The following is a 198,788-nucleotide window of genomic DNA, read 5'->3' on the forward strand; positions in this document are numbered from 1 at the left end:
GCCCGATGGCAAGGCGCAGCGCCCGGGCGATATCGTGACCTCGATGAGCGGCCAGACGATCGAGGTGCTCAACACCGATGCCGAAGGGCGGCTGGTGCTGTGCGATGCGCTGACCTGGACCCAGCGCGAATTCTCGCCCTCATTGATCGTCGATCTGGCCACGTTGACCGGAGCCATGATCATCTCGCTCGGTCATGAGCATGGCGGCATGTTCGCCAATGATGACGATCTGGCTGACGACCTGCTCGAAGCGGGCAAGGGCGTGGGCGACAAGCTATGGCGGATGCCGCTGGGCGCGGCCTATGACAAGCTGATCGATTCGCCGATTTCGGACATGAAGAACATCGGCCCGCGCGAAGCGGGTTCGATCACTGCGGCACAATTTCTCAAGCGTTTCATCGAGAATGGCACCCCTTGGGCGCATCTCGATATTGCGGGCATGGTGTGGGCCGACAAGCCGGGCCGCACCTGGGACAAGGGCGCAACCGGATATGGCGTGCGCCTGCTTGACCGCTTTGTCCGCAATGCGCTGAAGGGTTAGGCCGCGGTGCGCCTGCTCTTGAAGTGCGCAGGGGCAAGGCGGGCGTGACGACGCGCGTCGATTTCTACCAGCTTAGCCGCGATCCGGTCGAACGGGTCGCGGTGATGCTAGCACGCAAGGTGATACAAGCGGGCCAGCGCCTGTTGGTGGTGAGCGAGGATCCGGGCCAGCGCGCGGTGATCGGGCGTGAATTGTGGCGCGCCGGGCCGGAAGAATTCCTCGCCAATGGCGAAGCCGATGGCGCGCACGCCGAACGCCAGCCGATCCTGCTTTCCGACCGGGCTGAGGCAGCCAATGGTGCCCGCATGGTGCTGCTCGCCGACGGGAAGTGGCGCCCCGAAGCGCTGCAATTCGACCGCGCGCTGCTGCTGTTCGGTGCAGCGGAAACCGGGGCAGCGCGCGCGCTGTGGCGCGAGCTTGACGATGCCGAGGGCGTGACGCGCGAGATCCACAAGCAGGATGAAGGCGGGCGCTGGCGGGCTGGCGGTTGACCCGTTCGCTGCGCACAGGGCTTGCAGTGGCTGCAGCACGGCGCTAGTGGCGCGCGCAACTCCAGAACAGCCCCCAAATCGCAAGGAACACGAACAATGGCGGTTACCCGCACCTTTTCGATCATCAAGCCCGATGCCACGCGCCGCAACCTGACCGGCGCGATCACCAGGATGCTGGAAGAAGCCGGCCTGCGTGTTGTCGCTTCCAAGCGGATCCACATGACCCGCGAACAGGCCGAAGGCTTCTACGCGGTGCACAAGGAGCGCCCCTTCTTCGGCGAGCTGGTCGATTTCATGATCAGCGGCCCGGTGGTGGTGCAGGTGCTCGAAGGCGAAGACGCGGTGAAGCGCAACCGTGACATCATGGGCGCCACCAATCCGGCCGATGCTGCCGAAGGCACCATCCGCAAGACTCATGCGGAATCGATCGAGGCCAATTCGGTCCACGGTTCGGACAGCGACGAGAACGCCGCGATCGAGATCGCGTTCTTCTTCAAGCCCGAAGAAATCGTCGGCTGAAACCCGGCCGTATCAAGCTTTTCAAGGGGCCGCTCCGTTTGGGGCGGCCCTTTTTGATTCGGCTGCATGAGCCGGTGATTCGCAATGCGGGCGTACAAATGGTACCTTGATCCGAGGGTCGCTGGTTCCACTCGGGGAGGAGTTATGGGACGAGTGATTGTCATGGCGGCGGCGCTGATCTGCTACGCCGCGTTTTTCGCAAGCTTTGTTTATCTGGTCGGCTGGGTAGGCGGATTCGAATTCATGCCGACGCATGTCGACAAGGGGCTGGCTGCACCGCCCCTGACCGCTGCGCTGATCGATACCGGGTTGATCGCGCTGTTTGGCATCCAGCACTCCGTAATGGCACGCAAGGGGTTCAAGGCGGGCTTGACAAAACTGATACCCGCTGCGTCAGAACGCAGCATCTATTGCCTTGTGACCGCACTGGTGCTGGCGATGATCTTCAGTTTCTGGCATCCGATCGAAGGATTTATCTGGTCGGTTGGAAATGACACCGCCCGCATGGCGATCTGGGGGTTGTTCTGGCTGGGCTGGACCATCCTGTTCATCTCTACCTGGCTGCTCAACCATTTCGAGCTGTTTGGATTGCAGCAGGCCTGGCACCATCTCACCGGCAAGACCGCCGCACCTTCCCGAATGCGCACCCCGTTTTTCTACAAGCTGGTGCGTCACCCGATCTACACCGGGTTCTTCATCGCCTTCTGGGCAGCGCCGGATATGAGCTATGGCCACCTGCTCGCGGCGACGGGCTTCACCATCTATATCATGATCGGCATTGCCTACGAGGAACGGGACTTGCAGGCGGTATTTGGCGAACAATATGCCGAGTATCGCAAGCGGGTGGGGGCGTTCATCCCGGGGATCGGCAAGGCCTCCTAGCCCCCGGCCCGCGAAACATAGGCGGCCAGGGCGCGCGGATAGAGCTGGTGTTCGGCCAGCTTGACCCGCTCGGCCAGGGCTTCGGGCGTGTCATCGGGCAGGATCGCTACCCTGACCTGATCAAGGATCGCACCCGAATCGAGTTCGGGCGTGACGAGGTGGACTGTCGCGCCGCCATGGCTGTCACCTGCGGCAATTGCGCGGGCATGGGTGTCCAGCCCCTTGTATCTGGGCAGCAGGGAGGGGTGGATGTTGAGCATTCGCCCTTCCCAGCGAGTGACAAACTCATCTGACAGGATCCGCATATAGCCTGCCAGTGCGATATATTGCGCGCCTGCTGCGCGCACTGCGCCTTCCATCGCCGCGTCATGTTCGGCACGCGTCATGCCCTTGTGGCTCAGCGCGAAAGTGGTGATCCCTTCGGCCCGGGCCAAGGTCAGACCGGCGGCTTGGGGATTGTTGCTCGCGACCAGCACAATCTCGTAGGGGCAGCCGTCGAGGCGGCTGGCATCGAGCAGCGCGGCCATATTGGTCCCGCTACCGGAGATGAAAATCGCAACTTTTGCGTTTTCAGGCCCCGTTTCAGGCCCGGTTTCAGGCATTATGCGTGGCGCTCCATTCGGCCTTGGCGCTCCACGTGCCCTGTGTGCCGCGCACGGTGCAGCCGCGCTCGCCTGCTTCGATCGCGCCAATCATGAAGGCGGTCTCACTCGCTGCGCCGAGCCGCTCGAGCACTGCTTCGACCTTGTCCGGCGCCACTGCCAGTACCATTCCCATGCCGCAATTGAAGGTGCGCGCCATCTCGCCCGGCTCGATATTGCCCTGCGCCTGCAGGAAGGCCATCAGCCGCGGCTGCTCCCAGCTATCGGCATTGACTACGGCATGTGCGCCCTGGGGCAGGATGCGCGGGATATTCTCGAGCAATCCGCCACCGGTGATATGCGCCAAGGCGTCCACCAGCCCGTCGCGGATCAGCGGCAACAAGCTGGAGACATAGATTTTCGTCGGCTCGATCAGCACATCGATCAGCAAACGGTCCGCATCGAACAGGGCGGGGCGGTCAAGCTTCCAGCCCTTGTCGGCGGCAAGGCGGCGAACCAGCGAATAGCCGTTCGAATGGACGCCCGAGGATGCAAGGCCGATCAGCACGTGGCCCGGTGCCACCTTCTCGCCGGTCAGCTGCTCGCCCCGCTCGACCGCACCAACGCAGAAACCCGCCAGGTCGTAGTCGCCCGCACTGTACATGCCGGGCATTTCCGCCGTCTCGCCGCCGATCAGTGCGCAGCCCGCCTGTTTGCAGCCCTCGGCGATCCCCGCGATGACCCGTTCGGCCACGCCGTTGTCAAGCTTGCCGGTGGCGAAATAGTCGAGAAAGAACAGCGGTTCTGCGCCCTGCACGATCAGATCATTGGCGCACATGGCGACAAGGTCGATGCCGACTGTGTCATGGCGGCCGGAATCGATCGCCAGCTTGAGCTTGGTTCCCACGCCATCATTGGCAGCGACCAGCAATGGATCACGGTATCCGGCTGCCCTGGGATCGAAGAACCCGCCGAAACCGCCGATCTCGGCATCTGCGCCCGGGCGCCTGGTTGCCTTGACCAACGGCCCGATCGCCTTGACCAGGCGGTTACCCGCGTCGATCGAGACTCCGGCGTCTTCATAGGTGTAATTTGCGGGCGGCTTGTCGCTGATTGCCATAATGTGCATCGCTTTAGCCTTTCGCGCTTGGAATTCCACTCGCCTTTGGGCAAAAGGCGTCAGCTTTTCCCCGATGACTGCATTCCTTTCCCTTTTGCGCCTGACGCCAACGCTTTCCAGCCGCCACTTTGTGCGTGCCGGGCTGGGACTAGGCTTGTTCCTCACACTGGCGCTGGGCTTTGCGGCCCTGGTGGCGCAGGTGGCGGGCGACCGCGGCATTCCCCCGGTTGCAGCCAGCAGCGACATCGAAGTCAGCGGGATCGAGGTGGATGTGAGCGCCGACAGTGCAGAGGAAGCGCGCGAGCGCGGCTGGAGTGAGGCGCAGCGCAAGGCGTGGAAGCAAATCAATGGCCCCGACTTGCCGCAGCGCGATATAGAAGCGATGGTTTCGGCAGTGGTGATCGAGCGAGAGTTGATCGGTCCCCGCCGCTATCAGGCGAAGCTGGGGGTGATCTTTGATCGCACCCGCGCTGCGCAATATCTGGGCGGCGGAGAGGGCGGGCGGCCTTCGGCACCCATGCTGCTGCTGCCGGTGGTCGCCAGTGCGGGCACATTCACCATGTACGAAGTGCGCAACCCGTGGCAGCGCGCCTGGGCCGAATTCAATCCGGGCACAAGCCGGGTCAATTACCTCCGCCCGGCCGGGGCAGGGGGAGATTCGCTGCTGCTCAACCATGGGCAAACCATGCGCCGCAGCCGCGCGTGGTGGCGGGTTGTGCTGGACCAGTTCGGTGCAGCCGATGTACTGATGCCGGTCGCCATGCTCGAATACAGCTATCCCGGTGGGCCCGTGAATGGCACCTTCACCGCACGATATGGGCCCGACAATCGCTATCTCGACAGTTTCCGCATGAGCGCCGATTCTCCTGCGGAATTGCCGGATATGCTGGGACAGGCAGTGCGGCGGTTTGACCGGCTGTTCGAGGATGCGCTCGATCGCGGGGTGCTGAGGCCGGATCCTACGCTAAATGACGACACAGCGATGATCGTCGATCCCGCGATCGCCCGGCTGATCGAGATTGGCCGCGCTATCGAGGCTCGCGAGGCCGCGATGGAGGCGGAGGCAATGCGCACTGGGCCCGCCGCCGGGCCAAGCGAGGCTCCGGCAACTGCGGTTGTGGGTGCCTATGTCGTGCAATTCGCAAGCCCCGATGCGGCATCGATCGATGCCACGCTGGCAGCCGTCCGCGGCGTTCCCGGTGTGCGCGGGGCGGCCACCACCAGCCTTGCCTTTGGCGGAACCTCGGTAATGACGGTGAGCTATGCCGGCTCGCTTGGCCAACTTGCTGCGGCGCTGCGCGCGCGCGGCTACACAGTGCAGCAGGGCTCTGACGCGCTTGCTATCAGCCGTTGAGCGGATGTGGCCGTGCCGTCCCAAATTGCACTTCCCCTGACGCTTCCCGGCAGCGGCAAGCCCAGCCGCGTAATGATCGGCAATGCCAACCAGTCCGCCTATGAAGCGCTGGCCAAGCCCGCAGGCTGGCCCTTCAACAGCGCCGTTCTCACCGGCCCGCCGCGTTCCGGCAAATCGCTGCTGGGCCAATGGGCCGCAGGGCAGGGTATAGCGGTAATCGACGATGCCGAGCGCAGGGACGAGGCAGAGCTGTTCCACCGCTGGAACCGCGCGCAGGCCAGCGATGAGCCGCTGCTGATTATCTCGAACAAACAGCCGTGGGAAATTGCGCTGCCCGATCTGCGGTCGCGGCTGGGCGGTTCGCTGCAGCTCGAAATCGGCGTTCCCGATGATGATATGGTGGCCCGGCTGATCGAGGCGATTGCGCAGCAGCGCGGGCTCGCGCTGGCCGATGGCGCGCTCGAATATCTCGTGCCCCGCGCCGAACGCAGCTTTGCCGATATCGAGAGACTTGTTGCCGCAATCGACCGCCTCAGCCTTGAACGCAAATCACCTGCCACCATGTCTCTGTGGCGTGATGCATTGGAGGCCATACAGGGGCCGGAGCAGGCACGCTTGCTTTGAAGCGCGTTTGGTGGGAGTATTTGACCATGTTTGACCGGCTCAAAGCCTATCTTGACTCTGTCCACGCGCGCGATCCGGCACCGCGATCGCGGTGGGAAATCCTCTTTTATCCAGGTGTTTGGGCGCTGTTCTTCCACCGGATTGCGCACTGGCTGTTTGAGGCAAAGCTGTTCTTCCTGGCACGATTGGTGAACCACTTCTCACGTTTCCTCACGGCGATTGACATCCATCCAGGCGCACAGATCGGGCGAAATTTCTTTATCGACCATGGCTTCACGGTGATCGGCGAAACTGCGGAGATCGGTGATAATGTGACGATTTACCAATGCGTCACCCTGGGCGGCACAAATCCGGCCAATGGCAAGGGCGGTAAGCGCCACCCCACCATTTGCGACAATGTCATTATCGGTTCGGGTGCGCAGATTATCGGCCCGATCACTGTAGGTGAACGGGCGCGAATAGGCGCCAATGCGGTGGTGACAGACGAGGTGCCTGAAGGGGCGACGATGATCGGCCTAAAGGCGCGGTCAACCCTGGTATCGGCAGAAGAATGGGTGCGTGAGTTTATCCCCTATGGTACGCCGTGTGACGATCCGTGCGCGGAAACGGGCAAGTTAGGCCGCGATTGCGTGGAGAAGCTTGAAAGCGAGATCGCCATGCTAAAGGCGGAAATCGCGGCAATCAGGGAAGCTGTATCTCCACCGGCCTTATCGTCACGCAGCGGGACTGACGATTGATGAATTCGGGTATGCGATCCGGCCAGCCCGGCTCGGTCGTTGCCTTTCCTCCTCGTGTGGCAGGCCAGATCGGCTTCGATCGTGCCGAGTTGCAGCGTATCCTTGACCTTTATGGCCGCATGGTCGCCGCTGGTGAGTGGCGCGACTATGCGATGGACTTTACCCGCGATGTAGCGGTGTTTGCCGCTTTCCGCCGTACTGCCGAACATCCACAGGCACGGCTCGAGAAGCGACCGGCATTGCGCAATCGGCAGGGGATATGGACGCTGTTCGGCGAGCATGGCCAGGTGCTCAAGCGCGGTCACGAACTTGCGGGCGTATTGGCGCCGGTAGAGCGGCGGTTGATGAAAGCGGTCGAGGGCTAGCAAAAATGAAAAGGGCCCACGCCGCCGCGCGAGCCCCCTTCGGTTGATTGCGAAACCTGATCTCAGGCAGCAGCGGCAGTTGCCGGCAGGCGCGCCTGCAAGTCTTGCGGCAGCGGCTGCACTACGGCGCGGCGGATCGGCGTCCAGAAGGCCGAGAGCGTCAGCAATGCCGATCCGATTACCAGCGCGGTAAGCGCGACGTTGAGCTCCACCGCCCCGAAGCGGTCGAACAGGAAGGTGAGCGCGGCGAGTACATAGGCCAGCGCTGAGACCAGCAGTGCGCGGCGATCGATCGCCAGGGCAACCACGCCCATCGCGACATAGACCACCAGCACGCCAATTGCCGCGCCCAGTCCGATATTTTCGCCACCGGTCACGCCCAGCCAGTGGAACAGCGGGTGCGCAATCATCGGTGCGGCGAGCAGGTGCAGCCAGAAGGCCACGTCGCTGCGCCGCGTTTGGCGCTCGCGATCACTCGTATCCCAACGCATGGCGACGAGGAAAATTGCCACCCCGGCAACGAAGACTAGCGGCAGCAGGATTGTTTCGTTGACCAGTGCAGGGCCGATGGCGGTCACGATCAGGCCGATGGCGGTCACAGCCAGCGCGGCAGCGCCCGCTGCAACGGTGATCGGCACCATGAAGCGGCGCCAGTGCATCCAGGCGGCCCCGGCTGTCACCAGCGCTGCACCGGAAATCAGCAATCCCGGCAAAACCTTGTTCGCCCCGAAATCATCGCCGCCGAAGACCAGCAGGATCAGCCCCAGCAAGGTTACGAAAGTACCACCGACAAAGGCCAGCAGCAAAACGATGCTGGGCAGCGCCATGTGGCGTTGCCGCGTGAAATATTCGGCCATACCCCAGGCTGCGCCCGCGATCAGCAGGCCTGCAAGCGGGGGCGGGCCGTCGCCCACCGGCATCAGCGCCTGGCCGATGCCGCCCATCGCCACCAGCAGCAGCACGGCGGCGATGGTGACGAAAATGTCGTTGAAGCTGTTGATCAGGCGGAAATGTTCTTCATCAGTGGCGGGCGCATCGCGCATCTGGCGCACCGAGTTTCGCAATGCATCTGCCGCGGCAGCGCTGATCGCGCCGCTCGCGACTGCCTGGCGCAGATCGTCTTCTGTATACATGAGGCGTACCTCTCCATGTTGATGGGGGAGAGATACGCCTAGTGTATTACTGTGTCAATACAGCAGCCATCACCCACGCGCGCTGGCCGGGCCGGTGCCTGTCACCTTCTGCATTGCCTTCAGGATATTGGCGCTCTGTTCGCTGCCGCTCTGCGGGGCGGTGAGGTTGGTGAAGGAGGAGATCTTTTCCCAGTTCTCGGCAAAACCTTCGACCGTGCGCTGGCCTTCGGGCAGCCATACGGCATCGTTCATCACCACCCACGAAGAGTGATAGCCGCCCGCACCAGCGCCCACGATCGCATTGGTCGGGGCGTCTTCGCTGACGAGGAACAGCGCGGCCGGAACCACGTTGACCGGATCGAACAGTTTGAAGGCTTCTTCAGGAAACAGGTCTTCGGTCATGCGCGTACCCGCGACGGGCGAGAGCGAGTTGACCTTGATGTTGTATTTCGCGCCTTCAAGCTGCAGCGTCTTGGTCAGGCCAGCCAGGCCCAGCTTCGCCGCGCCGTAATTGGCCTGGCCGAAATTGCCGAACAGGCCGGTTGAGGATGCGGTCATCAGGATGCGGCCATAGGCCTGCTCGCGGAAGGTTTCCCAGCACGCCTTGGTGACGAAGGCCGAACCGGTCAGGTGCACCTTGAGCACGAATTCGAAATCTTCGGGGCTCATCTTGGCGAAGGTCTTGTCGCGCAGCACGCCGGCATTGTTGATCAGCACATGCACGCCGCCCCACTTCTGCTTGGCGTCGGCAACCATCTTTTCCATCTGCTCGTATTCGGTGACCGAGCCGCCGTTCGACATCGCCTCGCCGCCCATGGCCTCGATTTCCTCGACCACTTTGAGCGCCATGTCCGAATGGCCGGTGCCATCGCGCGAGCCGCCGAGATCGTTGACCACGACCTTTGCGCCGCGGCGCGCCAGCTCCAGCGCGTATTCACGGCCCAGCCCGCCGCCAGCGCCGGTGACGATCGCAACCTTGTCCTTGAAATCGATGCTCATGGGGGTTTCTCCTGCTTCCAGCCAGTATCTGGCCTTACGTTTGCGTCAATCTGTGCGGCGGGTTGGCAGTTTCGTGCCATTCTTGCAACCGCACAATGGCCAAAGAGCTATGCCGTAGGGTCAATTTGCCCGATTCAGAGCCGTTCCAGCGCGGGAATCAGCTCGCTGAGCGAATCGATTACAGCATCGGCGCCCAGCTCGTGCGGGGCGCGGTCGCAATAGCCGTATCCTGCCGCAATCACTGGCACATTTGCCCCGCGCGCGGCGCGCACATCATAGGTCGAATCGCCGACAAACACGAACCTTTCCGCGTTGCAGCGCCGCTGTGCCTCGATGACCGGATCGGGCGCCGGCTTGGCGAGATAGCTGCCATCTGGCCCGCGGCCCATCGAATCGCCGCCGATGATGGCCACGAAATGATCCGCCAGGCCCAGTTCGGTCAGCACCTTGATGGCAAATCCTTCAAACTTGTTGGTCACCACTGCCATCTGCACCCCGCGCCTGGCGAGCTCGCTCAGCACCTGCTCCGCGTGCGGATAGGGGCGGGTGTAGACAGCGTTGTGTTCGGCATAATAGGCCAGCATGGCCTTGTAGAGCGCGCGGAAATCATCCTCTGGCATGCCGCCCTGCGCATCGACAGCCCTGGCCAGCATGATCTTGGCACCGCCGCCGATCAGGTCCTTGGACGATCCGACCGGCACCGGATCCAATCCGCCCAGCTCAAGCGCATGGTTCACCGCCGCGCCAAGATCGCGAAAGGTATCGAGCAGCGTGCCGTCGAGATCGAAGCCCACGCCCTGGAAGGGAAAATCAGCCATGGGTGCTGCGGTGGCGGATGGTTCTTCAAACCGCAAGCGTTTGGTGCCATGAAGCGCGGATGAGAGATTTAGCCGCAATCGTTCTTGCCGCAGGCAAGGGTACCCGCATGAAGAGCGACCTGCACAAGGTGCTGCACCCGATCGCGGGGCGCCCCATGCTCGATCACCTGCTTGCTTCGCTGGGAGAGCTGACCCCCAGGCAGACTGTGGTGGTGGTGGGCGACAAGGCGCAGCAGATCGAAGCGGCTATGGCGGGGCGTGCGCTGACGGTGAAGCAGGAGCCGCAACTGGGCACCGGGCATGCAGTGCAGCAGGCCGAGGCCGCGCTGGCCGGTTTCAGCGGCGATGTGCTGGTGCTTTATGGCGATGTGCCCTTTGTGCGCGCCGATACCATGCGCATGATGCTGGCGCGGCTGCACGGCGAAGGTGATCCGGCTGCGGTGGTGCTGGGCTTCGAGCCTGCGGATGCGAGGCATTACGGGCGCGTGATTGCGGATCAGGCCGGCACGATTTCGAAGATGGTGGAATTCAAGGATGCGAGCGAGGTGGAGCGCAATTGCAGCCTGTGCAATTCGGGCCTGCTCGCGGCGCGCAGTACCGATCTGTTCACGCTGCTGGAGCGGGTCGGCAATGACAATGCGCAGGGCGAGTATTACCTGCCCGATGTAGTCAATATCGCGATTGCCGACGGGCGAACCTGCGCGGTGGTCATTTGCGATGATCCGGGCGAAGTGACCGGCATAAACAGCCGCGCCGAACTCGCCGCCGCCGAGGCGCAGTGGCAGGCCGCGCGCCGCGAGGCTGCGATGGCCGATGGGGCAAGCCTGCGCGCGCCTGAAACGGTGTTCTTCTCGCATGATACGCAGCTTGGCCGCGATGTAACGATCGAGCCCAATGTCGTGTTCGGCCCCGGTGTCAGCGTTGCTGACGGGGCGACGATCCACGCCTTCAGCCATCTCGAGGGTGCCAGCGTGGGCGAAGGCTGCTCGGTCGGGCCCTTTGCCCGCCTCAGGCCCGGCGCGGTGATGGAGCAGGGCAGCAAGGTGGGCAATTTCGTCGAGATGAAGGCCGCGACGCTGGGGGTGGGGGCGAAAGCAAACCACCTCACCTATCTCGGCGATGCGACGGTGGGCGAATATGCCAATATCGGCGCGGGTACCATCACCTGCAATTATGACGGCTATTTCAAATACCGCACGGAGATTGGCCCGCGCGCTTTTATCGGTTCGAACAGCGCGCTGATCGCGCCGGTGCGGATCGGCGCGGACGCGATTGTTGCGGCGGGCAGCGCAGTCAGCAGCGATGTGGGCGACGGTGATTTGCGGATGGTGCGCGGCGAGCAGATTGTGAAACCGGGCTGGGCAGACCGATTCCACGATACGATGAAAAAGAAAAAAGCCGCACAGCAGAAGAAGGATTGAAACGCCGGTGTGCGGTGATGACCAGCTTGCTTGTTGGCTGTGCGATCGGCCTTTCGGAACCTTGATCCAATGGCATCATCCGGTGCCCAGGGCGAAGAAGGGCCGGATCAAGGTGCCTGTGCACGCGATCTGCCACCAGGCCATTCATACCAACTTCACCAATGCGCAGCTCGGCCGGATGGGGGATGATCTGGCGGCGATCCGCGCGCATCCCGAGATCGCGAAATTCGTTAAATGGGTAAGCACCAGGCCGCCCGACTTTCACGCACCAACCAGGATTAGGTGAGCAAAAGCGGGCGGCTGGCCAGGGTCGCCGGTACTCAGGCCTTTTCAAGCGGCTGGCAGTCGCGCTGGCGCGCTTCGGGAGGCTTTTTTGGTTGTGCGGCGTCGCCATGGCGCGGGCCGAGTTGCCGTTCCCACTGGCGAAATTCGCTGTGACTGAGCAGATAGCGCCAGCGCGCTTCGTCAAAGCTTATCAGCTTGTCACGCACCGCCCGAACAACCTCGGCCTTGCGCGCCTCAGTCCAGTTGATGTCATGCGATTTGGGCAGGCCGGCGCGCCTGATTGCGTCAGCTACGGTCTCGTGCGGGGCATAGGGCATGGTACTTCTCCGTTATGGCCCCCCTATTGCCCGTAAATCATCGGTTTCGTGGGTTAATTTCAGCCTATCAGCATTGGTTTAGGGCGCATTAGCCATCCCAATCGTGCCTGCGTTGCGGTGGATCGTTGGTGCACGACGCAAAAGGGGCGAGCCGCTTTGGCCCGCCCCCCTTAATACTGCGCCGACGAGCGGGCCTTACTTCGCCGCAGGTTCATCCATCAGCCGCTGCATCAGATAGACATATTGCAGTGCCTGGAGCTGCGCGCGCTGCTCATTGTCAACTCCGCCCGAATGGCCGCCGGTCGTTTCCTCATAGTAATAATATGGCTGGCCCAGTGCCTTGAGCTTGGCCGCGCCCTTGCGTGCATGGGCAGGATGGGTGCGGTCATCCGCGGTCGAGGCCCACAGGAACGGTGCGGGGTAATCGACGTCATCCACGATCTTCTGATAGGGCGAATAGCCCTCGATCCAGGCGCGCTGTTCGGGAATGCGCGGATCGCCATATTCGCCGATCCACGAAGCCCCGCGCCCGATCAGGTGATAGCGCAGCATGTCGAACAGTGGGATCTGAACGATTGCTGCGCCAAACAGGTCCGGCCGCTGGGTAAAGGCCGTGCCGACCAGCAGGCCGCCCTGGCTACCGCCCTGAATGCCAAGATGCTCAGGGCTGGTGAAGCCCTTCGCCACCAGGTCCTCGGCAATGGCGATGAAGTCATCCCAGGTGCGCTGCTTGTTCTCGCGGATCGCGCTCTGGTGCCAGTTCGGCCCGAACTCGCCCCCGCCTCGCATATTGCCCAGCACATAGGCGCCGCCATTTTCGAGCCATAGCTTGCCGGTAGAGCCGAGATAACCGGGCAGGCGCGGCACCTGGAACCCGCCATAGCCGGTCAGCAGCGTGGCGGTGGAACCGTCCATTTCCATGCCCCTGGGCTTGACGATGAAATAGGGAATCCTGGTGCCATCAGCCGATGTGGCCTCGTGCTGCTCTACCTCCATGCCGGCGGGATCGAAATAGGAGGGCGAGGTCTTGATGGGGGCAGGGGTGCCTCCATCCGCATAATATAGCGTAGTCGGATGGAGGAAGTCGGTTGCCGTGAACATGATCTGGTCCGTCTCATCCGACGAAGCGGCAATTCCCAGCGTCGCATTGTCGGGCAGTTCGACCGGCGAGAGCACCCATTGGCCATCCTCGAAATCGAACCGCACAACCTTGCCCACCACATTGTCGAGCATGCTGACGAACAGCGAGTTGCGGGTAATCGATCCGCCCTGCCTGGTCTGGCGTTCACCCGGTGCCCATACCAGCGTCTTTTTCGCGCCGTTGGGATCAGCCTTCCATTCCTCCAGATTGACCGCGACCAGCGAGTCCGCCGGGAATACCTGACCCTGCGTTTCCCAATCGACATCGGTCGAGAACAGGATGTGCCCGTCGACAATGCCATAGGGCGATGCCTTGAGCGGGATTTCGAGCCGCAACCATTCACCGTCCTTCTGGAAATAGTGTTCGGTTTCATGGAAGCTCACCGCGCGGAAGGCAGTCATGCCATGGATCACCGCCTTGCCATCGCGCAGCAGACTGGCGCCCGACCACACGTCTTTCGGCGAGCCGCGGAAGATTTCCGGTGCCTCATCGATGCTTGTGCCGCGCTTCCATTCGCGAGTGGTATAGGGATATTCGCTTTCGGTTTTCAGCTCGTTGCTGAAGTTACGCGTGACGAGGAGTGTATCCCGGTCAACCCACTGGATGTTACCCTGGCTTTCGGGCAATTCGAACCCGCCCCCAGAATCGGCAGACACAAAGCTTTTGGTGTGGGTGTCGAATTCGCGCAGCACGGTGGCATCCTTGCCGCCATCGGATAGTGCAATCATGCAGTGGCGCTGATCGGGCGGCAGGCAGGTCGAACCCTGGTATACCCATTCGCGCCCTTCTGCCTTGGCCAGCGCGTCCACATCCAGCACCACTTCCCATTGCGGCTCTTCGGTCCGGTAGCTTTCCAGTGTGGTGCGGCGCAGCAGCCCCTTGGGATTGGCCTTGTCCTGCCAGAAATTATAGAGCCCATCGGGGCGAAAGCTGACAAAAGGAATGCGGTCATTGCTGTCGAAGATCGCCAGCGCTTCGGCCTTCAGCTTCTCGAAGCGCGGATCACCGGTGAAAGCTTCCAGTGTGCGGGTGTTTTCGTTCTCGACCCATTCAAGCGCCTTGGGATCGCGCGCTTCCTCGAGCCAGATATGGGGATCCTGCTCGGCGCCGGGGATGCCCGTCTCGTCGATGTGATTGTCGGCTGACGCGGTTGCGGTTGTCATGGCAAGCGCACCTGCCAAAGCAAGTTTGGAAACAAGTTTCAAAAATCCTCTCCACGGGAAAGCGACCAGAGCCCGCATTGGGGCTGCAATGCGGATAATCCTACTACCTTGTATCGGTTCCGCAAATGAAAAGGGCGACCCGTGGCCGCCCCTTTGCATTCGGGTTTTCAAAGCAGCGATCAGCCTTCGACGTGCTCCGCCAGTACAGTCAAGCCAGCGTCGCCGACTTCGGCAAAGCCGCCGCGCACTTCGATCAGCTCGGGCTGCGCGCCGTCGGTCTTGTAGACCTGCACAGCGCCATCGCGGATAGTCGACATGAAGGGCGCGTGGCCTTCCAATACGCCGAACTCGCCTTCCGCGCCGGGGACGACCACCATGTAGACGTCCTCGCTGCGGACAAGCCGTGCCGGCGTTACGAGTTCGAAGTGCAGTGCCATCGCGTTTACGCGTCCTCAGCCAGTTTCTTGGCTTTTTCGACCGCCTGGTCGATGCCGCCAACCATGTAGAAGGCCGCTTCGGGCAGGTGATCGTATTCACCTTCAACCACGGCCTTGAATGACTTGATCGTGTCTTCCAGCTGCACGAACACGCCCGGAATGTTGGTGAACACCTCGGCAACGTGGAACGGCTGCGAAAGGAAACGCTGGATCTTGCGGGCACGGGCCACGGTCAGCTTGTCCTCTTCGCTCAGCTCGTCCATGCCCAGAATGGCGATGATGTCCTGCAGGCTCTTGTACTTCTGCAGCGTTTCCTGGACCTTACGGGCGGTTTCGTAATGCTCCTGGCCCACAACCCGCGGTTCGAGAACGCGGCTGGTCGAATCCAGCGGGTCAACCGCCGGATAGATGCCGAGTTCGGAGATTGCACGGCTCAGCGTGGTGGTCGCGTCCAAGTGCGCGAACGAGGTTGCCGGGGCCGGGTCGGTAAGGTCATCGGCGGGAACATAGATAGCCTGCACCGAGGTGATGGAGCCCTTGGTGGTCGAGGTAATGCGCTCCTGCAAATTGCCCATGTCGGTGGCCAGTGTGGGCTGATAGCCCACCGCCGAAGGAATACGGCCGAGCAGCGCCGACACTTCCGAACCCGCCTGCGTGAAGCGGAAGATGTTGTCCACGAAGAACAACACGTCCTGGCCTTCCTCATCGCGGAAATATTCCGCCATGGTCAGGCCCGACAGCGCCACTCGTGCGCGCGCGCCCGGCGGCTCGTTCATCTGGCCGAACACCAGCGCCACCTTCGATCCTTCGCTGGTGGCATTGCCATCCGCGTCCTTGGCGATAACGCCCGCGTCAAGGAATTCGTGATAGAGGTCGTTACCTTCACGGGTGCGTTCACCCACGCCCGCAAACACGCTGACGCCGCCATGGCCTTTGGCGATGTTGTTGATCAGCTCCTGAATCAGCACGGTCTTGCCCACGCCAGCGCCGCCGAACAGGCCGATCTTGCCGCCGCGCGCATAGGGGGCGAGCAGGTCGATCACCTTGATGCCAGTAACCAGGATCGCCGCTTCGGTTGACTGGTCGACGAACAGCGGAGCCTCGGCATGGATCGGGGCAGTCTTTTCCGCACCGATCGGGCCGCGTTCGTCGATCGGCTGGCCGATAACGTTCATGATCCGGCCCAGTGTCTTGGGGCCGACAGGCACAGAGATCTGCGAGCCGGTATTCACCACTTCCTGGCCGCGGGTAAGGCCTTCGGTCGCGTCCATCGCGATGGTGCGTACCGTGTTTTCGCCAAGGTGCTGCGCAACTTCGAGAACCAGCGTATTTTCGCCGTTCTTCGTTTCAAGCGCGGTCAAGATAGCGGGCAGTTCGGCGGGGAACTGCACGTCGACGACGGCGCCGATGACCTGGCTGATCGTGCCGTTGGTGGTCTGGTTCAATGCGGGTGCGGTGGCCATTTTCTGTGTCCTGCCTTGCAGTTTATCAGGCGCCTTGGGCGCAAACGGTTTCAGTGTCGACAACGGTCCATTCACCGTCGCCAGGGGTCAGAGTGGCCGAATGGCGAAGATATTCGTCTTCACCCAGGCCGTAGTTGCAAATAACGTCAGAGGAGCCGAAGCCCGCGCGCTTGCACACGGAAGTGCTGACCGGCTTGGCCGAAGGGCATGCCTTGGCGATGGTTGCGGCAAACACGCCCTCGTCGGGCGCGGGCAGGGCGGGCACTTCCGGCTCTGCCACGGCGGTTTCGGTCGGCTGCGGCGCAGGAGCTGGCTCTTCGCCGCAAGCGGCAAGTGCGAGAACGGGCAAGAGGGCAAGGGCAATCTTTTTCACAATTACTATCCGTTTCTAAAGCGCTTCTGCGCCGGCAATGATTTCGATCAGTTCGGTAGTAATCGCGGCCTGGCGACTGCGGTTGTACTGGATCGTCAGCTTGTTGATCAGGTCGCCCGCGTTGCGCGTGGCGTTATCCATTGCGGTCATCGAGGCGCCCTGTTCGGAAGCCTCGCGTTCGAGCAGGGCACCAAACAGCTGTGTCTTCACATAGCGTGGCAGCAGCTCTTCCAGGATTTCCTCTTCGCCCGGTTCATATTCGACCACGGCATCACCTGCGACAACGGTTTCGGGCGAGGGAACCGGGATCAATTGCACGGTGGTCGGATCCTGTGCCAGCGCCGACTGGAAGGTCGGGTAGATCAGGTGCGCAACATCGAACTGATCGTTGTCAAACATGACGACCAGTTCCTTGGCGATATCGTCGGCCTCTTCGAAACCGGGGGTGCGCACGCCGGAAGTATCGAAAAACTTGGCGATCCGCTCTGCATGGTCGCGCTTGATTGGCGCACGGCCCTTTTTGCCGACGAGGTAAAACTGCACGTCCTTGCCCGCGGCGATCAACGCCTGCGCCTGCTTCTTGGCCTCTTTCACGATATTAGCGTTGAGGCCGCCGCACAGACCCTTGTCGGTGTTGACCACAACCAGCAGGTGGCGCTGGTTGCTACCGGTGCCGGCCAGCAGCTTGGGCGCGCTGTCTCCGCTGACCTTTGCTGCCAACGAAGCCATCACCGCGCTCAGGCGTTCGGCATAGGGGCGCGCCGCTTCGGCAGCCGCCTGCGCACGGCGCAGCTTGGCGGCTGCGACCATCTGTTTGGCCTTGGTGATCTTCTGGGTCGACTTGACCGAGTTGATCCGACCTTTGAGTTCTTTCAGCGAGGCCATGTTGGCTCTCCTAGTGTGCTCTCAGGTTCAGGCGAACTGCTTGGCGAAAGCTTGCAGCGCGGCTTTGGTCTTGTCCGCAGTTTCGCCTTCGAACTTGGTGGTTTCGCGGATTTCCTTGAGGATATCGGCGTGCTCGGCCCGCATATAGGCCAGCATCTGCTCCTCATACTCGGTCACCCGGTCAACCGCGATCGCATCGAGATAGCCATTGGTGCCGGCATAGATCGACACGGTTTGCTCTTCGAAGGGCAGCGGCGAGAACTGCGGCTGCTTGAGCAGCTCGGTAAGGCGTGCACCGCGGTTGAGCAGCTTCTGCGTGGCGGCATCGAGGTCCGAGCCGAACTGCGCGAAAGCCGCCATCTCACGGTACTGCGCCAGCTCGAGCTTGATCGAGCCGGACACCTTCTTCATCGCCTTGGTCTGCGCGGCGCCGCCCACACGGCTGACCGACAGGCCAACGTTAATTGCCGGGCGGATACCCTGATAGAACAGGTCCGTCTCAAGGAAGATCTGGCCGTCGGTGATCGAGATCACATTGGTCGGAATATAGGCCGATACGTCGCCCGCCTGCGTTTCAATGATCGGCAGCGCGGTGAGCGAACCGCCGCCATTGGCTTTGCTCATCTTTGCCGCACGCTCGAGCAGGCGGCTGTGGAGATAGAACACGTCGCCGGGGTAAGCTTCGCGGCCCGGCGGGCGGCGCAGCAGCAGCGACATTTGGCGGTAAGCCACAGCCTGCTTCGAAAGGTCGTCATAAACGATCACGGCGTGCATGCCGTTGTCGCGGAAGAATTCGCCCATCGCGCAGCCGGTGTAGGGAGCGAGATACTGCAGCGGAGCGGGTTCCGAAGCGGTTGCAGCGACGACGATCGTATATTCCATCGCGCCATTTTCTTCGAGCTGGCGCACGATCTGCGCCACGGTCGAGCGCTTCTGGCCCACCGCGACATAGATGCAGTAGAGCTTCTTCGATTCGTCGTTCGACGCGTTGGCACCCTTCTGGTTGATGAAGGTGTCGATCGCGACGGCGGTCTTGCCGGTCTGGCGGTCACCGATGATCAATTCGCGCTGGCCGCGGCCGACGGGCACGAGCGCGTCGATCGCCTTGAGGCCGGTCTGCACCGGCTCCGAAACGGATTCGCGCGGGATGATGCCCGGCGCCTTCACTTCGACGCGGCTGCGCTTTTCAGCCACAATCGGGCCCTTGCCGTCAATCGGATTGCCCAAGGCATCGACCACGCGGCCCAAGAGGCCCTTACCCACCGGCACGTCAACGATAGTGCCGGTACGCTTGACGACATCGCCTTCCTTGATCTCGGCGTCAGAGCCGAAGATCACGACGCCGACATTGTCGGCCTCGAGATTCAGCGCCATGCCCTGAACGCCGTTGGCAAATTCCACCATTTCACCGGCCTGAACCTTGTCGAGGCCGTGGATGCGGGCGATGCCGTCACCCACCGAAAGGACGGAGCCGACTTCGCTCACTTCGGCCTCTGTGCCGAAATTGGCGATCTGGTCCTTGATGACCTTGGAGATTTCTGCGGCGCGGATTTCCATTTTCAGCCTTTCATCGAATCTTCGGGCATACGGGCTTTCAGCCCTTCATCGCCTTGGCGAGGGTATTCAGACGGGTGCGGATCGAGCCGTCGATGCGCTGCGATCCGATAGTGACAACGAGGCCGCCCAGCAGATCCGGGTCGACGCTCGACTTGAGTTTTACAGTGCGGCCCTGGCTGGCAGTGAGCCTGTCCTTGAGCTGCGCAAGCTGCTCGTCGCTGAGCGCATGCGCGCTGGCAACTTCAGCGGAGACTTCACCGCGCTGCGCGGCGGCGATGGCGCTGAAGGCGCGGATCATGTTGCCGAGCGCGGAAAGGCGGCGATTGCTGGCCAGCACGCCGAGGAAATTTGCCGTCAGATCCGACAGGCCGAGGTGAGCGGCAACTGCGGCGATTGCTTCGCCTTGTGCCTTGCGGCTCAACTGGGGATTGCTGGCGACTTCGCGCAGTTCCGCCGATTCGGCGAGCGCTGCGTCGAGCGTTTCAAGGTCCGATTCGACGGACGTAACAATGCCGCCCTCGGCCGCGAGCTCGAACAGGGCCGAGGCGTAACGCCCAGCAAGGCTAGCCTGTATACCGGCGGAAATATCCACGCGTCTTACGTCCTTCAGGATCTGCGAAAATAACGTTGCACCGCTTTAACCGTTCCGGGCACGTAAGGGGGCGCCCCGGCAAAGCTGGCGCGCGACTAGCAAAGGGTCCGGCATTAAGCAACCCGGCTTTCACGCCTTTTGCAATGGTGCGGCTTGGCCTAGTCGCCCCAGACCTGCCTGAGCCTCGCGTCGCGGCCGCAACCCTGGCGGTAGAATCTGTAGCGTAGCGGATTCTTCCTGGCGTAGTCCTGATGGTATCCTTCAGCCCTGTAGAAAGCGCTCTTGGCGATAATCTGTACCGCTACAGGCTTTCCCAATCGCCGCTCCACCCGGGCCTTCGAGGTTTCGGCGAGCTTACGCTGCGCCGCATTCACCGGGAAGATCGCGGCGCGATACGATTCGCCTTTGTCGCAGAATTGGCCAGCGGGATCGAATGGGTCCACATTCTTCCAGAACACGTCGAGCAGCTGCGAATATTTGACCTTGCGGGGATCGTAGATGACGCGCACTGCCTCGAAGTGACCGGTCCCCCCGGCGCTGACCTGCGCATAAGTTGGATTGCGTGTGGTGCCGCCGGTATAGCCTGACACCGCCTCGATTACACCCGGCACCGCTTCCATGTCATGCTCGGCGCACCAGAAGCAGCCCATGGCGAAATAGGCTTCGGCACGCGCAGGCAGCGGCGTGTCCTTCGCCTGCGTGAATGCCGACAATAGCGCTGCGGCGAATATCGCGAGGATCAGCCTCATGACGATTTGGGCATGCGCTTGGCGGGTACAAACTCCATCGCATCGCCGTTGATGCAGTGGCGCTTGCCGGTGGGTGGAGGTCCATCGTCAAACACGTGCCCCAGATGCCCCCCGCAGCGGCGGCAGTGCACTTCGGTCCGCACACTGAACCAGCTCCTGTCGATGCTGGTTCCGACATTGCCCTTGATCGCGCGAACGAAACTCGGCCAGCCGGTGCCGCTGTCGAACTTGTCGGACGAGCGATAGACAGGCAGCGCGCAGCCCGCGCAGGTATAAAGGCCAGGGCGCTTTTCCTTCAGCAGCGCGCTGGTGAACTGCCGCTCGGTCCCCTGTTCGCGAAGAATGTAATATTGTCGCGCAGTGAGCCTGCGCTTCCACTCGGCATCGCTGTAAGCGACCTCAAATTTGCGCGCGGGCTTGGCATTGGCGAATTGAGTGCGCGCGACCAAACCCGCGAACAGTCCGGCACCAGCGATCATTATATTGCGCCTGTTCATAGCCTGCACCTCGCTGCCGAATACGATTGTAACCGCCATTTGGTTCCGCTTGGGCTATTCCTGTCCCGATGAACTGATCCTTGCTTTGGGCTCGCACTTATAGACCAGCCGCTCGTTTGGGCGCGGCGGCAGCATGCCAATCACGCTTTGCTGCTGTTCGCCCAGGGTGGCTGCGGCATTGGTGCTGCCGCATTGTGGCGCATCATAGGCGCTGCGCGCTTCACGGGCCAGGGCCATCGCATCACGGCCCAGTAGGTAGTGCTCGCTCAGAAAGGTGCGCGTTTCCGGATCGTAACGGTTGATGGCCACCAATTCCTCGTCATCGGATACCAGCACGCGCGTCCATTCGCCATTGTTGAGGCCGTATTGCGTACGTGAGTTGACACAGCCATCGGCCGCCCAGTCGAACTCGACATCGTCGGTGCGCGCGCTGGTAACGCGGCTGCGTTCGGGTACGAAGGTGCACAGCATAGTCCCTTCGCGCGCTTGCGAGACGGGTTGGTCGGTCTGCTCGCCTATCTTCGCCTTCATTACCGCTTCGACCCGCCTGTCGATCTCGTCGATGCCGGGACGCGAAACCCATAGTGCCACAGCTGCTACCAGCGCCGTGAAGGCAATTCCACCGGCGATGGCCATGCGCCGCTCGCGGCCTTCCTGTTTGCGGGCCTGTTCAGCAAGATAGCCCGCAGCGATCGCCACGAGCAGCAGGATCAGCGCCAAAGCCATGGCGTTCTCACGCTCTTGCTGCACTTCCAACTGAGCTTCGAACTGGGCACGGTCGCGGCGCTGGGCCAGTTCGATTTCGCGCGCATCAATCCGTTCGCGTGCTTCGGCGCGCTGCTGTTCCAGCCGCGTGCGCTCAGCGGCTTCAAGATCGTCAATGCTGCGGCAGGGCAGCGCATTGACGCTGACATCAACTTCGTTGCTGCGCAGGAAAGGGAGTATCTCGCGAACCGAAACGGCGAAGTAGAACTCGGCGTCCGAACCGTCCGAATCCGCGCCGAAGCTGTTGACGCCGAGCACGCGCCCGCATCCGTCAAGCAGCGGCCCGCCCGAATTGCCGCGCCCGATCGGCGCTGTATGCAGGATAGTGTCGAACTGGCGGCTGGGGCGTGCACCCGACAGGAATCCACGGCTTTTCACCGGCGGCTGGGCGCGGAAAATATCACCGATATCAAGCCCCTGCGCACGGTCGACATTCATCGGGTAACCAACCGCAGAAACCTCTCCCATGTCTCCCGCAATGTTGCCCGAAAGCGTCAGTGGCGGCAGGCGCAGGCTGCCCTCGGTAATCTCTATCAGTGCCAGATCGTTGCGCGGGCTGACCGAAAGCGGGCGGGCATAGGCTGCTTCTTCGCCCTGCGAGGGCACCACGCCGATGCGCAAGGTATCATCCTGCAGCGCCTCGCGGATGACATGTGCGCTGGTGATGATCTGTGTGGGCGAAACGGCAAAACCCGATCCGTGGCTGACCGGATAAACTTCGCGCCCGTCCGTGCCGATGATCACCACGCGCACCACGCCGCGCGCCGCCGCTTCGATATCGGCCGGATCGGCCTGCGCCGTATGCGGCACGGACAGTGCGAACAAGCAGGCAAGAAATGTCAACAAGCGGCCCATGGCACCGCTGTTTGACGCCCAAATGCTTTGACCGCAAGCTTCGGGATGCAGTGAGCGGTGCTTTAACCTATCAAGGGCAACATGAGCAGTGAGACAATCCATCAGGATGAAGCCTGGGCCGCGGTGTTGCGGCGCGACCGCAGTTTTGACGGACGCTTTGTCACCGGGGTGCTGAGCACGGGCATCTATTGCCGCCCGTCCTGCGCGGCGCGGCACCCGGCGCGTGGCAATGTGCGTTTCTTTGCGACCGGATCCGAAGCTCGCGCTGCCGGGCTGCGCGCCTGCAAGCGTTGCCTGCCCGATGATGTGGCGCGCGACGAAGCAGCGGTTCTGGCGGCAATCGATGCGGTCAAGGCAGGCGAAACGGCTTCGCTGGAGGAGCTGGCTACCATCACCGGCTATTCACCAACCCATTTCCAACGGGTGTTCAAGCGCGCAACCGGGCTTTCTCCGGCCGCTTATGCTCGCGCGCTGCGCGAAGAGCGCGCCCGCGACAAGCTGGGAAATGCAGAGCGCGTGACCGATGCGATTTACGACGCTGGGTTCGAGGCACCGAGCCGCTTCTACGAAGGGATGAAAGGCAAGATGGGCATGACGCCAAGCGACTGGAAGAACGGCGGCGAGGGCAGGGTGATTAACTGGGCGGTGGTAAAGACCACGATTGCGCCGATGCTGGTCGCCGCAACAGAGAAAGGCGTGTGCTGCCTTGCCTTCAACGAGGGCGAGGCGGAACTGCAAGCCCGTTTTCCCAAGGCCCGGCTGGTGCATGGCAGCGAGGAATTCCGCGAGCTGTTCGCTGCAGTGACGCAGGCGGTCGAGCGGCCCGGTACCGGCGCCGGGATCCCGCTCGACGTCAAAGGCACGGCATTCCAGCAGCGCGTGTGGCAGGAACTGCGCCGTATCCCGCCCGGCGAAACGCGCAGTTATGGCGAACTCGCCGCCGCACTCGGCAAGCCCACGGCCAGCCGCGCCGTGGGAGGCGCGAACGGAGCCAACAATATCGCAGTGTTGATTCCGTGCCACCGGGTGATCCAGGCGGACGGTTCGCTGGGCGGCTATGCCTATGGCACCGATATCAAGCGCGAATTGCTCAAGAGGGAGGCGGGCGGGAACTGATCCAGTTTGGCCGGCACGCCCCCGGCTGCGCCTTGGTTAGCGCGCGCCGATAGGCGCGGTGCGCTCACGCATTGCGGGCCATCAGCCCGCCATCGACCGGGATCGCCGCGCCGGTGATATAGCTTGCGGCGGGTAGTACCAGCGACAGCGTGATATGCGCGACCTCTTCAGGTTCGCCGTAGCGTTTGAGCGCGGTACGGCGCTTGGCGAAGATTACCTTGTGTTCATCGGGGACCTTGTCGGTCATCGCGGTGCGGATCGGGCCGGGGCAGATGCAATTGACCGTGATCCCTTCAGGGCCAAGGTCGACCGCAAGCCCGCGGGTGAGGCCGATCACCCCCGTTTTTGCCGCGACATAGGGCGTGTCGCCCGGCGTTGCGCCCAGCCCCTCGGTCGATGCGATGTTGACGATGCGTGCGGCGTCACTCTGCCGCAGATAGGGCAGGGCGGCACGCACCATGCGCTGCTGCCCGGTCAGCATAACCGCAATCGCGCGGTGCCAGACATCCTCGTAAGCCTCATCATCAAGCGCACAAAAGCTTGAGATACCAGCGTTGTTGACGAGGATGTCGATCGCGCCGAAATCTTCCGCCACCTGCGCCACCACGCGCTTGATCGCTTCACCATCGGACACGTCAAGCGCATAGGGCCGCGCGTTCAGCCCGCATTCGCGCGCCACCGCTTCGCATGCTGCCAGGTCAAGATCGGTAACCGCCACCTTTGCGCCTTCGTTGGCGAAAAGCTTTGCCGTGGCGCGGCCCATGCCGCTCGCAGCGCCGGTAACGATGGCTACCCGGCCCGCGATCGAGCGCGAAAGGCCTGGGCCCTCGCTCACCTGAACGGCGGTTCATTGAAGGCGCGCAGCTTGCGGCTGTGCAGCCGATCGCCTTCATTGCGCAGCCGCGCGCATGCCTTGATGCCCATTTGCAAATGCGCCGCGATGGCCTCTTCGTAAAAGCTGTTGGCCTGGCCCGGCAGCTTGATCTCGCCATGCAACGGCTTGTCGCTGACGCACAGTAATGTGCCATAAGGAACGCGGAAACGGTAACCCTGCGCGGCGATGGTGGCGCTTTCCATCTCGATCGCGATCGCGCGGCTTTGCGAAAAGCGCTTGGCGCTGCGCGAATAGAGCAGTTCCCAATTGCGGTCATCGGTGGTGACCACGGTTCCGGTGCGCATGCGCTGTTTGAGGTTGGCGCCCTGAACGCCCGAAACTTCTTCAGCAGCGCCGGCGAGCGCAAGCTGCACTTCGGCGATCGGCGGGATCGGGATTTCGGGCGGCAGCACGCTGTCGAGCACATGGTCGTCACGCAGATAGGCATGCGCGAGCACGAAATCGCCGATCTTCTGGCTTGAGCGCAAGCCGCCGCAGTGGCCGATCATCAGCCAGCTGTGCGGGCGCAACACCGCGAGATGATCGCAGATCGTCTTGGCGTTGGAGGGACCGACCCCGATATTGACCAAAGTGATGCCGCGTTTATCTTCACGGATCAGGTGATAGGCCGGCATCTGGTGCTTGCGCCAAGCGGTGTCTGACAATTGGTCGCGCGCGCTGTCCGTACGCTCATGAATATTGAGTCCGCCGGCTCCAGTCAGTGTGGTGTAGCCTTCGCTGCCGATTTGCTGGCCGGCCCAGTCAACGAATTCATCGACATAGCGGTGATAGTTGGTGAACAGGATAAAGTGCTGGAAATCTTCCGTGCTGGTTCCTGTGTAATGCGCGAGCCTGGCCAGCGAGTAATCGGTGCGCAGCCCGTCAAACAGCGACAGCGGCATGGCAAAATCGGGCTCTGCCACTTCGTGCCCGTCGGCCAGTTCGTCGCCGATCAGCGCCAGATCGGTTGAGGGAAAGTGCTTGGCCAGTTCCTGCGGTGCGATCCCGGCCATTGCCGCGCCTGCTTCGCCGTCAAGTACATATGGAAAGGGGATTTCCTGGCGCGAACGGGCGACTTCAAAACGCACATCGTAATCCGCCTCGATCAGCGAAAGCTGTTCCTGAAGATATCCGGCAAACAGTGTCGGGCGCGTGATCGTTGTCGCATAGGTGCCCTGTTGCTCCAGCCGGCCAAAAGCACGGGAGCGGTCGGATGGCGCGCCATCGCCAGAAAAATGCACCCGCAATTCGGGATAGGCATAGCTGCCGTCTTCGCGTTTGCGCTGTGGCGGAACAGCGCCTGACCGCGCATATTCGATCACATCCTCGCGCAGCGCGGCAACCGCCGCGTCAAAGTGTTCATTGAGTTGCTGGAGGATATGTTCGATATTGTTCATACGGCGGGATTACTCCTCTTGTTCTGATTTTCAATGACAGTCCTGCAGCGCGATAGTGCGGCTGTTACAAAAAGGGCGCGGCCTCTCGGCCACGCCCCTTGCTGGTTCGGAAAGATAGAACGCCGGATCAGGCTTCGTCTTCCTCAACCGTTTCTTCGAGCATGTCGGCCGGAATTTCGCCCGGCTCAAGGTTCGGGGCGATGCGGTTCGCTTCGGCCTGTTCCTCGATTTCCTTCTGTTCGTCTTCGAAAATCTGCGCGAGAACGTCGATACCCTTGCTCTGCAGTTCGGCTTCGTCGTCCGAGCGGGCGACATTGGCCTTCACCGTCACATGCACTTCCGGGTGCAGCGCAACGGTGACGTCATGCATGCCGATCATCTTGATGGGGTGGCCCATCACGACCTGCTTCTTGTCAACATTGTGGCCCTGTGCCTCGAGCCCGGCGACGATGTCGCGCACGTTTACCGAACCATACAGCTGGCCGGCATTCGAAGAGGCGCGGATCAGCACGATCTCGGCACCGGCAACCTTTGCACCCAGCTTTTCGGCTTCGCCGCGCTTCTCGGCATTTTCCTTTTCCAGGCGCTCGCGGTTCGCTTCGAAAACCTTCTTGTTGGCTTCGTTGGCGCGCAGGGCCTTCTTCTGCGGGAGCAGGAAGTTGCGGGCGAAACCGTCCTTCACGGTCACAACGTCGCCGATAGAACCCAGCTTCTCGATCCGTTCGAGGAGGATGATATCCATGTTCGTTCTCCTCTTACTTTACGATGTAGGGCAGCAGGCCGATGTGGCGAGCGCGCTTGATCGCCTTGGCGAGTTCGCGCTGCTTCTTGGCCGAAACGGCGGTGATGCGCGACGGAACGATCTTGCCACGCTCGGACATGAAGCCCTGCAGCAGGCGCACGTCCTTGAAATCGATCTTCGGTGCGTTCTTGGCAGCGAAGGGGCAGGATTTACGGCGGCGGAAAAACGGGCGGGCCATCAGTCGCGCTCCTCACGGTCTGTGCGGCGCTTGCGCTCGCGGTCCTGTTTGCGCATCATTACCGAAGGGCCTTCTTCATGCTCGTCCACGCGGACGGTCATGTAGCGGATCACATCTTCGTTGATACGGGTCTGACGCTCAAGCTCGGCGACGACCGAACCCGGTGCGTCAATGTTGAGCATCACGAAATGCGCCTTGCGATTGCGCTCGATCTTGTAGGCGAGCGATTTGAGGCCCCAGGTTTCGGTTTTGGTGACCTTGCCTTCATTCTGTTCGACGATTTCGGTCGCCGCAGCCGCCAGCGCATCGACTTGAGCCTGGCTCAAGTCCTGACGCGCGAGAAAGATATGCTCATAGAGAGCCATCTCGCTTCCTTTCACTTCCTGCCGATCGCTGGCCGTTCCGCGCGGTTCGCGGGCGCCCCTCCGGCTTTCTTCACAAACACCCGCAAGCCGCAGTCCGGCCCAAGGGATGCGCGCACATAGCGGGTTTGCCGGCGAATGCAAGCCTTGCGCAGTCGGCGCGCTGCGGGCAGTGCGGCTTCAGCGAAGCTTTCAGGAGGTGTGCGGTGCCCGGTGGTTTGATGGCCCTGCTTGATGACGTATCGATCATCGCACGGGCAGCGGCGGCATCGATTGACGATGTCAGCGTGGCAGCAGGCAAGGCCGGCACCAAGGCGGCAGGCGTGGTGATCGACGATGCGGCGGTGACGCCGGGCTATGTCACAGGCCTTTCGCCTGCGCGCGAGTTGCCGATTATCTGGAACATCACCAAGGGCAGCCTCAAGAACAAGCTGCTGATCCTGCTGCCTGGCGCGCTGCTGCTGAGCTGGCTGCTGCCACAGGCGATCATCTACCTGCTGATGCTGGGCGGGGGCTACCTTTGTTATGAAGGCGCTGAAAAGGTGATGGAGAAGCTTGGCGGCAGACATCACGGCGAGACGCTGGAAGATCCGATCGAGGATTTGGCGGAGTTCGAAAAGAATCGCATCAATGGGGCGATCCGTACCGATCTGATCCTGTCGGCGGAGATCATGGCGATTTCACTCAACGAGATTGCGACGATATCGGACAGTTTCTGGATCAGGGCCATGGCCCTGGCGCTGGTTGGCATTGCCATCACCCTGCTTGTTTATGGCGCGGTCGCGCTGATCGTGAAGATGGACGATGTCGGCCTGCATCTGGTTCAGCGTGAGAACGGCTTCGCGAAAAAGATCGGGAAGTTTCTGCTCCACGCCATGCCCAAATTGTTGACTCTGCTCTCGGTGGTCGGGACGATCGCGATGCTGTGGGTCGGCGGCGGGATCGTCCTGCATGGGTTGGAAGAAATCGGCCTCAACGCGCCCGCCGATTGGGCGCACGGCGTGCAGCACGCGGTGGAAGGGTTCACGGGTGCGCTGTCGGGCGTGCTGGGCTGGGCCAGCTATGCGGGTGTTTCAGCGCTGTTCGGGCTGGTGCTGGGCGCATTCATCGCGCTGGTCCTGCACAAAATGGTGGGTGCAGGAGCCGGTGAAGCGCATTAGGACTGCAATATGAGAAAGCCAGTTCTCTACACTTGCGCCGGATCGCGTGGGCTTCGCGCCAACTGGGCCGCCGAGGAAGCCGGAGTCGATATTGACCTCAGGCTGCTGCCATTCCCGCCGCGCTATCTTGCGCCCGAATATCTCGAACTCAACCCGCTGGGCACTGTGCCGCTGCTGGTCGACGGGGATGCGCGCATGACCGAAAGCTGCGCCATTGCGCATTACCTTGCCAGCAAGGACGGTCCATCGCCGCTGGTCGTGGCGCCGGGCGAGCCGGACTACGCCGCCTATTGCGATTTCACCTACCACGCCGACGCCACGATCACTTTCCCGCAGACGGTCTATATGCGGTTCGCGGTCTTCGAGAAGGAGAAGGGCTGGGCCGAGGCGGGTGAAGCCTATGCCAAGTGGTTCTGGAAACGGCTGGTGAAGCTGGAACAGCGGCTGAAGGGCCGCGAATATCTGTGCGCCGATCGCTTTACCGTGGCCGATATCTGCTGCGGCTATGCGCTGATTCTGGCCCAAAGAGTGGGGCTGGATGAAGGCGTGCCTGAAAGCCTCAAGGCCTATCGCGAGAGCTTGACCGCGCGCGAAGCATATCAGCGTGCCGTGGCCCGCGAGAGCGCAGGTCCTGCTGCGATTTAGCCTAGTGCGGAGAGGATCGAACGCGCAAATTCGGTAAGCGTGTCGTCGCGCGCGCCCATCACCACGATCCGGTCGCCCGGCTGCGCCAGTTCCACGATCCGCGCGCCGCAATCCTCGCGGGCAGGGATATGCTCGGCCTTTCCGCCCGCTTCCCCGATCAAGGCAACGATCCGTTCAGTCCCCTCGCTGCGATCGACCGTGCCGCCGAAATAGACCGGGTCGCACATGATGGTGATGTCTTCCGGCCCAAGCTCGCGCGCGAAGGTTTCGGCCAGTTCGCGGCCCATCTGGCGCAGCGGGCCATAGCCATGCGGCTGGAAGAAGGCGATCACGCGCCCGGGATGCGCCTTGAGCGTGCGCAGGGTGGCGGCGCATTTCTCCGGATTGTGCCCGAAATCGTCGATCACGGTGATCCCGCTGGCACTGGTGCCGATAATGTCGAACCGGCGCGCCAGCCCGGCGAAGCTCGACAGCGCCTCCACTGCGATGCCCACCGGCACACCGGCGCAGGCGGCCCCGGCAATCGCGGCTAGCGCGTTGGAAAGATTGTGCCGCCCCGGCATGTGCAGCACCAGTGGATGGGTGCTGCCATCGTGCCGGTCCACCACCACCGCTGCCTGCCGCACAGGCCCATCGGCAATGCTGCCGGGCACCACACCGATCTGCGCCTTCTCCTGCTCGATCCCGAAGGTGACCACCTCCTTCGCATGCGGTAGCAGTGCCAGCGCCTCGGCATCGTCGGCATTGATTGCGGCGATCCGGCTGCGGGCGAGATATTCGGTGAACAGAATGCGCAGCTCGTCCATAGTCTTGTGGTCGAGGCTGACATTGGTCAGCACACCCACCGCCGGGCGATAGAGCGCGATCGAACCGTCGCTTTCATCGACTTCGCTGACATAGATGCTGCGCCCGCCAACAACTGCGCTGGCGATGGGGCGATCGGGCGTGACGAAATTCTTCATCACTGCGCCGTTCATGATCGTGGGGTCGCGCCCGGCGACCTGCATGATCCACCCCAGCATACCGGTGACGGTCGATTTTCCGCTGGTCCCGGCAATCGCGATCCCCGCGCCGCTGGTATTGAACAGGATCGAATTGAGCTCCGCGCGGGTCAGCTTGAGGCAGCCAAGTTCCTTTGCGCGCACCATTTCGGGCACCGTATCTTCGATCGCGGCGGAAGCGACGAGGATCTGCTCTTTCGAGGTGATGCCACTGCCGTCTTGCGGGAACAGGGCGAAGCCCTGGCGTTCGAGCGCAGCGAATTTTTCCGGCGTGCGGCCCTGGTCGCGGCTGCGGTCCGATCCGCTTACGCTCGCACCACGCCCGGCCAGGATCTGCGCCAGCGGCAGCATGCCCGATCCGCCGATCCCGCAGAAGAAGAAGGGGCGCGCCAGCAGCTCGTCATAGGTGGGGAATTCGGCCATGCCCGGACCGGTATTGAGTTGTGCGGGGCAAGACAAGCGGGCAGAGTGGCGCCATGACCAGAATTGCCGTCTGCGCCCCTGCCACGCCGATCACGCGCGAACACGCCGAAGCTGCCGAGCTTCTGGTGGCAGATGAGTTCCCGCAGCATTCGATTCACTTCCACGAGCAGTGCTTCACAAGCGCGGGGCATTTTGCGGGCAGCGATCTCGAGCGGCTTGAGGCGCTGGTCGAACTCGCCAATGATCCGGCCTATGATGCCGTTTGGTTTGCCAAGGGCGGCTATGGCTCAAACCGCATTGCCGAGGCGGCAGTGGCGCGCATGAACGCGGCTGCACGGTCCAAGACTTATGTCGGTTTTTCCGACATGGGCTATTTGCTGGCGGCATTCTATCGCCACGGGATCGGACAACAGGTGCATGGTTCGATGCCGGTCAGCGCGCGTAGCGATACCGGGAGAGAGGCAGTGCGGCGGGTGCTGCGCTGGTTTTCGGGGGATGGCAGCGGTCTTGAGCCAAGCCTTGACGGGCAGACCCCGGCGGTTGCCTTCAACCTCATCACTCTGGCGATGCTCATCGGCACCCCGCTGATGCCCAGGCTCGACGGGCATGTGGTTATGGTGGAGGAAGTGAGCGAGCACCTCTATTCGGTTGACCGGCTTTTTTTCCACATTGTCAACGCCTTGCCGCGGATTGCCGGACTGCGGCTTGGCGCAGTGACTGACGTGCCGGAAAACCATGTTGAATTCGGCCAGTCGCCGGAGGAGATTGCGCAATTCTGGTGTGCGCGGGCGGGCATCCCCTATCTTGGGCGCGCAGAGATTGGACACACAGCGTTTAACCGGATCGTGCCCTTCGGCCTTGCGAGTCCGCCTACCGCTGGCTAACCGCGCGGAGTAAGTTTGAAGAGCATTTCCACCCGCTCCCTCCACCCTTCCACCCGGAGTCTGCCGGGATAACATCCGGGTGGAAGGGTGGAGGGAGCGGGTGGCCAGGCCAATAAAAACAAGGATATTCAATGCGGGCATTCATATTTCCAGGGCAAGGCAGCCAAAAGGTCGGCATGGGAGCCGATCTGGCCGGGGCAAGCGCGGCCGCACGCGAAGTGTTGGAAGAGGTTGACGAGGCGCTGTCGCAGAAGCTTTCCGCGATCATGCGCGATGGGCCGGAAGACCAGCTGACGCTGACCGAAAATGCCCAGCCTGCGATCATGGCCAACGCCATCGCCACGCTACGGGTGCTTGAGCGCGACTTCGGCGTTTCGCTGGCAGAAAAGGGCGCCTGCGTCGCTGGCCACTCTCTGGGCGAATATTCAGCACTGTGCGCGGTCGGGGCATTTTCGCTGGCCGACACTGCGCGGCTGCTCAAGCTGCGCGGCCAGGCGATGCAGGCGGCGGTACCGGTGGGCCAGGGCGCGATGGCGGCGCTGCTCGGTGCCGATATTGACAAGGCGAGTGCGCTGGCCGCTGCTGCCGCGCAGGGTGAAGTGTGCGAAGTTGCCAATGACAACGATCCGACTCAGGTGGTGATCAGCGGTCACAGGGGCGCCATCGAGCGCGCCATCGAACTGACCAAGGATCACGGCATCAAGCGTGGTATCCTGCTTCCGGTTTCGGCGCCGTTCCACTGCTCGCTGATGCAGCCTGCGGCGGACCGGATGGCCGAAGCGCTCGAAGCGACGCCGCCGGGGCCGTTCAGCCTGCCCGTCTATGCCAATGTCACGGCGGCGAAGATTACCGACCCGGCCGAGGAGCAGCGCCTGCTGGTAGAGCAGGTTACGGGCCGCGTGCGCTGGCGCGAAAGCGTGTTGGCGATGCGCGCGAGCGGCATCGAACAGTTCGTCGAACTGGGCGGCAAGGTGCTCGGCCCGATGGTTGGCCGGATCGACAGGGAGGCGGCAACCGCCAGCCTTGTGACGATGGAAGATATCGAGAATTTCGCGAAGGAGCTCGGCTGATGTTTTCACTCAAGGGAAAGAATGCGTTGGTTACGGGTGCCAGTGGCGGCATCGGCTCGGCGATCTGCTGTGCCCTGGCCCGCCAGGGCGCCCGCCTCGCAATTTCGGGTTCGAACGCAAGCAAGCTGCGTGCCTTCCGCGAACAGCTCAACGATGAATACGAGCACGACAATGGCGATCATGTTGAAATCACCTGCAATTTGTCCGACACCGTGCAGGTCGAAGAGTTGATTCCGGCCACGGTCGATACGCTCGGCAGCATCGATATTCTGGTCAACAATGCCGGCATCACGCGTGACAACCTCGCGCTGCGGATGAAGGATGAGGAATGGGATGATGTGATCCGCATCAACCTTGAATCGACCTTCCGGCTGATGCGCGCCGCTGCCCGCCCGATGATGAAGAACCGCTTTGGCCGCATCATCTCGATCACCAGCGTGGTGGGCGCGACCGGCAATCCGGGCCAGATGAACTATGCCGCGGCCAAGGCGGGCATCGTGGGCATGACCAAGAGCTTCGCGCAGGAAGTGGCGAGCCGCGGGATCACCGCCAATTGCGTGGCGCCTGGCTTCATCCGCACCGCCATGACCGCTCAGTTGCCCGATGCGCAGAAGGAGGCGCTTAACGCCCGTATCCCGATGGGCCGCATGGGCGAGGGCGAGGATATTGGCGCTGCAGTGGCCTTCCTTGCGAGCCGCGAGGCAGGCTATATCACGGGCCAAACGCTGCATGTGAACGGCGGCATGGCGATGCTGAGCTAGGGTTTGCGGAATTTTCGCAAGAAATTTGCGTCTTTTCCCCAAGGAATCGGGCAAGCGAAAGCCGCGAACTTGCCGCATTTGCCGCTTGCGCTAAGGTCAAAGCAGATTTTCCGGCGCTGTGGGGCGATTCCGGCCTAGGGCGCGCATCAAGGGGTTGAGAAGGACCTATGAAGGCCACAATCGAACGCGCGACGCTGCTGCGCTGCCTGTCACACGTTCAGTCGGTGGTGGAGCGGCGCAACACCATCCCGATCCTGTCCAACGTTTTGCTCGATGCCAGCGATGGCGGCACGCTGAAGGTAATGGCGACCGACCTTGACCTGCAAGTGGTCGAGAACATGGCCGCAGCCTCGGTCGAGGCGCCGGGCGCGATCACCGTTTCCGCGCACCTGCTGTTCGACATTGCGCGCAAGCTGCCTGAAGGCAGCCAGGTCAGCTTCGAAACCTCGGACAACCGGATGGATGTCAAGGCCGGGCGCAGCCGCTTCAAGCTGCCCACTTTGCCGCGTGACGATTTCCCTGTGATTGTCGAGGGCGAACTGCCAACCAGTTTCGAAATCCCCGCCAAGCAGCTTGCTGAGCTGATCGACCGCACCCGTTTCGCGATCTCGACCGAGGAAACCCGCTATTACCTCAATGGCATCTTCCTGCATGTGACCGATGACGACACGCCGGTGCTGAAGGCTGCCGCCACTGACGGCCACCGGCTCGCGCGCTTTACCCTGCCTCGCCCCGATGGCGCAGAGGGCATGCCTGACGTGATCGTGCCGCGCAAAGCCGTGGCCGAGCTGCGCAAGCTGCTGGAAGAATCGATGGACGGCAATGTCCAGATCGACCTTTCGGCCAGCAAGATCCGCTTCACCCTGGGCGGTGAGGGCGGCGTGGTGCTGACCAGCAAGCTGATCGACGGGACTTTCCCCGATTACAGCCGCGTTATCCCGACCGGGAATGACAAGCTGCTCAAGCTCGATCCCAAGAGTTTCTACGAGGGTGTTGACCGCGTGGCCACCATCGCCACGGAAAAGACCCGCGCAGTCAAGATGAGCCTTGAGAACGACAAGGTCACACTTTCGGTCACTTCGCCCGACAATGGCACCGCCGCAGAAGAGCTGGCGGCGGATTACAATTCGGGCGACCTCGAGATCGGGTTCAACGCCAATTACCTCAAGGATATATTGAGCCAGATCGACAGCGACACGGTGGAGCTTCACCTGGCCGATGCTGGTGCGCCGACGCTGATCCGCAAGGACGAGAAGAGCCCGGCGCTCTATGTATTGATGCCAATGCGGGTTTAGTCCGGGGTGGCGGCCGAAGTCCGCATCTTCGGCACGGTCATTTCGACCTATACGCGGATTATCGAGATCACCGCCGAAGAGGCGGGCCTGAGCCACGAGACCATCGCCACAGCCGCCAATTCGCCAGCGAACCGGCACCCTTTCGGCAAGGTGCCGGTGGTCGAGGTGGACGGGCTCGAGCTCTATGAGAGCGTGAGCATCGCGCAATATATCGACAATGCGCATAATGGCGGCGCGCTGCAGCCGCGCGATCCCGCCGCGCGCGCGGTGATGGACCGCTGGATTGCGATCGCCAACAATTACCTCTTCCCCTTGTTCGAACATGGCCTGCTGATGCCGTGGATCATGCATCGCTATGCCGGGCTGCCGCTTGACGAACAGAAGATCGCGCGCAGTTTGCCCAATATCTCGCGCGCGCTGGCATTCTGCGACGCGGAGATCGCCCATGACGGCGCCTGGAGCGCAGGCGCATTCGATCTGGCGGACGTGTTCCTCTATCCGATGCTGCGCGGCGTGCAGCTGACCCCTCAGGGCAGGGCAGGGATTGCCCAATGCCCCTATCTGTCGGCCTGGATGGCAGTGACAGAGCAGCGGGGCAGCATCCGCGCAACCCGCTGGGAAAGCGAACCGGACTAGGCTAGGCAGGCCCAAACAGGAGACCAGCCGATGACCGCACAACAAGTCCATGTCCGCCGCGACGATCTGAGCAATGCCAGCCTGGCCGAAATCGGGCAGGGTGAGCTGGCCGATGGCGCGGTGCGGTTGGAGATCGAGAGCTTCTCGGTCACTTCCAACAACGTCACCTATGCAGTGGTGGGCGAGCAGGTCGGCTACTGGAATTTCTTTCCAGCCCCCGAAGGCTGGGGCATTGTGCCGATGTGGGGCCATGCGAAGGTGATCGAAAGCAAGTGCCCCGATATCGCGGTGGGCGAACGGGTCTACGGTTATCTGCCGATGGCGACGCATCTCGATGTGATCCCGGGCAAGGTCTCGGCCAGCGGCTTCACCGACATGACCCATTATCGCCAGCCGATGAGCCCGATCTACAACCAGTATGCGCGGCTCGCGGCAGACCCCGAGCACGATCCTGCGCACGAAGCCGAGCGGATGATCTTCGGCCCACTGTTCAAGACCGGCTTCCTGATCGAATATTTCATGCGCGCCAATGACTGGTTCGGGGCCGAGGCGGTGATCCTCACCAGCGCTTCGTCAAAGACCGCGCTAGGCCTCGCCAGCGTGGCGAAACAGAACTCGCCGGGCATCAGGCGTGTCGGCTTGACCTCGGCGGGCAATGTCGAATTCGTCAAGGGCACCGGGCTCTATGACGAGGTGGTCGCCTATGGCGATGTCGGTTCGCTTGAGCAGTTGCCAAGCGTTTCGGTCGACTTTGCCGGAAATGGCGTGTTGCTGGCGCAAATCCACCAGCATTTCGGCGAAAGCCTCAAATATTCCTGCCTTGTCGGCGTGACGCATATTGACGAGCGCCGCGGGCCGGTGGGCTCGGCTTCGGGGCTGCCCGGGCCAACACCCACGCTGTTTTTCGCGCCCGATCATGCAGTGGCGCTGTTCAAGGAACTGGGGCCCCAGGAAGCGGGCAAGAGCATGGCAGCGGCCTGGCACAGCTTCCTGCAAGCCGTGGAAGGCTCGGTCGAGATCGAGCGCCATCAGGGACTGGAGGCTGCGCGCCAGACCTATCTCGCAATGGTCGGCGGCACGGTTGATCCGGCCAAAGGAATCGTGATCGAGCCCTGACCCAGGCGCTCAGATATCGACGGCGATCTTGCCGAAGTGCTTATTCGCCGCCTGATGGCGGAAAGCATCGGCCAGATCTTCGAGCGGGAAATGGTCCGAGATCACCGGCTTGATGCCGTTGGCCTCGATCCCCGCGATCATGGCAAGCTGCTGCGCCCGGCTGCCCACGGTGAGCCCCTGCACGCGCAGGTTCTTCGCCATCAGCAGCGCGGTCTGCACCGGCCCTGCAAAGCCTGTCAGCACGCCGATCAGCGCGACATGGCCACCGACGCGCGTTGCCACCATCGACTGGTCGAGCGTGCCCGCACCGCCGATCTCTACCACGCAATCCACGCCGCGCCCGCCAGTGATCTCTAGCGCCTTGGCGCCCCAGGCCTGGACTTCCTTGTAATTGATCCGGTGATCCGCCCCAAGCGCCTGCAACCGTTCGAGCTTCTCGCCCGATGAGCTGGTCGCGATCACATTCGCCCCGGCCGCCTTGGCGAATTGCAGCGCGAAGATCGACACACCGCCGCTGCCCTGCACCAGCACGGTATCGCCCGGCTTGATCGTATTGTCGACGAACAGCGCTCGCCATGCCGTCAGCCCGGCGCAGGTGAGCGTAGCGGCCTCGGCATGGTTGTAGCCTTGCGGCACGCGGGTGAACCAGTGGGTGGGGGCAGTGATCGCCTGGCGCGCATAGCCATCGATCCCGTCGCCCGGCACGCGGGTAAAGGCGGTCTGCGGCGGCGCGCCGTCTATCCAGTTGGGAAAGAAGGTGCTGACCACCGCGTCGCCCACGGCAAATTCGCTCACACCTTCGCCCACTGCGGTCACTTCACCCGCGCCGTCCGACATCGGGATACGGCCCTGCGCGGCAGGGATCATGCCCATCACCACGGCATAGTCGTGATAGTTGAGCGAGCTGGCCCGGATGCGAACGGTGATTTCGCCGGGGCCGGGGGCGAGGGCATCTTCGATCTCGACCAGTTCGAGCGCTTCCAGGGTGGAGGGTGCGCTGCCCGTGCGGATGGCTTTCATTATTCCGCCGCCTCGGCCAGTTCCGTCCTCTGCGGCCCGCGGATCAGCCCGCCGGGCGCTGCGCCGGTCCATTTGCCGTCACGGAAAGTAACGGTGCCGTTCTTGATCGTGGCGACATAGCCTTCGGCCTTTTGCAACAGCCGCTTGCCGCCTGCGGGCAAGTCAAACGCCAGCCACGGCTTGCCCAGCTTGAGCCGCTCCATGTCGATGATGTTCAGATCTGCCAGATAGCCGGGGGCCAGGATGCCCCGATCCTCCAGTCCGTAAAGCCGCGCGGTGTCCCGGCACTGCCGCTTGATCGCGTTTTCCAGGCTGATGCGCGCGCCTCGCTTGCGATCGCGCACCCAGTGCTCGAGCATGAAGGTGGGGCTGGCCGCATCGCAGATGGTGCCGCAATGCGCCCCGCCATCGGAAAGCGAATTCACCGTATCATCGCTATGCTGCAACGGCAGGAGAAACTCGAGATCGCCATCGGCATAGTTGAGGATCGGGAAGTAGATGAAGCCCTTGCCGCCATCCCGGCATAGCATGTCATAGGCATATTCCTGCGGATCGATCCCGGCGGCGGTGCCGCGCGCCTGCACTGTGGCATCCTGCGGCGGTTCGTAATCGAAATCCTCGTCCATCTCGAACATCAGGCCCCAGCCATTGGTCAGTGCGAAGACCACTTCCCTGGTGTCCTCTGCTACCTCCGAATAATCGTTGGGTTCGGCCAGCAGCCTGGCCTTGAAGGCGGGATCGAGCAGCTTCGCCTTCTGTTCCGCCCAAGGCAGTTCCTTGATCGCCTGCCAGCTCGGGCGGAGCACAAAGGGGTGCACAGTGCCCTGCCACGCCATTATGATGCCGTTGCCGCGCAAGGCGATCTGGGCAACGATATTGGCGCCATTGTCATTTTGCGCGCGCATATTGGCGATCTGTTCATCCAGCGGCTGTTCCTTGGCGATCGATTGCAGTGCGGCGAAGGTGACGGGCAGGCCGGTTTCGCGGCTCAAATCGCCCATCCACTCGAACTCGTTCCATTCGCGGCGCAAATCGCTCGCCATTTCGAACACGCCATGGCCCGCACGGCCCATAGCGCGCCCCAGCTCCACCAGTTCTTCGGCAGTGGCTGTGGTACCGGGCACCAGCACGCCGTTAACGTCCTTGTGCAGCACGGTGCGGCTGGTGGAAAAGCCAAGTGCACCGGCGCGCACCCCGTCCTCCACGATCTTCGCCATCTGTGCGATGTCCTGTTCGGTGGGCACGGCACCAGGCTGTTCGCGCGCACCCAGTACATAGGCGCGCACCGCGCCATGCGGCACATGGGTGCCCACATCGACCGCGCGCGGGAGCTTTTCCAACGCGTCGAGATATTCGGGGAAGGTTTCCCATTCCCATGTGATCCCTTCGGCAAGGGCAGTGCCGGGAATATCCTCTACCCCCTCCATCAACTGGATCAGCCAATCATGCTTGTCAGGCTTGGCAGGGGCGAAGCCGACCCCGCAATTGCCCATAACCACGGTAGTAACGCCGTGCCAGCTTGAAGGGGCCATCTCCTGGTCCCAGGTCGCCTGGCCGTCATAATGGGTGTGGATGTCGACAAAACCGGGGGTCACGATCAGGCCGCTGGCATCGATTTCTTCCTCGGCATCCCCGGTCACCTGACCGACTTGCGCGATCAATCCACCCTTGATCGCGACATCGCCGGTGAAGCGCTCCGCTCCGGTGCCATCGACGATAGTACCGCCGCGGATAACAAGATCAAACATCGCCATTGGAGCTCTCCCATTTCTATTTGCAACCGACATAGCACAATCGATTGTGCGATGCTAAGTTCACAGAATGGATAGACAGGCGAGCTGGGCCCCTGCGCCCGGGAGCGGGATTTCGATCAACTGGATCGAAGCCAACGGGCTGAAATTCGAAGTCGCGGAGGCCGGGCAGGGCGACAGGCTGGCGTTGTGCCTGCACGGCTTCCCGGAACTGCATTACAGCTGGCGCCACCAGATGCCGCTGCTGGCGCAGCTGGGCTACCGCGTATGGGCTCCCAACATGCGCGGCTATGGTGGCACTACGCGGCCGCCCCGCATGCAGGATTATCGGCTCGAGACGCTGGCCGCCGATGTTGCTGCGCTGATCGATGCCAGCGGGGCCAAAGACGTGACGCTGCTGGCGCATGACTGGGGAGCGATCATCGCCTGGTACTTCGCGATCAGGCAACTGCGCCCGCTCTCGCGGCTGGTGATCATGAACGTGCCGCATCCGATGTGCGCGCGGCGCGAGCTGAAGAAATGGCGCCAGTTGCGCAAAAGCTGGTACATGTTCTTCTTCCAGATACCCGAATTGCCCGAACGCATGCTGGGCCGGGACAATGCCGCCCCGATTGCCCGGATCTTTCGCGATTCCGCCGTCAACAAGGATCGCTTCACCCGCGAAGAGGCAGAACCCTATCGCGCCGCGGCGGCCCGGCCTGGCGCTCTGACCGCCATGCTCAATTATTACCGCGCTCTGTTCCAGACGCGAGATGCCCTGCAAATCGGTGACGGCATGGTGCATGTGCCCACGCTGGTGATCTGGGGCGAGCAGGATGTGGCGATCGACATCCATGTGCTCGATGGGATGGAGCAATATGTGCCCGAGCTCACCCTGCGCCGCTTTCCTGATGCCTCGCACTGGGTGCAGCAGGATATCCCCGACGAAGTGAACGCAGCGCTTAAGGCGTGGTTGCCTGCCACTTAGGGTCAGGACCCTAATTGGCGGCGCGGATCATCGCTGCAATGTCGACGAATTTCTCGCGCGGGGCGCCCGCGCGGGCGGCGGCCTCTTCGGCTTCCTCGATCTTCTTCCAGTCGCGGAAGGTCACGATGTCGAGCCCGCGCGCGCTCGCCAGTTCGTCAAACCCCGCGCGCCCGCGCTTGTCTGCGCGGCCCAGCGCACCGCTGGCCGTATCCTCCTCGATCTTGTCGACCACGCCGTAACCATCGGGCCGATTGGTGCCGATTGTGCCCGATGGCCCCCGGCGCGCCCAGCCCACGCAATATATGCCGGGAAGTATGCGGCCCTCGTCATTGGCAAAGCGGCCCGCGCGCTCGTCAAACGGCACGTCGGGGATGTGCGCGGAGTGATAACCGATGCAGCTCACCACCAGATCGGCGGGCACATCATAGAATTCGCCCGTGCCGCTTGCCCGGCCGGCCTCGACTGTGGTGCGTTCCACATTGATATGAGTGACGCGACCGTCATGGCCCTTGAAGGCGACCGGGCTGGCGAAGAAATCGATCTCGATCTCGATCGGCTTTTCGGCATGGATCGCCTCGGGGATCGCGGCAAAGCTGCGCAAATGCGTAACCGATTTGCGCAGGCCCGGCTCAAGCAGCGCATCTTCGGCTTCATCGGGCAGATCGGCCCTGTCGACCCGCGGGCTGGCGCGATCGAGCGCGGCAAGTTCGCCCAGTTCCTTGGGCGTCATCATGATCTGGTGCGGCCCGCGCCGGCCCAGGATGGTAATTTTCTGCAACTTGCTTTTCCGCAGCCGGTCGAGCGCATGGGCAACTATGTCTGCGCCGCCGAATTCTTCCTCGGTCTTGGCCAGGATGCGCGCAACATCAAGCGCGACATTGCCCATGCCGATCACTACGGCGTGCTTGCCCGAAAGATCGGGATCGAGCGCGGCGAAATCGGGATGGCCGTTGTACCAGCCGACAAATGCGGCGCTGCCGAAGATATTGCCCAGTTCCTCGCCCGCGATGCCCAGTTTGCGGTCATGCGGTGCGCCGGTAGCAATCACGATCGCGTCGTAGAATTGCTGCAGTTCTGGAATAGTTACGTGCTGGCCGACCTTCACATTGCCGACAAAGCTGACATTCTCGCTCAGCGCGACCTTTTCATAGCGGCGCGAGACGCCCTTGATTGACTGGTGATCGGGCGCGACCCCGGTGCGGATCAGGCCATATGGCACGGGCAGCATGTCGAACACATCGATCCGCGCATCGTCTCCCCAGCGCTTTTGCGCTGCCTCGGCGGTATAATAACCCGCCGGTCCGGATCCGATCACTGCGATATGCCGCATGGAATCTCTCTCCCGCCTTGCGCGGCCAGCCTTGGCTCAGGCCGCTTCCGCCTCCGGTTCCGCATCCGGTTCATCCAGGAAGCGATGGATCGCCGCAATACACTCATCGCTGTGGCTGAGCAGGAACAAGTGGCCGCCGCCTCGCAGCACCAGCAATTCGCCATTGGGAATCAGCTTTTCCAGCAGCCAGCCATTGGTCAGCGGCACAATGTGATCTTCATCGCCCATCATGATCAGCGTTTTCTTGCGCATGAAGGGCAGAGCGGGCGCACTGGTCCAGCCAAGCATGGCGAGCAATTGGTAGAAATAGCCACGCGGCGAGGGCGGCTTGAGCCGGTGGATATGCTCCATCTTGTTGAGCGCCTTGCCCAGCGCGCCGCCATACAGCGTCTGGAAGTGCTCTTCCATGAAGGCGGCATCGATATAGCGCCGCGGATCGGCCATCTTGCTGAGCGAAGAGACATTGCCCGGGATCATCAGCATGCCCGCGCTGGTGGCTGCCAGGATCAGCCGGTGGGTGCGACCGGGATGCTGGATCGCGAAATGCTGCGCCATCGCGCCGCCCCAGCTGACACCCATCACATCGACCTGGCCGACACCCAATTTGTCGAGCAATTGCGTGGTCGTCCACGCCATGGTCCAGGCATTGTAGGGCACCACCGGTTGGGGTGACCCGCCGATGCCGGGCATGTCGAACATGATGAACCCGCGATCGGTCAATGCCTCGGCCAGCGGGGCCACCGCTTCGATATTCGCACCGATGCCGTTGAAAAACAGGATCGGCAGATGGTCGCTGGGCTGGTCAAGCCGCCACGTGGCCACCCGCAGCTTGCGCCCGCCGACGGTTTCCATGCTGATGCGCGCATCGCGCATAGCTTCGTCGAGGGCTTCATCGAGGGCTTCGTCAAGCACCTCCTCGCGTTTATCGGTCAACCGCGTTGTCCTGTCCTGCGGCCCCTTGTACGGGGTCTCACTATCTTTCTTCCACTACGTAGAGACCGGGGGCCGGGTCCAGTGGCCGGTAGTCATCATTCCCCAGTTCCGTTGGTGCCGCCTTCTTCTTGCCGGAGCGTTTCTGCACCCATTCCATCCAGAATGGCCACCAGCTGCCGGCTACTTCCTCGGTGCCTTCGAGCCATTTCTCCGCCGTTGCAGGCAGTTTGCCCTTCTTCTTCTGGAGATAATATTTCGCCTTCGGGTTTCCCGGCGGGTTGAGGATCGCCTGCATATGGCCCGATTGCGACAGGACATAAGTGATGTCCTTCGACCCGAACAGCTGGGTCGAGCGATAGGTTGCCTTCCATGGAGTGATATGGTCGGTCACGCCGCCCAGGATGAACAGGTCGGAAGTCACCTTGCTCAGGTCGATCTTGTGCCCTGCCATTTCAACCTCGCCCTGCTTGGTGAAGGCAAGCGTTTCGAACAGCGTCAGGAAATCCCCCATCAGGCTGGCGGAAAGATTGGTGGCGTCTGCGTTCCAGAACAGCACGTCGAACGCGGGTGGATCGGCGCCGAGCAGGTAATTGTTTATCACGTAATTCCAGATCAGATCATTGGGCCTGAGCCAGGCAAAGCCGCGCGCGAGATCGTCCGCCTTGATGATCCCGGCCTTTTCGGCGCGCTTGCGGGCCAGCTTCATCCCGTTCTCGGAGATGAGCGAGCCGGCTTCGATATCGAGCTGCTTGGGGTGGAGCACGCACACCATCAGCGTGAGCGTGCCTAGCAGGTCACTCTTCTCGGCAGCTAGGCGCGAGGCCATCACGCTGGCGGTCTGCCCGCCCGAGCACCCGGCCGAGACATTGACCTTCTTCGAGCCGGTAATATTGCTGACCGCTTCCATCGCTTCGAGGCAGGAGGCGATGTATTCGTCCATCCCCCACACGCCCTGTTCCTTCGACGGGTTGCGCCACGAGATGACGAAGGCCTGGATGCCGTTGTCGAGCTGGTATTTCACCACCGATTTCTCGGGGCTGAGATCGTTGATGTACATCTTGTTGATCTGCGGCGGGATGGTGAGCTGCGGTACTTCGTAGACCTGGTCGGTTGTCGGCGCGTAATGGATCAGTTCCATCATCTCGGTGCGCAGCACGATGGAGCCTTTTGACGTCGCGATATTCTCGCCCAGCTTGAACGGCCGCTTGTCGACCTGGCTGACCATTCCCTTGTTCTCGGTGATGTCCTTGTAGGCGTTCTGCAGTCCCTTGATCAGCGACAAGCCGCCACTGTCGATCACGCGCTTCTGCGCGGTTGGATTTCCTGCCAGCGTGTTGGTGGGGGCCAGGCTGTCGATGATGATGTTGGAGATGAAATTGGCGCGGTCGCGCTCAAGATCGTCAAGCTCCAGTTCCTGCAGCCAGTTGTGCATGCCCTTCTGGACGGCGAGGTAATATTGCGCGCCGGCGCGGAAGAAGGGATTGTATTGCCACGCCGGATCCATGAAGCGCTTATCCTTCGGATCGGGCTTCAATTCAGATTTGCCGGTCATGATCTTGACCATGTCCTCGCCCATCGACTGGGCGTGCTTCATTAGCCGCCTGGGATCAGATGCGCTTTCGCGCAGCAGCAGGGCAACCGCGCCCACAAAATCCTCGCGCGCAACGCCGATCAGCGGCCCGAGTGCGGAAGTGTGCTGCGCCGCTTCGTTTTCTAGCTTGGTGCCTTTGGCCATGGATGCCCCTCTTGGTCCGGCAGATGACTGATTTGATACAAGGATGCCGCTGTTGGACCCGCTTGGCAAGCAGTCTGAGCGAACGGCCAGATGGACTGGTTGCCCGGCCAGGGCAACGGCAGCGAAGCAAGCGCTATTGCTGGCAAGTGGTGGTTATTTGTTCGGTAAGTATTTTCCCGTATTTCAACTTCGTGCGACTTTGGATCGCACACGTTGAATTTATGGGGCCACCTCGATGAAGGGATTGCTTACACGGATTGACGCCGCGCGCAAAAGCGGACCTAATTTGCGCGCAAAGCAAGGCAATCTTGCCCCGATTGCCGAAGATGATGTCAAGCGCAGGATCGAGCTGCTCGACAGTTTCGAACAGGCGGGGCTCGGCTGGTTCTGGGCCAGCGATGCGCAGGGGCGGCTGATTTATCTTTCGGCGAATGCCATGGCGCGGCTGGGCCGCGAGCCAGGTGAGCTTATCGGGACGCTACTGAGCGACCTGTTCGTGTCGGAACAGGATCGCGAAGCCGAAAGTACGGAACGCCCATTCGCATTCTTGCTGGGCGCGCGCAATTCGATCTCCCAGCTTCCGGTCAAGGTGATCGCCAGTGAGCGAAAGCCGTGGTGGGAAATCGCCGGCAAGCCACATTTTGACAAGAATGGCGAATTCACTGGTTACCGCGGCAGCGCCAAGGACATTTCTGCCGTGCGCGAAAACCAGCGTGATGCAGCGCGGCTTGCGCAATATGATCCGCTGACCGGCCTGGCCAACCGCCACCGCATGCATAAGCGGCTCGACAAGATACTGACCGCCTATCGCAATTCCAAGCGTTCCTGTGCACTGATCATGCTCGATCTTGATCGCTTCAAGCAGGTTAATGACACCTTGGGCCATCCGGCGGGCGACGATTTGCTGAAACAGGTTGCGGCACGGCTTGGCCGGTTGTTCGACGATGATGTCGAAATCGGCCGGCTGGGCGGTGACGAATTCCAGATCATCCTGCCCGATTTGGACGACCGGGGCGAGCTGGGCGAACTCGCGCAGCGCATCATCCAGATGGTGTCGCAGCCCTATTCGCTCAACGGCTCGCGTGCGATTATCGGCACCTCGGTGGGGATCGCGGTGGCGCCTTATGACGGGATCGATACCGAAGAACTGGTCAAGGCAGCGGACCTCGCGCTTTATGCCGCCAAGGGTGGGGGCAGGGCGCAATATCGCTTCTTTTCCAGTGAGCTCAAGGACGGTGCCAGGCTGCGTCGGCAAATCGAGGAAGATTTGCGCGATGCGATCATGCGCAGCGAATTACGGATGGAATACCAGCCGATTGTTGATGCCAGGACGCACAAGGTGGCGTGCCTTGAGGCCCTGGTGCGATGGCCGCATCCTGAACGCGGGCGGATCTCTCCCGCGGCGTTCATCCCGGTTGCCGAAGATAGTGGGTTGATCAAGGAACTGGGCGAGTGGGTGCTGCGGGAATCCTGCCGCCAGGCGGTTGAATGGCCGGTTGAACTGCGGGTGGCGATCAATGTCTCCGCGATCCAGTTTGCCCGGGCCGATTTTCCCGAGACAGTCAAGCGCGTAATCAAGCAAACAGGGATTGCGCCAGAACGGGTCGAACTGGAAATCACCGAGAGTGTGTTCATGGGCGATCCCGAAGAAGTCCAGCGTATTTTCAAGCGCTTGAAGGCAGTAGGTGTGCGCCTGGCGCTGGACGATTTCGGAACCGGTTACAGCTCGCTCAGCTATCTGCGCAAGGCGCCTTTCGACAAGATCAAGATTGATCAGAGCTTTGTGCGCGGTTCGCCCGAAAAGGGTAACAACAATTCCGCCATCATCGCGGCGATTGTCAGCCTGGCTGAAGCACTCGACATGGAAACCGTTGCCGAAGGGATCGAGACCAAGGATGAGTTGCAACTGGTAAAGCAGCGCCGGGCCACGCACCTCCAGGGCCGTATCTTCTCACTTTCTTTAGGCCAGGAAGAGCTGATCGAACGGCTCCAAACCGGTGAGCTGGTTTACGAACCGCGCGGCCCGGAGAAATACCGTTCCGAGCGCCGCACCGAATTCCGCCGCATCGGTCTTATCCACGATGACTATCGTTACCATGTGGTGTTGCGCAATCTTTCCAAGACCGGTGCGCTGATCGACGGGTTGCTCGATGTTCCCACAGGCACGCAAGTGGTGCTTGACCTTGGCGGCGGGCAGCTCGCTGTCGCTACCGTGACTCGCTCTGAAGGGTACAGCCAGGGGCTGGAGTTCGAAACCCCGCTGATCCGCGACGGGGCAGACGGGCTGTGCACAAGGCACCGTGTCTCGCCGTACCAGATTGAAGCTGCGGGTCGCCCGCTCGCAGCGCTGCCGCACGATGCCTATTCCGCCATGACCGGACTGTCTAAAGGCGGCGCTGGCCCGAAGGCGTTTATCGAGGCCGATATCACTTATCGCGATGTGGCTGCCTGAAGGCTGCAAGCGACCTATCGGTTCAGCCCATTAGGACAAAAATAACCAACCGGCTTTACAGCTTCGTAGGTGGCCAATCCGGCCAGTTTGCAGTGATGAAAGGAGAGCGGCTGCGTGGCCTTGAAGGGTCTCCTGTCGATTAGGAAAAACGGTGTTCTCGCCGCGATGGGTCTTGGCGGCAAGGATGCTCCCTCCATTGCGTCGGGCCATACTGGCTCGATTGCGCTCGGCGATACCGAGAAGCTCACCATGCTGGTCGAACTCGAACGTTCCGGCCTCGGCTGGTTCTGGTCGACCGATGCAGCAGGAAACCTGACCTACGTCAGCGAGGCAATTGCCGAACGGATCGGATTGCCGCTTGAGGAATTTATCGGCCAACCGCTTGTATCGGTATTCGAATCCAAGGATGGCGACGGGCGTACCCAGTCGCTGTCGCTCAAGATGGGTGCACGCAAGCCCTTCTCCGGCTTTGCGGTCGCGCCGTCCGATGGCAATCGTGAGGTCGTCATCCGGTTGTCGGGACGTCCGGCAAGTTCCGATTCGGGTGTTTTCCTCGGCTTCCGGGGCACCGGCGCTGATATTACAGAAGAATACCACCGTGAGGAAGAAACCGCACGTCTGGCCCGCTTCGATTCGCTAACCGGCCTGTCGAATCGCCACCGCATGTCGCATTCGATCGAGACGACACTTACCGCGTTTCGCGCTGCCAAGCGCAATTGTGCCATCATGATGATGGACCTCGACCGCTTCAAGCAGGTCAATGACACTTTGGGCCATGCGGCGGGCGACGAATTGCTGAGGCAGGTCGCAAGCCGGCTCAAAAGAGCGGTCGACAGGGATTGCGAGATCGGCCGGTTGGGCGGTGACGAGTTTCAGATCATGCTGCCCGACATGGATGACCGCGGCGAGCTGGGCGAAATCGCCTCGAAGATCATTGCCATGCTCACGCAGCCATATTCGCTCGACGAAGGGCGCTGTGTCATCGGTGCCTCCATTGGCGTCGCGGTTGCTCCGCATGACGGGGTGACCCGTGAAGAGATCAATCGTTCTGCCGATCTTGCGCTTTACGCCGCCAAAAACGGCGGCCGCGGGCAATTCCGCTTCTATTCGGGCGACCTCGCCAATGAAGCGATCTTCCGCCGCCGGCTTGAGGGTGACCTGCTCGAAGCGGTGCGTGAAGGCCAGCTGTTCATGCAGTATCAGCCGATTCTGTCGGTCGAGACCCACAAGGTTGTCGGGCTGGAAGCACAGGTTTGCTGGAGCCATTCGCAACGCGGCGAGATCGATGCGGAAGAATTCCAGTCGATCGTGGAAAACTCCCCTCAGCTGATCGAGGTAGGCGAATGGGCGATTGCACGCGCCTGCGCCGAAGCAAGCGAGTGGCCCGCAACTTTGCGAGTAACGGTGAATGTGCCGGTAAAGCAATTCATGTCGAGTGGCTTTGTGGAGAGCATTCGCGATGCGCTGACAAAATCGGATCTCGATCCCTCGCGGCTCGAACTCGAAGTGAATGAATCGGTTTTCTTTGGTGACACCAATGTGGTGGACAAGACGCTGGGGCAGCTGTTCAAGCTCGGCGTGCGCTTGACGCTTGATGAATTCGGCACCGGATATTCTTCGCTCAGCTACCTGCGCCGCGCGCCGTTTGACAGTATCAAGATCGGCGAAGCAATCTGTACCCCCGGTCTCGAACGTGGCAGCCGCGAACACGGGCTGATGGTTGCCGTGGCCGCACTTGCCCGTGCGCTCAACATGACGACGATCGCTTGCGGCGTTGAAACCCTGGCGCAGCACAACGCGCTGAAGGATAGCGGCGTGGGCTGTGTCCAGGGGCCGCTCTATTCCGAAGCTGTCCGCATCGACGATGTGCACAAGCAATTGGCGAGCGGCGGGGCATGGTCCATCGAGCCGAGCGCAGACCATCTGGCGCGCGCGCGCCGCCGCACCGTGCTGCGCAAGATCCAGGTCATCCATGAAGACTATTCCTACGAAGTAACGCTGCGCAATCTCTCGCGTTCGGGCGCGTTGATCCAGGGCTTGGCCGATGTGCCGAATGGCACGCAGTTTGTGGTTGACCTGGGCGGGGGGCAGTTGGCCGTGGCCACAGTCGTGCGCAGCGCGGGGGATACCCAGGGGCTGGAATTCGAGAACCCGCTGGTGGATGACGGTGCGGGCGGCCTGTGCACGCGGTATCGTGTCTCGCCCTACGAGCTCGCCGCTGCCGGTGCGCCGCTTTCTGCGCTGGCGCCCGGCGATTACAAGACCATGCAGGGCGGCGGGCTCAATTCGCCAACCAGCATTCCCAAATTCAGCTATGCGCCAGTGGGGTATTCCGACGCGGCCTGATAGGCGGGATGGCGTGACCGCGCCGGATTGATGCGCGATTATAGTGGCTGACAGTCACCACGCTTGCCGCTAAGGGCGCGGGAAATGACTGACCTTTCAAAAATCCGCAATTTTTCGATTATTGCGCATATCGATCATGGCAAATCGACCCTGGCTGACCGGCTGATCCAGTTCACCGGCGGGCTGACCGCGCGCGAGATGAGCGAGCAGGTGCTCGACAACATGGATATCGAGCGCGAACGCGGCATCACCATCAAGGCGCAGACCGTGCGCCTCAACTACACCGCGAAGGATGGCGAGACCTACGAGCTCAACCTCATGGACACGCCCGGCCACGTCGACTTCGCCTATGAAGTCAGCCGCAGCCTTGCCGCCTGCGAGGGCGCGCTCCTCGTCGTCGATGCCGCACAGGGGGTGGAGGCGCAGACGCTCGCCAATGTCTATCAGTCGATCGAGCATGACCACGAGATCGTGCCTGTCATCAACAAGATCGACCTGCCCGCCGCCGAGCCTGACAAGGTCCGCGCCGAGATCGAGGACATCATCGGCCTTGACGCCAGCAACGCCGTGCTCACCAGCGCCAAGTCCGGCATCGGCATCGAGGATGTGCTGGAGGCGATCGTCACCCGCATCCCGCCGCCCACGGGCGATCGCGACGCACCGCTCAAGGCCAGCCTGGTTGACAGCTGGTACGATCCGTACCTGGGCGTGGTGATCCTGGTGCGCGTGATTGACGGGGTGCTGAGGAAGGGCCTGCAGGTCAAATTCATGCAGGGCGGCACGCAGCACCTGGTTGACCGGGTCGGCTGCTTCACCCCCAAGCGCACCGATCTGGGCGAGCTTGGCCCGGGCGAGATCGGCTTCATCACCGCGCAGATCAAGGAGGTGGAGCAGGCCCGCGTGGGCGACACCATCACCACGGTCAAGAACGGCGCGGCCCAGCCGCTCAAGGGCTATAAGGAAGTGCAGCCGGTGGTGTTCTGCGGGCTGTTTCCCGTCGACGCGGCGGATTTCGAGAAGCTGCGCGAAAGCATCGGCAAGCTGCGCCTCAACGATGCCAGCTTCAGCTACGAGATGGAAAGCTCCGCCGCGCTGGGCTTTGGCTTTCGCTGCGGCTTCCTGGGCCTGCTGCACCTCGAGATCATCCAGGAACGGCTAAGCCGCGAATACGATCTTGACCTCATCACCACCGCGCCCAGCGTGGTTTACCGGCTCCAGCTCGCGCATACGAAGAACGAGAATGCCAAGACGATCGAGATCCACAATCCGGCGGACTGGCCCGATGTCAACCGGATCGATGTGATCGAAGAGCCGTGGATCAAGGCGGTGATCTACACGCCGGATGAATATCTCGGCGCGATCCTGAAGCTGTGCCAGGACCGGCGCGGCATCCAGACCGACCTGACATATGTGGGCGGGCGCGCGCAGGTGACCTACGAGCTGCCGCTGAACGAGGTAGTGTTCGATTTCTATGACCGGTTGAAGAGCATCTCCAGAGGCTATGCCAGCTTCGATTACGAGCAGATCGGCATGCGCGAGGGCGACCTGGTGAAGATGAACATCCTGGTCAATAACGAGCCGGTCGACGCGCTGAGCCTGATCGTGCACGCGGGCGTGGCGGAAGAGCGCGGGCGCGGCATGTGCGAGCGGCTGAAAGACCTGATCCCGCGGCACCTGTTCAAGATCCCGATCCAGGCCGCGATCGGCGGCAAGATCATCGCCCGCGAAACCATCGCCGCGCTGCGCAAGGACGTGACCGCGAAATGCTATGGCGGCGACATCACCCGCAAGAAAAAGCTGCTGGAAAAGCAGAAACGCGGGAAAGCTAGAATGAGAGAATACGGTAACGTATCTATTCCACAGGAAGCCTTTATAGCTGCCTTGAGAATGGGCGAGGAATAGCTTTCCCTCATCAAAGCAGAATGAGGGTAATGTGGGAGGATTAGAAAACAGTCCGGGGGACTGTTTTCCCGACCACACGGATGCGGGAATATGGCAATGTGTCGATCCCGCAAGAAGCATTCATTGCTGCGCTGAGGATGGGGGAGGAATAATTGAGCGAACAATTCACTCAAGCGATGGAACGGTTTTTTGGTGCGAGCAGGGGTGCATACTCGGTTGTAACCAACGACGAATACAACAAGTCGCAGATCACATTCGTTGGGCCGGAGCAGGATCTTGTAGAAGACTTTCTGGGATCAGAGCTAGATAAGCGACACGGCAGCATCGCAGCAATCGAAGCGCTCGGGATTGACCCCAATCTCGAATATCGACTCTTCCCGTCAGGAAAGTCCATTTTTCTAACCACTTCATACAAGACTAATAAACCAAGAGAGCTCCGGCTCTACTTGCGAGTCGATCAATTCAAGCCCGATCCCGGCTGGTACTGGGGTGTCTTCGAAAGGGGAGAAAGTTTGTGGCTTTGTGAAATGAGTCCTGACCTACTTGATAAGATAAACTCTAACACGCTCGATCTCGAAGAACGGAATAACAATCTTGAGCCCGAAGAGGACGACTTTCAGTCAGATTTGAACGACAGCACAGTTCCAGAGAAGCAGAAAAGCGAAGTCTATCAATACGGCCGAAACCGAAAGTTCTCACTGGAAGCGATAGAAAGGGCCGACTTTAAATGCGAGTTATTTCCAGAATATCCAGCCTTTATTTCACGAACTTCCGGACGGAATTTTATGGAAGCGCACCATTTGATCCCGATGAAGCTGCAGGACAGCTTCAATGTCTCGCTTGACGTTCCTGAAAACATCTGCTGCCTTAATCCTCTTTCTCACAGACTGGTTCACTACGGGCAGTTTGAATCATTTGAAAACCGGCTGGCGAATCTAGTGAAACTGCGGTCGGATTTCATTAGGTCGGTAGGCTGGATCGAGGACGACGTTCTGGCACTTTACGCAATCTAACTACCTCTAATCTTTTGGATATCCTGATTCATATTCTTGAGTGTTCCGTCCAGAGCGCTTGCTAGGTCTTCCGGAGCGAGAGCCCTTTGTCCTTTCGTGGCACATTCCCATACTTCGATTATTCGCCATCCCATTTGCGAGTAAGCGTCCCGAACTTTTGTATCTCGTCGCTTGTTGGCGGAAATTTTTTCCGCCCAGAATTCTGTTCGGCTATTGGGTAAACGAAATAGCGGGCAGTTTTCATGGCCATGCCAGAAACAGCCATGAACAAAGATCACGGCGTTCCATTTTGGCAGGACTATGTCGGGCTTGCCTGGAAGGTCCTTCCGGTGCAGTCGAAACCGATAGCCAAGCCGGTGAAGAATTCTTCTGACAGCCAGTTCGGGCTTTGTATTCTTTGCCCCGATGCCCGCCATCATTTGCGAGCGCTTTCTCGGATCTACGATATCAACCAACGGCGGCCTTTAGCTTGGCCGTTTCCAATTCGCCAGACAACTCGATCATCGCATTGGCAATAGAGCGGATGACCGGTACTGAGACCGAGTTTCCGAACTGCTTATATAACTGCGTATCTGAGCAGGCGGACAGATCGAACCATTCAGGAAACCCCTGTATGCGAGCGCATTCTCTTGGTGTGAGGCGACGAGGATTTAATCCGAGATGTGATTGATCGATCAGTATTTCGCGACCGTCCTTGTAGTATCGCGATGTTATCGTGTTGCAGTAGCGATCATAATAGCCAAAAACCTTGTGGCCAAAGCCGTTACCCTTGGCTTCGTGCCGCGCCATGCGACGTATCAAACCATCCCAAAGCCGGTCAGAAATAGTGTACCGGGCCAGGCTATTTGCCCCTTCGGCTTCCAACGCTTCACCCAGGCGGGTTTTACTACATTTCCCTTTTAGCCGTGCAAAAACGTCCTTGGCATCAACATCGCTGAAATAGTCGCGATCAAACCCCACGATGTAGACACGCTCCCTGCGTTGAGGCACGCCAAAATCGATGGCGGAAAGAACCTGAAAATCGACCGAATAGTTGAGTTTTTTCGACAAAGATCGTCGCGCTTCGAGCGACATCGGAATGTCGTCGGGAATGGGTGGGCTGCGCCCTTCTAGGATAGAGATAATTGTCTGTAGAGTTCGGCCTTTTTCGTGCCCGCGTAGCTGCTTCACGTTCTCCAGAAGAAACATTTTCGGACGCCACTCCGCTAGGATTCGCTGTATTTCAAAGAACATTGTACCGCGGGTATCGAAAAAACCGCGCTTCAGACCCGCATTCGAGAATGTCTGGCAAGGAAAGCCACCAAGCAGGATATCGTGCTTTCCGACATCTCTCGCCGCAATCTTTGTTATGTCACCTGCGGGCCGATGCCCGAAATTCAGTTCATAGGTGTCCTGGGCGAATTTGTCCCATTCAGACGAAAAAACGCATCTTCCGCCGAGCTCGTCGAAAGGAATGCGCATTCCTCCAATTCCGGCAAAGAGATCGATAAATGTGAATTCCGGTTGCTCGGCCGGTTCTGGCTTGTCGATCTTTAAGGCTTCTTGAAGGAGCATAACGACCTCGCTGCGCATGAATAGTCGGACACGTTATGTTCCGTACCGGTCTCTTGCAACACTTTGCGATCGATTCACATCCGTTTCGGTTGTTTTTCCACGTTGGTGTGTGGTCACTCCCTCTCGCTCGCGGAACTCAGGAACTCCGGGGCCAGTAGATATTGATTCTGGGGATAGAAATTCCGGGCAAGAATTCCGGGGCCAGTTTACTCAATAAGTAAGGCTCCACCCCCACCCCCCCTTGTAGGAGAGGGTTAGGGCGAGGGGGCGCCGCTTCGCGGCGAATTCTTGTTGGCCCCCTCACCTTCCGCGCCTGCGGCGCTCCTTCCTCTCCCACGAGGGGAGAGGAAAATGGTCACTCCCACCCCTCATCCTTGAGCCGCCTGATCCCGTCCCATGGCTCGGGCGGGGGCTTCGGCGCGGGCGGTTTGGAATATTCGATATATTCGCGATTTTGTTTGTCTGGCCCCTCAAGCGCCGGGCGCGAGCCATCCGGCTCGCTTGGCTGCGCGCCATAAGGCGCGACGGGCGGTCGCCCTTTGGCAGCCTGCGGCTGCGTATCAGCACTTCCGGGCAGGCCCAGCGCGCGCAAATCCCTTTCCCGCAGCCGCTCATATTCCGCATGCGCGGCCCTGGCCTCGCCTGACAGAAGTTCCCACTCGCGCGCCCTCTGCGCGAGGACGGTTTGGCGCAATCGCTCCAGTTTCTCGGCGATGGACTTGCGGGCCTGCGCTGCATCCTCCACCTGCCGCTGCGGCAGCTGGGCCTCCCACTCCTTGCGCCACTGTTTCTTCAGCCGTTTGAGCTGTGCGCGGTCGAGCGCGTTCATGACCTTGGCCCGCCCATCCGCAAAGCGATCCGGCGCGCGGTTCCTGAGCATGAACATCAGCAGCCGGTCATTATAGCTGGTGCGCATGCCGACGAGCTTGCCATAGGAATAGACCGGCACATCGACGCCGTTGAGCGCGCGCTCCATCGCCACGTCCTCGATCCGCTGCACGCCCAGCTGCAGCGCGGCCTCCCACGCGGCGCGAAAGCTTTCCGCACCGGGCTGGCGGCGCAGGTAATAGGCGCCGACGGTGCTCATGTTCACCGCCTTGCAGGCGGCGGCGACCGAGCCGGTATCGGCCAGCGCCTCGATAAAGGCGCGCTGGCGCGCTTCGGTCCAGCCGTCATGGCGGCTCGTCTGGCGCGGGACAGGGGCAAATGGGGGCAGCTCGCCGGTGGGCACGGGCAAGCGGGCGGCGCGGGGATCGGCACGTCTCGTCATTCGCGAGCGTGGAGCACAAATTCGCCAAGTAGGAAAATGCGCGGGCGTGGGCGCGGCCAGGCGGCTCGTCTGGCGCGGGGGCGGGCTGGTCAGACCGTGTTGCTGGACGCCATCGTGTCGCTGACCGTGGTCATCGTGGCCGAGATCTCGTTGCCGGTGGTTTCCAGCGCCACGATGATCGCAACCGCAATCAGCGCCGCGATCAGGCCGTATTCGATCGCGGTGGCACCCGTGTCGTCATTCCAGATTGCGTGCAGCATCGCTCCACTCCAGTTGCATTAACGTCCGATGCGACCCGGACGCAGGGCTCTTGTTGCAACCATCATGGCGAGGGGCGGTTAACACGCGATGTTGCGAGGCTGGTTAACCTGATCGAAGGCATAAACCGGCGGGCAGGGGCCAAGGCTGCGGAATATGCGCAGAACTTCACTTGGCGTTCAGCCGGGTGCTGGCTATAGGCTCTTCCCATGACGAGGATTTCGCGCGTGATCGCCTTCACTCCCAAGCCCATTATCGCAGCCGCGATGGCCGCTACCACCCTGCTGACCGCCGGATGCGGGGGCGGGGCGGGCTCTGCAAACGAAGATGTGGCCTATGTCGCGCGGGATGTGGAATCGCTTTACTGGGAGGCCAAGCGGCGCCTTGATCGCGGCAATACCAAGCTTGCGGCGGCGCTGTTTGACGAGGTGGAGCGCCAGCACCCCTATTCGCCCTGGGCGCGCCGGGCGCAGCTGATGAGCGCGTTCAGCTATTACGTCGCGCAGGATTACAACGCCGCGATCCAGAGCGCGCAGCGCTTCCTGTCGATCCACCCGGGCAACAAGGACGCGCCCTATGCCTATTATCTGGTGGCGCTGAGCTATTACGAACAGATCAGCGATGTGCAGCGCGACCAGAAGATTACCGAGCAGGCGCGCACCGCGCTGCGCGAGGTCGACCGGCGCTTTCCCACCACGCAATATGCCGCCGATGCGCGGCTCAAGCTTGACCTGGTGAACGATCACCTGGCCGGCAAGGAAATGGAGATCGGGCGCTTATACCAGAAATCGGGCCTGATGCTGGCGGCGCAACTGCGCTTTCAGAATGTGATCGAGGAATTCGACACCACCAGCCATACGCCCGAAGCGCTGTTTCGCCTGACGGAAAGCAGCCTGGCGCTGGGCGTGCCTAACGAAGCGGTGAAATATGCCGCTGTGCTGGGGGCGAATTATCCCGGCAGCAAATGGTATGAAAAGGCCTACAAGCTGATCGGCAAGCACGCCCCTGGTGTCACGGCCAGCTGAGCCGCGCATTACACGCCGCCTGCGCTCGGCGCACAATTCCACATCTAAGCTTTGCCATGGGCGGTGACTGGCGCTGCGCCATGCGCTAACACCAGCTGTGATGCTGACCCGGCTTTCGATCCGCAACATCGTGCTTATCGAAGCGCTTGACCTGGATTTCGGGCGCGGGCTGGGCGTGCTTACGGGTGAGACAGGCGCGGGCAAGTCGATCTTGCTCGATGCGCTGGGGCTCGTGCTGGGCGACCGGGCCGACAGCGCGCTGGTGCGCGGCGGTGAAAGCAAGGCGAGCGTCAGCGCCAGTTTCGAGTTCGCCAAATTGCCTGGCCCGGTGGCCGACACGCTTGAAGATGCCGATATCGAGATCGAGACAGGCGAGCCGCTGATCATCCGGCGCCAGCTCAAGGCAGATGGCGGCAGCAAGGCATTCATTAACGACCAGCCGGTGGGCGTGGCGCTGCTGCGCGAGATTTCGGGTGCGCTGGTTGAACTGCACGGCCAGCATGACGATCGGGGGCTGGTCAACCCGCGCGGCCATCGGGCGCTGCTCGATCGTTATGCCGGCACCGATACGGAAGGGCTGGGCAGTGCCTGGCGAGACTGGCGTGCAGCTGAAGACCGGCTGGCAGAGGCGCGCGCGGAAGTGGAGCAGGCCAAGGCCGATCAGGACCTGTTGATCGCCCACCTTGCCGAACTGACCGCGCTTGAACCGCAAGCGGGCGAGGAAGCGCGCCTCGCTGAAACCCGCTCAGCGATGCAGAAGGGCGAAAGGCTTAGCGGCGACCTGGAAGAGCTGCGCCACATCTGGGACGGATCGGATTCGCCGCTGGCCAGCTTGCGGGTCGCGGCGCGGCGGCTTGACCGGATTGCGGGCGAACACCCGCTGCTGGCCGAGGCGCTTGCGGCGCTTGACCGCGCATTGGTGGAGGCGGGCGAGGCCGAAGACAAGCTTGGCGCCGCTGCCGAGGCGCTGGTGCATGATCCCGCCGCGCTCGATGCTGCCGAAACGCGGCTGTTCGAGCTGCGCGCGCTGGCACGCAAGCATCGCTGCGAGGTCGATGAACTGCCGCACAAGATGCGCGAGATGCGCCGCGCGCTCGACGCGATCGAAGGCGGCGAGGCAGAGCTTGACGCGCTGGAGATGTCCGCGCGCGAAGCAGGTGAGGCCTATCGCACGCTCGCCCAAGCGGTGCACGAGGCGCGGATCAAGGCGGCCAAGGCGCTTGACAAGGCAGTGGCAGCGGAGCTTGCGCCGCTCAAGCTTGACGCGGCGCGCTTCCTCACTTCGATCGGCAAGCTGCCACAGGACAAATGGGGCGCATCGGGGATCGACAGCGTCGAATTCCTCATTTCCACCAATCCGGGGGCCGATTTCGCGCCCTTGAACAAGATCGCCTCAGGCGGCGAGCTGTCGCGCTTCATCCTGGCGCTGAAAGTGGCATTGGCTGAACAGGGCGGCGCGGCGACGGTGATCTTCGACGAGATTGACCGCGGCGTGGGCGGCGCGGTGGCGAGTGCGATTGGAGAGCGGCTGGCGCGGCTGGCAGCTGGTGGGCAATTGCTCGCGGTGACGCACAGTCCGCAAGTCGCGGCGCGCGGAAATACGCATTACCTGATCGCCAAGTCATCCAGCGGCACGGTGACGAAGACCAGTGTGGCGCTGCTCGACAGTGCCGAGCGTCAGGAAGAGATCGCGCGGATGCTCAGCGGCGCAGAGGTCACGCCCGAGGCGCGCGCACAGGCGGACCGGCTGCTGGAGGGTGTTTAGGCACTGAATGTTGGCAATCGATCCAATTGTGGACATTTCGGTTGAGCTTCGATTTTTAGTCAGGCTCCGTTGGGGTATCGCACCACCTCTTCCCAATCAGTGGCCTTCGCATTCGAAGGTGGGTTATAGATCCCCTCGCCCGTTGCGCATGACGTATCGTCTCTTCCATTTTCTTGCGCGCGATTGGAACAGGTTACGACGCGCCAATCGATCTTTGCATCTTCGCCGAAAAATTTTGCCACGTGGTCAAGGTTAAATGGACCAAATTTGTGATGACCTAGCGCAAAAGAACTTGGAGGAATCATTCTGGTGCAGAGACGAGCGCCAGGGCGGAACCAGCATCTATTAGCAATACATTGACCAGACGAGCCGTTGAATGAAGCGGCGTCGTAACTTGGATTTCCCAAGTTCGCTTCATGAAACTCAGCAAACGCCTTGGTGCATTGGGAGTTGTTTGTGCAGGAAAGCTCAGGCGCCCCTACCGCAGCCAAGTCAGCATAGATGCATGCTCCACCTGACCCAAATGATCTTTCCTCCAGCGGTCGAGCATCCGTGCCTCTACTCACGCTAAAGGAGCCAGTGAGTTGGAAATTATCCGGTCCCGTTGGTATTACAGGGCCAGGCTTTAAAACCTTAAATTCCGGAGGGACCACTGTTTGTGCGGCTACAGAAATAGATAGCGCAAAGACCGTGAACAGTGTTGCCAGAGCAAAGCGAGATACGAGCATGCCGACCCCCCAAACGTCAAGATACCCAGAGCATCAATTCGGAACATCGACCCACTAATCGGTGGCTGATTGCTCTTCTTTTTTTCGTTTTGCAATCGCAAATGTTTGATGCGGAAATGAAGGTTGGCTTGGCAAGATGAATAGCCCAACGTCAGCTTTCCACCCATTTTCGGACCTAGTCCTCGCGCATACTCAGATAAATCAGCGTCATCATGGCCATTGCGCCATATATCCATGAGCCATCGAACGGGCCCTGGCCCAATGGCATTTGCCATAGTTGATATCCGGCGATGGCCACACCCTGAAACAGTCCCCACCAGTTCACCACCGCGGCGCCCATGGCGATCTTCGCCCATTTCTTGCCTGCCTCGAAATCGGCGGCATCGGCCGCTCGCAGCGACCACAGCTTCCATGCGCCGAACAGGCCGCCAATTCCTGCCACCAGCTCCAGCGAGAATACCAAGACCATAGCTATCACGATCAGGAATTTTGGCGGAACCGGCAACAGTGTGACCGGATAGGCTTCCTGATCGGCGTGGCTGGTGGTGTAGATGAAGAAGTCGAAGGCCTGCTGCAAATTTGCGAAATTGTGCGCAACATAGAGCAGCGCCATCAAGGCAACGCTTGCGGTGATTACGGATTTCAGAACGCGGTCGATCATCGGTATCCCCCTCAAAAGCCAAATGACCCGGTGCGACCCGATGGCGCGGGCTTTTCCCCGCGCAACGTCTCATGCATAGCGTAATCCATGGGAATCGAGCAAATCTCCGAAGCTGAAGCCGCGAACGAGCTGATGCGGCTGGCCAAGGCAATCGCGCATCACGACCGCCTATATCACGCCGAAGATTCCCCCGAGATCAGCGACCCGGAATATGATGCGCTGGTGCGCCGCAATGCCGAGCTGGAGGCGGCGTTCCCGCATCTGGTGCGGGAGGATTCGCCGTCCCGGAAGGTTGGCCATGCGGTGGCCTCTTCGCCCTTGAGCAAGGTGACGCACGAGGTTCGCATGATGAGCCTCGACAATGCCTTCGCCGCTGATGAAGTGCGCGATTGGGTGGCGCGGGTGCGGCGGTTCCTGTCGCTGCCCGAAAGCGAGCCGGTGGCGATTACTGCCGAAGACAAGATTGACGGCCTGTCCTGTTCGCTGCGCTATGAGCGCGGAAAGCTGGTGCGCGCGGCGACGCGCGGTGACGGGCAGGTGGGCGAGGATGTGACCGCCAATGTGCGGCATATCGCCGACATTCCGCAGCAATTGGCGGGCGAAGGTGTGCCTGATGTGTTCGAGGTGCGCGGCGAAGTTTACATGTCCAAACAGGACTTTGCTGCGCTAAATGCTGCACAGCAGGAGGCGGGCGGCAAGTTGTTCGCCAATCCCCGCAACGCGGCGGCGGGATCGCTGCGGCAGAAGGATGCCGGTGTCACCGCTCAGCGGCCCTTGCGCTTCTGGGCCTATGGCTGGGGCGCCGCCTCGCAAGTGCCCGGCAAGACGCAGCACGAGGTGATGCGGCGCATCGAGAGCTGGGGCTTTCCCGTCTCGCCCTTCCTGGCGGTGGTCAGTGAAGTCGATGCCATGCTGGCGCATTATGCGGAGATTGGCCGCAAGCGGCCCGATCTGCCCTATGAAATTGACGGCGTGGTCTACAAGGTTGACCGGCTCGACTGGCAGGCGCGGCTCGGCTTCGTGGCCAAGGCGCCGCGCTGGGCACTGGCGCATAAATTCCCCGCCGAACAGGCTGAAACCACGCTGGAAGCCATCGATATCCAGGTGGGGCGAACCGGCAAGCTTACCCCCGTCGGGCGGCTCGCCCCGGTGATGGTGGGCGGGGTTACGGTGACCAATGTCACGCTCCACAATCGCGACGAGATCGCGCGACTGGTCGTGCGCCCCGGCGACCGGGTGCTGGTCCAGCGCGCGGGCGACGTCATCCCGCAGGTAGTGCGCAACCTTACCCCGGATGCAGAGCGTGCGCCCTTCCTGTTCCCCGATCACTGCCCCGAATGCGGCAGCGAGGCGGTGGCGGAAGAGGGCGAGGTTGACGTGCGCTGCACCGGCGGGCTGATCTGCCCGGCGCAGCGGACCGAGCGGCTCAAGCATTTCGTCAGCCGTAAGGCGCTGGACATCGAGGGGTTGGGCGAGAAAACCATCGACCAGTTCTTCCACAAAGGCTGGCTTGAGAGCCCGGCCGATATCTTCCGGTTGAAGGACCGCCGCGAGGAGATCCTTGCGCTGGAGGGCTGGCAGGACAAGTCTGTGGATAATCTGTTGGCTTCTGTGGATAACAAGCGCGAACCCGATGCTGCGCGGCTGCTGTTCGGGCTGGGCATCCGCCACGTCGGCGAAGTGACCGCGCGCGATCTGATGAAGAATTTCCACGAGCTGCCCGCGTTGCGTGCCGCCGCGGAAAGTGCGCGCGAGGGTGACGATGAAGCGCTGGCCGAGATCACCTCGATCGATGGTGTCGGCGGCGCGGTAGTCGAGGCGCTGGGCGATTTCTTCCATGAGCCGCACAATGTCGCGGTGTGGGAAGACCTGCTGCGCCTTGTCAGTCCGCCGCCCTATGTCGTGGAAACGCTCGATTCTCCCGTGGCGGGGAAGACCGTGGTGTTCACCGGCAAGCTCGAAACCATGAGCCGCGACGAGGCCAAGGCGCAGGCCGAACGGCTTGGCGCGAAGGCAGCGGGATCGGTCAGCGCCAAAACCGATCTGGTGGTGGCCGGGCCGGGGGCGGGCAGCAAGCTCAAGAAGGCGGCCGAACTGGGGATCGAAGTGATCGACGAGGCGGGCTGGGCGCAAATCGTGGCGCAGGCGGGGTAGGGCGATCGCATCGCCAACATGCAGGCCTTTACCCGCGCGGCGCTGAGCCTGCTGGAGAACGCGCTTTCAGCCTAGCGCCGGGGTACCCACTTCATCACGCCCCCTGCCATCGGCGTCCACCAGCCGGTTCTGATCCCAGCAGCCGCCAGCGTGTCGCTGGTCCACTGGTTGCAGGTCTTGCCCAGATGATAGCTGCCCGGCGCATCGTAGAATATGTCGTAATCTTCATAGCCGGGATGGCTTGTGCGCTCGCCGCGTGGCAGCACCAGCTGCTCGATCTGCGCCACCAGCAGCGCATATTCCGCATGGCTGATGGTCAGCTCGCGGTGATCGGGCGAGGGTGCCGGGCGGACATAATGCGCCACATGCAGCAGGCCATCGCCGCCGCTTGCCGCGCTCCACACCGTGCCCAGCGAAAGATCCCACCAACTCGGTGTGTTGAGGAACACTTCGCGCTCGCCCCAGCTCACCGAGACATGGGTGTAGGGGCGGCGCGGCGTTAGCACGTCATCAACCGGGAATTCCTCGCGCCAATCCTTTTGCGGCGTGACCACCGGCATCACGATCGCTGTGTGCACGCCATTGGTCTCTACCATGATGGTGACGCCGCGGGCGGGCTCCTGCCAATTGCCGTTGCGGGGGATGGACGAACCGATCCATGCCGAAAGCAGGAACAGCGCGGCAAGCGCCAGCAGCATGGCCAGCGGCCAAACCAGCAGGCGCCTGATCCAGCGCTTCACTGCCGCTTGCGCAGCCACAGGATCGACCAGTCACCATTGACCATGCGCTCGGCCAGGCGGAATCCTGCCGTGCGATAGGCGCGGCGTACGCGCGCTTCCTGCGTTTCGAGCAGACCCGCCAGCAGCACATGCCCGCCCGGCACAACGGCTGCGGCAAAATCGGGCGCCAGCTCGACCAGCGGCCCGGCAAGGATATTGGCGATCAGCAGGTCATAGGGGCCGCGCGCTTCGAGTAGCGGGTGCTGGATCCCATCGGCGATCACCATGGTCAGTTCGCCCGCTCGCGCGCCTAGCTTCACGCCGTTGAGATCGGCATTGTCGGCTACTACGCCCGTGCACACCTCATCGATATCCGATGCCGTCGCCAGCGCGCGCGGCCACAGATGCATGGCCGCAAAGGCCAGCAGGCCGGTGCCTGTGCCGATGTCAGCCAGATTGCGCGCCATCACGCCGCGGCGTTTCATTGCATCAAGCATGGCGAGGCAACCGGCCGTGGTTTCGTGCTGGCCGGTGCCGAAGGCCTGGTTGGCGGGAATAACGAAATTGACCCCGTCATTCGCGGGCGCATGCTCAGGCGTATGGACATGGAACCGGCCCGCGCGGATCGGCTCGACGCCCTGCTGGCTCAGGGTAAGCCAGTCTTCATCAGGCAATTGCTCGGCAGTGATTTTGGGCGCTTTGCCTGTAAACAATTCAGCAACGGCACGTTTTTGCGCAGGGCCCGGCTTGTGGGGATACCATGCCTCCAGCACCCAGTCGTCCGGGCGATCTTGCGCCACTTCGCTGCCTGAAATGACCAGTTCGGGATCCCAGTCCCACACCTCGTCATGCGCGAGCAGCGCGGCCTGGACGACCTGCTTTGGCGCAAAGGCGAAGAGTTTCCAGCTGGTCACTTGGCGTCCGCTTCCTGCGCGAGGCGTCCGTCGAGCCGGGCGGTGACCGAGGCGGCATAAGCCTGGCAGGCACCGGGATCGATCCATGGCGCCTCGCCCTTCAGTCGCGCGGGCATATTGCTGGCGGATGGGTGCGGCGTCAGCAGCAGGTCGCAATCGAGTGCGGCCAGCCGCGCGATGCCGCGGCGAAACATTGAAACATATTCAGGATGGTCGGTGAAGCGATACTCGTCGCTGCTGACTGCGGTAAGGCTGTCGCCAAACACTATGGTGACACATTCGGCACTGTCGCAGCTTTGCCATTGCCAACTCATCGCTCCAAGTGTGTGGCCGGGCGTAGCGACAGCTGTAATAGTGACGCCAGCCAGTGTGATTTCTTCGCTATCACGGACAGTGCGGATTTCACCAGCCACCGGAGCCATCGGGTCATGCAAGCCTGCTTGCGGATCGCGCGGGTTGTCCATGCCGCTGCGCAGGACGGGGGCGGCGTCGGCGCTGGTATAGACCGGCGCTCCGCTCAATTGCTGCAAGCGCGCGAGGCCGCCGACATGGTCATAATGCTCATGGCTGGTGAGCAGGGCCTTCACTTCGGCGATCGAGTGGCCAAGCGCGGCGATATTGGTTTCCACGACTTGCGATCCCGGTTCGGTCCCGCTGTCGATCAGCACGATCCCCGCATCGCCGACAATCAGGATCGCAGCAATGCCGCAGGTGCCCACGTAATAGACATTGCCGTGGATCTGGTATGGCGGGGCGGGCTTGTCCCATTCGTCCCAATCGGTGCAGGTAGCGGCCCAAGCAGCGCGGTTTTGTTCCGGGGCAAGCGGTGCCGAGGCATTTGCGTGGGCGCAGCCTGCACAAACCAGTGCGATCAACGGTGCAGCTTTGGGGATTATCTTATCGAACATAGCTTGCTCCATTGGCGTCGATCACGGCGCCGGTCATGCTTTCGGGCGCGTCGAGCGCGCAGAACTCGATAATCCGCGCTATCTCATCGGGAGAGGCCACCCTCCCGAGCGGAATATCGCGCAGCAATTCCGGCCCGCCGCGGCTGGCAAGATAGTCGCCCGCCATGGCGGTGTCGGTAAAGCCCGGCGTTATGGCGAAGCTGACGATCCGCTGGGCGCCGTAACCGCGGGCGATTGTCTTGTGCATCGCCAGCATCCCGCCCTTTGCCGCAGCATAGTGCCAGTGCGCGGGCGAATCTCCGCGATATCCGGCGCGGCTGGCAACATGCACGATGCGGCCCGGCACACCGCGTTCCAGCCAGTGCATCACCGCTAAACGACTGAGCTGTGCGGCGGAGGTAAGGTTGATCCGCAAGGTTTCTTCCCAGCTATCCAGCCATTCGATGTCGGACGAATCAAGCGCTGCCGCCTTGAACAGTCCAGCGTTGTTAATGAGTATATCGATCGTCCCGCCTGCGCGCTCGAGCGCCGATTCCCACAGCAGCTGAGGCGCCGAAGGCTGGGTAAAGTCGGCCGCTACGGTCATCGCGTCTGCGGCACTGCTGGTATGGCCGATCACTTTTGCGCCGCGCGACTCGAGCGCGTCTCGCGCCGCCGCGCCGATTCCCCGGCTCGATCCGGTGAGTAAAATGCATTTCATGCACTGGCCTATCCGAAACTTTGCAAGCAGAGTCGAGCGGAACTCACTGAAACGCGGGTTGTCACACGCGCCACGCACGCTAAGTGGGGTGCCAACCGCGACAATCGGATATTTGACCATGCCCAACAGACCATTATCGCCGCACCTCCTCGATGGAGCCAGGCTGCACTGGAAATGGGGGCCGCACATGCTGGTCTCTATCCTGCACCGGGCAACCGGTGACGGGATGGCGCTGGTGGGCCTGTTCGTGCTGGTGTGGTGGCTGGGCGCTCTCGCCAGCGGCGCGGAATATTACGCCGCTTTCACGGATATGATGGCTTCGCCAGTTGGCATGGTGGTGCTGGTGGGCCTTAGCTGGGCCTTCTTCACTCACATGATGAGCGGCCTCAGGCACTTCGTGCTCGATATCGGTGCGGGGTATGAGCTGGGCACCAATCGCTTCTGGTCAATTGCATCGCCAATCATCGCCATTCTGCTGACAGCGGGCTTCTGGGCCCTGCTGCTGCGCTAAGGACATTCGCAATGGGTAATGGAACATCTCTCGGTAAGGTGCGCGGGCTTGGCTCCGCGCATCAAGGCGCGCATCACTGGCTCCTGCAACGCTTTACCGCGATCGGCAATCTGGTGCTGATGATCTGGCTTGCGGGCAGCATTTTGTGGCTGCCCGATCTTGGCCATGCCACCGTCAGTGAATGGCTGGCCCAGCCGGTTTCCGCCACGGCCATGATCCTGCTGGTGATCAGCACTTTCTGGCACGCCCGGCTTGGCCTGCAGGTGCTGATCGAGGATTATGTCCACAATGCCGGCAGCAAATTTGCCTGCATTGCCGCGCTCAACCTTGCCGTGATCGGCGGCGGGGCCTTCGCCATTTTCTCTGTTGCCAGCCTTGCCTTTGGAGGAGCCGCCTGATGGCCGACACCTCAGCCTACAAGATCATCGACCACACTTATGACGTGGTGGTCGTCGGCGCGGGCGGTTCGGGCCTGCGCGCCACCATGGGCGCAGCCGAGGCCGGGCTCAAGACCGCGAATATCACCAAGGTCTTCCCCACAAGGTCGCACACGGTCGCCGCACAGGGCGGTATTGCCGCTTCGCTGTGCAACAACACGCCCGATCACTGGCAGTGGCATATGTTCGACACCGTCAAGGGGTCTGACTGGCTGGGCGATCAGGACGCGATCGAATATATGGTGCGCGAGGCGCCCGCAGCGGTTTACGAGCTTGAACATGCCGGCGTGCCATTCAGCCGCAATGAGGATGGCACGATCTACCAACGCCCGTTCGGTGGGCACATGCAGAATATGGGCGAAGGGCCGCCGGTGCAGCGCACCTGTGCTGCGGCTGACCGCACTGGCCACGCCATGCTTCATGCGCTCTATCAGCAGAGCCTCAAATATGATGCGGATTTCTTCATCGAGTATTTCGCCATTGACCTGATCATGGCGGGCGAGGGGGCTGATCGCAGGTGCGTGGGCGTGATGGCGATGTGCCTTGACGATGGCACGATCCACCGCTTCCAGGCCAAGGCCGTGGTCCTGGCAACCGGCGGCTTCGGGCGCACCTATTTCACTTGTACCAGCGCGCATACCTGCACCGGCGATGGCGGCGGCATGGTGCTGCGCGCAGGGCTGCCGCTGCAGGACATGGAATTCGTCCAGTTTCACCCCACCGGCATCTATGGCGCGGGCGTGCTCATCACCGAGGGTGCTCGCGGCGAAGGCGGCTACCTGACCAATAGCGAGGGGGAGCGTTTCATGGAACGCTATGCGCCTTCTGCGAAGGATCTTGCCAGCCGCGACGTGGTATCACGCTCGATGGCGCTCGAAATGCGCGAAGGGCGCGGCGTTGGCGATCATGGCGACTATATTTACCTGCATCTCGATCATATCGATCCCAAGGTGCTGGCCGAGCGGCTGCCGGGCATCACCGAAAGTGGCAAGATATTCGCCGGTGTCGACCTGACACGCGAACCTTTGCCAGTGTGCCCCACGGTTCACTACAATATGGGCGGCATTCCCACGAACTACATGGGCGAAGTGCTCAATCCCACAGCGGAAAGCGCCGATGCCACTGTGCCCGGCCTGTTTGCCGTGGGCGAGGCTGCCTGCGTTTCGGTTCATGGCGCGAACCGCCTTGGATCGAATTCATTGATTGATCTGGTGGTGTTCGGCCGTGCCGCAGGCCACCGGCTGAAAGAGACTGTCAGGCCGGGCACGGCGCATGCCGCGCTGCCGGCGGATTCGGCCGATCAGGCGCTGGGGCGGCTCGACCATTTCCGCCACGCCAATGGCGGATCGCCCACGGCCGAAGTGCGCACTGAAATGCAGCGGACGATGCAGGCGCATGCGGCGGTGTTCCGCACCGATGAACTGATGGCGGAGGGCAAGGTCAAGCTGGCCAATGCCTATGAGCGGATGCAGGACATCAAGGTGACGGATCGCAGCCTGATCTGGAATTCGGACCTGATCGAGACGCTTGAGCTGGACAATCTGATCAGCCAGGCATCGGTCACGCTGCACGGTGCCCATGCCCGCAAGGAAAGCCGCGGCGCGCACGCGCATGAGGATTTCCCGGATCGCGATGATGCCAACTGGATGAAGCACACGCTCAGCCATTTCGATGGCTGGGGCGGCAATGGTGGCAAGGTGACGCTGAGTTATCGTGACGTCCACAACTACACACTCACTGACGATATCGAATACATCAAGCCGAAGAAGCGGGTGTATTGAGCGCGCGGGATCGGTCTGCTTCGGGCACGATGCAGGCGATTTGACCTTGTCTGACCGTTTCGCCCTGGCCTGATCGCAGGCCGGGCTGCGCGGCGTGAACCGGCCCGGCTGTTCAGGCGATAGCCAGTTTCTCCAACAGGTTTTGGCGCCTGTTGTTGAGCAGGTCTTCAAGCGTGAAGCCGTCAAGATGCGAAAGGAACGCATCAAGCGCGCCTGCCAGCGCTGGCTTCAGGCGGCAGGCTCCGTCGATCGAACATTCGGCATCGCCCCCCATGCATGACACGAAACCTTCGAACCGTTCGAGCCGCCGCACAACGGCACCCAGGTTGATCTCGCGTGGATCGCGCGCCAGGCGCAGGCCGCCGCCGCGCCCGCGCGTGGTTTCGATCAACCCTTCGGCCTGAAGCGCTTGCACCACCTTGGCGAGGTGGTTGCGCGATATTCGGTAACGATCGGCAATCTCGTCAATTGTCGCTTGTCGCTCGGTCGCGCCCAGCATCAGCATAATGCGCAGGGCGTAGTCTGTTTTGAGGCTCAGCTGCATAAAAGGGGTATATGAAGTATTGCTTTTATCCGCAAGGCGATTAAGCAGGTAATTGAAATACCTCTTTACGAGTCGATGGATCATGAACACCTCCGCCACGCAAGAACGCACCCGCGATCAGGTCGCCCGCATCCGTGCAGCAAAGCGCGCCAAGGCTGTTGCCGTCGGAGTGGATGAGGCCTTCGTTTCGCAGCTGGTCGACAGATTCTACGCGGCGGTGCGGGATGATGACCTGCTTGGCCCGATCTTCGATCAGCGCATCGCTGACTGGCCGCAGCACCTTGATCGGATGAAGCGTTTCTGGCGCTCGATCCTGTTCAACAGCGGCGAATTCTCGGGCAATCCGATGCTCAAGCACATGGCAATTCCGGGCCTTGAAGAGCGCCACTTCGCCCGCTGGCTGGAGCTGTTCTATGCGCAGCTGCGCACGCTCGAATCCACTCCCGGTGCGGCCCCGCTTGTTGGCCGGAGCGCCCGGATGATTGCCGACAGTCTGCTAACCGGAATTGCCACTCGCCGCAGCGGGTTGGCGGGATCTCGCGCAGGAGGAAACCTTCCCCATGTTTGATTTCAATCTTCATCAGGCCGAACAGGTCGAACACGAAGTTCTGGCCCAGGAGGTCGCGTGCAGTGAGGTGGGTGTTTCGCCCCGACCTGAGGCCAAGCCGGGCTTTCAGTTCCCGCCGCGTGTGTGGGGTCTGATGCTGGCATCCTATGCCGTTTTCTTCGTGGCAATTTTCGCTGCCACTGGCGGAAGCGGCCACGCACGCTTCGCGATTGTCATTTCCGTGCTCTACACAGCGATGTTCTTCGGGGTTGCGCGGATCGGAGCGGGTATTGGCGGGCCGGAACGGCTTTCACCTCTGGATCGCGGGCAGCCGCTTCAGACATGGACGGGGCCGATGGATTCACGCTCGGCCTATGCACAGGTGCTGGTGGTTCCCATGGTGATCGCGCTGTTCGGAATCGGCATCGCCGCCATCATCGCCGTCATTGACTTCACGGCTTAGGGATCGACCCGCCGCACGTCCAATATCTTGACCGGCTGCGCCAGCATTTGCCCTTTGAGGAAGCCTTCGCCCTCATTCGGGGCGATTGGCTGGGCATGGATCGCATGGACCACCTCCATCCCTTCCACCACATAACCGAACACCGCAAATCCGGGCCGCAGCGCAGGATCTTCGGCATCGGGCCGGGCGTCGAGCCCGCGCTGGTCGCGTATCATGATCGAAAAATCGCCCGTCGCCGTTCCGGGTTCGAAGCGCGCCATCGACAGCGCGCCATCGGTATGGCTCAGCCCGGTTACATTGGTCGGCTCATGCGCAATGCCCGGCAGGATGCGATCGGGATGGTTCTGCGCCCCGCATTGCAGGAATCCCGCAGGCTGCTCGCCGCCCGCAACCCGCATCGCGCGGTAGCATTGCGTGCCGTCGAAGCGGTCTTCGTCGACATAGCGCAGGATATTGGCCGCGGTGATCGGCGCGCGCTCAGTCTCGAGCGCGACGGTAAACTCGCCCAGGGTGGTTTCGATCACGACATTGACGGTTTCGAACACCGGATCGGGCACGCCGGGCGTGGCCGCCGCCCGCGCGCTGACTTCAAATTTCATGATCAAGGTGCGCTGGTTGGCCGAGAAGTTGTTGTCCGAAGCAAGATAGAGATAGGTGCCGCCACTATCCTCGCGAACGGCAATGCCCTCGAAATTGTCGATCGTGAGCGGCGATGCCCAGGTTGCTAGTGTTTCGCGCTGGCCATCCGGCCCGATCGCGACAATCGCAGCGGCATTGCCGAATTTGCGCGAATAGCTGCGGAACAGCACATAGCACACGCCATTGCTGGCGCAGTCGGCCGCGGTTGGCGCGCCGGATCTTTCGTCAAGCGGGGACGGCGCGGCAATTTCCAGGCTGGTGGCGGTTGCGCCCGTTTGACGCAGGCAATTGGGCGTTTCGGTGCCAGCCCATTCGCCGCAAACCAGCCACCCATCTGGAGTTGCGGCCAACGCCTCTAGCCCTTTGTTGGATCCCGCCACGGAAACGAACGGCGCAACACCCGCTTCGGCTGGCGTGGCCGGCCCATTCAGCGCGTCATAGCGCCAGATGCGGTGATCGCGTTCGAAGCTGATGAACCATTCGCCCGATGGAGCGAGCGCGATGTCCTCCGCATCGCCGTCTTGCTTGCGCCGCAGCTTCTTGCCATCGATATCGAGCAGCGGGCCGGAAGTGATCGCAACAATGTCAATTAGCCGGTCGCCAAGCTCGTCGGGGGTCATGATCAGCCAGCGCCCGTCATCCATCACGCCATAAAGCTGGCCGCCGTGCCATTCGAGGCCCGAAATGCCGCCGATTTCCGCCTCGCCCGGTTCAAGCTCAAGCCCGCCGCGATAGGAGAGTTCACCGAGGGTTTCATTGTCCGGCTTGCCGGGATCGAGCGCGACAGGCGCCGTGAAGGGCATGATCTCGTCATTGGCAGCGGCGCTGGCGGAAAGGGAGGCCAGAACCGCTGCGATCGCGGCAGCCAGAGCGGAGTTCCATGTCATTCGTCCATCGTGATATGTCACCGGTCGAGAAGCAAGCACCTTGGGCGCAAGTTTATGCAGACACGATGTTTACAGATGTAGTCACAACGACTACATGCGTAATCGTAACGTGAGTGAAGCGTGCCAGGAGTATTGCATTGGCGAATAGTGAAGACCGCAAGCCTGACAGGATCAGCGAAGCCGAACTTGCGGTAATGGAAGCGCTGTGGGCGAAAAGCCCGCTCACCGCAGCGGAAGTTTGCGACGAGATTTGCACTGCGCGTGGGTGGAGCCAGGCCACCGTCAAGACCTTGCTCGGGCGGCTGGTGCAGAAACAGGCGCTTTTCGCCGCGCCTGACGGCCGCCGTTTTCTCTATTCTCCGCTCATCGCCCGCGCCGATTACATTGGCGGCGAGAGCAAACGGCTGGTCGACCGGCTGTTTGGCGGAAAGGCTGCCTCGCTGGTGGCTCATCTGGCCGAACAGGAAGCGCTCACCGAAAATGACCTGAATGAGATCGAAGCCCTGCTGAAGGAGCTCAAGCAATGATGGATTGGCTGCTTGATACCCTTGTCTGGACTGCTGCGCTGATTGCGCTGGTCCTGCTCATCCGCCGCCCGGTGGCACGCTGGTTCGGGCCGCAGTTCGCATATGCGCTGTGGGCACTGCCGCTGCTGAGGCTGTTAATGCCCCCGTTGACCTTGCCCGCCTGGCTGGCCCCGGTTGAGCCCGCGACAACTACAGCGCCTGCGAGCGATTCAACCGGATTTATGCTGGTCGAGTTCGCGCCTGCGCCATTCGTAGAGCCTGCCGCTCCGCAACTGCTGCCTTATTCGCTTCAGGAAATCGCGCTGGCGGCCTGGCTGACCGGGGCCGCGATATTCCTGTACCTGCGCTTCCGCTCCTATCACCGGATGCGGCAGGATCTGCTGGCCGAAGCACGCGAGGTTGGCCGCGCGGGCAAGGTGCGCCTGGTCGAAACCCCTTTGACCGGTGCGCCTCTTGCCTTTGGCGTGATCGACAAGGTGGTGGCGCTGCCCAAAGGTTTCCTTGCCGATTGGGACCGTGAAGCGCGCGATCTGGCGCTGGCACATGAGCTGGCACATCACCAGGGGCAGGATCTGCTGATCAATATGGCTGCGCAGCCGCTGTTCGCGCTGCACTGGTTCAACCCGCTCGGCCATCTGGGTTGGCTGGCCATGCGGCGCGACCAGGAGGCGGCTTGCGACGCCCGTGTTCTCGCAGCTTGCGGTCCCGCAAAGCGCGCCGCCTATGCCAAGGTTATCGCGAGTTTCGCGGCCGGCCCCAATGTGGCGCTGGCCGCCCCCATGGCCTGCCCGGTGCTGGGCGATAAATCGATCATACAACGACTAAGGAGCATAAAAATGAACAACCACTCCAATAGCCAGCGCTGGCTTGGTCGCGGCGTGCTGGCGGCGGCGCTGCTTGCGATGCCGCTCTCGGCCACCATCAGCTATGCCGAACCTGCCCCTGCGCCCGAAGTCGCGCCAATTGCCCCGCTTCCGCCGACACCGCCGGTACCGCCTGTGCCACCGGCACCCATGGCGATGCAGGCAGCAGCGGAGGCACCAATCGCTCCGGATGGTCAGACAGCTATGATTGAACGCGTGATTTCCGATGGCGTGGAACAGGGCGCCGACGGGAAGGACGTGAAGAAAGTCCGCAAGATCCGTATGATCAAGCATGGCGAGGACATCTCCGAAGAGCAGATGCGCGAAATCATGTTCGAGGTTCGCGAGGGGCTGGCCGAAGCCGACCGCGAGTTGACTGAAGCGATGAAGCAGCACCGCCTCACCATGGTCACGATGCGCGATGCCGAAGGCAAGATGCCGCATGTGAATGTCTCTTGTGATCAGGACAATGCTCAGGAATGGGTCAGCAAGGAGGGCGAGGGCACCAAGGTCGTGAAGTTCTGCTCTGCCGAAATCATGGCAAGCGCGATCAGCGGTCTTGAAACGGCGCGGAACTCAATCGCCATTGACGAGAACATCCCGGCTGATGTGCGCGAGGAAGTGCTGCGCGAACTCGAACGGCAGATCAAGCGCTGGAAAGAGAAGAACAGCTGACCTGCTGCAAAGGACCAGCTTAATGAACAGCGCCGGGGCGATCTATGTGGTCGCCCCGGCTTTTCATTGCCCTATGCGAAATAGCGATCGCACACGGCATCGTCGGCGCTTTCCAGCCCCGCATTGAGCGCTTCCATACGCTGTGCGCTGCTGCCGTGCGTAAAGCCTTCGGGGTTGATCCGCTGGCCGGCGCTACGCTGAAGCGTGTCGTCGCCAATCGCGCTTGCCGCGCGCATACCCTCCTGCAAGTCACCGGGCTCGATCAGCGAACGGTTTTTGCCCGCCCAAACGCCTGCATAACAATCCGCCTGCAGCTCCATCCGCACCTGCAACTCGTTCGCGGAGGCGGGATTCTGCTGCTGAGCGCTGCGAACCTGCTCTGCCAGTCCGGTGAGGTTCTGGATGTGGTGCCCGTATTCATGCGCAATCACATAGAGCCGGGCGAAATCGCCGGCCTCGCCGGTCATCTGCGCGAGTTGATCGTAAAATCCGGTGTCGATATAGATACCCATATCCGCCGGGCAGTAGAACGGGCCTGCTGCGGATGTGGCACTGCCGCAACCCTGAGTGCTGACCTGACCGCCGCGAAACAGATCAAGCACCGGTTGTTCGAACCGCATACCCGCGCGGGCGAATTCCGGTTGCCAGGTTTCGTTGAGTGATTGCAGCGCGTTGCATGCTTCCACGGCATAGGGCCCCTGGTTGCAGACCTGTTCTTCGCTGAGCTGGTCCTGTTGCGCTTGCCCGGGTGCGGTTTGCTGGCCGCCCTCAATCGCGGTGATCGTCTGCATCGGGTCTGCACCGAAAACGAAATAGGCGATCGCGGCCAGGACCAGCGTCCCGATACCAATGCCGCCGGGCCCGCCAGGGATACGCGATTTGCCATCGCTTGAGCGGACCTTGATCTTGCTGGTGTCGAACCTGCGCAGTTTCATCGAATCATGCCTCCTCGTCGCCATTATTGTTGGCCAACCAGGCTATAAATGCACCCAGCTCGGATGCGGGCGTTCAATTGCCGGGATCGGTCTCTTGTTCGTCGCCGTCTTCCTGCGCGGCGACGATGGCGGCAGCTGCCGCACGCGTTTGCGGGTCAACCGGGCGGGCGGGATAGGGGCAATCCATGGTTTCACCCATTCCTTTCAGATAACCGCGCCGTACCGCACCAGCCATCACCGCCTCCTCAAACTCGCGCTGGTTCTTGGCTGCACCGCTGAGTTCGCGCACAATACCGCGGAAAGGCAAGAGCGAGCCGACCGCGCTTTTCGCCAGTCGACCGGCGCTGACCCGGCGCTGCTCGCCTGAATATTCATCGAAATCGAGGCCCAGAACGCTGTCGAGTTCTGTGATTTGGGCGGAAATCTGGCTGCAGGATTCGATTGCGTCGCGACTATAGGCGTCGGCCACCGCCCGTTGCAGCACTTCTGGAATATCCTCGGTCGACAAGTTCAGGTCATCGGCGGGCGTCGACGCTATATTGCCGACGTCGGGATCGCGTTTGCCCACCGGCCTTTCATCCTGTGACCCGGCGCCGCCCACACAGGCAGCAACGGGCAGGGCGCATGCAAAGGCCAGAGCCAGGCGTGCGGGCATTGCAATTTGTCTGATCGGCATAGCGGCAGTCTCCACCAACAGTCGAACCGGGTAGGGCGCAACACGATACAGCTTCCGGGTTCGCATCCGCAACCCCGGCGCGCAATCGCTTTGCGCTGGACAGTGATGCGTGAAGGCGAATACTGCGCCTGCCACGAATCCAGCCACAGGGTAATTAGATGTTTCTTGAAGGCAAACGCGCGCTCATCACCGGCTCCACTTCAGGTATCGGGCTCGCTATTGCGCGGGCTCTGAAGGCCGAAGGTGCTGAAATCATCCTCAACGGCTTCGGCGACGAAGCGATTATCGCGGCGCTTTGCGAAGAGCTGGGTGCATCGCATTCCGCCGCAAACCTGCTCGATGTGGGTGAGATCGAGGCGATGATGGCGGAAGCCGGTGCGATCGATATTCTCGTCAACAATGCCGGGATGCAGCATGTCGCCCCCGTGGATGAATTTCCCGTCGACAAGTGGAATGCGATCATCGGGCTCAATCTCACCGCCGCGTTTCACACCACAAGGCTGGCCGTTCCGGGCATGAAGCAGAAGGGCTGGGGGCGGATCATCAACACCGCCTCGGCGCATTCCAAGACAGCTTCGCCATTCAAGAGCGCCTATAACGCCTCGAAGCACGGGATCGACGGTTTCACCAAGACTATTGCGCTGGAGCTGGCGCAGACGGGGGTTACCGCCAATTGCATCAGCCCCGGCTATGTCTGGACGCCGCTGATCGAAGGGCAGATCCCTGACACGATGAAGGCGCGCGGGCTCACCCGCGATCAGGTTATCAACGATGTGTTGCTCGCAAAGCAGCCGACCAAGAAATTCGTACAGCCCGATGAAGTGGGCGCGCTTGCCGTGTTCCTCTGCCGCGAAGAAGCAGGTAATGTCACCGGTGCAAACTGGAGCATCGACGGAGGCTGGACGGCTGAATGAAAGGACAGGGGGCAGTGGGGGTAGCAAGGCGGCTTTGCGCGCTTGCGCTTGTGCTGGTTCTATCGGCATGCGCCAGCTCGGCCGGTATCCGCGTCAAGCAGTCGGAATTTGTCGCGCTTGAAAACTCCATGGCGCGTCATGTCGATGTGCTGGCCAGCGTGGAGTTTGCCGGCCGCAGGCCCGGAACGCCCGGCGAAACCAGGACGCTGGAATACATGCGCGGAGAGATGGAGCGCGCGGGCTATGTTTCCGGCACCAATGATCCGGCCAATCCCTGGAATGCGCCGGTCCGCCTTGTCAGTGTAACCGGCGGTGAAAGCCGCATCGAAATCGTCAATGGCAAGCGCCGGGTTACGCTCGATCCGGCGACTGCAACCGGCTTTACCGATCGCCGCCGGGGCCTGGTCGAAGGCGGCGAAATGGTGTTTGTCGGCCATGAGTCAGAGAATGTCCCGCCTGATTTGGTGCGCGGACGGGTGGTGGTGATGCTCAGCGAGCCGGGCGTTAGCCCGTCGCGCCGCGCGCAATTGCTCGAAGCTGGCCCTGCCGCAGTGATCACTGTGGTTGAGGAGGCTGAGACAGTCGAGCAAATGCGCCAGCTTCGCTCCCGCGAGCGGCTCGTCCTGGCCAGTGAAGGCGCTGACGATCTGCTGGTTTTTGTCACTGACGATGCGATGGGCGATGCGCTGGGCGGGTCTGTGTGGCAGAAGCTGCGTGATGCCGCGACCGAAGGGCATGCTGCAGGCGGCTTTGCCCCGAAGCTGCTCGACGCCCGGATCAATATCGACACGCGCTCGACCCGGCGCGAGGTCATGTCGCACAATTTCATCGCCCGCCTGCCCGGCACAAACAGCAACGCGGGTGCGATCCTGCTGCTCGCGCATTGGGACCATTTTGGCGAATGCGGCCCGCCCGATGCCGAAGACCGGCTGTGCAATGGGGCAGTCGACAATGCCAGCGGGATTGCGCTGATGATCGAGCTGGCGCAGCGGTTGGCGAAGGGCAAGCCGTTGGCGCGCGATATCTATGTGCTGGGCACGACGGCGGAGGAATGGGGATTGCTTGGCGCGCGCGCTTTCGCCGAAGAGCCGCCGGTGCCGCTCGAAAGCTTCGTAGCCGCATTCAATTTCGACACGGTGGCGATCGCGCCGCGCGGCAGCGCGGTGGGCTATATCGGCGAGGGCATGACTCCGCTTGACCCGCTGGTGTTCGAAGCGGTCAAAAAAGCCAGGCGTGAACTTGCCCCGCGCGAACTGACCGAACCCTTCCTCCAGCGGCAGGATGGCTGGGCGCTTTTGCAACGCGATGTTCCAACGGTGCTGCTGTCCAACGCGTTTGGTGATGAAGAGAAGATGATGGCCTTCCTGGCGACCAAATATCACCAGGCAACGGATGAGCCGGGCGCGCTCGAATTGGGCGGAGCGGTGGATGATCTGCTGCTGCACGAATATCTGATCCGCCGCATCGCGGACCCGGCCAAATATCCCTGAGTGGCAAAGCCGTATAAAAAAGCGCGCTCCCCCCTCTAGCCCCTGCGGCAACATGCGGTTACATGGGCCGCCACGAATCTCCCCCTGCGATGAAAGTGGCGACTATGGATATCCCGCTCGGTCTTACCTTCGATGACGTGTTGCTGCGTCCGGCCGAAAGCGATGTCTTGCCGGGCATGGCCAACACAGCAACGCGGCTGACGCGCGACATTGTGCTCAACATTCCGGTGATTTCGGCTGCAATGGACACTGTGACCGAGGCGGACATGGCGATCGCCATGGCGCAGATGGGCGGCATCGGCGTACTTCATCGTAATCTCGAGATCGATCAGCAGTGTGCGGCAGTGCGCCAGGTCAAGCGCTTCGAGAGCGGCATGGTGGTCAACCCGATCACGATCAGCCCCGATGCAACGCTGGGCGATGCCCAGGCATTGATGCTGCAACATCGCATCAGCGGCATCCCGGTAACTGACCGCGACGGCAAGTTGGTGGGAATCCTGACCAATCGCGACGTGCGCTTTGCCGAAAACCCGATGCAGCCCGTGCGCGAACTGATGACAACCGATAACCTGGCGGTCGTGCCGCTTGGCACCGGGCAGGAAGAGGCGCGCCGCATGTTGCATCAGCGGCGGATCGAAAAGCTGTTGGTGGTTGACGAGAATTACCGCTGCATCGGACTGATCACGGTCAAGGACATGGAAAAGGCCGTGACCTACCCTGATGCGACCAAGGATGCCGCCGGGCGTTTGCGCGTTGCGGCGGCCACCACTGTGGGCGACAAGGGCTTTGCCCGGACTGAAGCGCTGGTTGACGCCGAGGTTGACGTGGTGGTGATCGACACCGCGCATGGACATAACAAGGACGTGGCGCGCGCGGTCGAGCGGGCCAAGCGGCTGTCCAATTCGGTGCAGGTTATTGCCGGTAATGTCGCCACTGCCGAGGCAACCCGCGCGCTGATTGACGCCGGGGCGGACGCGATCAAGGTGGGCATCGGGCCAGGCTCAATCTGCACCACGCGTGTGGTGGCCGGCGTGGGCGTGCCACAGCTGACCGCGATCATGGATTGCGCGGCCGAGGCCGCCAAATCTGGCGTGCCGGTGATCGCTGATGGGGGGCTTCGTACCAGCGGCGATGCAGCCAAGGCGCTGGCCGCCGGGGCTTCAACCATCATGGTCGGCTCGATGCTCGCGGGAACTGCGGAAAGCCCGGGCGAAACCTTTCTTTACCAGGGGCGCAGCTACAAGTCCTATCGCGGCATGGGCAGCGTGGGCGCGATGGCGCGCGGCAGTGCGGACCGCTATTTCCAGGCCGATGTTTCTGCCATGAAACTGGTGCCTGAGGGGATCGAAGGCCAGGTGCCGTTCAAGGGCCCCGCAGCAATTGTGGTTCACCAGCTTGTGGGCGGGATCAAGGCGGCGATGGGCTATACCGGATCGGCAACGATCGAAGAACTGCAGGCGCGGGCGCAATTCGTGCGGATTACCAATGCCGGGCTATCGGAAAGCCATGTCCATGACGTGGCGATCACGCGTGAGGCACCGAATTATCCGACGCGCTAGGGCCTTGAGGGACCGTGCGTTCCTGCGGAAGCAGGAACCCGTTGCGACACATGGGTGCTTGTGTGCGCTGGACTCCGGCTTTCGCCGGAGATCGCGGGATTTACAGTGACCCCCGCTGCACGAGTCCAGGCGGCGATCGAGCTGCTTGATGCGATTATCGATGCCGCAAAGCGAGAAGGCGCGCCGGCCGACCGGCTGATTTCGGACTGGGCGCGCGGCAATCGCTATGCCGGATCCAAGGATCGCCGTGCCGTGCGCGAGTTGGTCTATGCTGCGATCCGCGCTTGCGGGCCGGTGCCTGAAAATGGCCGCGCGGCTGTGCTGCGATTGGCCGAGGGAGATACGGCACTTCGCGCGTGCTTCGATGGCTCCAATTATGGCCCGGCGCCGATTGGCGAAAGTGATGAGCCGGCACAAGGCGGGATTGCGCCAGACTGGCTGATGGAGCGCCTTGCCGCCTCAGGCATTTCGGCAGGCGAGGCAGCAGCACTGATGGATCGCGCACCGCTCGATATTCGCGTCAACACGCTGAAGGCGGATCGTGCGGTTCTGGAGCTGCCTGAGGCAGGCGAATGGCTCGCGGCGCCGCAAGCGCTTCGTTTTGACGGCGGCACGCAGGTAGAGCAGTGGGCGCAGTATAAGGACGGCCAGATCGAGGTGCAGGATCACGGCAGCCAGATCGTCTGCCTCGCCTGCGATGCGAAACCGGGCGAAACCGTGATTGACCTGTGCGCCGGGGCGGGCGGAAAGACGCTGGCGCTCGCCGCGGCGATGCAGAATCAGGGGCGCCTGCTCGCCTGCGACATCGATCGGGGCCGCCTTTCGCGCCTTGCCCCGCGCGCCGGGCGGGCCGGTGCAGGCATGATCGAGACGCTGCTGCTCGATCCAGGGCATGAGCTTGACCGCCTGGCAGAATTTCACGCGGGGGCTGATCTCGTCCTGATTGACGCGCCGTGTTCGGGCACAGGCACCTGGCGGCGCAAGCCCGAGGCGAAATGGCGGCTCACTCCAGAGCGGTTGCAACGTTTTATGGAGACGCAAGACCGGTTGCTGGAGATAGCTGCGCGGCTAGTGAGGCCGGGTGGACGGATCGGTTTCGTTACATGCTCGCTGCTCGACGCCGAAGGCAAGGATCGGATCAGCGCATTTCTGGATCGGCATAAGGATTTCAAGCCGCTCGAATTAACCATGCCGCACGGCGGCCGCCAACATGGTGAAGGCGTCCGGCTGACGCCGTATCAAGACGGCACGGATGGATTTTTTGTCGCCTTGCTGGGTTTAGCATGTTAGCCAAATCGATTATGGCTGAACCTTCGGTCTTGAAGCACGCTGCCTTGAAGGAGCTGATCATGCGTTTCGCGCCCGCCGCCGCTGCCTTGTCACTTGCATTCGCGATCACCGCGAGCATGAGCCATGCCGGAGAGCGCGTGCCCGATCCGCGCGCTGCCGCCATGGTCGAACAGGGGCGGGCGGCATTGGCGCAAGGCGATGCGCAAGCGGCGATTGACGCGTTCGAGGCGGCATTGGCGCTCGATCCGGGCCATACGCCGATATTCCTTGAGTTGGCGCAAGTCGCGCGGACCGAGGAAATGCAGGGCAAGGCGATCCGCTATTACCGCGAAGCGCTTGCCCGCGATCCCGGCAATCTCGCCGCGCTTTCGGGCGAGGGCGAAGCTCTGGTGGAAAAGGGCGCGCTGGAGAAGGCCAAGCGCAAACTCGCCCAGCTTGAAAGCATCTGCGGCGAGAGCTGCCCCGAAGCGGTTGAGCTTGCCAGCGTGATTTCGCGCGGCGTCCCGCAGCCGCGCATGGCCGCCAGCGAAGCCGAGGGCGGCACGCCCAACTAACCTTTCGCGTCAGTCCAGCTGCGTTAGATGAGCGCGGCGAATTCCCGCACCACCGCACGGTAAACGTCGCGTTTGAACGGCACGATCATATCGGGGAGCTGCTGCGGCTCGATCCATTGCCAGGTCGCGAATTCGGGCGGGTTGTGCGCTTCCAGGTCCACATCCTCGTCATTGCCCTTGAACCGGCCCAGGAACCAATGCTGTTCCTGCCCGCGATACTTGCCGCCCCACAGCTTGCCGATCAGATCTTCGGGCAGGTCATAGCGCAGCGGCTCTTTGGTCCGGGCGATAATATCGACCAGATGTTCGCCGATCCCGGTTTCCTCCGCTAGTTCGCGCAGCGCGGCCATTGCCGTATCCTCGCCTGGATCGATCCCTCCCTGCGGCATTTGCCAGGCGCCAAGATGCTGCGAATCGATCCGCTGGCCAACAAACACCTTCCCCTGCCGATTGGCGAGCATGAAGCCAGCACAGGGCCGGTATGGCAGCAGGCTCATTCCTGTGCCGCCAGCATCAGCTTCATTGCAGCGAATACGCGTTCGAGATCCTTTTGGTAGCTGGGCACGGCCTGGCGCAGATTGGTGAAGCTGTGCGTTCCGCCTTTGACCTCGATGAATACGTGATCGACCCCTGCATTGCTCAATGCGGCGCCATAATCGCGGCCCGAATCGCGGATCGGGTCGAGGCTGGCGGTAACCAGCACCGTTGGCGGCGCGCATGAGTGATCGCCCAGGATCGGCATGGCGCGCGGATCGCCGCGATCGGGGGCATAGGCAGCGTCGAAATATTCGATCGATGCCTTTGTCAGGACAAATCCGTCGGCAAATTGCTCAAAACTCGCCGAACCGAAGGCATCACTGGCGAGCGGGAAAATCGGTACTTGCAGGAGCACCGGCACCGCGGCGGACTTTGCACCGAGCAATTGCGACACCACGATCGCGGCATTGCCACCCGCGCTATCGCCAATCGGCACGATACCGGTCGCCCCGCGTCCAAGCGCCTCAGGCGAACCGGCAATCCAGCGGGCAGCGGCCTCGCAATCCTCGATCGCGGCGGGGAAGGGGTGTTCGGGCGCGCGGCGATAGTGAGTCGCCACCACCGGCAAATCCATCTGGTGTGCAATCTCGGTGCACAAATTGTGGTGTGTATCAAGATCGCCGATCACGAATCCGCCGCCGTGGAAGAAGCAGATTACCGGGCCAGGCGCGCGGTTTTCGCGGCTGTCATAAAGCCGCAGGGCAATCTCGCCCGCCGGACCAGGGCATGAAAGCTCGCGAATCACCGCCAGATCGCGGGGCGGCGCATCGGCCATTGCGTGCAGCGCGACATAGCTCTGGCGCGCCTCCTCGAGCGACATTTCAGCGAGTGTAGGCCCGCCAATTCCGGCAAGAGCCTCGATAAAGGCTTTCACATCAGGGCGGACAAATGGTGTTTTAGTCGGTTTTTCAGCGGCCATCCGGTGCGCTCTCCAGTTGTTCTTTTCGACAGGTTAGTGGCGTGTGCGGTGCATTTCTACTCGACATTTGTCATACGAAGAGAAAAACTTCATTGCGGGAGAAGGAACCGAGGAATAGGTGGCCTTTAGCAATGCACAAGCGCCCGCAATCGGGCGCGCGACAAGGAATGCACATGGCGACCCAGGCCGCTCATACGCCGCCCGAAGCGGCACTTCACCAACAACCTGATGCCGTGGTGGTCCGCTTTGCGGGCGATAGCGGCGACGGGATGCAGTTGACCGGCGGGCAATTTACGCTTTCGACCGCGCTGGCAGGCAATGATCTCGCCACTTTTCCCGATTTTCCGGCGGAGATCCGCGCGCCGCAAGGCACGCTGTTCGGCGTATCCGCATTCCAGATCAATTTCGGCAGCCGCGAGATCGACACTGCGGGCGATGCCCCCGATGTGCTGGTGGCGATGAACCCGGCGGCGCTGAAAACCAATCTTTCCGCGCTGAAGCCGGGCGGGCTGATCATTGCCGACACCGGCGAATTCACCAAGCGCAATCTCGACAAGGCGAAATACAAGGCCAACCCGCTGGAAGACGGGAGCCTGGCCAAGTATGATTTGCTGGCGTTCGATATCAGCGCGCTGACGATCGAAGCGGTCAAGCCGTTTGGGCTGGGCAACAAGGATGCGCTGCGCAGCAAGAACATGTGGACGCTGGGCTTGGCGCTGTGGATGTTCGACCGTTCGCGGGAGCCTATCCACGAGTGGCTGCGGGCAAAGTTCAAGTCCAAGCCGGATATTGCAGACGCCAATATCGCCGCGCTCGACGCCGGCCATGCCTATGGCGAGACGGCTGAGCTGTCCGGCCCGCTCAAGCAGCTGCATTTGCCGCCGGTGCCGACGGAGGCCGGGCTCTATCGCACCATAACGGGGGCGGAATCGGTTTCGCTGGGCCTCGTCGCAGGGGCACAGCTGGCCGGCCTGCCGATGTTCTTCGGCGGCTATCCGATCACGCCTGCCAGCGCGATCCTGCACCATCTTGCCCGGCTCAAGGAATACAACGTCACCACCTTCCAGGCGGAAGACGAGATCGCCGCGATCTGCGCCGCGATCGGCGCCAGCTATGCCGGCAGCCTTGGCGTAACCAGCTCATCGGGCCCCGGCATTGCGCTGAAGGGTGAGGCAATGGGCCTTGCCATCATGACCGAGCTGCCGCTGGTGATCGTCAATTCGCAGCGCGGCGGGCCGTCCACCGGTCTTCCGACCAAGACCGAGCAGAGCGATCTCTACCAGGCCGTCTATGGCCGCAATGGCGATGCGCCGATGCCGGTGATTGCTGCGTGCAGCCCCAGCGATGCGTTCGAATGTGCGATCGAGGCCTGCCGCATAGCGACCCAGTACATGACGCCGGTGATGCTGCTGACCGATGGCTATATCGCCAATGCTGCCGAGCCGTGGAAAGTGCCCGATCCGGCCAGTTTCGAGCCGTTCCCCGCCAACTTCCTGGCGGAGAAGAACGGGCCTGCCAATGAGAGTGGGGATGCCACTCTGCTGCCCTACAAGCGCGACAGCAAGGGCGCGCGGCCCTGGATCAAGCCCGGCACGCCAGGCCTGATGCACCGCATTGGCGGGATCGAGAAGCAGGTCGACACCGGCCATCTCGATTATTCGCCTGACAACCACCAGGCGATGACCGATGCGCGCCAGGCGAAAGTGCTGAACATTTCGGTGCCCGATCAGGCGGTGAGCCTGGGCGAAGCGGGTGGCAAGCTGGCGGTGGTCGGCTGGGGCAGCACTTATGGGCCGATCCATCAGGCGGTGCGCCGGGCGAGGGCCAAGGGGCTGGACGTCAGCCATATCCATGTGCGCCATATCTGGCCGCTTCCCGGCAATCTGGGTGAGCTGCTCAAGAGCTATGAAAAGGTGCTGGTGCCTGAAATGAACACCGGCCAGTTCAAAACCGTGCTGCGCGACCAGTATCTGGTCGATGCACAGCCGCTCAATAAAACGAGCGGGCAACCATTCTATATCCACGAGTTAGAAGAAGCGATCGAGGAGGCTTTGGCATGAACGCTCCAACCAAGATCGAGACCACGCTCAAGGATTGGGAAACCGACCAGGAAGTGCGCTGGTGCCCCGGCTGCGGCGACTACGCCATCCTGAAGGCGGTGCAGCGCACGCTGCCGCAATTGGGCGCTGACCCTTCCAACACCTGCTTCATCAGCGGGATCGGCTGTTCCAGCCGCTTTCCCTATTACATGGAGACTTACGGTTTCCACACCATCCATGGCCGCGCACCTGCGGTTGCCACGGGGGTGAAGCTGGCCAATCCCGATCTCGACGTGTGGCTGGTGACGGGCGACGGCGACGGGCTGTCGATCGGCGGCAACCACATGCTGCATGTGCTGCGCCGCAATGTGAACATGCAGATAATGCTGTTCAACAATGAGATCTACGGTCTCACCAAGGGGCAGTATTCGCCCACCAGCCGTATCGGCACGCGCAGCCCCTCGACCCCGATTGGATCGGTGGACCGGCCCGCCAATCCTTGCGCCTTTGCACTGGGTGCGGGCGCGCGCTTTGTCGGGCGCGGGTTCGACGTATCGAAGAACCTGCCCGATGTGCTCAAGGCCGCGCATGCCCACCAGGGCGCCGCTTTCATCGAGATCTTCCAGAACTGCATCGTCTACAACAAGGATGTGTTCAACGATTTTGCCGCGCCCAAGGGGGCGGAGGATCGCCAGCTCTGGCTCGAGAACGGGCAGCCGATGCTGTTCGACGGCGGCACCAAGGGAATTGCGCTCGACAAGGACAATCTCTGCCTCAAGGTAGTGGATGTGGCAGACGGCAATTGGGAAGCGGCGGGCGTGATCGTGCACGATGTCACCAACCGTTCGATCGCGCATATGCTGGTCGAGCTGCCGTTCGGCCCGTTCCCGATGGCGCTGGGCGTGCTCTATGACGATCCGCGCCCGACCTTCGAGATGGGCGTGGCCGGAGAACGCGAGCGTGCGACATCCGGCAAACAGGCGAACCTCGCCAAGCTGCTTGGCTCTGGCCAGACCTGGACGGTTCACGGCGAGGATGGACATCCGGCTTGATTTTTATCTCACGCAAAGGCGCAAAGGCGCTAAGAGGTTTGCGTGGATATTGAAGAACTTGCCAAACAAGCGGTTGATTGCGGATTCAAGCTTCACAAGGAGCTTGGGCCCGGGATGCTTGAGTCCGTTTATGAAGTCCTGATGGCAGAGGTATTGCGAGAGCGTGGCATCAGGGTGCAGCGTCAAGTGGTGGTCCCGATCAAGTATAAAGGCGTTGTCATTGACAACGCCTTTCGCATCGACCTGCTGGTTGAAGAGCGCCTTGTGATCGAGCTCAAGTCGACTGAGCGCGACAGCGCTCTCTATCCCAAGCAACTCCTGACATACCTGCGATTAATGGAACTACCGCTCGGTTTGCTGATGAATTTTGGTCAGGAAACCTTCAAGCAGGGGATCAAACGTATCGTCAACAACCATCGCGAAGCAGTGTTGCCCCCTTCTTAGCGCCTTTGCGCCTTTGCGTGAGAAACTGAATCGTCATCAAGTAGCGGTTGCGAAGCACAGCCGAAGGGTTAACCGATAGGACAAACAAAACCGCATGGACAATATCACCCATAGCCTTGTCGGCGCGCTGATCGGGCAGGCCGGGCTCAAGCGCAAGACGGGGCTGGCTATGCCTGCGCTGATCGTGGGCGCGAACCTGCCCGATGTCGATGCGGCGTGTTTCTTCTGGCTGGAGGGGGTGGAGCACCTCGGCTTCCGCCGTGGGATTACGCACGGCCCGCCCGCGCTGGTGCTGCTGCCGCTGATCCTGGCGGGGCTGCTGTATGGTTTCGACCGCTGGCAGGCAAAGCGAGGTACGCGGCCAAAGGGGCGGCTGCCGGTGCATTTCGGCTGGCTTTACGGCCTTGCCTTCATCGGCTGCCTGACCCACCCGGCGCTCGACTGGCTCAACGTCTACGGCATTCGCTTGTTGGAGCCGTTTTCCAGCCAGTGGTTCTATGGCGATACGCTGTTCATCATTGATGTGTGGCTGTGGGCACTGATGGGCTTCGCCACGTGGTTTTCGCTCCGGCGGGAGAAGCGGGGTGGGGAGTGGATGCGGCCTGCGCGGATCGCAATGGTAGTGGCGCTGGGGTATATTGGGTTGAATTGGGCGATAACGTCCTCGGCAGAGCACAACGCTAGAAATGAAATGTTGGGATTTGGGGTTGAGCCTGAAACGATTATAGCCAGCCCGCTGCCCCTCGCTTTTTGGGAGCGAGAGTTGCTGCTCGGCGGCAACGGTTATTGGGGCGAGTTTGATGGTCAAGCGGGCACCCACTCGGGTGTCAAAATTTCCGATCTAACCGACGAATTTTGTGACCTTGAAAAGGCCATCGAAAAGGCCATCGACGGAGCAAGCGAAACTAAGGAGCTTACCGCCTTCCTCTTCTGGTCGCGGGCACCCTTTGCCGAACGCGCGGGGGACGGCTCCGTCATCCTCCGCGATGCCCGCTTCTACGATCCCCGCGCGCGGGACCGGTTCTCGGTCGCGCTGCCGGATGTGAAGTGTGAGGAACTTTCCGCCAATTGAGCCGTCATTGCGAGCGAAGCGAAGCAATCCAGAGCGTCTCGCACTCCGCTCTGGATTGCCGCGGCGACTGCGTCGCCTCGCAATGACGTAAGGGGGGATTGCGAGATATGAGACCATGACCAACCCCCAGATCGTTTGGCTGCGGCGCGATTTGCGCCTGGCCGATAACCCCGCGCTATATCATGCTGCCAAGGCTGGGCCGGTGATCGCGGTCTACGTGCTCGACGACGCGCGGGCCAAGGGGCATGCCTATGGTGGTGCCTCGCGTTGGTGGCTGCACCATTCGCTTGAGAGCCTTGGGCGCGCGCTGGCAGAGCGGGGCAGCCGCCTGATCCTGCGGCGCGGCGATGCGGTGGAGGAACTGGTCAAGCTTGCGTTGGAAGTGGGCGTGACCACGGTCCACGCCAACCGCCATTACGAACCGTGGTGGCGCAAGGCGCAGGGCGAGCTGGCGGAGCGGCTCGACCTCCAGCTCCACGACGCGAACTACCTGCTCCCGCCCGGTGCAGTGACCACCGGATCGGGCACACCGTACAAGATCTACACCCCGTTTGCGAAGGCGACGCTGGAACTGCTCCCCCCGCGCGACGCATTGCCTGCGCCGGATACGCTTACCACTCCTGCCAAATGGTCCGCCAGCGATGTGCTGGAGGACTGGAACCTGCTCCCGACGCGCCCCGACTGGGCGGGTGGGATGCGCAATTTCTGGCAGGTGGGCGAGGCTGCGGCGCACGCACGGCTCGAATGGTGGGCCGATCACGTTGCCGACTACGACGAAGGCCGGAACTTTCCCTCGGTCGACAAGACCAGTCAGCTTTCGCCGCACCTGCACTTCGGCGAGATCAGCCCGGTGCAGGTGTGGCATGCGCTTGCCTCAAAGCGCTCCAACGGGTGGAAGACCTTCGAGAAGGAGCTGATCTGGCGCGACTATGCCCAGAACGTGATCTGCCAGTTCCCCGCCTACGCCACGCAGAGCTATCGCGACGAATTCGACAAGCTCGCATGGCGCGATCCAGCCACCGATCCGCAGGCCGCCGCCGATCTCAAGGCGTGGCGGCAGGGCATGACCGGCTATCCCATCGTCGATGCCGGGATGCGCCAGCTGTGGAAGACCGGCTGGATGCACAACCGCGTGCGCATGATCGCAGCCAGCTTCCTCATCAAGCACCTGCTGATCGACTGGCGCGCGGGCGAAAAGTGGTTCTGGGACACGCTGGTCGATGCCGATTACGCCAGCAACGCCGCCAACTGGCAGTGGGTGGCGGGCACGGGAGTCGATTCCAACATGTTCGTGCGGATCATGGCCCCGCTCAGCCAGAGCGAGAAGTTCGATGCGGCGGGCTATATCCGCACCTATGTGCCCGAGCTGGGCGGGCTGAATGAACCCTTCATCCATGACCCGCCCGACGATATGCGCGGACGCTATCCGGCGAAGATCATCGGCCACAGGGAGGGGCGCGAACGCGCACTGGGGGCATACCGCAAAATGAAGGATTGCTAGGCTTGCCTGCCATGGGTTCGCCCAATAGGGTCGGGCCGAAAATGCATTAGGGGAGAGAAGAATGCGGGTTTGGGTAAGCAGCGCCGCCATCGCGCTGGCATTGGCGGGGTGTACGGCAAGCTATGTGGGCGAGGCAGGGCAGGCAGCACCCGCTGCCGATGCGGTCACCCTGGTGAGCCCGCCGCCGCGTGATCCCTCTGAATTGCAGGTGCTGTTCTGGAACGACGAGCAGCGCTCCAAACGTTTTCGCGCGATGGAGGAATGGTTCCCCGGCCACGAAATTGTGCCCGCGCCAGAGCCGCGCGTTCTGCCCGATGGCCCGCCGCTTAGTCCGGGTATCGCGGGCGACATCCGCGCCTTCATGCAAAGAACCGATGCTGCGGGCGTGATGGTCCTGCAGGACGGGAAGAAGCGCTTTGAGGCCTATCGCCTTGGCTTTGGCCCCAAACAACGCTGGACGAGCTTCTCCGTCGCCAAGAGCTTCACCTCGACATTGCTCGGGGCAGCGGTGCGGGACGGCTTTGTTGCGAGCATGGACGACCCGGTGACGCGCTATATCCCCGCGCTCAAAGGCTCGGGCTATGACGGCGTGACGGTGGAGCAGCTTGCCACCATGACCTCGGGCGTGAAGTGGAACGAGGATTACGCCGATCCAAACAGCGACGTCGCGCAAATGAACCGTTTTGTGCTCGAGTACGGGCCCGATGCGATCGTGGCGCAGATGCGCGAGCTGGAGCGCGAGGCTCCGGCCGGCGAAAAATGGGTCTACAAGACCGGCGAGACGAACCTGCTTGGAATGCTGGTTGAGAACGCCGTGGGATTGCCGATGGCCGATTACGCCAAGGACAAGATCGTTGATCCGGCGGGGTTTGCAGGCGGCATGTTCTGGATGACCGACCCGCGTGGGGGCAACATCGGCGGTTGCTGCATATCATTGCGGCTGGCCGATTATGCCCGGATGGGGCAGTTCGCGCTCGAGGGCGGCAATGGCGTGGTGCCCGAAGGATGGTTCACGAGTGCAGGAAGCGCTCTGGTAGATTTCGGCAATGGCGGTTTTGGCTATGGCTATCAGTGGTGGGCCTATCCAGGGGCGGATTATGGCGCGCAGGGGATCTTTGGCCAGGCGATAACCATTCTGCCCGAAGAGCGAATGGTGCTCGCGGTTGTCAGCAATTGGCCTGTCGCCAGCAATCCGCCGTACCGCGCAGAATGGCTGGCGCTGACAAGGAAAATCGCCGCAGCCGACTAGGTGTCAGCGGCGGCGATTATTTTAGGCGATAATCTGGCGGCACCGGCCTAGCTGGCGCTGCGGTACATGCCCGTGTTCGCGTAACGTTGCATGATGTTGTCATGCACGATCGGGCTCAGCAGTTCGCTAAATGCGCAGCCGACAATGCAATTGTCCCACCAGACGACCTGTGCCTGAAGCGATTCGAGCCCGGGCAGGGTCAGCCAGCAAATCTGGCCTTCGTGCATGCGGTTGATCGAAGCGGCCGAAAAGCCGGATATCGAAAGGTCATGCACCACACTCTGAAAGGCGCGGCCACCCGACGCGCGCAGCGTTGCGGGAATGGTGAGTTTGGTGCGGGGCGCGCAGCGATCTTCCTGCGCTGCGAGATGGTAGCGATCTTGCGTCGTTTGCATCACGAAATTCCTCAATCAGCGTATCTGACCTGACCCCGGCAGAATGCAACGAACCCGCACCTTGCGGCGCATTCCTGGCGTCAGGCTTCACACACGTTGACCGATCGCGGTTACCAAGCCGTTTCGGGGCATGGTTACCGGGCCTTTAACACCTGGTTTTTCAGTAATTTCAGTGCTCTATGCGTTCACGATGCGCGGTCGGGAAGTCGCTTTGCAGCAATGACAGCAGATGCGCCGCGACGTCTTCCGGCGGCTTGACCGTTTCGGGATCTTCACCCGGATAAGCCTTGGCGCGCATGGCAGTTCGAGTGGCGCCTGGATCAATGATAGCGATACGGATTTTCGAAATCTTTTCAACTTCCTGTGCGTAACAGCTCAGAAGATTATCGAACGCTGCCTTGGTCGATCCATAAGCGCCCCAATAAGCCCGGGGCGCGGCGCCAACGCTGCTGGTAAGGCCAATGACACGCGCGGCATCTGCGCGTTTCAGCATCGGGTCGAATGCCGCCAGCAGCGCCTGGGTCGCCAGGACATTGAGGTTGAGTGCCTGGTTGAACTGCTTGGCGTCAATCTGCGTCATCGGCGTCAGGGTGGGCAGATAGGCAGCGGCAAGCACCATGATATCAAGCTTGTCCCACCGCCCGGAGATGGCAGAGGCAAGGCGTCCGATCGAATCGGGTTCGGTCAGGTCAAGCGGGGCAATGGTTGATGTGCCGCCATCCTCATGGATCGCATCCTCAACCTCTTCCAGCGCTTTGACGTCACGCCCGACCAGAACGACATGCGCGCCTTGCGCGGCCAGCCCCCTGGCCACAGCAGCGCCGATACCCTTGCTTGCGCCGGTGACAAGCGCAAGCTTGCCGTCGAAAACCTTGCTGGTTGCCATCGGTCAAGCCGCCTTGTGATCTGGGAACGAGAGCTGCGCCGCTTCACTTTCGCTGGCGGCCCGGTCGGTCAGCGAAGTGGGGTAATCACCGGTGAAGCAGGCGTCGCAGAATTGCGGACAACCATTGTCGCGGCGCTTCGCGCCCACTGCCCGGTAAAGCCCATCGATCGAAACGAAGGCGAGGCTGTCCGCCTTGATGAATTCGCGCATTGGCTCGAGGTCCATCCGCGCCGCCAGCAACTTGCTGCGCTCGGGGGTATCGACACCATAGAAACAGCTGTGGGCAGTGGGCGGGCTGGCCACCCGGAAATGCACCTCGCTTGCGCCAGCCTCGCGCATCATCTCGACAATTTTCATCGAGGTGGTTCCGCGCACGATCGAATCGTCAATCAGGACAATCCGCTTGCCCTGCACAAGACCGCGATTGGCATTATGCTTTCGCTTGACGCCTGAATGCCGTGCGCCGTCGGATGGCTGGATGAAAGTGCGCCCGACATAATGCGAGCGGATTATGCCAAGCTCGAACGGTACGCCCGATTGCTGGGCATATCCAATCGCTGCGGGAACTCCGCTGTCGGGCACAGGAACCACGAAATCGGCCTCTACCGGGCTTTCGATTGCAAGCTGTTTGCCGATCGCCTTGCGGGCTTCGTAGACCGTATGGCCTGCGAATATCGAATCGGGCCTGCTGAAATAAACGTGCTCGAAAATGCAGGGGCGCGGGCTGTGCCGCCCGAACGGATGCAGCGAGTGGATCGCGCCATCAAGATCCACCCGGATCAGCTCGCCCGCCTCAACCTCGCGCACGAACTCTGCGCCTACCACGTCAAACGCAACTGTTTCGCTGGCGAACACGACTGCATCGCCCATCCGGCCCATCACCAAGGGGCGAATGCCCAGCGGATCGCGGCACGCCATCATGCCCTCTGGCGTCATCACCACCAGCGCATAGGCACCCTCCACCAGTCTCAGCGCATCGATCAGGCGATCGACCATCGTCGGATAACGGCTGGTGGCGACGAGGTGGATGATCACTTCCGTGTCGGAGGTCGACTGGAAGATTGCGCCGTTCTGTACCAGTTCGCTGCGCAGCTTCTGCGCGTTGGAGATATTGCCATTGTGCGATACCGCAAAGCCGCCGCTGGCAAGATCGGCATAGAGCGGCTGTACATTGCGCAGCCCGGCACCCCCTGTTGTCGAATAACGCACATGACCGGCCGCCATCGAGCCAGGCAATTCGGCGATCGCTCCGGGCGAGGAGAAATTCTCCGCCACATGGCCAAGGCCGCGGCGGGAATAGAATTCCCTGCCATCGAAGCTTGTGATTCCGGCGGCTTCCTGCCCGCGGTGCTGCAATGCGTGCAGCCCCAGCGCGGTTAGCGCAGCCGCATCCGTCGCGTTGATCGCGCCAAAGACGCCGCATTCCTCACGCAGCTTGTCTCCATCTACGTCGAGGAAAGGGTGAGTCCAATTCATCGCCCTGGTCATCTTAAACGCCTGCCTGCTGAAGCGTGCCCTGTCTGTGGGCGGGTCAATGGCGATGTTACGGCCCGATTACAAGCCCGATCTCCGGTACGCAGCCTGCCCCGCCACAAGCTTTTGCTAGGGAAAGTACGGTCCCGCTCCATTGCGTGCTGCGCGCCATGCCCCTAAATCCCCCATTCATCGCTTCTGACACAATGATCGGGCCATCGTGATCCTGTCTCCCTTTGAACGCATGATTGCCAAACGCTACCTCTTGCCGGGCAAGGGGGAGGCGTTCATCGCGCTCGTTGCCGGGATCGGTGTGGGCGTGGTGATGCTCAGCGTCGCCATGTTGCTCGTGGTGATGAGCGTGATGAACGGATTTCGCGCCGAACTGCTCGACAAGATTGTGGGCATCAACGGCCATGCAATCGTGCAGGCATACGGCGGGCGGCTCGACAATTGGGAAGAGGTGCTTTCCGATGTGAAGTCGACGCCCGGGGTCGTCGATGCCTCTCCGCTGATCGAACAGCCGCTGCTGGTCACATTCAACGGACGGGTCGAGGGCATATTCGTGCGCGGCCAGACCCAGAAAGACCTTGCGGGCCTGGCAGACCGCGTGCTGCTGGGCAATATGTCCGAATTGCAGCCCGATGCGGGCAATGTGGCGATTGGATCACGCCTGGCGCAGAATATCGGGGCGCGGGTGGGCGACACGATTACCATCATCAACCCGCAAGGCAGGGCGACGCCGTTCGGCACGTCGATGCGCCAGGTCGGCTATCAGGTTTCAGCGATCTTCGAGGTCGGTATCTACGACTATGACGCGAAATTCGTGATGATGCCGATGAGCGATGCACAAACCCTGCTGTTGATGGGCGATTCGGTTGGCATGATCGAAGTGACTGTGGACGATCCTGACAAAGTGGGTGAAATTCTGTCTCCGGTTCAGGAAAAGCTTGCCGGGCGGGCGGTGATAGCAGACTGGAAGACCATGAACGCAACCCTGTTCGAAGCCTTGCAAGTCGAACGAGTGGCAATGTTTTTTGCATTGAGTTTCATGGTATTGGTTGCGGCTTTTAATATCCTTTCAAGTCTGGTCATGCTGGTTCGCGCCAAGACGCGCGATATTGCGATCATGCGCACCATGGGGGCGACGCGGCGCAGCCTGACCAAGATTTTCGTGACCACCGGCTTCACCGTTGGCGCGCTTGGCACCGTATCAGGCCTCGTGCTGGGATTCGTGGTGCTTTACTTCCGCGAAAACATTGTGACTTTCATTGCCTGGGCGACGGGGCAGGAGATCTGGAATCCCGAAGTACGGTTCCTTTCCACCTTGCCATCGCGCACCGATCCACTCGAAGTTGCCGGCATCATTGCACTGGCGCTGGTGCTGAGCTTCCTTGCTACGCTTTATCCCGCGATCAAGGCTGCCAGCACCGATCCGGTCGAGGTGTTGCGTTATGAATGAAACTTCGACCCGCCCGGTAGTGCGGTTGCGCGGGCTGAAACGCAGCTTTCAGCAGGGCGATGTGACCATCGAAGTGCTGCGCGGGGTTGATCTCGATGTTATGCCGGGTGAAATTGTCGCGCTGCTTGGTCCGTCAGGAACCGGCAAATCCACCATGCTCCAAGCGGTTGGCTTGCTGGAGGGCGGCTTCGAGGGCTCGATCGAAATCGCGGGCGAGGATGCGGGCAGCATGCCTACCGACGAGCGTACGCGGGTGCGGCGCGAACGCCTGGGGTTTGTGTATCAGTTCCATCACCTGCTCCCCGATTTCAGCGCGCGCGAGAATGTCGTGATGCCGCAGATGATTGCCGGCGTGCCGCGTGCCGATGCCAATGCCCGCGCCGAGCATCTGCTTGTCGCGTTGGGCTTAGGCCACCGGATGGATCACCGCCCGAGCCAGCTTTCGGGCGGCGAGCAGCAGCGGGTGGCGGTGGCACGGGCGCTGGCCAACCGCCCGATGCTGGTGCTGGCTGACGAACCGACCGGCAATCTTGACGAACACACGTCCGAACGGGTTCTTGCGCAATTCCTTGAGCTGGTGCGCGGTGAGGGCAGCGCGGCTTTGGTGGCGACCCACAACGAAAGGCTGGCCGCCAAGATGGACCGCGTGGTGCAATTGCATGAGGGTGTGCTGGAATAGAGACGCTTCGCAGAACGCCGTGCCCCGTTGATGGATGCGAGTTTGACGGCCGGCTCTCCGCGTAGTTCCTGACCGGGGACATTGGGGGAGAAATGCGATGATAGTCTTTCTGGGCGCACTTGCGCTGTTACAGGCCGATCCTGCCGGCGCGCCGCCAGCCCCAGCTCCTGCTCAGCCAGCCTGTGACAGCCAGCAGCACGCCGCTTTCGACTTCTGGGTGGGCGAGTGGGACGTATATCCCAACCGTGACGGCGCAGACAAAGTTGCCGACAGCAGGATCGAACGGCTCTATGCTGGCTGCGCGGTGCGGGAGAACTGGATGCCGCTGAACGGAATGGGCGGCGGCAGTCTCAACGCCTACGATCCCTTGACCGGCCAGTGGCACCAGTTCTGGATCGGGTCATCGCCGGGCCGGGTCGAGTTCGTGGGCGGGCCTGCGGACGGCGCGATGGTGCTGACCGGCTATTGGCGCAATTTCGGTGGGCCGGGCAGGCATGCGCTGGTACGGCAGACTTTCACCGCAATCGACAGCAATACGGTTCGCCAGCATGGTGAGGCCTCGACGGATCAGGGTCTGACGTGGCAGACACGCTATGACTTCATCTATCGCCGCAAGGAAGGACCGGACCAATGACCAGCATCGCCGATTTCACCGTTACCACCAATCGCGGCGAAGAACTGAACCTGGCCGAAAAGAAGGGCAAGGTGCTGCTGGTGGTCAACACCGCCAGCAAATGCGGCTTTACCCCGCAATATGACGGGCTGGAAAAGGTGTTCCAGAAATACAAGGATCAGGGCTTCGAGGTGCTGGGGTTCCCCTGCAACCAGTTCGGCAATCAGGAGCCGGGCGATGCCGATGAAATCCAGGAGTTCTGCAAGCTCAATTTCGGGGTGACATTCCCGCTGATGCAGAAAATCGACGTCAATGGGCCAGATGCATCGCCGCTTTATGGCTGGATGAAGGGCGAAGCGAAGGGCTTGCTGGGCTCGACCGCGATCAAGTGGAACTTCACCAAATTCCTGATCGATCGTGAAGGCAATGTGGTGCGGCGTTATGCGCCGACCGATACGCCCGATCGAATTGCCAAGGATATCGAGAAGCTGCTGTGACGGCGCTTCGTCATTGCGAGAGTAGCGAAGCAACCCAGTTTTGAATTTGGATTGCCGCGTCGGCCTATTGGCCTCCTCGCAATGACGATTAGGGGATAGGCTACCTTCGAAGCTTGGCGAATCCGGCCGGGGTACGCATAGTACCCCCATGGCCTTTGCTCCCTTTGTCCCGCTGCGTGTCCAGTCTTCCTATTCGATGCTCGAGGGGGCGATCGATCCCAAGGCGATTGCCAAGCTTGCCAGGGAACGCGGCTTTCCCGCCATCGCGATTTGCGACCGCAACGGGCTTTATGGCGCGGTGGCTTTTGGCAGCGCATGCCTGGGTGAGGGTGTGCAGCCGATCATTGGCACATTGCTTGGCGTGGCGCGGGACGAAGAAGGCCGACAGGTCGATTTCCTGCCGCTCTACGCGCAGGACGAAGCTGGCTATGACAATCTCTGCCACCTTGTCTCCAGGGCTCACCTCAACCGTCCGCTGGAATTCGAACCACATGTCCAGCTGGCTGACCTTGAGGGACATACTGCGGGGCTGATCGCGCTCACCGGTGCGGGTGAGGGCACATTGACACGCCTGTTGGCTGAAGGGCAGCAGAGCCATGCCGAGGCGCTGATCGACCGGTTGGAAGCCCTGTTTCCGCAGCGGCTCTATATCGAGCTGGCGCGGCATGGCGATCCGGTCTGCGCTGCGGCGGAGGAAGCGCTGATCGATCTGGCTTATGCCCGAAACCTGCCGCTGGTTGCGACCAACCCGGCGCAATATGCCGAGCCGCATTTCCACAAGGCGCACGATGCCATGCTGTGCATCGCCAATTCGAGCCATATCGATGCCGAGGATCGCCCGCATACCAATCGCGATGCCTGGGTCAAATCGGCTCCGATGATGGAGGAATTGTTCGCCGACCTGCCCGAGGCGACCGCCAATACGCTGGTCATCGCGCAGCGCTGCGCCGTTTTGCCGCCCGATCGCAAGCCGATCCTGCCCAGCCTTGCGGGCGATCTTGAAGGCGAAGCGAGAATGCTGGCCGAGGATGCGCGCAAGGGGCTGGAGGCCCGGCTCGAGCCCTATGGCGAACTGTCTGATGCGGAGCGCAAGACCTATTTCGACCGGCTGGACTATGAAGTCGATATTATCGTCAACATGGGTTTCCCCGGGTATTTCCTGATCGTTGCCGACTTCATCAAATGGGCCAAGGACAACGGGATTCCGGTGGGGCCGGGGCGCGGATCGGGCGCAGGCTCGCTGGTCGCATGGGCGCTGACCATCACCGATCTCGATCCGATCCGGCTGGGGTTGCTGTTCGAGCGCTTTCTCAACCCCGAACGCGTCTCAATGCCGGATTTCGATATCGATTTCTGCGAAACGCGGCGCGGCGAAGTGATCCGCTACGTGCAGGAACGCTATGGTCATGACAGGGTCGCGCAGATCATCACCTTCGGCAAGATGAAAGCGCGTGCGGTTCTGCGCGATTGCGGGCGCATCCTGCAGATGAGCTATGGCCATGTCGACCGGCTGTGCAAGATGGTGCCCAACCACCCGACCGATCCATGGACCTTGCCGCGCGCGCTTAACGGCGCGGCTGATTTTCGCCGCGAATACGACAATGACGGTGAGGTAAAGACGCTGGTCGATCTTGCGCTGCAGCTCGAAGGGCTGCCGCGTAACAGCTCAACCCATGCTGCCGGTGTGGTGATTGGCGACCGGCCGCTGTCGCAGCTGGTGCCGCTTTACCGCGATCCACGTTCTGACATGCCGGTGACGCAGCTTGACATGAAATATGTCGAAAGCTCGGGCCTGGTGAAGTTCGATTTCCTCGGTCTCAAGACTCTCTCGGTACTTCGCAAGGCAGTGGACCTGCTGGCCAAACGCGGGGTCGAGATCGACATTGGGGCGCTCGAATGGGATGATCCAGCGGTCTACGGCCTGCTGCAATCGGGCAATACCGTGGGTGTGTTCCAGTTGGAATCGGAGGGTATGCGGCGCACGCTGACAGCGGTGAAGCCGACCAAGTTCGAAGACATCATCGCGCTCGTCTCGCTCTATCGCCCCGGCCCGATGGACAACATCCCGCTGTTCGGCAAGCGCAAGTCGGGCGAAGTGCCGATTGAATATCCGCATCCGAGCCTCAAGGGCATTCTCGAAGAGACTTACGGCATTTTCGTCTATCAGGAACAGGTGATGCAGGCGGCGCAGATCCTGGCGGGCTACTCGCTAGGCGAAGCGGACCTGCTGCGCCGCGCGATGGGCAAGAAAGTGCAGGCCGAAATGGACGCGCAGCGCCAGCGCTTCATCGACGGCTGCGCCACGGTTTCGAGCATACCGGCGGGCGAAGCAAACACGCTGTTTGACTTGATCGACAAATTCGCGGGTTATGGCTTCAACAAGTCACACGCCGCCGCCTATGCGCTGCTCGCCTACCAGACCGCCTGGCTCAAGGCGCATTACCCCGAAGAATTCTACGCAGCCTCGATGTGTTTCGACATGCACCAGTCGGAAAAGCTCGCCGTATTTGTCGACGATGCGCGGCGCTATCCCGGCGCGCATGGCGGTGTGGAGGTGCTGCCTCCTTGTATCAACCACTCGGAATCGCGCTTCACGGTGGAACAGACCGATCGCGGCTACGGCGTGCGCTATGCGCTGGCCGGCATCCGCAATGTCGGCGACAAGGCGATGGAAGCCGTGGTGGCCGAGCGTGAGAATGCAGGCCCGTTTACCAGCCTCAAGGACCTGTTCGAACGCATGCCCAAGGGGGCGATGAATTCGCGTCAGCTCGAAGGGCTGATCTGCGCGGGAGCGCTCGATTGCCTGGATGACAACCGTGCGAAATTATTCGCAAATGCCGATATGCTGCTGGCGGTGGCGGATGCGGCGGAGCGCGAGCGATCCAGCGGGCAGGCCGCATTGTTCGGCGGCGAAGATGCCTCGGAAGAGAGCCTGCACCTTGTGGATACCCCGCGATGGTCGCGCATCGAGCTGATGGCGAAGGAGCGCGAAAATTTCGGCTTCTATTTCGCCGCCCATCCGGTGCAGCAATATTGGCACCTTGCCTCGGCTAACGGTGCGCGCAGTTATCAAAGCATCATGGAAGCCGGTGCGCCCGCTGGGGGCCGCGCACCTGCGGTTATGGCGGCGATGGTTGTAGGTTTCAGCAAGGGCCGCACCAAGCGCGGGGCAGAATTCATCCGCGGGGATTTCTCCGATGCGTCGGGCCAGTTTTCAGCGGCCTGCTTCGAAGAGAGCCTGGTGCCCCAGTTCGAGCGTTGGGCGGCTGAGGCCACCTGCCTGCTGCTGCAGGTAGAGCTGGATTCTCCCAATCCCAGCGAGCCGCCGCGCATTACCGTGCGAGCGGCCCGCCCGCTTGACGAGGTGAAGGGCGGTACGCGGATGATGCTGACGCTTGACGTGCTCAGCCGCGAGGCGCTGGCCGATCTGCGGCTTGAACTGGCGCCGGGGGATGAGGGGCAGGGCGAGGCCATTGCAAGGCTGCTGATTAGCCAGGAAGAATTTGCCAGTGTCCGGCTGGGGCATCACTTTGCGCTGGATGGCGAACTGGCAGAGCGGCTCACGGCGATCGAGGGCATCGAAAACGTCCAGCTACAGCCGGTACGTAGCCGTGCGAACCTGCGGCTGGTCGCATGATAAGCGAACAGATCGCCGATCTTACCGACAAGGAGAAGGAAGTGCTGCGCCTGCTTTTGGCAGGCCACGATGCCAAGTCGAGTGCAATCGAGCTCGATATTTCGGTCCATACTGTCAATGACCGCCTGCGCAATGCACGCCGCAAATTGGGTGTGTCGAGCAGCCGTGAGGCCGCAAGAATTTTGGGAGATGCTGAGGAAGCGACCCCGCAATATCCTGCACACACATCTTTCGGGATACCCATATCGGGTGCTGAGACAGATGATGCAGACCTCACCAATCAACTGCCGCGTGGACCATTTGGCCTCACGTGGTTTGCAGGAGGAATGCTTATCATGTCTGTTTTGATCGCAGCCGCCATTGTCGGCGTCGTTTACCTTGGGGATGGCGGCACGACTGCGTCGCATCCACCGGCCCAAGCGGGCAGCGAAACGGCTGCAAAAGCCAGCGCGGATGATCCCGTTGCGCTTGGCCGCGCGGAAGAATTCCTGAAATATGTCGATGCCGGCGATTGGCAAGGTAGCTGGGAAACTGCGGGAGCTTACTTCCAGTCACAGGCCAGCGCCGAGGAATGGGCCAGCGTTGTCGATCCGGTGCGCACACCGCTGGGCAAGGTGGTTGAACGACGGCTCACCACGGTCCAGCGCGCGAGCACAGTGCCCGGCGCACCTGAAGGTGATTACCAGTTCCTGCAATTCCAGACCGAGTTTACCGGTCGCGAAGGGATTGTAGTGGAAACGGTGGTGATGTTGTGGGGGCAAGATGGCTGGGAGGTCGTCGGATATTTCGTCAACAGCCATGCAGACTCGCCGCAATAAGCAACCACAAGTCTATGGACTTGGGGGCGGAGCGATCTGCCCCCTTTTTCAGTTTGCCAGCCGCATTTTTGAGTGATTGCCAAGCGCGGCAACCCTCGGCATGAGGGGGAAATATAGATCGGTAGGAGGAGAGAAAACCGATGCTCGGAGCCATGCAGGATTGGACCATGCGCATTACCCACGTGATCGATCACGCGGCGCGCGAAGCGGGTACACGCGAGATCGTGACCCGGTGGGCCGATGGCAGCGAGACGCGCACGAACTGGGCCGGCATCCGGCGTGACGCGCTCAAGATGGCTCAGGCGCTCCAGGCGATGGGTATCAAAAAGGGCGATCGCGTCGCCAGCCTGGCAATGAACCATTCGCGGCATCTGGTCAGCTGGTATGGCGTTGCGGGCATGGGCGGGGTGCTCCACACGGTGAACCCGCGCCTGTTCGACGATCAGCTCGAATATATCGTCAACCACGCCGAAGACCGGGTGCTGTGCTATGACGCGGCATTCCAGCCTATCGTTGACCGGATGCGGTCCCGCTGGACCACGGTAGAGCACTATATCTGTTACGATTCGGGCGAACATTCGCCCGATTTCGAAGACTGGATCGGCGAGCAGGACGGCGGTTTCGAGTGGGTTACGGGCGCAGAAACCGATCCCTGCATGATCTGCTATACCTCGGGAACCACCGGCAATCCCAAGGGTGTGCAGTACGAACATCGTTCAACCATGATGCACGCCATGGCGGGGTTGCAGCCCGCCGCGTTCAACTTCAGCAGTTCCTCGGTAATGCTGCCGGTGGTGCCGATGTTCCACGCTGCGAGCTGGGGCCTGCCCTATGCCGGCGCGATGGCGGGGATCAAGTTCGTATTTTCCGCAGTCAACGATCCGGCGGTGCTGCATGAGCTGATGATCCGCGAAGGTGTGACCGAGAGCGCGGGCGTGCCCACAGTCTGGCTGGCGCATTTCCAGTATTGCGACAGGGAAGGGATTGACCTGCCTCCGCTCAAGGCGGCGACCATCGGGGGCTCGGCTTGCCCGAAGTTCATGATCGAGCGACTGATGAAGAACGGCACGCGCGTGCAGCACGCATGGGGCATGACCGAAACTTCGCCGATTGGCACGGTTGGCGGGCCAACCTGGGATTGGGACGAGCTCAGCTTCGAAGAGAAAGTCGCAAAGACCGCGATGCAGGGACGCCCGGTCTTCGGTGTAGAGCTGCGCACGGTGGATCTTGACGACATGCTGACCGAGCTGCCGCGCGATGGCAAATCGTCAGGCGCGCTGCAAATCCGCGGGCCGTGGATCATCAAGCGCTATTTCAAGGCCGAGAAGGACGCGGCGAGCAACGAAGGCTGGTTTGACACGGGTGACGTGGGCATCCTTCACCCGGATGGCACGTTGCAACTCACCGACCGGACCAAGGACGTGATCAAATCCGGCGGCGAATGGATCAGCTCGGTCGAGCTCGAAAACGCGGCAATGGGCCATCCCGATATTGCGGAGGCGGCCGCGGTAGGCATGTACCACCCGAAGTGGGACGAGCGCCCGGTGCTGTTCGTGGTCAAGAAGGAGGGTGCCGATTTGACCGCTCAGGATGTGCTCGATTTCCTCACTGACAAGATCGCCAAATGGTGGTTGCCCGATGCGGTCGAATTCATCGACGAGATCCCGCACACCGCAACCGGCAAGATCAGCAAGAAGAATTTGCGGGACCAGTTCGCGGACTACAAGCTGGAGGTATAAGCGTGAGCGAAATCTATATCGATCCTTCGCCAGCCAATTTCGCAGCGTTCAAGGCCCTGCCGCGCGATGAACCGATCCACATGCTCAACCTGCTGCTTTATCGCGAGCTTGCCGAATATCCCGAAGGGCATGAGCACCACGGCAATGGCTGGAGCGGGCGGCGGGCCTATGAGGAATATGGCAAGACCAGCGGCCCGATCTTCCGCCGGGTGGGCGGCAGCATCGTGTGGCGCGGCGCGTTCCAGACGATGGTGACCGGGCCGACCGACAAGCAATGGCACGATGGCTTTATCGCGCAATATCCCCATGCCGGGGCTTTTTTCGAAATGATCAAGGACCCTGAATACCAGCTCGCCGTCGTAAACCGCACCGCTGCCTTGGTCGATAGCCGCCTGATCCGTTTCAAGCCGGGAGAAGCGGGCGGGGGGTTTGGTTAAAGCAGCCGCAACTGCCCGCCGACTTCCGGCAGTGTGAACTGCGAACAATCGAGCTCTAACTCGGGATTGTCGATGCCGTAACGCAACCGCGCCTTGTGAAAGCGGGCGCGGAACAGTTCGGCCCACACCCCATGCGGCTTCATCCGTTCGAAGAAGCGTCCGTCATTGTCCTTCCCGCCGCGCATCGACTGGACAATGTGCATCACCTTGCCCGCGCGATCCGGGTAGTGCACTTCGAGCCATTCGCGAAACAGCGGGGCGACCTCATGCGGCAGGCGCAACATGATCCAGCTGGCCGAGCGCACGCCGCGCGCTGCCGCTTCCTCCAAAATGCGCTCCATGAACTCATCGGTGATCGCCGGGATGATCGGCGCGACCGAAACATGCGCCGGGACGCCCGCTTCGACCAGTTTTTCCAATGCTGCAAGCCGCTTGGCAGGTGAAGCCGCGCGTGGTTCGAGCTTGCCCGATAGCTTAGCATCAAGGCTGGTCACCGAGATTGCCACCGCCACCAGCTTGTGCCGCGCCATCTCTGCCAGAAGGTCCAGATCATCCAGCACGCGGTCAGACTTGGTAGTGATTGTGACCGGATGGCGTGTTTCCAGGCACACTTCCAGCACCTGCCGCGTGATCCGGTAGCGCCGCTCGATCGGTTGGTAGGGATCGGTATTGGTGCCCATGGCGATCGGGGCGGGGCGGTATCTGGGTTTCGCCAGCGTTTCGCGCAGCAATTCCGCCGCATCAGGCTTGGCAAACAGCCGCGTCTCGAAGTCCAGCCCCGGCGAAAGGTCATGAAAGGCATGTGTCGGGCGGGCATAGCAATAGACGCAGCCATGCTCGCACCCGCGATAGGCGTTGATCGAGCGGTCAAACGGAATGTCCGGCGAGCGATTGAAGCTGAGAATAGTCCTGGGGTGTTCCTCGGCCACCGTGGTGCGCAGTTTCACCGGCTGGCCATCGACATTTTCCATCGCGTCACGCCAGTCGGCGTCCACCTCACGTTCGGCGAGGCCAAAACGCGTGGGAATCGAGCCAGACTGCGCCCCGCGACCACGCGCTATCTTTCTGTTCTCGGCCAACATGGTCCAGAACATATATAGAACAAAGTCGTTGTGGAAGCGTTTATTGCGCTTTAAGTCGAGGCGCCAGCTTGATCGGCTTGCATCGCCTAGTTCGAACGGGTCAGCCGCACCCCGCTGGGGCCGCCGCTTTCAGGGAACGCCGGCCACATGCCTTGCGCGAGCGCCAGGCGGCTTGCCGAAGGGGCGCCCGATTGCCGCTCATACATCCAGTAATTGCGCATTACGATGTTCACATATTCGCGCGTTTCCCAATAGGGGATGCTCTCCATATAAAGCAGCGGATCGCCCTGGTCGCGGACTTCGCTGTTCCAGCGTGTGACCGGCGTGAGACCTGCGTTGTAGGCGGCCATGATCTTGGGCAGCAGCCCTTGGGTTGCGCGGCTGTCGCGCAGCATCTCGAGATTGCGTTGGCCGAAAGCCAGGTTGACCTCGGGATCATTGAGATTGACGTAGCTGGCGTTCATTTCCAGCCGCGGCGCGTGCTGCTGCACGGTAATCGGCGTGATCTGCATGAGACCGCGGGCGTTGGCCGGGCTTACCGCCTTGGTTTGGAAATTCGATTCCTGCAGCGCATGGGCGAAGGCAAGCGCCGGATCCACCTGCCAACCCTTGGTGGGCAGCCAGCGTGCGGTGGGATAGCGAAGCGCGGGCAGCGGCTGCGCCCCGCGCGGCGCATTGTGTGCCATCCACAATTGGGTCTGTGGCAGGCCAAGCTCGCGGGCGAGGCGGGAAAGCGCAACGAATTCGGCTGGGTTGCCTATTCTTGCCTGATGCCGCAGCACCTCGTCGGCAAGATCGTCCCGTCCGATCTCCAACAAGCCCACGGCCACACGCACGTTGTTTATGCCGCGCAGCTGCTGCCATTCGGACGGAGCAAAGTCAGCATCGGCATAGGCGGCGGGTACATCCTGGCCCAGCTGCTCCAGCGCCAGCATACCGTAAAGCGTTTCGTCCTGGCGAGAAGCGGCGCGAAGATGATCGCCAGCTTGCGCAGGTTGACGGCACCGAGTCAGCGCCCGCGCGGCCCAGAAATGAGCAGCCGTGGTCAACTCGGCATTGGTCGAGATTTCCGCAGCGCGGGCAAAGCCACGCGCGGAAGTGGTGCAATCGCCAAGCCGCCATGCGGCCAGGCCTACCACCCACTCACCCTCTGCAACCCAGGCGCCGCTGCCTTCAGCGACGGTTTGCGCGATAGCAAGCGCCGCCGCGTCGCGGTTTTCAATGTAATAGCTCCAGGCAACCCGCTGCCGCCACTCGGCGCGGGCAGCGGGGCTAAGCATGGCATCGATTCCGTCAAGCAGCAGGCGTGCACCATCGGGATCGTCATTGACGATGCGCTGGAGGATCTCTTTGGAGATGTCCTCTGGCATGGTGCCATCGTCAACGCTGCGGGGGCGCAAGCGCTTCGAGGCATAGGGCTGGCGCACGAAGGTCTGCTCTTGCGGCAGAGGAGGCATGAATTCGAGCCCGCGCTTGAGGCCAAGGCGGCCGAGTTGTTCAGCCTGCGGCAGGTTTGTGCCCAACCCGAACCAGGCCGTAATCTGTTCGGCAGATACGCGCGGGCTGTTGGCATGGGTGTAATATTCGGCCAGCGCTACCTGATGCAGCAGGCCGGGTTCACGGTCGTCGAGCAGATCATCGACCTTGGTCCAGTTCTCTTGCGCGATCGCGGTAAAGATATCGCGGTAATATTGCTGGTCAGGCTCGCTCAGGACTTGCGGTACGTTCTTGCTTTGGGCGCGGGCGCGGAAATATTCCGCTGCGCTGTTGGCGTTGGCGGAGGCTGGCACAGCACTTAGCACGGCTAAGCCGCTCACGATGGAGATTCCCAGTGCTATCAGCTTTGTGGCTTTCATTACGCCGGTCTGCCTGTCCAATCGAGCCATCTGCGCCAGAAGCGGGCCTTTAGCTGGGGCATTGCCATCATGGCATCGAGCCCTTCTGCCGCCAGCATCGGCACGCTGAAGCCTTCATGGTTAATATTTTGTAAAGAGGCAGGCTCTTGCGCTGCATTGTGCCCCAAAAGCGGCAGGGTGTTGGTGCCGAGCGCGAGAACGGCCTGCGGTGCAGCCAGCTTGATATGGTGTTGTAATACTTTACTGAATCCCTGCAAGGCCAACGCTGGGCCATCTGCCATCGGAGTATGCCGGGGCAGCACGGAGGCGAGGTAAACCTCATCTGCGCGCAACTGCATCGCCTCCAGCATCTTGGCCAGCAGGTTTCCGTGTGTTCCCGACAGCAGGGTTTCGCTGTCCCCTTGTTCGGGATCCATCACCAGCACCATCAGCCGCGCACCCGCGGAACCGCGCGGCGGCACGCGGCCGCGTGGGCCGATCGTGTCGAGCATTGGCTCGCTGAGCCACCAATCGCGGAAACTCGCGAGATCGGAAGGCGGATTAGTGCCCAGTAAATCGCTTTCCTGAATCGCCAGTGGCGGGGCGGCACGCGGCTCTGGCGACATTGGCGGGGGAGCAGGCTTTTCGGCCTCCAATACCGCTGCAGCTGCCAACCAGTCCGTAGCGTCAGCGGCATAGTCGCAATCAACGCCGGCTTCGCGCCACCAGTCAAGGGCAGCAGCGATTGCGCGCGGTTCAAGGCATCCTGCCTGGGTCATACTATCCAATGCGGTCTTGACCTTCCCCGGCGCAGCAATCAAGGCTTGCCGGCAGTTTGGTCACGGAATTTTCGAAGGATGAGCCCCTCATGAGCGCCGAAGCTGTTGAACGCGAATCTATGCCCTGCGACGTGGTGATTGTAGGCGGCGGGCCTGCTGGCCTTGCGGCGGCGATCCGATTGAAGCAGATCAATGATAGCCTCGAGGTCGTGGTGCTCGAAAAGGGTTCCGAAATCGGCGCGCATATCCTGTCGGGCGCGGTGGTCGATCCCAAGGCGCTCAGCGAGCTGTTTCCCGACTGGCGCGACATGAATTGCCCGATGGCTGAAACACCGGTGACGGACAATTGGCACTGGGTGCTCTCGAAGACGGGCAAGACCTCTCTGCCGCATCTCATGATGCCGCCCCTGATGAGCAATCATGGCTGCTACACCGGCTCGCTCGGCAATTTGTGCCGCTGGCTGGCCGAGCAGGCCGAGGGGCTGGGGGTGATGGTGTTCCCCGGCTTCCCCGCGGCCGAGGTGATGTTCGACGATGCGGGCGCCGTCATCGGCGTGGTGACGCAGGACATGGGCGTTGCCGCCGATGGCAGCCATAAGGGTGATTACCAGCCGGGCATGGAGATCCACGCCAAATATACGCTGTTGGCAGAGGGGGCCCGCGGCAATTTGACCAAGCAGATGAAGGCCAAACTCGACCTCGAGAAAGACTGCCAACCGCAGGTCTATGGCCTGGGCATCAAGGAATTGTGGGATATCGACCCGGACAAGCATGTGCCGGGCCGCGTAATCCACACTCAGGGCTGGCCGCTCAGCGAAAGCGATAGCTGGGGCGGCGGCTTCCTCTACCACCAGGCCAGTGGCCAGGTGGCATTGGGCTTTGTTACCGCGCTTGATTACAAGAACCCCTGGGTCTCGCCCTATCAGGAATTCCAGCGCTGGAAACAGCATCCGGCGATCCGCGAATATCTCGAAGGCGGCAAGCGCGTGGCCTATGGCGCACGCGCTATCAACGAGGGCGGGTGGCAGAGCGTGCCCAAGCTGGCATTCCCGGGCGGCGCGCTGATCGGCTGCGCGGCAGGCTTCGTCAACGTGCCGCGTATCAAGGGCAGCCACACCGCCATGAAAAGCGGGATGCTGGCAGCTGAAAGCATCGCTGCGGCGATCGGCGCGGGCCAGGAGCATACCGAACTGGCCGATTATGACGCGGCAGTGCGCAGCAGCTGGATCGCCGACGAGCTCAAGCTGGTGCAGAATGCTCAGCCGGCGGTTGCCAAATACGGGTCCGACATCGGCACCTTGCTGGCTGGAGCGGACATGTGGATGCGCACGCTCAAGATCGGACTGCCGGTCTCGATGAAGCACGATCCAGATTACACCAAGACGGGCAGGGCAGACCTATATCCGAAGATCGACTATCCCAAGCCCGACGGAGTGATCACCTTCGATAAGCTGACCAACGTCGCCTACAGCTACACCAACCACGCCGAGGACCAGCCGTGTCATTTGCAGGTTGGCGACCTCGCGCTGCAGAAAGAAAGCGAACTCAAGGTGTTCGGAGGCCCATCGGCGCGTTATTGCCCGGCAGGCGTCTATGAATGGCTTGAGGACGAAGCGACGGGCGAGATGAAGTTCCAGATCAACAGCCAGAACTGCGTCCACTGCAAGACCTGCGACATCAAGGACCCGAACCAGAACATCAACTGGGTCACGCCGGAGGGCGGCGGCGGCCCGAACTATCCGAATATGTAGGAGCTCGTCATTGCGAGCGTAGCGAAGCAATCCAGCTTCGAACGTTTCGCTTTGGTCAGGCGCCGGAAACTGGATTGCCGCGTCGCCTTCGGCTCCTCGCAATGACGAAAGTCTGAAGTTTGAGCCTCACCGAAACCGCTTACGCCAAGATCAACCTTGCGCTGCATGTTCTGCGGCGGCGAGAGGATGGCTATCACGATCTGGAAACCCTGTTCGCATTCGTTGACCAAGGCGATGTGCTGACTGCTCAATCGGCGGAGCAGGATGAAGTTCGATGCTTTGGCGAGTTTGCCTCGCAACTTTCTGATCCCTTTGACAATCTCGTCGCCAAGGCACTCTCAAGCCTGCCGCGTCCCGGCGGGCTGGCGATCGAGCTCGAAAAGAACCTGCCGGTCGCAGCCGGGCTGGGCGGTGGTTCGGCCGATGCGGGCGCGGTGTTCGGGCTGGTCGAGCGCCTCCACGGTCTGCCCGATGACTGGCAGGATCGTGCCACGAAGCTGGGCGCGGACGTGCCCGCCTGCGTACGTAGCGAAATGGCTATAGGGCGCGGTATTGGCATCGAGCTTGAGCCGGTCGAGAACGACCTAGTCGGAACCCCGGTGCTGCTGGTCAATCCGCGCGTGCCGCTCTCCACCGGCCCGGTGTTCAAGGAATGGGACGGCACGGATCGCGGGGCGCTTCCCGTTGGCCCGGCCTCACGGATCGCCCGCGAAGGGCGCAACGACCTCGAAGCACCCGCCATCGCGCTGTGCCCGGTGATCGCCGATGTGCTTGCTGCGTTGCGCGCGACCGATCCATGGCTTGCCCGCATGTCCGGCTCCGGCGCCACCTGCTTTGCGCTTTATGACAGCGCAGCGCAGCGCGACGGCGCACAAGCCGCAATGCCCGGCGATTGGTGGACCATGGCGGGTGCGCTGCGATGAGCGAAGCCTTCCGCATCCTTGGGACTCCGCGCGCAGGCGGCGTGCTTATCGTCTCCGATCACGCCAGCAATCGAGTTCCGCAAGATATCGACCTTGGCATCGATCCGGCATTGCTGAATGAACACATCGCAGTTGATATAGGCGTCGCGCAGGTCGCTGAAATCATGGTGAGCCAAGCGGGTTTTGCTGCGTTTCAGGGCAATGTCAGCCGCCTTGTGTGTGACTTCAACCGCGATGAGCACCAGCCCGCGACCATCCCCATCGCCAGCGATGGGCATGCGATACCCGGCAACGCTATCGACCATGCCGGTCACGAGGCGAGGCTGGCGCGGTTCTTTCGCCCCTATCACCACGCGCTGGAAGAGCTGCTCGATGCAGCCCCACCCGCGCTGATCCTCTCGCTGCACAGCTTCACCCCGCGCCTTGCCAGCAGCGACGAGCAACGCCCATGGCAGGTGGGCGTATTGTACAATCAGGATGACCGCGCCGCGTGCATCGCCATTCCGCTGCTCGAGGCAGAGGGGTTGATAGTCGGCGACCAGCAGCCCTATTCGGGCAAGCTCCTAAACGCCACGATGAACCGCCATGCCGAGGCGCATGGGCGGCCCTATTTCGGCATCGAGATCCGCCAGGACCAGATCACCGGTGCGGCGGGGCAAAGCGAGTGGGCGCAGTGGTTGGTCAAAATCTGCAATGAAGTGGCGTTGAAGCTGGCCGAATAGCCGTGTAGGGGCACTGCAAGCGCGGCATTCGCGCAATTTTCTTCCGGAGCCCACCATGCCTACCTATCGTTCCCGCACCACAACCCATGGCCGCAACATGGCCGGCGCGCGCGGGTTGTGGCGCGCCACCGGCATGAAGGATGACGATTTCGGGAAGCCGATCATCGCAGTGGTCAACAGCTTCACCCAGTTCGTGCCGGGGCACGTGCATCTCAAGGACCTCGGCCAGCTTGTGGCACGCGAGATCGAGGCTGCGGGCGGCGTCGCCAAGGAATTCAACACCATCGCGGTCGATGACGGGATCGCGATGGGGCATGACGGCATGCTTTATTCGCTGCCCAGCCGTGATCTGATCGCCGACAGCGTCGAATACATGGTCAACGCGCACTGCGCCGACGCGATGGTGTGCATTTCCAATTGCGACAAGATCACTCCCGGCATGCTGATGGCGGCGCTGCGGATCAATGTTCCGGTGGTCTTTGTTAGTGGCGGGCCGATGGAAGCGGGCAAGGTGGTGCTGAACGGCAAGACCCAGGCGCTCGACCTGGTCGATGCCATGGTCGCCGCCGCAGATGAGCGCTACACGGACGAAGAAGTGGCTGAGATTGAGCGTAGCGCTTGCCCGACTTGCGGATCATGCAGCGGAATGTTCACCGCCAATTCGATGAACTGCCTCACCGAAGCCCTTGGGTTGTCACTGCCTGGCAACGGCTCCGTACTTGCGACCCATGCCGACCGTGAAGGACTTTTCCGCCGCGCCGGGAGGCTGATAGTCACACTCGCGCGCCGCCATTACGAGGAAGACGATGCCAGCGTGCTGCCGCGCAGCATCGCCAGCTTCGAAGCTTTTGAGAATGCCATGTCGCTCGATATCGCGATGGGCGGCTCGACCAACACCGTGCTCCACCTGCTCGCCGCCGCTTACGAGGCTGAGGTCGATTTCACCATGGAAGATATCGACCGACTCAGCCGCCGCGTGCCATGCCTAAGCAAGGTTGCCCCGGCGAAGAGCGACGTCCACATGGAAGATGTCCACCGCGCGGGCGGGATCATGGCGATCCTGGGTCAACTTGATCGGGCCGGCCTGCTTCACACCGCGCTGCCCACCGTCCACAGCCCGACACTGGGCGATGCGCTGGACGATTGGGACATCAGCCGCACGCAGAACAACAAGGTGCACGAATTCTATTCAGCAGCGCCGGGCGGTGTGCCGACCCAGACCGCTTTCAGCCAGTCGCGCCGCTGGGACGCGCTTGATCTCGACCGCGAGAATGGCGTGATCCGCAGCGCCGAACACGCCTTTAGCCAGGATGGCGGGCTGGCGGTGCTTTATGGCAATATCGCGCGCGATGGCTGCATCGTAAAAACTGCTGGGGTTGACGAAAGCATCCTCACCTTCTCCGGCCCTGCCAAGGTTTATGAGAGCCAGGATGCCGCAGTCGAAGCAATCCTGGGAGACAAGGTGCAAGAAGGCGATGTGGTGGTGATCCGCTATGAAGGGCCCAAGGGCGGCCCCGGCATGCAGGAGATGCTCTATCCCACCAGCTACCTCAAATCCAAGGGGCTGGGTGCGGCCTGCGCACTTTTGACCGACGGACGTTTTTCGGGCGGAACTTCGGGCCTTTCGATCGGCCATGTAAGCCCCGAGGCGGCTGAAGGCGGCGAAATCGGGCTGGTCGAAGAAGGCGACATCATCGCAATTGATATTCCGAACCGTTCGATCTCGCTTGAGGTTGACGAGGACGTGCTCGAGCAGCGCCGTGCCGCGCAAGAGGTGAAGGGCTGGCAGCCCGCGCACGAACGCCCGCGCAAGGTTTCCACCGCACTCAAGGCTTACGCTGCCATGGCGACCAGCGCAGCACGCGGGGCCATACGGGATATTTCGCAGCTTGATCGGAACCAGGGGGAACCTTGAATCAGGTTCTCACAATTGCCCAGATGCAGGCCGCCGAAAAGGCGCTGATCGATGGCTGGACCAGCGCCGATGCCTTGATGGCGGTAGCCGGCCAGGGTTCGGCCGAGTGGGTCTGGCGCCTGGCAGCAGGCAGACCGGTGACCGTGCTCTGCGGGCCCGGCAATAATGGCGGCGATGGCTATGTGATAGCCGAGAGCCTGCGCGCGCGGGGCTTGCCGGTGCAAGTGGTGGCCCCGATCGCACCAAAGACAGACACGGCAAGCAATGCCCGCCGCTCCTACAGGGGTGTTCTGCTTGGTTCCGGCAAGCAGGCGAAGGGGTATGTGCTGGTCGATTGCCTGTTCGGTTCCGGGCTTACCCGCCCGCTAAGTGCCGAACATGCATTGCTGCTGCGCGATCTGGCCGAACGCCACCCGGTGCGCATTGCGATTGACCTGCCTTCGGGAGTCGAGAGTGACAACGGTGCGCTGCTCAACGATAAATTGCCCGAATACCGGCTGACGATTGCGCTTGGCGCGTGGAAGTTCGCTCATCACCGCTTGCCCGCCCGTGCGATGATGGGCGATCTGAAGCTCGTCCCGATCGGGGTCGGGGCAGTCAGGGGCGCTGCGCAATTGATCCGCAAACCGCGCATCTCAAGGCCCGCGCAAGATGCGCACAAATACACCCGCGGGCTATGCGCCATCGTGGCTGGGGCGATGCCCGGCGCGGCGCTTCTCGCCAGCCAGGCTGCGATGCGCGCAGGGGCTGGCTACGTGAAATTGCTGGCGCACCATGTTCCCATCGCTGCGCCGCCGGGCCTGGTGATTGATCAATCCCCACTTGATGAAGCCACAGGGGACAGGCGGATCACGGCATTGCTGGTTGGTCCGGGGCTGGGGAGGGACCGCGAGGCGGAAGAACGCCTGCAAGGGGCACTTGCTTGCGGCAAACCCGCGCTGCTGGATGCGGATGCGCTGGTGTTGTTAAAACCGCAGATGCTGCCTGAAGCAGTGCCGTTGCTGGCAACGCCGCATGAAGGCGAGCTTGAAGCTCTCTGCCACAGCTTTGCGGTGGTTGCATCGGGCCGACAGGCGCGCGCGCTGGCCCTTGCCAGGGCGAGCGGCATGGTGATCCTGGCCAAGGGGCCTGATACGCTGATTGCCTCGCCCGATGGGCGGCTTGCCGTGGCGCCGCCTGCACCAAGCTGGCTGTCAGTCGCGGGATCGGGCGACGTACTGGCCGGGATCGCGATCAGCCGCATGGCGACCGGCGCTGATCCGTTCGAGGCCGCGAGCCAGGCAGTGTGGTTGCATGGCGAGGCGGCGCGGAAGTGCGGTGCAGCTTTCACAGCGGATGATCTTGCGCTGGCCGTTTCCGGCGCTATCGCCGCAGCCTGTGACTGAGCCTGACCAGATTATTCGTATCGCCTCGCAGGGCGACGGCGTAACCGCTGATGGAAGGCACGCGCCGGGCGGCGTTCCGGGCGACATGTTGCGCGCCAATGGCTCGCTGGAGCATGGCCCGCATCATGTAGAGCCGCCATGCCGACACTACGCCAACTGCGGCGGATGCCAGTTGCAACACGCCAACGAGCAGGCACTATCGCAATTCGTTACCGAGCGTGTGACCTTCGCTGCCAGGAAGCAGGGCATCGAAATCGGTGAGCTTCTGCCGACGCATCTCTCGCCGCCGCACAGCCGCCGCCGCGCGACGCTGCACGCCTTGCGCGCTGCAAATGGCGCGGTGATCGGGTTTCGCGAAGCAAGCTCGCACCGGATCGTCGACCTCCATGAGTGCCTCGTTCTGCGGCCAGAGCTGGCGCAGGTCTTGCCTGCGCTGCGCAGCTTCATTGCGTCCCACGCGGACAAGCGCCCGATCGATATAGAGCTTACACTGGCTGATCAGGGCGTTGATTGCAGTTTTAAGCACCTGACGCTCGAGGGGCTCGCCGCGACAGAGGCCGCGCTGGAGCTGGCGCAGGCATGTGGTCTGGCACGGTTGTCGCTCGACCAGGGTTATGGCGCTGAAATCATGTGGGAGCCGCAGCCGGTCACTATTACGCTTTCGGGCCGACCGGTCGGGTTTCCGCCGGGCAGTTTCCTGCAAGCCACGCAGGACGGCGAGGACAGGCTGGCCGCCGATGCAAAAGACTGGATCGGGGATGCGACCAGTGTGGCTGACCTGTTCGCTGGGCTGGGTACATTCGCTTTTGCGCTTGCCGGGCCTGCGAAGGTGCTGGCGGCGGAGGCTGCGCGCGATGCCCATCTGGCTTGCAAAGCAGCGGCGGGAGCCGCTGGCCTGCCAATTGCTGCAATGCACCGCGACCTGTTCCGCAATCCGCTCCAACCCGAAGAATTGAACCGCTTTGAGGCAGTGCTGCTGGACCCTCCGCGCGCGGGGGCCAAAGAACAGGTAGCGCAGATTGCCGACAGCAGCATCAACCGCGTCGTCTATATCAGCTGCAATCCGGTCAGCTGGTCGCGTGACATCGCGCGGCTCATCGAAGCAGGATTCAGGCTGGAGAAATTGCGTCCGGTTGGCCAGTTCAGGTGGTCAACGCATGTCGAGCTCGCGAGCTATTTTACCCGCTAGCGCAGGAGGGCTTAGCCCTCGATGACCTTCATTTCAGCAAAAGCGAGCAGCCCGCCGTAGGTTTCGAGCATTTCGGCATCGACATCATCGTCATCGATCAGGATTTCAAAGCGGTCCTCTATCTCCGTGAAGAGCCCCGCGACAGCCATGGAATCGAGTTCCGGCAAGTGGCCGAACAGGCCCGAATCTCCCTCGAAAGCCGCAACGACATCGGGGGCGAGCCCTAGAACATCGACCAATATGGCCTTGAGCATGCGATCAATTTCGACACGGCTCCGGCCAAGGCCTGATTGCTGTTCCTGTTCGTCTGACATGCTGTTGGCGGCCATCCTTTGGCGGTCCCTCGCAATCGCGTAAAACGGGCGCTCCCATTAGCGGCGGGGGCAAGCTGGTGCAAGATAGCGAAAATGTGGCGAATCCGTGATTGACCGCGCACCGATCCTTGGGTTTGGTGCGCCACAATGAGCGCTGCGCTGGACCTTGCCCCGAAGCCGATCGACCATATCGCGGAATGCGGGGCCGATAGCGATCCTGCACTTGTGCTGCGCGACAAGACCCTGAGCCATGCCGATTTGCGTGTGCAGGTGGGGCGGCTTGCCGCATGGCTGGCGCATGAAGTGCCGGAGAAGGGCGCACGGGTGGCAAGCTGGGCCGCCAAAGACGAACTTACCTGCCTGATGCCCCTGGCGGCAGCGCGGGCGGGGCTGGTGCATGTGCCGGTAAATCCGCTGCTCAAACATTTGCAGGTGGCGCACATATTGGCCGACAGCGGCGCAAAACTGCTGATCGGCACGCCCGCGCGGCTCAAATCGCTGGGTGAGGGCGATGTCCCTGCCCAATGCCGCCTGATGGATGAGCAGGCCGCACTCGATGCCGCCGCTGAACTGGGCGGGCACTTGCCGCCTTCTACAGCTGGTCCAGATACGCTGGCGTCGATCCTTTATACCAGTGGTTCGACCGGCAGGCCCAAAGGGGTGATGCTGAGCCACGCCAACATGTGGCTCGGGGCGGTCAGCGTGGCCCATTATCTCGGCATGGCGGCAGATGATGTGACCTTGGCGCTACTGCCGCTGTCGTTCGATTATGGCCAGAACCAGCTGCTTAGCACCTGGTATGCAGGCGGATCGGTGGTGCCGCTCGAATATCTGTTCGCGCGCGACGTTATAAAGGCTTGCGCAAGGCATAACATCACCACTCTGGCAGCGGTTCCGCCGCTCTGGGTTCAGCTGACCGAGCTCGAATGGAGCGATGAGGCGGTGGCACCGATGCGGCGGCTGACCAATAGCGGAGGCGCGCTGACAACCGATCTTGTCCGCAATCTGCGCCGGATATTTCCCGATGCGCGGCTTTTCCCGATGTACGGGCTGACGGAAGCATTCCGTTCGACCTATCTTGATCCCTCACTGGTCGAGAGCCATCCCACTTCGATGGGCCGGGCGATTCCCTTTGCCGAAATCCTGATCATGAACGATGCGGGCGAGCTCGCCGCGCCGGGAGAGGAAGGCGAACTGGTCCATTGCGGCCCGCTGGTGGCGCAAGGCTATTGGCAGGATCCCGAACGAACGGCGGAGCGGTTCAAACCTGCGCCAGCCACGTCGAAATATGGCGGAATCGCGGTCTGGTCGGGCGACAGGGTCCGGCGAGACGAAGACGGTTTGCTGTATTTCGCCGGGCGGCGAGATGCGATGATCAAGAGCCAGGGCAATCGCATCAGCCCGCAGGAGATCGAGGAAGCTGCGCTCGCCACAGGTCTCGTCGCGGAAGCTGTCGCTTTGGGAATTGCCGATCAGCGGCTAGGGCAGGCGGTGCATCTGGTGGTGCGGGCAGAACTTGGTGCGGAGGATCCGCAGGCGCGCCTGCCCAAGCTGCTGGCAAGGGAGCTGCCCAATTTCATGCAACCGCAATTTATACATTGGCGCGACGCGATGCCGCTCAACCCCAACGGCAAGATCGATCGCACGGCACTGACCAAGGAGCTTGGCGCGTGAAGCCGCTTGGTCCGATCCCTGCGGGATACGAAGCGCTTCGCGGCGAGCTGGCGATTGGCGGCAAGACGGCAAGCGAGCTGGTGACGGAGGCGGGAGGAACGCCGTGCTTCGTCTATTCCCGGTCACATATCGACCGCCGGGTTGCGGACCTGCGTGCGGCAATGCCCGCGCGGCTCGGGATCAATTATGCGGTGAAGGCAAATCCGTTTCCACCGGTCATCGCGCATATGGCCGGTTTGGTAGACGGGTTTGACATCGCTTCGGCGGGCGAATTGGCGCTGGTTCAGGCTGCGGGGATTGATCCCGCGCGCGTCAGCTTTGCCGGGCCGGGTAAGCGCGACGAGGAGATCGAAGCGGCGATCGGCGCCGGGGTAACGCTCAATTGCGAAAGCGAGGGCGAGGCGCGCCGCGCGCTCGCAATTGGCGAGCGACTGGGTGTGGCGCCGCTTATCGCGATCCGGGTCAATCCCGATTTCGAGCTTAAGGGTTCCGGCATGAAAATGGGCGGCGGTGCCAAGCCCTTTGGCGTGGACGCCGAGCGCGTACCGGCACTCGCGCGCGAAGTGATCGGGGCTGGTGCGCTATGGCGCGGCCTCCATATTTTCACCGGCAGCCAGGCTTTGAGCGCAGATGCCATCATTGAAGCGCAGGCCAATGTCTTGGCGCTCGCCGATCGGCTTGCGACCGGGATTGGCAGGTCATTGCCCAAGCTCAACATGGGCGGGGGGTTCGGAATTCCCTATTTCCATGGTGACGAGCCGCTTGATGTTGCTGTGATCGGATCTGCACTGGAGGAAAAATTTTCTTCGCTGCCTGACAATCTGGATGGCACCGATTTGTGCATCGAACTGGGTCGTTACCTTGTTGGCGAGGCAGGGGTCTATCTCACGCGGATAGTCGATCGTAAGCAAAGCCATGGTGTGACCTATCTCGTCACCGATGGCGGGCTGCATCACCAGCTTGCGGCATCAGGCAATTTCGGCACGGTGGTGCGGCGAAACTATCCGCTCGCCATTGCATCCCGCTACGAAGCAAGGCCTGATGAAGAGGTCAATGTGGTCGGATGCCTGTGCACCCCGCTTGACCGGTTGGCCGACCAGGCGCACTTGCCATATGCGGACGTGGGCGATCTGGTCGCGGTATTCTGTGCCGGAGCCTATGGCGCCAGCGCCTCTCCCGCCAGTTTCCTTGGCCATGGGCCAGCCGCGGAATTGCTGGTCTGATAGCCTAAACCGATTGTTCACCAAATCTGCCTAGCATTCCACCCATAGGGAGCATCAGGCATGAGTGAACACGTCTATCTTGACCCGGCGAGCGCCGAACCGGCACCGTTCATCAATCAGGCGATGGCCGAGATCGAGCGCCAGCTGACCGCACGCGATGCGAAGATAGTTGCGCTTGAAAGGCGACTTGATGAGCAGGAATATTCCGTGCGCCGTGTGCTCGATATGTTGATCGAATGGCTCGAAGAAGAGCCTCACTCGGGAATACGCACGGGCACCCATCAAGACTGAGCCGCTTGCCCGCAGTTTACGGTTTGAAAACCATATTGAAATCCATGTGTGGCCTTTAGGCCGCAGTCATGCCGCGAGCCCAGCGAAACTGCGGCTTAGACTTGCGCGGCCAACGGCGCGCATGGTGCTGGCAGGTCTCGCCTGATCAGATTTGCGAGTCCGTTCGCCTCATCGTTGAAATTTTCCGTTTGCCAAGCGAGTCCGGTGTCGCTTAGATTCCATTTGGGTTCGGGGTTTTACTGGAAACAATGTAATTGTTTTGCAGTAAATACGCTGTTCGGGGGGACAAGAGGGCGCGTAATTATGGATAGTGGTGTTTCGCGAGTCATATCCTTGTCCGATGACGAGGAACTGTTTGCCGAAAGCGCAATCCACCAGTCGATTCCGGTCGATCTGCTCGCACTCGAACAGCTTGATATCCTGTATGACGATCGGTCTGCTGCGCTGTGGACCTTCATGAACCCTGATGGGCGGCCCAGTTTCACCCCGCCGATGCTGCATGATTTCGAGCGTTGGCAGGAACTTATCGCAGAGGGATTTGGCGAAGGAAAGGTTCCCTTGCGTTATCTGATCCTTGGCAGCCGCGCACCCGATGTGTTCTGCTTTGGCGGCGATCTCGCATTGTTCGAGCAGCTCATTCGCAACCGTGATCGCGAAGGGCTGGTGGCATACGGGCACCGCTGCTGCGCTATCCTTGATCGCAATATCCGTTGTCTTGACTTGGAGATGTTGACTATTGGGCTGGTGCAAGGAGCTGCCTTGGGTGGCGGTTTCGAAGCTTTGCTGTCTTTTGACTTCATCGTTGCAGAGAAGACGGCAACTTTTGGCCTTCCTGAAATCATGTTCGGCCTGTTTCCCGGTATGGGGGCCCATGCATTGCTTAGCCGCAAGCTGGGAAGCGCCATGGCCGAACGGATCATCCTCTCGAACGAAACTTTCACGGCCGAACAGATGTATGAATTGGGCCTGGTGCACGAATTGGCGGAACCGGGTGACGGGATCGGCGCCTGCAAGCAGTTCATCAAGAAATCCGAACGGCGCCATGCCGGGCTGGTCGGATCGCGCCGGGCGATGAAACAGGCATGGAAACTCGATCTGCAAGAGCTCAACCGGATTACCGAAATCTGGGCCGATACTGCGCTTGAGCTGCGCGAGCAGGACCTGAAGGTCATGAACCGGCTCGTCGCTGCACAGGCCCGCCTCGCGGAGCGGATCGCGGCCGCTTGATCCCTATTCCTTGCTGCCGTGACCTTGCGCCATGTAATCGGCGCTTTGCATTTCCTTGAGTCGGCTGACCGTGCGTTCGAATTCGAATGCGCCATCGCCCGAATCATATAGCTCGTCCGGGGCGGCAGCGGCGGTTGCAAACAGTTTCACGCGATGTTCGTATAAAGCATCGATCAACGTTACGAAACGCGCCGCCTCGTTGCGCATTTCCGGCCCCATCTGCGGGATTCCGACAATGATCACAGTGTGATAGGCGCGCGCAATCGCCAGGTAGTCGGGCGCGCCGCGCGCCTCGCCGCACAGCCGCTTGAAGCTGAACACACCAACGCCTTTTAGGCTCTTGGGGACATGCAGCACCCGCCCGCCGCCAAGGTCGAGCGATCCGCTGGGCACATGTTCGGCGTCTTCGGGTTTGTAGTCTGTCAGGCGGAAGAATACCTCGCGTACCTGCGCCGTCGCCTCATCGCCAAGCGGCGTGTGCCAGCTGGCGATCCCCGCCAGCCGGTCAAGCCGGTAATCGACCGGGCCGTTAAGCGGCAAAACGTCGAGCCGGTCATGGATCAGGTCGATGAAAGGCAGAAAGTGCTCGCGGTTGAGCCCGTCCTTGTAGAGACCGCGCGGCGGGCGATTGCTGGTGGTGACGATGGCAACCGCCTCATCCACGATCAGCGCGCGGAAGAGCCGGCTCATGATCATGGCATCGGCGGAATTGTTCACCACCATCTCGTCAAAGGCGAGGCAGCGAATGTCTTCTGCCAGCGCCTTGGCCACAAGGGGGATCGGATCGCCGCTCTTGCCTTTGCGGGCATCGCGCAGCAGCGCGTGGACTTCCTGCATGAAGGCGTGGAAATGCACGCGGCGCTTGCGGTTTATGTCCAGCGTTTCGATGAAAAGGTCCATCAGCATGGATTTACCGCGGCCCACACCGCCCCACATATAGACGCCCTGCGGTGCCTCAGGCTTGCGGTTGAGCGCCCGCCACAGCACCGAACCTCGCTTCGGAACGGATTCTAGCTCGGCCTGCAACCGCGCCAGCCGCTTGGCAGCCGCCCGCTGATCGGGGTCAGGCTGCAATTCACCGGCCGCAATCAGCGCTTCATAGCGGGCAAGAACGCCGCTCATTGAATTCAATCCCGCGGCACGAACTTGCGAATGATCCCGCTGAAGGCGGCGATACGGTCATCTTCCTGCACAACTTCGCCGCGCACGAACACCAGCTTGCCCGTCTCGCGCATGATCTCGGTCACCGCGTCGAGCGGGCGTGACGGATCACCGCCGCCGATGAACTGGGTCGAGAGTTCCAGCGTCACGGACGGGCCGGCATTGCCGCTGCCCAACACATGCATGGTGGTGAACAGCGAAATATCGATCAGGGACAGCGTGATCGCCCCATGAATGATCCCTTGAAGGTTTTCATGTTTGCGCTCTGGGAACATACGCAGGCGGCACTTGTCGCCTTCCTGACGGGTGATGAGCTTGCCCATCACCGCCCCGTTGAACAGCGTGTCGTCCTTGAGGTTCCAGTTATACCAGCCCGGGTTTTCCGGATCGGGCCGGTGATCGAATACGTCGTCCTTCAAAGCCACCGGATCAGATCGCGCGCTCAGCCATCATCTTCTTGGTTTCTGCGATTGCCTTGGCCGGGCTGAGGCCTTTGGGGCAAACGTTGGCGCAGTTCATGATGGTGTGGCAGCGATAGAGGCGGAACGGATCTTCGAGCTGGTCGAGCCGTTCGCCGGTCATCTCGTCGCGGCTGTCTGCCAGCCAGCGATAGGCTTGCAGCAGGATGGCCGGGCCCAGGAACTTGTCCGAATTCCACCAGTAGCTGGGGCAGGCAGTTGAGCAGCAGGCGCACAGGATGCACTCGTAAAGACCATCGAGCTTTTCGCGCTGTTCGGGCGATTGCAGCCGTTCCTTGCCGCTTGGCGTGGGAGTGACGGTCTGGAGCCATGGGCGGATGGAGGCATATTGCGCGTAGAAATGCGTGAAATCGGGCACCAGATCCTTGATCACTTCCATGTGCGGCAGCGGAGTGATGCGGATTTCGCCCGGCAGATCTTCGATTGCGGTGGTGCAGGCAAGGCCGTTGCTGCCGTTCAGGTTCATCGCGCATGAGCCGCAAATGCCCTCGCGGCAGGACCGGCGAAAGGTTAGCGTGGGATCGACCTCATTCTTGATCTTGATCAGCGCGTCGAGCACCATCGGCCCGCACTGGTCCAGATCGAGCTCGAACCTGTCATAACGCGGGTTCTCGCCGCTGTCGGGATCATAGCGGTAGACCTTGAAACTCTTCACCCGCTTGCCGCCATCGGCCTTGTGGGTTTTCCCCTTGCCGGTGATCTTCGAGTTCTTGGGGAGGGTGAAGGTCGCCATGAGATGATAATCCTGTTGCTTTGCGCCCCCTATCTAGCGGCTTCACCGCTGAGGGCAAGCGGGGGCATGTTGAGACTTTTGACAGGGCGATTGAGCGAATTCGAACTGCAGATGATGGCTCGGGGCTTCAGCAGGATGGAACACATGGAACACAGTCCTGGAACAAGAAAATTCCCGGGGGATCGCGCGCAGTCAAATGCGGGAAGGGAGGGAACCTTGCAGCCATGCCGCGCGTCTACACGCCATGGGTAATGTAGGACAGCAAGGCGGTCACTGGCCGCAAGCTGCGGCGGTGTTCGGCGCGTCGGGCGGGATTGGCAGCGCGCTTTGCAAGGCATTGCAGGAACGCGGGGCAGGGCGAATCTATGCCGGTTCGCGCAGCGGCAAGGTGCCGCAAGGCGCCGCGATAACGCCTTTCAGCTTCGATCTCGAGCAGGAGGGTAGCATCGCCGATGCAGTCAGCCTGATGCGCGGCGAACCGCCCGATCTGGTGATCGTCGCCACCGGCGCTCTGAGCCTGGGCACCGGAACCGGCCCTGAGAAGAGCTACAGAAAACTTGACCCCGGGGCCATGGCGCAAGTGTTTGCGCTGAACACGATTGGCCCTGCGCTGGTCGCCAAGCACGTGCTGCCATTGATGCCACGTGACCGGCGAAGCGTGTTTGCTGTGCTTTCCGCCCGCGTCGGATCAATCGGCGACAACCGTCTTGGCGGTTGGCACAGCTACCGCGCCAGCAAGGCCGCGCTCAACATGCTGCTGAAGAACTTCGCGATCGAGCTGGGCCGCACTCATGGCCAGGCAGTAGTCGTTGGGCTGCATCCAGGTACGGTGGCCACCGCACTGTCGCAGCCGTTCCAGTCAAACCTGCCGGAAGGCCAGCTTACCGCCCCGAAACAAGCGGCAATCAACTTGCTTGGCGTGCTGGACACACTTGGCCCGGCGCAGTCGGGAAAGGTATTCGACTGGAAGGGCGAGGAAATAGCGGCTTAGGATCAGCCTTGCCCGTGCCGGTGCAGGATGCATTTGACGAAAGAATGTTCGTTCAAACAGGCACGCGCTTCAATGAAAGGCTTCTTGCCATCCAAGGTGATGCGTCATAGCCTTTGCATCCAATGTGAATAACGAGGCCCGGTTCGATGTCATTCAAGCAATGGTATGATGCGCATCTCATGCCGCGCCTCGTCACATTTGCTTGCGGGCAGGGCCAGGTGATGAAGCGGCGTTCGCAGCTGGTGCCCCTCGCAAGCGGTGACGTGTTCGAGCTTGGCTGCGGCGGCGGTCTGAACCAGGAATTCTACCAAACCAGCTTGATTTCCAGCTTTAGCGGGATTGATCCGCACGCCAGCTTGCTGGATGCGGCACGGGAAAGAGCGCGAGCCAGGGGATGGGATGGCAATATTCGCGAAGGCGTGGGCGAAGACATCCCGTTCCGTGACGCCAGTTTTGACACGGTGGTGTGCACTTTCACCTTGTGCTCGGTCGACGATCCGCAACAGGTAATGTCGGAAATGCGCCGAATTTTACGGCCGGGCGGGCGGCTGCTTTTCCTCGAGCATGGCCGCGCGCCCGATCCAGATGTCGCGCGGTGGCAGGACCGGATCGAGCCGGTGTGGAAAAAGATCGCGGGCAATTGTCACCTTACGCGGCCGATTGGCGCAGCGCTGCGGGGGGCGGGCTTCGAGGTTGAGCCACTGGGGCAGGGCTATCTGCCCAAAGCGCCCCGTTTTGCCGCATGGAACGAGTGGGGCGTCGCGCGTAGAACCGGACTCTGACCCGGCGGTTTCGAACTAGATCTGAGCCCTGACGCCTGACCTTTGACGGCAAACGGCGGCACGGCCTGAGCCGCACCGCCGCGCCAGATTTGCAGATTTGCCTTTTATTCGCCGAATGTGCGCTGCCACCAACCGCGTTTGGTATCACCGCTGTCAGCGCCATTGTCCTGTGCGGGCGCAGCTTCAGCGGATGCCGTCTCAGCGGCATCTTCGCTAGCCTTTGCCTTTCGCGGTGCGCGCTTGCGCTTGGGCTTTTCTGCGGGTTCGGCTTCAGCTTCCGGAGCGGTGTCAGCAGGAGCTTCTGTTGCCTTTGCTTCGCTCGCCTTGTTCTTGCGCGGAGCGCGCTTGCGCTTGGGCTTTTCTTCAACCTTGGCCTCTGGCTCGGTTTCCGGCGCGGCTTCGGTTTCCGCCTCTGCCGCAGCCACCGCTTCGCTGGCCTTGCTCTTGCGCGGAGCGCGCTTGCGTTTGGGCTTCTCTTTCGCTGCGGGTTCTGGTTCGGCTTCCTGCTCGTCTGAAACCGCGACGTCTCCTGAAACCTGCTCGCTGGATTCGCCGCGTTCTGCCGGCGCTTCTTCGGTTACTCCGGCTTCATCGCCATCGCCCCGTTCTTTCCGGCGGCGACCGCGCCCACCGCGACGCCGACGTTTCTTGGGTTTCTCATCTTCCTCGTCCTTGCGAGAAGGGGTTTCTTCGCGATCTTCGCGATCTTCGCCATTCTCGCCCGCGTCAGAATCATCCTCGTCATGCTCATCACGCTCATCGCGCTCGTCATGGTGCTTCTTGTTGCGGCCGCGCCCGCCTCGGCGGCGGCGGCGCTTCTTCTTAGATGAACCACCATCGTCATCTTCGTTTTCGCGATCTTCCTCGTCGAACTCTTCGTCCGTCAACTCGTCGTCGTCATCATCCTCGACGTGGATCGGTTCGAACTTCGGTGCTTGTGTGGGGCGTGGGCCGGCGCTGGACACACTCATCTTGGCGCCTTCATCCTCGCCTTCGGGGACCACTTCCACAGTCACGCCATAGCGGGATTCGATCTCTGCCAGATCGGCACGCTTGGCATTCAGCAGGTAGATAGCGGCTTCGGTGCTTGCACCAAGGCGGATCAGCGCGCCTTTGCCCTTGGCGGCTTCGTCTTCAATCAGGCGGAGCGCCGAAAGTCCGGCCGAGGATGCGGTACGCACCAGGCCGGTGCCGTCGCAATGCGGGCAATCACGGGTGGTCGCTTCGAGCACACCGGTGCGCAGGCGCTGGCGGCTCATTTCCATCAGGCCGAAACCCGAAATGCGGCCTACCTGGATGCGCGCACGATCGTTCTTGAGCGCATCCTTCATCGCCTTTTCGACTTTGCGGATGTTGGAATTGTATTCCATGTCGATGAAGTCGATCACGACCAGGCCGGCCATGTCACGCAGGCGCAATTGCCGGGCAATTTCCTTGGCCGCTTCGAGATTGGTCGAAAGCGCAGTCTGCTCGATCCCGTGCTCCTTGGTCGAGCGGCCCGAGTTGATGTCGATCGAAACCAGCGCTTCGGTGGGGTTGATTACCAGGTAGCCGCCCGATTTGAGCTGCACCACCGGATCATACATCGCGCGCAGCTGGTCTTCAGCGCCATAACGCTGGAACAGCGGAACCGGATCGGAATATGCCTTCACCCGGCGCGCATGGCTGGGCATTAGCAGCTTCATGAAAGCGCGCGCGGATTTGTATCCTTCCTCGCCTTCGACAACGACTTCCTCGATTTCCTTGTTGTAGATGTCGCGGATTGCGCGCTTGATGAGATCCGAATCCGAATGGATCAACGCGGGCGCCGTCGAGGATAGCGTTTTTTCACGGATCTCGTCCCACAGGCGGGCGAGGTAGTCAAAGTCACGCTTGATTTCGGTCTTCGTGCGGCTGAGCCCGGCAGTACGCACGATCAGCCCCATCGACTTGGGCAGCTCCAGATCGGAGACGACTGTCTTGAGCCGCTTGCGGTCATTGGCCGAGCTGATCTTGCGGCTGATCCCGCCTCCATGCGATGAATTGGGCATCAGCACGGTGTAGCGCCCCGCAAGGCTGAGATAGGTGGTTAGCGCAGCGCCCTTGTTGCCGCGTTCTTCCTTGACGACCTGCACCAGCAGGACCTGGCGGCGCTGGATGACGTCCTGAATCTTGTAGCGGCGGCGCAAGGCCTGGCGGCGCGCGCGCACTTCGTCGACTTCCTTGGCGCGGCTCTTGCCGCCTCCCTGGCGGCGGCGGCCACGGCGGCCGCGATCATGTCCGGATTTCCTGCCGTCATTCTCGGCGTCGTCGGCTGAATCGTCTTCATCCGCTCCATCGTCCGAATACTCGCCGTCATCATCGTCGCCATTGCCATCGACCTGGCCATCTTCGATCGTGGAAACCTTGTCCTTGTCACCGGTGTAGATTTCCTCGACCCCGTCTTCGGCCAGGTCTTCGGCCAGCGCTTCGGCTGATTCGTCGTCCTCGGCGTCATATTCGTCGCCGGGGATTTCGCCGCGATCTTCCTCTTCTGCGCGCAGGCGAGCCTCTTCTTCGGCTGCCTCTGCTTCCTCGGCAAGCAAGGCTTCGCGGTCGGACTGCGGGATCTGATAATAGTCCGGGTGGATTTCGCTGAAGGCGAGAAAGCCGTGCCGGTTGCCACCGAAATCGACGAACGCTGCCTGCAGCGACGGTTCGACCCTGGTTACCTTGGCGAGGTAGATATTACCCTTGATTTGCTTGTGTTCGGCAGATTCGAAATCAAATTCTTCGATCCGGTTGCCTTTGAGCACCGCCACCCGCGTTTCTTCCGGGTGGCGCGCGTCGATGAGCATGCGCGTTGACATTGTAAATTCTCCGGGCGCGGGGGCAGGGTGGCCTGAAAAGGGCCTGCGCGCGCCGATGTGTGTGTGAAGATATATATGTGCTGCGGGCCATATCTGGCCGCGCAGCGGGATGTGTTCTGCCCGCGCCGCTAAGCGTGACGAGCGGAAAAACCAAATGCGTGTCTGCGAGTGCGAGATTGCAGCATTCTGCTGCGGCCCGGCCGGCAAACTCCGTCGCGCGCACCTGGCGCGGCGTCCGGAATTGCTGGGTGGGCTGTCTAGTCACTGCATCAACCTGTTGTGAAGTCCGGGAAAGATTTTCGCCAGACAGCGGCTTTATCCGGCCAGGCCTTGCCCCACTAAAGGGCTTTCGGCCAACTGGCACCGCCACCAGCGCTGCTAGCACCGTGGGTTTCAGGCCGCAACCATATTGCGCTTTGCCGCATCAACGCCGTAACAATGCTTCGCAATGAGCTGGCGTGCCCACATTGCTGCAATCGTACTGATTCCGCTGGCCGTGATCGGCGGGCTGGTGGGCGCGGGAATCCAGGTCCCTGTCCCGCAATGGGGCCGCGAATACGTGCTACGCTTCCTGATGCCGGAGATCGCCGAAGCAGTCACGCTGCCGCCGATCTATGGTCCGCAAGACCCAACCCTGCCGCTGGTTGTGATCGATGCGGGGCACGGGGGGCGCGATCCGGGTGCGATGGGCGCGGATGTGCTTGAGAAGGATATCACGCTTGGCCTTGCACTGGCCCTGCGGGACGACCTGGTGCAGCAAGGCGGTATTCGTGTTGCCCTCACTCGCGAAGATGATCGATTGCTGGCGCTGGCAGAGCGACCGGATATCGCGCGGCGGATGAATGCCGACCTTTTCCTGTCAATCCATGCTGATTCGGCAGGCGAAAAAAGTGCGATCAGCGGAGCGAGCCTCTACACGCTTTCGAAACGCGCTTCGAGTGCAGCTGCAGCCCGTTTTGCACGCGCGGAGAACGATGCCGACCGCCTCAACGGCATTTCGATCGAAGACCAGAGTGACGAAGTAAGCGCCATCCTTGTCGATCTTTCGCAGCGCCGGTCACAGGTTGCTTCAACCGAATTCGCCAATCTCGTGATCCGGGAAGGCGAGGGCAAGCTGGCGTTCCACCCCCAGGCCCAGCGAGCCGCGGACCTTGTCGTGCTGCGTACACCTGATTTGCCATCGGTGCTGTTCGAAGCAGGATTTGTTACCAACGAAGCGGATTCGGCGCGGCTCACATCGTCTGACTGGCAAGAGGAGTTTGCGACAATCATGGCGCGCGCGATCCGGATTTATTTTGTTCGTCGCAGCTCGCCCTGACACATTGCACCTTCATTCGTCGATTAGCGCCTAGCCTATCCCGAAATTCCCATGCTATTGCCTAATACGAATGAACGATCCCGCCATGACTGACACCGCCCGCATCGACCTCGCCTATGTTAAGGCACGCCTGAAGGGCGACAGCGCGATGGCGCTGGCCTGGTTCCGTGCCAATTGGCAGGCGCATCGTCTCTTCCGCTGGGGCGTGGCGGGAGTGGGCGCCTTTGCATTGCTGATGGTGGCGGTGTGGATATTGCTCGCGCGTGATTTGCCCGATGCGGAAAGCCTGCTCGATTACGAAACCCCGCTGCCCACGGTGGTGCGCGGGGCGGATGGCGGGATCGTCTATTCCTATGCCCGCGAACGCCGTGTGCAGTTGCAGTATGCCGATTTCCCACAACAATTGATCGAGTCTTACCTGTCAGCCGAGGACAAGACTTTCTTCAGTCACGGCGGAGTCGACATCACCGGCACACTCAATGCGGTGTTCGATTACGCCCGCAAATTCGGCTCTGGCGAGCGAGCGGTTGGCGGTTCGACGATTACCCAGCAAGTGGCCAAGAACCTGCTTCTGGGGGATGAATATTCGGTCACCCGCAAGCTCAAGGAGATGATTCTCGCGCGCCGTATCGAAGGCGTGCTGACCAAGCAGGAAATCCTTGAGCTTTACCTTAACGAGATTCCGCTCGGGCGACGCAGTTTCGGCGTGCAGGCGGCAGCTCAAGCCTATTTCGACAAGGATGTTGACCAGCTCGATCTCAACGAAATGGCCTTTCTTGCGATCCTGCCCAAGGCGCCGGAACGTTACGGACGCTCTCGCTATGCCGATCTGGCGATCGAGCGCCGCAATTTCGTGCTCAGCCAGATGGAGCGCAACGGATATATCAGTGCTGAGGAAATGCGCGCGGCGCAGGCCCGGCCATTGGGGGTTGTCAGCCTGCGTCGCGAACGATCGGTAGATGCCGGTTATTTCATGGAAGAAGTCCGGCGCCAGTTGCTCGATCAGTTCGGCGAAAATGCCGAGGACGGCCCCAACAGCGTCTATGCCGGTGGTTTGTGGGTCCGCACTTCGCTTGATCCCGAGTTGCAGGATGCGGCGCGCAATGCCCTGCGCGCAGGCTTGCTGCGCTATCACGGAAATCGCGGGTGGGCTGGACCGATCGCCACCATTGACGTCAGCAAAGGCAATTGGGCGAGCCAGTTGCAAAGCTCATTCCTGTCGATCCGGTATCAGGACTGGCGCATCGCAGTTGTTACGGCACGTTCCGGGGATAGCGCGCGGGTCGGCTTTTCCGATGGTAAAGAGGCGCCGCTCGTCAATCCGCCGAGCTCACTCAAGGCGGGCGATGTTATTGCGATAGACCCCTCATCGTCTGGCTTTCGCGTGGCCATTATCCCCGAGGTATCAGGCGGCTTCCTGGCGCAGTCAGCGCAAACCGGCCGAGTGCTGGCGATGCAGGGCGGGTTCGATTTTCGCCTGAGCGATTTCAACCGGGCAACGCAGGCCGAACGTCAACCCGGATCGACTATCAAGCCATTCGTATATGCAAGCGGGCTGGATCACGGGATGACCCCGGCCACCGAAGTGCCAGACCAGACATACTGCGTTTACCAGGGCGCCAATCTGGGCGAAAAATGTTTCCGTAACTTCGGCGGGGAATCGGGCGGGGTGCACACCATGCGCTGGGGGCTGGAGCAGTCGCGCAATCTGATGACCGTGCATGTTGCGATGGAAACCGGCATGCCCGAAGTGGTCGAAACCTTTCAGCGGGTGGGGATCGGTTCTTATGAACCCTATCCCGCATTCGCATTGGGCGCCGGTGACACCACTGTGATGAAGATGGTCGGCGCTTATGCCGCGCTGGCCAATCACGGCCGCCGCAATGAACCCAGCGTGATCGACTATGTTCAGGACCGGCACGGCAAGGTTATCTGGCGTGCGGACAAGCGCCGCTGTGACAAGTGCAACATGTCCCAATGGGATGGCCAGCCGATGCCGCGCTTCGGGGTCAAAGGTCAGGAAGTGATGGACCCGCGCACCGCCTATCAGGTGGTGCACATGCTCGAGGGCGTGGTCAAGCGCGGAACTGCGGTGCGCCTGCGTGATCTCGATTTGCCGCTGTTCGGAAAAACCGGCACCACCAACGGGCCCACCAATGCCTGGTTTGTGGGCGGTTCGCCTGAAATCATTGCCGGTGTTTATGTCGGATATGACCAGCCGCGCAACCTGGGCGGCTGGGTACAGGGGGGCAATACGGCGGCGCCGATCTTCAAGGAATTTGTCCAGGCGACGCGGGACCGCTGGAGCGATCGGCCTGCGGTTGCCCCTGCCGGAATCCGCATGGTGCGGATCGACCGGCGCAGTGGCAAGCGTGTGTTCGACCAATGGCCGACTGACGATCCGCTTTCGGCGGTAATCTGGGAAGCGTTCAAGCCTGATACCGAACCTCCGCGCGCCACCCGCCAGGACCGGATTACGGCCTTGCGCGATGAATTGCTCGCATTGATCCGCCGCGCTAGGGAGGGCCGCGGGGCGACCAGCGACGGTCAACCAAGCAATTTTGTCGAGGAACAGGGCGGAATCTATTGATTTGCTCTGCTCCCGCGGAACCTGCCTTTGGGCGGTTACGCCCAATCGCGGTTGCGCCCGGGGCCAGCATCTGCGTGCCCTGGCCGCTTTACAATCACATGCGGTCCGCTAAGCGCGTCTGCTCATTTTGACGAAGGAAGAATTATGCGTGCCGAGGGGCAGGCTCACATCGACCGCATTGAAGCAGCGCTTGATCTTGTGCGTCAGTCGCTCGACTGGGATCGTGCGCTGCGCCGCCTCGATGAACTGGACGCCCGTGTACAGGATCCCAAACTGTGGGACGATCCCAAGCAGGCCCAGGCCATAACCCGCGAGCAGAAACTGCTCCAGAACGCCATCAATACTGTAAGGCATATCTCCGCCGAGATGGCTGACGCGGTCGAATTCGTCGAGATGGGCGAGGCCGAGGGCGAAGGCGCCATTGTCGAGGAAGGACTGCAAAGCCTGGCCAGGCTGGCCGAGCGTGCTGACGCAGACAAGGTCAACGCGCTGCTTTCAGGCGAGGCTGACGGCAATGACACCTACCTGGAAATCCATGCCGGCGCAGGTGGCACTGAAAGCCAGGATTGGGCCGAGATGCTGTTTCGCATGTATGCGCGCTGGGCCGAGCGGCGCGGCTTCAAGGTTGAAACCGTTGAATATCAGGCGGGCGATCAAGCCGGGATCAAGTCGGCCACGCTGCTGATCAAGGGTGAGAACGCCTATGGCTATGCCAAAACCGAAAGCGGGGTCCACCGCCTGGTTCGCATCAGCCCCTATGACAGTAGTGCCCGCCGCCATACTTCGTTCAGTTCGGTCTGGGTCTATCCGGTGATCGATGACGATATCGAGATCGAGATCAACGAGAGCGATCTCAAGATCGATACCTATCGCGCGTCTGGCGCGGGCGGACAGCATGTCAACACCACCGATTCTGCCGTGCGGATAACCCACCAGCCGACCGGGATAGTTGTCGCCAGCCAGAACGACCGCAGCCAGCACAAGAACCGCGCCACTGCGATGAGTATGCTGAAGGCGCGGTTGTTCGAGCGTGAGATGGCCGAACGCGAAGCTGCGGCCAGTGGCGAATATCAGGAAAAGAGCGATATCGGATGGGGCCACCAGATCCGGTCCTATGTGTTGCAACCTTATCAGATGGTGAAGGATTTGCGCACCGGCGTGATCTCGACCAATCCCGATGCGGTGCTTGACGGTGCGATCGATGATTTCATTTCCGCCGCGCTGGCGCAGCGCGTCACCGGCGAGAAGGTTGAGGTGGACGACGTCGAATGATGCGCACAGCATTCCTTTCGCTCGCGGTACTGGCGGGATTGGCCGGCTGCGAACCGCTGGGCCAGGGTGACGAGCGACCCGAGACGTCTCGCGAATTCCCGCAGGCCGATCGGCCGGTTTCCGGTGTCACCGCCAACCAGTTCTCGACCGAAGACGCTCGCGATGAGCGAGGCGAAGCCCAAGAGGTGATGGATCTGGCCGGAATCACCAATGGCATGACCGTGGCGGATATTGGCGCTGGCGAGGGCTATTATACTATTCGCCTGGCAGAACGCGTGGGCGAGGACGGGCGAGTGCTGGCGCAGGATATCGACCGCGAAGCGCTTGACCGGCTTGGCCAGCGGGTTGAACGCGAGCGGCTGGATAATGTGTCGATCAAGCTGGGGCGGGAAGACGATCCGCAACTACCGGCAGACAGTTTTGACCGCATTTTCCTGGTCCATATGTACCACGAGGTAACAGAACCCTATGCCTTCCTGTGGCGGCTGTGGCCGGCGTTGGCAGAAGGCGGGCAAGTCATAGTGGTCGATTCCGATCGCCCGACCGATAAGCACGGGATTCCGCCGCTGCTTTTGTCATGCGAGTTCAAGGCTGTGGGTTTTCGTTTGGTCGAGTTTATCGAGAAGCCTGACCTTCGCGGTTATTTTGCCCGCTTCGAGCGAGCTGAAAAACGCCCTGAACCGTCAGAAATCCGCCCTTGTTCAATGCGGCCATAGCGGGTTGAGGGTGCTTGCGCAGCGGATGGTCAGAAACAACTAAACATACGGGCCGTTAATGGTCTAAGACCGGAAAAACTTATGGTGCGCGAAAGACCGCGCGGCTCGAGGGGAGCAATTCATTGTTTAAGGGATTAAGCCCAATTATTTATGGTGGGCGCGAAGTTTGGCCGCTGGTGGAAGGCGGCAAAGGTGTATCGGCAACCAATCACGCCAGTTCGGGCGCATGGGCTGCTGCGGGCGGAATTGGCACGGTCAGTGCAGTCAATGCCGACAGCTATGACGATGACGGTAATCCGATCCCGCAGGTTTATCCGCAGGCGACCCGTAAAGAACGTTTCGAGCAGCTCGTCCGTTACGCCATCGACGGCGCGACCGCACAGGTGAAACGCGCTCATGAAATCGCCGACGGCAAAGGCGCAATCAATATCAATGTGCTTTGGGAAATGGGCGGTGCCCAGCAGGTCCTCGAGGGCGTGCTGGAGAACTGCAAAGGCCTGATCACCGGCGTTACATGCGGTGCGGGCATGCCTTACAAGCTGGCCGAAATCGCGGCTCGGTATAACGTCAACTACTTGCCGATCATCAGCTCTGCCCGCGCCTTCCGCGCGCTGTGGAAGCGCAGCTATTCCAAAGTGCCCGAACTCATGGCTGCGGTGGTTTATGAAGACCCATGGCTGGCGGGCGGCCATAACGGTCTCTCCAATGCCGAGGATCCGACGAAACCGGAAGATCCCTATCCGCGCGTCAAGGCCCTGCGCGAAACCATGCGCGCCGAGGGTGTTAGCGAGGACACTGCGATCGTCATGGCCGGCGGCGTGTGGTTCCTGCGCGAATGGAACGACTGGATCGATAATCCCGAGCTCGGCAAGATCGTGTTCCAGTTCGGCACGCGGCCTTTGCTGACCAAGGAAAGCCCGATCCCGCAGGTGTGGAAAGACATGCTGCGTACGGTCGAACCGGGCGATGTGCTGCTGCACAAGTTCAGCCCCACCGGCTTCTATTCCAGCGCGGTGAAGACGCCATTTCTCTACGATCTGATGCATCGTAGCGATCGCCAGATCCCAATCTTCAAGCGAGACGAGGAGGGTGGCACCGTCCCGCTGCTCGATCACGGCAAGGCCAAATATTTCTGGGTCCACCCGGGCGACCAACGTAAGGCGCTGGCCTGGATCGCCGAAGGCTTCAGCGAACCGCTCAAGACGCCCGACAACACCGTGGTTTTCGTCACTCCGCAAAGTGCCGAGCAGATCCGTGCCGACCAGCAGGGCTGCATGGGTTGCCTCAGCCACTGCCAGTTCAGCAGCTGGAAGGACCATGACGATCACACCACCGGAAGGCTGGCCGATCCGCGAAGCTTCTGCATCCAGAAGACGCTGCAGGATATCGCGCATGGCGGCGACCCGGACAACAATCTCGCCTTTGCGGGGCACTCAGCCTATCGCTTCAAGCAGGATCCGTTCTATTCGAACAATTTCACCCCCACGGTGAAGGAACTGGTTGACCGGATACTGACCGGGGATTGAAGCCTAGACCAAAGCTTCGAGCACCTGGTCAGGTGGACGATGGCCATCCATCCAGAAACGGATATTGGCGATCACCTTTTCGCCGGAGGCTTCGCGCCCTTCGGCTGTGGCGCTGCCGATGTGCGGCAGGGTCATCACATTGGGAATCTTCAGCAGCCGCTTGTCGACATGGGGCTCGTCTGGATAGACGTCGAGCCCGGCACCGGCAAGGTGCCCGCTCTCGAGCGCAGCGATCAGCGCTTCCTGGTCGATCAGTTCGCCGCGCGCAGTGTTGATGATCGAGGAACCGGGTTTCATCAGGGCAATACGCCGCGCATTGATCAGCCCGCGCGTTTCCTCCGTAAGCGGACAATGCAGGGTCAGAATATCTGCTTCGGCAACCAGGCTATCCACATCGGGAACGAAGCGCGCGCCCAGCATCCGCTCAATCGCTTCGGGCAAAGGTTTGCGGTTGGTATAGGCAATCTCCAGCCCAAATGCGCGCGCGCGATGCGCAACAGCCTGCCCGATCCGCCCCATGCCGATAATGCCCAGCACTTTACCGCCAAGCCTGCGGCCAAGCATTCCCGACGGCGCCCAGCCGGTCCATTTTCCGCTGCGCACTAGCCCCACGCCTTCGCGGATGCGGCGCGGCACGCCGATGATCCCGCACATGGCGAGATCGGCGGTGTCGTCGGTAAATACGCCCGGCGTATTGGTGACGATAATCTTGCGTTTGGCGGCTGCCCCAAGATCGATATGCTCGATTCCCGAACCGAAGCTTGCAATCAGCCTGAGCTGGTCGCCCGCCAGCGCGATCATTTCGGCATCGATGCGGTCGGTCACTGTTGGAACCAGCACATCGGCCTCCTGCATCGCAGCGATGAGCTGGTCACGCGTAAATGGCACGTCGCCTTCATTCAGCTTCACATCGAACAGCTCGCGCATGCGATGTTCGACCGAGGGCATCAGGTGACGGGTCACAATCACCTTTGGAGCATGGTCGATCGGTTTGCGCGGGGATGCCGTGTCTTGAGCCATGTTTGCGGGCTAGGACGGCAAAGGCGGGGCGGTCAAGCGCTTGTGCGAAACTAACCCAAAGCGTGCTTGAAGCGGGGCATGGTCACGCTGTATGCGGTTGCTCATGCGCATTGCCATAATAGCCTTGTTTGCGACGCTTTTTCTCGCCACGCCGGGGGTAGTTGAAGCCCAGACGCGCGATGTCCCTTACTGGGCATCGATCCGTGCCGAAGAGGTCAACATGCGGGTTGGCCCAAGCCAGGACTATCCGATTGAGTGGATCTACAAGCGGCAGGGGCTGCCAGTTAAGGTAATCCGGGTCCAGGAAGGCTGGCGGCTCGTCAGCGATCCGGACGGGGCGCAGGGATGGATCGTGGCGCGGTTGCTCGATCCCGCTCGCTCCGCATTGGTAATCGGTGAAGGCCTCGCTGCCATCCGCGAAGCGCCGCAAGCCGGGGCAAAGCTCAAATGGAATGCCAAGCCCGGTGTAGTCGGCAGGCTAGGCAAGTGCGAAGCGGGCTGGTGCATGATTGACGTCGGGGGGCGTGAGGGCTGGATCCGCGAGGATCGGCTATGGGGCGTGGGGGAACCCTGAGTTGGGGATGTGAAATGGGCGACCCCGCAGGACCGCCCACTTCAGTTCCTTGACGGTGAGGCTTATTCAGCCGCGCGCGTGACCGTTGATGTGGCACCATCAGGATCAGTGGATGTCCATGTGCCACCCTCAGCGATCGCCTGTGTGTAGCAGATTGCGGCCGCATCTTCGCCATCGGGATCGGCGCAGAACACGTCGTTTTCGGATGTGTATGTGCCCGTGACCGGGTCGACCCCTTCGGCGGTCAAAGTAAAGGTCCCGTCCTCGGCCAGAATCCAGACTGAGGCAGCCCCGTCTGGCCCAACGACGTTATAAGTGGCAGCAAGCGGGCCACCATCAATGGCGGTTGGCGCCATCGCGGCTTCTTCGGTAGGTTCAGGTGCTGGAGCCTCCGCTTCCGAGCAGGCCGCCAGCGCGAGGACGCTGGCAAGTGTCAAGAGTTTTCGCATCGAAAATTCCTTTCCTAGTTATCGCGGGAACCTGCAATCAGGCCGAGGGTGCGGGCCGTACGGTTACGGTTTCGCCGTCGTCTGAAGTAGAAGTCCAGCTACCGTCTTCGCCCACTTCGCTGTTTGTCCAGCAGCGTGTCGGCTGTTCGGGGTCGTCGCCTTCAGGGTCGAAGCAGAGCTTGCCGTCTTGCTCGGTGACAGTTCCGCTGCCCGTTTCATCGCCAAGGATGGCGGTAAAGGTGCCTTCTTCGGTTGTAGTGACAGTACCTACCGAACCATCGGCATAGGTTACTTCAAAGGTGCCCGGCCCTTCATTGGCGGCAGGCGCAGTTGTCTCTTCAGCAACCGGCGTAGCCTCTTCGGTTGCCGGTTCCGCACAAGCGGCCAGCGCCAATACGGCAGTGGCGACGATGAGTTTCTTCATTGCGTGAATCTCCCTAATCACGCGACCCGCGCGCGGAGATACCACACAAATTCGAGACAGAGAAATGCGACGTTAGGAAACCAGTTCCACTGCAACCGCAGTCGCTTCGCCGCCGCCGATGCACAGCGATGCCACGCCGCGGGTCTTGCCCTGCCGCTTGAGCGCATTGAGCAGCGTCACGATGATGCGGGTGCCGCTCGCACCGATCGGGTGGCCCAGCGCGGTCGCGCCGCCATTGATGTTGATCTTCTCGTGCAGGATGCCGATGTCGCGCATCGCGAACATCGCCACGCAGGCAAAGGCTTCGTTCACTTCCCACAGGTCGACATCGTCGGTCGTCCAGCCTGCGCGATCGAGCACTTTCTGGATCGCGCCCACCGGGGCAACGGTGAAGTCCTTGGGTTCCTGCGCATGCGCCGCCAGGGCAACGATCTTCGCTACCGGTTTCTGCCCATTTTCCTTCGCCATGCTTTCGCGGGTGAGCACAACCGCTGCCGCTCCGTCCGAGATCGAGCTCGAGGTTGCAGCCGTAATCGTGCCGTCCTTGGCAAAGGCAGGGCGCAGTGTCGGGATCTTGTCGGGCTTGCCCTTGCCGGGCTGCTCGTCGGTATCGACGGTTACTTCACCGGCACGAGTGGCGAAGCTGACCGGCACGACTTCATCGGCAAAGGCGCCGCTGGCGATAGCTTCGTTCGCGCGGCGAAGCGATTCGATCGAATAACCGTCCATGTCTTCGCGCGTGAGCTGATAGGCGTTGGCGGTGTCCTGCGCAAAGGTGCCCATCGCGCGGCCTTCCTCATAGGCATCCTCCAGCCCGTCAAGGAACATGTGATCATAGGCGGTGTCATGTCCGATGCGCGCGCCCGAGCGGTGCTTCTTGAGCAGGTAGGGTGCGTTGGTCATGCTTTCCATGCCGCCGGCAATGACATAGTCGATCGTACCGCTGGCGAGCGCCTCTGCGCCCATGATCACGGTTTGCATGCCGCTGCCGCATACCTTGTTGACGGTGGTCGCCTGGACCGACTTGGGCAGCCCTGCCTTTAGCGCAGCCTGGCGCGCCGGGGCCTGGCCCAGGCCGGCGGGCAGGACGCAGCCCATATAGGCGCGGTCGAATTTCTCGCCCGGAACACCAGAACGCTCGACAGCGGCCCTCACCGCAGTCGCGCCAAGATCGGTGGCCGAAACATCGGCCAGTGCACCCTGCATGCCGCCCATCGGCGTGCGCGCATAAGACAGGATTACGATCGGATCGGCGGCAGAAAACTGGGTCATGGCTTTGTCCTCGGGTGGAAGAGGGGGGAAGATTCGCTTTGCGATCTAATGCTGCGATGCGGCAAAGGCAAACGCACGAACGCATCGGCATACGTATTAGCTTGTCATGCAGGCGCGGTTGCGCAAGAACCGATGGCAAATCGCAACCCAGATGCGTGCAATTTTACAGGAGAGAACAATGGCTGACGATCGCCGCGAGGAAATGGAACGTATCCTGAAGCTACAGCGCGCAGCTTTCACCGCTTCACGGCCCGAGCCTATGAGCATGCGCAAGGACCGCATCAAGCGGGCGATGGCAATGGTCAAGGATCACGGCGAGAATCTGGCCAAGGCGATGAGCGCGGATTTCGGCAATCGCAGCATGCACCAGTCGATGCTGACCGATATCGCCGCAACGGTAAGCGCAGGCAAGGATGCGCTCAAGCATATGGACCAATGGGCCAGGACCAGCAAACGCAAGGTGCAGTTTCCCCTGGGCCTGCTCGGCGCCAGGGCTGAAGTGCGTTATGAACCCAAGGGGGTCATCGGGATCCTTTCGCCGTGGAATTTCCCCGTGCAGCTGGCGCTTGGACCGTTGATGCAGGTTTTGGCTGCGGGCAACAGGGCGATGATCAAGCCAAGCGAATTTACCGAGCGCACTTCCCTGCTGATGAAGGAACTGGTCAGCGAATATTTCACTCCTGATGAAGTGGCGGTGATCACCGGCAGCCCGGAAGTAGCGGCGGCATTCTCGTCGCTGCCTTTCGATCATCTGGTCTTTACCGGATCGACCGCTACCGGGCGCCGCGTGATGGAGGCTGCCGCGGCCAATCTGGTGCCGGTCACGCTTGAACTGGGCGGCAAGAGCCCGGTCGTCATGGGTCGCAGCGCGGATTTCGCCAAGGCGGGCGAACGCATCGCGCTGGGCAAGATGATGAATGCCGGGCAAATCTGCCTGGCGCCTGACTATATGTATGTACCGCAGGACATGGAGGATGCAGCGATTGCCGGGGTCAGCCAGGGCGTGCGCAACATGTATCCCGCGCTGCTGGAGAATGACGATTATGCTTCGATCGTAAGTGACCGCCATTTCGAGCGGCTCCAGGGCCTGGTCGAGGATGCGCGCGAGAAAGGCGCTGAAGTGATCGAGGTAAACCCCGGCGGTGAGGATTTCTCCAATGCCAACATACGCAAGATGCCGCTCAACATCCTGCGCAATGTCACTGACGAGATGAAGGTGATGCAGGAAGAGATATTTGGCCCTGTGCTGCCGGTGAAAACCTACAGCCAGATCGATGAGGCGCTCGATTATGTGAACGAGCATGATCGCCCGCTGGGCCTATACTATTTCGGCGAGGACAAGGCCGAGCAGGAGCGCGTGCTGACCAGGACCATCTCCGGCGGAGTGACCACCAATGACGTGATCTTCCACGTTTCGATGGAAGATCTGCCGTTTGGCGGGGTCGGCCCCTCGGGCATGGGCAGCTACCATTCGATCGAGGGTTTCCGCGAATTCAGCCACGCCCGCGCGGTCTATCACCAGCCGAAGATCGACATCGCCAAGCTGGGCGGGTTCAAGCCGCCCTATGGAAAGGCAACCGAAAAGGCCGCCGCGACAATGATGAAATAGGCTGGTGGCCGATCCATAACGCCGTGCGTGCTTACATTTGTCCAAGCAAGGCGCTGCGTGCGGTTGATCGCACCAAACGACATGCGCATGCTATGAATTACACGATTCGTGCCCTTGCGCTGATGAAATGAGCAGCCTAGAGGCGCGGCCAGACTATGCCCGCTAGGATTCCTTTGTGGTTGATCTGAGCCAATATCTTCCGATCCTGATCTTTCTGTTCATCGCAGGGGGATTGTCGGCGCTGTTCGTGTTCCTGCCGATGGGCGTGGCGCGGCTGACCGGGGCGCACCAGCCCGATGCCGAGAAGCTGAGCGAATATGAATGCGGCTTTCCCGCCTTTGATGATGCGCGCAGCCAGTTCGACGTGCGATTTTACCTGGTCGCGATCAGCTTCATCATCTTCGATCTTGAGGCGGCCTTCCTGTTTCCATGGGCCGTGAGCCTGGGTGAAACGGGTTGGGCAGGCTGGATCGGCATGATGGTGTTCTTGAGCATTCTGGCCATCGGGCTCGCCTATGAGTGGAAGAAGGGGGCGCTGGACTGGGAATGAGCACTATCATCACTCCACCGAACACGCTTCCGCTGGCTGCCAAGGGCGGCGAGGTCCGCCAGCCCGATGCTGATTATTTCCATGCTTTGCAGACCGAGGTGAACGACAAGGGTTTCCTTGTCACCAGCACAGAGGATCTGTTCCAGTGGGCGCGCACTGGCAGCCTGTGGTGGATGACGTTTGGCCTGGCCTGCTGCGCGGTCGAGATGATCCACGTCAATATGCCGCGTTATGATATGGAGCGCTTCGGCGTTGCCCCGCGCGCCAGCCCGCGCCAGTCGGACGTGATGATCGTGGCGGGCACGCTGTGCAACAAGATGGCCCCGGCGCTGCGCAAGGTCTATGACCAGATGTCGGAACCCAGATATGTGATCAGTATGGGCAGCTGCGCCAATGGCGGCGGCTATTACCATTACAGCTATTCGGTGGTGCGCGGGTGTGACCGGATCGTGCCGGTCGACATCTACGTGCCCGGCTGCCCGCCCACGGCCGAGGCCCTGCTCTATGGCGTGATGCAACTCCAGCGCAAGATCCGCCGGATCGGGACGATAGAGCGGTGAGCATCCTCCATTCCGCCCCGAAATTCGCCACCAACGAAGGTGTGCGCGACGCGCTGGTCGCAGTGCTCGGTGACATGGCTGTGTCCGCCAGCGAAGAGCATGGCGAGATCGTTATTAACGTGAAGCGCGCGGCAATCGAAGACGTGCTGCGGTTGCTGCGTGACGAGCACCAATACCAGCAGTTGATGGAGATTGCCGGGGTCGATTTCCCTGACCGCGCCGAACGCTTCGAAGTCGTTTACATGCTGCTTTCGCTCACGAAGAACCACCGCGTGATGGTGAAGCTCTCGACTGACGAGGCTACGCCGGTGCCCACGGTCACTACGCTGTGGCCCAATGCCGGCTGGCTCGAGCGCGAAGTGTTCGACCTTTACGGCGTCAAGTTTGCGGGCAACCCCGATCTGCGCCGCATCCTCACCGATTACGGCTTCGAAGGGCACCCCTTCCGCAAGGACTTCCCGCTCACCGGTTATGTCGAGCTGCGCTATTCCGAAGAGGAAAAGCGCGTCGTCTATGAACCGGTCGAGCTGGCGCAGGACCTCAGGCAATTCGACTTCATGAGCCCGTGGGAGGGCGCAGAATACGTGCTGCCCGGCGATGAGAAGGCTGAGGAGGGCAAGGCATGAGCATCCAGCTCGAGGAATCGCCCACCACCGGCGATGAAGTCATCACCAATTACACGATCAATTTCGGGCCGCAGCATCCCGCCGCACACGGCGTGCTGCGCATGGTGATGGAGCTTGACGGCGAGGTGATCGAACGGATCGATCCGCATGTCGGCCTGCTCCACCGCGGCACCGAAAAACTGATCGAGCACAAGACCTACCTTCAGGCGCTACCTTATTTCGACCGGCTCGATTACGTTTCTCCGCTGTGCCAGGAACATTCCTATGTGCTGGCGATCGAGAAGCTGCTCAATCTCGAAGTGCCGATCCGCGCGCAATATCTGCGCGTGCTGTTCGCCGAACTGACGCGCATTTCCAACCACATGCTCAACATCGGTGCGCATGTGATGGATGTCGGCGCGATGACGCCCAATCTGTGGGTGTTCGAGCTGCGCGAAGACTGCATGAACTTCTTCGAGCGGGCCAGCGGCGCGCGCATGCACAGCGCCTGGTTCCGCCCCGGCGGCGTGCATCAGGACGTGCCCGAAAAGCTGCTGGTCGATATCGGCCACTGGGTCGACACGCGCCTGCCCGAACTGTTCGGCGATGCGATGAGCCTGGTGATCGACAACCGTATCTTCAAGCAGCGCAATGTCGATATCGCGGTGGTTGGCCGCGACGATGCGATTGCCTGGGGCTTTTCCGGCCCGATGATCCGCGCTGCTGGCGTTCCTTGGGACCTGCGCAAGAGCCAGCCTTACGATGTCTATGACCGGATGGAGTTCGACGTTCCAGTCGGCACCAATTCGGACTGCTATGACCGCTTCATGGTGCGCGTGAAGGAAGTTTACGAGAGCGCGAAAATCATCAAGCAGTGCCTTGCGGAAATGCCGCAGGGCCCCATCGCCAACACTGACGGCAAAGTCTCGCCGCCTAACCGCGCCGAGATGAAGCAGAGCATGGAAGCGCTGATCCACCACTTCAAGCTCTATACCGAGGGCTTCCATGTGCCTGCGGGCGAAGTTTACGTGGCGACCGAAAGCCCCAAGGGCGAGTTTGGCGTCTATCTGGTCAGCGACGGCAGCAACAAGCCCTATCGCTGCAAGATCCGCCCCACTGCCTTCTCGCACCTGCAAGCGATGGACTTCATGTGCAAGGGCCACATGTTGCCCGACGCGACCGCCATCCTCGGCGCAATCGACGTGGTGTTCGGGGAGTGTGACCGGTGAGCTTGGAAGGAGCTTTTTGGCGGTTTGCTCACAAGCGGTATCAAACCCGCAAGCCGTCGAGGCTTTTTGAAGCGGCTTGCCTTATGTGGGGATTGTTCTGGACAACTGTGTTCGTAACCAGCGTAGTCTGGGCCTCAGTCGCCTTGATCGGTTTCCTAATGATGTTGGTTTTCGCAGCCGGTCCAATTGCATTGGCCCTTCTACACAGGCGCATTCGCCTCGTTCGGGAAAACGGTTCTGACGCGCTCTATCGGAAGAGGCTTGCTACCAATGGCTGACCGTTCCCCCGCACCCGTAATTGCGAGCGTAGCGAAGCAATCCAGAGTCCGACCTTGGATTGCCGCGCCTCGCTTTGCGAGGCTCGCAATGACGAAACGCTTCGGGGAGTGTGACCGGTGAGGCATGTATTCCATCCCGTCATTCCGGCGAAGGCCGGAATCCAGTGCGAAAAAGGGCTAGCGGTAACGAAGAAAGCTGGACCCCGGATCAAGTCCGGGGTGACGGTTATGGATATGGATTCGCAGAATGGCTGACAGATCGCCAGCACCCGACACCCCCGAACTGCGCGCACGCTGGGGCGCGTTCGCTTTCACGGACGAGAACCGCAAGAAGGCGGACTGGCATATCGCCAAATACCCTGCGGGCCGCCAACGCAGCGCCGTCATGCCGCTGCTCGACCTTGCCCAGCGTCAGGTCGGCGAAGAAACGCAGACGCAGGGCTGGCTGCCGCTGCCGGTGATCGAATACGTGGCGCAATATCTCGACATGCCGGTGATCCGCGTGCTCGAAGTCGCGACCTTCTACTTCATGTATAACCTTGTTCCGGTGGGCAAATTCCACGTCCAGGTGTGCGGCACCACGCCGTGCATGCTGCGCGGCAGCGATGATATCATCTCGGCCTGCAAGAAGCGCGGAATGCAAAAGGGGCACACCACCGATGACGGCATGTGGACGCTCACCGAAGTCGAATGCATGGGCAATTGCGCCACCGCGCCAATGGTCCAGATCAATGATGACAATTACGAGGATTTGACGCCCGAACGGCTCGACGCGGTGCTTGATGCGCTGGATGCCGGGCAACAGCCGAAAACCGGCACGCAGGAGCCGGGGCGGCACACCTCCGAGCCCAGCGGCGGGCCGACCACTCTCAAGGAAATGGTCAGCGAAAACCACGATTACCGGGGGGATTGGTGATGGGGATTTCCGCAATCGTCATCGCGCTGGTGCTCACCTTCGTCGCCTGGAAAGTGCTGACCGGTATCATCAAGTTCGCCCTGATCGCGGTCTTGCTGGTCGGCACGGCCTGGCTATTCTCGCAGGGAGGTTTCGCGTGACCCTCGCCGACAAGGACCGCATTTTCACCAATCTCTACGGGTTCCAGCCATGGAACCTGAAGGCGGCGCAGGCGCGCGGCGACTGGGACAATACCAAGGCGCTGCTCGAACGCGGGCAGGACGCGATCATCGATGAGATCAAGGAATCGGGCCTGCGCGGGCGGGGCGGGGCGGGTTTCCCGACCGGGCTCAAATGGTCGTTCATGCCCAAGGAAAGCCGCGACGGGCGCCCCAGCTTCCTCGTTATCAATGCCGACGAGAGCGAACCGGGTAGCTGCAAGGACCGCGAGATCATCCGCCACGATCCGCACAAGCTGATCGAAGGCGCGCTGGTTGCCGGCTATGCCATGCGCGCGCGCGCGGCCTACATCTACATCCGCGGCGAATATATCCGCGAGGCTGAAACGCTTCAGGCGGCCATCGACGAGGCTTACGCGGCGGGGCTGATCGGCAAAAACGCCAGCGGCAGCGGCTACGATTTCGACGTGTTCATGCACCGCGGCGCGGGCGCATACATCTGCGGCGAAGAAACCGCGATGATCGAAAGCCTGGAAGGCAAGAAGGGCCAGCCGCGCCTCAAACCGCCGTTCCCGGCGGGTGCGGGCCTCTATGGCTGCCCGACCACGGTCAACAATGTCGAGAGCATCGCGGTCGCGCCAACGATCCTGCGGCGCGGGGCTTCGTGGTTCTCCAGCTTCGGGCGCGATGGCAACAAGGGCACCAAGCTGTTCCAGATCAGCGGCCATGTCGAAAAGCCCTGCGTGGTCGAGGAAGCGATGAGCATCCCCTTCCGCGAATTGATCGAGAAGCATTGCGGCGGCATTCGCGGCGGGTGGGACAATCTGCTCGCGGTGATCCCCGGCGGTTCATCGGTTCCGCTGGTCCCCGCAAGCGAGATCATGGACGCGCCGATGGATTTTGACGGGCTGCGCGAAGTGGGTTCGGGCCTTGGCACCGCAGCCGTGATCGTGATGGACAAATCGACCGATATCGTTCGTGCGATTGCCCGCCTCAGCTATTTCTACAAGCACGAAAGCTGCGGCCAGTGCACCCCCTGCCGCGAGGGCACGGGCTGGATGTGGCGCGTGATGGAGCGGCTGCGCACCGGCGATGCGGCGATCGAGGAGATCGACATGCTGCAGCAGGTGACCAAGCAGGTCGAAGGCCACACCATCTGCGCATTGGGCGATGCGGCGGCATGGCCGATTCAGGGCCTGATCCGCCACTTCCGGCCGGAGCTGGAGCGGCGGATTCATGAGCATAACGCGAAATTCGCGGAGGCGGCGGAATAATGCCTAAAGTCACCGTAGACGGCGTGGAAATCGAGGTTCCCGCAGGCGCCACCGTGCTGCAGGCGTGCGAGCTGGCGGGGAAGGAAATCCCGCGCTTCTGTTATCACGAACGGCTGAGCATCGCGGGCAATTGCCGCATGTGCCTGGTCGAGGTGAAGCCCGGCCCGCCCAAGCCGCAGGCGAGCTGCGCCCTGCCGACACAGGAAGGCCAGGAAATCCGCACCGACACCCCGATGGTCAAGTCCGCGCGGGAAGGGGTGATGGAATTCCTGCTCATCAACCACCCGCTCGATTGCCCGATCTGCGATCAGGGCGGCGAATGCGATCTGCAGGATCAGGCGGTTGCCTATGGTCGCGGCGGTTCCCGCTATCACGAGAACAAGCGCGCGGTGACCGAGAAATACATGGGCCCGCTGATCAAGACGATCATGACCCGCTGCATCCACTGCACACGCTGCGTGCGGTTCAGCGAGGAAATCGCGGGCGTTGACGAAATCGGCGCGCTTGGCCGCGGCGAAGACATGCAGATTACCACCTATCTGGAGCAGGCGGCGAAGCATGAACTCTCCGCCAATGTGATCGATTTGTGCCCGGTCGGCGCGCTTACCAGCCGCCCCTATGCCTTCGAGGCGCGCCCATGGGAGCTGAAGAAGACGCTCAGCATCGACGTTTCGGACGCGGTGGGCACCAATATCCGGCTCGACAGCCGTGGGCGCGAAGTCATGCGCGCGCTTCCGCGCATCAACGATGACGTCAACGAGGAGTGGCTGTCTGACAAGGGCCGCTACATGGTCGATGGCCTTGGCAAGCGCAGGCTCGACAAGGTGTTCATGAGGAAGCGCGGCGGGCTGGCCGAGGCGACCTGGGACGAAGCCTTCAAAGCGATCGCCAAGCAGCTGAAAGGCAAGGAAAAATCGAGCATCGCGGCTGTCGCTGGCGACATGGTCGATTGCGAGACGATGTTCGCGGCGAAGGCGTTGCTGAGGGCGTGCGGTTCAAGCCTGATCGAAGGCCGCCAGACCGGCATGGATTATGATGTGTCGAACCTCGCTGCGGTCAATTTCAACTCGACGCTTGCGGGCATCGAGACAGCCGACGCCATCCTGATCGTGGGCAGCCATGTGCGCTGGGAAGCGCCGCTGGTGAACACGCGCCTGCGCAAGGCGGCGAAACGCGGCGCCAGGATCTATATCATCGGGCCGGTCTGGGAGCCGACCTATCACGTGACCTTCCTGGGCAGTGATCTCTCGCTGTTGTCGGACCTGCCAGGCGACCTGGTCGAGCATTTCAACGAGGCGGAACGTCCCGCGATCATCATGGGCGGTGCGGCGATTGCGCGCGGCGCGCTCCACGCCGGCCTTGCCGCTGCCGACAAGCTCGGTGTCGTCAAAGGCGATTGGAACGGTTTCAACGTGCTCCACTTCTCGGCAGCGCGGATGGGCGGGCTGATGCTTGGTTTTGCGCAGAAGGGCGGCATGGCGGATATCGCCAAGGCCAAGCCAAAGGTGCTGCTGAGCCTCGGCGCGGACGAGATGAATTTCGAACCGTTTGCTGACAGCCTGAAGGTCTATATCGGCCATCACGGCGACAAGGGCGCACATGCGGCCGACATCGTGCTGCCTGCTGCATCCTATGCCGAAAAGGACGGGACCTACGTCAACACGGAAGGCCGGGTGCAATTCGCCGAGAAGGCCGTGTTCGCGCCGGGCGATGCGCGCGAAGACTGGACGATCCTGCGTGCGCTCGCCGATGCGTTGGGCGTCTCTGTTGGCTTTGACAGCTTCGCCGAATTGCAGGCGGCAATGATCAAGGAAGTGCCCGCGCTGGGCGAAGAAGGATTGGCCGATTACGGCCCGCTGCCCGCTGCGCCTGCAGGCGCCAAGGCAGATGGCGTGATTGATACTTATCCGATCAAGGACTTCTACCTCACCAACCCGATCGCCCGCGCCAGCGCGGTGATGCAGCAATGCTCGGCGGAATTGCTCCACGGCGACGAGCTGAAGGAGGCGGCGGAATGAGGACCAAGCGCAACCTTTCGGTCGTCATTGCGAGCGAAGCGAGACGAAGTCGGCCAGAGGCCAACCAATCCATTGACCTGCGCAGTGGATCGCCGCGTCGCTTCGCTCCTCGCGATGACGAGGGGGGCGCGCAATGACCGCCTTCTTTGAGCAGTGGATGCCCTATGAATGGGCGTGGTTCATCGCCACGATCAGCGGCATTCTGCTGATCGCGCTACCTTTGATGCTGGCGGTGGCGATGATCATCTATGTCGATCGCAAGGTATGGGCGGCGATCAATCTGCGGCGCGGACCCAACGTGGTCGGCCCATTCGGCCTGCTGCAAAGCTTTGCTGACGGGCTCAAGGTGTTCCTGCAGGAAACCATCATTCCCTCGGCGGCGAACAAGGGCATTTTCATCCTGGCGCCGATCGTCACCTTCACCGTGGCGCTGGCCGCATGGGCAGTAATCCCGTTTGACGCGGGCGTGGTGCTGGCAGACATCAACGTCGGCCTGCTCTACATCCTCGCGATCTCCTCGCTGTCGGTTTACGGCGTGGTGATGGCGGGCTGGGCCTCGAACTCGAAATACCCCTTCTTCTCTGCCATGCGTTCGGCTGCGCAGATGATCAGTTACGAGGTCTCGATCGGCTTCATCCTGATCTGCGTGGTGCTGTGGGCGGGCAGCTTCAACCTCAGCGAAATCGTTGAGGGTCAGCGCGGCCACGGGCTTGGCTTCGTCAATGGCTACTGGTTCAACCTGCTGCTGTTCCCGATATGGGTGGTGTTCTTCATCTCCTCGCTGGCGGAAACAGCGCGCGTGCCGTTTGACCTGACCGAAGCGGAATCGGAACTCGTAGCTGGCTACCAGACCGAATACAGTTCGATGAGCTTCGCGCTGTTCTGGCTCGGTGAATATGCCAACATCCTGTTGATGTGCAGCCTCAACACGCTGCTGTTCTTCGGCGGGTGGCTGCCGCCGGTGGACTGGGCGCCGCTCTATTATGTGCCGGGCATCATCTGGTTCCTGGGCAAGACATTCCTGTTCTTCTTCATGTTCAGCTGGGTGATGGCGACCGTGCCGCGCTATCGCTATGACCAGCTGATGCGTCTTGGCTGGAAGGTGTTTCTGCCGATGAGCCTGATCTTCGTGGTGCTGATTTCCGGATATCTGATGGCAACCGGTCATTTCGGAGGGCAACTGGGATGAGTACCGCCCTCCACCTCATCAAGTCGTTCACCCTGTGGGAATTCCTCAAGGCGCACGCCCTGACCTTGAAGTATTTCTTCAAGCCCAAGGTGACGATCAACTATCCGTTCGAAAAAAACCCGATCTCGCCGCGTTTCCGGGGCGAGCATGCGCTGCGCCGCTATCCCAATGGCGAGGAACGCTGCATCGCCTGCAAGCTGTGCGAGGCGGTATGCCCGGCGCAGGCGATCACGATCGAGAGCGAACCGCGCGAAGACGGCAGTCGCCGCACCACCCGCTATGACATCGACATGACCAAGTGCATCTATTGCGGCTTTTGCCAGGAAGCCTGCCCGGTCGATGCCATCGTCGAGGGGCCGAACTTCGAATACGCCACCGAAACGCGCGAGGAACTGCTTTACGACAAGGCAAAACTGCTGGCCAACGGGGACAAGTGGGAGCGCGCCATCGCCGCAAACCTTGAAGCCGATGCGCCGTATCGTTAGGGGGCCGCGCGAGATGATGAGGGGCAAGGTCAATACCATGAACACCGTCATTCCCGCGAAAGCGGGAATCCACCTTCCAGCGGCATTGGCTCCGCTCTGGATCCCCGCTTTCGCGGGGATGACGAGAGGGGTGTGAAGGAAAAATGATCCAAACCTTATCTTTCTACCTGTTCGCAGGGCTGATGATCGCTAGTGCGCTGATGGTCATCACGTCGCGCAACCCGGTGCATTCCGTGCTGTGGCTGATCCTGGCCTTCTTCAACGCCGCGGGGCTGATGGTGCTCGTTGGCGCCGAATTCATCGCCATGCTGCTGGTGATTGTTTATGTTGGTGCAGTCGCCGTGCTGTTCCTGTTCGTGGTGATGATGCTCAACATCGATTTCGCCGCGTTGCGGGCCGGTTTCGTCAAGAATTTTCCGCTCGGCCTGCTGGTGGCGCTGATCCTGTTCCTCGAGCTGTTCGTGGGGCTGGTGGCGTGGAGCGCGGGCGGGGTAAAACTGGGGACTCCCGACGGCAGCGGTGCAGCCTCGCTGGGTACGAACAATATCGAGGCAATCGGTGCGCTGCTCTATAGCCGCTATATCTTCCTGTTCGAGGTGGCCGGCATCATCCTGCTGGTGGCGATGATCGGTGCCATCGTGCTGACCCATCGCCAGCGCCCGGATGGTACGCGCGCCCGGCAGGACATCGGCAAGCAGGTCCGCCGCCGCCCCGAAGATGCGACCGTGATGAAGCAGCCCGGCGTAGGGCAGGGGGTCGAGCTGTGATTGGCATCGAACATTATATCACCGTCAGCGCGATCCTGTTCGTGCTGGGCGTGCTGGGCATTTTCCTCAACCGCAAGAACGTGATCGTCATCCTGATGGCGATCGAACTGATCCTGCTTTCGGTGAACATCAACTTCGTCGCATTCAGCGCCTTCATGAACGATCTGGTCGGTCAGGTGTTCGCCATGCTGGTGCTGACCGTGGCTGCGGCAGAGGCGGCGATCGGGCTGGCGATCCTGGTCATCTATTTCCGCAACCGCGGCACCATCGCGGTCGACGATGCCACGCAGATGAAGGGGTAAAAATGAACTTCACAATCCCGTCATTGCGAGGAGCCGCAGGCGACGCGGCAATCCAGAGCCGTTGTGCGACCCGCGCTGGATTGCTTCGCTACGCTCGCAATGACGAAGGAGTTGCCAAGTGAACTCCATCCTCTTCATCGTTTTCCTGCCATTGCTCGCGGCCATCGTGGCAGGGCTCGGCAATCGCATGCTCGGCAACACCGTCACCAAGTCGCTCACCACGGGCGCGCTGTTCATTTCCTGCGCACTGAGCTGGCCGATTTTCCTGAGCTTCGTCGCCGGAAATGCGGTCGCGGAAGTCGTTCCGGTCATGACCTGGGTTCATTCGGGCACGCTGAGTTTCGATTGGGCGCTGCAGGTGGATGCGCTGACCGCCGTGATGCTGGTGGTGATCACTACTGTTTCCGCGCTCGTGCACCTCTATTCATGGGGATACATGGAAGAGGACCCGGACCAGCCGCGCTTCTTCGCCTATCTCTCGCTGTTCACCTTCGCCATGCTGATGCTGGTGACGGCCGACAATCTGGTGCAGATGTTCTTCGGTTGGGAAGGGGTGGGCCTGGCCAGCTATCTGCTGATCGGTTTCTGGTTCAAGAAGCCGAGCGCCAACGCCGCCGCGATCAAGGCCTTCGTGGTTAACCGCGTGGGCGACCTCGGCTTCATGCTGGGCATTTTCGGCACCTATCTGGTGTTCCAGACCACCTCGATCCCCGAGATCCTGGCCGCCGCGCCGGGGATGACCGGCTCGACCATCGGCTTCCTCGGCTATCGCATGCAAACGATGGACCTGCTGTGCATCCTTCTGTTCATCGGCGCGATGGGCAAATCGGCGCAGCTGGGCCTGCACACCTGGTTGCCCGACGCGATGGAAGGCCCGACCCCGGTTTCGGCGCTGATCCACGCCGCAACCATGGTGACCGCGGGCGTGTTCATGGTCTGCCGCCTGTCGCCCATGTTCGAGGCAGCACCGATTGCATTGGGCATGGTGGTGTTTGTCGGAGCGGCCACGTGCATCTTCGCCGCCACGATCGGGACCACGCAGTGGGACATCAAGCGGGTGATCGCCTATTCCACCTGCTCACAGCTCGGTTACATGTTCTTTGCCGCAGGCGTCGGCGCCTATGGCGTGGCCATGTTCCACCTCTTCACCCATGCTTTCTTCAAGGCCCTGCTGTTCCTGGGCGCTGGCAGCGTGATCCACGCCATGCATCACGAACAGGACATGCGTTATTACGGCGGCCTGCGTAAACACATCCCGCTTACCTTCTGGGCGATGATGGCGGGTACGCTGGCGATCACCGGCGTCGGCATCTATGACCTGCACCTTGGCTTCGCCGGCTTCTGGTCGAAGGATGCGATCATCGAAGTCGCCTATGCCCGCGGCACCGGCATGGCGAATTTCGCCTTCTGGATGGGCGTTTTCGCCGCCCTGCTGACAAGCTTTTACAGCTGGCGCCTGATGTTCCTTACCTTCTGGGGCAAGCCGCGCTGGATCGAGAGCGAGCATATCCAGCATTCGGTTCACAAGACGCCCGCGCAGGCCGGAGAAGACACTACCGGCGGCTATCATCCACATGAAAGCCCGCCTTCAATGCTGGTCCCCCTTGGCCTGCTGTCAGTGGGGGCAATCGCCGCCGGGCAGGTGTTTGCGCCGACATTCCTTGACGATGCATCGTTCTGGAGCAATTCGATCTTCTATAACGAGCCGCTGATCCACGCGATGCACGCAGTGCCGATGCCGGTGAAATATGCCGCCTTCATCGTGATGGTGCTGGGCTTTGCCGGGGCATGGTGGGCCTATATCAGGAACACGAGCATTCCGGGCAAATTCGTGGCGCAGTTCCGCGTGATCCACAATTTCGTCTACAACAAATGGTACTTTGACGAGCTTTACAATGTGATCTTCGTCAAGCCGGCCTTCTGGCTCGGGCGCGTCTTCTGGCAAAGGGGCGATATCGGCACGATCGACCGTTTCGGCCCCGATGGTGCCGCCTGGCTGGTGCAGCGCGGCGCGCTGGTCGCGAAGAAGGTGCAGTCCGGATATCTCTATAGCTACGCGTTGATCATGCTGCTCGGCCTGGTCGCCGCGATTACCTGGGTGCTCTTTTGATGGACGGGTTTCCGATCCTTTCGGCCATGCTGCTGGTCCCGCTGGTGGCAGGCATCGCCTGCTTCTTTCTTGAGGCGCAGGCTGCGCGGCTGACCGCGTTGGCGGCAACGCTGGCCAATCTCGCGCTCGGCGTGGTGCTGTGGCTCAATTACGATATCGGCGGAGCGCAATGGCAGTTCGTCGAGAAGGCGCCGCTGTTCTCGGGCTTCAGCTATGCGCTGGGGATCGACGGGATTGCGCTGATGCTGATCATGCTCAGCGTGTTCCTGATGCCGATTTGCATCCTCGCCAGTTGGGAAGCGATCACCAGGCGCGTGGGCGAGTACATGGCCGCCTTCCTGATCATGGAAGTGCTGATGATCGGCGTGTTCGCAGCGCAGGACATGTTCCTGTTCTACATCTTCTTCGAGGCGGGCCTGATCCCGATGTACCTGATCATTGGGGTATGGGGCGGGGACAACCGCATTTATGCGAGTTACAAGTTCTTCCTCTACACGCTGCTCGGCTCGGTGCTGATGCTGATTGCGATGTTCTGGATGGTGAATGTTGCAGGCACTTCCGACATCCCCACGCTGATGCAGTATGACTTCGCGCCAGCGGCGCAGACATGGCTGTGGCTGGCGTTCTTCGCCAGCTTCGCGGTGAAGATGCCGATGTGGCCGGTGCATACATGGCTTCCCGATGCGCATGTGCAAGCGCCCACTGCGGGCTCCGTCATCCTGGCGGGTGTGCTGCTGAAGCTGGGTGGTTACGGCTTCATCCGTTTCAGCCTGCCAATGTTTCCCGAAGCCTCTGCGCAGCTTGCCTGGCTGATTTTCGCGCTGTCGATCGTGGCAGTGATCTATACCTCGCTGGTCGCGCTGGTTCAGCACGACATGAAAAAGCTGATCGCCTATTCATCGGTCGCGCATATGGCGATCGTGACGGCAGGCCTGTTCGCTTTCAACGTGCAGGGGCTGGAAGGCGCAATGATGGTGATGCTGGGCCACGGGTTGGTCTCGGGCGCATTGTTCCTGTGCGTGGGCGTGATTTATGACCGGCTGCACACGCGCGAGATTGACCGTTACGGCGGGCTGTCCATCAACATGCCCAAATATGCGCTGTTCTTCATGCTTTTCACCATGGCCAGCGTGGGCTTGCCGGGCACGAGCAATTTCATCGGCGAATTCCTGGCGCTGGCAGGAATCTATCAGGTTTCCACCTGGGTTGCCTTGGCCTGCACCACGGGCATCATCCTGGGCGCGGCCTACATGCTTTACCTGTACCGGCGCGTGGCCTTCGGCGAGCAGAAAAACGCCGATGCGGCAGCCATGCTCGATCTCGACAAGCGTGAATGGGCAATGCTTGCCCCGATCGCCGCTGCAGTTTTGTGGATGGGCGTCTATCCCGAAAGCTTCCTGGCACCGATGCGGCAGGATATCGCCGCGCTCGAAGCGCGGGTGGCGCGTGCTGCACCCGAAGGTGACAGCCAGCTTGTGGTGGGCGAGCCGACTGGAAGGATTGCCAACGAAATGCCGCATGCAAGTGAGAAGCTCGAGGAGGGGGCCCACTGATGGACTACGCAACCTCGCTTTCGCTGATTGCGCCCGAAATCGTCCTTGCAGTTTCAGGGCTTGTGCTGCTGTTGATCGCGGCCTGGGGCGGAGACAAGAGCGCTAAGCTGGTAACGTGGCTTGCAGTAGCAGGGCTGTTCGCAGCGGGCGTGCTGCTTGTGCCGACCCTGCATGACGGGCTGGTTGGCCCGGCCACGTATGCTTTTGGCGATTTGTTCCGTGCCGATGCCTATGCCGCATTCGCCAAGTCGCTGATCTATCTCGGCGCGATCGGCTGCCTGTTGGTCGCGCCTGCCTATTTCGATCGCCTCAAGGCCATGCGCGCCGAATATCCCGTGCTGGTTGTATTTGCTTCGCTGGGCATGAGCATCATGGTTTCGGCGGGCGATTTCCTGACGCTTTATGTTGGGCTGGAGCTCAACAGTCTCGCGGCCTATGTGCTCGCCTCGATCCTGCGCAATGATGACAAATCGGCCGAAGCGGGCCTCAAATATTTCGTGCTTGGTGCGCTTGCCAGCGGCATCCTGCTTTACGGTCTGAGCCTGCTCTATGGCTTTACCGGCAGCACCAGCTTTGCTGGTGTCTCCGCAGCGATAGCCGGTGATTTGTCCAACGGCGCGCTGATCGGCATCGTGTTTGTGCTTGCAGGCCTGGCGTTCAAGATCTCGGCAGTTCCGTTCCATATGTGGACGCCCGATGTCTACGAAGGCGCGCCGACCCCGGTTACCGCCTTTTTCGCTACTGCACCCAAAGTGGCAGCGGTTGCCCTGACCGCCCGGGTCGCGCTGGAGGTGTTCGGCAGCCAGGTCGACGCCTGGCGGCAGATCGTGATCTTCCTGGCGCTTGCTTCGATCGTCGTCGGCGCGCTGGGCGCCATCGGGCAGGAGAATATCAAGCGCCTGCTGGCCTTTTCATCGATCAACAATGTTGGCTTCATCCTGATCGGGCTTGCCGCCGCGACTGAGCAGGGTGCGAGCGCAATGCTGGTCTATCTGTGGATCTACCTGGCGATGTCGCTCGGCAGCTTTGTTGCGGTGCTGATGCTCAAAAATGCCGATGGCGTGCCCGTCGAGAACATTTCGAGCATGGCCGGCATGGTGCGCGAGCAACCATTGCTGAGTTGGTGCCTGTTCTTCCTGATGCTGAGCCTGGCAGGCATTCCGCCGCTGTTCGGCTTCTGGGGCAAGTTCGTGGTGTTCCAGGCCGCGGTTGAAGCGGACATGATCGCGCTCGCAGCGCTCGGTATCGCCGCCAGCGTGATCGGCGCCTTCTACTACCTCAAGGTGTGCAAGGTGATCATGTTCGACGATTCCGCGGGCGTGATGACGGGCAAGAGCAACGCCAGCCATTGGGCTGTTCTGGGGATAACCTCGTTGATCATTTCCCCGCTCGGCTATCTGCTTACGCCGTCGCTGGGCGATCTGGCGGACAAGGCGGCAAGCGCGCTGTTCCTGGCGGTGTGATCACTTTCGTCGAGCAAACCGGCTCCACCAACGCAGACCTGCTGGCGCGGCTTGCCGCGGGCGAGCATGCGCGCGAGGCCGATTGGCTGGTTACGCGCAGCCAGAATGCCGGGCGCGGGAGACAGGGACGCCAGTGGTTTGACGGGTCGGGCAATTTCATGGGCTCGACAGTGGTTCATCCCGCTGCTGGCGATCCGCCCGCAGCAACATTGGCGTTGATGACCGGGCTCGCGGTTTACGAGGCGCTATTGCCCTTCTGTCCCGAACCCGGCGCTCTCATGCTGAAATGGCCGAACGACATATTGCTGCGGGACGCGAAACTAGCCGGGATATTGCTGGAAACGGCCAAGGGGGCTGTGGTCATCGGAATCGGCGTGAACCTGCGCGCGGCGCCCGAACTGCCGGACCGCAAGACGATAGCCCTGGCTGAGGTCGCACCGGCACCTTCGCCTGAGGATTTTGCCGGACGGCTCGCCGCATCCTTCGACGCCGAACTTGAGCGCTGGCGCATTCACGGGCTTGAGCTGCTTCTCAGGCGCTGGCAGGCGGCGGCCCATAGAATAGGCACAGCGCTGAAGGTGCATGAACCCTCGGGCACCACCATCAGCGGCGCCTTCGCCGGGCTCGACGCAAGCGGCTCCTTGCTGTTGCGCGCTCCCGATGGCAAGACGCACACCATCCACGCCGGTGACGTGGCGCTCGATTAGCCTGATCGAATAGGGGAAGCTCGATGCTGCTTGCAGCCGATGTCGGTAACACAAATGTGGTCTTTGCGCTGTTCGATGGCATGGAGATCAAGGCGCGCTGGCGGATCGCCACCGATCCGCGCCGCACTGGCGATGAATATGCCGTGTGGCTGCTGCAATTGCTGGCGATCGAGGGCTTCGACAAGGCGCAAATCACACAGATCATTGTGGGCTCGGTGGTGCCCCGCGCGATCCACAATATCGCTGTGCTGGCAGAGAAGTATTTCGGCGTTACGCCGCTGATCGCGGGGCAGGGCGATGCCGATTGGGGAATTTCAGTGGACGTGGACGAGCCGCGTTCGCTCGGTGCGGACCGTGCGCTCAATGCTATCGCGGCACATGCCAAATACCAGGGTGATCTGATCGTAGTCGATTTCGGCACTGCTACGACATTCGATGCGGTGGATTTTACCGGCGCCTACAAGGGCGGGATCATCGCCCCTGGCATCAACCTGTCGCTTGATGCGCTGGTCAACAATACGGCCAAGCTCCCGCGCATTGCGATCGAAAACCCCGGCAATAACAACGTTATCGGCCGCAACACCGAAGAACAGATGCTGATCGGTGTTTTCTGGGGCTATGTCTCGCTGATCGAAGGGCTGATCGCCCGGATGCGTAAACAGATCGGCCGACCGGCCAAGGTGGTGGCGACCGGCGGGCTGGCAATCCTGTTTGACGAGCATACGGATATGTTCGACGCGGTTGATACAGACCTGACGCTTGACGGGCTTGCCATTCTGGCGCGCCGCGCAGCGAACTGATCGGAACCAGTTGATGAAAAAGGATTTCACTCCCGAGAAGGAACTGCTGTTTCTGGCACTGGGCGGCTCGGGCGAGATTGGCATGAACGTCAATCTCTATGGCTGCAACGGCAAGTGGCTGATGGTGGATCTGGGGATGACCTTCTCGGGCGATGTATATCCGGGTGTTGAACTCGTTTTTGCCGATCTCGAATTCATCGAAGACCGCGCGAAGGATCTGCTGGGGATCGTGCTGACCCACGGGCACGAGGATCATATCGGTGCCGTCCCCTATTTCGCCGCCGAACTGGGTGTGCCGCTTTATGCCACGCCATTCACGGCTGAACTGGTTCAGCGCAAGCTGGAAGAGGCGGGGCTGGCCAAATCGGTCGATCTGTTTGTCATCGATGACGATCATGGCGCGTTCAACCTTGGCCCGTTTGGCGTGACATATGTTCCGCTGGCGCATTCCATAGCAGAAGGAAACGCGCTGCTGATCGAGACCCCTTATGGCAAGGTGTTCCACACCGGCGACTGGAAGCTCGATGAGGAACCGATCATTGGTGAGCCAACAACTGAGGAAGAACTGATCGCCATCGGGGATGAGGGTGTGCTGGCCCTGGTGTGCGATTCGACCAATGTATTCAATGCCAAGCCCAGCGGTTCAGAAGGCGGCGTGCACCGATCGCTGATGGAGGAGGTGGCGCGGCATGTCGGTAAGCGCGTGCTGGTAACGACCTTCGCTTCGAATGTGGCGCGGCTGCAGACCCTGGGCGATGTCGCCCGTGAAACCGGGCGGCAGTTGTGCGTGGCCGGGCGCTCGCTCGATCGGATCATCGACGTGGCCAAGCAGACAGGTTACCTGCAGGACTTCCCTGAAACGATCGATTTCGACACGGCGATGGGCCTGCCGCGCGGCGAAGTACTGATCATCGCCACCGGCGGGCAGGGCGAACCGCGCGCGGCGCTGGCCCGCATTGCCGAAGGCAACCACCCGATCGAGCTGGTGCCGGGCGATGTGATTTTGTTTTCGAGCCGCCAGATTCCCGGCAACGAGCTTGCCATCGGGCGGGTGATGAACCAGCTTGCCGCGCGCGGGATCGTGATGGTGACTGACCGCCAAAGTGCTATCCACGTTTCCGGCCACCCCGGCAGGCCGGAGCTCCAGGCGCTATATGGCTGGATTCGCCCGGAATTGCTGGTGCCGGTCCATGGCGAGATGCGCCACATGCACGAACAGGCCCGGCTTGGGCGCAAGAGCGGCATCCCGGCGGCGTTGGTGCAAAGCAATGGTGACCTTATCCGGCTCGCACCCGGCGCCCCTGGCAAGCTGGCCGAGGTGAAGGCAGGGCGGCTTGTGCTCGATGGCGACATTATCGTGGCGGCAGATGGTGAAGCGGTGACCATGCGCCGCCGCGTGGCGCGCGACGGGTTGGTGATAGTGGTTCTGGACGAGAGCTATGCCCCGACTGTTGAAGCGATCGGCTTGCCGCTTGACGAGGATCTGGCTGGGTTTGTCGAAGAGGCAGCCGAGGATGTCGTCTCGGCCATCGCCTCTCTACGCGGCAAGGCCGCCCGCGATCGTGATGCGGTGCACGAGGCAGCCCGTCTTGCCGCGCGCCGCGCCGCACAGCGCTGGTCAGGAAAGAAGCCGCAAGTCAAAATCATCATGCTGGGTGAAGCGCAATGATGGAATGGACCTCGATCCTCGCAATTTATGCGCTGTTCTGGGTGATGTCGGCGTTCGTCACCTTGCCGTTTGGCGTGAAGACGCATGACGAAGCGGGGATCGAGAAAATTCCCGGGCAGGCAGATAGCGCGCCCGCGCATTTCCGCCCCGGCTATCACGCTTTGAGGGCGACCTTTATTGCGGGGCTCCTAACCGGGATTTATGTGCTGAATTACCAGTTTGGCTGGGTCACTGCCGAGGATCTGAATTTTTTCCCGCCGCCACCCGGCACCGGCGAAATGCCTGGTTGAACAAGCGTGGCGCGGCAATAATCAATCGCGCAGCCGTTCGATAGATTGCGCGAGCGCGACATAGAGCTTGCCCATATCCGAGCTAAGCAGCGTGATCCCCATTGTGTTGCCATCGCGGGTTGAAAGTACCGAGCGCAGCATGGCTTCGAAATCATGGATGTAGCGGCTGACATGCTCGCGGAAGCTGTCATCCGCCTCGAACAGTTCCATTATTTCCCTTGCCTGGGAATTGTCGACAAGCCGCACTGCCCGCCGCGTGAAAATGCCGCGATCACCCTTGAGGTAAGATGCCCAAGCAGTGTCTGTGGTATCGTGTGATAGCACCTTGGCGATGTCGATGGCGTTTGAATTGAGGCTCTCGGTGATCAAGGCCACCCGCCGTGCAAAATCATTATCGACCTTTTCCTGCGCCTGTTCTCGCGCGCGGGCTACGCGCTGCTCCAGATTGCCCACCAACTCATTTACCTTGGCGAGTTGGTCACGTAGGGCGCCGACAATCTCACGTCCGCTGGTGGAAGCCCGCAGGTTTGCTTCCTCAATGCGCTCGGCAGCATGCGCGCCTTCTTCACGCAACGATTGCTCGATCGCTGCGCTGGCCTTGACCCCTATTTCTTTGGCCAGTATCCCAAGCCGCTCTTCCGTGCCGTCCTCGATCGCCGCAAAGGCCTGCCTTGCCGCATCTTCCAGCTGGACAATCGCGGCCCGCAATTCCTCGTTGGTTCGCGACGAGACATGATCGCTTTCCTGCTCAAGTTTGCTCAAGGCGCCGCGCAGTGCGGAAATCCGCGCCAGGCCTTCATCCGCACCTTCGGCAAGGCGCGCGTTGAGCGCCGCGATCTTCTGATCGGTTTCCTCAACAGTTTCGCGGGCGGCAATGACATAATCGGATAGGCTGCTGCTGCGCTCATGTGCGGCTTCAACCGTGCCCTTGATCATGGCCGCGCGCTGCTCAACATCGCCCAGCATTGCCCCCGCCTTGTCGATCGCCTGGGGCAGGGCTTCGCGGCTTTCGCGCGCACCCGACTGGATAATTTCGAGCAGGCGGATACCGGCCTCGGTCAGTTCGCCAAGGATCGTGCCGGTGGCGGCGAGTTCGTTGCGGCTGTGCGCAAGCTTCTCGGTCGTATCGCCAAGACCTTGACCGAGTGTACTGGTGGTAAGTTGCGCTTGTTCAGAAACTGAAGCAAGCAGGGTATTCAGTTCCTCAACCTTCGATGTAATGTCAGTGCCTTGTGTTACGAGTTTCTCGAGCCGGGCAAGCTGCGCTTCGGTCCGCTCCGACAGCATTTCGTCGAGCTCTGACAGGCGCTGCGCCAACACTTCGCTGGCCTGCGCCTCGCGAGTATCGAATTCATCCTGCCTGCGGGCCATTTTTTCGGCGAAGTCGGCATCGTGTGCCGCAAGCCTGGCCGCAAACTGTTCACTTTCCAGTTCCAGCGCTTCAATCCGCCTTCGCCCGGTCGCTACAGCGTGCTGATCGAGCTGGTCGAGCTTGCCGACGACCTTGGCGAGATCGGTATAAAGCCGGTCGCGATGTTCATCGAGCATGGTGACGGAATCGTGCTGCGTTTGGTTGAGCGCGGCGCTCACCGCCTGGATTTCATCACGCAAACTGGCGATCTGGTCCTGGAAAGTGTTGACGCGGGCACGCTCCTGGGTTTCGAATTCTGCCCCTAGCGCGGCCACCATAACGCGCAGCTCTTCGGCGCGGCCGTGCATCGCGGCGAACGCGCCTGCTTCATGGCTGTCTATTTCTGCGCGGAATTCGTCACTTTTCGCGTTCAAAACGGCGAAGCGGCTCTCGGTAATCTGATTGAGCCGATCGAGTTGAGCTTCGAATCGCGCCAGCGTGTCATTCACCTGTTCGGTCAATGTGTTGACCTGCTGGCCGCTTGCGGCACCGAAGTGGTTGAGCCGTTCGAACCCTGTCACCAGCTTTTCAATCTGTTCATGCGCGGCTCGGCCAGCCTGGCCGATCTGGTTGGAGGCATCGCGCGCCGAAGTAGCAATGACCGGTAAGTCGTCACGCAGTTTTCCCATGTTTATCAACGCGGTATCACTGACTGTTGCGATCGCCTCTACCTGAGCGCCATTGGTGTGGATCAACGCCTGAAGCTCGCCGGCATGGGTGGACAGCCGTTCACTGGCTATACGCCCGAAAGATTCCAGCTCGCGCGACTGTGTGCCCAGGAATTCGCGCGCCAGCGAAAGCTCGCGATTGACCGCTGCCAGCCGGTTCTCAAGCGCGCTCGCCTCTTGCCGCAATAACAGAGCCGTATCGCCGAAACGGACAGCTTCGCGGCGGCTCAGGCGCATGGCGAGAAGCCAGCAGGCTACGACCAGCAGGATCGGCACAGACCAGTCCATGATCCATCCCGCCCACTGTTGCGGCGTCCCGCCTGTCAGAATTTCCGCTTGAAATGCCCAGCCAAAGAACCCGGTCCACCCCGCCATGGCAAGCATCGCCAATGTGGGTACAAACCAGTCATACCAGCGCCTGCGCGGTGCCGGTTCATCAATCTCGTCGCCCGGTTCTTCGTCCAGAATTAGCGGTTCATCGCCAGCATTCTCAGCGGATTGTTCAGGCGCGTTCTGCGCGGCTTCAGGCCCGATAGCCCGGATATGCGATCCAGTCGTCATTTGCGGAAACTACTCGATTTTGAGAAAGGATAAACCCCGCTTTAACGCTTGTGCGCATATCCGCCATCCAATGGCGTATGAAAGCGGTTCCCTTGATGCAACATTGGCTGCGGCCGCGGGTGAGGACATCGCCTTGCTGGCTGAGCTACGCAACGCTTTGGTCGAAAGTGCTGAGCGGCAGCTTGACCTGATGCGCCGCGCCCGTTGTGACGGAAATTGGCGTGTTGCTGCGATGCGTCTGAAAGGGCTTGCCGCAAGCTTCCACGCGGAGGAATTGCTCAACATATCCGAAGCGGCGCTGGAAGCTGTTCCGGGCGAACCTGGCGTGCTGCGCGAGGTGGAACAGGAGATCGCTCGGCTAGCGGGGCGGCCGCTTATTCCTGCGCACGGCTAAATCCGCCCAATTCCGCCCAATCTGGCGCTTGGCAGGCCTGCCTTGCCGCGCCTATTGTCTCCCCTAAATCCGACTAACCAATGGCAAACGGGGGACAGGCCGCTGTGCGCAGCGCATTGCTATCGACACTGGAACTGACGCAAGCGGGCAGGCCGCGCGCGTTCGAGCGGCTTGGTGGGCGATCGCTGATCGCCTGGCAGGTGGATATGGCGCGCGACCTTGGCTGCACGCGGATAATCTGCCTCGCAGAGCGCGACAGCGAACCGTTGCAGGACCTTCACGAGGCTGTGGAAAGCGCAGGTTTGGAGTTCCAGCTGGTGCGTGGGCCGTTGCCGCTGGCGCGGCTGCTTTCCGCCGATCAGGAACTGGTGGTGATTGCCGATGGTCTGGTGATCGATCGTGAGCGCTTGGCCGCGACCATAGGAGAGCAACGCGGCGTTGCAGCCTTGCCAGCTGAGGAAGGCCTGGCCGCTGGGTTCGAGCGGATCGATGCGGAACATGCCTGGGGCGGTGTGCTGGTCACGCGGGCAAGGATTGCGGAACAACTGGCGGACATGCCGCCCGATTGTGACACAATCTCGGTTTTGCTGCGGCTCGCACTGCAGGCCGGGGCAAGGCTGGTGGATGTGAGCGCGGAGGCGCTCGATAGCGGAGAATGGCTGTTGGTGCGTGACCGCGCGGTGTTGGCACTGCGCGAGGAAGCTTTGCTTGATCGCAGTGTCGAGAGCGCCGTTTGGAGCGCGCCGGGCACTGCACTCAGCCGCCGGTTCGCCCGGGCATTGGCGCCCGATGCGTTGGATCGGGGGCCTGCTACGGCACTGGGCCTTGGGGCATTGGGTCTGCTGGGTGCTGTGGTGCTCTCGCAAATTGGCTTGAGTTTTGCAGGTTTAGCGAGCTTCATTGTAGGCGCTTTTACGCTTAAACTGGGCGAGGCACTGGGCAGGCTCAAGGCCAGGCTGCGCGGAATTGGGCCGGGAACGCGGCGCGCAGGCCTGCTGCGAAATATCCTGGATTTCTCGCTTGTGATGCCTCTTTCGCTGCCGTTCGAACTGGATTCCTTGCCGCAGCGGATGTTTCTGCCGTTGATGTTTGTGGGGCTTTTGCGCCTTGGAGAAAGCCTGGCCCCGGAAAAATGGCGTGCCGCCTGGGGTGATCGCTTCGTCGCAGCGTCGGTCTTGCTTCCGGCGGCATGGTTTGGCGTGCTGGATCAAGCAGTTGCTGGGCTGTCTTTGCTCGCACTCGGATTATGCCTGTTTTTTCGGCGAGAATCGAAGATAACGCGGGCTTAACCAAGCCGCGCTATGAGCAGGCGATGAGCGAGGCTGTGATGAAACCGCAGGAGCAGACGGAGGCAAGTGACGCCTTGCGCCATGAGCTGGCGCGTGGCGACCTTGCGCTTGCCGGAGTTGCGCCTGTTCTCAGCCACTTGCTCGCCTCTCCCGGCCAGGCCCTGGTGAGCGAAGATGTGCTTGCGCGCATGCGCGGCATGCTGGGCGATCTGGCGCGACAGGTGCTGGCGGCGCTGGCAAAGGCAGAAGGGGCAAAACAGGAGATAGACCCGGCAGCGGCAAGCAACCTTGCAGGCCGGTTTGCTGCCAGCAGCATCCTGGTGAGCCATTGTTATGCCATCGCGATGGAAAGCCAGCTTGGCGAGCGGCTTGAGCAAGGCGCGGCGATCGACCAGGTGCTTACGCCGCTGTTGCAGGAACTGATCGCCTCACCGGACGAAAACGTCGCGGAACTGGCCATGGCTACCATGAGCGCGCAGGCGCGTTTCATCCAGGCGCAGCGCAGAATGGACCTGCCGCTGGTCGAACTTCCGGCAGAACTGTTTCACGAGGTGCTGGCACTGGCAAAAAAGGCCGTCGTCGCAGAGGATGGTGGTGTGGCCGAACGGGCGGCGCAACAGCTCCGCGCCGGCTACGATGAAGGCCGTAGCAGGCTGGCGCTGCTTACCCGTCTGGTAGGCGGCCTGGCAGGAGGAATGCGCGCCGCGCTCGATCTTGAGCACGCCGGGCTGGCACTCTTCGCGACCGCAATGGCGCGGCTTTCGCAGCAACCGCGCGAACTGGCGATACTCTCGTGCCACGAACGCCAGCAAGTGCGGCTTGCCCTGGCGCTGCGTGCCGGAGCGCTCAAGCCTGATGAAATCACCCGCCAATTTGCGCTGATCCACCAGGATTTTGCGCTTCCCGCGCAGCTGCATGACATTTCTGCGGACCAGGCGAAAGCTCTGCTCAAGGGAACCGCGGCGGGGCGCGGGCGCTAGGCCGTGGCGGCTCCCGATTCGCTTCTGGCCGCGCGCGGTCTTACCGATGGTGAGGACCGCCTGGTCTCGGCTGACCAGCCCCTGTCCGAGCTGCAGCAGCGCTGTGGAGGCCAGGTTCCCGGCAGGCTGGCCATCCCAGAACTGCTCGAACTGGTGCGTCAGGGGCGCCGAATGGGCTTGCGCCTGGCGCGTGAATTTTCTGCGCAGGATGGCGATGCGCGCGTGAGCGGCTTTGTCCGTATACATCCTTTGACGGCGGATCGCGGCGATGGTTGTGAGATCCTGATCGAGAACTGGCGGCGGGAAACTGTCGGGGCACAAGATGACCGCGAGACCACCGCAAGGCAGGACGCGATCGACAGGGCAACAGCGGAATTTACTGCGCGACTCGACGGCAAACAGCGCCTGCTCGCCGGTGAGGGCAGCGCGCCGGATCTGGCGGAATTGATTGATGAGACCCGCAAGCACGCCGGCAAGCCCTGGGTGGACTATGTCGAACTGATCGGGATCGCACACCGTCAGCCCCTGCATTGGCGCCTGCTTGACGGGGTGCGGTGCAAGCTAGCAGGTTCGCAGCGTGACTGGCGGGCTCGCCTCATTCCACTTGGCACGGAAGCCGCCATGCCGCGCGGATTTGAATTGTTGCTGGTGGCCGATCAGCCGCCGCCGCAAGCCGAACCGCAAAACGAAGATACGCAAGCAGGCGGCACCGGTCTGATCGGGGATGCGCTGATGCCTGCTCTGCGCCAGCCGGTAGCGCGGATCATCGCCAATGCGGAAACTATCCGATCGAAACTGGCCGGACCCTTGCGCGCCGAATATTCGAATTATGCTGCCGACATCGTGTCAGCGGGCAGACATTTGGCCGGGTTGCTTGACGACCTGGGTGATCTCGAGGCTGTCGAGGCACCCGGATTTACCGCCGCAAAGCAGGCGATCGATCTGGCCGATATCGCCCGCAAGGCTGCCAGCATGCTGACGGCCAGGGCCAATGACAAGCGGATCGAACTGGTCAGCCCCGGCAATGACGAGAGTTGCCCGGCAATCGGTGACGCCCGCCGGGTCTTGCAGATCGTGCTCAATTTGGGCGCGAATGCGATCAACTATTCGCCCAGGGACAGCCGGGTCGAGATTTCGGTGGGGCCGTGGCGCAGTGGCTTGCCCAGCGTCAGCGTGCGCGATCAGGGCCCCGGCCTCTCACGCGAAGATCAGCAGCGGATGTTTGCGAAGTTCGAGCGGCTTGGCCGTTCGGGCGATGGCGGCTCAGGCCTTGGGCTTTACATTTCGCGCAAGCTGGCCCTGGCCATGTCGGGCTCGCTTGCGGTCGAAAGCGAGGTAGGCAAGGGGGCAACCTTCACCCTGGTTTTGCCCAAAAAAGCCTGACTGTTGGCAGGCAAGGAGCCGTATTTCATCGCTCGATGCGTCCCGATCCCCACAGCAGGATTGCGCCGACAAGCACGGTGATCGAACCGTAAAAAGCCCAGCTGCGATCTGCCAGCATGAAGCTGTTGGCAGGCCACATCACGATGCCCAGGCCTTGCAGCGTCCATAGCCCGCCCGACAGGATCAGTGCGAAACCGAATACCTGCAGGACGAGCTTGATGAACCGTCTGCCCATGCCTGCGCAGCCTCAGCGCTGGGTGAGCGGAACGTAGTCGCGCTGCGTCGGGCCGGTGTAGAGCTGGCGCGGGCGGCCGATAACCTGGCCGGGATCGGAAATCATTTCGTTCCACTGCGCAACCCAGCCAACGGTGCGGGCGAGTGCAAACAGTGCGGTAAACATGGTGGTCGGGAAACCGATCGCAGAGAGGATTACGCCCGAGTAGAAGTCGACATTGGGGAACAGCTTCTTTTCCCTGAAGTAATCGTCATTGAGCGCCATCTCTTCGAGCCGCAGCGCGGTTTCGAACACCGGATCGGTCACTTTGAGCGCCTCGAAAACTTCGCGCACGGTTTTCTGCATTACCGTCGCGCGCGGATCGTAGTTTTTGTACACCCGGTGACCGAAGCCCATCAGGCGGAACGGGTCGTTCTTGTCTTTCGCGCGCTCGATATATTGCGGAATACGGTCCGGCGTGCCGATTTCGCGCAGCATGTTGAGCGCGGCTTCATTGGCGCCGCCATGTGCCGGACCCCACAGGCATGCGATGCCGGCCGCGATGCAGGCAAAGGGGTTGGCACCAGACGATCCGGCCAGGCGGACGGTGGATGTCGATGCGTTCTGCTCGTGATCGGCGTGCAGGATGAATATCCGGTCCATTGCGCGCTCAACGGCGGGATGCAGCTCATATTCCTCGGCCGGAACGCCAAAGGTCATGCGCAGGAAGTTGCCCGTATAGCTGAGCGAATTGTCCGGATACATGAACGGCTGACCTACGGCATATTTGTAAGCCATTGCCGCGATCGTGGGCATCTTGGCGATCAGCCGGTGGCTGCTGATCTTGCGATGTTCGGGATCCGAAATGTCGGTGCTGTCATGATAAAAGGCCGACAGTGCGCCAACCACCCCGCACATCACCGCCATCGGGTGCGCATCGCGGCGGAAGCCGCGATAGAGCACCGAAAGCTGCTCGTGCAGCATGGTGTGCCGCGTTATGGTGTATTCGAAATCCTCGAATTCATCCTTGCTTGGCAGTTCACCATTCAGGAGCAGATAGGCGACTTCCATGAAGCTGGAATGTTCGGCCAGTTGGCCGATGGGATAGCCGCGGTGCAGCAGCACCCCTTCTTCGCCATCGATATAGGTAAGTGCGCTTTCGCAGCTCGCGGTCGACTTGTAGCCCGGATCGAAAGTGAACGCGCCTGTCTGCCCATAGAGCTTGCGGATATCGATGACATCGGGCCCAACGCTTCCTTCCAGGACAGGGAATTCGTAGCTCTGGCCCCCAAGTTCGAGTTTCGCGTGTTTGTCCGCCAAATTCTGTCTCCTTTAATCGTGCTCGTGTTCAGCCCGCCGCAACAGCCTGCGCGTCGATCCGTGCCAACGCCTCTGCCCGTCCTAAAAGGATCAGAACATCGAAGATACCGGGCGAGGTTGTCGTACCGGTAAGGGCTGCGCGCAGGGGCTGCGCGAGCTTGCCAAGGCCCAATTCAAGTTCCTCGGCGAGTGCTTTCGTAGTGGCTTCGAGTGCTTCGATTGTCCAGTCATTTTCCGCCCGTAAACGGTCGGCAACAAGTGCGAGCCGCTGCCGCGCGTCATCATCGAGCAGGGCGGCAGCTTTTTCGCTCATTTCCAGCGGGCTTTTACGGAACAGGAAGGCGGCACCTTCGGCCAGTTCCATCATGCTGCGCGCGCGCACCTTCAGCACCGGCATGGCCCGGGTCAGCAGGTCAATATCGACTTCGCCTGCGATCATCGGCGCGCAAATCCGGGCCAGACGCGCATCATCGGCCTCGCGGATGTAATGCCCGTTGAGGTTTTCGAGCTTCTTGAGGTCGAAGCGCGAGGCGCTTTTGCCGACACCGTCGAGATCGAACAGCTCGATCGCTTCCTCGCGGGTAAACTCCTCGCGGTCTCCATGTCCCCAGCCAAGCCGCAACAGATAGTTGAACAAGGCTTCCGGCAGTATCCCCATTTCGTCGCGATAGGCGTCCACGCCCAGCGCGCCATGACGCTTGGACAGCTTGGCGCCATCCGAGCCATGGATCAGCGGGATATGCGCATAGATCGGATCGCCCCAGCCGCCTTCAATCTGCTCCATCGCGCGATAGATTGGCAGTTGGCGGAAGGCGTTGTTCAAATGATCGTCACCGCGGATGATGTGAGTCACGCCCATATCGCGATCATCGACCACGGCGGCGAGCATATAGGTGGGTGTGCCGTCAGCGCGCAGGATGATGTAATCGTCAAGCTCGGCATTGCGGACTGTCACCTGGCCCTGGACCTGGTCAGCGATGGTGGTTTCGCCGTCCTCTGGCGTTTTCAGGCGGATCACGAAAGGCGTTCCGGCGGGTGCATCGGAGGGGTCGCGGTGGCGCCACCGGCCATCATAGCGGATCGGCTGCCTGGCGGCGCGCTGGGCCGCGCGCATCTCTTCCAGTTCTTCCTGGGTGGCATAACATTTGTAGGCAAAGCCGTGTTCGAGCAGCTTCTCAGCAACTTCGACATGACGCGAGCCCCGCTCTGACTGGTAAACAATGTCGTCGTCATAATCGAGGCCAAGCCAGTCCAGCCCATCGAGAATCGCGTCAATTGCTTCCTGGGTGGAGCGCTTGCGATCAGTGTCTTCGATCCTGAGCAGCGCCTTGCCGCCATGATGCCGCGCGAAAAGCCAGTTGAACAGCGCAGTTCGCGCGCCGCCGATATGCAGGAAACCAGTGGGGGAGGGGGCAAAGCGGGTAACCACTGCGCCTGCCTGTGCCCCGCTTTCGCTTGCCATAAGTCTTTGTTTCCTTTCCACTGCCTTGATGGCGATATCTTACCCGCCTGTGGTGCCTATCGGGGGCGGTGCCGACAGCGGCGATGCTGCATTGCAGCGCCATTGGCGCATGGCGCCGCGCTTGTCCAGCGTGGCGGAACTCGCCGATCGGTTCCTGGCCAGCTCTGGCTTCGACCGTGCGCCATGGCTCACGGTCGCATTTGCGATGGGCATTGCGTGCTGGTTCGTGCTTGCGGGGCCATGGCAATGGAGTGCGGCAGTGGGTGCCGGGCTGATCGCAGCCCTGTCGGGAGCGGCATTGTGGCAGGACAATCGCGGCGTGTCAGGCAGGCCGCATTTGCGACAGGCGCTGATTTCGCTCGGGCTATTGTTCGCCGCCGGAATTGCGGTGATCTGGATGCGTTCGGAGATCGCCGGTGCTGAGCCGATCGAGCGCCCCAGGGTCGAGCTGTTGCAGGGCTATGTCCTTGAACGTGAGGACCGCGCGGCAGAGGGTCGCATCCGGCTGACCTTGGCGGTGCGCGATGCCGAAACCGCCCAAGCTCGCAAATTTCGGATCAATGTGCCGCTCGATCAGGCCCGCGACGAAATGGCGGAGGGGGCAGTGGTGAAGCTGCGCGCGCGGCTGATGCCGCCAGCTTCGCCAATGCTCCCCGGTAGTTATGATTTCGCCCGAGCAGCCTGGTTCCAGGGTCTTTCTGCAACCGGCAGTGCCATTGGTGAGGTGGAGGTGATTGCTTCGGCCCAGCGCTCGCAACACCTCAAGGCCGTGCAGCGCGCACTGGCCGGGCATGTGCGCGGTGAGCTTGGCGGGCCTGCCGGTACCATTGCCGCCGCATTTGCCAGCGGCGATCGCGGGGCCATATCGAACGCTGACGAAGAGGCCATGCGCGACGCGGGGCTCACCCACCTGCTGTCGATCAGCGGCCTGCATGTCAGCGCAGTTATCGCTGCCGCATATTTACTGGCGTTGAAGCTGCTGGCGCTGTGGCCAGCGCTGGCTCTGCGCTTTCGGTTGCCGATTGTCGCGGCAGCGGCCGGGGCGCTGGCGGGGATCGGCTATACCTTGCTCACCGGGGCCGAGGTGCCAACGGTGCGCAGCTGCATCGGTGCCCTTCTGGTGCTTTTGGCGCTGGCACTGGGCCGCGATGCACTGTCGCTGCGGATGGTGGCTACGGCTGCTTTTGTCGTGCTGCTGATGTGGCCTGAATCGCTTGTCGGTCCCAGTTTTCAGATGAGCTTTGCCGCTGTTCTGGCGATAGTGGCGTTGCATGATGCCGGGCCGGTGAAGGCTTTTCTCGCGCCGCGCGAGGAAGGCTGGTTGGCGTGGGTTTCGCGGCGCGGGTTGATGCTGCTTGTGACCGGCCTGGTGATCGAGATTACGCTGATGCCGATCGTGCTGTTTCACTTTCATCGAGCTGGAGTTTATGGAGCCTTCGCCAATGTGGTTGCCATCCCACTGGTTACGCTTGTTTCGATGCCGCTGATCGCCATTGCGCTGTTGCTCGACCTGATGGGCCTGGGGGCTCCGGTATGGTGGCTGGCAGGCAGATCGCTCGATTTGTTGCTGGCTATTGCGCACTGGACGGCAGCGCAGCCCGGCGCGATCAAGCTGATGCCGCAAATGAGCGGGCCGACTTTCGCGCTTTATGTCGCGGGTGGATTGTGGCTGGCGCTGTGGCGAGGGCGCAGGAGGCTGGCTGGCTTGGTGCCGGTGGCGATTGCGACGCTGTTGCTGATGATCACGCCGGTTCCCGATGTGCTTGTTTCGCGTGACGGGCGGCATGTCGGGATCACCATGTTCGATGCGGATGGCAACAAGAGCCGGTTGGCGAGCTTGCGCCACAGCCGATCCGAATATGCGCGCGACAACTTGCTCGAACTGGCGGGAGTGCAGGGCGAACCGGTGACGATCGAACACTGGCCGGACGCGCGATGCAGCCGGGAATTCTGCTCCGTGTTGATCAATCGCGGCGGGCGTAGCTGGAGCCTGCTCCTTTCCCGCAGCAATCTGCGGGTGGAAGAGCGCGCGCTTGCTGCCGCCTGCGAGCGCGCCGACATTGTTGTGGCAGATCGCTGGCTTCCCGCATCATGCCGCCCGCGTTGGCTCAAAGCGGACAAGCGCTTTCTGGAGCAGTCAGGCGGCCTCACGATAATGCTTGGCCGGCGCGAGATACAGACCGTGGCCGAGCATCAGGGGCAGCATGGCTGGTGGCGCGCCGGTGCCGGGGATTGAGGGGGACAAGGCCCGGCGCGCAATCTCATCCCTAGTGATAACGACGCAAGAGCCCTGCAAGCTTGCCCTGCACCACAACCTCATGCGGAGCATAGATCTGCGGGTCATAGGCGCCATTGGCAGGATCGAGACGGATCATCCCGTTTTCGCGCCGCAGATATTTGAGCGTAGCTTCCTCGTTGCGGATCAGAGCCACCACGATTTCACCATCGCGCGCGGTATCGGTGCGCCGCACCAGCGCATAATCGCCGTCGAAAATCCCGGCCTCGATCATCGAATCGCCTGAAACTTCGAGCGCGTAGTGCTCGCCCGGGCCGAGCAGCGCCGCGGGAACCGGCATGCTAGAACGGCCTTCCAGGGCTTCGATCGGTGCGCCCGCCGCGATGCGGCCGTGCAGCGGCACTTCGATCACGTCATTGGCAGCTTCCGGCGCGGTCGATGCGGGGCTGGCCGTGCGCGCAATGACAGCATTCGCCATGACGCTGCGCCCTGTGGGGGTAGAATTCTCCGGCATCCTGATGACTTCAAGCGCCCGCGCGCGATTGGCCAGCCGGCGGATGAAGCCGCGTTCCTCAAGCGCCGAAATCAGGCGGTGCACGCCCGATTTGCTCTTGAGATCGAGCGCTTCCTTCATTTCCTCGAAACTTGGCGAGATGCCGGTCTCTTCAAGCCGTTGCTGGATAAACCGGATCAGTTCGTGCTGCTTTGCCGTCAGCATGGCGAAAACCTCCCTTGGCCGCCTGTCCTGCGTTCCCATAAACATGGTGAACGAATGAGGAACAATTAGGCAACACGATTCGGTAAGTCAAGCAATTCCGCCATTTTCAAGCAGGATAACCGGAACAGACGTTCCTGCTTCGATCCGGCCACCGTTCGGCGCACGATCGATCAGGCAATTTGCGTTGGCAAGTGCGCCCAGCGCGGACGAGTCTTGCGAATCGTCAAGCGTAACGTGCTTGCCATCCCAGCGGGCGCGCAGGAATTCATGGCGTGTGCCAACCGCTGGCAATTCGCATCCCGATGGCAGCAGCGCCCTTCGCGGCATGGGGTCAGCGGCTCCCATCGCGGCGCGGATCAGCGGCAGCACGAACAGGAAGCATGTAACGAAGCTCGACACCGGATTGCCTGGCAGACCGAAAATCACCTGCCTGCCATTGCTGCGCTCGCGGGTTGCCACCATGATCGGCTTGCCCGGCTTCATCGCGACTTTCCAGAAATCGATCTTGGCGCCCCAGGCCGCAAGAGCAGGGCGCATCAGATCGTGATCTCCAACCGAGGCGCCGCCGGTGGTCACCAGGAGATCAGCGCCCTCAGCTTCGGCCAGCGCGTTTGCCAGCGCATCGGCGTCATCCGGCACCGGGCCAAGCCGCGTTACCCGGCAGCCGAGCGCCTTGAGCATTACCGCGATCATCGCGCCATTGCTGGCCGGGATCTGGTGCTCAGCGCAATCCATCGGGTCAGCGACCAGTTCATCGCCGCTGTCGAGCACTGCCACCGATGGCGCGCGGCGTATCTCAAGCTCGGCGTGGCCAGCGCTCAGCGCAAACGCAAGCTGGGCGGGGCCAATTCTGGTTCCGGCGCAAACTACGACATCCCCTTCGTCGAAGTCGGAACCGCGTTGGCGAACGTGACGCAGTGGATCGGGAAAATCCTCCACACATGAGACAGTCTCGCCTTCGACCTTCGCATTTTCCTGGATCAGCACACGATCCGCACCAGCGGGCATATGCGCCCCGGTTGAAATGCGCACGGTTTCGCCAGCTTCAAGCGCACGAGCGAAGGGTGCCCCCGCGCGGCTTTCACCCACCAGGCGCCATGGCCCGGCTGCGTCGCCGCCAATCGCATAGCCATCCATGGCCGAAAGGTTGGCCGATGGCTGAGTTCGCCGCGCTCGCAAGTCATGCGCGAGATAAAGGCCGACCGCATCCTCACACGAAATCCGCCTCACCGGCATGGGTTGCACCAGCGCCAATACCCGGGCCTGCGCTTCTTCAGGGGTAAGCATTGCGGCCATCATTAATCTGCGGTCCAGATGCCTGACTTGCCGCCGCGCTTCTCAAGCAGGCGAACCTCGCCGATCACCATCCCCTTGTCGAGCGCCTTGGCCATGTCATAGATTGTCAGCAGCGCGGTGGAAGCGGCCACCATTGCTTCCATCTCCACGCCGGTCTTGCCGGTCAACGTAGCTACTGCGGTTACCCGCACGCCGTTATCTTCAAAGGCAAAGTCGATATTGACGGCATCCAGGCTGAGCGGGTGGCACAGCGGGATCAATTCGCCGGTTCTCTTCGCCGCCATGATCCCCGCTATCCTTGCAGTGCCCAGCACATCGCCTTTCGGCGCATCGCCCGCCTTGATCGCCGCGAGCGCGCTTGCGCTCATGCGAATGACGCCCCCCGCGCGCGCCATGCGCTCGGTCGCCGGTTTGGCCCCCACATCGACCATGCGCGCATTACCGCTTTCATCGAGATGGGTCAGGCTATTGCTCATACGCTCTTCAATCCCTTGGCGAATCGAAACCCTACAGGATGGAACACATGGAACACAGTCCTGAGGAATGAAAATCGGGCGCTGATGACAGGGCTTGCAAGCCGGGTTTTGCGAGAGGGGATCGACAGAACATGTCGCTGCTTATGCCGCAGATCCAGATTGTAGGACAGTCCAGGGTCAGGACCCTAGCCTTGAAGCAGCGCCCGCGTGGCCGCTTCGACATCATCCTGCCGCATCAGGCTCTCCCCGACCAGGAAAGAACGCACGCCTGAATTCGCCAAACGCGTGCAATCGTCATGGCTGTTGATCCCGCTTTCACTGACGAGCAATGTGCCTGGCGGTGCGAGTGAAGAAAGCCGTTCGGTCGTAGAAAGATCAGTCTTGAAAGTCTTCAAATCGCGATTGTTGACGCCGATCAGCCGTGAGGCGAGCCGGGCGGCGCGCTCCATCTCGGCCTCGTCGTGTACCTCGACCAGCACATCCATGCCGCGTTCAATTGCCGCAGCTTCGATCTCTGCCATTTCAGCGTCGCCAAGCGCAGCAACGATGATCAGGATCGCGTCCGCGCCGATGCTGCGGGCTTCGGCCACCTGCCACGGGTCGACCAAGAAATCCTTGCGCAGAACCGGCAGGTCGCATGCTGCGCGCGCCGCCTTGAGGTAATCCTCATGGCCCTGGAAATAGGGCGCATCGGTCAGGACAGAGAGGCATGCGGCGCCGCCGGCCTGATAGGCGCGGGCGTGCTGATCAGGTTGGAAATCCTCGCGGATCAGGCCCTTGGAAGGCGAGGCTTTCTTGACCTCTGCGATCAGCGCAAAACCACCGACAGACTTGATGCGCAGCGCTGCTTCAAAGCCGCGCGGTGCGCTTTGCCCGGCGGCGAGATGGTCGAGCGCGGTGACCGAGGATTCGGCGCGCCTTTGCGCAACCTCGATCCGCTTGGTGGCGCAGATTTCCTCAAGCTTGTTCATCATTTTCCTCGTCATTCCCGCGTATGCGGGAATCCAGATTGCGAGGGGAACGGTTCCGCTGTGGATCCCCGCTTTCGCGGGGATGACGAACAGCGAGTGTAATTCGTCATCATTTTGCCATCTCGATCCAGCGCGCCAGCAGCGCCGCCGCCTTGCCGCTGTCGAGCGCTTCGGCCGCCATGGCCGCGCCTTCGACCCAGTCTTCGACCTTGCCCGCAACCATCAGGGCCGCTGCGGTATTGAACTTGACGGTTTCGCGATAGGCACCCGGCTCGCCTGCCAGCAAGGCGGCGAGTGCCTTTGCGTTATGGGCCGGATCTCCGCCGCGAATAGCTTCAAGCGGCGCGTGCTCCAGCCCGGCCATTGTCGCATCCACACGCCGCATTTCGAAATCATTGCCGGTTACGTCGGCCAATTCGTTACCCCCGGCAAGGCTCAGCTCGTCCAGCCCTTCGTCGCCCGAGACGATGAAGGTGCGATCGCTGCCAAGCCGCGCTGCCGCGTCGCCATAGATTGAGACGTAGCCGGGGCGGGCAATGCCGATCAGTTGGCGCCGCACGCCAACCGGGTTGGACAGCGGCCCCATGAGGTTGAAGATCGTGCGGCGGGCAAGTCTCTTGCGGATGGGCTGGATGCGCACCATCGCCGGGTGGTGATTGGGGGCAAACAGGAAGCAGATGCCGATTTCCGCCAGCGTCTTTTCCGCGGTGCGCCCGGCGGCGGCCATGTCGAGCCCCAAAACTTCGAGCGTATCGGCCACGCCCGAAAGCGAGGAGATCGCCCGGTTGCCGTGGCGGGCGACTGGCACACCGCAGGCTGCGACCACCAGGCCTACTGCGGTTGACACGTTCAGCGTATGGTGGCCATCCCCGCCGGTTCCGCACACATCGATCGCATTTGCGGGTCCAGCGACCGGAATATAGCGGGCCCTGAGCGCGCGGGCTGCACCCGCGATCTCGTCTGCGGTTTCGCTGCGCTCTGTCATCGCCAGCAGGAAACGCGCGATTTCCTCATCGCTGGCTTCTCCGTCAAGGATCCAGCCGAACACCTCTTCGGCCTCGGCTTCGGTCATATGCGGTACGGCAAGGGGCAGGGTCTTCATGCCGCCTCCTTCACCTCGAGCCCGCAGATACGCAGAAAGTTGGCCAGCAGCGCGTGGCCGTGCTCGGTGGCGATGCTTTCAGGGTGGAACTGCACCCCGTGGATTGGCAGCTCGCGGTGGCGGAAACCCATGGTGAAGCCATCGTCGGAAGTGGCGTTGACGGCCAGATCATCCGGCTGATTGCGCACCACCAGGCTGTGATAGCGGGTGGCGGTGAAGGGCGAGGGGAGCCCCGCGAACACACCGCTGCTATCATGGCTGATCGGGGAGGTCTTGCCGTGCATCAGCCCGCCGCGCTCGACCATACCGCCGAAATGCTGACCGATCGCCTGATGGCCCAGGCACACACCAAGCAGCGGCTTGCCGGCATCGGCGCAAGCGGAAACGAGATCGAGGCTGATCCCCGCTTCATTGGGCGTGCAGGGACCGGGCGAAATCAGGAAACCCGCGGCATTGGTCTTGATCGCTTGCGCGGCGCTCAGCGCGTCATTGCGTTCCACCCGCACCTTGGCGCCCAGCTCCATCAAGTAGTGGACCAGGTTGAAGGTGAAGCTGTCGTAATTGTCGATAACCAAAATGGTCGCTGCGCAGGTCATGGCGCCGCCGTGTCGCGTTTTGTCACGACAATCAAGGGCCCGATCGCGGCACCGTCGTCAAGTCGCTCGGTCACCGGGTCCCATAAGGCGGACACCCCGCCATCAAGAGCGAGGGCGGCGGGCGTCTTGAGTTCGTCACGGAAATAGCGCGCGAATTGCCCGAAACTGATCGCTGCTTCGGAAATGACGAAATGCGCCTTGCCCTCGGCATCGATACCCACCCCGTTGCGGATGCTGCGCGAAGGGCCGTCATCCTGGAATTCGGGATGCAACTCGCCGTCGATCACCAGCATCGGGCCCGATTGGGTACCGAATTTCGGGCGGTCACTGACATTGTAGAGGAAGTTGTTCGACGTGCGGATTTCCCACTTGCCATCGCTGCCAAAAAACACACCGTTGGGCTGGAGGTGGAAATTGTCATCACCCTCTTCACGGTTGAGCTCCACAAGCCGCTCACCTTCCTCGACGTAATAGCCCAGCGGGCTGCCATCATCCTTGAACATGCCGCCGTTCATGGCGAAGGCCACCACCGCCGCTTGCTCGCCCAGCGCCTTGCCATAGGTGCGTAGCGAACGGTATCTCACCCCGTTAGGATCGGACAGCACCATGGCAATCCGGTGTTTGGCCGGATCGGCAACGCAATGGGTCAGCGGCACAGCCTCGAACACCACGACCTCGCAAGCCGAAGCCTCGCGCCGCAGTGCCACGCGCTGTTCGGATTTTGAGCCGATTTCGGTGCGGGTCACCGGCTCGCCGCCCTCAATTTCGCAAGCGGTAAGCGCCAGCAAAGGCGCAGTAAGCAGCAGCGCACGCATCACTGGCCGAACCCCGGTTCGCTGGCGACGCGGGCGGCTTCCCTTGCAGCCGCAATCAACGCGCCGGCCTTGGCCTTGCATTCGGCCAGCTCGGCCTCCGGGTCGCTGTCAGCCACGATCCCGGCACCTGCTTGCACATGCATCATCCCGTCCTTGATCACGGCGGTCCGCAACACGATGCAACTGTCGACCGATCCATCTGGCGAAAAATAGCCGACGCCGCCAGCATAGGCCCCGCGCGCCTCTGGCTCGAGCTCGGCGATGATTTCGCAGGCGCGGATCTTGGGCGCACCGCTGACCGTGCCCGCCGGGAAGCCCGCGAACAGCGCGTCAAGCGCATCGTGCGAAGAATCGAGCTGGCCGATGACATTGCTGACAATATGCATGACGTGGCTGTAGCGCTCGATGGTAAAGCTTTGGGTCACCGCGACCGATCCCGTGGTGGCCACCCGGCCGACATCATTACGCCCCAGATCAAGCAGCATGAGATGTTCCGCCCGTTCCTTGGGATCGGCAAGCAGGCTGGATTCGTTGGCGGCATCTTCTGCCAGCGTGGCACCGCGCGGCCGCGTGCCCGCGATGGGGCGGATGGTCACTTCGCCATTTCGCACGCGCACCAGTATCTCCGGGCTTGATCCGACTACGGCAAAACCCGGCAGGTCGAGGAAATAAAGGAAGGGCGAAGGGTTCACCCGCCGCAATGCTCGATAAAGTTCGATCGGCGGCAGCGGGAACGGCGTGGTAAAGCGTTGGGCCAGCACCACCTGGAAAATGTCGCCCGCCGTGATGTAATCCTTGGCGCGCAGCACCATCGCCTTGTAATCTTCGCCTGCGATCACCGGTTCAAGCGCCATATCTGGCAGGCCCTGCGCCGGTGTGTGCGGCGCAATGGTACCGGCAAAGCGCCGCAGCACATCGTCAATCCGCTCGCCTGCGCGCTCGATCGCTGTATCGGGATTCTTCGCCGCCCAGATCGGCGCGATGGCGAAGAGTGCATCGGTGAGCCCGTCGAACACCAGGATCACAGTCGGGCGCACGAACAGCATGTCGGGCAGGTCAAGCGGGCTGGCGGGAGCGCGCGGCAGATCTTCAACCAAGCCGACGGTTTCGAACCCGAAATAGCCGACCAGGCAAGCGAGCGCGGGTGGCAGCCCTTCTGGCACGTCGATACGGCAGGAATCGGCCAGTGCGCGCAAGGCATCAAGGCTGCCCGTCCCGCATTGTTCGAACGCAGCGCGATCGTGTTGCCATTCGGCATTGATTTCTGCCGTGTTCCCGCGCGCACGAAACACCAGGTCAGGGTCAAGGCCGAGCAGGCTGTAGCGCCCGCGCACCTCGCCGCCTTCGACCGATTCAAGCAGGAAGTCCCCACGTCCCGGCTCGATCAGCTTGGCTGCCGCACCCACTGGTGTTTCGGTATCCGCGATGACCTTGCGCCACACCAGCGCAGGCCTGCCCGCGGCAAGCGCGGCGGCTGCGGTGGCGGAATTATCCGTCAAACGGGGGCCTGCGGCAGGGGGCAAGCGGGCGTTTCCTCTAATTTTCGCCGGTGAGCTGACGCCGCACTGCAGCGACCGCCGCCGGATTGGTCTCGACGCCGATTTCGGCTCGAATCGCGCGGGTCAGCTGCGATGCCAGTTCATCGCCCATCGGGCCGCGCATTTGCCGCTGCGCGGAAGCGATCAACGGATTGTCGGGCGCAACTTCGGGAGTCTCGATATTCTGCAGGTCAACCACAAACCAGCCGATATCATTCGGTGCTTCGAGCCGCTTGGTAGAGCCTTCAGCCATGCTGAACATCAACGCCAGCGCAGGCGGGATCTGCTGGCCCTGGGCGAGCAGTTCCTGGCGATCGAGGCTGAGAAGGTCCGGCGGGGGAAGGGTTACTGGCTCTTCGCGCAGCGCCTCCGCCAATGTAGCGCCATCGCGCACGCGCTTGATCACCCGGTCGGCTGCCTCGCGCGCCTTGCGGGCGCCTTCATGGAGCCTCCAGTCGAACACCACCTGTTCGCGAATTTCCTTGAGCGGGGCGGCGGCGGAAGGCGTGGTATCCGAAACCTCGAAAATCAGGAAAGTGGTTCCACGAACCAATTCGGCCAGTTGCGGTTCGCCTTCTTCCATCTGGAAGGCGGTGCTGATGGCATCCTGCAATTGCGGTGGCAAGGTGGCCGCAGGATTGCCGTAGATTCGGCCATCTGCGGTAATCGGCGCGGTGGCTTCCAGCGCCACACCAAGTTCCTCGGCCATTTGCGACAGGGCTACGCCGCCTGAAATCTCTTCTTCGACCCTTGCGCTCAGATCTGCGAGGGCTTGCGCGCGCTTTTCTTCAGTCAATGCCTCGCGGATTTGCGGGGTAGCCTGGGCGAGATTGCGCTCCGGTATCCGGTTGATCCTGTCGATTCGCACCAAATGCCAGCCCAGCGGGCTGCGCGCGGGTTCAGCGATGCTGCCTTGCGCGGCGGCAAAGGCGGCGTCAGCCACTGCGCCGCTTGTGGTATTGGCAAATTCCTCGCGTTCGACCGGGCCGACCACGGTTGTACTGAACCCCGCATTGCGCGCCGCCGCCGCCAGGGCTGATCCACCGCTGGCCTGCTCGCGCAAGGCTTTGGCCGCATCCTCGGTCGGCACAATCAATTGCGTGAAGGTGCGCTGCTCGCGCGCGGCATATTGGGCCCGGTCACGCTGGTAACGCGCTGCAATCTCGGCTTCTGTCGGAGCAAGATCCGTATCGAGGTTGTCCAGCCCGAAAGTGGCGTAACGCAACACGCGGCGTTCTGGCCGGATGTAATCGGCACGGTTTTCCTTGTAGTAGGCGGCCAGTGCAGTTTCGCTTGGATCGTCCTTCGGGGCAAATTGCGCTGACGGAATGAAACCCACCGCACCGTCGCGCCGCTCAAGCAGCAAGGCGCTATACCGCGTTGCCAGCTTACGGGGCATCTGTATGCCGCTGAGGCCCGGTGCCAGAATCTGCGTGGCCAGAATGCTGTCGGCAAGATCTTGCCGCAGCATTGCTTCGCTCAATCCCTGCTGCCGCAGGGCTGCCTGGAAGGCGGCACTGCTGAAATTGCCATCCGGACCGCGAAAGGCACCGATTTGCAGGATCTCGCTATTGACCAGGTTCTTGCCTGCCCTGAGGCCGTATTTCTCCGCATAATTGCCCACGGAATAACGATCGATCATCTGTTGAAGCACTTCGTCAAGTCCGCCTTGTGCGGTGAACATGGCCAATGTGATGGCCGGGTTTTCCTGCCGCACCTGGTCAACCGCGTTGCTTACGGCGCGTCCGAACTCGGCATTGCCAATCTTTTCGTCGCCCACCACGGCAACCCGGTCGCCCCCGGACACCCCCCCGAAAACGTTTTGATTCGCCACATCGCTGCTGGCAAAGGCGAATGCGATCAGGACCAGAAAACCCAGCGTCAGGCCGAGGCCAAGTTTCGAACTGAAGAAATTACGAAAAAATGTGATCATGGATTTAGGCGATCCGCAGCTAGATGGCTCGCGCAGTTGCGAGAACGAAGTTGATGGCTCGCGCCTTATCGGCCCAGCGGCGCTGCCGCAACAGCCGAGACGCGTTCTTGCCGCAACAGTGAAGAAACGGTTTTGACTGGAAAAGAAAGGTCGGCTAGCGGGGCCCGCCGCGCAGCCCCTATCTTGAAAGGGCTGGATTCGTAGATAGCAGGATATCTCCCATGGCCGAACGGCCCTATATTGTTGGCAATTGGAAAATGAACGGCACGCGTGCCATGCTGTCAGAAGCGCGCGCGATCGACCGTGCGGCGCAGCGGCACATGAAGGTCGAGGTGGCGATTGCACCGCCATACACACTGATCCATGCGGTGCACCGCGAAGTCGAACAAATCGGTGTGGGTGCGCAGGATTGCCACCCGGGCACCGATGGGGCCTTCACCGGTGACATTTCCGCCAGCATGCTAGCCGATGCCGGTGCCAAATTCGTGATCGTGGGTCATAGCGAGCGCCGACAGGGGCATGGTGAAAACAATGCTCTGGTGCGCGAGAAGGCGCAGGCCGTGCTGGATGCGGGGATGCGGGTGATCATGTGCTGCGGCGAGGACGCCAAAACGCGCGGTGCAGGCAAGGCGGCCAGCTTTGTTACGCATCAGCTGAAGGATTCGCTGCCGGGAATTGAAAACGCTGCTGACCGGTTGACCGTGGCTTATGAGCCGATCTGGGCGATCGGCACCGGCAACACCGCAAGCCCGCAGGACATCGCCGAGATGCATCGGGAAATTCGCAACTTGCTGATCGAGCTTTACGGCGAGGAGCAGGGCGGCGGCGTGCGCATCCTTTATGGCGGTTCGGTAAACCCGGAAAACGCCCGCGAGATTTTTGCCACTGAAGAAGTGGGCGGTGCATTGGTTGGCGGAGCAAGCCTGACGGCTGATAGCTTCATGGGCATCGCGCTCGCTGCCGGAGATATGCTCGACAATTGATGCGCGGCGCCCTGCGGGCATTGCGTGCGCGGGATCGCCTGGCGCAGCAGCCCTTGTCGATTGCGCACCGCTGCCCTAAATGCGGGCCTGCAAGCTAGATAGGATTACCATGTCACTGTTCCTGTTCCTCACTGTCGTTCAAACGCTGGTCGCAGCTGGGCTGGTCGGCGTGATCCTGATGCAGCGTTCAGAGGGCGGCGGGCTTGGCATTGGTGGCAGCCCCGGCGGACTGATGGGCGCGCGCGGCGCGGCGGATTTTCTGACCCGCTCGACGCGCTGGCTGGCGATCCTGTTCGTAGCCTTGTCGATCGCGCTTGCCGCAGTGGCGGTGGAAACCGCTGGAGGCGAAGAAATCAGCAGCACGCTTGAGCGCACGGTGGTTCCGGCAACTGATCCGCTTGCCGCGCCGGTTGATCCGCTCGCTCCGGCGCCGGCGCCGGTGCAAGGTGAACCGGCCAGCGACGATCCGCTAGTCGGCGCGACCGAATAGCCACAAACTGACCGCGATTGTGGATTGCGGGGGCGCCCGCGCGCCAAATCGCTTGCCACGAATCCGTTTCACCGCTTAAGGCCCGACTCCCATGGCGCGGTATATTTTCATCACCGGCGGCGTGGTCTCCTCGCTCGGCAAAGGTCTCATGGCGGCAAGCCTCGGCGCGCTGCTGCAGGCGCGAGGCTACAAGGTTCGCATTCGCAAGTTCGATCCCTATCTCAATGTCGATCCGGGCACGATGAGCCCGTACCAGCACGGTGAAGTCTATGTCACTGATGATGGGGCGGAAACCGATCTGGATCTGGGCCATTACGAGCGCTTTACCGGGGTTTCCGCGCGGCAGAGCGACAATATCACTTCGGGCCGGGTCTATCGCGATATCATCGCCAAGGAGCGGCGCGGGGATTACCTCGGCGCCACGGTGCAGGTGATCCCGCATGTGACCGACGCGATCAAGGAATTCGCGCTGGCGGGCCAGGACGATCATGATTTCATCCTGTGCGAGATCGGCGGCACGGTGGGCGACATTGAATCATTGCCGTTCATGGAAGCGATCCGGCAGCTCAGGAACGAGCTCGAACCCTTCCAGACCGTGTCCGTGCATGTCACGCTCGTCCCCTATATCGCCGCGGCAGGCGAGCTGAAGACCAAGCCGACGCAGCACTCGGTTCGCGAACTCGCCAGTCTTGGCATCAAGCCCGATGTGCTGCTGTGCCGCGCCGAACACCCGATTCCCGAGGGCGAGCGGCGCAAGATCGCGCAATTCTGCAACGTGCGCGCCGAAGCGGTGATCCCCGCGCTCGATGCACCGTCGATCTATTCGGTGCCGCTGCAATACCACCAGGAAGGCCTCGATGCAGAGGTGCTGCGCGCTTTTGGCATCACCGATGCGCCCGAGCCCGATCTGTCGGCCTGGGATGACGTTACCGATCGCTATTTCAACCCCGAAGGCGAGGTGACGATTGGCGTGGTGGGAAAATATGTCGGCCTTCCCGACGCCTACAAGTCACTCAACGAGGCATTGGTCCACGGCGGGCTCGCCAACCGGGTCAAGGTCAATATCAAGTGGATCGATGCCGAAATCTTCGAGGGCGACGACGCGGAGATCACCTCAAGGCTCGAGCCGCTCCACGGTATTCTGGTGCCAGGCGGTTTCGGCGAGCGCGGGGCCGAAGGCAAGATTGCCAGTGTGCGCTTCGCCCGTGAGCGCAAGGTTCCTTTTTTCGGCATTTGCCTGGGCATGCAGATGGCCTGCATCGAAGCGGCACGCTCTGCCGGTTTCGAGGCTGCAACCTCAAGCGAATTTGGCGAGACCTCAGAGCCTGTAGTGGGGATCATCACAGAATGGATGAGCGAGGAGGGATTGCAGACCCGCGAAGCAGGCGGCGACCTTGGCGGCACGATGCGGCTTGGCGCCTACGATGCAAAGCTTTCACTCAACAGCCATGTTTCGCGGATCTATGGCGGGGTGGAAATGATCTCCGAACGGCACCGGCACCGCTACGAAGTCAACTCCGCTTACATCGAGCCGCTGGAAGCGCATGGCCTGATCTTTTCGGGAATGTCGCCGGACGGGCTGTTGCCTGAAATCGTGGAACGGCCGGACCACCCGTTCTTCATCGGGGTACAGTTCCACCCCGAACTGAAATCCAAGCCGTTTGATCCGCACCCCTTGTTCGCCGGATTCGTGGCGGCAGCAGTTGATCAATCGCGCCTCGTCTGAGTGGTAAATTCAGGCAGTAATGCACTGAATTTTCAGGCCGGACAAAAAGCGATATCTCGCAAGATACTGAAATATCAGACTATCCCGGTTGCCCCTAAAGAAAATGCAACGCGCTGTCGCATTTATACAAGTCAGTCAGTGATTTATGGCACAGGATGCTCAAACAGCGCGTAAGTTACGTACTGTGTTGGATCGTTGATCCAACAGGGGGTTTCAAAGCTATAAATCTGAAACCGGCTGAAATCAGTCGGTGGGGATATTATACGAGCTCAATCCGGCTGGTGTCGTCTTCTGCGACCCGGACGTCACAGGCTGGTAGAGGCGACTTCAGAGTCGCGGGGGCGGATGAATAATCCGCCCCCATTTCGTTTCCGGCAATGCGAAGGCGCAGTACGGCGCCTTGCGCTCATGCTGTTAGGCGGCGTCTGCCGCATCATCACCTTTTTCGCTCGTTACGGCCTTGAGCTTGGGCTGGCCGTTCACCGAAATCTTCTTCGGTTTCATCGCGTCGGGGACTTCGCGTACGAGATCGATGGTCAGCAATCCGTCAGCCAGATCGGCACCGTCCACGCGGACATAGTCAGCCAGTTCAAAGCGGCGTTCGAACCCGCGATTGGCGATGCCGACATGCAGCATTTCGCCCGACGGCGCGTCGGCGCGCTTCTTGCCCTGGACCACCAGCAAGTTCTGCTGGGCGGTAATGTCAACGTCATCCGGACGGAACCCGGCTATCGCCAGGGTGATGCGGTATTCATCTTCACCGCGGCGCTCGATATTGAAAGGGGGATAATTATCGCCCGAATTCAGCCGGGCCTGATTCTCGAGCAGGTCGAATAGCCTGTCAAAACCAACCGTGCTGCGGCGATAGGGAGTAAAATCAAATCGTGACATGATACAAATCCTCACTAGAGCAATCTGAACGATCAAAAGCCTGCCAAAGCAGCGCTTTCATCAACCAAACCAAGGCTCCCATTGCGGCAAGCCCTGGCGTTACCCAGATAGTTAGAGAAAATTCGTGTTCAAGATCGCTTTCGGAGTTTCCGCAGGCGCAAGACAAAGGTAGAACAGGGATCGCAATGACAACGCCCAAAATCGACATCTACACCAAATTCGCGTGCCCTTTTTGTGTGCGGGCCAAGCACTTGCTCAAAAACAAGGGCGCCAGCTTCAACGAGTATGACATCACGCTGGGCGGCCCCAAGCGCCAGGAAATGCTGGAGCGGGCGCCGGGCGCGAGGACGGTTCCGCAAATCTTTATCGACGATGTCTATGTTGGCGGTTCTGACGAACTCGCTGCGCTGGAGCGTGCGGGCAAGCTTGACGCGCTACTCGGGGGCTGATCCTCACTGTGCTGCGTATCGCCGTCTTGCAGATGAATTCGGGAATTGATCCCGAAGCCAATGCGGATGCAATCGTATCGGCGGTATCGCAGTCCAAGTCGGACGGGGCGGAAATGCTTTTCACCCCTGAAATGTGCGGCCTGCTTGATCGTGACCGGGCACGGGCGGCGGCACACATCGTGGCTGAATCTGAAAACCCGGTGCTCAAGCGAGCAAAGCAAGCGGCGGCAGATGCCGGGATTTCGGTTGCGCTAGGATCGCTGGCGATTGCGCGTGAGGATGGGCGGTGGGTCAATCGCAGCTTCGTGATCGGCCCTGATGGCGCGATCCAGGCGCGCTATGACAAGATCCATATGTTCGACGTGGAACTCGCAACTGGCGAAACCTGGCGCGAAAGCTCTGCCTATGCACCGGGCGGACTGGTGGTGACGGTGGAGGGCACTCCGCTGGGGCGGCTCGGATTGACGGTCTGCTACGACATCCGCTTTCCCGCGCTGTTTGAGGAACTGGGGCGGCGGCGCTGCGATGCCATCGCCATTCCGGCCGCTTTCACTGTGCCGACAGGGCGCGACCATTGGCATGTACTCCAGCGCGCCCGCGCGATCGAAGCCAGCGCCTTCGTGATTGCCGCCGCGCAGGTGGGCGAGCATGAGGATGGCCGCCTGACATACGGCCATTCCCTGGTGATCGATCCATGGGGCGAAGTTCTGCTCGATCTGGGTGGAGAGGCGCCGGGCCTGGGCTTTGCCGAGATCGACCTAGACCGTATCGACGCGGTCCGTGCGCAGCTGCCAAGCCTTGCCAATCGCCGCGCAATCGCCAATTAGGCGAGTGAAATGATCGTTTTCGACCTTCAGTGTGACGCTGGCCACCGATTCGAGGGCTGGTTCGGTTCGTCGGCTGACTATGCGCAGCAGCGTGAGCGCGGGCTTGTGTCTTGCCCGCAATGCGGCAGCCAGCAAGTAGCCAAGGCGCCGATGGCGCCGGCCGTTCCGGCCAAGGGCAATACACGCAGCGAAGCGGTTCTGGATGCCAAGCAGCTTTCCAACCGGCCGATGACGCCCGAGGTGGAGAAAGCGCTGGCCAAGCTCGCTCAGGCGCAGGCGAAGGCGCTAAAGGAAAGCACCTGGGTTGGTGACAAATTCGCCGAAGTCTCGCGCAAGATGCATTACGGCGAGGCTGACGAAAAGGCGATCCACGGGCAGGCCAGTATTGAAGAGGCCAAGGGTCTGGTGGAGGAGGGCATTCAAATTGCCCCGCTGCCTTTCCCGGTTGCGCCGCCCGGCAAACTCAACTGATTGCCTTGCTTGATTTGCCTGCGTAAAGGGGCCGCGGGCGCCCGTAGCTCAGCAGGATAGAGCACCAGATTCCTAATCTGGGGGCCACAGGTTCGAATCCTGTCGGGCGCACCATAAAGGGGCTTGCCAATCGGGCAGGCCCTTTTTTTGTTGCTGTTGACTGTTCGATCCTCATTCGGACAAAATTCCGTGACTGGCATGCGGCGCGAGGCCAGTCTAGCAAGCGCACTCCAGCTGTCTTTATCAACTTGATGAGGTGGACTTGGCTGCCGTGCTTGGGCAAGCAACGCACGCGCTTAATTTGGAAAGCTCCTCTGACATGCAGGAAAGCGAAGACCTTGCTGAAATCCGCCGCGCGGTACGGGCCCTGTGCGACGAATTTCCGGGTGAATACTGGCGCGATAAGGATCGCACGCGCGACTATCCGGCAGAATTCGTCGATGCGCTGACGCATTCGGGCTTCCTTGCTGCGCTGATTCCGGAAGAGTTCGGCGGCAGCGGGTTGAAGCTGGATGCGGCGGCGGTGATCATGGAGGAAATCCAGGCTTCCGGCTGCAATGGCGGCGCAGCGCATGCCCAAATGTACATCATGAATACGCTGCTGCGTTACGGCAGCGATGCGCAAAAGGCCGAATACCTGCCCAGGATTGCCAGCGGCGAGCTGCGGCTGCAGGCGTTTGGCGTGTCCGAGCCGACCAGCGGCACCGACACGCTTTCGCTGAAGACGCGCGCGGTCAAGCACGGCGACCATTATGTGGTCAACGGCCAGAAAATCTGGACCAGCCGGGCCGAACATTCCGACCTGATGCTGTTGCTCGCGCGCACGACCCCGCGTGACCAGGTGGAAAAGCGCACCGATGGCCTCTCGATCTTCCTCGTGGACATGCGCGCCGCGCGCGAGGCAGGCGGGCTGACGATCAAACCGATCCGCACGATGATGAACCATTCCACCACCGAAGTATTCTTCGACGACATGCGCATCCCGGCCAGCGCGCTGATCGGTGAGGAAGGGAAGGGCTTCCGCTACATCCTTTCTGGCATGAATGCAGAGCGCATTTTGATTGCGGCCGAATGTATCGGCGATGCCAAATGGTTCATCGAGAAGGCAGGCGGCTATGCGCGCGAGCGCGAAGTGTTCGGCCGCCCGATCGGGCAGAACCAGGGCGTGCAGTTTCCGATCGCGCGCTGCTATGCCCAGATGCGCGCAGCCGAGCTGATGGTGCACCACGCGGCCAGGGTTTACGATGCGGGAGGCAATCCGGGCGAAGAAGCCAATATGGCCAAGCTGCTCGCCTCCGAGGCGAGCTGGGCCGCGGCGGACATGTGCGTGCAGACCTTTGGCGGCTTCGGATTCGCTGAAGAATATGATGTCGAGCGCAAGTTCCGCGAGGCGCGGCTCTATACTGTGGCCCCGATTTCAACCAATCTGATCCTCTCCTATCTGGCCGAGCATGTGCTTGGCCTGCCGCGTTCTTACTGATTCTTGTCACAAAGCGCTTGATCGCGCGCGTTAACTATGATTCTGTGTGTACAGCTCAGGGCGGGATAGAAATGCGCAAGCCACCAAAGGATCAGATAAGGCAGATGCTGGCGCTGGCCGCACTGCTTCTTATCGCCGGTTTCGCAATCGCCGGGCCAACCGGTTTGCTGGCCTGGAGCGAAAGCGAGGAACTGCTCGCAGAACGGCAGGCGCAGATTGCCCAACTTCGGCTTGAGCGCGATGCGCTCAGGAACAAGGTTGACCGCCTCAACCCTGAAGGGGCAGATCCTGACCTGGTTGGCGAACTGCTGCGCCGGAACATGAATGTGGTTCACCCCGATGAAGTGGTGATCACACTGGAAGACGAGTAGCTTCGCGCAATTACAGCAAGATTTCGTATGCAGGGACGGCGCTTGACGTTGCGTCACTGTGTCGCTTGCGCTTATAGCGGAGCTATTGTCCCGCCTCCCCGGGAAGACCAGCAACTGCAAGGATTTGAGCTTTGGCCAAAGCCGCGAAGACGCAAGTAAAAACGCCCAGGAAATCGGCATCGGACAATCCGGATTTTTTTCTCCATTCGCTCCAGGAAGCGCATGAGAAGCAGGGCCGGTATGACGCCAGCGAAGAGGAAATGCTCAGGCTTTACGAGCAGATGCTCCTCATCCGTCGTTTCGAAGAGAAAGCCGGGCAGCTTTACGGTCTAGGCCTGATCGGCGGCTTCTGCCACCTTTACATCGGCCAGGAGGCGGTCGCGATCGGGCTGCAAAGTGCGCTCGACAATGATCGTGACAGTGTGATCACCGGCTATCGGGATCACGGTCACATGCTTGCCTATGGCATCGATCCCAACGTGATCATGGCCGAATTGACCGGGCGCCAGGCTGGCATTTCCAAGGGGAAGGGCGGCTCGATGCACATGTTCAGCACCGAGCACAAATTCTATGGCGGGCACGGCATCGTGGGGGCGCAGGTTTCGCTCGGCGGCGGATTGGCGCTGGCGCATAAGTATAACGAGGACGGCGGGCTTTGCCTCACCTATTTCGGGGATGGCGCTTCGAACCAGGGGCAGGTTTACGAAACTTTCAACATGGCCGCGCTGTGGAACCTGCCGATCGTGTTCGTGATCGAGAACAACCAGTATGCGATGGGCACAAGCACGGCGCGGTCGAGCGCGGAAACAGAATTCCACCGGCGCGGGACCGCTTTTCGTATTCCGGGCATGAAAGTGAACGGAATGGACGTGCTGGAAGTGCGCGGAGCGGCCGAGATCGCGTTCAAGTACGTGCGCGAGGGCGGTGGGCCGGTACTGATGGAGCTAAGCACTTATCGCTATCGCGGCCACTCGATGTCCGATCCGGCGAAATACCGCAGCCGCGAGGAAGTGCAGGACGTGCGCGAGCACAAGGACCCGATCGAGGGCCTGAAGAAGGTTCTGCTCGAAAAGGGCAAGACCGAGGACGATCTGAAGGCGATCGACAAGGCTATCCGCGCGCGCGTTGCAGAAAGTGCCGACTTCGCTGAAAACTCGCCCGAGCCAGAGGCAGCCGAACTCTACACCGATGTTCTGGTGGAGGAGTATTGAGCCATGGCTATCGAACTGAAAATGCCGGCGCTTTCGCCCACCATGGAGGAAGGCACGCTTGCGCGCTGGCTCAAGCAGGAAGGTGATGAAATCGCCCCGGGTGACATCATCGCCGAAATCGAAACCGACAAGGCAACGATGGAATTCGAGGCGATCGACGAAGGCGTGCTGGGCAAGATCCTGATCGCTGAAGGTACCGAGAACGTGAAGGTCGGCACAGTTATCGCGACGCTTGAGGGCGAAGGCGATGACAGCGCTTCCGCCGATGCCGCTCCGGCGCCCGCTCCGGCTCCCGAACCCGAAGCCAGCCCCGCACCCGTTCCGGCGCGCCCGAAAGCCGAACCCAAGGCTGACCCAGCGATCCCCGAAGGCACCAGCTTTACCCAGGTCTCGGTGCGCGAAGCGCTGCGCGACGCAATGGCCGAGGAAATGCGCCGCGACGAACGTGTGTTCGTGATGGGCGAGGAAGTGGCCGAATACCAGGGCGCCTACAAGGTTACCCAGGGCCTGCTCGACGAATTCGGGCCCAAGCGGGTGATCGATACGCCGATCACCGAATACGGTTTCGCCGGGATCGGCACCGGCGCGGCGATGGGCGGATTGCGTCCGATCGTGGAATTCATGACCTTCAATTTTGCCATGCAGGCAATCGATCACATCATCAATTCCGCGGCCAAGACCAATTACATGTCGGGCGGGCAGATGCGCTGCCCGGTGGTTTTCCGCGGCCCCAATGGCGCGGCCAGCCGCGTGGGTGCGCAGCACAGCCAGAATTACGGCCCGTGGTACGCCAGCGTGCCCGGACTGATTGTGATCGCGCCCTATGATGCCGCCGATGCCAAAGGCTTGCTCAAGGCCGCAATCCGCACCGAGGACCCGGTGGTCTTCCTCGAGAACGAACTGGTCTATGGGCGCAGCTTCGATGTGCCGGATATTGACGATTACGTGTTGCCGATCGGCAAGGCGCGGGTGATGCGCGAGGGCAGCGATGTAACCATCGTCAGCTATTCGATCGGGGTCGGCTTTGCGCTCGAAGCTGCCGAGCAATTGGCTGAAGAAGGCATCAATGCCGAGGTGATCGACCTGCGCACGCTGCGCCCGCTTGACCGCCAGGCAATCCTCGACAGCCTGGCCAAGACCAATCGCCTGGTGATTGCGGAGGAAGGCTGGCCGACCTGTTCGATTGCGTCAGAAGTGATCGCGATCTGCATGGAGGAAGGCTTCGACCATCTCGATGCACCGGTGCTGAGGGTCTGCAACGAAGATGTGCCGCTGCCCTATGCCGCGAATCTTGAGAAGCTGGCGCTGATCGACGCCTCGCGCATTGTCGCTGCGGCAAGAAAGGTCTGTTACCGCGATTGAGGCGCGGGCGGGGTGTGCGCCCCGCCCTTGCAGCGCACTTCGCCTCAGCTATTCTTCGAAGACGAAGATGGGCCGGCTATAGGTCATGTTCAGCGCGTCCAGATTCACCAGCGGCAGGAAATCCTCGCCGAGATAGGAAATCGCTATGTCCATTTCGGTGGCATCCTGAACCCTGCTGGTGCCGGCTTCGGTGACGGTTATCTGCAACTGGTCGGTTTCGAGCAGATAGGGTGCGCCGACCGCAATGCTGAGGGCAATTGCCTCTATCTCGACGGGCGAGATATTGTTTTCCTTCTGATATTCGATCATCACGCGGCGGGCAGTGTCGGAAGCGATCGAACGCAGTGAATTGTAGTTCTGCATGTAGATCGCGACATGAAAGACGCCGATCGTGGCAACGATGAGGACCGGCGCCAACAGCGCAAACTCGATAATGGTCGAGCCGCGCGCGTCGCGCAGGAGGCGTTTGAGGCGTGCCCTGATCGTCATGACAGCATCACAGTGCGAACAACATTGTAATTGATCGTCTCACCGATGCCGAATTCGGTCCAGACCGGCGTATAGCTGTCAGACATTTGCAGGCGGACATAATTGCTCACCACATCGTCCACACCGCAGCTCTCTTTTGTGCTGACGAGCGTCTCGCTGTCGTTGCAGCGATAGAACCGCGTCACCGTGATCTGCTCTTCGCGCAGGCCAACCGATTGCGCCAGAATCGCCTTGATCTTGTCTGCATCGGTCGCCGCACCGGTTGCTGCAGCGACAGCGATGATCTCTGCCTCTGCGGCGGCGGATTGCAGTTCATACTGGCGCGAAACGACCATGCTCGCCTCGAAAGTGCCAAATGACATCAGGATCAGCAACGGCAGCACGAGCGCGGTTTCGATCGCCATCGAACCCTGCGCGCTCGCGCGAAGATTGCCAATGAGGTTTCGCCAGCGGGAGATCATGCGACCATCCTCACCTTGCCACTGCTCGAACCGACCTCAGTCGCTTCATTCACAGGGCATAGCGTTTCGAGCTTGGCGCCGCCCTTGATATCGATGCGATAGGCCGAAACCAGCAGGCACTGCGAGCTGACGTCGGCGGTACCGTTGATCGTCAACGTGCCCGAAGGCATGTAGATCAGTCCTTCGACCAGCGAGTTCGAATTGCCGTTCATGATATGGCCGGGGCTGGGCGGATTGTTCTCGCGGTCTTCGAAGATCAGCATTCCCGCATAACGATCGGCCATGTCCGGGTATCCGGCGTTGATCACATCGTTTGCGGTCATGGGTGACAGGCGGATCGAATTGTCGTTGCCATTGCCGCCCAGCTTCACCCGTGCGCCGTTTTTCAGCACGAACATCACGCCGGTGCCCGTGACATTGTAGTTGGCGGAAAGATCCAGTTCGCCCCCGTCGATCACATAGACGCCCGACGCCAGCACCGTGGTGCAGGAAATCACGATTGAGGAATATGTGCCCGGCAGCAGCGATGCCTGTACATTCTTGCCCTTGCCGGTGCAGTTATAGGTTCGGGGTGTATCGTTCGTCGGCGGTTCCAGATCGGAGTATATATCCGTCAAACCTGATGCATCCTCGACCACCAGGTGCTTGAGCTCATCCGGAGCCTCAACCTTGCCGCAAGCAACGATGATATCAGTCTCGACCGTTGCCGATCCGTCGACGGTAATGGCATCTTCGCTGCACGAAAGGGCGGCGATGCCGCATTGCGCCTTGACCGACGCATTGCCGCCGATGATCGTGCCTTCACCGTCCTTGGCAAGCGAGACGAGGCAGGCGCTGAAGTGGCCGCCTTCGGCGAAGCTGGCCTGGGCCGAAGCGGTTACGGTCACCCCATTGCCCGTCAGAAAACTTGAAAAGGGCAGTGTTCGGGTCGCGCTTGCCCGCACCAGCACGCTGTTGTTGCTGCCGCCGGCGAAACTTGCCAGTGTGATCACCGGTTCCGATGCAAAATCAGAGATCACCGCGAGATTGGCATCATATTCCTGTTTCGCGCGCTTTTCGTAGAAACCGGCCGAATCATCATTGGTGAGCGCCCATGCACCAGCATAGGCGGCCTGGTCGACAGCCTGCTGCAGTTCACGCTTCCACAGGTACCATTGCGCGGTATCGACGGCCAGGCCTGCACCGCCAATAAGGGCAGGGGTTCCCATCGCCACAAGAAGAACGGCGTTTCCGCGGGTATTTTTCCGCAGCTTCTGGAACAGCTTGTTCAATCTGGACATCGGCGCATAACCTCAAATCAATCGGCCAGCCGCAAGCGTAATCGCGGCAGGTTTGGTGTAGTTAGTGCCCGAAATGAGTTAACGACCTGCTAAGGTCTGGCAGAAATTCCCAGAAAACGTGGACTTATCCTGAATATTCGGTTGACGCCGCCGCCTGGCAACGGCGTAACGCGAGCGATGCTGAAAGAAGATCACGAGGCCCTGCCTCCCGAGCAGCGCCTTGCGCTGTCTTATACAAGGCCTGATTTGCGGCCCGCGTTGGCTAGTTTCTTCGCGCTGGACCGCCGGTTTGGGCAGATCGTGGCCAAGACCAGCGAGCCGTTAATGGGACAGATGCGGCTCGCCTGGTGGCGCGAACAGCTTGAAAAGCCGGTCAGCGATCGCCCTGCGGGTGATTTGCTGCTCGATGCGGTCAGTCAACACTGGGCTGGTCAGGAAGAGGTTCTGCTGTCGTTGGTCGATGGCTGGGAAGAACTGTTGGTGGCCCCCACGTTGACGCCCGCCGTTGCCGCGCGATTCTGCGCCAGGCGCGCCCGCGCGCTATCGCTGATGGCGGCCACTTGCGGCAACGGGGCAGGTGTACGTGCACAGGCGGCGGGTGAGCGTTGGGCCGCCGCCGACGCTGCGGTGCATGTCAGCAGCGATGAGGAACGCGAAGTTTTGCTTGCAACCGGGCTGGGCCGGGCTTCGGGGAAGGGCAGTATTGCGCGGGACATGCGCGGGCTGGCGGTGCTCGAAGCGCTGGCGCTGCGCTCATTGCGGCGCGGAGGAAAGCCACTGATGGATGGGCGAGGTGCTGCGTTGGTTGCATTGCGGGCGGGATTGCTCGGGCGCTGAAAAACGGTATCCTGCCGCGTGTGGCAGGAGGGTCGTATGTCGCGCATATTATTGGGTCTTTTTCTGGGTCTCGCGCTCGCAAGTGTGGGGCTTTACTGGTGGGAGGGGCGCGCACAAGTCGAGGAAAAAGCGCCGCCACCGCCCAGTCCCGAACAGGCTGGCCCATCGGCGGATGAATTGCCGATCACCAACCCTGGCGACATGCAGGGCCCCGTGCCGCCGGAAGCGACCGAACTGACCCGCGAGCAGCGCCGCTTCTTCCGTTATGATCGCAATCGCGACCGGGTGATCACCCGCATCGAAATGTTATCGACGCGCAGCGACGGGTTTCGCGACCTCGACAAGGACGGCAACAACCTGCTGACCTTCGAGGAATGGGCGGTGACTACGGCAGAGCGGTTTGAAGGCGCCGATGCTGATGGGGACGGGAAACTTACACCCAAGGAGTTCGCTACAACCGCCCCCAAACCGGGCGCGAAGAAGGCATCTTGCCGGTGCTGACAGCTACTGGCGCGCCCGTTTAGGCGGTGGCCGGCTCCAATATGCTGGCCAGCCACTCGCCGAAATCCTGCTTGGCACGGCTTGTATAAGCTTCCTTGCGCTGCTTCTTCTTCACTTCGTGCAGCGGCGGGAACAGCCCGAAATTGACGTTCATGGGCTGGAATGTATCGGCCTCCGCGTCGCCGGTGATGTGGCTCAATAGCGCGCCGATTGCCGTGGTGCGGGGCAGGGGCGGGCATTCGCGACCGGCAAGCTCGAATGCAGCCATCATTCCCGCAATCAGCCCCACCGCACTCGATTCGACATAGCCCTCGCATCCCGTCACTTGCCCCGCGAAGCGGATATGCGGCGCGTTTCGCAACCGCAATTGCCGATCGAGCACCAGCGGCGAATTGAGAAAGGTGTTGCGGTGCAGCCCGCCAAGCCGCGCGAATTCGGCATTTTCCAGACCCGGAATGGTGCGGAACAATTCGATCTGAGCGCCATATTTGAGCTTGGTCTGGAAGCCGACCATGTTCCACAGCGTGCCCAGCTTGTTATCCTGCCTCAGCTGCACGACGGCATAGGGCCAGCGGCCCTGCGGGTGCTCTTCGCTGGTGTCATAGGGGTTATCCAGCCCGACCCCCTTCATCGGCCCGTAGCGCAGCGTTTCGACCCCGCGCGCCGCCATGACCTCGATCGGCATGCACCCATCGAAATAGGGAGTGTCCTTTTCCCACTCGCGGAACTCGGTCTTCTCGCCATCGATCAGCCCCTGATGGAAAGCGAGATATTGCTCCTTGGTCATCGGGCAATTGATATAATCGCCCCCCTCGTTCGAGGCCGCAGTGCGCTTGTTCCAGCGCGACTGGATCCAGCATTTTGACATGTCGATGCTGTCGCGGTGGACGATGGGGGCGATGGCATCGAAAAATGCCAGCCGCTCCTGTCCGGTAGCGGCAACGATACTGTCCGCCAGCGCCTGGGCGGTAAGCGGCCCGGTGCTGACGATCGTCATCCCCGCATCGGGCAGGCGATCGATCCGCTCGCGCACAATTGTGACATTGGGATGCTCTGCCAGCGTGCGGCTGACTTCGTGCGAGAATACATCACGGTCGACCGCCATCGCGCTGCCAGCGGGCACACGTGCCATCTCGCCTGCGTGCATGATCAGTGAATCGAGCCGACGCATTTCGTGATGCAGCAGGCCGACGGCGTTCCTCTCGTCATCATCGCTGCGGAAACTGTTGGAGCATACCAGCTCGGCGAGACCATCGGTCTGGTGAGCGGGTGTCAATTCTCCCGAACCGCGCATTTCAGACAGGCGCACCTTGAATCCGCGCCTTGCCAGCTGCCACGCGGCTTCGCTGCCGGCCAGGCCGCCGCCGATGATATGCACGTCATGAGTGTCTGATTGGGTCATTACAGGCTGCACCTAGAGCTTGCCGATGTCATTCTTCAAGTCCAAGAGTGCCTCCAAGGGGGAAACCATGCCCAAACGCGCTCTTATCGAACACCGGCCCTGGCTGCTCGCCAGCATTATCGCGGCAATCGCTTTCTATTTCCTGCGTGACAATCCGCTGGGCGAAGTGTGGCTGATAATGATCAAGGGCCTCGCGGTCGGCTGTCTGGCGTTCTACGCGATACGGCGGGCGACGGGGCCTGACGCCGCGATCATTGCTGCGGTGATGATGTTCGGGGCACTGGGCGACATGGGCATCGAGTTCGATTTCGCCCTTGGCGGCGGGTTGTTCTTCATCGGACATGTGCTGGCGATCTGGCTGTACCTGCGCAATCCGCGCGAGCACCGCTCGCCCAGCCAGAAGGCACTGGCGGTCGTGCTGCTGCTGGGCACGCCGGCGATCAGTTGGCTCTTGAGCCATGACTGGGCGGTAACGCTTTACGGGCTGGCACTGGGCGGCATGGCATCGACTGCCTGGATGAGCCACTTTCCGCGCTATCGCGTGGGGATTGGGGCTGTGCTGTTCGTCGTCTCGGACTGGCTGATCTTCAGCCGGATGGGCCCGTTCGATCTAGGCGTGCTGCCGCATTACCTGATCTGGCCGCTCTATTTTGCCGGGCAATTCATGATCGCAACTGGTGTGGTGCAGACCCTGCGCCACGAACTGGCTGACGAAGACGATTAGAGCCAGCAGTTTGGGAATCCTGTTTACGGGTCTGTAGGTCTAGGGTCCTCACCCCAGACCTACAGATTATGTGCTGACACCCGGATGGTCGCTCTACGAATTAGCGATAGACGTGGGTTGTCATTCGGGCGGGGGGATCAGGCGATCGATGCGATAGACCACATCGTTCCCGGCGACGATTGGTGCACCGACTATTCGCGGTGCTTCATTGCCTTGCCCAATCGTGATGGTCGTGCCGTCCCGGTACAATGTGATCGGCGCAACGCCCATTGTAGCCAGCTCCACCGATCCATCCTCATCCGACAAGCCTTTTTCCAGATCCGAAGCAAGGACATAGCCAGGCGCTATATGCTGCCGTAGAACTGCGATCAGTTGCGGGCGATTCTCCGTGCTTTCAATAGCTTGACGCTCAGCCGCATCGAGAGAGTTCCATGCACCATCAACCGGTAGAAATACGGTGTAACTTCCTTCCCCGTCGAGCGCGGCCCCTAGCTGGGCTGCGCCGATAAGTCTGGTTGATATTGACAGGTCAGCAGCATTGCCAATGGCCGTTGTCACCATTTCGCTGTTGGCGATTGGATCGGCACGCTCATTGTCAGCTGCTTGCTTGTCATTGTCCTGGCAAGCGCCAAGCATGGCGGCAAGCGCAATAACGATCGACAATTTCTGGATTGCCGGGCGACGAGATTTGTTACCGTGTGCCATCAGACGACCAACTCGATGATTTGACGGACAAGCTGCGTTGTCGGATCAATCTCGTAAACGTAGCCATCATTATAGCGGTAATAGTTCGCCTCGTCGTCGGTATATCGGTCTCGGTAATTGTAGGGTACATTATAAACTTCATAGCCCGGCGGCGCTGGCGAGCCGACGTTCCAATTGTCGCCAGTCAATAAACCGGCGATGGAACTGATCCTCTGAGTCTCAGGATTTACCCTGAAAATCGCGCCATCTGCATAACGAACGCCGCTGTTTGCACCCGATCCATAGTAGCGCTCATAATAAGGCGAAACCTGGTAATCAGTGAAACTCTGGGGCCACGCATTGCCGTTGAATAGCGCCCCGCCAAGAAGCGGCACGATGCCCTGTACGAGGCTTGTCGCCGGATCGATGCGATATGCAAATCCTTGGTCGTAACGCCAGTCATCGCTGCGATTTCTGCCAAACAGGTTTGAATAGCGGTCCCAACGCGTCCCCTCACCAAACTTGCGTGCTTGACCGGGGGGTAGGCAGCCGTTGTCCTTCTTCGCAAGCCCTGGAGGACATCCCTGGAAGCTTGGTTCGGGCCTGATGTAGCGGCCGTTCTCTACGGTACGCCTCGGGAAATTCTCAATGCGCCCATCTTGACGGCGCGAATTAACTTCAGCCCTGTCATTGTTGGGGCCGGCCTTGTTGCCGGATTGAGCGTTTTGATTTGCGACGTCCGGTGTGCGCGCCTTGGCCTTGTTCTGCGCCTTGTTCTGGGCCTTGTCAGCGCGGTTGGCTGCTGCACCCGGGCCGCCCTTGTTGTCGGCTGGTTTGCTTTTCTCGCTACCCTGTTTGTCATTCCCGTTGTTCTGTGCTTGCGCAGAGAGTGCCAATGGAAGGCTAAGCAGTGCAATTCCGGCTAGAAGTATTTTGTTTCGCATATCAATGCTCCTCGACAGAATTAAACGTCGCATGCATGAAATTGTTCCGCGAAATTAAGAATATCGCCGCTCAGCCTCTAGCCGCCGAAACCCGTGTTGCTTTGAACAGCCTCACAAATAGCGTGCAAAAACCCGTCTAGCTTTTGGGAAAAATGGTGGACGCACTAGGGCTCGAACCTAGGACCCGCTGATTAAGAGTTTCACTAAGGATATGATTGCACTGTAGTATTCTGTTCGATCTTGTAGCGTAACACATTGGCAATGCGAATCTTTGATGTAGTGATGCGTTCGGATCGATTTCACTCTGTTTTATTCAATCGCACGCGTCTGATGCCCTAAAAATGCCCCGTTTGGATAGCTGCAAAGCGAGGCTTGGGAGCGCCAAATCGACGGGTTACCACAAATGCACATTTGTGGTAATATGGGGATCGAGCAATATGCGAGGTTCCCATGAGTCGACTGACCATAGATATTACCGACCAGCAGCACCAAAGTCTAAAAGCCTTGGCGGCATTGCAGGGCAAGACGATCAAGCAATATGCCATTGAGCGATTGTTTTCCGCCGATGCGGGGGAAGATTCAGCGTGGCAGGAATTGAAAACTCTGCTGGGCCAACGGATCGCCGAAGGCTTGGCGGGCAGCGTGTCCACCAAGAGCATCGATGCCATCGTTGATGAAGAGCTGGGTCGGGATAGCCGCGCTTGACCGTCGGCTATGTTCTGTCGTCGTCGGCGGAAGCTGATCTACGCGACGTTATCCGCTATACACGCAAGCAATGGGGTGATGTGCAGACCCGCAGCTATGTGGCCAAGCTGCAAGCGGGTATGGAAAGCGTCGCGGCGGTCGACGGCATCTTCAAAGACATGTCCACGCTCTATCCGGGTTTGCGGATGGTCCGTTGCGAGCACCACTATATCTTCTGCCTTCCGCGTGACGACGCGCCCGCCCTCGTGGTGGCGATTTTTCACGAGCGCATGGACCTGATGGTGAGGCTGGCAGCGCGATTGGGGTAACTTTGGCGACTTGAGTGGCCCTAAACAGTTTCCCGAACCTCTTCGTCTCCAACCAGTCGCATCAATATGGTGCGAGAGCCGAGAACCGGTTCACCATAAGAATATGAATAATGTTGGCCGTCCCTGAAAAAATGCTCGGTCACCCCGAAAAGCGCCCCACGCGGCAGGGGGTGTTTCGCGTTTGGGTTATGGAAGAATTGCAGTTCATCGGCCCAGCCATCGCCGTGCTCGACACCCAATTCCTCGACGAAGGGAGTCCCATTGGCGCTATTGGGATCGGGGTCAAGCCGGAGGCCAAAACGAAGATACTTGTGATCCGCCGCGCCAAATCCGGCGGCTACACCCATCCGATCGAATTTCGCGAGGGTACCCGCATTCGAGAATAAGACGCCGGAGATATTTTCGGCGCCCGGAAGGTCGAAAAATCCCGTTGGAACTTCCTTGCCACCATAGGTGTGATGGTTTCCTTTCGAGGCGCGGGAAAGCAGAGAACCGTCGACAAACTCCCACTCAAGACGATGGCCATATAGATAGGGCCATAAAGCTGCCTGAGTATATGTCATTGATCTCCTCTTCAGACGTTTTGATTGGAAAGCAGTCACCGACATTTGAATGAAATCCCTCTCATCAACACATGGCTAACGACCTAACTGTTAGTTAACCATACCTACGTAGAATCCCCTACCATTGAGATAGTAGGGACTTAAAATCGTGAAAAAGTTACTGGGTTGTTCAGCGATCACGCTTTCGTTCATGCTCGTCGAGCCAGCCTTGGCCCAAAGTTCGACGGTCACTTTGACCGCCGAGTTCAACAGCGGCGCTATCGCCGAATATTCAAATGGCCCGAACCGTACGTCGAATGCGGAGCTGTTCGGCTCGCTCAATATCACCTCGATTTCGATCAGCCAGGAATCCAATGACGGCAATTGGGGCGGAAGCCAGGGTAACGATACCGCTGTTACAGCAACAATCAGCTATTCAGATGGATCTACGCTTACTTTCCCGGCAGCAATCAACTGGGTCAAGAATACGGGTAGTGGCAACTTCGACTGGGTTGGCCTGACGACATCCACGATTCAGAATGACGGTTACACTCCACCAGGCGGCGGAAGCAAAACCTACATCTTGCAGTTCCCGCAAAGTTCGACCGATCTTTCGACGCTTCTCCCAGACAGTCTTGATGGTAGCGCCAACTCCAGCGGCGCGTTGAACGCGCTCAATCTCTACTTCCCCGGACCGGGCTCAAGCTCGCTGACCTTCACTTCGGCCAACGCCTTCAGCTATCTGGAGAACTCGACCGACCCTGATGTCATAGGCACCGTACAGACCGCAAACGCCGCAGGCGCAGTTACCTATTCCATCAGCTCTGGGAACTCGAACGGGTGGTACGAGATTGAGCCCAGTACCGGTGAGATCTCGCTCACACCTGCAGGGGTTGCAGCCTCAGAGCCAAATGACTTCGAAACGCTGCCCAACAGCCGGACGATCACGGTGCAGGCGAATGACGGCTCTGGCATCATCGCACAAACGATTACTCTTTCGGAAACCGATGTTGTCGAAAACCCTCCGATCTCGTTTACGAGCGGCGCGGCTTTCAATTATCCGGAGAATTCCAGCGAGACTGATGTTTTGGCACCTATTGCCGCGACGGGCGGCTCCGGGGCGCTCACGTATGCGATCACAGCTGGAAACTCTAATGGCTGGTACGAAATTGATGCAAACACTGGCGAGATTACCCTTACCACTGCTGGCGTAGCGGCCGCGTCAAACGTTTTCGAAGGCGCGCCCAATTCCCATGTCCTGACAATACAAGCATCGGATGACTCCAGCACCGGCTCAATGGATGTCACGCTTTCTGAAACTGATGTGAACGACGCCCCGACCTTTACCGGTACGAATGCGACCGATGGTGGCGGTGCTTCGTCCTATGCGTTCAGCTATGCCGAAGGGCAGGCCGAAGGCGCGGCGCTGGGTCAGGTGGCAGCGAGCGACCCGGATGCTGGCGACACCATCACGTTCGCCATTGCGGGCGGCAACACCAATGGCTGGTTCCAGATCGATGGCACCAGTGGCGAGATCAGCCTGACCGCTGCCGGCGTGGCAGCGGCGGCGAACGACTTCGAGGGTGCGCCCAATGTGCACACGCTTGACGTCACCGCGAGCGACGGCACCGATACGACCTCGATCGAGGTGGTGCTCTCCGAGACCGATGTCGATGAAGTAGCGCCGAGCATTACCTCTGCTGCGAGCTTCGATGTGAACGAAGGCGAGACCGCTGTTGCGACACTCACCGCCGATGAGGCAGTGACCTGGTCGATCACCGGCGGTGTGGATGCGGGCGATCTCTCGATCGATCCGGGCAGTGGTGCGCTGACGTTCGATGTAGCGCCCGACTTCGAGGCGCCGGTCGATGACAATGGCGACAATGCCTACCAGATCGAGGTGACCGCGACCGATGGCGCGGGCAACACCACGGTGCAGACGGTCACGGTCAACGTGCTCGATCTGCCCGATACCAACACGGCCCCGACCTTTACCGGTACGAATGCGACCGATGGTGGCGGTGCTTCGTCCTATGCGTTCAGCTATGCCGAAGGGCAGGCCGAAGGCGCGGCGCTGGGT

General features: G+C 61.3%; 189 protein-coding genes, 1 tRNA gene and 1 pseudogene (1 of these 191 cut by a window edge). 113 read left to right on the plus strand and 78 right to left on the minus strand.

The window, feature by feature from the left end:
• From ACX3VQ_RS12010 to mddA, 4 genes are all read left to right on the plus strand, one after another.
• Window positions 1–541: the end of a leucyl aminopeptidase gene (locus tag ACX3VQ_RS12010; protein ID WP_462581303.1), read on the plus strand. 926 nt of this gene lie to the left of the window's left edge; the window shows 541 of its 1,467 coding nt (coding positions 927–1,467); its start codon lies off the left edge, out of view; the stop codon is at window positions 539–541.
• Window positions 542–585: 44 nt separating this feature from the next.
• Window positions 586–1,032: a DNA polymerase III subunit chi gene (locus tag ACX3VQ_RS12015; protein WP_462572440.1), complete on the plus strand. Its 447-nt coding sequence runs from the start codon at window positions 586–588 to the stop codon at window positions 1,030–1,032.
• Between the two features lie 96 nt (window positions 1,033–1,128).
• A complete protein-coding gene (gene ndk, locus ACX3VQ_RS12020) occupies window positions 1,129–1,551 on the plus strand; it encodes a nucleoside-diphosphate kinase (RefSeq protein ID WP_462572438.1) in 423 nt (140 codons plus the stop codon).
• Window positions 1,552–1,695: 144 nt separating this feature from the next.
• Window positions 1,696–2,433, plus strand: a complete 738-nt coding sequence (mddA, locus tag ACX3VQ_RS12025) for a methanethiol S-methyltransferase (RefSeq protein ID WP_462581304.1) — start codon at window positions 1,696–1,698, stop codon at window positions 2,431–2,433.
• On the opposite strand, the gene purN is transcribed toward mddA, so the two are convergent.
• Window positions 2,430–3,035 carry a phosphoribosylglycinamide formyltransferase gene (gene purN / locus ACX3VQ_RS12030; protein ID WP_462581305.1) on the minus strand — a complete coding sequence of 202 codons (606 nt, stop codon included), beginning with the start codon at window positions 3,033–3,035 and terminating at the stop codon, window positions 2,430–2,432. The genes mddA and purN overlap by 4 nt on opposite strands.
• Window positions 3,028–4,134 (minus strand): phosphoribosylformylglycinamidine cyclo-ligase, encoded by a 1,107-nt coding sequence (gene purM / locus ACX3VQ_RS12035; RefSeq protein ID WP_462581458.1) that lies wholly within the window; start codon window positions 4,132–4,134, stop codon window positions 3,028–3,030. Before purM ends, purN begins: the two co-directional genes overlap by 8 nt.
• 73 nt (window positions 4,135–4,207) lie before the next feature.
• Here purM and ACX3VQ_RS12040 point away from each other — a divergent pair, with 73 nt between their 5' ends.
• Genes ACX3VQ_RS12040 through ACX3VQ_RS12055 form a run of 4 tightly spaced genes read left to right on the plus strand, consistent with a single transcriptional unit; the run spans window position 4,208 to window position 7,214 of the window.
• On the plus strand, window positions 4,208–5,488 hold the full coding sequence (locus tag ACX3VQ_RS12040) for a heavy-metal-associated domain-containing protein (protein WP_462581306.1): 1,281 nt from the start codon (window positions 4,208–4,210) through the stop codon (window positions 5,486–5,488).
• A gap of 6 nt (window positions 5,489–5,494) precedes the next feature.
• A complete protein-coding gene (locus tag ACX3VQ_RS12045) occupies window positions 5,495–6,112 on the plus strand; it encodes an HdaA/DnaA family protein (RefSeq protein WP_462581307.1) in 618 nt (205 codons plus the stop codon).
• Window positions 6,113–6,138: 26 nt separating this feature from the next.
• Complete coding sequence (gene epsC, locus ACX3VQ_RS12050) at window positions 6,139–6,849, plus strand: serine O-acetyltransferase (RefSeq protein ID WP_462581308.1); 711 nt, start codon at window positions 6,139–6,141, stop codon at window positions 6,847–6,849.
• Complete coding sequence (locus ACX3VQ_RS12055; RefSeq protein ID WP_462581309.1) at window positions 6,849–7,214, plus strand: DUF2794 domain-containing protein; 366 nt, start codon at window positions 6,849–6,851, stop codon at window positions 7,212–7,214. Before epsC ends, ACX3VQ_RS12055 begins: the two co-directional genes overlap by 1 nt.
• A 62-nt stretch (window positions 7,215–7,276) precedes the next feature.
• Here the strand turns inward: ACX3VQ_RS12055 and ACX3VQ_RS12060 are convergent, their stop codons facing one another.
• From ACX3VQ_RS12060 to ACX3VQ_RS12070, 3 genes are all read right to left on the minus strand, one after another.
• Window positions 7,277–8,347 (minus strand): hypothetical protein, encoded by a 1,071-nt coding sequence (locus tag ACX3VQ_RS12060; RefSeq protein WP_462581310.1) that lies wholly within the window; start codon window positions 8,345–8,347, stop codon window positions 7,277–7,279.
• 69 nt (window positions 8,348–8,416) lie between these two features.
• Window positions 8,417–9,346: an SDR family NAD(P)-dependent oxidoreductase gene (locus tag ACX3VQ_RS12065; protein ID WP_462572429.1), complete on the minus strand. Its 930-nt coding sequence runs from the start codon at window positions 9,344–9,346 to the stop codon at window positions 8,417–8,419.
• Between the two features lie 134 nt (window positions 9,347–9,480).
• A complete protein-coding gene (locus tag ACX3VQ_RS12070) occupies window positions 9,481–10,164 on the minus strand; it encodes an HAD hydrolase-like protein (protein ID WP_462581311.1) in 684 nt (227 codons plus the stop codon).
• Window positions 10,165–10,223: 59 nt separating this feature from the next.
• Between ACX3VQ_RS12070 and glmU the strand changes: the two genes are divergently transcribed.
• Window positions 10,224–11,585 carry a bifunctional UDP-N-acetylglucosamine diphosphorylase/glucosamine-1-phosphate N-acetyltransferase GlmU gene (gene glmU, locus ACX3VQ_RS12075; RefSeq protein WP_462581312.1) on the plus strand — a complete coding sequence of 454 codons (1,362 nt, stop codon included), beginning with the start codon at window positions 10,224–10,226 and terminating at the stop codon, window positions 11,583–11,585.
• A 61-nt stretch (window positions 11,586–11,646) separates the two neighbouring features.
• Window positions 11,647–11,871, plus strand: coding sequence for an HNH endonuclease (locus ACX3VQ_RS12080; protein ID WP_462581313.1), 225 nt, complete (start codon window positions 11,647–11,649; stop codon window positions 11,869–11,871).
• 34 nt (window positions 11,872–11,905) lie between these two features.
• Here the strand turns inward: ACX3VQ_RS12080 and ACX3VQ_RS12085 are convergent, their stop codons facing one another.
• The 11 genes from ACX3VQ_RS12085 to ACX3VQ_RS12135 form a co-directional block, all read right to left on the minus strand.
• Complete coding sequence (locus ACX3VQ_RS12085) at window positions 11,906–12,187, minus strand: DUF1153 domain-containing protein (RefSeq protein ID WP_462581314.1); 282 nt, start codon at window positions 12,185–12,187, stop codon at window positions 11,906–11,908.
• Window positions 12,188–12,382: 195 nt separating this feature from the next.
• A complete protein-coding gene (locus ACX3VQ_RS12090; RefSeq protein WP_462581315.1) occupies window positions 12,383–14,491 on the minus strand; it encodes a prolyl oligopeptidase family serine peptidase in 2,109 nt (702 codons plus the stop codon).
• Between the two features lie 179 nt (window positions 14,492–14,670).
• On the minus strand, window positions 14,671–14,928 hold the full coding sequence (locus ACX3VQ_RS12095; RefSeq protein WP_462581316.1) for an ATP synthase F1 subunit epsilon: 258 nt from the start codon (window positions 14,926–14,928) through the stop codon (window positions 14,671–14,673).
• Window positions 14,929–14,933: 5 nt separating this feature from the next.
• Complete coding sequence (gene atpD / locus ACX3VQ_RS12100) at window positions 14,934–16,391, minus strand: F0F1 ATP synthase subunit beta (protein ID WP_462572422.1); 1,458 nt, start codon at window positions 16,389–16,391, stop codon at window positions 14,934–14,936.
• 25 nt (window positions 16,392–16,416) lie between these two features.
• The gene (locus ACX3VQ_RS12105; protein ID WP_462572420.1) at window positions 16,417–16,764 is read right to left on the minus strand and encodes a hypothetical protein; all 348 of its coding nucleotides are present in this window, start codon (window positions 16,762–16,764) and stop codon (window positions 16,417–16,419) included.
• 15 nt (window positions 16,765–16,779) lie between these two features.
• Window positions 16,780–17,649 (minus strand): F0F1 ATP synthase subunit gamma, encoded by an 870-nt coding sequence (locus tag ACX3VQ_RS12110; RefSeq protein ID WP_462581317.1) that lies wholly within the window; start codon window positions 17,647–17,649, stop codon window positions 16,780–16,782.
• Between the two features lie 27 nt (window positions 17,650–17,676).
• Window positions 17,677–19,206, minus strand: coding sequence for a F0F1 ATP synthase subunit alpha (gene atpA / locus ACX3VQ_RS12115; protein ID WP_462581318.1), 1,530 nt, complete (start codon window positions 19,204–19,206; stop codon window positions 17,677–17,679).
• A gap of 37 nt (window positions 19,207–19,243) precedes the next feature.
• Window positions 19,244–19,798, minus strand: coding sequence for a F0F1 ATP synthase subunit delta (locus ACX3VQ_RS12120; protein WP_462581319.1), 555 nt, complete (start codon window positions 19,796–19,798; stop codon window positions 19,244–19,246).
• Between the two features lie 158 nt (window positions 19,799–19,956).
• On the minus strand, window positions 19,957–20,547 hold the full coding sequence (gene msrA / locus ACX3VQ_RS12125) for a peptide-methionine (S)-S-oxide reductase MsrA (RefSeq protein WP_462581320.1): 591 nt from the start codon (window positions 20,545–20,547) through the stop codon (window positions 19,957–19,959).
• A complete protein-coding gene (gene msrB / locus ACX3VQ_RS12130) occupies window positions 20,544–21,026 on the minus strand; it encodes a peptide-methionine (R)-S-oxide reductase MsrB (protein WP_462581321.1) in 483 nt (160 codons plus the stop codon). The genes msrA and msrB overlap by 4 nt, the downstream gene beginning before the upstream one ends.
• A 72-nt stretch (window positions 21,027–21,098) precedes the next feature.
• On the minus strand, window positions 21,099–22,664 hold the full coding sequence (locus ACX3VQ_RS12135; RefSeq protein WP_462581322.1) for a trypsin-like peptidase domain-containing protein: 1,566 nt from the start codon (window positions 22,662–22,664) through the stop codon (window positions 21,099–21,101).
• Between the two features lie 81 nt (window positions 22,665–22,745).
• On the opposite strand from ACX3VQ_RS12135, the gene ACX3VQ_RS12140 reads away from it, so the two are divergent.
• Window positions 22,746–23,780 (plus strand): bifunctional transcriptional activator/DNA repair enzyme AdaA, encoded by a 1,035-nt coding sequence (locus ACX3VQ_RS12140; RefSeq protein WP_462581323.1) that lies wholly within the window; start codon window positions 22,746–22,748, stop codon window positions 23,778–23,780.
• Window positions 23,781–23,844: 64 nt separating this feature from the next.
• Here the strand turns inward: ACX3VQ_RS12140 and ACX3VQ_RS12145 are convergent, their stop codons facing one another.
• From ACX3VQ_RS12145 to rpsF, 5 genes are all read right to left on the minus strand, one after another.
• On the minus strand, window positions 23,845–24,615 hold the full coding sequence (locus ACX3VQ_RS12145) for an SDR family NAD(P)-dependent oxidoreductase (protein WP_462581324.1): 771 nt from the start codon (window positions 24,613–24,615) through the stop codon (window positions 23,845–23,847).
• On the minus strand, window positions 24,612–26,051 hold the full coding sequence (locus ACX3VQ_RS12150; RefSeq protein WP_462581325.1) for an AMP nucleosidase: 1,440 nt from the start codon (window positions 26,049–26,051) through the stop codon (window positions 24,612–24,614). Before ACX3VQ_RS12150 ends, ACX3VQ_RS12145 begins: the two co-directional genes overlap by 4 nt.
• 127 nt (window positions 26,052–26,178) lie before the next feature.
• A complete protein-coding gene (rplI, locus tag ACX3VQ_RS12155; RefSeq protein WP_462572407.1) occupies window positions 26,179–26,793 on the minus strand; it encodes a 50S ribosomal protein L9 in 615 nt (204 codons plus the stop codon).
• 13 nt (window positions 26,794–26,806) lie between these two features.
• Window positions 26,807–27,031: a small ribosomal subunit protein bS18 gene (gene rpsR, locus ACX3VQ_RS12160; protein ID WP_462572406.1), complete on the minus strand. Its 225-nt coding sequence runs from the start codon at window positions 27,029–27,031 to the stop codon at window positions 26,807–26,809.
• A complete protein-coding gene (rpsF, locus tag ACX3VQ_RS12165) occupies window positions 27,031–27,396 on the minus strand; it encodes a 30S ribosomal protein S6 (protein ID WP_462572405.1) in 366 nt (121 codons plus the stop codon). The genes rpsR and rpsF overlap by 1 nt, the downstream gene beginning before the upstream one ends.
• Before the next feature lie 203 nt (window positions 27,397–27,599).
• Between rpsF and ACX3VQ_RS12170 the strand changes: the two genes are divergently transcribed.
• Window positions 27,600–28,553, plus strand: coding sequence for a DUF808 domain-containing protein (locus ACX3VQ_RS12170; RefSeq protein ID WP_462581326.1), 954 nt, complete (start codon window positions 27,600–27,602; stop codon window positions 28,551–28,553).
• A 9-nt stretch (window positions 28,554–28,562) separates the two neighbouring features.
• On the plus strand, window positions 28,563–29,198 hold the full coding sequence (locus ACX3VQ_RS12175; protein WP_462581327.1) for a glutathione S-transferase family protein: 636 nt from the start codon (window positions 28,563–28,565) through the stop codon (window positions 29,196–29,198).
• On the opposite strand, the gene ACX3VQ_RS12180 is transcribed toward ACX3VQ_RS12175, so the two are convergent.
• Window positions 29,195–30,622, minus strand: coding sequence for a glutamate ligase domain-containing protein (locus tag ACX3VQ_RS12180; protein ID WP_462581328.1), 1,428 nt, complete (start codon window positions 30,620–30,622; stop codon window positions 29,195–29,197). The genes ACX3VQ_RS12175 and ACX3VQ_RS12180 overlap by 4 nt on opposite strands.
• Window positions 30,623–30,675: 53 nt before the next feature.
• Between ACX3VQ_RS12180 and ACX3VQ_RS12185 the strand changes: the two genes are divergently transcribed.
• From ACX3VQ_RS12185 to ACX3VQ_RS12210, 6 genes are all read left to right on the plus strand, one after another.
• Entirely contained in the window at window positions 30,676–31,506 is an 831-nt protein-coding gene (locus ACX3VQ_RS12185) for an LD-carboxypeptidase (protein WP_462572401.1), read from the plus strand.
• Between the two features lie 131 nt (window positions 31,507–31,637).
• Window positions 31,638–32,576: an ACP S-malonyltransferase gene (gene fabD / locus ACX3VQ_RS12190; protein WP_462581329.1), complete on the plus strand. Its 939-nt coding sequence runs from the start codon at window positions 31,638–31,640 to the stop codon at window positions 32,574–32,576.
• On the plus strand, window positions 32,576–33,337 hold the full coding sequence (gene fabG, locus ACX3VQ_RS12195; protein WP_462572399.1) for a 3-oxoacyl-ACP reductase FabG: 762 nt from the start codon (window positions 32,576–32,578) through the stop codon (window positions 33,335–33,337). Before fabD ends, fabG begins: the two co-directional genes overlap by 1 nt.
• Window positions 33,338–33,504: 167 nt before the next feature.
• On the plus strand, window positions 33,505–34,632 hold the full coding sequence (dnaN, locus tag ACX3VQ_RS12200) for a DNA polymerase III subunit beta (protein ID WP_462572398.1): 1,128 nt from the start codon (window positions 33,505–33,507) through the stop codon (window positions 34,630–34,632).
• Between the two features lie 6 nt (window positions 34,633–34,638).
• Window positions 34,639–35,268 carry a glutathione S-transferase family protein gene (locus ACX3VQ_RS12205; RefSeq protein ID WP_462581330.1) on the plus strand — a complete coding sequence of 210 codons (630 nt, stop codon included), beginning with the start codon at window positions 34,639–34,641 and terminating at the stop codon, window positions 35,266–35,268.
• A 30-nt stretch (window positions 35,269–35,298) separates the two neighbouring features.
• Window positions 35,299–36,384: a DUF2855 family protein gene (locus ACX3VQ_RS12210; protein ID WP_462581331.1), complete on the plus strand. Its 1,086-nt coding sequence runs from the start codon at window positions 35,299–35,301 to the stop codon at window positions 36,382–36,384.
• A gap of 9 nt (window positions 36,385–36,393) precedes the next feature.
• Here the strand turns inward: ACX3VQ_RS12210 and ACX3VQ_RS12215 are convergent, their stop codons facing one another.
• Together ACX3VQ_RS12215 and ACX3VQ_RS12220 are read right to left on the minus strand one after the other, a co-directional pair.
• Window positions 36,394–37,404, minus strand: coding sequence for a zinc-dependent alcohol dehydrogenase family protein (locus ACX3VQ_RS12215; RefSeq protein WP_462581332.1), 1,011 nt, complete (start codon window positions 37,402–37,404; stop codon window positions 36,394–36,396).
• A complete protein-coding gene (locus ACX3VQ_RS12220) occupies window positions 37,404–39,158 on the minus strand; it encodes an N-acyl-D-amino-acid deacylase family protein (protein ID WP_462581333.1) in 1,755 nt (584 codons plus the stop codon). The genes ACX3VQ_RS12215 and ACX3VQ_RS12220 overlap by 1 nt, the downstream gene beginning before the upstream one ends.
• Before the next feature lie 67 nt (window positions 39,159–39,225).
• Between ACX3VQ_RS12220 and ACX3VQ_RS12225 the strand changes: the two genes are divergently transcribed.
• Window positions 39,226–40,122 (plus strand): alpha/beta fold hydrolase, encoded by an 897-nt coding sequence (locus tag ACX3VQ_RS12225; protein ID WP_462581334.1) that lies wholly within the window; start codon window positions 39,226–39,228, stop codon window positions 40,120–40,122.
• A 10-nt stretch (window positions 40,123–40,132) separates the two neighbouring features.
• On the opposite strand, the gene ACX3VQ_RS12230 is transcribed toward ACX3VQ_RS12225, so the two are convergent.
• From ACX3VQ_RS12230 to ACX3VQ_RS12240, 3 genes are read right to left on the minus strand one after another with little or no spacing between them, the layout of a single operon-like run.
• Window positions 40,133–41,452: an FAD-dependent oxidoreductase gene (locus tag ACX3VQ_RS12230; protein ID WP_462581335.1), complete on the minus strand. Its 1,320-nt coding sequence runs from the start codon at window positions 41,450–41,452 to the stop codon at window positions 40,133–40,135.
• A 36-nt stretch (window positions 41,453–41,488) separates the two neighbouring features.
• Complete coding sequence (locus tag ACX3VQ_RS12235) at window positions 41,489–42,385, minus strand: alpha/beta fold hydrolase (protein WP_462581336.1); 897 nt, start codon at window positions 42,383–42,385, stop codon at window positions 41,489–41,491.
• A 40-nt stretch (window positions 42,386–42,425) separates the two neighbouring features.
• Window positions 42,426–44,120 carry a PHA/PHB synthase family protein gene (locus tag ACX3VQ_RS12240; RefSeq protein ID WP_462581337.1) on the minus strand — a complete coding sequence of 565 codons (1,695 nt, stop codon included), beginning with the start codon at window positions 44,118–44,120 and terminating at the stop codon, window positions 42,426–42,428.
• 235 nt (window positions 44,121–44,355) lie between these two features.
• On the opposite strand from ACX3VQ_RS12240, the gene ACX3VQ_RS12245 reads away from it, so the two are divergent.
• The 4 genes from ACX3VQ_RS12245 to ACX3VQ_RS12260 all read left to right on the plus strand — a co-directional run bounded on the left by ACX3VQ_RS12245 (window position 44,356) and on the right by ACX3VQ_RS12260 (window position 51,833).
• A complete protein-coding gene (locus tag ACX3VQ_RS12245) occupies window positions 44,356–46,572 on the plus strand; it encodes a putative bifunctional diguanylate cyclase/phosphodiesterase (protein ID WP_462581338.1) in 2,217 nt (738 codons plus the stop codon).
• Window positions 46,573–46,686: 114 nt separating this feature from the next.
• Window positions 46,687–48,918 carry an EAL domain-containing protein gene (locus ACX3VQ_RS12250; protein WP_462572386.1) on the plus strand — a complete coding sequence of 744 codons (2,232 nt, stop codon included), beginning with the start codon at window positions 46,687–46,689 and terminating at the stop codon, window positions 48,916–48,918.
• Window positions 48,919–49,002: 84 nt separating this feature from the next.
• Entirely contained in the window at window positions 49,003–50,820 is a 1,818-nt protein-coding gene (lepA, locus tag ACX3VQ_RS12255; protein ID WP_462581339.1) for a translation elongation factor 4, read from the plus strand.
• A 152-nt stretch (window positions 50,821–50,972) separates the two neighbouring features.
• The gene (locus ACX3VQ_RS12260) at window positions 50,973–51,833 is read left to right on the plus strand and encodes a hypothetical protein (protein ID WP_462581340.1); all 861 of its coding nucleotides are present in this window, start codon (window positions 50,973–50,975) and stop codon (window positions 51,831–51,833) included.
• Here the strand turns inward: ACX3VQ_RS12260 and ACX3VQ_RS12265 are convergent.
• From ACX3VQ_RS12265 to ACX3VQ_RS12280, 4 genes are all read right to left on the minus strand, one after another.
• Window positions 51,830–52,288 carry a very short patch repair endonuclease gene (locus ACX3VQ_RS12265; protein ID WP_462581341.1) on the minus strand — a complete coding sequence of 153 codons (459 nt, stop codon included), beginning with the start codon at window positions 52,286–52,288 and terminating at the stop codon, window positions 51,830–51,832. The genes ACX3VQ_RS12260 and ACX3VQ_RS12265 overlap by 4 nt on opposite strands.
• Window positions 52,281–53,405: a DNA (cytosine-5-)-methyltransferase gene (gene dcm, locus ACX3VQ_RS12270; protein WP_462581342.1), complete on the minus strand. Its 1,125-nt coding sequence runs from the start codon at window positions 53,403–53,405 to the stop codon at window positions 52,281–52,283. The genes ACX3VQ_RS12265 and dcm overlap by 8 nt, the downstream gene beginning before the upstream one ends.
• A gap of 337 nt (window positions 53,406–53,742) precedes the next feature.
• Complete coding sequence (locus ACX3VQ_RS12275) at window positions 53,743–54,657, minus strand: hypothetical protein (protein ID WP_462581343.1); 915 nt, start codon at window positions 54,655–54,657, stop codon at window positions 53,743–53,745.
• An 89-nt stretch (window positions 54,658–54,746) separates the two neighbouring features.
• A complete protein-coding gene (locus ACX3VQ_RS12280) occupies window positions 54,747–54,917 on the minus strand; it encodes a Flp family type IVb pilin (RefSeq protein ID WP_462572381.1) in 171 nt (56 codons plus the stop codon).
• Window positions 54,918–55,124: 207 nt separating this feature from the next.
• Here ACX3VQ_RS12280 and ACX3VQ_RS12285 point away from each other — a divergent pair, with 207 nt between their 5' ends.
• Together ACX3VQ_RS12285 and recN are read left to right on the plus strand one after the other, a co-directional pair.
• Entirely contained in the window at window positions 55,125–55,940 is an 816-nt protein-coding gene (locus ACX3VQ_RS12285) for an outer membrane protein assembly factor BamD (RefSeq protein ID WP_462572380.1), read from the plus strand.
• 100 nt (window positions 55,941–56,040) lie between these two features.
• Window positions 56,041–57,705, plus strand: coding sequence for a DNA repair protein RecN (gene recN / locus ACX3VQ_RS12290; protein WP_462581344.1), 1,665 nt, complete (start codon window positions 56,041–56,043; stop codon window positions 57,703–57,705).
• Window positions 57,706–58,608: 903 nt separating this feature from the next.
• Here the strand turns inward: recN and ACX3VQ_RS12295 are convergent.
• Window positions 58,609–59,094 carry a DUF2165 family protein gene (locus ACX3VQ_RS12295; RefSeq protein WP_462572377.1) on the minus strand — a complete coding sequence of 162 codons (486 nt, stop codon included), beginning with the start codon at window positions 59,092–59,094 and terminating at the stop codon, window positions 58,609–58,611.
• A gap of 87 nt (window positions 59,095–59,181) precedes the next feature.
• On the opposite strand from ACX3VQ_RS12295, the gene ligA reads away from it, so the two are divergent.
• Window positions 59,182–61,248, plus strand: coding sequence for an NAD-dependent DNA ligase LigA (gene ligA, locus ACX3VQ_RS12300; protein ID WP_462581345.1), 2,067 nt, complete (start codon window positions 59,182–59,184; stop codon window positions 61,246–61,248).
• 71 nt (window positions 61,249–61,319) lie between these two features.
• Here ligA and ACX3VQ_RS12305 read toward each other — a convergent pair whose 3' ends face one another.
• The 4 genes from ACX3VQ_RS12305 to ACX3VQ_RS12320 are packed head-to-tail and all read right to left on the minus strand — an operon-like array spanning window position 61,320 to window position 64,489.
• The gene (locus ACX3VQ_RS12305; protein ID WP_462581346.1) at window positions 61,320–62,006 is read right to left on the minus strand and encodes a DUF2459 domain-containing protein; all 687 of its coding nucleotides are present in this window, start codon (window positions 62,004–62,006) and stop codon (window positions 61,320–61,322) included.
• Window positions 61,985–62,881, minus strand: coding sequence for a 50S ribosomal protein L11 methyltransferase (locus ACX3VQ_RS12310; RefSeq protein WP_462581347.1), 897 nt, complete (start codon window positions 62,879–62,881; stop codon window positions 61,985–61,987). Before ACX3VQ_RS12310 ends, ACX3VQ_RS12305 begins: the two co-directional genes overlap by 22 nt.
• A complete protein-coding gene (bla, locus tag ACX3VQ_RS12315) occupies window positions 62,878–63,789 on the minus strand; it encodes a subclass B3 metallo-beta-lactamase (protein ID WP_462581348.1) in 912 nt (303 codons plus the stop codon). The genes ACX3VQ_RS12310 and bla overlap by 4 nt, the downstream gene beginning before the upstream one ends.
• Entirely contained in the window at window positions 63,779–64,489 is a 711-nt protein-coding gene (locus ACX3VQ_RS12320; protein ID WP_462581349.1) for an SDR family NAD(P)-dependent oxidoreductase, read from the minus strand. Before ACX3VQ_RS12320 ends, bla begins: the two co-directional genes overlap by 11 nt.
• A gap of 118 nt (window positions 64,490–64,607) precedes the next feature.
• Here ACX3VQ_RS12320 and sdhC point away from each other — a divergent pair, with 118 nt between their 5' ends.
• Genes sdhC through sdhA form a run of 3 tightly spaced genes read left to right on the plus strand, consistent with a single transcriptional unit; the run spans window position 64,608 to window position 67,218 of the window.
• Entirely contained in the window at window positions 64,608–65,000 is a 393-nt protein-coding gene (gene sdhC, locus ACX3VQ_RS12325) for a succinate dehydrogenase, cytochrome b556 subunit (protein ID WP_462581350.1), read from the plus strand.
• 11 nt (window positions 65,001–65,011) lie between these two features.
• Entirely contained in the window at window positions 65,012–65,398 is a 387-nt protein-coding gene (gene sdhD / locus ACX3VQ_RS12330) for a succinate dehydrogenase, hydrophobic membrane anchor protein (protein ID WP_462572369.1), read from the plus strand.
• On the plus strand, window positions 65,398–67,218 hold the full coding sequence (sdhA, locus tag ACX3VQ_RS12335) for a succinate dehydrogenase flavoprotein subunit (RefSeq protein ID WP_462581351.1): 1,821 nt from the start codon (window positions 65,398–65,400) through the stop codon (window positions 67,216–67,218). The genes sdhD and sdhA overlap by 1 nt, the downstream gene beginning before the upstream one ends.
• 112 nt (window positions 67,219–67,330) lie before the next feature.
• Here the strand turns inward: sdhA and ACX3VQ_RS12340 are convergent, their stop codons facing one another.
• Window positions 67,331–67,762: an RrF2 family transcriptional regulator gene (locus ACX3VQ_RS12340; RefSeq protein WP_462581352.1), complete on the minus strand. Its 432-nt coding sequence runs from the start codon at window positions 67,760–67,762 to the stop codon at window positions 67,331–67,333.
• 82 nt (window positions 67,763–67,844) lie between these two features.
• Here ACX3VQ_RS12340 and ACX3VQ_RS12345 point away from each other — a divergent pair, with 82 nt between their 5' ends.
• Window positions 67,845–68,330, plus strand: a complete 486-nt coding sequence (locus tag ACX3VQ_RS12345) for a group III truncated hemoglobin (RefSeq protein ID WP_462581353.1) — start codon at window positions 67,845–67,847, stop codon at window positions 68,328–68,330.
• Window positions 68,323–68,772 carry a hypothetical protein gene (locus tag ACX3VQ_RS12350; RefSeq protein ID WP_462581354.1) on the plus strand — a complete coding sequence of 150 codons (450 nt, stop codon included), beginning with the start codon at window positions 68,323–68,325 and terminating at the stop codon, window positions 68,770–68,772. The genes ACX3VQ_RS12345 and ACX3VQ_RS12350 overlap by 8 nt, the downstream gene beginning before the upstream one ends.
• On the opposite strand, the gene ACX3VQ_RS12355 is transcribed toward ACX3VQ_RS12350, so the two are convergent.
• A complete protein-coding gene (locus ACX3VQ_RS12355) occupies window positions 68,769–70,298 on the minus strand; it encodes an esterase-like activity of phytase family protein (protein ID WP_462581355.1) in 1,530 nt (509 codons plus the stop codon). The two genes, ACX3VQ_RS12350 and ACX3VQ_RS12355, sit on opposite strands and share 4 nt — an antisense overlap.
• Before the next feature lie 137 nt (window positions 70,299–70,435).
• Between ACX3VQ_RS12355 and ACX3VQ_RS12360 the strand changes: the two genes are divergently transcribed.
• Together ACX3VQ_RS12360 and ACX3VQ_RS12365 are read left to right on the plus strand one after the other, a co-directional pair.
• The gene (locus tag ACX3VQ_RS12360) at window positions 70,436–70,825 is read left to right on the plus strand and encodes a BlaI/MecI/CopY family transcriptional regulator (protein ID WP_462572363.1); all 390 of its coding nucleotides are present in this window, start codon (window positions 70,436–70,438) and stop codon (window positions 70,823–70,825) included.
• On the plus strand, window positions 70,822–72,363 hold the full coding sequence (locus ACX3VQ_RS12365; protein ID WP_462581356.1) for a M56 family metallopeptidase: 1,542 nt from the start codon (window positions 70,822–70,824) through the stop codon (window positions 72,361–72,363). Before ACX3VQ_RS12360 ends, ACX3VQ_RS12365 begins: the two co-directional genes overlap by 4 nt.
• A gap of 71 nt (window positions 72,364–72,434) precedes the next feature.
• Here the strand turns inward: ACX3VQ_RS12365 and ypfJ are convergent, their stop codons facing one another.
• Window positions 72,435–73,298: a KPN_02809 family neutral zinc metallopeptidase gene (gene ypfJ / locus ACX3VQ_RS12370; RefSeq protein WP_462581357.1), complete on the minus strand. Its 864-nt coding sequence runs from the start codon at window positions 73,296–73,298 to the stop codon at window positions 72,435–72,437.
• Window positions 73,299–73,371: 73 nt separating this feature from the next.
• On the minus strand, window positions 73,372–73,974 hold the full coding sequence (locus tag ACX3VQ_RS12375) for a hypothetical protein (protein WP_462581358.1): 603 nt from the start codon (window positions 73,972–73,974) through the stop codon (window positions 73,372–73,374).
• A 158-nt stretch (window positions 73,975–74,132) separates the two neighbouring features.
• Here ACX3VQ_RS12375 and ACX3VQ_RS12380 point away from each other — a divergent pair, with 158 nt between their 5' ends.
• The 5 genes from ACX3VQ_RS12380 to ACX3VQ_RS12400 all read left to right on the plus strand — a co-directional run bounded on the left by ACX3VQ_RS12380 (window position 74,133) and on the right by ACX3VQ_RS12400 (window position 79,781).
• Window positions 74,133–74,888, plus strand: a complete 756-nt coding sequence (locus ACX3VQ_RS12380; protein WP_462581359.1) for a 3-hydroxybutyrate dehydrogenase — start codon at window positions 74,133–74,135, stop codon at window positions 74,886–74,888.
• Window positions 74,885–76,378 carry a M28 family peptidase gene (locus tag ACX3VQ_RS12385; RefSeq protein WP_462581360.1) on the plus strand — a complete coding sequence of 498 codons (1,494 nt, stop codon included), beginning with the start codon at window positions 74,885–74,887 and terminating at the stop codon, window positions 76,376–76,378. Before ACX3VQ_RS12380 ends, ACX3VQ_RS12385 begins: the two co-directional genes overlap by 4 nt.
• 104 nt (window positions 76,379–76,482) lie before the next feature.
• Window positions 76,483–77,937, plus strand: a complete 1,455-nt coding sequence (guaB, locus tag ACX3VQ_RS12390) for an IMP dehydrogenase (RefSeq protein WP_462572586.1) — start codon at window positions 76,483–76,485, stop codon at window positions 77,935–77,937.
• Between the two features lie 105 nt (window positions 77,938–78,042).
• Window positions 78,043–79,227 (plus strand): RsmB/NOP family class I SAM-dependent RNA methyltransferase, encoded by a 1,185-nt coding sequence (locus ACX3VQ_RS12395; protein ID WP_462581361.1) that lies wholly within the window; start codon window positions 78,043–78,045, stop codon window positions 79,225–79,227.
• 59 nt (window positions 79,228–79,286) lie between these two features.
• The gene (locus tag ACX3VQ_RS12400; RefSeq protein WP_462581362.1) at window positions 79,287–79,781 is read left to right on the plus strand and encodes a tetratricopeptide repeat protein; all 495 of its coding nucleotides are present in this window, start codon (window positions 79,287–79,289) and stop codon (window positions 79,779–79,781) included.
• 23 nt (window positions 79,782–79,804) lie between these two features.
• On the opposite strand, the gene ACX3VQ_RS12405 is transcribed toward ACX3VQ_RS12400, so the two are convergent.
• Window positions 79,805–80,278, minus strand: a complete 474-nt coding sequence (locus ACX3VQ_RS12405; RefSeq protein ID WP_462581363.1) for an RNA pyrophosphohydrolase — start codon at window positions 80,276–80,278, stop codon at window positions 79,805–79,807.
• Window positions 80,275–81,237, minus strand: coding sequence for an alpha/beta hydrolase (locus ACX3VQ_RS12410; protein ID WP_462581364.1), 963 nt, complete (start codon window positions 81,235–81,237; stop codon window positions 80,275–80,277). Before ACX3VQ_RS12410 ends, ACX3VQ_RS12405 begins: the two co-directional genes overlap by 4 nt.
• Window positions 81,238–81,410: 173 nt before the next feature.
• On the opposite strand from ACX3VQ_RS12410, the gene ACX3VQ_RS12415 reads away from it, so the two are divergent.
• From ACX3VQ_RS12415 to ACX3VQ_RS12440, 6 genes are all read left to right on the plus strand, one after another.
• Window positions 81,411–83,297: a 2-oxoacid:acceptor oxidoreductase subunit alpha gene (locus ACX3VQ_RS12415; protein ID WP_462581365.1), complete on the plus strand. Its 1,887-nt coding sequence runs from the start codon at window positions 81,411–81,413 to the stop codon at window positions 83,295–83,297.
• A complete protein-coding gene (locus ACX3VQ_RS12420) occupies window positions 83,294–84,328 on the plus strand; it encodes a 2-oxoacid:ferredoxin oxidoreductase subunit beta (protein WP_462581366.1) in 1,035 nt (344 codons plus the stop codon). Before ACX3VQ_RS12415 ends, ACX3VQ_RS12420 begins: the two co-directional genes overlap by 4 nt.
• A gap of 42 nt (window positions 84,329–84,370) precedes the next feature.
• A complete protein-coding gene (locus ACX3VQ_RS12425; protein ID WP_462581367.1) occupies window positions 84,371–84,772 on the plus strand; it encodes a GxxExxY protein in 402 nt (133 codons plus the stop codon).
• A gap of 94 nt (window positions 84,773–84,866) precedes the next feature.
• Entirely contained in the window at window positions 84,867–85,844 is a 978-nt protein-coding gene (locus tag ACX3VQ_RS12430) for a metal-dependent hydrolase (RefSeq protein ID WP_462581368.1), read from the plus strand.
• A 115-nt stretch (window positions 85,845–85,959) separates the two neighbouring features.
• Window positions 85,960–87,345 carry a cryptochrome/photolyase family protein gene (locus ACX3VQ_RS12435; protein WP_462581369.1) on the plus strand — a complete coding sequence of 462 codons (1,386 nt, stop codon included), beginning with the start codon at window positions 85,960–85,962 and terminating at the stop codon, window positions 87,343–87,345.
• 61 nt (window positions 87,346–87,406) lie between these two features.
• Window positions 87,407–88,594 carry a serine hydrolase domain-containing protein gene (locus ACX3VQ_RS12440; protein WP_462572349.1) on the plus strand — a complete coding sequence of 396 codons (1,188 nt, stop codon included), beginning with the start codon at window positions 87,407–87,409 and terminating at the stop codon, window positions 88,592–88,594.
• A gap of 47 nt (window positions 88,595–88,641) precedes the next feature.
• Here ACX3VQ_RS12440 and ACX3VQ_RS12445 read toward each other — a convergent pair whose 3' ends face one another.
• From ACX3VQ_RS12445 to purF, 3 genes are all read right to left on the minus strand, one after another.
• The gene (locus ACX3VQ_RS12445) at window positions 88,642–88,989 is read right to left on the minus strand and encodes a PilZ domain-containing protein (RefSeq protein WP_462572348.1); all 348 of its coding nucleotides are present in this window, start codon (window positions 88,987–88,989) and stop codon (window positions 88,642–88,644) included.
• 169 nt (window positions 88,990–89,158) lie between these two features.
• Window positions 89,159–89,875 (minus strand): SDR family NAD(P)-dependent oxidoreductase, encoded by a 717-nt coding sequence (locus tag ACX3VQ_RS12450; RefSeq protein ID WP_462572347.1) that lies wholly within the window; start codon window positions 89,873–89,875, stop codon window positions 89,159–89,161.
• Window positions 89,876–89,878: 3 nt separating this feature from the next.
• Window positions 89,879–91,351, minus strand: coding sequence for an amidophosphoribosyltransferase (gene purF, locus ACX3VQ_RS12455; protein WP_462572585.1), 1,473 nt, complete (start codon window positions 91,349–91,351; stop codon window positions 89,879–89,881).
• 217 nt (window positions 91,352–91,568) lie between these two features.
• Between purF and ACX3VQ_RS12460 the strand changes: the two genes are divergently transcribed.
• From ACX3VQ_RS12460 to ACX3VQ_RS12495, 8 genes are all read left to right on the plus strand, one after another.
• The gene (locus ACX3VQ_RS12460; RefSeq protein ID WP_462581370.1) at window positions 91,569–92,810 is read left to right on the plus strand and encodes a lipoprotein-releasing ABC transporter permease subunit; all 1,242 of its coding nucleotides are present in this window, start codon (window positions 91,569–91,571) and stop codon (window positions 92,808–92,810) included.
• Window positions 92,803–93,489 carry an ABC transporter ATP-binding protein gene (locus ACX3VQ_RS12465; protein WP_462581371.1) on the plus strand — a complete coding sequence of 229 codons (687 nt, stop codon included), beginning with the start codon at window positions 92,803–92,805 and terminating at the stop codon, window positions 93,487–93,489. Before ACX3VQ_RS12460 ends, ACX3VQ_RS12465 begins: the two co-directional genes overlap by 8 nt.
• A 97-nt stretch (window positions 93,490–93,586) precedes the next feature.
• Window positions 93,587–94,123: a hypothetical protein gene (locus ACX3VQ_RS12470; protein ID WP_462581372.1), complete on the plus strand. Its 537-nt coding sequence runs from the start codon at window positions 93,587–93,589 to the stop codon at window positions 94,121–94,123.
• Complete coding sequence (locus tag ACX3VQ_RS12475; RefSeq protein WP_462572343.1) at window positions 94,120–94,599, plus strand: glutathione peroxidase; 480 nt, start codon at window positions 94,120–94,122, stop codon at window positions 94,597–94,599. Before ACX3VQ_RS12470 ends, ACX3VQ_RS12475 begins: the two co-directional genes overlap by 4 nt.
• A gap of 148 nt (window positions 94,600–94,747) precedes the next feature.
• Window positions 94,748–98,236 carry a DNA polymerase III subunit alpha gene (gene dnaE, locus ACX3VQ_RS12480; RefSeq protein WP_462581373.1) on the plus strand — a complete coding sequence of 1,163 codons (3,489 nt, stop codon included), beginning with the start codon at window positions 94,748–94,750 and terminating at the stop codon, window positions 98,234–98,236.
• Complete coding sequence (locus ACX3VQ_RS12485; RefSeq protein ID WP_462581374.1) at window positions 98,233–99,054, plus strand: DUF4019 domain-containing protein; 822 nt, start codon at window positions 98,233–98,235, stop codon at window positions 99,052–99,054. The genes dnaE and ACX3VQ_RS12485 overlap by 4 nt, the downstream gene beginning before the upstream one ends.
• Before the next feature lie 140 nt (window positions 99,055–99,194).
• Window positions 99,195–100,793 carry a long-chain fatty acid--CoA ligase gene (locus tag ACX3VQ_RS12490; protein WP_462581375.1) on the plus strand — a complete coding sequence of 533 codons (1,599 nt, stop codon included), beginning with the start codon at window positions 99,195–99,197 and terminating at the stop codon, window positions 100,791–100,793.
• A 2-nt stretch (window positions 100,794–100,795) separates the two neighbouring features.
• Entirely contained in the window at window positions 100,796–101,230 is a 435-nt protein-coding gene (locus tag ACX3VQ_RS12495) for a DUF1330 domain-containing protein (protein WP_462572337.1), read from the plus strand.
• Here the strand turns inward: ACX3VQ_RS12495 and ACX3VQ_RS12500 are convergent.
• The 3 genes from ACX3VQ_RS12500 to ACX3VQ_RS12510 all read right to left on the minus strand — a co-directional run bounded on the left by ACX3VQ_RS12500 (window position 101,227) and on the right by ACX3VQ_RS12510 (window position 104,659).
• Window positions 101,227–102,312: a PA0069 family radical SAM protein gene (locus ACX3VQ_RS12500; protein WP_462581376.1), complete on the minus strand. Its 1,086-nt coding sequence runs from the start codon at window positions 102,310–102,312 to the stop codon at window positions 101,227–101,229. The two genes, ACX3VQ_RS12495 and ACX3VQ_RS12500, sit on opposite strands and share 4 nt — an antisense overlap.
• A gap of 86 nt (window positions 102,313–102,398) precedes the next feature.
• The gene (locus tag ACX3VQ_RS12505; RefSeq protein ID WP_462581377.1) at window positions 102,399–104,198 is read right to left on the minus strand and encodes a lytic transglycosylase domain-containing protein; all 1,800 of its coding nucleotides are present in this window, start codon (window positions 104,196–104,198) and stop codon (window positions 102,399–102,401) included.
• Complete coding sequence (locus ACX3VQ_RS12510) at window positions 104,168–104,659, minus strand: uracil-DNA glycosylase family protein (protein ID WP_462581378.1); 492 nt, start codon at window positions 104,657–104,659, stop codon at window positions 104,168–104,170. Before ACX3VQ_RS12510 ends, ACX3VQ_RS12505 begins: the two co-directional genes overlap by 31 nt.
• A 356-nt stretch (window positions 104,660–105,015) precedes the next feature.
• On the opposite strand from ACX3VQ_RS12510, the gene ACX3VQ_RS12515 reads away from it, so the two are divergent.
• From ACX3VQ_RS12515 to ACX3VQ_RS12540, 6 genes are all read left to right on the plus strand, one after another.
• On the plus strand, window positions 105,016–106,677 hold the full coding sequence (locus ACX3VQ_RS12515; RefSeq protein WP_462581379.1) for an electron transfer flavoprotein-ubiquinone oxidoreductase: 1,662 nt from the start codon (window positions 105,016–105,018) through the stop codon (window positions 106,675–106,677).
• 119 nt (window positions 106,678–106,796) lie between these two features.
• Window positions 106,797–107,600, plus strand: a complete 804-nt coding sequence (locus tag ACX3VQ_RS12520) for a 4-(cytidine 5'-diphospho)-2-C-methyl-D-erythritol kinase (protein ID WP_462581380.1) — start codon at window positions 106,797–106,799, stop codon at window positions 107,598–107,600.
• Complete coding sequence (locus ACX3VQ_RS12525; RefSeq protein WP_462581381.1) at window positions 107,597–108,322, plus strand: N-formylglutamate amidohydrolase; 726 nt, start codon at window positions 107,597–107,599, stop codon at window positions 108,320–108,322. The genes ACX3VQ_RS12520 and ACX3VQ_RS12525 overlap by 4 nt, the downstream gene beginning before the upstream one ends.
• Window positions 108,323–108,377: 55 nt before the next feature.
• Entirely contained in the window at window positions 108,378–110,237 is a 1,860-nt protein-coding gene (gene ilvD, locus ACX3VQ_RS12530; RefSeq protein WP_462581382.1) for a dihydroxy-acid dehydratase, read from the plus strand.
• A complete protein-coding gene (locus ACX3VQ_RS12535) occupies window positions 110,234–111,622 on the plus strand; it encodes an NAD(P)H-hydrate dehydratase (RefSeq protein ID WP_462581383.1) in 1,389 nt (462 codons plus the stop codon). The genes ilvD and ACX3VQ_RS12535 overlap by 4 nt, the downstream gene beginning before the upstream one ends.
• Window positions 111,615–112,811 carry a class I SAM-dependent RNA methyltransferase gene (locus ACX3VQ_RS12540; protein ID WP_462581384.1) on the plus strand — a complete coding sequence of 399 codons (1,197 nt, stop codon included), beginning with the start codon at window positions 111,615–111,617 and terminating at the stop codon, window positions 112,809–112,811. Before ACX3VQ_RS12535 ends, ACX3VQ_RS12540 begins: the two co-directional genes overlap by 8 nt.
• 11 nt (window positions 112,812–112,822) lie before the next feature.
• On the opposite strand, the gene ACX3VQ_RS12545 is transcribed toward ACX3VQ_RS12540, so the two are convergent.
• A complete protein-coding gene (locus tag ACX3VQ_RS12545; RefSeq protein WP_462581385.1) occupies window positions 112,823–113,125 on the minus strand; it encodes an acyl carrier protein in 303 nt (100 codons plus the stop codon).
• 147 nt (window positions 113,126–113,272) lie between these two features.
• Here ACX3VQ_RS12545 and ACX3VQ_RS12550 point away from each other — a divergent pair, with 147 nt between their 5' ends.
• The 4 genes from ACX3VQ_RS12550 to ACX3VQ_RS12565 all read left to right on the plus strand — a co-directional run bounded on the left by ACX3VQ_RS12550 (window position 113,273) and on the right by ACX3VQ_RS12565 (window position 117,540).
• Window positions 113,273–114,799, plus strand: coding sequence for an acyl-CoA ligase (AMP-forming), exosortase A system-associated (locus tag ACX3VQ_RS12550; RefSeq protein WP_462581386.1), 1,527 nt, complete (start codon window positions 113,273–113,275; stop codon window positions 114,797–114,799).
• The gene (locus tag ACX3VQ_RS12555; protein WP_462581387.1) at window positions 114,796–116,022 is read left to right on the plus strand and encodes a pyridoxal-dependent decarboxylase, exosortase A system-associated; all 1,227 of its coding nucleotides are present in this window, start codon (window positions 114,796–114,798) and stop codon (window positions 116,020–116,022) included. Before ACX3VQ_RS12550 ends, ACX3VQ_RS12555 begins: the two co-directional genes overlap by 4 nt.
• A 60-nt stretch (window positions 116,023–116,082) precedes the next feature.
• Window positions 116,083–116,313 carry a hypothetical protein gene (locus ACX3VQ_RS12560; protein ID WP_462581388.1) on the plus strand — a complete coding sequence of 77 codons (231 nt, stop codon included), beginning with the start codon at window positions 116,083–116,085 and terminating at the stop codon, window positions 116,311–116,313.
• Window positions 116,314–116,616: 303 nt separating this feature from the next.
• Window positions 116,617–117,540 (plus strand): crotonase/enoyl-CoA hydratase family protein, encoded by a 924-nt coding sequence (locus tag ACX3VQ_RS12565; protein ID WP_462581389.1) that lies wholly within the window; start codon window positions 116,617–116,619, stop codon window positions 117,538–117,540.
• Window positions 117,541–117,543: 3 nt separating this feature from the next.
• Here the strand turns inward: ACX3VQ_RS12565 and zapE are convergent, their stop codons facing one another.
• The 3 genes from zapE to ACX3VQ_RS12580 are packed head-to-tail and all read right to left on the minus strand — an operon-like array spanning window position 117,544 to window position 119,913.
• The gene (gene zapE, locus ACX3VQ_RS12570) at window positions 117,544–118,662 is read right to left on the minus strand and encodes a cell division protein ZapE (RefSeq protein WP_462581390.1); all 1,119 of its coding nucleotides are present in this window, start codon (window positions 118,660–118,662) and stop codon (window positions 117,544–117,546) included.
• A 5-nt stretch (window positions 118,663–118,667) separates the two neighbouring features.
• Window positions 118,668–119,126, minus strand: coding sequence for a PaaI family thioesterase (locus ACX3VQ_RS12575; protein ID WP_462581391.1), 459 nt, complete (start codon window positions 119,124–119,126; stop codon window positions 118,668–118,670).
• A 4-nt stretch (window positions 119,127–119,130) separates the two neighbouring features.
• Window positions 119,131–119,913: a succinate dehydrogenase iron-sulfur subunit gene (locus ACX3VQ_RS12580; protein ID WP_462572318.1), complete on the minus strand. Its 783-nt coding sequence runs from the start codon at window positions 119,911–119,913 to the stop codon at window positions 119,131–119,133.
• 244 nt (window positions 119,914–120,157) lie between these two features.
• On the opposite strand from ACX3VQ_RS12580, the gene ACX3VQ_RS12585 reads away from it, so the two are divergent.
• On the plus strand, window positions 120,158–120,904 hold the full coding sequence (locus tag ACX3VQ_RS12585; RefSeq protein WP_462581392.1) for an SDR family NAD(P)-dependent oxidoreductase: 747 nt from the start codon (window positions 120,158–120,160) through the stop codon (window positions 120,902–120,904).
• Between the two features lie 146 nt (window positions 120,905–121,050).
• The gene (locus ACX3VQ_RS12590) at window positions 121,051–121,686 is read left to right on the plus strand and encodes a class I SAM-dependent methyltransferase (protein ID WP_462572315.1); all 636 of its coding nucleotides are present in this window, start codon (window positions 121,051–121,053) and stop codon (window positions 121,684–121,686) included.
• A gap of 104 nt (window positions 121,687–121,790) precedes the next feature.
• Here the strand turns inward: ACX3VQ_RS12590 and ACX3VQ_RS12595 are convergent, their stop codons facing one another.
• Window positions 121,791–124,514: an Rne/Rng family ribonuclease gene (locus ACX3VQ_RS12595; protein WP_462581393.1), complete on the minus strand. Its 2,724-nt coding sequence runs from the start codon at window positions 124,512–124,514 to the stop codon at window positions 121,791–121,793.
• 448 nt (window positions 124,515–124,962) lie between these two features.
• Here ACX3VQ_RS12595 and ACX3VQ_RS12600 point away from each other — a divergent pair, with 448 nt between their 5' ends.
• The 5 genes from ACX3VQ_RS12600 to ACX3VQ_RS12620 all read left to right on the plus strand — a co-directional run bounded on the left by ACX3VQ_RS12600 (window position 124,963) and on the right by ACX3VQ_RS12620 (window position 131,936).
• Entirely contained in the window at window positions 124,963–125,832 is an 870-nt protein-coding gene (locus ACX3VQ_RS12600) for an N-acetylmuramoyl-L-alanine amidase family protein (protein ID WP_462581394.1), read from the plus strand.
• 70 nt (window positions 125,833–125,902) lie between these two features.
• Window positions 125,903–128,422: a penicillin-binding protein 1A gene (locus ACX3VQ_RS12605; protein ID WP_462581395.1), complete on the plus strand. Its 2,520-nt coding sequence runs from the start codon at window positions 125,903–125,905 to the stop codon at window positions 128,420–128,422.
• A 144-nt stretch (window positions 128,423–128,566) separates the two neighbouring features.
• Entirely contained in the window at window positions 128,567–129,694 is a 1,128-nt protein-coding gene (prfB, locus tag ACX3VQ_RS12610) for a peptide chain release factor 2 (RefSeq protein WP_462572310.1), read from the plus strand.
• The gene (locus ACX3VQ_RS12615) at window positions 129,691–130,410 is read left to right on the plus strand and encodes a class I SAM-dependent methyltransferase (RefSeq protein ID WP_462581396.1); all 720 of its coding nucleotides are present in this window, start codon (window positions 129,691–129,693) and stop codon (window positions 130,408–130,410) included. The genes prfB and ACX3VQ_RS12615 overlap by 4 nt, the downstream gene beginning before the upstream one ends.
• Window positions 130,411–130,532: 122 nt before the next feature.
• Entirely contained in the window at window positions 130,533–131,936 is a 1,404-nt protein-coding gene (locus ACX3VQ_RS12620; RefSeq protein WP_462581397.1) for an NAD(P)H-dependent flavin oxidoreductase, read from the plus strand.
• Window positions 131,937–131,939: 3 nt separating this feature from the next.
• Here ACX3VQ_RS12620 and ACX3VQ_RS12625 read toward each other — a convergent pair whose 3' ends face one another.
• Complete coding sequence (locus ACX3VQ_RS12625; RefSeq protein ID WP_462581398.1) at window positions 131,940–132,956, minus strand: 2-hydroxyacid dehydrogenase; 1,017 nt, start codon at window positions 132,954–132,956, stop codon at window positions 131,940–131,942.
• 103 nt (window positions 132,957–133,059) lie between these two features.
• Between ACX3VQ_RS12625 and ACX3VQ_RS12630 the strand changes: the two genes are divergently transcribed.
• Complete coding sequence (locus tag ACX3VQ_RS12630) at window positions 133,060–133,530, plus strand: SH3 domain-containing protein (RefSeq protein WP_462581399.1); 471 nt, start codon at window positions 133,060–133,062, stop codon at window positions 133,528–133,530.
• Window positions 133,531–133,592: 62 nt separating this feature from the next.
• On the opposite strand, the gene ACX3VQ_RS12635 is transcribed toward ACX3VQ_RS12630, so the two are convergent.
• From ACX3VQ_RS12635 to ACX3VQ_RS12645, 3 genes are all read right to left on the minus strand, one after another.
• A complete protein-coding gene (locus ACX3VQ_RS12635; protein ID WP_462581400.1) occupies window positions 133,593–133,979 on the minus strand; it encodes a hypothetical protein in 387 nt (128 codons plus the stop codon).
• A 37-nt stretch (window positions 133,980–134,016) separates the two neighbouring features.
• Complete coding sequence (locus ACX3VQ_RS12640) at window positions 134,017–134,403, minus strand: hypothetical protein (protein WP_462581401.1); 387 nt, start codon at window positions 134,401–134,403, stop codon at window positions 134,017–134,019.
• Window positions 134,404–134,475: 72 nt separating this feature from the next.
• Window positions 134,476–135,675: a thiolase family protein gene (locus tag ACX3VQ_RS12645; RefSeq protein WP_462581402.1), complete on the minus strand. Its 1,200-nt coding sequence runs from the start codon at window positions 135,673–135,675 to the stop codon at window positions 134,476–134,478.
• A 178-nt stretch (window positions 135,676–135,853) separates the two neighbouring features.
• Here ACX3VQ_RS12645 and ACX3VQ_RS12650 point away from each other — a divergent pair, with 178 nt between their 5' ends.
• From ACX3VQ_RS12650 to ACX3VQ_RS12745, 20 genes and pseudogenes are all read left to right on the plus strand, one after another.
• Window positions 135,854–137,284: a coniferyl aldehyde dehydrogenase gene (locus ACX3VQ_RS12650; protein WP_462581403.1), complete on the plus strand. Its 1,431-nt coding sequence runs from the start codon at window positions 135,854–135,856 to the stop codon at window positions 137,282–137,284.
• A 175-nt stretch (window positions 137,285–137,459) separates the two neighbouring features.
• A complete protein-coding gene (locus ACX3VQ_RS12655) occupies window positions 137,460–137,834 on the plus strand; it encodes an NADH-quinone oxidoreductase subunit A (protein ID WP_462572299.1) in 375 nt (124 codons plus the stop codon).
• Window positions 137,831–138,394, plus strand: a complete 564-nt coding sequence (locus ACX3VQ_RS12660) for a NuoB/complex I 20 kDa subunit family protein (RefSeq protein ID WP_462572298.1) — start codon at window positions 137,831–137,833, stop codon at window positions 138,392–138,394. The genes ACX3VQ_RS12655 and ACX3VQ_RS12660 overlap by 4 nt, the downstream gene beginning before the upstream one ends.
• A pseudogene (locus ACX3VQ_RS12665) lies at window positions 138,391–139,005 on the plus strand (NADH-quinone oxidoreductase subunit C); the annotation flags it as partial. The gene ACX3VQ_RS12660 and the pseudogene ACX3VQ_RS12665, both read left to right, overlap by 4 nt.
• An 11-nt stretch (window positions 139,006–139,016) precedes the next feature.
• A complete protein-coding gene (locus tag ACX3VQ_RS12670) occupies window positions 139,017–140,228 on the plus strand; it encodes an NADH-quinone oxidoreductase subunit D (protein ID WP_462581404.1) in 1,212 nt (403 codons plus the stop codon).
• A gap of 525 nt (window positions 140,229–140,753) precedes the next feature.
• The gene (gene nuoE, locus ACX3VQ_RS12675; RefSeq protein WP_462581405.1) at window positions 140,754–141,422 is read left to right on the plus strand and encodes an NADH-quinone oxidoreductase subunit NuoE; all 669 of its coding nucleotides are present in this window, start codon (window positions 140,754–140,756) and stop codon (window positions 141,420–141,422) included.
• On the plus strand, window positions 141,422–141,562 hold the full coding sequence (locus ACX3VQ_RS12680) for a hypothetical protein (RefSeq protein WP_462581406.1): 141 nt from the start codon (window positions 141,422–141,424) through the stop codon (window positions 141,560–141,562). The genes nuoE and ACX3VQ_RS12680 overlap by 1 nt, the downstream gene beginning before the upstream one ends.
• Complete coding sequence (gene nuoF / locus ACX3VQ_RS12685) at window positions 141,559–142,854, plus strand: NADH-quinone oxidoreductase subunit NuoF (RefSeq protein WP_462581407.1); 1,296 nt, start codon at window positions 141,559–141,561, stop codon at window positions 142,852–142,854. The genes ACX3VQ_RS12680 and nuoF overlap by 4 nt, the downstream gene beginning before the upstream one ends.
• Complete coding sequence (nuoG, locus tag ACX3VQ_RS12690) at window positions 142,854–144,872, plus strand: NADH-quinone oxidoreductase subunit NuoG (RefSeq protein ID WP_462581408.1); 2,019 nt, start codon at window positions 142,854–142,856, stop codon at window positions 144,870–144,872. The genes nuoF and nuoG overlap by 1 nt, the downstream gene beginning before the upstream one ends.
• Before the next feature lie 133 nt (window positions 144,873–145,005).
• The gene (nuoH, locus tag ACX3VQ_RS12695) at window positions 145,006–146,061 is read left to right on the plus strand and encodes an NADH-quinone oxidoreductase subunit NuoH (protein WP_462581409.1); all 1,056 of its coding nucleotides are present in this window, start codon (window positions 145,006–145,008) and stop codon (window positions 146,059–146,061) included.
• Entirely contained in the window at window positions 146,058–146,546 is a 489-nt protein-coding gene (gene nuoI / locus ACX3VQ_RS12700; protein WP_462572291.1) for a NuoI/complex I 23 kDa subunit family protein, read from the plus strand. The genes nuoH and nuoI overlap by 4 nt, the downstream gene beginning before the upstream one ends.
• A 143-nt stretch (window positions 146,547–146,689) precedes the next feature.
• Window positions 146,690–147,313: an NADH-quinone oxidoreductase subunit J gene (locus tag ACX3VQ_RS12705; protein ID WP_462581410.1), complete on the plus strand. Its 624-nt coding sequence runs from the start codon at window positions 146,690–146,692 to the stop codon at window positions 147,311–147,313.
• A complete protein-coding gene (gene nuoK, locus ACX3VQ_RS12710) occupies window positions 147,310–147,615 on the plus strand; it encodes an NADH-quinone/ubiquinone oxidoreductase subunit 4L family protein (protein ID WP_462572289.1) in 306 nt (101 codons plus the stop codon). The genes ACX3VQ_RS12705 and nuoK overlap by 4 nt, the downstream gene beginning before the upstream one ends.
• Before the next feature lie 118 nt (window positions 147,616–147,733).
• Window positions 147,734–149,725 carry an NADH-quinone oxidoreductase subunit L gene (gene nuoL, locus ACX3VQ_RS12715; RefSeq protein WP_462581411.1) on the plus strand — a complete coding sequence of 664 codons (1,992 nt, stop codon included), beginning with the start codon at window positions 147,734–147,736 and terminating at the stop codon, window positions 149,723–149,725.
• Window positions 149,725–151,278, plus strand: coding sequence for an NADH-quinone oxidoreductase subunit M (locus tag ACX3VQ_RS12720; protein ID WP_462581412.1), 1,554 nt, complete (start codon window positions 149,725–149,727; stop codon window positions 151,276–151,278). Before nuoL ends, ACX3VQ_RS12720 begins: the two co-directional genes overlap by 1 nt.
• On the plus strand, window positions 151,278–152,741 hold the full coding sequence (gene nuoN, locus ACX3VQ_RS12725; protein ID WP_462581413.1) for an NADH-quinone oxidoreductase subunit NuoN: 1,464 nt from the start codon (window positions 151,278–151,280) through the stop codon (window positions 152,739–152,741). Before ACX3VQ_RS12720 ends, nuoN begins: the two co-directional genes overlap by 1 nt.
• Window positions 152,738–153,448 carry a biotin--[acetyl-CoA-carboxylase] ligase gene (locus ACX3VQ_RS12730; RefSeq protein WP_462581414.1) on the plus strand — a complete coding sequence of 237 codons (711 nt, stop codon included), beginning with the start codon at window positions 152,738–152,740 and terminating at the stop codon, window positions 153,446–153,448. Before nuoN ends, ACX3VQ_RS12730 begins: the two co-directional genes overlap by 4 nt.
• A gap of 23 nt (window positions 153,449–153,471) precedes the next feature.
• Window positions 153,472–154,248 carry a type III pantothenate kinase gene (locus tag ACX3VQ_RS12735; RefSeq protein WP_462572284.1) on the plus strand — a complete coding sequence of 259 codons (777 nt, stop codon included), beginning with the start codon at window positions 153,472–153,474 and terminating at the stop codon, window positions 154,246–154,248.
• Window positions 154,249–154,261: 13 nt separating this feature from the next.
• A complete protein-coding gene (locus tag ACX3VQ_RS12740) occupies window positions 154,262–155,917 on the plus strand; it encodes a ribonuclease J (RefSeq protein WP_462581415.1) in 1,656 nt (551 codons plus the stop codon).
• A complete protein-coding gene (locus ACX3VQ_RS12745; protein WP_462581459.1) occupies window positions 155,917–156,207 on the plus strand; it encodes a DUF1467 family protein in 291 nt (96 codons plus the stop codon). The genes ACX3VQ_RS12740 and ACX3VQ_RS12745 overlap by 1 nt, the downstream gene beginning before the upstream one ends.
• 21 nt (window positions 156,208–156,228) lie before the next feature.
• On the opposite strand, the gene ACX3VQ_RS12750 is transcribed toward ACX3VQ_RS12745, so the two are convergent.
• On the minus strand, window positions 156,229–158,847 hold the full coding sequence (locus ACX3VQ_RS12750) for a coiled-coil domain-containing protein (RefSeq protein WP_462581416.1): 2,619 nt from the start codon (window positions 158,845–158,847) through the stop codon (window positions 156,229–156,231).
• 70 nt (window positions 158,848–158,917) lie between these two features.
• Here ACX3VQ_RS12750 and ACX3VQ_RS12755 point away from each other — a divergent pair, with 70 nt between their 5' ends.
• From ACX3VQ_RS12755 to ACX3VQ_RS12770, 4 genes are all read left to right on the plus strand, one after another.
• Window positions 158,918–159,241, plus strand: a complete 324-nt coding sequence (locus ACX3VQ_RS12755; protein WP_462572281.1) for an Hpt domain-containing protein — start codon at window positions 158,918–158,920, stop codon at window positions 159,239–159,241.
• Between the two features lie 80 nt (window positions 159,242–159,321).
• Complete coding sequence (locus ACX3VQ_RS12760) at window positions 159,322–160,530, plus strand: hypothetical protein (RefSeq protein ID WP_462581417.1); 1,209 nt, start codon at window positions 159,322–159,324, stop codon at window positions 160,528–160,530.
• A 23-nt stretch (window positions 160,531–160,553) separates the two neighbouring features.
• The gene (locus ACX3VQ_RS12765) at window positions 160,554–161,510 is read left to right on the plus strand and encodes a hypothetical protein (protein ID WP_462581418.1); all 957 of its coding nucleotides are present in this window, start codon (window positions 160,554–160,556) and stop codon (window positions 161,508–161,510) included.
• A 3-nt stretch (window positions 161,511–161,513) separates the two neighbouring features.
• Window positions 161,514–162,893, plus strand: a complete 1,380-nt coding sequence (locus ACX3VQ_RS12770) for a sensor histidine kinase (RefSeq protein ID WP_462581420.1) — start codon at window positions 161,514–161,516, stop codon at window positions 162,891–162,893.
• A 25-nt stretch (window positions 162,894–162,918) separates the two neighbouring features.
• Here the strand turns inward: ACX3VQ_RS12770 and ACX3VQ_RS12775 are convergent, their stop codons facing one another.
• The 3 genes from ACX3VQ_RS12775 to gltX are packed head-to-tail and all read right to left on the minus strand — an operon-like array spanning window position 162,919 to window position 165,889.
• Complete coding sequence (locus ACX3VQ_RS12775) at window positions 162,919–163,128, minus strand: hypothetical protein (protein ID WP_462581421.1); 210 nt, start codon at window positions 163,126–163,128, stop codon at window positions 162,919–162,921.
• Window positions 163,129–163,140: 12 nt separating this feature from the next.
• On the minus strand, window positions 163,141–164,427 hold the full coding sequence (locus ACX3VQ_RS12780; protein ID WP_462581422.1) for a citrate synthase: 1,287 nt from the start codon (window positions 164,425–164,427) through the stop codon (window positions 163,141–163,143).
• A 28-nt stretch (window positions 164,428–164,455) separates the two neighbouring features.
• Window positions 164,456–165,889 (minus strand): glutamate--tRNA ligase, encoded by a 1,434-nt coding sequence (gltX, locus tag ACX3VQ_RS12785; protein ID WP_462581423.1) that lies wholly within the window; start codon window positions 165,887–165,889, stop codon window positions 164,456–164,458.
• A gap of 28 nt (window positions 165,890–165,917) precedes the next feature.
• Between gltX and ACX3VQ_RS12790 the strand changes: the two genes are divergently transcribed.
• Complete coding sequence (locus tag ACX3VQ_RS12790) at window positions 165,918–168,125, plus strand: ComEC/Rec2 family competence protein (RefSeq protein ID WP_462581424.1); 2,208 nt, start codon at window positions 165,918–165,920, stop codon at window positions 168,123–168,125.
• Window positions 168,126–168,156: 31 nt separating this feature from the next.
• Here the strand turns inward: ACX3VQ_RS12790 and lexA are convergent, their stop codons facing one another.
• From lexA to ACX3VQ_RS12835, 9 genes are all read right to left on the minus strand, one after another.
• Window positions 168,157–168,843 carry a transcriptional repressor LexA gene (lexA, locus tag ACX3VQ_RS12795; protein ID WP_462581425.1) on the minus strand — a complete coding sequence of 229 codons (687 nt, stop codon included), beginning with the start codon at window positions 168,841–168,843 and terminating at the stop codon, window positions 168,157–168,159.
• Between the two features lie 87 nt (window positions 168,844–168,930).
• On the minus strand, window positions 168,931–170,130 hold the full coding sequence (locus ACX3VQ_RS12800; protein ID WP_462581426.1) for a molybdopterin molybdotransferase MoeA: 1,200 nt from the start codon (window positions 170,128–170,130) through the stop codon (window positions 168,931–168,933).
• Between the two features lie 11 nt (window positions 170,131–170,141).
• On the minus strand, window positions 170,142–170,615 hold the full coding sequence (moaC, locus tag ACX3VQ_RS12805) for a cyclic pyranopterin monophosphate synthase MoaC (RefSeq protein ID WP_462581427.1): 474 nt from the start codon (window positions 170,613–170,615) through the stop codon (window positions 170,142–170,144).
• A gap of 185 nt (window positions 170,616–170,800) precedes the next feature.
• The gene (trpC, locus tag ACX3VQ_RS12810) at window positions 170,801–171,589 is read right to left on the minus strand and encodes an indole-3-glycerol phosphate synthase TrpC (RefSeq protein WP_462581428.1); all 789 of its coding nucleotides are present in this window, start codon (window positions 171,587–171,589) and stop codon (window positions 170,801–170,803) included.
• Window positions 171,590–171,695: 106 nt separating this feature from the next.
• Window positions 171,696–172,688, minus strand: a complete 993-nt coding sequence (gene trpD, locus ACX3VQ_RS12815) for an anthranilate phosphoribosyltransferase (RefSeq protein ID WP_462581429.1) — start codon at window positions 172,686–172,688, stop codon at window positions 171,696–171,698.
• Window positions 172,685–173,284 carry an anthranilate synthase component II gene (locus ACX3VQ_RS12820; RefSeq protein ID WP_462581430.1) on the minus strand — a complete coding sequence of 200 codons (600 nt, stop codon included), beginning with the start codon at window positions 173,282–173,284 and terminating at the stop codon, window positions 172,685–172,687. Before ACX3VQ_RS12820 ends, trpD begins: the two co-directional genes overlap by 4 nt.
• Window positions 173,281–174,099 (minus strand): phosphodiester glycosidase family protein, encoded by an 819-nt coding sequence (locus ACX3VQ_RS12825; protein WP_462581431.1) that lies wholly within the window; start codon window positions 174,097–174,099, stop codon window positions 173,281–173,283. The genes ACX3VQ_RS12820 and ACX3VQ_RS12825 overlap by 4 nt, the downstream gene beginning before the upstream one ends.
• The gene (gene trpE, locus ACX3VQ_RS12830) at window positions 174,099–175,598 is read right to left on the minus strand and encodes an anthranilate synthase component I (protein ID WP_462581432.1); all 1,500 of its coding nucleotides are present in this window, start codon (window positions 175,596–175,598) and stop codon (window positions 174,099–174,101) included. Before trpE ends, ACX3VQ_RS12825 begins: the two co-directional genes overlap by 1 nt.
• A gap of 37 nt (window positions 175,599–175,635) precedes the next feature.
• On the minus strand, window positions 175,636–177,570 hold the full coding sequence (locus ACX3VQ_RS12835; protein ID WP_462581433.1) for a peptidylprolyl isomerase: 1,935 nt from the start codon (window positions 177,568–177,570) through the stop codon (window positions 175,636–175,638).
• 221 nt (window positions 177,571–177,791) lie between these two features.
• Between ACX3VQ_RS12835 and tpiA the strand changes: the two genes are divergently transcribed.
• The 3 genes from tpiA to ACX3VQ_RS12850 all read left to right on the plus strand — a co-directional run bounded on the left by tpiA (window position 177,792) and on the right by ACX3VQ_RS12850 (window position 180,769).
• Window positions 177,792–178,553, plus strand: coding sequence for a triose-phosphate isomerase (gene tpiA, locus ACX3VQ_RS12840; RefSeq protein ID WP_462581434.1), 762 nt, complete (start codon window positions 177,792–177,794; stop codon window positions 178,551–178,553).
• 115 nt (window positions 178,554–178,668) lie between these two features.
• Window positions 178,669–179,043 (plus strand): preprotein translocase subunit SecG, encoded by a 375-nt coding sequence (secG, locus tag ACX3VQ_RS12845; protein WP_462581460.1) that lies wholly within the window; start codon window positions 178,669–178,671, stop codon window positions 179,041–179,043.
• A 91-nt stretch (window positions 179,044–179,134) separates the two neighbouring features.
• Window positions 179,135–180,769, plus strand: coding sequence for a CTP synthase (locus ACX3VQ_RS12850; protein WP_462572260.1), 1,635 nt, complete (start codon window positions 179,135–179,137; stop codon window positions 180,767–180,769).
• A 414-nt stretch (window positions 180,770–181,183) separates the two neighbouring features.
• Here ACX3VQ_RS12850 and ACX3VQ_RS12855 read toward each other — a convergent pair whose 3' ends face one another.
• Window positions 181,184–181,660, minus strand: coding sequence for an Hsp20 family protein (locus ACX3VQ_RS12855; protein ID WP_462581435.1), 477 nt, complete (start codon window positions 181,658–181,660; stop codon window positions 181,184–181,186).
• Window positions 181,661–181,845: 185 nt separating this feature from the next.
• Between ACX3VQ_RS12855 and grxC the strand changes: the two genes are divergently transcribed.
• The 8 genes from grxC to ACX3VQ_RS12895 all read left to right on the plus strand — a co-directional run bounded on the left by grxC (window position 181,846) and on the right by ACX3VQ_RS12895 (window position 187,831).
• Entirely contained in the window at window positions 181,846–182,109 is a 264-nt protein-coding gene (gene grxC / locus ACX3VQ_RS12860; protein WP_462572257.1) for a glutaredoxin 3, read from the plus strand.
• Between the two features lie 8 nt (window positions 182,110–182,117).
• Window positions 182,118–182,936 carry a carbon-nitrogen hydrolase family protein gene (locus ACX3VQ_RS12865; RefSeq protein WP_462581436.1) on the plus strand — a complete coding sequence of 273 codons (819 nt, stop codon included), beginning with the start codon at window positions 182,118–182,120 and terminating at the stop codon, window positions 182,934–182,936.
• Between the two features lie 9 nt (window positions 182,937–182,945).
• On the plus strand, window positions 182,946–183,407 hold the full coding sequence (locus tag ACX3VQ_RS12870) for a DUF1178 family protein (protein WP_462572255.1): 462 nt from the start codon (window positions 182,946–182,948) through the stop codon (window positions 183,405–183,407).
• Window positions 183,408–183,444: 37 nt separating this feature from the next.
• Window positions 183,445–183,521, plus strand: a tRNA-Arg gene (locus tag ACX3VQ_RS12875).
• Between the two features lie 205 nt (window positions 183,522–183,726).
• The gene (locus ACX3VQ_RS12880; protein ID WP_462581437.1) at window positions 183,727–184,887 is read left to right on the plus strand and encodes an acyl-CoA dehydrogenase family protein; all 1,161 of its coding nucleotides are present in this window, start codon (window positions 183,727–183,729) and stop codon (window positions 184,885–184,887) included.
• Window positions 184,888–184,958: 71 nt separating this feature from the next.
• Window positions 184,959–185,258, plus strand: coding sequence for an FtsB family cell division protein (locus ACX3VQ_RS12885; protein ID WP_462572253.1), 300 nt, complete (start codon window positions 184,959–184,961; stop codon window positions 185,256–185,258).
• Window positions 185,259–185,389: 131 nt separating this feature from the next.
• Window positions 185,390–186,469: a pyruvate dehydrogenase (acetyl-transferring) E1 component subunit alpha gene (pdhA, locus tag ACX3VQ_RS12890; protein WP_462581439.1), complete on the plus strand. Its 1,080-nt coding sequence runs from the start codon at window positions 185,390–185,392 to the stop codon at window positions 186,467–186,469.
• 3 nt (window positions 186,470–186,472) lie between these two features.
• Entirely contained in the window at window positions 186,473–187,831 is a 1,359-nt protein-coding gene (locus ACX3VQ_RS12895) for a pyruvate dehydrogenase complex E1 component subunit beta (RefSeq protein ID WP_462581440.1), read from the plus strand.
• 48 nt (window positions 187,832–187,879) lie between these two features.
• On the opposite strand, the gene ACX3VQ_RS12900 is transcribed toward ACX3VQ_RS12895, so the two are convergent.
• The 3 genes from ACX3VQ_RS12900 to ACX3VQ_RS12910 form a co-directional block, all read right to left on the minus strand.
• A complete protein-coding gene (locus ACX3VQ_RS12900) occupies window positions 187,880–188,233 on the minus strand; it encodes a hypothetical protein (RefSeq protein WP_462581461.1) in 354 nt (117 codons plus the stop codon).
• Between the two features lie 83 nt (window positions 188,234–188,316).
• Window positions 188,317–188,781, minus strand: coding sequence for a TadE/TadG family type IV pilus assembly protein (locus ACX3VQ_RS12905; protein WP_462581442.1), 465 nt, complete (start codon window positions 188,779–188,781; stop codon window positions 188,317–188,319).
• Complete coding sequence (locus ACX3VQ_RS12910; protein WP_462581443.1) at window positions 188,778–190,061, minus strand: pilus assembly protein TadG-related protein; 1,284 nt, start codon at window positions 190,059–190,061, stop codon at window positions 188,778–188,780. Before ACX3VQ_RS12910 ends, ACX3VQ_RS12905 begins: the two co-directional genes overlap by 4 nt.
• 177 nt (window positions 190,062–190,238) lie before the next feature.
• On the opposite strand from ACX3VQ_RS12910, the gene ACX3VQ_RS12915 reads away from it, so the two are divergent.
• Window positions 190,239–190,898 (plus strand): squalene/phytoene synthase family protein, encoded by a 660-nt coding sequence (locus ACX3VQ_RS12915; RefSeq protein ID WP_462581444.1) that lies wholly within the window; start codon window positions 190,239–190,241, stop codon window positions 190,896–190,898.
• A 36-nt stretch (window positions 190,899–190,934) separates the two neighbouring features.
• Complete coding sequence (locus tag ACX3VQ_RS12920; protein WP_462581445.1) at window positions 190,935–191,399, plus strand: EF-hand domain-containing protein; 465 nt, start codon at window positions 190,935–190,937, stop codon at window positions 191,397–191,399.
• Between the two features lie 19 nt (window positions 191,400–191,418).
• Here the strand turns inward: ACX3VQ_RS12920 and trmFO are convergent, their stop codons facing one another.
• Window positions 191,419–192,801: a methylenetetrahydrofolate--tRNA-(uracil(54)-C(5))-methyltransferase (FADH(2)-oxidizing) TrmFO gene (trmFO, locus tag ACX3VQ_RS12925; RefSeq protein ID WP_462581446.1), complete on the minus strand. Its 1,383-nt coding sequence runs from the start codon at window positions 192,799–192,801 to the stop codon at window positions 191,419–191,421.
• Between the two features lie 25 nt (window positions 192,802–192,826).
• Between trmFO and ACX3VQ_RS12930 the strand changes: the two genes are divergently transcribed.
• Complete coding sequence (locus tag ACX3VQ_RS12930; protein WP_462581447.1) at window positions 192,827–193,525, plus strand: lysoplasmalogenase; 699 nt, start codon at window positions 192,827–192,829, stop codon at window positions 193,523–193,525.
• Between the two features lie 120 nt (window positions 193,526–193,645).
• On the opposite strand, the gene ACX3VQ_RS12935 is transcribed toward ACX3VQ_RS12930, so the two are convergent.
• Window positions 193,646–194,230: a fasciclin domain-containing protein gene (locus ACX3VQ_RS12935; RefSeq protein ID WP_462581448.1), complete on the minus strand. Its 585-nt coding sequence runs from the start codon at window positions 194,228–194,230 to the stop codon at window positions 193,646–193,648.
• On the minus strand, window positions 194,230–195,153 hold the full coding sequence (locus tag ACX3VQ_RS12940; protein WP_462581449.1) for a hypothetical protein: 924 nt from the start codon (window positions 195,151–195,153) through the stop codon (window positions 194,230–194,232). The genes ACX3VQ_RS12935 and ACX3VQ_RS12940 overlap by 1 nt, the downstream gene beginning before the upstream one ends.
• 450 nt (window positions 195,154–195,603) lie before the next feature.
• Here ACX3VQ_RS12940 and ACX3VQ_RS12945 point away from each other — a divergent pair, with 450 nt between their 5' ends.
• Complete coding sequence (locus tag ACX3VQ_RS12945; protein WP_462581450.1) at window positions 195,604–195,858, plus strand: antitoxin; 255 nt, start codon at window positions 195,604–195,606, stop codon at window positions 195,856–195,858.
• On the plus strand, window positions 195,855–196,166 hold the full coding sequence (locus tag ACX3VQ_RS12950) for a type II toxin-antitoxin system RelE/ParE family toxin (RefSeq protein WP_462581451.1): 312 nt from the start codon (window positions 195,855–195,857) through the stop codon (window positions 196,164–196,166). Before ACX3VQ_RS12945 ends, ACX3VQ_RS12950 begins: the two co-directional genes overlap by 4 nt.
• Before the next feature lie 20 nt (window positions 196,167–196,186).
• Here ACX3VQ_RS12950 and ACX3VQ_RS12955 read toward each other — a convergent pair whose 3' ends face one another.
• On the minus strand, window positions 196,187–196,729 hold the full coding sequence (locus tag ACX3VQ_RS12955) for a hypothetical protein (RefSeq protein WP_462581452.1): 543 nt from the start codon (window positions 196,727–196,729) through the stop codon (window positions 196,187–196,189).
• Window positions 196,730–196,877: 148 nt separating this feature from the next.
• Between ACX3VQ_RS12955 and ACX3VQ_RS12960 the strand changes: the two genes are divergently transcribed.
• The coding region (locus ACX3VQ_RS12960; protein ID WP_462581453.1) for a cadherin repeat domain-containing protein at window positions 196,878–198,788 on the plus strand (1,911 nt) is incomplete at its 3' end.

This window comes from Altererythrobacter chaiwopuensis (assembly GCF_054957735.1).

Coding starts and splice junctions, on each gene's coding strand:
- ndk (WP_462572438.1), top strand. CDS start 1,129: ATGGCGGTTACCCGCACCTTTTCGATCATCAAGCCCGATGCCACGCGC.
- mddA (WP_462581304.1), top strand. CDS start 1,696: ATGGGACGAGTGATTGTCATGGCGGCGGCGCTGATCTGCTACGCCGCG.
- purN (WP_462581305.1), bottom strand. CDS start 3,035: ATGCCTGAAACCGGGCCTGAAACGGGGCCTGAAAACGCAAAAGTTGCG.
- purM (WP_462581458.1), bottom strand. CDS start 4,134: ATGGCAATCAGCGACAAGCCGCCCGCAAATTACACCTATGAAGACGCC.
- ACX3VQ_RS12040 (WP_462581306.1), top strand. CDS start 4,208: ATGACTGCATTCCTTTCCCTTTTGCGCCTGACGCCAACGCTTTCCAGC.
- epsC (WP_462581308.1), top strand. CDS start 6,139: ATGTTTGACCGGCTCAAAGCCTATCTTGACTCTGTCCACGCGCGCGAT.
- ACX3VQ_RS12055 (WP_462581309.1), top strand. CDS start 6,849: ATGAATTCGGGTATGCGATCCGGCCAGCCCGGCTCGGTCGTTGCCTTT.
- ACX3VQ_RS12060 (WP_462581310.1), bottom strand. CDS start 8,347: ATGTATACAGAAGACGATCTGCGCCAGGCAGTCGCGAGCGGCGCGATC.
- ACX3VQ_RS12065 (WP_462572429.1), bottom strand. CDS start 9,346: ATGAGCATCGATTTCAAGGACAAGGTTGCGATCGTCACCGGCGCTGGC.
- ACX3VQ_RS12070 (WP_462581311.1), bottom strand. CDS start 10,164: ATGGCTGATTTTCCCTTCCAGGGCGTGGGCTTCGATCTCGACGGCACG.
- glmU (WP_462581312.1), top strand. CDS start 10,224: ATGAGAGATTTAGCCGCAATCGTTCTTGCCGCAGGCAAGGGTACCCGC.
- ACX3VQ_RS12085 (WP_462581314.1), bottom strand. CDS start 12,187: ATGCCCTATGCCCCGCACGAGACCGTAGCTGACGCAATCAGGCGCGCC.
- ACX3VQ_RS12090 (WP_462581315.1), bottom strand. CDS start 14,491: ATGACAACCGCAACCGCGTCAGCCGACAATCACATCGACGAGACGGGC.
- ACX3VQ_RS12095 (WP_462581316.1), bottom strand. CDS start 14,928: ATGGCACTGCACTTCGAACTCGTAACGCCGGCACGGCTTGTCCGCAGC.
- atpD (WP_462572422.1), bottom strand. CDS start 16,391: ATGGCCACCGCACCCGCATTGAACCAGACCACCAACGGCACGATCAGC.
- ACX3VQ_RS12110 (WP_462581317.1), bottom strand. CDS start 17,649: ATGGCCTCGCTGAAAGAACTCAAAGGTCGGATCAACTCGGTCAAGTCG.
- atpA (WP_462581318.1), bottom strand. CDS start 19,206: ATGGAAATCCGCGCCGCAGAAATCTCCAAGGTCATCAAGGACCAGATC.
- msrA (WP_462581320.1), bottom strand. CDS start 20,547: ATGAGGCTGATCCTCGCGATATTCGCCGCAGCGCTATTGTCGGCATTC.
- msrB (WP_462581321.1), bottom strand. CDS start 21,026: ATGATCGCTGGTGCCGGACTGTTCGCGGGTTTGGTCGCGCGCACTCAA.
- ACX3VQ_RS12135 (WP_462581322.1), bottom strand. CDS start 22,664: ATGGGCCGCTTGTTGACATTTCTTGCCTGCTTGTTCGCACTGTCCGTG.
- ACX3VQ_RS12140 (WP_462581323.1), top strand. CDS start 22,746: ATGAGCAGTGAGACAATCCATCAGGATGAAGCCTGGGCCGCGGTGTTG.
- ACX3VQ_RS12150 (WP_462581325.1), bottom strand. CDS start 26,051: ATGAACAATATCGAACATATCCTCCAGCAACTCAATGAACACTTTGAC.
- rplI (WP_462572407.1), bottom strand. CDS start 26,793: ATGGATATCATCCTCCTCGAACGGATCGAGAAGCTGGGTTCTATCGGC.
- rpsR (WP_462572406.1), bottom strand. CDS start 27,031: ATGGCCCGCCCGTTTTTCCGCCGCCGTAAATCCTGCCCCTTCGCTGCC.
- rpsF (WP_462572405.1), bottom strand. CDS start 27,396: ATGGCTCTCTATGAGCATATCTTTCTCGCGCGTCAGGACTTGAGCCAG.
- ACX3VQ_RS12175 (WP_462581327.1), top strand. CDS start 28,563: ATGAGAAAGCCAGTTCTCTACACTTGCGCCGGATCGCGTGGGCTTCGC.
- ACX3VQ_RS12180 (WP_462581328.1), bottom strand. CDS start 30,622: ATGGCCGAATTCCCCACCTATGACGAGCTGCTGGCGCGCCCCTTCTTC.
- ACX3VQ_RS12185 (WP_462572401.1), top strand. CDS start 30,676: ATGACCAGAATTGCCGTCTGCGCCCCTGCCACGCCGATCACGCGCGAA.
- fabD (WP_462581329.1), top strand. CDS start 31,638: ATGCGGGCATTCATATTTCCAGGGCAAGGCAGCCAAAAGGTCGGCATG.
- fabG (WP_462572399.1), top strand. CDS start 32,576: ATGTTTTCACTCAAGGGAAAGAATGCGTTGGTTACGGGTGCCAGTGGC.
- dnaN (WP_462572398.1), top strand. CDS start 33,505: ATGAAGGCCACAATCGAACGCGCGACGCTGCTGCGCTGCCTGTCACAC.
- ACX3VQ_RS12210 (WP_462581331.1), top strand. CDS start 35,299: ATGACCGCACAACAAGTCCATGTCCGCCGCGACGATCTGAGCAATGCC.
- ACX3VQ_RS12215 (WP_462581332.1), bottom strand. CDS start 37,404: ATGAAAGCCATCCGCACGGGCAGCGCACCCTCCACCCTGGAAGCGCTC.
- ACX3VQ_RS12220 (WP_462581333.1), bottom strand. CDS start 39,158: ATGGCGATGTTTGATCTTGTTATCCGCGGCGGTACTATCGTCGATGGC.
- ACX3VQ_RS12225 (WP_462581334.1), top strand. CDS start 39,226: ATGGATAGACAGGCGAGCTGGGCCCCTGCGCCCGGGAGCGGGATTTCG.
- ACX3VQ_RS12230 (WP_462581335.1), bottom strand. CDS start 41,452: ATGCGGCATATCGCAGTGATCGGATCCGGACCGGCGGGTTATTATACC.
- ACX3VQ_RS12240 (WP_462581337.1), bottom strand. CDS start 44,120: ATGGCCAAAGGCACCAAGCTAGAAAACGAAGCGGCGCAGCACACTTCC.
- ACX3VQ_RS12245 (WP_462581338.1), top strand. CDS start 44,356: ATGAAGGGATTGCTTACACGGATTGACGCCGCGCGCAAAAGCGGACCT.
- lepA (WP_462581339.1), top strand. CDS start 49,003: ATGACTGACCTTTCAAAAATCCGCAATTTTTCGATTATTGCGCATATC.
- dcm (WP_462581342.1), bottom strand. CDS start 53,405: ATGCGCAGCGAGGTCGTTATGCTCCTTCAAGAAGCCTTAAAGATCGAC.
- ACX3VQ_RS12275 (WP_462581343.1), bottom strand. CDS start 54,657: ATGACGAGACGTGCCGATCCCCGCGCCGCCCGCTTGCCCGTGCCCACC.
- ACX3VQ_RS12280 (WP_462572381.1), bottom strand. CDS start 54,917: ATGCTGCACGCAATCTGGAATGACGACACGGGTGCCACCGCGATCGAA.
- ACX3VQ_RS12285 (WP_462572380.1), top strand. CDS start 55,125: ATGACGAGGATTTCGCGCGTGATCGCCTTCACTCCCAAGCCCATTATC.
- recN (WP_462581344.1), top strand. CDS start 56,041: ATGCTGACCCGGCTTTCGATCCGCAACATCGTGCTTATCGAAGCGCTT.
- ACX3VQ_RS12295 (WP_462572377.1), bottom strand. CDS start 59,094: ATGATCGACCGCGTTCTGAAATCCGTAATCACCGCAAGCGTTGCCTTG.
- ligA (WP_462581345.1), top strand. CDS start 59,182: ATGGGAATCGAGCAAATCTCCGAAGCTGAAGCCGCGAACGAGCTGATG.
- bla (WP_462581348.1), bottom strand. CDS start 63,789: ATGTTCGATAAGATAATCCCCAAAGCTGCACCGTTGATCGCACTGGTT.
- ACX3VQ_RS12320 (WP_462581349.1), bottom strand. CDS start 64,489: ATGAAATGCATTTTACTCACCGGATCGAGCCGGGGAATCGGCGCGGCG.
- sdhC (WP_462581350.1), top strand. CDS start 64,608: ATGCCCAACAGACCATTATCGCCGCACCTCCTCGATGGAGCCAGGCTG.
- sdhD (WP_462572369.1), top strand. CDS start 65,012: ATGGGTAATGGAACATCTCTCGGTAAGGTGCGCGGGCTTGGCTCCGCG.
- sdhA (WP_462581351.1), top strand. CDS start 65,398: ATGGCCGACACCTCAGCCTACAAGATCATCGACCACACTTATGACGTG.
- ACX3VQ_RS12340 (WP_462581352.1), bottom strand. CDS start 67,762: ATGCAGCTGAGCCTCAAAACAGACTACGCCCTGCGCATTATGCTGATG.
- ACX3VQ_RS12345 (WP_462581353.1), top strand. CDS start 67,845: ATGAACACCTCCGCCACGCAAGAACGCACCCGCGATCAGGTCGCCCGC.
- ACX3VQ_RS12350 (WP_462581354.1), top strand. CDS start 68,323: ATGTTTGATTTCAATCTTCATCAGGCCGAACAGGTCGAACACGAAGTT.
- ACX3VQ_RS12355 (WP_462581355.1), bottom strand. CDS start 70,298: ATGACATGGAACTCCGCTCTGGCTGCCGCGATCGCAGCGGTTCTGGCC.
- ACX3VQ_RS12365 (WP_462581356.1), top strand. CDS start 70,822: ATGATGGATTGGCTGCTTGATACCCTTGTCTGGACTGCTGCGCTGATT.
- ypfJ (WP_462581357.1), bottom strand. CDS start 73,298: ATGAAACTGCGCAGGTTCGACACCAGCAAGATCAAGGTCCGCTCAAGC.
- ACX3VQ_RS12375 (WP_462581358.1), bottom strand. CDS start 73,974: ATGCCGATCAGACAAATTGCAATGCCCGCACGCCTGGCTCTGGCCTTT.
- ACX3VQ_RS12380 (WP_462581359.1), top strand. CDS start 74,133: ATGTTTCTTGAAGGCAAACGCGCGCTCATCACCGGCTCCACTTCAGGT.
- ACX3VQ_RS12385 (WP_462581360.1), top strand. CDS start 74,885: ATGAAAGGACAGGGGGCAGTGGGGGTAGCAAGGCGGCTTTGCGCGCTT.
- guaB (WP_462572586.1), top strand. CDS start 76,483: ATGGATATCCCGCTCGGTCTTACCTTCGATGACGTGTTGCTGCGTCCG.
- ACX3VQ_RS12400 (WP_462581362.1), top strand. CDS start 79,287: ATGCGTTTCGCGCCCGCCGCCGCTGCCTTGTCACTTGCATTCGCGATC.
- ACX3VQ_RS12405 (WP_462581363.1), bottom strand. CDS start 80,278: ATGAGCCTGCTGCCATACCGGCCCTGTGCTGGCTTCATGCTCGCCAAT.
- ACX3VQ_RS12410 (WP_462581364.1), bottom strand. CDS start 81,237: ATGGCCGCTGAAAAACCGACTAAAACACCATTTGTCCGCCCTGATGTG.
- ACX3VQ_RS12415 (WP_462581365.1), top strand. CDS start 81,411: ATGGCGACCCAGGCCGCTCATACGCCGCCCGAAGCGGCACTTCACCAA.
- ACX3VQ_RS12420 (WP_462581366.1), top strand. CDS start 83,294: ATGAACGCTCCAACCAAGATCGAGACCACGCTCAAGGATTGGGAAACC.
- ACX3VQ_RS12430 (WP_462581368.1), top strand. CDS start 84,867: ATGGACAATATCACCCATAGCCTTGTCGGCGCGCTGATCGGGCAGGCC.
- ACX3VQ_RS12435 (WP_462581369.1), top strand. CDS start 85,960: ATGACCAACCCCCAGATCGTTTGGCTGCGGCGCGATTTGCGCCTGGCC.
- ACX3VQ_RS12440 (WP_462572349.1), top strand. CDS start 87,407: ATGCGGGTTTGGGTAAGCAGCGCCGCCATCGCGCTGGCATTGGCGGGG.
- ACX3VQ_RS12445 (WP_462572348.1), bottom strand. CDS start 88,989: ATGCAAACGACGCAAGATCGCTACCATCTCGCAGCGCAGGAAGATCGC.
- ACX3VQ_RS12450 (WP_462572347.1), bottom strand. CDS start 89,875: ATGGCAACCAGCAAGGTTTTCGACGGCAAGCTTGCGCTTGTCACCGGC.
- purF (WP_462572585.1), bottom strand. CDS start 91,351: ATGAATTGGACTCACCCTTTCCTCGACGTAGATGGAGACAAGCTGCGT.
- ACX3VQ_RS12465 (WP_462581371.1), top strand. CDS start 92,803: ATGAATGAAACTTCGACCCGCCCGGTAGTGCGGTTGCGCGGGCTGAAA.
- ACX3VQ_RS12470 (WP_462581372.1), top strand. CDS start 93,587: ATGATAGTCTTTCTGGGCGCACTTGCGCTGTTACAGGCCGATCCTGCC.
- ACX3VQ_RS12475 (WP_462572343.1), top strand. CDS start 94,120: ATGACCAGCATCGCCGATTTCACCGTTACCACCAATCGCGGCGAAGAA.
- dnaE (WP_462581373.1), top strand. CDS start 94,748: ATGGCCTTTGCTCCCTTTGTCCCGCTGCGTGTCCAGTCTTCCTATTCG.
- ACX3VQ_RS12485 (WP_462581374.1), top strand. CDS start 98,233: ATGATAAGCGAACAGATCGCCGATCTTACCGACAAGGAGAAGGAAGTG.
- ACX3VQ_RS12490 (WP_462581375.1), top strand. CDS start 99,195: ATGCTCGGAGCCATGCAGGATTGGACCATGCGCATTACCCACGTGATC.
- ACX3VQ_RS12500 (WP_462581376.1), bottom strand. CDS start 102,312: ATGTTGGCCGAGAACAGAAAGATAGCGCGTGGTCGCGGGGCGCAGTCT.
- ACX3VQ_RS12505 (WP_462581377.1), bottom strand. CDS start 104,198: ATGGCTCGATTGGACAGGCAGACCGGCGTAATGAAAGCCACAAAGCTG.
- ACX3VQ_RS12510 (WP_462581378.1), bottom strand. CDS start 104,659: ATGCTCGACACGATCGGCCCACGCGGCCGCGTGCCGCCGCGCGGTTCC.
- ACX3VQ_RS12515 (WP_462581379.1), top strand. CDS start 105,016: ATGAGCGCCGAAGCTGTTGAACGCGAATCTATGCCCTGCGACGTGGTG.
- ACX3VQ_RS12525 (WP_462581381.1), top strand. CDS start 107,597: ATGAGCGAAGCCTTCCGCATCCTTGGGACTCCGCGCGCAGGCGGCGTG.
- ilvD (WP_462581382.1), top strand. CDS start 108,378: ATGCCTACCTATCGTTCCCGCACCACAACCCATGGCCGCAACATGGCC.
- ACX3VQ_RS12545 (WP_462581385.1), bottom strand. CDS start 113,125: ATGTCAGACGAACAGGAACAGCAATCAGGCCTTGGCCGGAGCCGTGTC.
- ACX3VQ_RS12550 (WP_462581386.1), top strand. CDS start 113,273: ATGAGCGCTGCGCTGGACCTTGCCCCGAAGCCGATCGACCATATCGCG.
- ACX3VQ_RS12560 (WP_462581388.1), top strand. CDS start 116,083: ATGAGTGAACACGTCTATCTTGACCCGGCGAGCGCCGAACCGGCACCG.
- ACX3VQ_RS12565 (WP_462581389.1), top strand. CDS start 116,617: ATGGATAGTGGTGTTTCGCGAGTCATATCCTTGTCCGATGACGAGGAA.
- zapE (WP_462581390.1), bottom strand. CDS start 118,662: ATGAGCGGCGTTCTTGCCCGCTATGAAGCGCTGATTGCGGCCGGTGAA.
- ACX3VQ_RS12580 (WP_462572318.1), bottom strand. CDS start 119,913: ATGGCGACCTTCACCCTCCCCAAGAACTCGAAGATCACCGGCAAGGGG.
- ACX3VQ_RS12585 (WP_462581392.1), top strand. CDS start 120,158: ATGGGTAATGTAGGACAGCAAGGCGGTCACTGGCCGCAAGCTGCGGCG.
- ACX3VQ_RS12590 (WP_462572315.1), top strand. CDS start 121,051: ATGTCATTCAAGCAATGGTATGATGCGCATCTCATGCCGCGCCTCGTC.
- ACX3VQ_RS12595 (WP_462581393.1), bottom strand. CDS start 124,514: ATGTCAACGCGCATGCTCATCGACGCGCGCCACCCGGAAGAAACGCGG.
- ACX3VQ_RS12600 (WP_462581394.1), top strand. CDS start 124,963: ATGAGCTGGCGTGCCCACATTGCTGCAATCGTACTGATTCCGCTGGCC.
- ACX3VQ_RS12605 (WP_462581395.1), top strand. CDS start 125,903: ATGAACGATCCCGCCATGACTGACACCGCCCGCATCGACCTCGCCTAT.
- prfB (WP_462572310.1), top strand. CDS start 128,567: ATGCGTGCCGAGGGGCAGGCTCACATCGACCGCATTGAAGCAGCGCTT.
- ACX3VQ_RS12615 (WP_462581396.1), top strand. CDS start 129,691: ATGATGCGCACAGCATTCCTTTCGCTCGCGGTACTGGCGGGATTGGCC.
- ACX3VQ_RS12625 (WP_462581398.1), bottom strand. CDS start 132,956: ATGGCTCAAGACACGGCATCCCCGCGCAAACCGATCGACCATGCTCCA.
- ACX3VQ_RS12630 (WP_462581399.1), top strand. CDS start 133,060: ATGCGCATTGCCATAATAGCCTTGTTTGCGACGCTTTTTCTCGCCACG.
- ACX3VQ_RS12635 (WP_462581400.1), bottom strand. CDS start 133,979: ATGCGAAAACTCTTGACACTTGCCAGCGTCCTCGCGCTGGCGGCCTGC.
- ACX3VQ_RS12640 (WP_462581401.1), bottom strand. CDS start 134,403: ATGAAGAAACTCATCGTCGCCACTGCCGTATTGGCGCTGGCCGCTTGT.
- ACX3VQ_RS12645 (WP_462581402.1), bottom strand. CDS start 135,675: ATGACCCAGTTTTCTGCCGCCGATCCGATCGTAATCCTGTCTTATGCG.
- ACX3VQ_RS12650 (WP_462581403.1), top strand. CDS start 135,854: ATGGCTGACGATCGCCGCGAGGAAATGGAACGTATCCTGAAGCTACAG.
- ACX3VQ_RS12660 (WP_462572298.1), top strand. CDS start 137,831: ATGAGCACTATCATCACTCCACCGAACACGCTTCCGCTGGCTGCCAAG.
- ACX3VQ_RS12670 (WP_462581404.1), top strand. CDS start 139,017: ATGAGCATCCAGCTCGAGGAATCGCCCACCACCGGCGATGAAGTCATC.
- nuoE (WP_462581405.1), top strand. CDS start 140,754: ATGGCTGACAGATCGCCAGCACCCGACACCCCCGAACTGCGCGCACGC.
- ACX3VQ_RS12680 (WP_462581406.1), top strand. CDS start 141,422: ATGGGGATTTCCGCAATCGTCATCGCGCTGGTGCTCACCTTCGTCGCC.
- nuoG (WP_462581408.1), top strand. CDS start 142,854: ATGCCTAAAGTCACCGTAGACGGCGTGGAAATCGAGGTTCCCGCAGGC.
- nuoH (WP_462581409.1), top strand. CDS start 145,006: ATGACCGCCTTCTTTGAGCAGTGGATGCCCTATGAATGGGCGTGGTTC.
- nuoI (WP_462572291.1), top strand. CDS start 146,058: ATGAGTACCGCCCTCCACCTCATCAAGTCGTTCACCCTGTGGGAATTC.
- ACX3VQ_RS12705 (WP_462581410.1), top strand. CDS start 146,690: ATGATCCAAACCTTATCTTTCTACCTGTTCGCAGGGCTGATGATCGCT.
- ACX3VQ_RS12720 (WP_462581412.1), top strand. CDS start 149,725: ATGGACGGGTTTCCGATCCTTTCGGCCATGCTGCTGGTCCCGCTGGTG.
- nuoN (WP_462581413.1), top strand. CDS start 151,278: ATGGACTACGCAACCTCGCTTTCGCTGATTGCGCCCGAAATCGTCCTT.
- ACX3VQ_RS12735 (WP_462572284.1), top strand. CDS start 153,472: ATGCTGCTTGCAGCCGATGTCGGTAACACAAATGTGGTCTTTGCGCTG.
- ACX3VQ_RS12740 (WP_462581415.1), top strand. CDS start 154,262: ATGAAAAAGGATTTCACTCCCGAGAAGGAACTGCTGTTTCTGGCACTG.
- ACX3VQ_RS12745 (WP_462581459.1), top strand. CDS start 155,917: ATGGAATGGACCTCGATCCTCGCAATTTATGCGCTGTTCTGGGTGATG.
- ACX3VQ_RS12750 (WP_462581416.1), bottom strand. CDS start 158,847: ATGACGACTGGATCGCATATCCGGGCTATCGGGCCTGAAGCCGCGCAG.
- ACX3VQ_RS12755 (WP_462572281.1), top strand. CDS start 158,918: ATGGCGTATGAAAGCGGTTCCCTTGATGCAACATTGGCTGCGGCCGCG.
- ACX3VQ_RS12760 (WP_462581417.1), top strand. CDS start 159,322: ATGGCAAACGGGGGACAGGCCGCTGTGCGCAGCGCATTGCTATCGACA.
- ACX3VQ_RS12765 (WP_462581418.1), top strand. CDS start 160,554: ATGAGCGAGGCTGTGATGAAACCGCAGGAGCAGACGGAGGCAAGTGAC.
- ACX3VQ_RS12775 (WP_462581421.1), bottom strand. CDS start 163,128: ATGGGCAGACGGTTCATCAAGCTCGTCCTGCAGGTATTCGGTTTCGCA.
- gltX (WP_462581423.1), bottom strand. CDS start 165,889: ATGGCAAGCGAAAGCGGGGCACAGGCAGGCGCAGTGGTTACCCGCTTT.
- ACX3VQ_RS12790 (WP_462581424.1), top strand. CDS start 165,918: ATGGCGATATCTTACCCGCCTGTGGTGCCTATCGGGGGCGGTGCCGAC.
- lexA (WP_462581425.1), bottom strand. CDS start 168,843: ATGCTGACGGCAAAGCAGCACGAACTGATCCGGTTTATCCAGCAACGG.
- ACX3VQ_RS12800 (WP_462581426.1), bottom strand. CDS start 170,130: ATGCTTACCCCTGAAGAAGCGCAGGCCCGGGTATTGGCGCTGGTGCAA.
- moaC (WP_462581427.1), bottom strand. CDS start 170,615: ATGAGCAATAGCCTGACCCATCTCGATGAAAGCGGTAATGCGCGCATG.
- trpC (WP_462581428.1), bottom strand. CDS start 171,589: ATGATGAACAAGCTTGAGGAAATCTGCGCCACCAAGCGGATCGAGGTT.
- trpD (WP_462581429.1), bottom strand. CDS start 172,688: ATGAAGACCCTGCCCCTTGCCGTACCGCATATGACCGAAGCCGAGGCC.
- ACX3VQ_RS12820 (WP_462581430.1), bottom strand. CDS start 173,284: ATGACCTGCGCAGCGACCATTTTGGTTATCGACAATTACGACAGCTTC.
- ACX3VQ_RS12825 (WP_462581431.1), bottom strand. CDS start 174,099: ATGCGTGCGCTGCTGCTTACTGCGCCTTTGCTGGCGCTTACCGCTTGC.
- ACX3VQ_RS12835 (WP_462581433.1), bottom strand. CDS start 177,570: ATGATCACATTTTTTCGTAATTTCTTCAGTTCGAAACTTGGCCTCGGC.
- tpiA (WP_462581434.1), top strand. CDS start 177,792: ATGGCCGAACGGCCCTATATTGTTGGCAATTGGAAAATGAACGGCACG.
- ACX3VQ_RS12850 (WP_462572260.1), top strand. CDS start 179,135: ATGGCGCGGTATATTTTCATCACCGGCGGCGTGGTCTCCTCGCTCGGC.
- ACX3VQ_RS12855 (WP_462581435.1), bottom strand. CDS start 181,660: ATGTCACGATTTGATTTTACTCCCTATCGCCGCAGCACGGTTGGTTTT.
- grxC (WP_462572257.1), top strand. CDS start 181,846: ATGACAACGCCCAAAATCGACATCTACACCAAATTCGCGTGCCCTTTT.
- ACX3VQ_RS12870 (WP_462572255.1), top strand. CDS start 182,946: ATGATCGTTTTCGACCTTCAGTGTGACGCTGGCCACCGATTCGAGGGC.
- ACX3VQ_RS12880 (WP_462581437.1), top strand. CDS start 183,727: ATGCAGGAAAGCGAAGACCTTGCTGAAATCCGCCGCGCGGTACGGGCC.
- ACX3VQ_RS12885 (WP_462572253.1), top strand. CDS start 184,959: ATGCGCAAGCCACCAAAGGATCAGATAAGGCAGATGCTGGCGCTGGCC.
- ACX3VQ_RS12895 (WP_462581440.1), top strand. CDS start 186,473: ATGGCTATCGAACTGAAAATGCCGGCGCTTTCGCCCACCATGGAGGAA.
- ACX3VQ_RS12905 (WP_462581442.1), bottom strand. CDS start 188,781: ATGATCTCCCGCTGGCGAAACCTCATTGGCAATCTTCGCGCGAGCGCG.
- ACX3VQ_RS12910 (WP_462581443.1), bottom strand. CDS start 190,061: ATGTCCAGATTGAACAAGCTGTTCCAGAAGCTGCGGAAAAATACCCGC.
- ACX3VQ_RS12915 (WP_462581444.1), top strand. CDS start 190,239: ATGCTGAAAGAAGATCACGAGGCCCTGCCTCCCGAGCAGCGCCTTGCG.
- ACX3VQ_RS12920 (WP_462581445.1), top strand. CDS start 190,935: ATGTCGCGCATATTATTGGGTCTTTTTCTGGGTCTCGCGCTCGCAAGT.
- trmFO (WP_462581446.1), bottom strand. CDS start 192,801: ATGACCCAATCAGACACTCATGACGTGCATATCATCGGCGGCGGCCTG.
- ACX3VQ_RS12930 (WP_462581447.1), top strand. CDS start 192,827: ATGTCATTCTTCAAGTCCAAGAGTGCCTCCAAGGGGGAAACCATGCCC.
- ACX3VQ_RS12935 (WP_462581448.1), bottom strand. CDS start 194,230: ATGGCACACGGTAACAAATCTCGTCGCCCGGCAATCCAGAAATTGTCG.
- ACX3VQ_RS12940 (WP_462581449.1), bottom strand. CDS start 195,153: ATGCGAAACAAAATACTTCTAGCCGGAATTGCACTGCTTAGCCTTCCA.
- ACX3VQ_RS12945 (WP_462581450.1), top strand. CDS start 195,604: ATGAGTCGACTGACCATAGATATTACCGACCAGCAGCACCAAAGTCTA.
- ACX3VQ_RS12955 (WP_462581452.1), bottom strand. CDS start 196,729: ATGACATATACTCAGGCAGCTTTATGGCCCTATCTATATGGCCATCGT.